Below are 230,686 nucleotides of genomic sequence, written 5' to 3'. Positions count from 1 at the left end.
CACGCGGGGGTGTACACCAAGTGATCAGATGACCGGAGGAAGCACATGGCCGATTCGCCCGCTCTTGTCCAGACCTATCAGCTCTACATCGACGGCAACTGGGTCGAGCCGCAGGACGGCCGCTATGACGACCTCTCCCCGACCACCGAGGCCGTCATCGCCACCGCACCCGATGCGAGCGTCGCCCAGGTTGGCGACGCGATCGCGGCCGCGCGCCGCGCGTTCGACAGCGGGCCGTGGGGCACAATGACCGCCGAGCAGCGCGCCGGGTGTCTGAACCAGCTGGGCGAGGCGCTGACCAAGCACGCCGACGACTTCTTTGCGCTGTCCCAGGCGGAGTGGGGCTGCATCGCCAACGAACGGATGATGCAGATCGACGGAGCCGGATTCATGTCCATGCATGCCGCGCAGCTCGCCACTCAGCTCGTCGACCAGGAGGTCCTTGGCATCAGCGCCGGAACCACGTTGCTGCGGCATGCGCCGCTGGGCGTCGTATCGGTGCTGACCCCGTGGAACTTCCCGCACTGCCTGAACGTCATGAAGCTGAATCACGCTCTGGCCGCTGGAAATACCGTCGTGCTCAAGCCCTCTCCGCTGACACCGTTGGCCGGGCTGGCGCTGGCGCGGCTGATCGACGAGCACACCGACATCCCGCCCGGGGTGGTCAACGTTGTCACGCCATCGGGTGTCGAGGCGGCCAAGCTGCTGACCACCGATCCGCGCATCGACATGGTGAGCTTCACCGGCAGTTCGGTCGTCGGCCGCCAGGTCATGTCCGCCGCCGGGGACACGATGAAGCGGATCCTGCTCGAGTTGGGCGGCAAGTCGGCCAGCATTGTGCTCGACGACGCGCAACTGACCGACGACATGCTGCGCCAGATGCTGTTCGAATCCTGTTCGCTGCATGCCGGGCAGGCCTGCATCCTGCACAGCCGGCTGCTGCTTCCCGACGCGCTGCACGACGACGTCGTCGATCGGCTCGCGGCATTGGCCCGCGAGGTCAAGGTGGGCGACCCCACCGACCCCGAGGTGCAGATGGGTCCGCTGATCAGCGCCGCACAACGGGAGCGGGTCGAGGCGCACGTGGCCGGCGCGCTGAGCGACGGCGCGAAACTGGTGACCGGTGGCGGCCGGCCGGCCGGCCTGGACGTCGGGTACTACGTCGAACCGACGATCCTGTCCGAAGTCGAGCCGAATTCGACTATCGCGCAAGAGGAAGTGTTCGGTCCGGTGTTGTCGGTGCTGCGCTACCGCGACGACGACGACGCGGTCGCCATCGCGAACAACTCTCAATATGGGCTTTCCGGTGCGGTGTGGGGCGGGGACGTGGATCGCGCCGTCGGCGTTGCCCGGCGTATTCGCACCGGCCAGATCGCGGTCAACGGCATCAGCCCGGGGGGCGCGCCGTTCGGCGGGTTCAAGCTGAGCGGACTGGGCCGTGAGGGCGGCGGCATCGGTGGGCTGCACCAGTACATGGAACCGATGGCCATCGGGGTCCCCGCGTGACGGAACCCCTTGCGGGGCTGCACGTCGTCGAAATCGCAACCGAGATCTCCGGTCCCTACGCGGCAAAGCTGTTCGCCGACCTGGGCGCCGAGGTCACCAAGATCGAGCCGCCCGGGGGAGACCCGCTGCGGCGATGGGGTCCCTTCCCGGGTGGGAAGGTTGACCCGCAGCGCTCGGGCCTGTTCGAGTATCTCAACACCGGCAAGCGTGTTGCCGCGTTCCGGGATGCGGGCGAGTTGCTCGTGCACGCGCACCTCCTGGTCGAGAATTTTCCGCCGGGAACGCTCGAGGGCTGGGGATTCGACAGCGACACCCTGAGCAAGATCAACCCAAACCTGTTGTCACTCCGCATATCTCCCTTCGGGCAGTCCGGACCGTGGCGTGACCGGCCGGCCACGTCGCTGACCCTGCAGGCGGCGTCGGGCTGGGTCAGCGCCCGTGATCCCGACAGACCGCCGGTGCAGGTGGGTGGCCGGATCGCCGAATACGTCGCGGGCGCCTATGGCGCGTTGGGCGCGCTGACCGCGCTGCGACTGCAACCGGCCAGTCGCTCAAGGGAAGTCGACGTTTCCGAGTTCGAGTCGCTGCTGTCGACCTTGCCGTATCCGATGCTGATGGCGCAGAAGATGCAAAGTCTCGGCTTGCCCACCAACGCCCGAGGGGCCCCGATGCTGGGGGTGGTTCGTGCCGCCGACGGCTGGGTGGGGATCAACTGCCTGACGGGCCAGCACTGGCTCGACGTGTGCGCGATGCTCGGTCTTCCCGAGTTCGCCGAGCAGCAGATCGCGATCATGTTGGGCGGCCCGGAGCGCGCCGAATTCTACGCTCGCGCAGAGCCTTTGCTCGCCAAGCAAACCGTCGCGGAGATCGTCGACCTGAGCCAGGCGTTGCGCATCCCGGCCGCGCCGGTCAACGACGGCGCCACCATCCTGGAATGTCCGCAATACGCCAAGCGCGAGTTCTTCATTGATGGCGGGGGATTCCAACGCCCGGGAAAGGCATTTCGGTTCGTGCAAGGCCCGGTGGCGCAACCCGACCCGGCACCCGGCCGGACGTCACTGCCTTTTGCGGGGCTGAAAGTGCTTGACCTCAGCACCTTTTGGGCCGGCGCCTACCTGACGTGCTATTTGGGTGCGTTCGGCGCCGACATCGTCAAGGTCGAATCCATCCAGCGGCCGGACGGCTTTCGCTACTCGGGCGCGTTTCCCTTCGAGGGCGACGACTGGTACGAGCGCAGCGGCCTATGGCAGGCCACCAACCTCAACAAGCGAGACCTCACGCTGGACCTGACGTCGCCGCGCGGCCTGGAGATCGCCCGGCGGCTGGCCGCGCAGGCCGACGTTGTCGTGGAGAACTTTTCACCGCGCGTGGTGGAGCAGTTCGGCCTGGACTACGAGTCGTTGGTGGCTCTGAAGCCCGACGTCATTCTGGTGCGGATGCCGGGTTTCGGTTTGCAGGGCCCCTGGCGCGACTACGTCGGGTGGGCGTTGAACTTCGAGCAGACAGCGGGGATGTCGGCGATCACCGGATATCCCGACGGGCCGCCGTGCAACCCGCAGGGACCCGCCGACCCCGTCGTGGGTGTGCATGCCGGCGTCGCCCTGCTGGCCGCACTGGAACACCGGCGTCGCACCGGGCGGGGTCGGCTGATCGAGGCCGCGCAGATCGAGGTCGCCGCGTGCGTGACCGCCGAGCCGGTGATCGAGTATTCGATGAACGGTGTCGTTCAGCAACGCGAAGGGAATCGCCGGCGCGGCTGCCTGCAGGGCGTCTACCCGACAGCCGAAGAGGATCACTGGGTCGCGCTGTCCGTTCCCGACCAGCCGATCGATCACGACCTGTTCGACGAACTCGTCACCGCCTGGACCCGCACGCAGACCGCCGCGGCGATCGTCGAAACCCTCCAGGCACAGGGGATCGCGGCAGAACGGGTGATCACCGGAGACCAGATGTATGACCCGGAATTCGTCGGGGCCCAGCTCGACGCGCGCGGATACTACGAGGAGCTGCAACACCGGATCACCGGACCGCATCGCTATCCCGGCTGGCCCTTTCGCATCACGCCCGGGTGGCACCACCACCGGACGCCTGCACCGACGCTCGGCCAGCACAACGACGAGATCCTGCGCGAGCTGGGCCTGTCCGCGCCGGAGCTGACCGACCTCCGTCATCGGCGGGTCATCGGTGAGCGGGTGCTCAACGCCTGAGCCGTGAGCCTTTGGTAAACGGCACGTCACATGCGAGGCTGCTGACATGGCCATCGAGATCGCCCGCCCCAAACTTGAAGGAAACGTCGCCGTCGGCGAAGACCGCCAGATCGGCTTCGCCGAGTTCGGTGACCCGCAGGGCCGGGCCGTCTTCTGGCTGCACGGCACCCCCGGCGCGCGCCGGCAGATTCCCACCGAGGCCCGCCTCTACGCCAAGAACCACGGCATCCGTCTGATCGGCCTGGACCGCCCGGGGATCGGCTCGTCGTCGCCGCATCGGTACGCGAACATCCGGGCCTTCGCCGACGACCTGCGCACGATCGCGGACATACTCGGCATCGACAACATGGCCGTCATCGGCCTGTCCGGCGGCGGCCCGTACGCGCTCGCGTCCGCCGCCGCGATGCCGGACCGGGTGGTGGCCGCCGGCATCCTGGGCGGCGTCGCGCCGTTCCTCGGCGACGAGGGGATCACCAGCGGTCTGATGAACCTGGGCAAGCGGGCGGCGCCCCTGCTCAAGCTCGGCGGCGACCCGCTGCGGATCGGCGCGAGCCTGCTGGTGCGGTCGATCCGTCCGGTCGCGAACACCGCGCTGTTCCTGTACGCCGCGGTGTCACCCGAGGGCGACCGGCGCCTGCTCACCCGGCCCGAGTTCGGGGCCATGTTCCTCGACGACCTGCTCAACGGCAGCCGCAAGCAACTGGCGGCCCCTTTCAACGACATCATTTTGTTCACCCAGGACTGGGGATTCCGGCTCGACGAGGTCAAGGTCCCGGTCCGCTGGTGGCACGGCGACAGCGACCACATCGTCCCCTTCGCCCACGGCAAGCACGTGGTGTCCCTGCTGCCCGACGCCGAGCTGTTCGTCCTGCCGGGCGAGAGTCACCTCGGCGGGCTGGGCCGCGGTGAGGAGATCCTGGCCACCCTGATGAAGATCTGGGGGGACGATAAAGACTGACCGGTAACGCCGCCGGGTAGCCTGCTGACGTGCTGCTGGCGTCCCTGGATCCTTCGGCCCTTACCGACACCGATATCGCCGACGCGGTGCGCGTCGACGGCACCGTGTTCAGCCGCAGCGACCTGGTCGGCGCCGCCACATCGGTGGCCGAACGGGTGGGGAGCGCGGGCCGCGTCGCCATTCTGGCCGCACCGACCGCCGCGACGGTGCTGGCCGTTACCGGGTGCCTGATCGCCGGAGTCCCGTTCGTCCCGGTGCCCGCCGACGTCGGCGCGGCCGAGCGCCGGCACATGCTCACCGATTCGGGTGTGCAGGCCTGGCTCGGGTTGCTGCCCGACGAGCCGGAAGGGCTGCCGCACATTCCGGTGCGGTTGCACGCCCGCTCCTGGCATCGTTATGCCGAGCCGTCGCCGGATGCCACCGCGATGATCATCTACACCTCGGGCACCACCGGGCTGCCCAAAGGAGTGGTGTTGAGCCGGCGGGCGATCGCCGCCGACCTCGATGCGCTTGCGGAGGCCTGGCAATGGACGTCCGACGACGTCTTGGTGCACGGCCTGCCGCTCTTTCACGTGCACGGGCTGGTGCTGGGGTTGCTCGGGTCGCTGCGGATCGGGAATCGCTTCATCCACACCGGAAAGCCGACGCCGGCGGGCTACGCGCAGGCCGCGACCGACCACGGCGGCACGCTGTTTTTCGGGGTGCCCACGGTGTGGTCGCGGGTGGTGGCCGACGAGACGGCCGCCCGCGCGCTGCGCCCGGCGCGTCTGCTGGTCTCCGGCAGCGCGCCGCTGCCGGTTCCGGTGTTCGACCGCCTGGCCGCGCTCACCGGACATCAGCCCATCGAACGCTACGGCGCGTCGGAATCGCTGATCACGCTGTCCACCCGTGCCGACGGCGAGCGACGCCCGGGGTGGGTGGGACTGCCGCTCACCGGTGTGCAGACCCGGATGCTCGACGACGACGGCGGACTGGTGCCACACGACGGGGAGACGGTGGGAAAGCTCGAGGTTCGGGGTCCGATGATGTTCGACGGCTACCTGAACCGGCCGGATGCCACCGCCGAGGCGTTCGACGCCGACGGCTGGTATCGCACCGGTGACGTCGCGGTGATCGACGGCGACGGTATGCACCGCATCGTCGGGCGCGAGTCGGTCGACCTGATCAAGTCCGGGGGTTACCGCATCGGTGCGGGGGAGATCGAAACGGTGCTGCTCGGGCATCCGGGCGTCCAAGAGGCGGCGGTTGTCGGGATGCCCGATGCGGACCTGGGCCAGCGCATCGTCGCGTTCATCGTCGGATCGGCCGACGGTGACGAGTTGATCGACTATGTCGCGCAACAGCTTTCGGTGCACAAGCGGCCGCGTGAGGTGCGCCTCGTGAACGCGCTGCCGCGCAACGCGATGGGCAAGGTCCTCAAGAAGCAGTTGCTGATCGACGGCTGAGCGGCCGCTCAACGGGCACCCGGCCAGCCCGGCACCGAGACACGCAGCAATTTGCCAGCTTCAGCGCCGAGCGTGGCCGCGAAGCTTCACCTACCGTCGTAACCGTGTATCGACGCAACCGGATAGTGAGCGGCGCCCGTGGGTGAGGCCACTCGTTCCGTGGGCACCGTTGCCCCTGCCGCGCACACCCCCATGCGGCGGATCGCGGCGGCCTGTCTGGTGGGCTCGGCCATCGAGTTCTACGACTTTCTGATCTACGGGACCGCGGCCGCACTCGTGTTTCCCGCGGTGTTCTTTCCGCGCCTTAGCCCGACGGTGGCCACCATCGCCTCGATGGCGACGTTCGCGACCGCGTTCCTGTCTCGCCCGTTGGGCGCGGCCGTCTTCGGATATTTCGGGGACCGGCTGGGCCGCAAGAAGACGCTGGTCGCCACGCTGCTGATCATGGGCGCGTCGACCGTCAGCGTGGGCCTGGTTCCCAGCACGGCGTCGATCGGGATCGCGGCACCCTTGATCCTCATCGTCCTGCGGTTGCTGCAGGGGTTCGCCGTCGGCGGCGAATGGGCCGGGTCCGTCCTGCTCAGTGCGGAATACGCGCCCGCCGGTAAACGCGGCTGGTATGGCATGTTCACCTCGCTGGGCGGTGGCACGGCGGGGATCCTGGCCAGCCTGACGTTCCTCGCGGTCAGCCTCACCATGGGCGAGAGCAGCCCCGCGTTCATGGAATGGGGATGGCGGGTGCCGTTCCTGATCAGCAGCGGGCTGATCGGCATCGCCCTCTATGTGCGGCTGAACATCGACGAGACGCCGCTGTTCGTGGAGGAGAAGGCCCGCAATCTGGTGCCCAAGGCGCCGCTGGCGGAGCTGGTGCGGCTGCAGCGGCGCGAGATCGTGCTCGTCGCGGGCTGCTTCCTGGGCGGCATGGGGTTCGTCTACCTCGGCAACACCTTCCTCGTCATGTACGCCCACTCGCACCTGGGCTATTCGCGCAGCTTCATCTGGGGCGTCGGCGCCCTCGCCGGGCTGACGAGCATCGGGTTCGTCTCGTTCGGGGCATGGCTGTCCGATCGAGTCGGGCGCCGGCGAGTGATGCTGAGCGGGTTGGCCGCGTGTCTGCCGTGGGCGTTCGTGGTCATCCCGCTGATGGACACCGGCGACCCCGTCATGTACGCGGTCGCCGTCCTCGGCATGTTCGCCTGCGCGGCGGTGGCCAACGGCCCCACGGGGGCCTTCGTTCCCGAACTGTTCGCCACCCGCTACCGCTACAGCGGCGCGGCGGTGGCGATGAACCTGGCCGGCATCCTCGGCGCCGCCGTGCCGCCGCTGCTGGCAGGCACGTTGCTGGCGACCTACGGCAGCTGGGCGATCGGGCTCATGATGGCGACCCTGGTCGCGGCCAGTTTCGTGTCCGTCTATCTGCTCCCCGAAACCAGAGGCACCACGCTTGGCGCCGCCCCGGCCGCCGAGAGGGTCCCCGCCGACCTTTAGGTGTCCGCCTTCAGTTGGCGTGCAGGTCCTCGTTGAGGGCGATGCCCTGACCGCCGCGGGCCACCACTTCCACCGCCCCGCTCACCGAATTGCGGCGGAACAACAGGTTGTTGCCGCCGGACAGCTCGAGGGCTTTCATCGTTTTGCCTTCGGGCGTAATGACTTTGGTGCCCGCGGTGACATACAGGCCCGCTTCGACGACGCAGTCGTTGCCCAATGAGATGCCCAGACCGGCGTTGGCGCCGAGCAGACACCGCTTGCCGATCGAAATCACCTCGGTGCCACCGCCGGACAGCGTGCCCATGATCGAGGCTCCGCCGCCGATGTCGGAGCCGTCGTCCACCACCACGCCGGCGGAAATGCGGCCTTCCACCATCGACGCCCCCAGGGTGCCGGCGTTGTAGTTGACGAAGCCCTCGTGCATCACCGTCGTGCCCGGGGCCAGGTGGGCGCCGAGGCGCACCCGGTCGGCGTCGGCGATGCGCACCCCGGTCGGCAGGACGTAGTCGACCATGCGCGGGAACTTGTCGACGCCGTAGACCGTCACCGTTCCGTGCCGGCGCAGCCGGGCCCGGACCGCCTCGAAGCCCTCGACTGCGCACGGTCCGCGATTAGTCCAGACCACATTGGTCAATACCCCGAAGAGGCCGCCGGCGTTCAGCCCGTGCGGCGCCACCAGTCGGTGCGAGAGCAGATGCAACCGCAGGTATGCGTCGTAGGCGTCGGTGGCCACCTCGTCCAGCGAGCCGATGACCGTGCGCACGGCGACGGTCTCGGTGCCGCGGTCGTCGTCCCGGCCGATCAGCGCGGTCAGTTCGGGCGGAACGTCGGACAGCGCCAGCCGCGACGTCGCGCTGGTGCCGCCCGATTCGGTCAGTTCCGGTGCGGGAAACCACGTGTCGAGAATCGATCCGTCGGCGGCCAGCGTTGCCAGCCCGATACCTGCAGCTCCAGTCACGGCGGTCAGGTTACTTCGTGCGTTGCGCTCCGGTCCGCGCGCCCTGCGACAAAACGCGCCTCGGCGGCCGCGTGGCGGTAAAAGACCCACGCGGACAGGGCAATTCGGTGCCGCAGGGCGCGTGGTCCGCATTGATGGGCGTTCAGCGTGGCCAGTCCTAGCAGGTCAACGGCGTGAATTTCAGCGATTCGGGTACGCAGCTTCCGGGGGTCGGGGAGATCGTCTTCTGACCTTGTCCCGGGTCCCCTCATCGCCGGTCCGCTGTGGCCGCCTGATTGCCCGAGGAGAAGAACATGTCCTTTGTCACCACCCGGCCCGAGGCGCTGCTGACCGCGGCCAGCACCCTCGAAGGGCTCGGCTCGTCGATGGCCGCCCAGGATGCCGCCGCCGCGGCCGCCACCACGAGCATCGCTCCGGCGGCCGCCGACGAAGTGTCCACCCTGCAGGCCGCGCAGTTCTCGGCCTACGGCGCGTGGTACCAGCAGGTCAGCGCCCAGGCGAAGGCGATTCACCAAAATTTGGTGAACAACCTGAACAGCAACGCCGGGTCGTATGGAACGACCGAAGCCGCGAACCAGGTGACCACCAGGGCCGCAGCGCTGCCCGCAGCGGGACCGGCCGCCGCGGCCGCCGACCCACCGCCCGGGGACGCTGCCCTCGGCACCTCCATCGAGTGGGGGCAGAACGTCGGCTCCGCCGCGTCGGACTTCATCACCTTGGGCGAGGGCCAATTCGCTCCCGTCCCCGGCGCGTCCGGGATCCCCAACCTGACTTCGGACGTCGGTGCGGCAGCGCCGGCGAGCGCGCCCGCCCCGGCAACTCCGGCGGCCGTGGGTACGGCGCCGGTACTGGCGAGCGTCGGTCGAGGCCCGTCGATCGGTGCGCTGTCGGTGCCGCCCAGTTGGGCGGCAAGCGGTGTGCCGACGGTGAATCCCACCGCCGCGACGCTGACGGGCGCGGGTTTCACCGGCGCCGCACCCCACAACGCGTCGATGACCACCATCCCGGGTGGCCTGCCGTCGATGGCCACCAGCGGGCGCGGGGGCTACGGCCTGGGCGCACCCCGCTACGGCGTCAAACCCGTCGTGATGCCCACGCCGACCGTCTAGCACCCCCACCACGACTGAGAATAGGAGTCCCGCAATGACTTTCGACTTCGGAGCACTGCCCCCAGAGGTCAACTCCCTGCGCATGTACACCGGCCCCGGAGCCGCACCGATGATGGCCGCCGCCGCGGCGTTCAGCAGCCTGGCCGACGAACTGAGTACGACCGCCGCGGCCAGCCAGTCGGCGATCTCGAATCTGACCGGCGAGGAGTGGATAGGTCCGTCCTCGGTCGCGATGGTCACCGCCGCCGAGCCGTACGTGATGTGGATGCACACCACCACCGCCCAGCTGCAACAGGCGGCCGCACAGGCCATGGCGTCGGCGGCCGCCTACGAGGCGGCCTTCGCGATGACGGTGCCGCCGCCGCTGGTCGCGGCCAACCGGGCCCAGCTTGCTTCCCTGGTCGCGACGAACTTGCTGGGCCAGAACACCGCGGCCATCGCGGCCACCGAGGCGCAGTACGGCGAGATGTGGGCCCAGGACGCCGCGGCGATGTATGGCTACGCCACGTCGTCGGCCGCCGCGGCCAGGCTGAGCCCGTTGACGTCCCCGGCGCCCACCAACAGCCCTGGCGGGTTGGGCGTGCAGACGGCGGCCACGGCGGCGCAGACGAGCGGGCTCCGCGGGGTCGTCTCCAACGTGCCCAACGCCGTGCAGTCGTTCGCCGCGCCGGCGGCCGCCGCCCCGTCCGCATTGCCCGGCGCGGGTGCCGCGGGGAGCGCATTGGACAGCGTCCTCGGCGACCCCGTCGTGTCCAACGTCGGCAACGCCGGTTTCGACGTGGTGTCGTGGAACGTCTTCAACACCATCGTGTCCAACATCCTGTACAACCACACCCTCGACGCGGCGGCGTCCGGCAGCGCGGCCGGCAGCGTGGGCGGCGCGGCCGCCGGCGGCGCCCTGGTGAGCGCGGCGGCGCCGGTGAGCACCGCGGGCGCCGGTGCCGCACCGGTTTTGGCGAGCATGGGTTCGGCGGCCCCGGTCGGCGGGTTGTCGACGCCGGCCGCGTGGTCGGCGGCCACCCCACGGGTCCCCGCCGCGACCGTCGCGGGCACCGGGTGGACCGCACCGATCGAAGACCCGCACACCACGTGGGCGTCCGGCATGCCGGCGGTCGCCTCGGCGGGACGTGGCGGCTACGGCTACGGCATGGGGCCGCGGTACGGCGTCAAGCCCAAGGTGATGCCCACGCGGCTGCTCGTCTAGCCGACCGCGTGATCTGCGCGATTCGCCTCGATGACGCACTACCCTGAGACCGTGCTGGACTTACGCGGCGATCCGATCGCGCTGACCGCGGCGCTGGTGGACATCCCCAGCGAATCGAGGGACGAGGCGCGGCTGGCCGACGAGGTCGAGGCCGCGCTGCGGGCGCAGACCTCCGGATTCGAGATCGTTCGGGACGGAAACGCCGTGCTGGCGCGCACCCACCACCAACGGCCGTCGCGGGTGCTGCTGGCCGGACACCTGGACACCGTACCGGTGGCCGGAAACCTGCCCAGCCGCCGCGAAAACGGCGACCTGTACGGGTGCGGCACGGCGGACATGAAATCCGGGGACGCGGTCTTTCTGCATCTCGCCGCCACCGTGGCCGTGCCGGTGCACGATCTGACGCTGGTGCTGTACGACTGCGAGGAAATCGAGGCCGCCGCAAACGGTTTGGGCCGCATCGAACGCGAGTTGCCGGACTGGCTTTCCGCGGATGTGGCCATCTTGGGCGAGCCCACCGGCGGCTACATCGAAGCCGGCTGCCAGGGAACCCTGCGGGTGGTGGTCAGCGCCACCGGGACGCGTGCTCATTCGGCGCGATCCTGGTTAGGAGACAACGCGATTCACAAACTCGGCGCCGTGCTGGAGCGGCTGGCCGCCTACCAGGCACGCAACGTCGACATCGACGGCTGCGTCTACCGCGAGGGCCTGTCGGCCGTGCGCATCGACGGCGGCGTGGCGGGCAACGTCATTCCCGACGCGGCCGCGGTGACGATCAACTTCCGTTTCGCCCCCGATCGGTCGCTGTCCGACGCCCTGCAACACGTGCACGACGTGCTCGCCGGGCTCGACGTGCACATCGAACAGACCGACGCGGCGGCGGGCGCGCTGCCAGGACTGTCCCAACCCGCCGCCAAGGCTCTGGTCGAGGCCGCCGGCGGCAACGTCCGGGCCAAATACGGCTGGACCGACGTGGCGCGGTTCGCCGCGCTGGGCATACCGGCCGTCAACTTCGGGCCGGGTGATCCCAATCTGGCGCACAAGCGCGACGAGCGGGTCGCGGTCGCCGACATCACCGCCGCGGTGGACGTGCTGCGCGGTTACCTGAGCGGCTAAGCGTTACCGGCCCCGCACCGTTGCGCTTGCGCGGCGGCGTCGGCGGCGGCCGCATGCATGCCGATCGACGTCAGCTCGTCCGACACCATCCGCAGCGCCGCATCATCGCCGGCGGCCAGCGCGCGGGCATGTTGCAGCGCGATTCTGCCCGCGACGCAGTCGATCTCGTCACAGAGCCGGGCCAGCGGGTCGGCGGCCCGGCCGTCGCCCAGCCGGACGGCCTCGTGCCAGACCCGCAGTGCCACGGCGCGCTGCCCGCCGCGTTCGGCCATCCGGGCGGCGTCGCGCGCGGCGGCCACCGCGCCGTGCGCATCCCGCACCAAGGCCAGCCGCCAGGCCCGCGCCACGCCAAGCTCGGGCGCGAACAACGCCGACTTGGTGCCGTGCCTGGATTCGGCCCTGCTCAACGCTTTTGCCGCGGCGGCGGTATCGCCCCGCTGGGCCAGCGCGGTGGCCAGCAGCGTCAGCGACAGCGGTCCCCACGAGTAACCGGTGCGCTCCAAGGTGGCGGCGGCAGGCGCCAATAGCGCTGCCGCGGAGGAGAATTCGCCGGCAGCAAGCAGCACATGCGCCAGTAGCACCTCGCCGATCGCCCGACCCGGCTGTTGCAGCTCGGCGAAGTCGGTGAACTGCTGGGCGAGCCGGCGGGCATGCTCGGGCTGTCCTGCCATCAACAGCGCGGTCGTTTGACCCAGCCCGATCGTGAAGCGCAGCAGCCCGGGGTGTTCGGCGCCCAAGGCGCGCTGCGCCAACGGTTCGACGTCGTCGAACCGGCCCTCGCGCGCCGCGCACAACGCGGCCGCACTGGCCGCCCAGGCCACCGCCTGGTCATCCGCGGTCGGCGATGCCAGGACTTCGCCGGCGACCTTCACGGCGTGTCCGACATTGCCCGCGTTCATCGCGAAGGTCGCGCTGAGCGCATCGAGGGTGGTCCGCGGGCCGGTATCGGCGACCCGATTGCGCACGGTCCGCAGAAACGCCGTGGCGCGCTCGGGTTCGCTCAACATCCAGAACTGGTTCGCCGCCCGCAGCAGAGCCCAGTCCATGAGGGCGGCGTCGGTCAGCGCGGCGGAGTCGACGTCGGCCAGCACCGCGTCGGCCTCGCGGCCCCGGCCCTGCCATGCCAGGGCATGCGCCAGCGCGAGCCGCGCTGTCAACCCTCCGGACCGCTGCAGCGCCGATCGGGCCAGCCGTTCGCCAAGCGCCAGGTCGCCCAGCCGCAGCGCCTGCTGGGCAGCGGCGACAACGTCGGCGACCCGCGGCGGAGCGTCGCTGTCCAACGCCAAACTCACCAGCCGCAGCCGGTCGCTGAGATGTTCCGGCGAACGCTGCGACAGCAACTTGACCAGGTCGGTGCGTCGTTGCCGGGCGTCGTCGGGGTCGAGCGCCACCCGGGTCCGCTCGGCGAACAGCGGGTGGGCCGTATAGACGACCGGGTCGTCGGAGGTCCCGCCCCGCACCCGGGTCTCCGCCGCGCCCCAGGTGACCGCGTCGGCCACCGCGCCCTCGCCGGCGAGCGCGGTCAGGTCGGCGACCGACAGCGGTTCCGCGACGGCGAGATACTCCAGCACCGACCGCGCCGCGGTGGGCAGCTCGGCGAGAAACGTGTCGATCTCCGGGGGCGCCGTCGCGCCGCCGGGCGGCTCGACGTCGATCCGGGTGAGCAGGCCATCGCCCCACAACGCCGCGATCGCCTCGGGCGGCGAGTCCGCGCGGGCGGTGACGATCAGCCGTCCGGCGCCGTCCCGCGCCAGCTGGTACACGAGCGTGGCCGACAGCACGTCCAGGTGCTGGGCGTCGTCGACGACGAGCAACAGCTCGTCACCGCCCAGCGATGCCCTGGCGGCCCGCAACAGCGCGGCCGGCTTGCCGATCTCGGCGATCTCGACCAGATGGCTGAAGGCCCCGAACGGGACCGCGCGCTCGGTCGGGGTCCCGGTGACCCAGCGGACGAGCGTGTCCGGGTGCCGATCGGCGAAGCGCTCGGCGGCCACCCGGGCCAGGGTGGATTTGCCGACGCCGTCGGGTCCCAACACCACGGCTCCCCGCGCCCCGTCGGCCAACGCTGCATCCAGTCGCTCTGAGGCCGTCGCATGTTGGGGGACGTTCCATCGAATCGGCACTGCCGAATTTTATGGTGCGCGATCCGGGCGGCAGGGCGAAAGCCCCAGATATGACGGGCCATATGCGGTTGGTCTACCTTTGCGGATATGCCCGGCGAACGCGATTCATCAGGCGAGTGGTCGGTGTGTGTGTACTGCGCATCCGGCCCTCAGCATCCCGAATTGCTCGGCGTCGCTGCGGAACTCGGCGACGCGATCGCCGAACGCGGCTGGACGCTGGTGTGGGGCGGTGGCCGGGTGTCGGCAATGGGTGCGTTGGCCGGCGCGGCGCGCGCCCGCGGCGGCCGCACTGTCGGCGTCATCCCCAAGGTCCTGATGCGCCGCGAGATTGCCGACGCGGACGCCGACGAGCTGATCGTCAGCGACACCATGCACGAGCGCAAGAAGCTCATGGAAGATCGCGCCGACGCATTCATCGTGCTGCCCGGCGGCATCGGCACCCTCGACGAGTTGCTTGACGCGTGGACGACGGCCTTCCTCGGCCAGCACGGCAAGCCCATCGTGCTGCTGGATCCCTTCGGTCACTACGAAGGGCTGTGGATCTGGTTGTGCGGGTTGCTGGACAGCGGTTACGTCTCCCAGGTGGCGATGGACCGATTGGTGCTGGTCGACAAGGTGAGTGCCGCGATAAAGGCGTGCGCACCTGCCTGAGGCCGCCGACGGGTTTGCCACCCCTACTAGGCTGTCCGCCGAGCTTGACTTTGGAAACGAATCGAGGGAATGACGTGTCCGATCGTGACGGGGGAGCGCGCACGGCGGTCAAACTGACCGACATCGCATTGCGGGTGCCGGCCGTGCTGGCCGACCTGCCGGTGATCGCCCGCGGCGCGATGACCGGGCTGCTGGCCCAGCCGGGTTCCAAGAAATCGATCGGCACGGTGTTCCAGGAGCGGGCCGCGCGCTTCGGCGACCGGATCTTCCTGCGGATGGGCGATCAGCAACTGACCTACCGCGACGCCAACGCCGCCGCCAATAGATACGCCGCCGTCCTGGCCGCGCGCGGCGTCGGGCAGGGCGACGTCGTCGCGATCATGCTGCGTAACTCGCCCAACACCGTCCTGGCCATGCTGGCCGCGGTCAAGTGCGGGGCGGTGGCCGGCATGCTCAACTACCACCAACGCGGCGAGGTGCTCAAGCACAGCCTCGGCCTGCTGGACGCCAAAGTGCTCATCGCCGAGGCCGATCTGGTCAGCGCGGTGGCCGAGTGTGGCGGCTCCGGCAGCACCGAGACGATAACCGTCGAGGACCTGGAGCGGTTCGCGGTGAGCGCTCCGGCCACCAACCCCGCCTCGGCCTCGGCCGTGCATGCCAGGGACACCGCGTTCTACATCTTCACTTCGGGCACAACGGGTTTCCCCAAAGCCAGCATCATGACGCACCTGCGGTGGCTCAAGGCGCTCGCGGCGTTCGGCGGCATCGGGTTGCGGCTCAAGAGTTCCGACACGCTCTACTGCTGCCTACCGCTGTATCACAACAACGCGCTGACGGTGGCGCTGTCGTCGGTGATCAATTCGGGGGCGACGCTGGCGCTGGGCAAGTCGTTCTCGGCGTCGAAGTTCTGGGACGAGGTGATCGCCAACGAGGCCACGGCGTTCATCTACATCGGCGAGGTGTGCAGGTACCTGCTCAACCAGCCGGCCAAGCCGACCGACCGCGCGCACAAGGTGCGGCTGATCGCCGGAAACGGGCTGCGCCCGGAGATCTGGGACGAGTTCACCAAGCGATTCGGCATCGCCCGGGTCTGCGAGTTCTACGCCTCCAGCGAGGGCAACGCGGCGTTCATCAACATCTTCAACGTGCCCCGATCCACCGGCATCTTTCCGATGCCGCTGGCATACGTCGAGTACGACCACGAAACCGGCGTCCCGCTGCGTGACGACAACGGACGGGTGCGTCGGGTGCCGGCCGGAGAGCCCGGCTTGTTGCTCAGCCCGGTCAACCGGCTGCAGCCGTTTGACGGCTACACCGACCAGGAGTCGAGCGAAAAGAAGTTGGTGCGCAACGCTTTTCGTGAGGGCGACTGCTGGTTCAACACGGGCGACGTGATGAGCCCGCAGGGGCTGGGCCACGCCGCGTTCGTCGACCGGCTCGGTGACACCTTCCGCTGGAAGGGCGAGAACGTGGCCACCACGGAGGTCGAGGCGGCGCTGGCGTCCGACGAATCCGTCGAGAACTGCACGGTGTTCGGCGTCGAGGTGCCGCGCACCGGCGGCCGCGCCGGGATGGCCGCGGTCAAACTGCGTGATGGCGCCGAGTTCGACGGGCGGTCGTTGGCCCGTGCCGTGTACGACCAGCTTCCCGTCTACGCGTTGCCGCTGTTCGTGCGCGTGGTGGAGTCGATCGAGCAGACCACGACCTTCAAGAGCCGCAAGGTGGAGCTGCGCGAGCAGGCCTACGGCCCCGACGTCGAGGACCCGCTGTACGTGCTGGCCGGCCGCGACGAGGGCTATGTGCCGTACTACGACGAGTACCCGGCCGAGGTGGCCGACGGTAAACGCCCTTAGCGCCGGCGGCGCGCCCGCGTACGGCGTGTTCCGGTCGCCACACGGTGGCTTGGCCTGCGTCTGCGGTCCCCGGGCCGCGCGGGCGGCGGCGACCGGGCACCATATACGTGTGCAATCGACACCGCCGGCGGCAGCCGGCCGATCGACACCGCCGGGGGCAGCCGGCCGATCGACACCGCCGGCGGCAGCCGGCCGATCGACACCGCCGGCGGCAGCCGGCCGATCGATGCTGTGCGGCCGCCCGGTGGCGGGCGATCGCGCGCTGATCATGGCGATCGTCAACCGCACCCCGGACTCGTTCTACGACAAGGGTGCGACCTTCAGCGACGAGGCCGCCCGGGCGGCGGTGCACCGGGCCGTCGCCGACGGTGCCGACGTCATCGATGTCGGCGGCGTCAAGGCCGGGCCCGGTCAGGAGGTCGACGCCGACACCGAGATCACCCGGTTGGTGCCGTTCATCGAATGGCTGCGCGGCGCCTATCCGGACCAGCTGATCAGCGCCGACACCTGGCGCTCCGAGGTCGCCAAGGTGGCCTGCGCGGCCGGTGCGGATTTGATCAACGACACCTGGGGCGGTATCGACCCGGCGTTGCCGGAGGTGGCCGCCGAGTTCGGGGCGGGCCTGGTGTGTTCGCACACCGGCAACGCGCAGCCGCGGACCCGCCCGTTCCGGGTGAACTACGGGACCACCACCCGCGGCGTGGTCGACGATGTCATCGCCCAGGTCACGACGGCCGCCGAGCGGGCGGTCGCGTGCGGAGTGGCCCGCGACCGGGTGCTGATCGACCCGACCCACGACTTCGGCAAGAACACGTTCCACGGGCTGCTGTTGTTGCGCCACGTGAGCGATCTTGTTAATACCGGATGGCCCGTGCTGATGGCTTTGAGTAACAAGGACTTCGTCGGGGAGACTCTGGGTGTGGAACTGACCGAGCGGCTCGAGGGAACGTTGGCGGCCACCGCGCTGGCGGCCGCCGCCGGCGCGCGCATGTTCCGCGTGCACGAGGTCGCGGCCACCCGCCGGGTGCTGGAAATGGTGGCCTCCATCCAGGGAACACGCCCGCCGACGCGCACGGTGAGGGGCCTGGCATGACGACATCGGACCTGTTCGCCGGTGATCTCGCCAGCGACGGCATGCTCGCCGCCCGCCCGGGCGACACCTGGCTGGCCAACCGCCGCTGGAACCGGCCGAGCTGGACCATCGCCGAGCTGGAGGCCGCCAAGGCGGGGCGGACCATCTCGGTGGTGCTGCCGGCCCTCGACGAGCAAGAGACCATCGAGTCGGTGATCGAAAGCATCTCGCCGCTGGTCCGCGACTCTGGGGGCCTGGTAGACGAGCTGATCGTGCTGGACTCCGGCTCCACCGACGACACCGAGATCCGGGCCGTCGCCGCGGGCGCCCGTGTGGTCAGCCGCGAGCAGGCGTTGCCCGAGGTGCCGATCCGGCCGGGCAAGGGCGAGGCGCTGTGGCGCTCGCTGGCGGCCACCCGCGGCGACATCGTGGTGTTCGTCGACTCCGACCTGATCAGCCCGCACCCGATGTTCGTGCCGTGGCTGGTGGGCCCGCTGCTCACCGGTGACGGCGTGCATTTGGTCAAGAGCTTCTACCGGCGGCCCCTCAATGTCGGCCCCGATATTGGCGGGGTGGGAGGCGTCGCGGGTGCCACCGGTGGCGGGCGGGTCACCGAGCTGGTGGCCCGGCCACTGCTCGCCGCGCTGCGGCCCGAGCTGGGTTTCATCCTGCAACCGCTCGGCGGCGAGTACGCCGCCACCCGGGAACTGCTGACCTCGGTGCCGTTCGCCCCGGGCTACGGCGTGGAGATCGGCCTGCTGGTGGACACCTTTGACCGGCTGGGTCTGGACGCGATCGCTCAGGTCAACCTGGGCGTTCGCGCGCACCGCAACCGGCCGCTGGCCGAGCTGGGCGCGATGAGCCGGCAGGTCATCGCGACCCTGCTGTCGCGCTGCGGGATCCCGGACTCCGGCGTCGGGCTGACCCAGTTCGTCGCCGGCGGCCCCGATGTCGAGGGCTACACCCAGCACACCTCGCCGGTGTCGCTGGCGGACCGGCCGCCGATGCAGGCGATCAGGCCCCGCTAGGGTCCGGGGTGGTCACGCTGACCGTCGCCGTGTCGGCGGCATAAGGCAGTATCGATCACGTGGCGTTGGTGTTGCTGTACCTGGTGGTTCTGGTGCTGGTGGCGATCGTCCTGTTCGGCGCGGCCAGCCTGTTGTTCGGTCGCGGCGAACAGCTGCCGCCCCTGCCCCGCGGCACGACGGCGACGGTGCTGCCCGCGTTCGGGGTGACCGGTTCCGACGTCGACGCCGTTAAGTTCACCCAGGTCCTGCGCGGTTACAAAACCAGTGAAGTGGACTGGGTGCTGGACCGGCTCGCACGCGAGCTCGAGGCGCTGCGCGGCCAGCTGGCCGCCGTGCACGCCTCGCCGGCCGCCGCGCAGGAGACCGAGGGCGAATCCGGGGAACCCGACGACGGCGAGGATCGTCAGGACTCAGTGTGAGTGAAGACGAGCTGGTTCGCTGCGGTTGGGCGACCGTGCGGCCCGGACCCGATTTCGAGCTCTACCGCGACTACCACGACCGGGAATGGGGCCAACCGGTGCGCGACGGGGTCGCGTTGTTCGAGCGGATGAGCCTGGAGGCCTTTCAAAGTGGCCTGTCGTGGCTGCTCATCCTGCGGAAGCGGGAGAATTTCCGGCGCGCGTTCGCCGGCTTCGACATCACCGAGGTCGCCCGTTATACCGACGCCGACGTGCGGCGGCTGATGGCGGATCAGGGAATCGTCCGCAACCGCGCCAAGATTGAGGCGACGATCGCCAACGCGCGCGCCGCCGCTGAACTGGGAACGCCCGCGGACCTGGCGGCCCTGCTGTGGTCGTTTGCGCCGTTGCCGCGGCCCCGGCCGGCCGACGCATCCCAAATCCCCTCGGCCACTGATGAATCGAAGGCTATGGCGCGTGACCTCAAGCGGCGCGGGTTCCGCTTCGTGGGACCGACCACCGCCTATGCGCTGATGCAGGCAACGGGGATGGTCGACGACCATATTCGCGGTTGCTGGGTGCCCGTGCCGGCCCGCTGAACACACACATGTGGGTCTTTGTACAAGTGGTGACCTGGATAGGGAACAATGGAGGGGTGATAACGCAGTTCGATGCCGGGCATGGCTTGAAGTTCGCTGGCGGGGCATGCTCGGCGCCGACCAGGTCCGTACGGGCGGGCCAGCTCGAATCTGGAGGGAGCACTCGATGGCGGCGATGAAGCCCCGGACCGGAGACGGTCCTCTGGAAGCGACGAAGGAGGGGCGCGGCATCGTGATGCGGGTACCACTTGAAGGAGGCGGTCGACTGGTCGTCGAGCTGACTCCAGACGAGGCCGCTGCCCTTGGTGACGAACTCAAGGGCGTCACAAGCTCCACTTAGGGCTTGCCGCCGAATGAAGACGGCGGGACTACGCACACACCTTCCGATAGATCTCCAAGGTCTGCTCGGCGACGTGGGCCCAGGAGAACTCCTCGACGCAGCGCTGGCGTCCTGCCTCGCCGTAGCGCTGCGCTTTTCCGCGGTCGGCGATCAGCTCGTTGACCGCTTCGGCCAGTCCGGCCTGATATCCCCCCGCATTGTCGGGGTCGTAATGCACCAGCGTGCCGGTGACCCCGTCGGCGACCACCTCCGGGATGCCGCCGACGTCGGAGGCCACCACCGCGGCCGAGCAGGCCATCGCCTCCAGATTCACGATGCCCAACGGCTCGTACACCGACGGGCATACGAAAACCGATGCCGCCGACAAGATTTCGCGTAACTCCCCGATGGGCAGCATCTCGCGGATCCAGAACACACCCGTGCGGCTGCGGGCCAGCGCGCCCACGGCGTCGCGGATCTGTTCGGCAATCTCCGGGGTGTCGGGCGCGCCGGCACACAGCACCACCTGCGCCTCGGGGCTGAACCGGTGGGCGGCGGCCACCAGGTGCGCCAGCCCCTTCTGCCGCGTGATCCGACCCACGAACACCACGATGGGCCGGGCCGGATCGACGCCGAGTTCGGTCAGCATCGATCCGGTTTGCACGGGCCCCGACGGGTACCAGACGCCGGTGTCGACGCCGTTGCGGATGACGTGCACGACGCTGGGATCCAGTGTGGGGTAGACGCGCAGGACGTCCTCGCGCATCGCGGAGCTGACCGCGATGACGGCATCCGCGGCCAGCACCGCGGTCTGCTCGACCCAGCTCGAGATCCGGTAGCCGCCACCGAGTTGCTCGGCCTTCCACGGGCGCAGCGGCTCGAGCGAATGGGCGGTCAAGACGTGCGGGACGCCGTAGAGCAGCGCGGCCAGGTGCCCGGCCATGCCGGAGTACCAGGTGTGTGAATGCACCACGCTGGCCGCCGATGCCGCGTTGGCCATCAGCAGGTCGGCGGACAGGGTCGACATCGCCGCGTTGGCGCCCTGCAGCCGCGGGTCGGGCTGGTGCACCTGCACTCCCTGGGCGCCCGGGCGCGGGGCGCCCATGCAATGCACGTCGACCGCACACAGCCGCCGCAGCTGGGCGACGAGTTCGGTGACGTGTACTCCCGCTCCGCCGTAGACCTCCGGTGGGTATTCCCGCGTCATCATCGCCACCCGCATACCCGCACGGTAGTTTGCGGACGAGGGCCGCCGCGAGTCGGGTTGGCCACAGTCGGGGGCGATCTCTGCGGGGTGCGCAGCCAAATACCTTGACGGACAGCCGCACAGAACACCCCAATAGCGCGGTCCCTCTGGCAGCGTTTCGCGACGGCCGATAGGTTTGAACCATGAGGGAAGCGCCACACGTGCTGGGCATCGTCCTGGCCGGCGGTGAGGGCAAGCGGCTGTATCCACTGACTGCGGACCGCGCCAAGCCCGCTGTTCCCTTCGGCGGCGCCTATCGGCTGATCGACTTCGTGCTGTCCAACCTCGTCAATGCCCGGTATCTGAGGATCTGCGTTCTCACCCAGTACAAGTCGCATTCACTCGACCGTCACATTTCGCAGAACTGGCGGTTGTCCGGCCTGGCCGGTGAGTACATCACGCCGGTGCCCGCGCAGCAGCGCCTCGGCCCGCGCTGGTACACCGGTTCGGCCGACGCGATCTACCAGTCGCTGAATCTGATCTATGACGAAGACCCCGACTACATAGTGGTTTTCGGCGCCGATCACGTGTACCGGATGGACCCCGAGCAGATGGTCCGGTTCCACATCGACAGTGGCGCCGGCGCGACGGTGGCCGGCATCCGGGTGCCGCGCGGCGAAGCCACCGCGTTCGGCTGCATCGACTCCGACGAGTCGGGCCGCATCCGCGAGTTCGTGGAGAAGCCACTGGATCCGCCGGGGACCCCGGATGATCCCGAGGCGACGTTCGTGTCGATGGGCAATTACATCTTCACCACCAAGGTGCTCATCGACGCGATCCGCGCGGACGCCGACGACGACCACTCCGATCACGACATGGGCGGTGACATCATCCCGCGACTGGTCGATGACGGGATGGCCGCGGTGTACGACTTCAACGACAACGAGGTGCCCGGCGCCACCGATCGTGACCGGGCCTACTGGCGTGACGTGGGGACGCTGGACGCGTTCTACGACGCGCACATGGACCTGGTGTCGGTGCATCCGGTGTTCAACCTGTACAACAAGCGCTGGCCGATTCGCGGCGAGTCGGAGAACCTCGCGCCGGCCAAGTTCGTCAACGGCGGTTCCGCGCAGGAGTCCGTGGTGGGTGCGGGCAGCATCATCTCGGCGGCCTCGGTGCGCAACTCGGTGCTGTCGTCCAACGTGGTGGTCGACGACGGCGCGATCGTGGAGGGCAGCGTGATCATGCCCGGCGCCCGGGTCGGTCGCGGCGCGGTGGTGCGCCACGCGATCCTGGACAAGAACGTCGTCGTCGGACCGGGCGAGATGGTCGGGGTCGATCTGGAAAAGGACCGGGAGCGCTTCGCGATCAGCGGCGGCGGTGTGGTCGCGGTGGGCAAGGGCGTCTGGATCTAGCGCGACGATGCGGTCCGGGTAGCCGAGCGCTGAGGAGCTGCGTCGTCGGTCTAGCTCGGGATCTCCGGGATCAGCAGGTGCGCCCCGCGCTGCGGGCCCCAGTGCAGAATGACGCGACCGCGTGGCGAGCCTTTGTACCCGGCCGGAAACTGTCCGGTGAGAGGGTTTCTCGGAGACAACCACCGGCCGGCGACCACCAGCCGCAACTGCTCGCCGGCGCGGAACAACGTCGCCGACGGACCCAGCCCCACCTCGACCAGGGCCAACTCGCCGGCCGAGAGTGGCCGTGGATCGGTGCCCGTGATGACGGGCTCGGCCGGCAGGGACTGCTCGGGCTCCAGGGCGCGCAGCGCGACGCGCTGCCACCCGGTGGTCACCCGATCGCGCCCGTAACCGTAGGACCCCTCGAAGCCGACGAACCGCCCGCCGCGCCACTTTTCCACGCCGACGAACAGGTTCGCGTCGTCACAGCCACTCAGCTCGACCCACAACCGGGCCACCATCGGGCCGGTTAGTTCGACGTCTTCGGGAATGGTCCAGGTGAAAGACGCTGCGCTAGAATGTGTTTCGAATGCGATGTGGCCGGTAGTCTCGGGCTGGTCGGGCGTCAGCGTGCCGGCTTCGTCCAGATGCATTGGGCGCCAACGCGTGTGGGCCAGCGGCCATTCGGTTTCTTCGCGCACCGCGGTGACGGTGTCGCGGTCCTCGCGTACTTCCAGACGCACACTGCGGGAAGCCGGGGCGCCGTCCAGCACCTCCCGGAAGAACCTCAGCTGCTCGGTCAGCGCCGCTTCGGAGTAGAAGGTCGTCCACTTGCCGCCGCGGTGGGTGTACAGCCGGGCGTGACCGGAGCCGCTGTGGACGAACGCACGGATCGATCCGCGGCTGTGCAGATTGTTGTCCGAGAAGCTCCCGCAGACCAGCATGGGCACCTTGATCGCCGACAGGTCGGGCGCCACGGAGCGCCAGAACTCGTCGCGCAGCGGGTGCTCGTCCTGCATTCGTGCGAGGTCGTAGCTCTGCCGGGTGTCGCGACTCAGGTTGCGCGACCACAAGCGGCTGAACCCGGTCTCGTGAACGCCACCCAGAAACATCAGGTCGCGGTAGGCGTCGGTGAAGCCTTCCCACGGGCAGATCGCCCGCAGCGCCGGGGGCTGCAGGGCGGCCACGGCGTACTGGCTGATCGCCAGGTAGGACACCCCGAGCATGACCACATTGCCGTCACTCCACGGCTGTTTGGCGATCCACTGCACCAGGTCGTAGGTGTCCTCGGCTTCCTGGCGGGACAACAGGTTTCCGGTGCCGTCCGAATGGCCGCAGCCGCGGGAGTCGGCATTGACGACCACAAAGCCGTGCGCCGTCCACCATGCCGGATCCGGTGCCTCCCAACCGGTCAGGGTCGAAAAGGCCACCGGTTGCGGCTGGCGTAGCAGGCGGTATTGCCTCGAGAACGTCGCCTTGTTGCCGCGTCGGGTCGGCAGGTTGTCCTTGCCGTACGGGTGAATGCACAGGATGACCGGCCGGGGTGTTCGCGTCCCGTCATCGCCTGCACGAAAGACGTTGATCCGCAACAGCGTTCCGTCACGGGTGGCGACGGCCACGTCACGCTCGACGTGCAGGCCGGCGGGCGGGTCGGTGACGGAGACGGGCGGATTGGCGACGCCGCGAATCCTGGTCAACGCGTACCGCAGCGCGCCGGGGCGCCGCCACGGGCGGTCCAGGGCCGGTGGCCGAGTGTGCACCACGCCCATACCCTAAGCGGCCGGTCGGCCGGCTACCAGATGTAGGGCACCAGCCGGTAGCTCACGCGTTGGGCGTATTCGCGGTACCCGGGTAATTCCCGGTTGAGCAGCTTTTCCTCGTCGAGGATGCGCAGCGTGAGCAGCAGGGTGCCGGGGATGATGAAGAGCAGTCCCCAGTAAGAGCCGAGCGCCAGCGGGATACCGATCATCATGATCACATTTCCCACATACATCGGATGGCGCACGAACCGATAGAGACCACCGGATACGACCGTCTGGCCCTCTTCCACCCTGACCGTGGCGGCGGCATAACCGTTCTGGGTGATCACCAGCATGGCGATTCCGAGCCCCGTCCCCACCAGCACGTCGCCGAGCACCGACAGCCACGCCGGCACCGACGACCACCCGAACCGGTGATCGAACGCGCTGAACACCATCGTCGCGAACAGGCCCACGAACGAGCCGGTGATGATGAACTGCTGAGCCTTTCGGGGTTCGGCCCGAGGGCCCGCGCGCATGCGGCGCTGCAGGGCTGCGGGATTGTTGCGGGCCAGGTAGATGGTGGGGACCAGCGTCGCCACCGTGAACACGGCGATGAACAGCCACGCCCGCCAGTAGTGCAGCGTGCCGGCCGGCAGCAGGAGGATCAGGATCCAGGAGAGGATGCCCCAGACGGATGTCGCTGTCACTTGGATCGCGGTCTTTTTCATCACGCTCCTAGCAGCGAAGATCACGGCGTCGAAACGCCATCACGCCCAGAATCATCAACCCTACGTCCAGGGCCAGTAGCCATAACAGTGGTATGACGGTGAAATCGGTGCCGATCCGCGGAATGTGTGCGAAGGGTTCCAGGTCGAGCAACCACTGGGAAAACCCGGCCAACGACCCGATCAGGTACAGGGCGACGAAGCCGATCAACACACCCCAGGCCACCGGCGCCAGCCGCGGCGCGACGCCGAACACGCAGACCGTCACGGCCGACAGCAGCCAGACGGCGGGCAGTTGGACGGCCGCGCTTGCGACGACCATCGGCAGCTTGGCGCCGAGATCGCCGGCCGCGACGCCGTAGACGACACCGGCGGTCACCCCGCTGGCCAGCATCGCCGCCGCGGATCCGGCCAGCGCGGTCACCAAATGACTTGCCAGCCAACGGGTTCGGGACACAGCACCGGCGAGCACCGTTTCGGCTCGCTGGCTCGCTTCCTCCTGGTGCAACCTCAGCGTGAGCGAAACGGCGAACGCGGCGGCCGCCATGCCCATCATGGCGAACGCGACGGCGATGAACGCCTCCTCGAGGGCGCTGGTGCCGCCCATCCGCGCCACGATGTCGCGCGCCACGCCGCTGCCGCCCAGTTCGTCGCCGATACCGTGCACCACGCTGCCGATCAGCAGGCCGTACAGGCACAATCCCGCGGTCCACAGCAGCAGCGCGGCGCGGTCCAGCCGCCACGCCAGCCCGAGGGCGCTACCCAGCGCCGGGGCGGCGCTGGCGGGGCCGGGCCGCTCCGCGACGAGCCCGGCGCCGACGTCGCGGCCGGCGAGCAACCGATACGCCAGCACGGTCAGCAGGACCGTCGTCGCAAGATGCAGCAGCAGCACCCACCAGTGATCGCCCGCATAGGGTTTGACCTGCAGCGACCAGCCGAGCGGGGAGAGCCACGACAGCGTGCCGTCACCGGCGTCGCCGACGGCACGCAGGGTGAACGCTGCGCCCAGCACGGCGAACGCGGCGCCGCGGGCGAAGCGGGCGCTCGGCGACAACTGCGCGGTCACCGCGGCGACGGCGGTGAACACCAGGCCAGAGCAGGCCAGCGCCGCCGCGAACGCCAGCGACCCGGCGGCCGGGACGTCGGTGCTCAACAGGCCGGCCGCGCCGATCGCGCCGGTGGCAATCGACGCTCCGAACGACAGCAGCAGCGCCGCGCTCAGGCTGGCATAGCGGCCGATCGCGGTAGAGCCCACCAACTCGGTCCGCCCGTTCTCCTCGTCGGCGCGGGTGTGCCGAATCACCGTCAGGATGACGGCCACGGCGATCAGCACGTGAAACATCCCGGCTTTCCAAATGCCCACGGCGCCGAGGCTGTCGTTGTATACCTGGCCGTACAGGGCGCGCTGGGCCGGGCTGGCCATGATGGAAGCCGCGAACCCGCCCCGGGCGGCCGCGGTGGGGTAGACCTTCTCGATGCTCCCCACGTACACCGTGGCCAGCGGCACCGACAGCAGCAGCACCCACAGCGGCATCGAGATCCGGTCGCGGCGCAGGTAGAGCCGCAGCATCGCGAGCGTTCCGGCGAAGTTCGAATTACGAAGCGGTACAGGTGATTCTGATGCGAACGGTCGGTCCAGTGTTGTCGTGCTCATGACAGTGAAACCTTTTCCGCACCGCGTCCGTGCCGGCCGTCGCGGCCCGAGGTGTCATAGTGGCGCAGGAAAAGCTCTTCGAGGGTCGGCGGCTGGCTGACGAGACTGCGCACTCCGGCATCGCCGAGTACGCGGATGAGCTCGCCCAGGCTTTCGCTGTCGACCTGGGCGCGCAGCGTGTTGCCCTCGACGCTGACGTCCTCGACGCCTTTGATGCGCGTGAGATCACCGGGGTCGCCGGTGATTTCGGCCTTGATCGAGGTGCGGCTCAGATGCCGCATGGAGTCCAGCGAACCGCTTTCGATGGTCTTGCCGGCCCGGATAATCGTCACCCGTCCGCACAACGCCTCCGTTTCGGCCAGGATGTGGCTGGACAGCAACACCGTCGCGCCCCGGTCGCGGGCCTCCGCCACGCATTGCTGAAACACGTTCTCCATCAAAGGGTCCAGGCCGCTGCTCGGCTCATCCAGGAGCAGCAGGCTGGCGTGCGACGAGAACGCCGAAATCAGCGAGACCTTCTGGCGGTTGCCCTTCGAATACGTGCGTGCCCTCTTATGCGGGTCCAGGTCGAAGCGCTCGATCAGCTCGGCACGGCGCTTGTTGTCGATGCCACCCCGCATGCGGGCCAGCAGGTCGATGGTCTCACCACCGGTCAGGGACGGCCACAGCGTCACATCACCTGGAACGTAGGCGATTTGGCGATGCAGGCCGACCGCCTGGGTCCACGGGTCGCCACCAAGCAGGCGCACACTGCCGCCGTCGGCCTTCACCAGCCCGAGCAGGATGCGAATGGTCGTCGACTTACCGGCGCCGTTGGGCCCGAGGAACCCGTGGACTTCTCCTTGCTGCACCGTGAGGTTCAGGCCGTCCAGCGCCCGCACCGCACCGAAATTCTTTCTGAGACCGCGGATCTCGATGGGTGCAGAACCAGCGGAGTTTTCAGTCGGCATCAGATTCTCCTTGATCTTCGGCGGCCAGGAACGCGTCGTACATGGTCCGGTCGGTCAGTAGTCCCGCGGTGTAGACCTCGAGTGCGGGCAAAACCATGTCGCGCGAATAATCACGCAGCACCGCACGCAGATCCGTTGGCGTTTCGTGCATCTGGATGTACAGCAGCAAGCCCCCGCCGCCGGTGATCGCCAGGTAGCGCGCCCTGGCCTTGGGGTCGCGGCTGGGCTTGATCCTCCCGGCGCGAACGCCCTCCTCCATGTATTCCTCGGCGTTGTCGATCATCCTGCGCCACAGCATGTTCGCCAGGTCCCCACCGGTCTGCATGCTGCGCACCAGGTACGCCATCAGCGGTGCGTACTCCTCGATCTCAGCCATCTGGGCGAACCACGTGGCCGGGTCGTTGGACTGCAGCGCCTCGGATTTGCTGTCGCGGATCGTCTCGGCGATGTACTCCTCGCAGGCCTTGCGCAGGCCCTCCTTGGAGCCGAAGTGGTGGATCACCAGCGCGGCACTCACGCCGGCCGATTCGGCGATGGTGCGAAGTCCGACGCCGAATCCGTGGTCGCCGAATTGCTCGATGGCCGCATCTCGGATCCGGGCGGCGGCCGTCAGGTCGGCTGAACGCATGTTCAGTAGGCTAAACGCGTGTTCAGTGCGCGGTCAAGGAAGGCGCGCGTCAAGAATTCATAAATCTGATCGGCCCCGCGAAAGTTCGTGCTCGCGGCCCGAGGGAGCGAGCGGTAAGGCCGCGATTCAGTCGCGGACGGCGGCCAGAATCCCGTCGCCGAGCGGCACCAGCGCAGGGGTGAGCCGCTCATCCTCGGCGATCAGGCGCGCCGCCTCCCGCACCGCGACCACCTCGGCGTCGCGGGCGGCCGGATCGCCGGCCCGCCCGCCCAGCGCGGCTCGGTGCACCACGATCACGCCGCCGGAGCGCAACAGCCGAACGCCCTCGACGACGTAATCGGGCTGATCGATCGGGTCGGCGTCGATGAACACCAAGTCGTAAGACTCGTCGGCGAGCCGGGTGAGCACCTCTTGGGCGCGGCCACCGATCAGCCGGGTGCGCGACGGGCCGATGCCCGCTTCGGTGAATGCCTGCTTGGCCAGCCGCAGATACTCGGGCTCGATGTCGATCGTCGTCAAGACGCCGTCGTCACTCATGCCGGACAACAGCCACAGCCCGCTGACGCCGGCGCCGGTGCCCACCTCGGCGATGGCCTTGCCGCCGCTGAGCTTGGTGAGCAGGCTCAGCAAGGCGCCGACCGCCGGCGTCACCGCACCGGCACCGATGTCCATGGCCCGCTCGCGGGCGGCCGCCAACAGCGCGTCTTCGGATATCGAGCTTTCGGCGTGCGCGAAGAGCGACTCGCCCCGGCTGGGTGCTGCCTGGCCGGGGGCTTCTGCGTCGGTGCCGTCCATGCCCGCAGCGTATTCCACTTCGCCGCGCAGTCCGTCAGGCGCGCCTGAATCCGGCCGTGGTGACACGCGCAACGGGCCCCACGCGTTTAAGGTCACTGCGCGGTGGATATCTCCTGCACAGCGCAGGTAACGATACGGTTTCTCAGGTACAGCTCAGATAGTTCCTATATCGCACATACTCCGGTACGCGACGGTAGGCCCTATGGATCGCGGAGGGCATTGGACCGGGAATACCGATTGGGACCTACCTGTTGCGGTCAATGACGAAGTGCCAGTGCTAGGCACGCCGGATTCGGAGGACTCGATCATCGCCACGCTTCTCAGCCCTTCCAGCATGTCTCACGCGCAGGAGCTCCCCACCGACGGGTGGGTGGAGCCGTCCGACGCGCTGCAGGGGACCGCGGTATTCGACGCGACCGGAGACAAGGCGGCCATGCCGTCCTGGGACGAGTTGGTGCGCCAGCACGCCGACCGGGTGTACCGGCTGGCCTACCGGCTTTCCGGCAATCAGCACGACGCCGAAGACCTGACCCAGGAAACCTTCATCCGGGTCTTCCGGTCGGTGCAGAACTACCAGCCGGGAACGTTCGAAGGGTGGCTGCACCGCATTACCACCAACCTGTTCCTGGACATGGTGCGCCGGCGCTCGCGCATCCGGATGGAGGCGCTGCCCGAGGATTACGAGCGGGTGCCCGCCGACGAACCCAACCCCGAGCAGATCTACCACGACTCGCGGCTGGGGCCGGACCTGCAGGCCGCGCTGGATTCGCTGCCGCCGGAGTTTCGTGCCGCCGTCGTCCTGTGCGACATCGAAGGCTTGTCCTACGAGGAGATCGGGGCCACGTTGGGAGTCAAGCTGGGCACCGTGCGCAGCCGCATTCACCGCGGGCGTCAGGCGCTGCGGGACTACCTCACCGCGCACCCCGATCACGACGCGTCGCGCGCCCAGTCGGCGTAACGACGGAGGGCCCGCCTAACGTTCGGGCACCTATTCAGCGGCTTTTGCGGCCTTCGCCCCGCTATTGGGCGCCCGCTCGCGCTACATTCGAGATAAGGCGGCAATAAGAATCCAGTGGCGAGGAGTTGGTGATGCCCGATCGAGGACATGTGTTCCGTCGCGCGTTCTCCTGGCTCCCCGCTCAGTTCGCCTCCCAAAGTAACGCGCCGATCGGTGCCCCGCGCCAGTTCGGATCGACCGAGCACCTGTCCGTCGAGGCGATCGCGGCGTTCGTCGACGGCGAGCTGCGGATGAACGCACACCTGCGGGCCGCGCACCACCTGTCGTTGTGCGCCCAGTGTGCGGCCGAGGTCGACGACCAGAGCCGGGCGCGCGCGGCGCTGCGCGACTCGCGCCCGATCCGTATCCCAAGCGCGCTGCTCGGCATGCTCGCTGACATTCCCTTCGAATCGCCCGACGATCCTTCCGGGCAGTCATCCGACCGTTTCGCCGACCGTGACGCCCGTGAGCGGCGTAAGCGCCGGTAGCGCTTTCTGATCGAAACCCCGCGATTGATCCGCCCCCGCGCCGTGCAGCCACCCCACATGCGCGTTCATGCCGACCAACGGCGCGCCGTGGATACTAGGGTGGACACGGACAACGCCCCTGCCGCGTATTTCGCCCGGTAAAGGCCCGTCTCGAGCGCTCAAGTAGAGGATCCAAAAGGGACAACGTGACCTCCGACCAAGGCTACGACCAAGCAAAAGACAGCGGCAACCGCTTAGCGCCGCGCCCCATCTCGCGTCCGCCGGTCGACCCCGCATCGCGTCGGGAGTTCGGTCGTCCCGACGGGCTGCGGGGGTCGTTCGTGGCCGAACGGGTCCGTCCGCAGAAGTATCGGGACCAGGCCGAATTCCGGCCGAGCGGCCGACCGGCCGACCCGGTCCTGGAGGAGGCGTTCCACCGGCCGGACGGTAGCGCCGACTCGCTGCAGCGCCACCCGGTGGACGCCAACGCGCTGGCCGCCGAGAAAGACGGTGTGGATCGCGACGAGCTTGACGATCCCTGGCGAGACCCGGGTGCCGCGGCGGCGCTGGGCACACCGGCGGTGGCACCGTCGCGATCCGGGACCGCGCTGGGCTACGGCGGCAAGCTGGGCGTGCGCGACGTGTTGTTCGGCGGCAAGGTGTCCTACCTCGCGTTGCTGGTCCTGCTGCTGATCGCGTTGGTCATCGGAGTGCTCGGCGGTGTCATCGGTCGCAAGACGGCCGAAGTCGCCGAGGCGTTCACCACCTCGAAGGTGACGCTGTCGACCAGCGGCAACGGCGAAGGCCCGGCCGGCCGCTTCGCCAAGGTGGCGGCCGCGACGGCGGGCGCCGTGGTGACCATCGAGTCCAAGAGCGACCAGGAGGGCATGCAGGGCTCCGGCGTCGTGATCGACGGCCGCGGCTACATCGTCACCAACAACCACGTCATCTCCGAAGCGGCGAACAACCCGAGCCAGTTCAAGACGACGGTGGTTTTCAACGACGGCAAAGAGGTGCCCGCGAACCTGGTGGGCCGCGACCCCAAGACCGACCTGGCCGTGCTGAAGGTCGACAACGTCGACAACCTGTCGGTGGCGCGCCTCGGCGATTCCGACAAGGTGCGGGTGGGTGACGAGGTGCTGGCCGCGGGTGCACCGCTGGGACTGCGCAGCACCGTGACCCACGGCATCATCAGCGCCCTGCACCGACCGGTGCCGCTGTCGGGGGAGGGCTCGGACACCGACACGGTGATCGACGCGCTGCAGACCGACGCCTCGATCAACCATGGAAACTCCGGTGGTCCGCTGATCGACATGGATTCCCAGGTGATCGGCATCGACACCGCGGGTAAGTCGTTGTCCGACAGCGCAAGTGGGCTGGGCTTCGCGATCCCGATCAACGAGGCCAAAGAGGTCGCTCAGACGCTGATCAAGGACGGCAAGATCGTGCACCCGACGCTGGGGGTCAGCACCCGGTCGGTGAGCAACGCGATCGCCTCCGGCGCGCAGGTGGCCAACGTGAAGGCGGGCAGCCCCGCGCAAAAGGGCGGAATCCTGGAGAACGACGTCGTCGTCAAGGTCGGTAACCGCAAGGTCGCCGACGCCGACGAGTTCGTCGTCGCCGTGCGCCAGCTGACCATCGGCCAGGATTCGCCGATCGAGGTCGTCCGCGACGGGCGGCACGTCACGCTGACCGTCAAACCCGATCCCGACGGCAGCTGATGTTTGGCAGCCTGAGCTGGGAGCACATGCTCGTCCTCGTGGTGGTCGGGCTGGTGGTCCTGGGGCCGGAGCGGCTGCCGGGCGCCATCCGGTGGACGTCGAACGCCTTGCGTCAGGCGCGTGACTACCTCAGCGGCATGACCAGCCAGCTGCGCGAGGACCTCGGACCCGAGTTCGACGATCTGCGCGTGCCATTGAGCGAACTGCAGAAGCTACGGGGCATGACACCGCGTGCGGCGCTGACCAAGCATCTGCTGGACGGCGACGATTCCTTCTTGACCGGCAGCTTCGACCGGCCCGTCAATGGCGCGCCGCCCAAGCCGGAGACAACACCGCCGCCGCAGCAGCCGCCGCAGCCGGTGCAGCAGCACGGCCCGGCGCCGTTCGACGCCGACGCGACCTAGCGCCGCGTCGGATCGAGCCCGAGCGATACACCGGCGAGTCCCCGCTTGCGCGACGACAAGCTGTCGGCGACCCCGCGCAGCGCCTTGCCCACCGGCGAATCGGGCGCGCTGAGCACCAGCGGTGTGCCGGAATCACCCGCGGCCACCAGCTCGGGATCCAGCGGGATCTGTCCCAGCAGTGGCACATCGGCGCCGACTGCCCGGGAGAGCCGCTCGGCCACCTGCTGGCCACCGCCCTCGCCGAACACCTGCAGCGTGGTGCCGTCGGGCAGGGTCAGCCCCGACATGTTCTCCACGACGCCGACGACCCGCTGGCGGGTCTGCAGCGCGATGCTGCCGGCCCGCTCGGCGACCTCGGCCGCGGCCAGCTGGGGCGTCGTCACCACCAGAATCTCCGCGTTCGGAATCAGCTGCGCCACCGAGATGGCGATGTCGCCGGTGCCCGGCGGCAGGTCGAGCAGCAGCACGTCCAGATCGCCCCAATAGACGTCGGCCAGGAACTGCTGCAGCGCCCGGTGCAGCATTGGCCCGCGCCATACCACCGGGGTGTTGCCCTGGGTGAATTGCGCGATGGAGATGACACGCACCTCGTGCGCGATGGGCGGCAGGATCATTGACTCGACCTGGGTGGGCCGCTCGGTGGTGCCCATCATCCGGGGGATGGAATGGCCGTGGATATCGGCGTCCAGCACTCCGACCGACAGGCCGCGGGCCGCCATCGACGCGGCCAGGTTGACCGTGACGGTGGACTTGCCGACGCCGCCCTTCCCGGACGCGACGGCGTAGACCCGCGTCAGCGAATTCGGTTGCGCGAAGGGGATAACGGGCTCGCGGGCATCACCGCGCAACTGCTTGCGCAACTCGGTTCGCTGCTCGTCGTTCATTACGTCCAAGGTGACTTTGACCGCGCCGGTACCCGGCACGTCGGAGACCGCCTGGCTGACGCGGTCACTGATCTCGGTTTTCTTCGGGCAGCTGGCGGTGGTGAGGTAGATCGCGACGTGCACCGCGCCGTCCGGCTCGGTGTCGATGCTCTTGACCATCCCGAGTTCGGTGATCGGACGCCGCAGTTCGGGGTCGATCACCTTGCCCAGGGCGGTGCGGATAGCCGCGTTCAGGTCGGCTGCTGAGTCAGAAGAGTTATGGCGGGACATCACCGCCGAGTGTAGGCGTGTGGGAGGGGGGCCTGATCAGTTGGCCGGGCCCGGCCCGTGCTGATTCGGTTTGGGCGCGCCGGCTCCCGCGCCCGACGGGCTCGCGGTGTTGGGCGCGGGTGCGGCTTGCGAGGGTCCGGCAGCCTGGGGCGCCGGAGGGGGACCGGCGTCCGGGGGCGGCGGCGCACCGAACGGCGGGGGCGGCGGGGCGAACGGCGGCGGGCCCGAGGGCGGCGCACTCTGCGAACTGATGCAGATCACCGTGCAACCGACTTGCGCCGGCGTCTGCGCAGGCGTGGGCGTCATCCACGGGAACATCGGTGGGGGACTGACGGACGCGGGGCTGCTCAAGTCGATCAGCGGGACGCGCGCCAGCGGGTCGTCCAGCGGCAGGCCGTTGATGTTCATCGGCAGGTTGGGTCCGAGCCCTTCGGGGTGCTCGAGGTGTGCGTCGCCCAGCGGCGGCGGCGGTCCGGTCATCGGCGGCAGGTCGACCGGCACGACGCCGGTGGCGTAGGCCGCCGCCCAGCCCAGCACGTTCTGCGCGTAGGGCATCGAGTTGTTGTAGCGCAGGATCGCGGTCAAAACCTGCGACTGCTCGCGCAGGTTGAGTCCGCCGCTGCACAGGTACCGGGCGGCCGCCAGGGTGGCGTCGAAGATGTTCTGCGGATCCGCGACGCCGTCGCCCTTGCCGTCGGAGGCGTAGCGCGCCCAGGTCCCTGGCAGGAACTGCATCGGCCCCATCGCGCGGGCGTAGGTGACGCGGTTGCCGGCGCTGCTCTGGATGATCGTCTCGTTGCCCGGCAGCGTGCCGTCCAGGGACGGGCCGTAGATCGGGGTGATCGCGGTGCCGCGTGCGTCGACCGCGCCGCCGCCCGCGTGGCCCGATTCGATGCGCCCGATTCCGGCCAGCAGGTTCCAGCTGACGCCGCAGCCCGGGGCGGCGACGGCCATCTTCTGTTCCGCATTGCGGTAGGCGGCCAGCGCGATGCTCGGAATGCCCAGCGCGCCTGGCGCGTTCACGATTCTCGCCGGCGGCGGAGCGGACAACGCGGGCTCGGCGACGTGAAAGACGGTCGGGTCGCGGTCGATCGCGACGACGGCGGGCCCGGTGAGGTCGGGGAAGGACGGGGAGACCGCAGCCACCGGGGTGACGGCCGCATGCACCGGCGGCGACATTCGCACCGGAAGCGAAGGAGCCGCCGCGCTGACCGCCCCCGCGAAGACCAGCGGACTGATTGCTGCTACGCCGAATATCGGCTTGCGCGTGTTCCGAAGTGCTCGCGGCCGCACCCTCGCGGCGGCGGAGCTTTCACTCCGGCTTCCCCCAATGCGCACTCGACCGTCCTAGATGTGTGAGCTGGGTCCACTTTCTCTGAGCTCGGTGAACCAGATCACCATACATAACCCTTGTGACACGAGTGGCGCAATGGTCAAACGGTTCTCACCTGGATTTCTTAGCCGCTTTTTCCAGCCCTTCGCCACCCTGAATCTGGTCGGCATCCGCGGTTTCCGGCCGCATGTCCGCCAGCAGTCCGCGTAGGTCATCGAGCTCGTGGCGCAGGTATTCACGCGTCGCCACCTCGCCGACGGCCAGCCGCACGGCGGCCAGTTCGCGGGCCAGATACTCGGTGTCGGCCTTGGTCTGCGCGGCCCTCCGGCGGTCGTCTTCGAGTGCGACGCGGTCCCGGTTCTCCTGACGGTTCTGCGCCAGCAGAATCAGCGGCGCCGCGTAGGCGGCCTGCGTGGAGAAGGCCAGGTTCAGCAGGATGAACGGATAGGGATCCCAGCGCAGTCCCACGGCGAACAGGTTCAGCGCGATCCACACGAAAACGACGATCGTCTGCAGCAGCAGGTACCGGCCGGTGCCGAAGAAACGCGCGATCGACTCGGTGAACTGCCCGACGGTCTCGGGATCCAGCTTCGGCGAGTACCGGCGCGAGGTCCGCGGCGTGTAGAGCCCCCGCGGGGCCGTGGACCTGCTCACACGCTTCCTGCCAAACCGCCGAGCGGGCCGGCGGTGTCGAGGTCCTGCATGTCCACCCGCCAGTCGTGCGGCAGCAGGTGGTCGAGCAGGTCGTCGACCGTGACCGCGCCCAGCAGGTGTTTCTCGTCGTCGACCACGGGTCCGCACACCAGGTTGTACGCGGCCAGGTAGCGGGTCACCGAGACCAGCGGTGTCTCCGGCGTCAAGGTGAGCAGGTCGCTGTCGACGATCCCGCCCACCAGTTCGCCGGGGGGCTCCCGCAGCAGCCGCTGCAGTGCCACACATCCCAGGTAGCGGCCTGTGGGGGTGGCCGTGGGCGGACGCACCACGAACACCATGGACGACAGTGCGGCGCTGAGGTCGGGATCGCGGACGCGGGCCAGCGCCTCGGCGACCGCCGTGTCCGGGGTCAGCACCACCGGGTCCGAGGTCATCAAGCCGCCCGCGGTGTCGGGCGAGTGGGTGAGCAGCCGGCGCACCGAGGCGGAATCCCCCGGATCCATGCGGGTCAGCAGCATCTCGGCGTCGGTCGGATTCAGCACGCCGAGCAGGTCGGCCGCATCGTCGGGATCCATCTCCTCGAGCACGTCGGCGGATCGCTCGGTGCCCAGCTGCGACAGCACGTCGGCCTGATCCAACTCGGGCAGCTCCTGCAGGATGTCCGCCAGCCGGTCGTCGTTGAGCGCTTTGAGCACCTCGTAGCGGCGCTTGGGCGGCAGTCCGCGGATGGCGTCGGCCACGTCGACCGGTTTGCGGCCCTCGAACTGGTCCAGCAGTTGTGCCACGCCTTGGCCCGGCAGGGCCAGGGCCGACGGGGTCAAGCCCTGCACATTGCGCCAGTCCACGACGTTTGCCGGGCCCCGCCGTCCCAGCCGGCGCTGGCTGCGCACCGCGACCCGGCTCACCATCCAGTCACGCGTTCGGGTCTGCTCGATGCCCAGGTCGGTGACCACCACGTCCAGGCCGGCCAGCTCCGGCAACTCGGGGTCGTTGACCTTGACGACGGTGTCCAGCACCTGGCCGATCGCCAGCACCTCGCCGGGCCGCTGCGCGAAATGGCGCAGGGACACGGTCCCGCTGCTCAGCGTCACGGCGTTGGGTTCGATGGAGGCGACCCGCAGGATCGGGATGAAGATGCTGCGTCGCGTCGCCAGGTCGACGACCAGCCCCAGCACGCGCGGTTGCTGGCGCACGATGCTCATGCTGATCACGACATCGCGCACCCGCCCGACGGATTCGCCGAACGGTCCCAACACCAACATCCGCGACAGCCGTGCGATGTACACCCTGTTGACCGATCCCATGGCAGTAAAGCCTAGGCAGCCGCCGACCCGATGGCCGACAACCCGGCGCTAATGCGTGTGCAACGCGAAGAGCACGACCACCACATCCACCACCAGGAGGGCGATTCCGATCACGATGCCGGCGACCGCCAGACCGAAGCCGTCCTGACGAGTCCGCTTGATCTGATCCAGGGCGATCGCACCCAGCACCATGGCCAGGATCGAGCCGATGAAGCACAGCAGGCCGGTGAAGGACGCGATGAGGGACGCAATCGCCAGCGCGTTCGTTCCGGCCTGTGGCTGTCCCGCAGGTCCGTAGCCGCTCTGGTAATCCGGCGCCGGGTAGTAGCCGCCCGGATAGGTGGGGGGCCCGTAGGTGGGTGGGCCGCCGTACGGCGGGGGCGGGGGGTAGGCGGGTCCGCCATACCCGGGCGGTTGCTCGTACCCGGGTGGCGGCACAGCGGGCGGTGGGTAGGGATAGCCCGGCGGGGGGTACGTCGGCGGCGCTGCTTCGCCCGTCGGCGGCGCAGCGGGCGGTTCCCAGGGGGCGTTCGGATCCGGCCGTCCGGGGGCCCCGCTGGCGGCGGGGGGCGAGTCGGCGTCGTCGTCGTCGTGGGCGCCCTCGCCGAAGCCGCCCCCGGGAGTTGTCATGGTGTTCAACCTAACCCATGCGCAGGTGGGGCGGGTGGCGCCGCGAATCACCACCGTGCGGGCGCGGATGCCGGGCCGGTTTCGGGGCGGTCCCAAGCGAAATCTTGGCCCGTCGCGGCGCCGGGCCCGGATTCAGCCGTCAGGCAACGCCGTGTTTTCGCAGGTGACGATGATCGATAGGGTGAGGAGGCCCTGAGATGAAACGACGGCCGAGGCGGAGGACAATGAGCGGCGATGACTAATCCTTTCCAGCCTGGGCAGGTTCCCGGCTCGACGCCTCCGGGTGCAGCCGGGCGGCGCGGGGCGCCCGGACTACCGACACCTCCGAAGGGCTGGCCGGTCGGGTCGTACCCCACCTACGCCGAGGCGCAGCGCGCCGTCGACTACCTGTCCGACCAGCAGTTCCCGGTACAACAGGTGACCATCGTCGGCGTCGACCTGATGCAGGTGGAGCGGGTCACCGGCAGGCTGACGTGGCCGAAGGTGCTTGGTGGCGGCGTGCTGAGCGGGGCGTGGCTGGGGTTGTTCATCGGGCTGGTGCTGGGCTTCTTCAGTCCCAATCCGTGGGGGGCGCTGGCCACGGGTCTGGTCGCCGGTGTCTTCTTCGGGCTGATCACTTCCGCCGTTCCTTATTCGATGGCCCGTGGCACAAGGGATTTCAGCTCGACGATGCAGCTGGTTGCCGGGCGCTACGACGTGCTCTGCGATCCGCAGAACGCAGAAAAGGCGCGGGACCTGTTGGCGCGCTTGGCGATCTGAGGCGCGCACGAGAGGTGTGAATAGGTGGTGAGTCGTCGCGGGCGCGTGCGCCGGCTGAGCGCAATCGCGCTGGCGACGGTGATCATCTCCTCGGCGGTATCGGCGTGCGGTTCCGGTGCGCACGGCCTGGTCATCAGCTTCTACACGACGGCCGCCGACGGTGCGACGTTCACCGCGGTCGCCCAGGACTGCAACAAACAATTTGAGGGCCGCTTCGCCATCCAGCAGATCAGTCTGCCCCGTGCTCCCGGCGAGCAGCGTTTGCAGTTGGCCCGCCGACTGACCGGTCACGACCGCACGCTGGACGTGATGTCGCTGGACGTGGTGTGGACGGCCGAGTTCGCCGAAGCGGGTTGGGCACTACCGCTTTCCGATGATCCCGAAGGCCGCGCCGAGGCCGACGCAACAGTGGATACGTTGCCCGGCCCACTGTCGACGGCGCGCTGGCAAGGCCGGCTGTTCGGCGCGCCCGTCACCACGAATACCGAATTGCTATGGTATCGAACCGATTTGGTGACCCAGCCGCCGAGGACCTGGGACGCGATGGTGTCCGAGGCGACCAGATTGCACGCCGCGGGGCAGCCCAGCTGGATCGGCGTGCAGGCCAATGAGGGTGAAGGCCTGGTGGTTTGGTTCAACACCCTGCTGGTGAGTGGGGGCGGTCAGGTCCTCTCCGACGACGGCCGCCGCGTCACGCTCACCGATACGCCGGCCCACCGGGCGGCCACCATCAATGCGCTGCGAATCCTCAAATCGGTTGCCGTCGCGCCCGGGGCCGATCCGTCGATCAGCCGAACCGACGAGAGCACCGCGCGGTTGGCGGTCGAGCAAGGCCGGGCCGCGCTCGCGGTCAACTGGCCATACGCGCTGGCGTCCATGCTGGAGAACGCGGTGAAGGGCGGGGTGCCCTTCCTGCCGCTCAACCGGGATCCGAGGCTGGCCGGAAGCATCAACGACGCCGGGATTTTCGTGCCCAGCGACGAGCAATTTCGTGTCGCGTATCAAGCCAGCCAGAAGGTTTTCGGCTTCGCGCCGTATCCCGGTGTGGCGCCTGGCCGTCCGGCCAAGGTGACGATCGGCGGGGCGAACCTGGCGGTGGCCAGCACCACCCGCCACCGTGCCGAAGCCTTCGAAGCCATCCGCTGCCTGCGCAACTTGCAGCATCAGAAGTACGTTGCGATCGAAGGCGGCCTGCCCCCGGTGCGCACCTCGCTGTACTCCGATTCGCAGTTCCAGGCCAAATATCCGATGTACACCATCATTCGCCGGCAGCTCACCGACGCCGCGGTGCGCCCGGCGACGCCGGTCTACCAGGGTGTGGCCATCCGGCTCGCCGCGACGCTAAGCCCGATCAACCAGATCGACCCCGAGCGGACCGCCGACGAGCTCAGCACCCAGGTGCAGAAGGCGATCGACGGGAAGGGATTGTTGCCGTGACCCGCAGCCGACGGCCCACCGTGCTGCCACGGTTGCGCGGCCGGCCCGCCGAACGGCGACTGGCGCTGCTTCTGGTCGCACCGGCGGCGATCCTGATGCTGGCGGTGACGGCATACCCGATCGGCTACGCCGTGTGGTTGAGCCTGCAGCGCAACAACCTTGCCGTCCCCGATGACACCGCATTCGTCGGCCTGAACAATTACGTGACGATCCTGACCGACCGTTATTGGTGGACCGCACTGGCGGTGACGCTGGGCATCACCGTGGTCTCGGTGTCCCTCGAATTCGTGCTGGGCCTGGCGCTGGCGCTGGTGATGCACCGCACCCTGGTCGGCAATGGCCTGGTGCGCACCGCGGTCCTCATCCCGTACGGCATCGTCACCGTGGTCGCGTCGTACAGCTGGTATTACGCATGGACACCGGGCACCGGCTATCTGGCCAACCTGCTGCCGCAGGGCAGTGCGCCACTGACCGAACAGATCCCGTCGCTGGCGATCGTCGTCGTGGCCGAGGTCTGGAAAACCACACCGTTCATGTCGCTGCTGCTGCTGGCCGGCCTGGCCCTGGTACCGGAGGACCTGCTGAAAGCCGCCCAGGTCGACGGCGCCGGCGCGTGGCGGCGGCTGACCGGAGTCACCCTGCCGATCATCAAGCCGGCGGTGGTGGTCGCGTTGTTGTTCCGGACCCTGGACGCGTTCCGCATTTTCGACAACATCTACGTGATCACCAACGGCGCCAACAACACCGGATCGGTGTCGATGCTGGGCTACGACAACCTGTTCAAGGGCTTCAACGTCGGGCTCGGCTCGGCGATCAGCGTGCTGATCTTCGTCTGTGTGGGTCTCATCGCGCTGCTCTTCATCAAGGTGTTCGGCGCGGCAGCGCCCGGGGGTGACGTCGATGGCCGCTGATTCCGCGGGCCTTTCGACGGGTGCGCGGCGCACCGCGATCTGGGCCGTCATCGACACCCTGGTGGTGGTGTATGCGCTCCTACCGGTTCTGTGGATCTTCAGTCTGTCCGTGAAGCCGAGCTCAACGGTCAAGGACGGCAAGCTGATTCCGTCGTCGGTATCCCTGGACAACTATCGCGGCATCTTCCGCGGCGACTTTTTCAGTTCGGCGCTGATCAACTCCATCGGGATCGGTTTGATCACCACCGCGATCGCAGTGGTGCTCGGTGCGATGGCGGCGTACGCGATCGCCCGGCTGGACTTTCCCGGCAAGCGGTTGCTGGTCGGCGCCACGCTGCTGATCACGATGTTCCCCGCGATCTCGCTGGTGACACCGCTGTTCAACATCGAACGCTTCATCGGATTGTTCGACACCTGGCCGGGCTTGATCCTGCCCTACATCACGTTCGCACTGCCGCTCGCGATCTACACGCTGTCCGCCTTCTTCCGGGAGATCCCTTGGGATCTGGAGAAGGCGGCGAAGATGGACGGCGCCACGCCGGCTCAGGCCTTCCGCAAGGTCATCGTGCCGCTGGCGGCGCCCGGTGTGGTGACCGCGGCGATCCTGGTGTTCATCTTCGCCTGGAACGACCTGCTGTTGGCGTTGACGCTGACGGCCACCAAGGCGGCCATTACCGCACCGGTGGCGATCGTGAACTTCAGCGGTAGTTCCCAGTTCGAGGAGCCGACCGGCTCGATCGCGGCCGGTGCCGTGGTGATCACGGTCCCCATCATCGTTTTTGTTCTAATCTTCCAACGACGAATCGTCGCCGGGTTGACCTCTGGCGCTGTGAAGGGATAACTCGATGGCCGAGATTGTGCTGGACCATGTCAGCAAGAGTTACCCCGGCGGCGCCACCGCGGTGCACGAACTGAACCTCACCATTGCCGACGGTGAATTCCTGATTCTGGTCGGCCCGTCGGGCTGCGGCAAGACCACGACGTTGAATATGATTGCCGGGCTTGAGGACATCTCATCCGGTGAGCTGCGCATCGGCGGTGAGCGGGTGAACGAGAAGGCGCCCAAAGACCGCGATATCGCGATGGTGTTCCAGTCCTATGCGCTGTACCCGCACATGACGGTGCGCCAGAACATCGCCTTTCCGTTGACGCTGGCCAAGATGAAGAAGTCCGAGATCGCCCAGAAGGTCGAGGAGACGGCGAAAACCCTTGACCTGACCGAGTTTCTGGACCGCAAGCCATCGCAGTTGTCCGGGGGGCAGCGGCAGCGGGTGGCCATGGGTCGCGCAATCGTGCGGCATCCCAAGGCGTTTCTGATGGACGAGCCGCTGTCGAATCTCGACGCCAAATTGCGGGTGCAGATGCGCGGTGAGATCGCCAGGCTGCAGAAGAGGCTGGGTACCACGACGGTCTACGTGACCCACGACCAGACCGAGGCCATGACCCTGGGTGACCGGGTGGTGGTGATGCTTTCCGGGGTTGCGCAACAGGTCGGAACCCCGGACGAGTTGTACGAGCACCCGGCCAACCTGTTCGTCGCCGGTTTCATCGGTTCGCCGGCGATGAATTTCTTCCCCGGCACGCTGACCCCCGTTGGACTCAAACTGCCGTTCGGCGAGGTGATGCTGGCACCGGACGTGCACGAGGTGATCGGCCGGCACCCCGAGCCGGCGAACGTCATCGTCGGCGTACGGCCCGAGCATCTTTCCGACGCTGCACTGATCGACGGCTACCAGCGCATCAAGGCGCTGACCTTCGAGGTGAAGGTCGACTTGGTCGAGTCGCTGGGCGCGGACAAGTACGTCTACTTCTCCACCGCGGCGTGGGCGGCGCACTCGGCTCAGTTGGACGAGCTGGCCGCCGAGTCGGATGCCCACGAAAACCAGTTCGTGGCAAGGGTTCCCGCCGAATCGAAAGCGGCGATCGGGCAGTCGATCGAGTTGGCGTTCGACACCACCAAGCTGGTGGTCTTCGATGCGGACTCCGGGGCCAACCTGACCATCGCGCCCTCCGGGACACCATGACAGACGACTTGAATCGGGTGCGCGCGCATCTGCAGGCTCACTTCAACGACCCCGAGCCCGACGCGGCGAGCGTGACATTTCTGGGCACCGAGACCATCGAGGTGCTGCGTTTCCGCGAACCGGACGGGACGGTGGACTACGTCACGTTGGGCTGCTCACGCCATCCGATGACCGAGCCGACGCTGGATATCGCCGACCCGTTGCGCGGTCCGCGGGCTGAAATCGTGCTGCAGCTACGCGATCCGGGTTCGATCTCCGGGATTGCGCGCAGCCTGGCGATCCTGGCGGCGGCTCCGGCCGTCGACGGTATGGTGCTGAGCGCCGACGCGCTGGTCGATCTCGGTTCGCCGCTGTGGGCGTCCCCGACGTCGCGGGTGCCGTTCACGGCTGTGCTGTTGGGCCGCAGCGAGATCGGCGATCTGCCGCTAGATCCGCCCCGCGACCCGGTGCAGTTCCTGTCGGCGACCCCCATCACCGCAACAGAAGCGGCGTGGGTGCGGCTCAAGGGCGCCGAGGCGATGCGACAAGCGTGGGACAACGACGGCGTCGATGTGCTAGACCCGAATCGCCCTGCCGCACAGCCTAATTGATGCCTCGGCGCCGATCCCTCGCGCGCTAGAGCCAGTTGTTGCGCCGGAACTGGAAGTACAGGCCCACGCAGGCGACGGTCATCAGGGCCACGATGCTCGGGTACCCCCACGTCCAGTTCAGCTCGGGCATGAAATGAAAGTTCATCCCGTAGATGGCGGCGACCATGGTGGGCACCGCCAAAATACCGGCCCAGGCCGCCATCTTGCGCATGTCGTTGTTCTGCTGCATCCCGACCCGCGCCAAGGCCGCCTGGATCAACGAGTTGAGCATGTCGTCGTAGCTGGCGATCTGGTCCGCGGCCTCGGAGTGGTGGTCGGCGACGTCGCGCAGATAGCGCCGCACTTCTTTGGAAATGACGTCCTTGTTGTCCATCTGGATCCGGTGAAACGCCGCCGACAGCGGCGTGACGCACCGGCGCAACTCGACCACCTCACGCTTGAGCAGATAGATCGGCTCGACGTCGATCTTGCTGCCTGGGGCGAACGCCAGCCCCTCGATGCTGTCGATATCGGACAGCAGCAAACTGCTCACCTCGAGATAGTGGTCCACCACATGGTCGGCGATCGCGTGCATCACCGCGTAGGGCCCCAACCGCATCTGCTCGGGGTCGCCATCCATTCGCTTGCGCACATCGGACAACCCGCCGTGTTCGCCGTGGCGGACCGTGACCACAAAATCCGCGCCGACGAAGATCATGATCTCGCCGGTCTCGACGATCTCGCGGGCCAGCACCACCGATTCGTGGGGCACGTAGTTGACGGTCTTGAGGACGAGAAACAGGGTGTCGTCGTAGCGCTCCACCTTGGGCCGCTGATGGGCGCAGACCGCGTCCTCCACGGCCAGCGCGTGCAGCCCGAACACGTCGGCGACTTCCTGCATCTCGGATTGGCTGGGTTCGCGCAGACCCACCCAGACGAATCCCTCGTGTCCCAGCGATTCGACCTCGCGGACCTTCTCCAGTGCGGCGGCGTAGCCGAACTTGCCGGGCAACCGCTGACCGTCGGCGTAGACGGCGCAGTCAACCAGCGTCTCTTTGGGCGGTTGCGGTGCCGGGCTCGGCTTGGGTTGCGGTTCGTGCGCGAGGGGCCGAAGGGCTTCGGGTAATGCGTCAAATCCTTGGAACACAGCCACCTCCCACCAAACGCAGGTCCGACCGGAGCGGTGCTCCATGCTACGCGTCCCGCCTGTTGCGGGCATGACGATCCGGTGTCGGGAAAGCCCTGGTAGCGGACCGGAGATCGAGGGCCGAGCAGAGTGCGCTAGTTTCGAGCCGAAACCCGAATCTGCACGAACTTCTCCACAAGGAGTAAATCGACGTGAGCGCAAGTCCTCTCAAGGTCGCTGTCACCGGCGCCGCCGGCCAGATCGGCTACAGCCTCTTGTTCCGCCTGGCTAGCGGCTCGTTGCTGGGCCCCGACCGCCCGATCGAGCTGCGCCTCCTTGAGATCGAGCCCGCGCTCAAGGCGCTGGAGGGCGTCGTGATGGAGCTGGACGACTGCGCGTTCCCGTTGCTGTCCGGCGTCCAGATCGGCGCGGACGCCAGCAAGATCTTCGACGGTGTCAACCTGGCGCTGCTGGTCGGCGCGCGGCCCCGCGGCCCGGGCATGGAGCGCAGTGATCTGCTGGAGGCCAACGGCGCGATCTTCACCGCGCAGGGCAAGGCCCTGAACTCCGTCGCCGCCGATGACGTCCGCATCGGCGTGACCGGCAACCCGGCCAACACCAACGCGCTGATCGCGCTGAGCAACGCCCCCGACATCCCCAAGGAGCGGTTCTCGGCGTTGACCCGCCTGGACCACAACCGGGCGATCTCGCAGCTGGCCCGCAAGACCGGCGCGGCGGTCACCGACATCAAGAAGATGACGATCTGGGGCAACCACTCGGCCACCCAGTACCCCGACATCTTCCACGCCGAGGTCGGCGGCAAGAACGCGGCCGAAGTGGTCAACGACCAGAACTGGATCGAGAACGACTTCATCCCGACGGTCGCCAAGCGCGGCGCGGCGATCATCGACGCGCGTGGCGCCTCCTCGGCCGCCTCGGCGGCCTCGGCCACCGTCGATGCCGCCCGTTCCTGGCTGCTGGGCAGCCCGGAGGGCGATTGGGTCTCGATGGCGGTGTTCTCCGACGGTTCCTACGGCGTGCCCGAGGGCATCGTGTCGTCGTTCCCGGTCACCACCGAGGACGGGAACTGGTCGATCGTGCAGGGGCTGGAGATCGACGAGTTCTCCCGCGGCCGCATCGACAAGACCACCGCCGAGCTGGTCGACGAGCGCGCCGCCGTCACCGAGCTCAAGCTGATCTAGCGGCCTGCGGGGACGGCACTGAGACCTACCTCACCAATTAGGCCTACAAATGGGTAGTCAGTACCCTGAAGCGCGTGTCCGAATTGCTTGAATCGATACAGAACCACGCAGAGCAGGGCGTGATCACTGACGCGGAGATCTTCGAGGCACACGTAGGCGGCAAGCTTTCCGTGGGCCTGACGTCCCCGCTGGACACCCAACGCGCTTTGTCGATCGCCTACACGCCCGGTGTGGCACAGGTCAGCCGGGCGATCGCCGCCGACCACGCCCAGGCGGCCCGCTACACGTGGGCGAACCGGCTGGTGGCCGTGGTCAGCGACGGCAGTGCGGTGCTGGGCCTCGGCGACATCGGGCCCGCGGCGTCGCTGCCGGTGATGGAGGGCAAGTGCGCCCTGTTCCAGGCGTACGGCGGGCTGAACGCCATCCCCCTCGTGCTGGACACCAAGGATCCCGACGAGATCGTGGAGACTTTGGTGCGCCTGCGCCCGACGTTCGGCGCGGTCAACCTCGAGGACATCTCGGCACCGCGCTGCTTCGAGATCGAGCGTCGCCTCATCGAGGCGCTGGACTGCCCGGTGATGCACGACGACCAGCACGGCACGGCGATCGTGGTGCTGGCCGCGCTGATGGGTGCCGGCAAGCTGCTCGGCCGCGACATGACCTCGCTGAAGGTGGTGGTGTCCGGAGCCGGGGCGGCCGGTGTCGCGTGCACCAATCTCCTTATGGTGATGGGTGTTTCGGATATCACCGTGCTCGACTCGCGCGGGATTCTGCACACCGGTCGCGACGACATGAACGACGTCAAGTTGGCTCTGGCGCAGCGCACCAACCCCGCGGGCCTGACCGGCAGCCTGGGCGAAGCCATCCGGGGCGCCGACGTGTTCCTCGGGCTGTCGGGGGGCGTCGTCCCCGAGGAGATGATCGCCACCATGGCACCCGGCGGCATCGTATTCGCGCTGTCCAACCCCGATCCGGAGATCCACCCGCACATCGCCGCCAAGTACGCCGCGGTGGTGGCCACCGGCCGCAGCGATTTCCCCAACCAGATCAACAACGTGCTGGCCTTCCCCGGGGTGTTCCGCGGTGCGCTGGAAGCGGGTGCCCGCCGGATCACCGAAAAGATGATGGTCGTCGCGGCCGAGGCGATCTTCTCCGTCGTCAGTGACGACCTCGCGCTCGACCGGATCGTCCCCAGCCCGCTGGACACCCGGGTCAGTGAAGCGGTCGCCACCGCGGTGGCGCTGGCCACAGAACCTTCAGACACTTCCGTTTCCGGGGGGTGAGAATCGGCAGGCTGGCGGTGCCGCTGCTCGCCGCCGTACTCGCCGTGGCCGGTTGCGCAACCGACACCGGTGACCGTCGCGCCCGTGCCGAGGTGGTGGTCGGATCCCGGCCCGACGCCGATTCGGCGTTGCTGGCCGGCGTCTACGTCGCCGCCCTGCGGTCATACGGGTTCGGTGCGCGGACCGCGACCGCGGCCGACCCGAAGCCGCAATTGGATTCCGGCGCATTCACCGTCGTGCCCGCCTTCACCGGCCGCACGTTGCAGACCCTGCAGCCCGGCGCGACGGCGATGTCGGACAAAGACGTCTATCGCGCGATGATCGCGGCGCTGCCCGAGGGCGTCGTCGCGGGCGACTACACGACGGCCGCCGAAGACAAACCCGTGTTGCTGGTGAGTCAGTCCACCGCCAAGGCGTGGGGAGGCAGCGACGTCAGCGCGGATCTGAGCACGCTGCCCCAACACTGCGGCGGCCTCGTCGTCGGGACTTTCGCCGGGCACCAGGAACCGTCGACGGTCGGCTCCTGCCGGCTGCCCGCCCCGCGCGAATTCCCGGATGCCGCAATGCTGTTCGGCGCCATCCGGGCCGGACAGCTGACCGCGGGGTGGACCACCACCGCCGACCCCGGCACTCCCGGCGACCTGGTCGCGCTGGCCGACGGCAAACCCGCCCTGGTCCGCGCGGAGAACGTGGTGCCGCTGTATCGCCGCAACGCGCTCAGCGATCGGCAGTTGCTGGCGATCAACGAAGTGGCCGGCGTGTTGGACACCGCGGCCCTGGTCGAGATGCGCCGGCAGGTGCGTAGCGGTGCCGACCCGCAGGCGGTGGCGGGCGGCTGGCTGGCCGAGCATCCGCTCGGCCGCTGACACCCAGGGCCCAGGGGGTTAGCGCTTCGGCAGTAACCGGTGTACGAACTGCTGCAGCCGGCTCATCACGGGCCCGCCCAGCAGTCGCTCGTAGTTCGGCCCGGCAACCCGCACCAACAGGTCCATCGCCTTCACGTCGGGACCGACCAGCACCCGGGGCTTGTTCTTGCGCACGCCCTCGAGGATGAGCTGCGCGGCTCGCTGCGGGCTGGTCTTGGCCTGCTGCTCCTCGAACAGGCTGGCCAGCTCGGCGTGGTCGAGCCCCTCCACTCCGCTGGCGTTGCGGGCAAACGCGGTCTTGATGCCACCCGGATGCACGGTCGTCACCCGCACCGGGTGACCGGCGCGCGCCATCTCCTGATGCAGCGCCTCGGTGAAACCCCGGACGGCGAACTTGGCCGAGACGTAGGCCGCCTGGCCGGGCGCCGAAAACAGTCCGAGCGCGCTCGAGATGTTGATGACGTGTCCGTCGCCGGAGGCGATCAGGTGCGGAAGGAACGCCTTGGTGCCGTTGACGACGCCCCAATAGTCGACGTCGATCACCCGCTCGATGTCCTTGAACCGGCTGTCCTCGATGGATCCGATGAACGTGATGCCGGCGTTGTTGTAGATCTGGTTGACCTTGCCGAAGTGCTCGTTGACCGCATCGGCGTAGGTCAGGAAGGCCCCACGCTCGGTCACGTCGAGGCGATCCGACTTGACGGGTGCCCCGATCGCCTGCAACTGCTCCGCGGTCTGCGCCAGCCCGTCGGTGTCGACGTCGCTGATCGCCACTGTGGCACCCGCCCGGCCCAGCTCAACCGCCAGCGCCTGGCCGATGCCCGAACCCGCGCCGGTGACGACGGCGACCTTGCCGGCGAACGTATCCATGGAACACTCCTCGTGGCGGATTGACCGCTTGACGTTAATCGTTACCAGCGATGCCGGCTACAGCAGGGCGAAATGCTGATTGGGCGATCGCGCCGCCTTGAGACATCGATCACTGCTTCGGTAGCAACCGACCCATGACCGGCCCGAACAGCTGTTGGTAACCCGGCCCCGCCAGCCGCACCAAGATGTCCAGGATCTTGGCGTCCGAGCCGACCAGCACCCGTGCCTTCTTCTTGCGCACCGCGTCCAGGATGATCTGGGCGGCGCGGTGTGGAGTGGTCTTGGCCAGCCTCTTGTCGAACAATTTGGCCAGCTCGGCCTGGTCGAGTCCCTCGGCGGCGGTGGCATTGCGCGCGATCGCGGTCTTGATGCCGCCGGGATGCACCGTGGTCACCGCCACCGGGTGGCCGGCGGCCACCATTTCCTGTCGCAGCGCCTCGGTGAAACCCCGCACGGCGAACTTGGCCGAGTTGTAGGCCGCCTGCCCGGGCACCGAAAAGAGCCCGAACACGCTGGACACGTTGACGACGTGTCCGTCGCCCGAGGCGATCAGGTGCGGAAGGAACGCCTTGGTGCCGTTGACGACGCCCCAGAAGTCGACGTCCATCACCCGTTCGATGTCCTTGAACTGGCTGACTTCGACGTCGCCCGTGAAGGCGATGCCGGCATTGTTGTAGACCTGGTTGACCTTGCCGAAGTGCTCTTTGACCTCGTCGGCGTAGGCCAGGAAGGCCTCGCGCTCGGTCACGTCGAGCCGATTCGACTTGAACACCGCGCCGATCGCCTTCAACTGCTCCTCGGTGTGGGCCAGACCCTCGAGGTCGACGTCGCTGATCGCCACCTTGGCGCCCGAGCGGGCCAACTCCAGGGCCAGCGCCTGCCCGATACCTGAACCCGCGCCCGTCACCACCGCGACCTTGCCGGCGAACCCTTGCATGAGCACCCTTCCTTATCGGCACGTTTGCGTCGAGGCTAGCCGGTACCAGCGGTCCCTGATACTTGCGGGTCGCCGAATCCGGCGCGCGGTTCGGCCCCCTGGCCCGGTCAGCCGAACGCCGTGTCGATGATCTCCTGCTGCTCGACGGCATGCACCTTCGACGAGCCCGACGACGGCGCCGACATCGCCCGGCGCGAGATTCGCTTGAGCCCGGTCAGCTTGTCGGGCAACAGTTCGGGCAGCTCCAGTCCGAATCGCGGCCAGGCACCCTGGTTGGCCGGCTCCTCCTGGACCCAGAAGTACTGCGCGACGTTCGGGTAGCGGTCCAGCGTTTCGTTCAGCCGCCGCTTCGGCAGCGGGGCGAGTTGCTCGATCCGCACGATCGCCACGTCCTCCCGGTTGTCCTTGGCCTTGCGGGCGACCAACTCGTAATAGAGCTTGCCGCTGGTCAGCAGGACCCGGGTGACCTTGCTGCGATCACCGATGCCGTCCTCGTAGGTCGGCTCTTCGAGCACCGAGCGGAACTTGATCTCGGTGAAGTCCCTGACGTCGCTGACCGCCGCCTTATTGCGCAGCATCGACTTCGGCGTGAACACGATCAGCGGACGCTGCACACCGTCGAGTGCGTGCCGCCGCAACAGGTGGAAGTAGTTCGACGGCGTCGAGGGCACCGCGATCGTCATCGAACCCTCCGCCCACAGCTGCAGGAAGCGCTCGATGCGGGCCGAGGTGTGGTCGGGGCCCTGGCCCTCGTGGCCGTGCGGCAGCAGCAGCACAACGTTGGACAGCTGGCCCCACTTGGCCTCACCGGAACTGATGAATTCGTCGATGATCGACTGCGCGCCGTTGACGAAGTCCCCGAACTGCGCCTCCCACAGCACCAGGGCGTCCGGGTTGCCCACGGTGTAGCCGTACTCGAAGCCGACGGCGGCGTACTCCGATAGCGGCGAGTCGTAGACCAGGAACTTGCCGCCGGTGGGGGTGCCGTCGGCGTTCGTCGCCAGCAGCTGCAGCGGCGTGAACTCTTCGCCGGTGTTGCGGTCGATGATCACCGAGTGCCGCTGGGAGAAGGTGCCGCGCTTGGTGTCTTGACCGGACAGCCGCACCAGCTTGCCCGCGGCCACCAGCGAGCCCAGCGCCAGCAGTTCGCCGAAGGCCCAGTCGATCTTGCCCTCGTAGGCCATCTCGCGGCGCTTCTCCAGCACCGGCTGCACCCGCGGGTGTGCGGTGAAGCCGTCGGGCACACCCAGGAATGCGTCACCGATGCGGGCCAGCAACGCCTTGTCCACCGCGGTGGCCAGGCCCGCCGGCAGCATCTGGTCGGCCTCGACCGAGGCGCTCGGCAGCGCGCCGTGTTTCTCCAGCTCGCGAACCTCGTTGAACACCCGCTCCAGCTGGCCCTGGTAGTCGCGCAGCGCGTCCTCGGCTTCTTTCATGGAGATGTCGCCGCGGCCGATCAGGGCTTCGGTGTAGCTCTTGCGGACTCCGCGTTTGATGTCGACGACGTCGTACATCGCGGGGTTGGTCATCGACGGGTCGTCGCCCTCGTTGTGTCCGCGCTTGCGGTAGCACAGCATGTCGATGACGACGTCCTTCTTGAACTCCTGCCGGAAGTCGACGGCCAGCTTGGCCACCCACGCGCACGCTTCCGGGTCATCGCCGTTGACGTGAAAGATCGGCGCTCCGATCATCTTCGCGACGTCGGTGCAGTATTCGCTGGACCGCGAATACTCCGGCGCGGTGGTGAAGCCGATCTGATTGTTGGCGATGATGTGGATGGTGCCGCCGACGCGGTAACCGGGCAGGTTGGTCAGGTTCAGGGTCTCGGCGACTACGCCCTGACCGGCGAACGCGGCGTCGCCGTGCAGCATCATCGGCACCACCGAGAAGGCCTTCTCGTCCCCGTGATCTTCCGCGCCCCGGTCCAGCAGGTCTTGCTTCGCCCTGACCAAACCCTCCAGCACCGGATCGACGGCTTCCAGGTGCGACGGGTTGGCGGTCAACGATACCTGAATGTCGTTGTCGCCGAACATCTGTAGGTACACACCGGTGGCGCCCAGGTGATACTTGACGTCCCCGGAGCCGTGCGCCTGCGCCGGGTTGAGGTTGCCCTCGAACTCGCTGAAGATCTGCGAGTACGGCTTGCCGACGATGTTGGCCAGCACGTTGAGCCGGCCGCGGTGCGGCATGCCGATGACCACCTCGTCGAGGCCGTGCTCGGCGCACTGATCGATCGCGGCGTCCATCATCGGAATGATGCTTTCTGCGCCTTCCAGTGAAAACCGTTTCTGCCCAACATATTTGGTCTGCAGGAAGGTTTCGAAGGCTTCGGCCGCGTTCAGCTTGCTCAGGATGAACTTCTGCTCGGCCACCGTCGGTTTGACGTGCTTGGTCTCGACGCGCTGCTGCAGCCATTCCTGCTGCGAGGGTTCGAGAATGTGGGTGTACTCCACGCCGATGTGGCGGCAGTAGGCGTCGCGCAGCAGACCCAGCACGTCGCGCAGCTTCTTGTACTCGCAACCGGCGAAGCCGTTGACCTTGAACACCCGGTCGAGGTCCCACAGCGTCAGGCCGTGGTTGAGGATCTCGAGATCGGGGTGGCTGCGGAATCGGCTGCCGTCCAACCGCAGCGGATCGATGTCGGCCATCAGGTGACCGCGATTGCGGTAGGCCGCGATCAACTCCATCACCCGGGCGTTCTTGTCGACGATCGAGTCCGGGTTGTCGGTGCTCCAGCGCACCGGCAGGTACGGGTTGCCCAGCTCGCGGAAGATCTCGTCCCAAAAGGCGTCCGACAGCAGCATCTCGTGGATGGTGCGCAAGAAGTCGCCCGACTCCGCGCCCTGGATGATGCGGTGGTCGTAGGTCGAGGTCAGCGTGATCAGCTTGCCGATGCCCAGCTCGGCGATGCGTTCCTCGCTGGCGCCCTGGAACTCCGCGGGGTACTCCATGGCGCCGACACCGATGATGGCGCCCTGGCCGTTCATCAGGCGCGGCACCGAGTGCACGGTGCCGATGGTGCCCGGGTTGGTCAGCGAAATGGTCACTCCGGCAAAGTCTTCGGCGGTCAGCTTGCCATCGCGGGCGCGCCGCACGATGTCCTCGTAGGCGGTGACGAACTGCGCGAAGCGCATGGCTTCGCAGCCCTTGATGCCGGCGACCACCAGGGAACGCTTGCCGTCCTTGCCCTGCAGGTCGATGGCCAGGCCCAGATTGGTATGCGCCGGCGTCACCGCGGTGGGCTTGCCGTCGACCTCGGCGTAGTGCCGATTCATGTTCGGGAACTGCTTGATCGCCTGCACCAGCGCGTAGCCCAGCAGGTGGGTGAACGAGATCTTGCCGCCGCGGGTGCGCTTGAGCTGGTTGTTGATGACGATCCGGTTGTCGATCATCAGCTTGGCCGGGACGGCGCGGACGCTGGTCGCGGTCGGCACGTCCAGCGACGCCGACATGTTCTTGACGACGGCCGCCGCGGCGCCGCGCAGCGTCTGCAGCTCGTCGCCTTCCGCCGGCGGGGGAGTCGGGGACTTCGCCGGTCGCGACGGAACCCCATTGCCGGCGGCCGGGCTGACGGGGGGCGTGGGCTTGGCGGGTTCGGGGGTCTGCGGGGCCGCTGGGGCCGGCGTCGCGGGCGCTGCCGCCGGGGCGGGCGAGCCATCACCGCTGGTCGGGGCAGCCGGCACGGGTTCGCTGGCCGGCTCGGGGTTGTAGTCGACCAGGAACTCGTGCCAGCTCGGATCGACTGACGAGGGGTCGTCGCGGAACTTGCGGTACATCTCCTCGACCAGCCATTCGTTTTGCCCGAATGGTGAACTTATGTTGCTCACGACCGCAGTTCGCCTCAATCCTTCTGTTTCGCAAGCGCATTCCCGCGGCGCCTGCACCCTTGTCGGCCCCGGATGACCGAGCACTTCACACCCATGGCGGTACCCATTGTTTCCGCCCTATAAAGGCTAACCTTTCGCCGCCGATCCGCCAGGCTGACCGGGGGGCACGCGGGAGGCCGGGGCCGGCGACCCGCTGCGCCCGGCTACGCCTTGTTGTGGCGACCCGCTGCGGCCCGGCTACGCCGCGCTTGCGATCGCCACGGCCGCGCTTGCGATCGCCACGGCCGCGCTTGCGGTCGCCGCTAGCCGGCTTCGTGGATGGGCGGCACCAAATGCAGCGCGCGTGGCCAGCGCGCGGGCGGGGCGCCGAACGCCCTGTTGGCGTTGCGAATCGTCTTCTTGCCGGCAAGGTAGTTGCCGATGGCGCCCACCACGACGCCGATTCCCACCGGGAGCAGCTTGCCGAACAACAGGGCGCCGCGCCGCACGGTGTACTTCCTGACCCAGGACTTGAGCAGCCGCGAGTTCAGCCGCGACATCGACGACAGCGGCAGGGCGGCCAGGCTCTCGGAGATCCAGCCGCCGTTGGTGCGCCCCGGTCCGATCAGCTGCCTGACGGCGTGTTCGCTGTTGTCACCGGCGAGGACCGCCAGGACCAGCGCGCGGCGCCGTTCCCGGTGGTCGGCCGGAATGTCGTGGACCACCGCCACGGCCAGCACGAAGAACGCGGTGGTCTCCAGGAACGTCACCGTTTCCGCGGCCGCCGCGGACAGGGCGCTGATCGTGCCGATGCCGGGGACGGTCGCCGCGGCCCCCACGGCGACGCCGCCGGCCGTCACGATGCCCAGGTATCGCTTCTGCAGCTTGGCCAGGATCTCCGCCGGGCTGGCATGAGGGTGCGCGTTGCGCAGCCGGGTCACGTAGGCTTCGGCGGCCGGCCCCTGCAACCGCGAGCCCCGCTCGATGACCTGTGCCAACGCCCGCGCGGACATTTTGGGTCGACCGTTGCTCTCAGTCGGTGGCTGTCCGGCGTCGGACATGGTGAAAAACCGGTTCGGCGACCTTTTCCGTCGAGCCCGCATATCGTCTCTCCTGCAGATGGCGTTCCCTCAGGCTAACGTGCCGGTGGGCAAATCCTGTCGCGTTGCGCACTCTGACCGGATCCTTGGCTGCCGGCCTATTGCCTCACCGGGAATAATGCAGGCGGGATGTCTGCGACGGTCCGTGCCGTTTGGCGGTCCTCATGCCGTTCACCGCGCCGCACGCGTGGAGTTGACCTGCGTGGTTGGGGCCGGTGGACACACGGACCGGACGGCTGAACAGCATCGTCGGGAGCGAAACGAGGTTGGTGGATGACCACGGCTACGCCCCGCACACCAGGGGGAGCGCGGCGCGCGGGCTCAGGCCCGGCGCGGGCGGCCCGACGCTGGGACTTTCTCACCCGCAGTTCGCCGCAGTCAGAGAACCCCTGGAATCCGCTGTGGGCGATGATGATCGGCTTCTTCATGATCATGGTCGACTCGACCATCGTCGCCATCGCGAACCCGACCATCATGGCCAATCTCCGCATCGGCTACGACACCGTGGTCTGGGTGACCAGCGCTTACCTGCTGGGCTACGCGGTGGTGTTGCTGGTGGCCGGGCGGTTGGGTGACCGGTTCGGTCCCAAGAACCTGTACCTGATCGGCCTGGTGGTGTTCACCGTCTCCTCGGTGTGGTGCGGACTGGCCGGCAGCGCCGCCATGCTGATCGCCGCGCGCGTCGTGCAGGGCGTCGGCGCGGGGCTGCTCACCCCGCAGACCCTGTCGACCATCACTCGGATCTTCCCGGCCGAGCGGCGCGGCGTCGCCGTGAGCCTGTGGGGTGCCACCGCCGGTGTCGCCAGCCTGGTGGGCCCGCTGGCCGGCGGTGTGCTGGTCGACGGGCTGGGATGGCAGTGGATCTTCTTCGTCAACGTCCCCATCGGCGTCATTGGGCTGGGGCTGGCGTATTGGCTTATCCCGGTGCTGCCCACCCAGTCGCACCGCTTCGACCTGATCGGGGTCGGGCTGTCTGGGGTGGGCATCTTCCTGATCGTGTTCGGGCTGCAACAGGGGCAGGCCGCGCACTGGCAGCCCTGGATCTGGGCATTGATCGTCGCGGGCGTCGGATTCATGACGGCCTTCGCGTTCTGGCAGTCGCTGAACGCCCACGAGCCGCTGATTCCGTTGGTGATTTTCGGGGACCGCGATTTCAGCCTGTGCAACGTCGGGGTCGCCATCATCTCGTTCACCGCGACGGCCATGATGCTGCCGCTGACGTTCTACGCGCAGGCCGTGTGCGGGCTGTCGCCGACGCGGTCGGCGTTGCTGATCGCGCCGATGGCGATCGCCAACGGTGTGTTTGCGCCGTTCGTCGGTAGGATCGTCGACAAATACCACCCCCAACCGGTGCTCGGGTTCGGCTTTTCGGTGCTGGCGATCGCGTTGACCTGGCTGACCTTCGAGATGTCGCCGACGACGCCGATCTGGCGGCTGGTGCTGCCGTTCTTCGCGATGGGTGTCGGGATGGCGTTCGTGTGGTCACCGCTGACCGCCACCGCGACGCGTAACCTGCCGCCGCACCTGGCCGGCGCGGGCTCTGCGGTGTACAACTCCGTGCGCCAGCTCGGCGCGGTGCTCGGCAGCGCCGGCATGGCCGCGTTCATGACCTGGCGGATCACCGCCGAAATGCCGCGCCGGCCGTCCGGCGGCGGCGAGGAGACGCTGACCTTGCGACTGCCCGGGTTCCTGCGGGAACCGTTCGCCGCCGCGATGTCGCAATCGGTGCTGTTGCCCGCGTTCATCGCGCTGTTCGGGATCATCGCGGCACTGTTCTTGGCGGGCTATGCGCCCTGGTCGCGCAACGGCGACGGCAGGGGCCGCGACGATCTGTCCGCACCCGATGACGCCGACGTCGTCGACGAGGACTATGACGACGACGCGTACGTCGAGTTCGTCCTGGTGCGCGAGCCCGAGGTTGAGCGGGGCCCGCAGCGGGTCGATCGTCCGCGGCCGGCGCCCACCGACGAGGCGCGCCGCGGCCCCGCCGATTCGTGGCACACCGTGCTCGACGATCCGGCCGGGCAGGCCCAGCCAATCGGCCACGCCCACAACGGGTCTCATGTGGACAGCGGCAAGCGCCTTCGTCAGGTGGCGGTGCGGCGCTCGCCGAAATCCATCCCGCCGGGCGATCGGCTCACCCGGCCGCCGCGCCGCCAACACAACGGCTCGGCCGGGCGTCATTTCACCGAGGGTGAATCGCTGCGGGGCCAGCACCACCGTTCCGATCCGGACGACGACCCCACCGGTTCGGGGCGGCACCCGTCGACAGGCTAGGCGGTCACCGCAGATCGGGCTGGGTGAGCGCCAGGAAGGCGCCCAGATCGATCAGGCCCGCGGGGGTTGCGGGCAGATATTCCGTCAGTGACGGCGAGCGCACTATCACGGCCGCGTACTGGGCCCGGCTTACCGCGACGTTGAGTCGATTCCTGTTGAGCAGGAACGAGATTCCGCGCGGCACCACATCCATGGACGACACCGTCATCGAGATGAAGACGACCGGCGCCTGCCCGCCCTGGAACTTGTCGACCGTCCCCACCCGCACCCCGCCGAGTCCCGCGGCGGTCAACCGCTGGCGCAGCAGCGCCACCTGCGCGTTGTAGGGCGCCAGCACCATCACATCGGCGGCGGTCAACGGGCGGGTGCCGTGCTCGTCGGTCCACGACGCGCCCAGCCGCTGGCCGATCTCGGCGACTATCGCGTCGGCCTCCTCGGGGCTTTCGGTCGAGTTGCCGTGGTGCTCAACGGAAAGCAGCTGCACGCCGGGCCGATACCCGTCGAGTTGGCGGGCGGCGGTGCAGTCGTGGGAATGCAGCCTGCCCTCGTAGGAGAGCGCCGACACCGCGGCGCAGACGGCCGGATGCATGCGGTAGGAGAGGTCCAGGAAGTAGCCGCGTTCGTCGGGCAGCGTGCGCTGACCGTCGACCAGCCACTCCAGCGCGGAGGTGTCCACCGGCTCGGGATGGGTGCCCTGGCTGACCTGCGGCAACTGCTGCGGGTCGCCGAGCAGCAGCAGGTTGGCGCCGGCCGGGGCCACGGCGATGGTGTTGGCCAAACAGAATTGGCCGGCTTCGTCGATCACCAGCAGATGCAGGCTTCCCGGCGGTATCCGGTTGGCGTTGGCGAAATCCCATGCCGTGCCGCCGATCACGCATCCCGGGGTGTCGGCCAGGAATGCTGCGTACGCGCCGCCATCCATCTCCCGCCAGCGCGGGGCCTGGCGGTCGTAGCGTTTCTTCGCGATCCGTTGCGGATCCAGGCCGGCGTCGATCAGACAGTCCAGCAGGTTCTCCACGGTGGCATGCGATTGCGCGACGACACCGACGCGCCAACGGTGTTTGGTGACCAGGTCGTGGATCACCCGGGCGGCGGTGTGCGTCTTGCCCGTACCGGGCGGTCCGTGCACGGCCAGGTATGACGAATCCAGATCGAGTAGCGCCGCGGTGATGTCGGCGACGGTGTCGTCGCTGCGCGGCAGGGGAGCGCTGCGCCGCGCGCGGGGCGGCCGGCGCACCAGCACGTCGACGATCGCGCTGTAGGGCAGTTGCGGCAATCCGGTGGCCACCGCGGCGGCCATCGCCTCGATCGACTCGCGCAGGGCCGTCGTCGGAATGGGCGGACCGGGGGTCAGCGCGAACGGCAATTGATGAAAAGTCTTGCCGTCACTGCCAACTCGTTCGAGCACAACCACTTCGGTGGGGACCGCCGGATCGTCGGCTTCGATGACCGAGGCCCGGCCGGCCGCGCGCCGGTCCGGGTTGTCGGACATGCCGGGCGGCGCCGGTGGGTTGTAGAGCGCAAAGACCTCACTCTTCAGGTCGCCGCGCGCCAGCTCGCCGCGTAGCTGAAGCCGTCGCTGCGGTTTGCGGGCGCGGGGAGGCATGTGCCAGTCGACACTGACCGAAGCGCGCTCGGCAACGAACACATCGGTGTTGTCCGCCCACTCGTCGATGGGGAAGTTCAGCCGGTCGAAATGCGCCCACCAGAAGGGTTTGTCCTCGCGCCGGTGGTAGCCGCGCGCCGCGGCCAGCAGCGCCACCGCCGTCTGCTGCGGGGTGCGGTCGTCGATGCCCGCCGCCCCGCTGAACGTCGACAACGTCACCGCCAGCTGGTCGCGGTCGTCGACGGTGTTGCCGTCGGCCACGGGCTGGGCGCCGATCGGTACGACGCCAGATTCGTAGGCGCGCAACATCAGCCAGTTACGCAATTGCTGAGTGGACCGGCAGTCGTAGTGGTTGTAGTCCTCGATCTCCTTGAGCACGGATGCGGCCTCGTCGCCGCGGCCGTCCGCCTGCAGCTCGCAGTACCGTGCGTAGGAGGTGATCGAACCGGTGGCCGTGGTCACGTCACCCGCGCGCAGTTGGGCACCCATGTAGAGCGGCTCCAGCGCCTTGAGGCTGAACGACTCCGCGCCCACGCGAATGCTCCTGCGCACCAAGGGGTAAAGATCGACCAGCGTGCCGCTGCGCAGCAGTTCGTCGACCTCGTCCTCGCCCACCCCGTAGCGCCCGGCGAGCCGCAGCAATGCGGTCTTCTCGTAGGGCGCGTAGTGGTAGATGTGCATGTTCGGGCGGCGCTTGCGGCGCTTGGCCACCAGCGCCAAAAAACCGATTAGCGCCTTGCGTTCGTCTGCCCGGTTGTGTGCCCACAGTGGGCGGAATCTCCCCGTCGGCCCCGCCTCTAGGACGCCGAACAGATATTCCAGGCCCCAGTCGCGACCATCGGTGGTCCACAGCGGATCGCCTTCGAAGTCGAAGAAGAGGTCCCCCGGGTCGGGTTCGGGCAGCAGGGCCAGCGGCTGCGGGTCGATCACCTCGACCTGAGGGATACCGGTTTCACGTTGGCGGACTTGCAGTTTCGCCTGGATGGTCAACTTGTTCAGCACGCCGGCGGCCAGGTCGGGCACTGGGCCGCGATAATCGGCCAGCTCCGCGACCGTGCCGATGCCCGCGTCAAAGAGCTTGTCCCGCTGGTCTACTCGCATACCGGCGACCAGCAGCACGTCGTCGGCCGCTTGCAGCTGTTCGAGGCACACCGGGCAGCGAAAGCAGGCGGACACGTCTTCGTCGTCCCAGCGAACCGCGGTGCCCCTCGCGTAGTGCTCATCGAGGAGGCGCTGCAGGCGCGCCCGCTGGGAGCGGTACACCGGAATCAGGTCGCACACGCGGTGGCGCACCGCGGTTCCGTCGCCCAGCCGCAGTTCGGCCTCCGGCGCGACCGGGATGCCGGAGGCGGCCAGCGCATCGGCGTAGGCGGCCAGCTGCAACAGCGCGGTCACCTTGGCCGAGCGGGCCAGTTTGGTGTCGACGACGCGGTACCGCTCACCGTCGCGCACCAGAAAATCGGCGAAGCCGACGAAGCGGCCGTCGAACATGGCGGCCTGATACACCACGGGCGCGCGGTCGGCGACGGCGCGCCGGGTCGCGGCGGCGGCAGCGGCCAGGCCGGCGGGCGTGTAGGCGGGGCGGCCGATGATCGCGACGGCCTGGCCGAACCGGTCACGCAGCGAGGCGAGTTCGCGTCGCTCGTGTTCGCTACCGAGCTCGGCCGTCCGCGTGAGCAGCTCGTCCTCGACGTTGACGGCGGGCCCGCGACCCAGCCTCGCGTCGAAGTCCCGTAGCAGCGCGAATTCGCAGCGGGCGGCGGCGGCAAGATCCGATGCGCTGTAGACGATGCTGTCGCCGGAGACCAACACTGGAGCCACTGTAGGTCAGCCCTCCGACAGGAGGGCCGTGTCGGGCGGGCGTGTGCCGGATCAGTGGGCGGGTGTATTGCCGATGAGTTCGACCGCGTTGCCGTTCCAGTGGAACTTCACATCGGTGTTCAAGCCGTTGATCCCGCTGGGATACGTCAGCGCCACCGTGTCGCCCGTGGTTTGCGCCGGGTCAACGCCGTTGAATCCGTAGGTGTCGGGCACGCCCTGCGGGATGAATTGGCCCAGGTGGAACAGGACCGCACGGGTAGTCGGGCTGACCGCGTTGGTGTTGGCCTTGATGATGATCGCCGACAGCTGCGCGCACTGGTTGTAGTTGCCGGCCAGCGGTTCGGGGTTCCAGGGCTGCTGGCTGCGCGGGTCGCGCGGCAGCTCGGACACCACCTTGGCGATGGTGGGCGAGGCGAGGTTGACCGCGCAGGGATCGGCCGGCTGGGCGTTGCCGGGCTGGGCGGCCGCCGGCGGTGTGGCGGGGGCCGTGATGGACGCCGTCTCCGAAGTCGTCCTGGCCTGCGGCGTCTTCGCGGCGGTGGAGTCTCCCGAACCGCAACCGGTCAACGTGAAGGCGAACAGAGCGACAGCGACCGAGCCGGCCAGTGGCTCGGTACGACACGGCAGCGACCACACATCTCCGCACCGTACCGTCATCGGGTCCGGGGCTGTGGCAGGCATGGCCGGGTGTGCTGATGATCACCGGATCGGACGGCTGGCCGTGACCCGCAGCGCTCAGCTCCGCTGATCTCGCGGTCACCACTAGACTCCTTGGACGATGACCCTCTCGGACAGCTCGACTGAAGCTGCCTCAACGACGTTTGCCGACCTGCAGATCAACCCCTCGGTCTTGCGGGCGATCGCCGACGTCGGCTACGAATCGCCCACCGGCATTCAGGCCGCGACCATCCCGGCGCTAATGGCGGGCTCCGACGTCGTCGGGCTGGCCCAGACCGGCACCGGCAAGACCGCCGCCTTCGCGATCCCGATCCTGTCCAAGATCGACGTCACCAGCACCGCCACCCAGGCGCTGGTGCTCGCCCCCACCCGGGAGCTGGCCCTGCAGGTGGCCGAGGCCTTCAGCCGGTACGGGGCCCACCTGCCCAAGATCAACGTGCTGCCCATCTACGGCGGCTCGTCCTACAGCGTGCAGCTGGCCGGGCTGCGCCGCGGCGCCCATGTGGTGGTGGGCACTCCGGGCCGGGTCATCGACCACCTCGAACGCGGGACGCTGGACCTGTCCCACGTCGACTACCTGGTGCTCGACGAGGCCGACGAGATGCTCACCATGGGCTTCGCCGAAGAAGTCGATCGCATACTGTCCGAAACCCCGGAATACAAACAGGTGGCGTTGTTTTCCGCGACCATGCCGCCCGCCATCCGCAAGATCACCACCAAGTATCTGCACGATCCGCTCGAGGTCAGCACCAAGGCGAAAACCGCTACCGCCGAGAATATTTCGCAGCGCTACATCCAGGTCGCCGGTCCGCGCAAGATGGACGCGCTGACACGGGTTCTCGAAGTCGAGCCGTTCGAGGCGATGATCGTCTTCGTCAGGACCAAACAAGCCACCGAGGAGGTCGCCGAAAGGCTCAGGGCCCGAGGCTTTGCCGCGGCGGCCATCAACGGGGACATCCCGCAGGGCCAGCGCGAGCGGACCATCGCCGCCCTGAAGGACGGCAGCATCGACATCCTGGTCGCCACCGACGTGGCCGCACGCGGGCTCGACGTCGAGCGGATATCGCACGTGCTCAACTACGACATCCCGCATGACACCGAGTCTTACGTGCACCGGATCGGGCGCACCGGCCGCGCCGGGCGTTCGGGAACCGCGCTGTTGTTCGTCTCCCCGCGCGAGCGGCACCTGCTCAAGGCGATCGAAAAGGCCACGCGGCAAACGCTCACCGAAATCGAATTGCCCACCGTCGAGGACGTAAACGCCCAGCGGGTGGCCAAGTTCGCCGATTCGATCACCACCGCGCTCGGTGCCCCCGGAATCGATCTGTTCCGCAAGCTGGTCCAGGACTACGAACGCGAGCACGACACCCCGATGGCCGACATCGCCGCCGCGCTGGCACTGCAATCCCGCGACGGCGAGGAATTCCTGATGGCGCCCGAACCGCCGCCGGAGCGACGCGAGCGTCGCACCGAACGTCGTGACCGCCCCGAACGGCCAAGGAATACAAAGCCCTTCGCCACCTATCGCATCGCGGTCGGCAAGCGGCACAAGATCGGTCCGGGCGCGATCGTTGGCGCCATCGCCAATGAGGGCGGGCTGCATCGCAGCGATTTCGGCCATATCGCGATCGGGCCGGATTTCTCGTTGGTGGAACTGCCGGCCAAGTTGCCCAAGTCGACGGTGAAAAGGCTTGAAAACACCCGTATTTCGGGGGTGCTCATCAACCTGCAACCGGAGCGCGCATCCGCCAACAAGCCCCCCGGCCGCGACGGTGGGAAACCGCGCAGGAAACCCGGCGGATGACGCTGTCCGAAGAACAAGACGCCCAGGGCGGGCTCGAGCAGACCTCTCGCGTCGACCGGATCGCGTCGCTGACCGGGGTCCGCGCGGTCGCCGCGCTCCTCGTCGTCGGCACCCACGCGGCCTACACCACCGGCAAGTACACGCACGGGTATTGGGGCCTGGTCGGTTCGCGGATGGAGATCGGGGTGCCGATCTTCTTCGTCCTCTCCGGCTACCTGTTGTTCCGCCCGTGGGTGAAGTCGGCGGCACGAAGCGGCGCTCCGCCGTCGCTGAGTCGCTATGCGTGGCACCGGGTTCGGCGCATCATGCCCGCCTACGTCATCACCGTGTTGTTCGCCTACGTCCTGTATCACTTCCGCGATGCCGGGCCGAACCCCGGGCACAGCTGGCTGGGGCTGGCGCGCAACCTGACGCTGACCCAGATCTACTGCAACGGCTACCTGGGCAAGTATCTGCATCAGGGGCTGACCCAAATGTGGAGCCTGGCGGTGGAGGCCGCGTTCTACGTGTTGCTGCCGCTGCTGGCATACCTGCTGCTGGTGGTCATCTGCCGGCGGCAGTGGCAGCCGAAATTGGTGCTGGGCGCCCTGGCGGGAATGGTGTTGATCAGCCCGGCCTGGCTGGTCCTGGTGCATACCGATCACTGGTTTCCCGACGGCGCGCGGCTGTGGTTGCCCACCTATTTGGCGTGGTTCCTCGCCGGCATGATCCTGACCGTGCTGCAGGAGATGGGGGTGCGCGGCTACGGATTCGTGGCCATCCCGCTGGCGGTGATCAGCTATTTCATCGTGGCTACGCCCATCGCCGGCGCGCCCACGACCTCCCCGGCGACGCTGAGCGAGGCGTTGTTCAAGACGTGTTTCTATGCCGTCATCGCCGCGCTCGCGGTGGCGCCGCTGGCCCTGGGTGGCGCTCCTGGTACCCAAGGCTGGTATTCGCAAATCCTGGCCAGCCGCCCGATGGTGTGGCTGGGGGAGATCTCCTACGAGATCTTCCTGATTCACCTGATTACCATGGAATTCGCAATGGACTACGTGGTCCGCGCGCGTGTCTACACCGGCTCGATGCTGTACCTGTACGTTGCGACGCTGGTCGTGACGATCCCGTTGGCGTGGCTGCTGCACCGTTTCACCCGCGTCCGGGACTGAGCCGCGCTCGCGATCGACACTAGCGGCGGGCGGAAACCGGCGTCACAATCGGCACGACGAATTCCTCGATCATCGCCCGTTCCTCGTCTTCGTCGCGGCCCGGATACGTCAGCAGCGAGACGATCACCCGCACCGTCCAGCGGGCCCGGCGTTCGACGACGGCGGGATCCTCGGGCCCCAGCGAGTGCAGGAACGCAACCGCCAAAGCCGCGATCACGTCGGAGCGCCCGGCCAATTCGCCACCCACCGGCGGGCGGGTGGTGGCAAACCAGGATGCCAGTGCCGGGCTGTCGCGGACCATCCCCAACGTGACGAGGATGCTCGCCACCAGCCGGTCGCGCGGGTCCTCGATGTCGCCGGTGCGCGCGATGATCTCGCGGCCCAGCCGACGGGTTTCGCGGTGGATGTAGGCGGTGCGCAGCGCCTCGCGATTCTCGAAGTAGCGGTACAGCGTCGCACGGGAACAGCCCGCCGCCCTGGCGATTTCGTTCATCCCGATGGAATCCGAGTCGCGCTGCGTGTAGAGCAGCTCGGCCGCATCGAGTATCCGGTCGGCGGCCGCTTCGGTCCGGTGCGCACCCAGCCAGTCGTTCCCCGGCATCAGGACTTCACTCGAATCGGCACCGACAGCGGACGGCGCACATAACTGCCGCCGGCCCAGACGATGCCGGATTCGTCCACGTCGAAGTCCGGGCAGCGGGCCAGCAGTTCGGTCAGCGCGACGCGGGATTGCATCCGCGCCGCGGCGGCGCCCAGGCAGTGGTGTGCGCCGTGGCTGAACGTCAGGATGTTGCGTGGGCGGCGGGTCACGTCGAGTTCGTCGGCGTCCGAACCGTATTGGCGTTCATCGCGGTTGGCCGAGCCGTACAGCAGCAGCACCCGTCGCCCGGCCGGGATGGTGGTCTCGCCGACGGTCACGTCGCGGGTGACGGTGCGGGCCAATCCCTGCACCGGCGAGGTCATCCGCAGCAACTCCTCGACCGCATCGGGAATGCGGTCCGGGTCGTCCACCAGCAGCCGGCGTTGGTCGGGTCGTTGGTGCAACAGCGGCATCGAGCCGCCGAGCATTCCGGTGACGGTGTCGTTGCCGCCGGTGACCATCGTGAAGGTAAACGCCAGGATCGACAGCGTGCCGGCGATATCGCCGTCGGCGCCGACCCCGGCGGCCACCAGGTGCGAGATGGTGTCGTCCTCGGGTTCGGTCCGGCGCCGCTCGATCAGCCCGGTGAAGTAGGCCATCATCGACCCGACCGCGTCGCCGACGGTTTCCAGTGCGCCCGCGACGCCGCCCTCGGCGGTGTTGGCTGCGACGATCGCCTGGGTCCAGCCGTCGAATTGGGCCCAATCCTGTTCGGGCACACCGAGATAGTGGGCGACCACCATCGACGGCAGTGGTTTGAACAGCTCGGTGACGATGTCGCCGCCGCCGGCCGCGCGCAACCCCTCGATGCGCTCGGCGATGAACTCCCGGACCTTGGGCTCCACCGCCTCGACCTGCCGGGGGGTGAAGCCGCGCGACACCAGCTTGCGGAACTGCGTGTGCACCGGTGGATCCTGCATGACGAACGGCGGATTGTCCTGCAGTCCAATCAGTTCCAGGTCGTCATAGTTGACGGTCAGACCCTTGGCGGAGGAGTAGGTCTCGTGGTCGCGGGCCGCGGCCCACACGTCGGCGTGCCGGGAGAGCACGTAGTAGTCATGCTCGGGGTGGTTGGCCGGCTCGACGTGGTGCACCGGGTCGTGATCGCGCAACGCGCGGTACATCGGCCACGGATTGGGCCAGGTGTCGGCGGTGGCCAGCTGAAAAGCGACCGGCGCTTCGTGAGACATAACGGCAGCCATGTCTTATTCGTACGACAGTAACGACGCTATGTCAACAGTTGCGATCCGCGAGCGCCCCGCCGGCCGGGCGTGTTGGGTCTCATCCAAGATGGCGGAATTCTCATCTGTGTGACGTCAAAATGGCGGATCCGCCACAAGATGAGAATCCGGTGAGTGAGTCTAAGCTTTTGTTGGTCAATTGGGCCGCATCCACTCGCTTGGACCTAGTCGGTTGGACTCGCCAATTCGTTCTACACCAAGGACATTGGCGTCTGGCACTAGAGAATCGCACGCGTCCACAGCTGGTAGGCGGGTCACATTAGATCGATAGATCGCGAGGGCCTTCCAGTGTTGGCCATTTCGGCTTCGCTGGCGGCGGCCAGCCATGCACGTCGGGCTGGTGTCCACCCGACGCAGGTAAGCAGCGATTGCGTTGCGGTCCAAAGGCGAATCGGATCCGCGCTTACCCGTTGCGCCGCTGCGATATTTATTGCCATTTGAAATCTTCGTCGAGTTGTTGGGCTTGTTCGTTGCGCTGAGCCGCGGAGCGGGTATCGATCGTGACCTCTTGCCAGTACGCCGGACTGTAGAGGTGAATATCGTTGCCGCTGCTGACCTTTAGCACACCGCCCGTGAGCACCTCATAGGTGGCGTCATCCGGACACTCGTCGCCCTCATCGTGGCCTTCAATTTGGATCCACATTTTCATAATGAAAGTAATCTCTCGCATCGGCCGATCGGGATCCTTGAGGTTACCGCCGCGACGCGGAGATGCGTGAGTTCAGAAGTCACACGCATCGGTGTCAGAAGTCCCAACAACGAGGTCTTTCGCCCGCTGGTGAGCGCACACGGCGGCATCCATTCTGTATCTGGTTCGACGACCGCAAAGGCGGTGGTGCGCTGGTGTGCGGGAAACTTATGGGGAACAGGCGCGCGGCCGGGGGTTATGTTGGAGCCCTTCATGCGTTCGAATGACGTTGCGGCCGAGGCACTGCAGGAGTTGGCCGATCTGATTGCCATCTCTGGTGGCGATCCGTACCGGGTGCGTGCTTACGAGAAGGCCGCCCGTTCGGTTGCCGGTTATCCCCTCGATCTAGACGCTCTCGACCGGAAAGGTTTGATAGCGATCCCGGCGATCGGCGCACACACCGCTGACAAGCTGCTCGAGTTGCGGCAGAGTGGTCGCATCGCTGCGCTTGAGGAGCTGCACGCCCAGCTGCCCGCAGGTCTGCGCGCTCTGCTGGGAATCCCTGGACTCGGACCGAAGCGGGCCCATCAGGTCTATGTGGAGCTGGGCATATCGTCGATGCCCGAGCTCCTAAACGCATTGCACGACGAGCAGCTGCGCAACCTGAAAGGCTGGGGCGAGATCAGCGAACGGAACCTGGCCCGCGCGATCCGCCAGATGCAGGAGGTCGGGGGGCGCATGCCGCTGGCGATCGCTCTGGATATTGCCGAGGATCTGGTTGCGCGGCTGGCCGCACTGCCGCAGGTGAGCCGAGTCGACTTCGCAGGATCGTTGCGACGGATGCGCGACACTGTCGGCGACATCGATCTGTTGGTCGCCGCAGACAAGGACCCGGCAACCGTGATGGACTACTTCTGCACCATGTCGTTGGTGGATCGCGTGCTGGCCCACGGGCCCACCAAATCGTCGGTGGTGACAACCAAAGGTATCCAGGTGGACCTGCGGGTTGTGCCTGCAAACGTCTGGGGTGCGGCACTGCAGTACTTCACCGGTTCGAAAGCCCACAACATCCGCATCCGCGAATTGGCGGTGCGGGCTGGGCTGAAGCTGTCCGAGTATGGGCTGTTCCGCGTCGACAACGGCCAGCTATTGGCATCGACAGACGAAGCGGACGTCTACGCCGGACTTGGGCTGCCGTGGATCCCGCCCGTGTTGCGCGAAGACCGCGGAGAAGTCGAAGCCGCGCTGGAGGGCCATCTCCCAGATTTGGTGGCGACGGCCGACATCGCCGGTGACCTCCACGTGCATACCAATCTCACCGACGGCCTCGCCGGCCTGGATGAGATGGTCGCCGCCGCGTCCCGCCACGGTTATCGTTATTGCGCGATCACCGATCACGCGTCGCAGCTAGCGATGCAACGGATGACGCGCGATAAGGCCCTCCAACAGCGCCGCAAGCTGCCCGAGCTGTCTCGCCGCCACGGTATCGAGTTGCTGCACGGCTCCGAACTCAACATCGCCGCCGACGGCTCGCTGGACTGGGATGACGACTTCCTTGCCGGCTTTGACGTCCTGGTTGCTTCCGTTCACTCGGACCTCGACCAGACCTGCGAGCAGATGACCCGGCGCCTGCTCACCGCAATTGAGCACCCCTACGTCAACATCATCGGCCATCCGACCACCCGCCTTCTCGGTCGTCGTCGGCCAGTTGATTTCGACGCTGATGTGGTATTCGCGGCTGCAGCCCGCACCCATACCGCCATGGAAATCAACGCCTTTCCCGACCGGTTGGACCTCAGCGATGAACTCGTGAGCCGCGCTCGCGAACACGACGTTGTCTTCGCGATCGACACAGATGCCCACGCCGTGCCGCATCTGGACTACATCCGTTACGGTGTCGCTAGCGCCCAGCGCGGCTGGGTTTCAGCCAGCGAAGTAATCAACACCTGGCCGCTGAACCGGCTACGCGGGTTCCTCGCAAAGGGACGCCGACTCGCCGACAACCCATCAGCCGCACACCACCGTGCCCATACCCGCCCTGATTGAGCAAGCCAAAAGTGTTCGCCCGAACCCATAACCGCTGGGACCCATCATCACCAGGCTGCTGGCCGCAGCGGCCAATGCAGTCTGGGCGCTGCCGAGGGCGTGCTGGTTGCTCTTCGTCATTGCGGCCTCGATGATGCGCGTTCAAGTCCTTGAGTAAGTGGACGCCCTGCATTCCCCCGAATCCGCCCACTCATCGTGGTCAAATAGCCACGACCGCGGCAGATACGCCGGACCGCTGCTCGGGTCGGTCAGCACCGCCATCGGCCATGCGGCCCGTATCCCGGTGATCGTTGCCCGCCAACATTAGTGCGTTCCCCCCCATTGTCGCCGGGGGCAGCGCGTGGGGAATTGGAGTTACGAGTTCGCTAATCTTCGTCTTCGATGACGTAAACCTCGTCGTCGATGATGTGAACCGCGGCTTCCTCGGCAGAGGCTGCGCCTCCGCAGATACCGACGTCCTCGGCGACCAACTCTGCCTCGGCGTCTTCGCCAAATCCCTGGTCCGGCGCGACAAGCCGGCCGGCTCGCGCCCGGCCAAGCTCGCGGTGCTTTGGAAATTCGGTCTCGCGCTCGGCTTCGTCGGAGCGTTGCTGCTCGGCTTCATCGAACAGGACATCGATGCGCGCGGCCGGATCCGGTTCTTCCTCAACAAGCATCTGGTCCATGGTTTCAGATGGGCCAAACGCGCCATGCCCATATAGTCGCTCGGGCGGCGAATAGCCCTCGTCGAGCATATCGCCCACACCGCGGTCGATGAGGGTGTCCTCTGGTTGAAGCTGATTTTCGTTCTCGACGCTGTATTCGCCTGCGGCAGGACCGGCCTCATAGTGAGTGCTCATGATTGTGTAACTCCTGAATCGTGACGGTACCCGTATTTGCCGCGTGGGTAGTCCAACCATCGCGTGGGTAGTCCAACCATAAAGAAGGCGATGTTCTTCGCCTAGTGCCATTTGTCCCTTCGCGCCGACGACGGTGGACCGGCGACCTCAGCCCCGTCCTACTCAATCCGTTCTGCGATCCTCACTTCCGCCCTGAACTGAATTGGCCAAGCAAGGCTGGAAACATTCGGCTTCGCCTCGGAACGACCTCCCGCGGCCGACAGAGGACTTTCGGCCCCTCGGCCCGACGTCGAGTCGGTGCGAGGGTCGAGGGTGATGACCCGAATCGGTGTCGCGGCACCAGCATGGACTCTGTGCGGCGACGGAAAGGATGCCCGATGACCGTTCTGCGAATCGTCTCCGGCAGCGCCAACCCGAATTTGGCCAGTGCCGTCGCCAACTATTTAGGGGTCGAGTCCGAAGGCTGCCCCCTGCAGCGATTCCCGGACGGGGAGCTTCGTCCCGTTGTCGAAAACATCTGTGGTTCCGATGTTTACGTCATCCAACCGACATCACCACCGGTCAACGACCACCTCGTCGAACTACTCCTGCTGCTCGACGCGTGCCGCCGGGCCCGCGCAGCCCGCGTGACCGCGGTGGTGCCGTACTTCGGCTACGCCCGCCAGGATCGACGTACCACAGCAGGTCAGGCCCTCGGATCGGCAGTTGTCGCGGATGCGATCGCCGCCGCGGGCGCCGACCGGCTCGTCGTTGTAGACCCGCACACGCCCGCTCTGGAAGCCGTGTGCCGCATCCCGGTGGAAACGCTGTCCGCCGTCCCCGCAATGTCCGGTGAGCTCGCCACCGAGCTGCCGGAGGGAGCGATAATCGTCGCCCCCGACCTCGGTGCGGTCAAGTTGGCCGAACGGTATGCGGCGGTGCTGCACGGCCCGGTGGCGGTGGTTCGCAAACAACGCGAAAGCGGCTCAGCCGTCGCAGCATTGGACATCGCTGGCGAGGTCCGCGGCCGCCCGATCGCGATCATCGATGACATGATCACCACCGCAGCCACCATTGAAGCCGCGGTTGGACTGCTACGTATGCGCGGCGCCGCACAGGACATTGTCGTGGCCGCGACGCATGGGCTTTTGGTCCACGCTGCGGTCCGCCGCCTGCACGAGCTTGAGTTGCGCCGTGTGCTCGTCACCGACAGCGTCGCGGTCAAGACCGCAGGCACCTTGGTCCGGGTGTGCTCGATTGCGCCGATGGTAACCGAGGCGATCGCCTGCCTGCACGCCGACAAGCCACTGAAGGAACCTGCCGTCCGCGCGCGATGAGCGGACCGCCAAGGGTGCGGTGGGCCTGAGGGGGCTCAGCCGAGCTGCTCCATCTCGTCAGCCGCGTCGGCGGCGGGTGTGCTCAAGTTACGTTGCTGCTCAAACCTGCTCGAGTGTTCCCGGCTGCTCGAAGAGATGGGTAGCGTCGGGAACAACGGTGAGCTCGCAGAGACCGTGCATCATGGCCTGGGCCTGCCGATTCAGTTCCAGCACCATGTGATCGCGCCCACCCACGATCAGCAATGTCGGTGCTACGACTTTGGTCAGGGCCAGGCCTGCCAGATCTGGCCGTCCGCCGCGGGAGACTACCGCTGCCACCCGCACGCGGGGATCGGCGGCCGCGACCACCGCAGACCACCGGCAGGGACTCCGACCACCGCAGCTTCGCGACGACCTTCGCGAAGTTGTCGATGTGATTGTCCTGCAAGCTAAAAGGACCTAGCCGCGCGTTTCGCGGAATCTGGCAGCTGCTCGCCGACGCCGATGCCCACCGCCCCTGCGGATCGAGCGCGCCAACTGATCTGACCTGCGAGTTGAGACGTGGTCGGGGTGGACGCGACCCGGCAGCGATGAGGCCGAGGGTATGCAGCGGTGTCACGCTGCTCACAGGATCGTTAGCCACCGGGTGCGGGCCATAGGTCCCGAACCCGTCCTCGCCCAACCACTTTGGTGACCGTCGCCTCTGTGCGTCAAGGCCGAAGGGCCCTAGGAGCCGCGCGCCCAGCACGGCGATGATCATCGAATCGACTCAACGTTGGTCAAGGAGCTGCAATGGAACCGTTTACGCTGCGCCTGCCGTGGGGGCCGATGTTGCGGTTGTTTAGCCGTAATCCACTGGTGCGCAAGGTCGATCGGGTCGAGGCGGTGCTTATGCTGGGAGCTGTCGTGGTGGCGCTTCTGGCCGCACCCTTCGGCGCCGCTGCTGTTGGTACCGCAGTGCACGATGTCCGCGGCCACCTCTACGCTGAACAGGCGCAGACTCGTCACGCTGTCCTCGCGACGCTGACCGACCTGCACGCCGCCGGCGCGGAATCAGCGCCGCCACATGGAGTGATCAACACGCCTGCCCGGCCGGTGCTCGGCAGAACCGCACATGGGGGCGCGGTCGACACCGCGCCGACGGTTCAAATTGGCGACCGCGTCGGCATCTGGGTCGATGACGATGTTCAGCAGGTCGATGAGCCCGCGGCGCTCTCGCGTGCCGCGAATGAGGCCGTCGCGGCCGCACTTGTGACGTGGGTGATCGTCGTCGTTGCGGCAGCCGGGCTATTGGCCAGCGGTCGGGTGATACTGAACTGTGTCCGTAACACCGGATGGCAGCATGACATCGACAACCTGCTCTGCCGTGGCGGTCAGACGAACATCCAACCTTGGCGACCAAGGGTCGCTTACATGGTCCATCGGCGCGCCAGGGGACTTCGTGGGCGGGGAGCCCGGTGAGCACTGCGTTGGCGTCTTGCTGGCCTAAATCGATGCACGCCCGGAGGTATTCGCGATCGAAATTACCGCCCAGTGTGCTGGCCATGGTTTCACTATCACGTTCGACGATCTCAGTGGCCAACAGCACCGGTTGCGGCCAACCCAGGCCAGAGGACCTCGAATCGGGCCTCTTTAGATGTGCGCGAGGACCGTCACGCCAGCGCTGCCGATGCGGGCGCGTGCCGGGTTAGGGTTGGCCATGACTGCCCGCGAGGAGCCGGTGACCATCCTCGGTGAAGATGAGAGCTGGGAACTGCTGGCCAGCGTGGCGCTGGGCCGTTTGGTGACATGCGCGGGCTCGCGCCCCGAAATCTTTCCGGTCAACTTCGTCGTCGAGCGCCCTACCGTGCTGTTTCGGACCGCCGAAGGCACCAAGCTGTTGAGTGTGGTCATCGACAAACACGTGGCGTTCGAAGCCGACAGTCATTCACTCGACGAAGGCTGGAGCGTCGTTATCCACGGCACCGCCGAAGTGTTGTCGACCAGCGCGGAGATCACTGAGGCGGATCGTGCGGGACTGCGGCCCTGGGTTGCAACGCTGAAACTTCGCTACGTTCGCGTACACGCCGCAAGCATTACCGGCCAACGATTCCGTTTCGGCCCCGAACCCGATCGCGACGACACCTTCGCCTGACCGCCCACACCGTGGCCGCGAGATGCAACGCCGGTCCGATCAAACACGGGCGTCGCTCGACGACCGAGGAAATCGCCCAACGCACGCCGGCTGCGTTGTCGAACGGCTTGGCCGCCAGGCATTCGGCGGATAATCAATCAGCGGCGGTAGGCGGTCCGGGATTTACGCGCTGACGGCCTCGATGGGTTCGCGTCATGACTGTGAGTGCCGCGGCGCCGTGCTTGGGTCAGCAGCACCGCGGTGTCGGTATCCAACGCGAATTGCTTGTCCGGCCGGACGCAACCTGCGCTTTGTAGCCGGCCAGCGTGCCGTTGCGCCCGACCTTCGAGGGTTCGCGGTGAGGCCGCGCCTGGTTCGGGGAAGAATCGAGCCGGTGGAGGCCAGAGCGCAGTGAGGCCGATTGTGCGGCAGCGTGATCGGGCGACGCTGTATGCGGTGAATTTCTTCATGGCTGACATGTCGGCCGGGATGGGCCCGTTTTTGGGTGTGTTGTTGGCCAGTCGTGGCTGGAGGACTGGCGCCATCGGCACCGTCATCACGCTCGGTGCGATCGTCGGCATGGTCGCGGTTCCACTGGCGGGAGCGGTGGTCGATGCCACCACGCGCAAGCGCTCCTGCGTGATCGCCGTCGGACTGTGCAGCGTGGCGGCTTCTGCGCTGATATTGGCGTCGCGGCAGTTTTGGGTCATCGCCGCCGCACAGGCGGCCATGTGCATTGCGGGGGCAACGATTGCCCCGGCCGTAATCGGCATCAGCCTGGGTGTGGTGGGCCAGGCGGGGTTTACCCGCCAAAACGGCCGCAACCAGGCCTACAACCACGCCGGCAATATGGTCGGCGCCGCGTTATCTGGCCTGCTGGGCTGGCAGTTCGGATACCCCGCGGTGTTCTGGCTGGCCGCGGCGTTTGCGGTGATCACCATCGTCGTCGTGGTGGCAATCCCCGCTGGCCACATCGACCATCAGGTCGCGCGCGGGGCCGCCCACGGCCCGGGTCAAGCCCCGGTCAAGGCGATGCGGGTGTTGCTGCAGTCCCGGCCTCTGCTGGCAGTCGCGGCCGCGATGGTGCTGTTTTGGTTGGGCAACGCGGCCATGCTGCCGCTCTACGGGCTGGCCGTGGTCGCCACCCATGCAAACCCGTTCACCACCGTTGCGGCCACCGTGGTGATCGCGCAGGCCGTGATGATCCCCGCGGCGCTGGTGGCCACGCGCATCGCCCAAATCCGCGGCTACTGGCTAGCGATCCTGATCGCATTGATCGCCCTGCCTATCCGGGGATTCCTAGCCGCGGGGGTGATCACCACCTGGGGGGTGATCCCGGTGGAGGTGCTCGACGGCATCGGGGGAGGCATCCTGTCCGTTGCGGTGCCCGGGCTGGTGGCCCGATTACTTGACGGCACCGGCCACATCAACGTCGGTCAGGGCCTGATCATGAGTGCCCAGGGCCTGGGGGGAGCGCTCAGCCCGGTGCTGGGTGGGGTCATTGCCCAAGCGTTCGGATTCCCCGCGGCGTTCATGCTGCTCGGCGCATTGTCTGTTGGCTCCCTGGTCATCTGGGTCCGGTTCGCGCCGATACTGCGCCGCGGCGCCGCCGACGGCGCCCAAGCGGTGTACGAGACGGGCTGAGAGCATGTTTGGCGCGCGGAAATTTAGATCGAGACGGTTTGGCCTTAGTCGATGAGACACGGGATTTCAGGACGGACCCCGGTCTTCCCGGCACTGCCGCCATTGCACCCAGCCAACCGGGTGCGAGGGGCCAAACGTCTTCAGAGGCTGCGCCCAAGGACACTGCCCGCTGAGGCTTCGGCCCATGCATGCCAGTCCACGAAGTGGGGTGGTGGTGCAGTTGCCTAAGCGGCGCTCGTGACCCGAAAGACCTTGTCCCGCTACATCCGGTGGGTTACTCGAGCAAGGTAGACGATCAGTGCCTGTGAGCGGCACCCACTGGTGCTGATGCGAGCTGGTACACATCGATCAGTCGGCTTAGGTCGCTGGTGGTGACAATGCCGACCACACGGCCCGCGTCGGTGACAAGAGCGCGGTTGCCGGCGGCTGATCCCAGACGGGACAGTAGCGCGGTGAGCGGTTCGTGCGGTGCCGCCGTGGGCACCCGGGGTAGGGGTATCGCGGCCTCGCGCACCAAGGTGGCAGCCCGCTGGCTGGGTGCGATGGCGCGCAGTTGCGCCAGGGTGATCAGCCCGATGATCGATTGGTCCCGGTCGGCGACTGGATACGCGGAGTGGCGGTCACCCAGCAGGTAGCGCTGGATGAAATCCTCAATGGTGATGTCGGCAGGAGCGGTGTGGGGATTGGCGGTCATGACGTCGGCGACGCGCACACCGGCGATGGCTTGTCGGGTGATCACCTGTGCCTCCTCCTCGCGGGAAGCGGCGTAGATGAACCATCCGATAAATGCCAACCACACGCCACCGACGAACGCCTTCGCCAAAAACTCCAGCAGCCCGAGCGCGATCAGAATGAACCCCAGGATCCGCCCGGCGCGCGCGGCGCCGACGCCGGCGCGCACGGGATCGCCGTGGCGGCGCCACAGGTAAGCCTTCAGGACCCGCCCGCCGTCGAGTGGGGCGCCGGGTAAAAGGTTGAACAGGCCCAGCAGCAGGTTGATGCCCGCAAGCCACCATGCGACGCCGACGACGATGTGTGCGACCCCGAGCACCGCGAGTCCATAAGCCCCGCCGGCGAAGACCGCCGCGAGCGCCAGGCTCATCAACGGGCCCGACACCGCGATCCGCAACGCCTCTTTCGGTGTCTTCGCTTCACCGCCGAGGCGTGTGACGCCGCCGAACAGCCACAGCGTCACGTCGTACACCGTGACGCCGGCGCGGCGCGCGAGGATCGCGTGGGTGAGTTCGTGGGCCAGCAGCGACCCGAGCAAGATCAGCGCACCGCACGCTCCAGCCAACCAGTAGGCCCCCTTCGAGTAGCCGGGCACGGCGGTGGGCAACGTGGAGGCCAGGCTCCAGGTGAACAACCAGAGGATGACCAGTACGCTCCAGTTGACGCTGACCGGGAATCCGGCGATCCGTCCTATCGGGATGCCGCCCATTTCGAATAGCCTCCAAATATGATGGTAGACAACGTTGTTAGTGTTAGCGCGCGACGATCACCGGGATGCGGGCGGCGTGTGCGACGGCGCTGCTGACCGATCCGAGCAGCATTCCGGCGAATCCGCCTCGGCCGTGGCTGCCGACCACGACGAGTTGGGCGGACTCGGACTCCTCGAGCAGATGGCGGGCCGGGCGGTCCAACACCAGCCGGCGGTGAACGGTGACGTCGGGATAGCGTTCCTGCCAGCCGGCCAGGCGTTCGGCGAGGATCTCGGCGGCCCGAGACTGAAGGGCCGACCAGTGCTTGATCAGCTCACCCGAGGTGCCTAAGTCGGTCCAGGCGTGCACGGCCAGCAGGTCCACGCCGCGGAAGGAGGCCTCGTCGAAGGCGATCGCGGTGGCCAGTTCCGAGGCCGGCGAACCGTCAATGCCCGCCAGCACCGGTAAGTGCGAGGGTCCCGGTAGGATTGGGGCCTCGTCGTGGATCACCGCGACCGGGCAGTGGGTATGATGGATCAATCCGGTGCTGACGGAGCCGAGCAGGGTCCGCTGCAGCGCCTCTTGCCCGCGACAGCCGACCACGATCATGTGCGCCTCTTTGGACACGTCGATGAAGGTCGGTGTGGGCGCTGCGCAAAACAGTTCGCTGTCGATCTCGGGTCGATTGCCCTGCTGCACACTGTCTTCGGCGATCTTAATCGCATCGGCGACGAGCCGGCGGGCCCTCTCTTGGTGCCGTTGGTAGATCACGGCCGGGATGGGTGCGGCCGGCCAGAGGGTGGGCGGTTCACAGACGTGCACGACGGTCAGGCCGATGTTGCGCATGGATGCCTCGCGTGCGGCCCACCGCACGGCCATGGTCGATGACGGGGATCCGTCGACGGCGACCACGACACCCGGATGTGTGCTGCGTCCAGACATGGCGCCGGCCTTCCTTGCGTGAATGTCGCCGACGTTAGAGGGTCGGCGATCGCTGGTCAGGAGGCGTTGGTCCCCACCGGGAGTGGCCTTAGGGCCCTTCGACGCGCCGCCACATCGGAACACACTCGAGGGATGAAAAAATCCGACGATAGCGGTGATCGTGGGCAGCCAATAGGCCGATGGCTGGGTTCGTTGCGCGGCACTATGAGACCGTTCGACGATCGCGTCGATGCCGGGCGCCAGCTGGCCGAGCGGCTGGAATCTTTGCGCGGCCAAGACATTGTGGTGTTGGGGCTGCCGAGGGGCGGGGTGCCGGTGGCCTTCGAGGTCGCCAAGGCCCTGCGGGCGCCGCTGGATGTTCTTGTGGTGCGCAAGCTGGGGGTGCCGTTTCAGCCCGAACTGGCCTTCGGCGCCATCGGCGAGGGCGGCCTGCGGGTGATCAACGACTCGGTGGTGCGTGAGGCGGACCTGTCCGAGGACGAGGTGACCCGGGTCGAAGCTGAGCAGCAGGTTGAGCTGCGACGCCGCTCGGAACGCTTCCGCGGTGGGCGCGAACCGTTTCCGTTGGCGGGACGCACCGCTGTGATCGTCGACGATGGCGTCGCGACCGGGGCGACGGCCAAGGTGGCCTGCCAGGTCGCCCGCGCCCGCGGCGCGAGCCGGGTGGTGTTGGCGGCGCCGATCGGCGCAGACGACACCGTCGAGAGGTTTGCCGGCTACGCCGATGAGGTCGTGTGTTTGCAAACGCCGGCGTTCTTCTATGCCGTAGGGCAGGGATATCGCAACTTCACACAGACCTCCGACGATGAGGTCGTCGCGCTGCTGGATCGCGCCTACAAGGGTTACCGGCAGTTTGTGGTCAGCGCCGTGGATCCGCCGTTGCGCGACGAGGAGGTCGGCGTGACCGCCGGCCCGGTGTCGGTCGCCGGGCACCTTACGATCCCGGAGCACCCAACCGGGATCGTCGTGTTCGCCCATGGCAGCGGCAGCAGCCGCCACAGCCCCCGAAACCGCTACGTGGCTGAGGTCTTGAACCGGGCCGGGCTGGCCACCTTGTTGTTCGACTTGCTTACTCCTCACGAGGAACGGAACCGCGACAACGTCTTCAATATCCAGCTACTGGCGCGGCGCTTAGTTGAGGTCACGCACTGGTTGGCGGGCCAGCCCGACACCGTGGCGCTGCCGGTCGGGTTCTTCGGCGCCAGCACCGGGGCGGGCGCGGCCCTGGTCGCGGCCGCTGATCCCCGGGTGAACGTGGCGGCGGTCGTGTCGCGCGGCGGGCGACCCGATCTGGCGGGCGAGGCGCTGACGAAGGTGCGCGCGCCCACGCTGCTGATTGTGGGCGGATATGACGAAGTCGTCCTCGACCTGAATCGCCGGGCGAGGTCGGTGATACCGGGCACGTGCGAAATCGTGGTGGTTCCCCGGGCCACCCACCTCTTCGAAGAACCGGGAACGCTCGAGCAGGTGGCGGTGCTGGCCCGGGACTGGTTCCTCGACCACCTGAGCCGGGTGGGTGTGACCACGAACCCGTAGTGCAGTACGAAAAGCCATGGCAGCGCAGACATCAGGGCATCGGAGTGTGCCGCACACTGCGGATCTGCGGATCGAGGCGTGGGCGCCGACTCGTGACGGCTGCATCAGGGAAGCGGTGCTCGGCACGGTAGAAAGTTTCCTGGATTCCACGTCGGCTCAGCCGCGCCGCATCCGCCTGACCCGGGTGACGGCCGACCGTGACGACGATCTCCTGGTCGCGGTGCTCGATGAGGTCATCTATTTGTTGGATACCGAGGGTACTGTGCCGGTTGATGTCGATCTGAACGGTGCAGACGGTGGCGTCGACGCCACCTTTGTGATGGTCGATGCAACGACGCTGCCTCAGGTGGGTGCCGTGCCGAAGGCGGTGTCGCTCAACGATCTTCGCTTCTCGCATGGCCGGCATGGCTGGCGGTGTGCGGTGACACTTGACGTGTGAGTGAGCGGACGCATGAAGATCGTCGAGGAGACCCCATACCGGTTCCGGATCGAGCAAGAGGGCGCCATGCGCGTGCCTGGGATCGTCTTCGCGTCCAGGTCGCTGTTGCCCGACGAATACGGGGATATGGCGCTGGCTCAGGTGGCCAATGTCGCGACGCTGCCCGGGATCGTGCGGGCGTCGTATGCGATGCCGGATGTGCACTGGGGCTACGGATTTCCGATCGGCGGCGTGGCCGCAACCGACGTCGAGGCCGGTGGGGTCGTCTCGCCTGGCGGGGTCGGCTTCGACATCTCCTGCGGGGTACGGCTTTTGGTCAGCGACCTGGACCGCCAGCGGCTGCAACCAAAGATCCGCGCGGTGATGGACCGCCTCGACGTCGCGATACCCCGCGGCGTGGGCACCAAAGGCGTATGGCGGCTGCCCAACCGCGGTGCGCTGGAAGACGTGTTGACCGGCGGCGCCCGGTTCGCGGTGCAGCAGGGACACGGCGTCGCGCGCGACCTGCAGCGCTGCGAAGACGGCGGCATGCTGCAGGGGGCCGACGCGGCGGCGGTCAGCGAGCGGGCGATCGAACGCGGGCTCGGGCAGATCGGCAGCCTGGGCTCGGGCAACCATTTCCTGGAAGTGCAGGCCGTGGAACGCGTCTACGACGCCGCCGCCGCCACACAGATGGGCCTCTCCGAAGGCACCGTCTGCGTGATGATCCACACCGGCTCGCGCGGCCTCGGGCATCAGATCTGTACCGATCACGTCCACCAGATGGGAAACGCCATGGGCCGCTACGGTATTCAAGTGCCAGATCGCCAGTTGGCGTGCGTGCCCGCCCGCTCGCCCGAGGGCCAGGCCTACCTGGCCGCGATGGCCGCGGCGGCCAACTACGGACGCGCCAACCGTCAACTGCTCACCGAAGCAACCCGCCGGGTGTTCGAGCAGGAAACCACGACATCGCTGGACCTGCTCTACGACGTGTCGCACAACCTCGCCAAGATCGAGGAGCACCCCGTCGACGGCCAGACACGTACTCTGTGCGTGCACCGCAAGGGCGCAACCCGCTCGCTACCGCCGCACCATCCCGACGTGCCGGCCGACCTGGCCGCCGTCGGCCAGCCGGTGCTCATCCCCGGCACCATGGGCACCGCCTCCTACGTGCTGGCCGGTGTGCCGGATAACCCCGCCTTCTATTCCACCGCACACGGCGCCGGCAGAGTGCAAAGCCGCCACCAAGCCGCCCGCCACACCAACGCCGAGGCATTGAGCAGAAGCCTTGAGGATGCCGGCATCCTGGTGCGCGGCAAATCCCGAAAGGGGCTCGCCGAGGAAAAACCCGAGGCCTATAAGGACATCGACGCTGTCATCCAAACCAGCCACCTCGCCGGGCTAGCCCGCAAGGTCGCCCGCCTCATCCCCCTTGGCGTAGTGAAGGGCTGAACACGAGACCGACCACCACACAACACATCTGTGCGCGTCGATCACGTGCAGCACCACATCATCATTCATTGGCCATCCTGCCCGCAGGCAGGTCGATCAAACCTGTGGCATCACCAGCTGAAGGGTGCAAGGCGATAGTCCGCTACTCGGCTAGGAGCGTGGAACGTGCTCTCCAGGCCGTGGGCATTCGTCAGGCACATGAATAATCACCGCATCGTCGTCGGCGGTTTCGGCTTGGCCGCGGCGATGCGCAACCAGGTAGAGCCATCCCGGTCCGATGGGCTGTTTGCAGCGGGCGCATTGTGGGTCGGCGACCATTGCTGCCTCCTTCCTCGGCCTCACTAATCTCGGCCCTCATTCTCCGCGTCTTCCACGCGTCGGTGAGCCGCTATTGACCAAAGATCGCCGTCGCCGCGTCCAGTGGCGGTCCGGGTCACCCAGTCCCGCGACCTATCGCGCCGAACGCGGGCCAGTATTCGGCGACCGGCACATCGTAGGCAAGCAACCCCCGGTCGACAAGCCGATGGATGACCGTGGAAGCCAAGCCCTTTGTCGCAGAACACACCATCGCACCAGTATTGACCGACCACGGCACGCTGCCACGGCGATCGGCCCACCCGGTCTACACGTCGACAACCGGCTGTGCCGTCCAGGCATACTGTTAGCGCGCCGCCGCCGAGTTAGCGGGCCGGAAACAAGCTGGCGAAACCCCGGATCGCACGCGAAGTTGGCGTCAGCCGCGCCGTGGACTCCGCGCGGCAGCCAGTTATCCTGACGGTAAACGCCTGCGCTTGTCATAGCGCTCAGAATCGCCCATCGCAAACAATGCGGACGAGTGCCAGATGGCCTGGGCGCCGTCGTCGTAGGTCTCTTCCCGAAGGAGTCAGAAGTCACTGATGCTGAGGGCCAAAGCCTCAGCGTTGATCATGTCGTTCGGGCGCGCCGCTGGTCAACGAGCGCAGACTGGAAGCGGATGCACAGTGTGTGCTGTTCCCGATGGTGTGGGAAGAGGAGGGCGGCTCGTGATCGTCGAAGCGATGGCACGCCGTGTACCGATGGCGGGCGGGCCCAACAGTGCCATGAGGGTGGTCAAATCCATTGAACTGCAACGCAATCACTTCGGTAAGCTCGATCGGCCAGCCACGACATGACGATTCCGGCCGCGCTTAACAGCGGCGAACCGTCCCGCATCGGGGCCGGCGGCGACACCGTGACGCTGGTCGAAGGCGCGACGTTTTGCCTGTCCGACCGGCATGGCGACATCGCAGCGGGCGGCTCACACGGATTGTTCTTCCGGGACGCGCGGGTGCTATCGCGATGGGAGCTACGCGTCGATGGCCAGCCCGCCGAATCGCTGTCAGTGGAGTTCTCGCAAGCCTTTGCGGTGCAATTCATCCTGCGTCGCACGCCGCGCGCGGGGTCGGCCGATAGCACGCTGCTGGTGGTGCGCGAGCGGCTGGTGGCTGATGGCCTGCGCGAGACCATCACGCTGTGCAATCTCGACCGCGAACCCACTGTTGTCTCTCTCGAACTGCACGCCGACGCCGACTTCGCCGACCTGTTCTCGGTCAAGGAGGGCCGTGCGCCGCTAGGGGGCGCGGAGATGACGGTCATCGACGGGGAGCTCATGCTGGCCGAACGCACCGAGCGGGTGCACGGCCTGTCCGTCACGGCATCAGCTGATCCCACCGTGTTGCCCGGGTCGCTGCGCTGGCGGGTCGTGGTGGCACCCGGGCAGCGCTGGCAGACCGAGATCGTCGCCCAACCCACCTGGGACAACCAGAAAATCACAACGCGACTGCGCCGCGGCGAGCACGTAGGCGCCAGCGCCCCGGCCCGCAAGATCGAGGCGTGGCGCGACACCGCAACCAACGTCGACACCGGTCATCAGGTGCTCAACGCGGTGCTGCGGCAAACCGAAGGCGACCTGGGCGCGTTACTCATTCATGACGACAGCGGTCGCGGCCGATCGTTCGTCGCCGCCGGGGCGCCGTGGTTCATGACCCTGTTCGGCCGTGACAGTCTGCTCACCGCCTGGATGGCACTGCCTTTAGATGTCGGACTGTCCATCGGCACCCTGGAGCAGCTGGCCGCTGCGCAGGGCACCCAGGTAGAGCCGATCACCGAGGAGCAGCCTGGCCGGATCATGCACGAGATCCGCCGCGGCCCGGCCAGCACCGAAGTACTGGGCGGCAGTGTCTATTACGGCTCGGTGGACGCGACACCGCTGTTTGTGATGCTGCTGGGCGAGTGCTGGCGGTGGGGCGTCGACGAGGCGACGGTGCGCTCGCTGCTGCCGGCCGCCGACGCGGCACTGGCGTGGGCCGAGAACTACGGCGACCACGACGGCGACGGCTTTGTCGAGTACCGGCGCGCGACCGATCGGGGCTTGATCAACCAGGGCTGGAAGGACAGCTTCGACGGCGTCAATGACGCCGCCGGTCGCGTGGCTGAGCCGCCGATCGCGCTCTGCGAGGTGCAGGGCTACCTGTATGCGGCGCTGCTGACGCGCGCCGAGCTTGCCGAGGCGTTCGGCGACGCGTCGACGGCCGCGCGGTTGCGTGAGCGCGCTGCGGCGCTGCGAGCCAGGTTCCTGGACGCGTTCTGGCTCCCCGAAAAGGGTTGGTACGCGGTCGCGCTGGACGCCGCCAAACACCCAGTCGACGCGTTGACGAGCAATGTCGGACACTGCCTGTGGACGGGTATCGCGGACGATGAGCACACCCGCGTGATCATCGAGCGTCTCTCAACCGAGGAGATGGACTCCGGCTTCGGATTGCGCACACTCGCGGCGACGATGGGCGCCTACAACCCGATGAGCTATCACAACGGCTCGGTGTGGCCGCATGACACCGCGATCGCGGTTGCCGGTCTCCTGCGCTATCGCCAGGTGCCGGGCGCGCTGGCACTGGCCGAGCGGCTGGCCACCGGCGTGCTGGACGCGGCCGCGACGTTCGGTGGGCGGCTGCCCGAGCTGTATTGTGGATTTCCCCGCTCGCAGTTCCACGCTCCAGTGCCGTATCCAACATCGTGCTCGCCGCAAGCGTGGGCCAGCGCGGCACCGCTACTGCTGGTCCGATCGTTCCTCGGCCTGGAGCCGCACGTGCCCCAGCGGCGACTCGCGGTGGCACCACAGTTGCCCGAGGCGTGGGGTCGCGTCAAGCTCAGCGACCTGCGGCTCGGCGGCATCACGGTGCACCTGGAAGCTGAGGGCGAGACTGTCACGACTCGCGGCCTACCCGACGACTGGCGGTTGGTGACACCGTCCCGATGATCCTGCGCCGTCGGGCTTGGGCCCCCGCGCATGCAGGGCACAGACCACGGATCGCGTGGCACGGACCTTCAGCCCAAGAGAGCCGCTGCCCACCGGTGTTCCGCTGCCCCACGTGGACAAACGACCCCCTGGGGGGTGACATCGGTCCCTATCGACGCCCCGCGGAGGGTGGTCGGATCAACAGGTACGCCGACCGCCTAAGCCTTTAGGAGCATGATGAGTGACCTTCTTGCGCAGCGTCAGCCGCGACGGCTGTTCGAACCCACCGAATCGTTCCCCGATTTCTCCACGTGGGCCGATCTTCCGTTGCTCGTCGACACCCAGCTGATGCGGCTCGAAGACGAGGTGACTGACGGCCACTATGTGGTGCGCGCCGAAATCCCCGGCATCGATCCGGCCAAAGACGTCGACATCACCGTGCGCGACGGCCGGTTGACGATCAGGGCCGAACGCAGCGAGAAGACGCAAGCCGACGGCCGCTCGGAGTTTCGCTACGGCTCGTTTGTGCGCTGCGCGACCTTGCCGGCTGGCGCCAACGAAGACGACATCAAAGCTACCTACGACAAAGGCATCCTGACCGTTTCGGTGGCCGTCCCCGAACGGGCTGCGCCGGCCGAGAAGCACATCGCCGTGCGGGCAGTAATCCAAGCCGGGTCGAAGCGCCGCCGCTGGCATTCGCGGCATTCCCGTTAAATGCGCAGAATCCTGTTGTCACCCAAGGTATTCCATTAAGGCGTTCCTCAGGTAAACAATAGCTGCGGTTTCATCAGACGAATTTCATTGGGCCGCAACATCGGTGCAGCCCCGGGCTGATTTCTGGAGAGGTTGAACTTATGTCGTCAGCGTTGAGGTCAATCGGCCTCCGGATGTCGCGCTCCAGCAGACACTAATCACCATCTCCGAGGATGTTGGCAATGAAGATCGATCACACCGGTTATGCGGCAAGCGATTCAGCAGCCAGACGCAGGCACGGGCTGTTCCCGGGATCAGCTGAACTGGATGCTGACCCGAGACAGCGCCTGCGCATCGCCCTGGTCGCGCCGCCCTACTTCGATGTTCCGCCCCGCGCGTACGGGGGTATTGAAGCGGTGGTGGCCGATCTGGCCGACGAGTTGGTGGCACGCGGGCACGACGTGACTCTGTTGGGTGCCGGTCAGCCAGGTACCGCGGCTCGCTTTGTGCCGCTCTGGGACCGCGCGGTGCCAGAGCTGCTCGGCACGCCGTTACCCGAAGTTGTCCATGCGCTCAAGGTCGGCCACGCGGTCGAGCAACTCGCCGCTACCGACGGCGTCGATGTCGTCCATGACCACACCTTGGCCGGGCCCCTGAACGCGGTCGCCTACCAAGACCGCGGGATAGCGACCGTGGTCACCGCGCATGGCCCGGTGCACACCGACATGCACGATTACTACCGCGACATCGGTGCTGACGTGGACCTGGTCGCGATCAGCGACCGCCAACGCACACTGGCCCCCGGCTTGAACTGGGTGGGCCGAGTCCACAACGCGCTGCGAGTCGAGGATTGGCCGTTTCAGGCCGAGAAAGAGGATTACGCTTTGTTCTTAGGCCGGTTCACACCCGATAAAGGGCCCGATCTGGCGCTGCGAGCCGCACACCAGGCCGGTGTTCCGCTGGTCCTCGCCGGCAAGTGCATCGAACCTGCCGAGAAGGCCTACTTCCGTGAGACGGTCCAGCCCCTGCTGGGTGACCGCGACTCCCTATACGGCCAAGCTGATGCGCTGGCCAAACGCAGTCTGCTCGCCCGGGCTCGCTGTCTGCTATTTCCCGTGCAGTGGGAAGAACCGTTCGGAATGGTGATGATCGAGGCGATGGCCTGCGGGACGCCGGTGGTGGCGCTGCGTCGGGGTGCCGTCCCGGAGGTTGTCGTCGACGGGGTGACGGGGTTCACCTGCGACGACCCAAGCGATCTTGCCGAGCTGATCGGCCGCACCGCAACGATCGACCCGGCAGCATGCCGTCGCCACGTCGAGGCCAACTTCGGCGTCGAGCAGCTCGGGTTGGGCTACGAACGCATCTACCGGCGAGCGCTTGCCGCGATGCCGCAGGCGGACGGGCTGGCCCCCACGCCGGCCCGGCCTCGGCCTGCCTGCCAAATCCTGGAGGTAAGCGCATGACCGCACCCACGCCCACACACGACACCCATGAACCGGTTTGCACCAAAGATGCTGCAGCTATGGTCACCCTGGTCGAGGGCCCGACGTTCTGCCTGTCCAACGCCTACGGTGACATCGTCCCGGGAACGTCGCAGGGATTGTTTCTTCGTAACACGCGGGTGCTGTCGCGGTGGGAGCTACTCGTTGACGGACACACGCCCGACATGCTGTCCGTGCAGACCCCCGAACCCTTTACCGCACAATTCATCTTGCGCAAAGCCCCGCGCGCAGGATTTTGTGACAGCAACCTGTTGCTGGTGCGTGAACGATTCATCGCCGGGGGCCTGCGCGAAACGATCACGCTGGAAAACCTCGGCCACGAAAGCACCGTGGTCTGCCTAGAAATTCATGCCGACGCCGATTTCGCCGATCTCTTCGCGGTCAAGCAGGGCCGCGCACCGCTGCACGGCGCCGAACCGACGGTGCTCGGCACCGAACTGGTGCTGGCCGACCTCACCGATCCCGCACGCGGACTGTCTGTGGTCGCCTCCGCGGATCCCACCGTGATACCCGGCGTGCTGTCCTGGCAGATCGTCCTGCCAGCCCGGCGACGTTGGCAGGCCGAGATCGTCGCGCAACCAACACCGGCACACCGCCAGGTGCCCACCCGCCGCGACCACCTCAAAACCCTGAAACCCGACCGCACCGTCAAAGCATGGCGTGACCGCACGACCGACCTAACCGCCGAGGACGAGCTGCTCACCCAGGTATTGCGCCGCACAGAAAGCGACCTGGGGGCGTTGCTGATCTGCGACGAAAAAAAAGACACCAAGCCGTTCGTCGCGGCGGGGGTGCCGTGGTTCATGACACTGTTCGGCCGCGACAGCCTGCTGACCGCATGGATGGTCTTACCACTAGATGTCGGCGTTGCACTGGGCACGCTGCAGCGGCTCGCCGGGCTGCAGGGCCGGCGCCTCGATCCCATGACCGAGGAGCAACCGGGCCGGATCCTGCACGAGCTGCGCCGCGGGCCCGGCAGCGGCGGCGCGCTCGACGGTGTCGCCTATTACGGCTCGGTTGACGCGACCCCACTGTTTGTCATGCTCTTGGGAGAGTGCTGGCGGTGGGGGGCCGACGAAACCGCGGTGCGCTCGCTGCTTCCGGCCGCCGACGCCGCCCTGGCCTGGGCCCAGAAATACGGTGACCGCGACGGCGACTGCTTCATCGAATACCGACGTGCGACCGACCGCGGGCTGATCAATCAGGGCTGGAAGGACAGCTTCGACGCGATTAACGACACCGAGGGCCGCACCGCCGAGCCGCCGATCGCGCTGTGTGAAGTGCAGGGCTATCAATATGCGGCGCTGCTGGCGCGCGCCGAGCTGGCCGAGGCGTTCGGCGACCCGGCCCAAGCCGCCGAGCTGCGTGACCACGCCGACACCCTGCGCGGGAAATTCCTCGAAGCATTCTGGCTCCCCGAAAAGGGCTGGTATGCAATTGCTCTGGACGGCAGCAAACGTCACGTCGACGCACTCACCAGCAACATCGCGCACTGCCTGTGGACCGGAATCGCCACCGATGAGCACGCCGCCGAAATGATAGAGCGGCTCGCGAGCGAGGAAATGGACTGTGGGTTCGGGTTACGCACCCTGGCCTCGACGATGGGCGCCTATAGCCCGATGAGCTACCACAACGGTTCGGTGTGGCCGCACGACACCGCCATCGCGGTGGCCGGCCTGCTGCGCTACCGGCACCTTCCCGGAGCGATCACACTGGCCGAGCGCCTTGCCGACGGTCTGCTCGACGCGGCCGACGCGTTCGACGGGCGCCTACCCGAATTGTTCTGTGGATTCGCCCGATCACGGTTCTACCGGCCGGTGCCCTACCCGACCGCGTGCGCACCGCAAGCATGGGCCAGTGCCGCACCGCTGCTGCTGGTGCGATCGCTTCTCGGCCTGGCTCCCCACGTACCTCAGCGCACCTTGACCGTGGTTCCGCACCTGCCGCGTCGATGGGGCCGACTGACCCTCACCGATTTGCGGCTTGGCCCGGCCACCGTCCAACTGCAAGCCGAGGGCCAAACGGTGACTGCCCAAGGAGTGCCCCACGACTGGCAACTGGTCACGTCAAAACCAGCCGATGACTGCACGGACTAATACGCTCGACGCGTTACGCCGACAAACGACCCCCGCGGATGGGACTTCGGCCCCTACCGTATGGCAACGCATAAGTTGAAAGATCGAAATGGTAAGTCCTACAACAACCAACCACGAAGGAGCATCATGGCTGATCTCCCTGCACGTCGTCAACCTCGCTCGTGGCTGCCGGACTGGTCCGATTTCTGGTCGGATGTATGGACCGGTTTCCCATCGCGGACAGGGCTGCGTCCGATGATCGACGCCCACCTGATCCGACTCGAGGACGAAATGCAAGATGGGCACTACCTATTGCGTGCCGAACTACCCGGCATCGATCCAGTCAAGGACGTCGACATCACCGTGTGCGACGGCCAGTTGACGATCAAGGCCGAACGCAGCGAGAGAAAAGAATCCAAGGGCCGCTCAGAGTTCTCCTACGGCTCATTCACCCGCGCGGTCACTTTGCCGGCTGGCGCCAACGAAGACGACATCAAAGCCAGCTACGACAAGGGCATCCTGACCGTCGACGTGACCGTGCCCGAACAGGCAGCCATGGCAGCCGCGGAGAAGCACGTCGCGGTACAAGCCGCCAGCTAACCCGACATCCCCGATGGTCCCGGAGTCGAATCAGGTTCCGGGACCACCGCCTAATAGCGCTCCGAGGAAGTCACTAGCGAGCATCACTGCCGTCGAGCTTCTCGACGGCAGGGTCGTGTCCCTACGCTGGCTGGCTGGCCAAGACACCGAGGCCGTATTGGCGCTTCACAAGGATTTACCCGACCAGGACCTGTATCTACGCTTTTTCACAATGCGGCCCGCGCATCTGGAACGGCTCGCGCAGCAACTCACCCGACTCAACGGGATGTGCTGCGCTGTGGGCGCCTTCGATGGCGATCGATTGATCGGTGTGGCCCACTACGTGGTGAGTGATGACGATCCCCAGACCGCCGAAGTGGCGATCGCAGTCGCGCACGACGAGCACTCGGTCGGTGTAGGAACCGCTCTGCTCGAACACCTCGGCGAGGTCGCGATCTCGCGGGGAATTCGCCGATTCACCGCCGACGTGTTAGCGACAAACCATCTGATGCTGCAGGTGCTCTCCGACGCCAACTGGCCGCATAAGCGGCTTTCCGATGGTGGACTGGTTCTGCGCTTCCGGATCGACCTACCCGACACCCCATGAGTGCTCTTGGAATCGCTCGACGACTCTTCTTGGCCGACCGCAAAGACAGACGGGTACGGCTGCCGGGCCGACTCTGCCTAATACAAGCGCGAAACAGGGGGAGGCGCCAGAATTTTCACGGGCGTCGATGATCATCGCGCCTGGACACGCAGTACCTGTGGTCAGCGAACCTACATCAACTACCGTCGGCGGTGCCGGCCTCCTCCTCATCGAGGGTGACTGCTGCACAACCGCTTTCGCGATACCGGCCGTATCCGCAAATGTGCACCGACGACGCCTCGCCGGAGTACGGCGCATCAGGCCGTATGCGAATCAACCAGCGACCGTTCTAGTTGTTCTGATAAGGGGCCCAATGGCCCTACAGGTTCCCGGCCTATCGCCCTAGGTTCCGACTATCAGCCAATAGATCCGGATGTTAAGGAGAAAGCTATGACCACTGCACGTGAAATCATGCACGCCGGAGCCAACTGTGTCGCCGAGCACGAAACACTGACCGCCGCAGCCGAGCACATGCGCGATCTGGGTGTAGGTGCCCTGCCGATCTGCGGCGATGATGACCATCTGCACGGAATGATCACCGACCGCGACATCGTCATCAAGTGCATCGCGTCCCGCCGTGACCCCAATACCGTTACCGCGGGTGAACTGGCCCAGGGCAACACCTATCGTGTCGACGCCGACGCCACAGTTGAAGAGATGCTCAACCTGATGGAGGAGCATCAGATTCGCCGGCTACCGGTAATCGACAATCACCGGTTGGTGGGAATCGTCAGCGAAGCCGATATCGCACGCCATCTTCCCGAGCACGCGATCGCCCAGTTCGTGAAGGCCATTTGCTCGCAGACGGCTATCACCAGCCACTAACTCACGCCAGAATGTCCGTGTTGATGCCCCGCTCGCGCTGCGGCGCCTCGAGGGTATACACGGGGTTTGCGATGGCAAAGTGGCCCTTTCAACGGGTTGCCTTTTGGAGTTTCTGCCTCACAACACCATCGCGGTCGGAGACGCCGAGAACGACTTGTCCCTATTCGGCATTCGCCGAATCGGCGCAGCGGTCGCCGATGCCGTTCCTTCGGTCAAAGAACATGCCGATCTCGTCCTCGATGCACCGCGGCACCTGCGACGACGCAACCTCGACCCAGATACCAGGAAGCCAGGGCCGCGGCTAGCCAGAAATGAGGAGCTGACATGGCTAATAACCGTTACCTTGAAGTCATTAAACGTCTGCTCGGTGCAGAGATGTACTTGCGTCTGCGCAGGGAGGCAAAAGAACGTGAACCGCAACGTCCGGCCGCTGAGGAAAAGCCAAAATGACCACACAGAAAGCGCGCGGCGGGCGCGAAACCGATCATGGGGACTTAGGCTCGGTCTGCGGGATAGCGTCGTGTTGGAATCGCACGCTCAATTGCCCACGACGGCGGGATGTGAAGCATCCCGGGTTTCATGCACCCTCGGGGTTCTGTGAGCCGGCCGGTTGGTCGGTCACGTGTTGGGAATAGTACTGGGCTTCGGCTTCGGCGGGTGGGACTCGGCCGAGGCGGTGCATGAGGCGCTGCTGGTTGTACCAGGCGACGTAGTCGGCGGTGATGTACTCGACGTCACCGACCGTGGTGAGCGGCCCGCGACGGAACGGGGAATCAGGCCGGATGCACTCAGTCTTGTAGAGTCCGATCGTGGTCTCGGCCAGAGCATTGTCATAGGCATCGCCGACACTGCCGACCGAGGGTCGGATGCCCGAAAGGGCAAGTGTTTCACCGAATCTCACGCTGGTGTACTGCGATCCTGCGTCGCTGTGGTGGATGGCGTCCTCGATCGGGTGACCCTGACGCGACCGCAATGCGACGGCCTGACGGATCGCCGATTCGACGAACTGGGTCTGCTTGGAGGCGCAGGCCTCCCATCCCACGATCGCCCCGGCGTAGGCGTCGATGACGAATGCGACGTAGACGAACACCCCCGTGACGAGCTTGACGTAGGTGAAGTCCGCAACGAGCAGCTGGTTGGGTGCGCCCACCCCGAACTGGCGATCCACCAGATCCGGTGGCCTCACCGCCGCCGGGTCGGCGATCGTGGTGCGCACGGCCTTCTGGCGGCGTACGCCCTGCCACCCGTTTCGGCGCATCAGGCGTTCCACCGTGGACTTCGCCACCGGGATGCCTTTGCGCTGCAGATGTGCCCACATCTTCACCGACCCGTACAGCGACTCGGGCTTGCGCCGGCCGTGCTCATCGGGTTCGTAGTAGCCGGCCAAGACCTCGCTGATGGTGGCGTCCCACAGGGCTCGCTTCGACGGTGCCCGCTTGACCCAGGCGTAGAAGGTGCGTGGGGCGATCGGCACACCGTGCTCGGTGAGCACGCGGCAGATCGGAGCGACCCCGAAGCGGTGCCTGTGTTTGGCGATGAACTCGCAGACCGAACTGGTCAGCGGCGGTTGCGCGGGTCGCTCTCCCGCACGAAGAAAGACGTTGCCGCCTTGAGGATTTCGATCGTCTGCTCGAGCTCGGCGTTGCGCCGCTTGAGGGCGCGGATCTCAGCGGCCGCCGCCGAGGAGACACCGTCACGATCACCGTCGTCGACCTGCTGCTGACGGATCCAACTACGCAGCGTCTCGGCCGTCATCCCCAACCGCTTGGACACCGCCGTGATCGCCGCCCACTCACTTGGGTAGTCAGCACGGTGCTCCAACACCAGACGGACCGCCTTGGCCCGCGTCTGCGGGTCGTACTTGCTCGGCATGACATGCACCTTCCCAAGGAAGGAGGTGCGCATCAAACGCGGGATGGTTCAATGTTTGGTGGGTGAAGGAAGACCGGTGGTGAAGTACACTGTGTGGCCGTAAAGCTGCGCCGGTGGTCTCGGCGCTCAGCAAGGTTCCGGGACCGCCTGTCTCCCTAGAGAATCTGTACATCTGAGCTGTCGTTGGGGCCGTTCATGTCATCTATTTGTGTGGACGTTAAAGAGTGCAGTGCGGCGACGGAAGGTCCTGCAGGACTGGGACTTCGGCAAGGGAACGACCACCACAGATTACGACCCGTGGACGATGAGGTTGGCATCGTGGTCGAGGGTGACGTACGTTCCGAAGCGCCGGCTGATGCGCTCGAGGGTAGAGCGCAACCATTCGCTGTCCTGGTGTGAGGCGTGGTCGAGCCGCATTCTGCGGGCCCGCATCGGCGTCATGTGCAAAGTGGTGAGGTTGCCGGTGTCGGGCTCGATCGAGGCAAAGTACAAAAGCCGCAGTTCATTGCGGTAGGCCTCGAAGCCCTTGATGCCTTCGTAGTCGTTGATGGCGTCCCCGCAGCCGTACAGGATGAGCTTGCCGCGGTAAACCTCGATCGGTCGTGGGTGGTGTGACGAGTGCCCGTGCACGACGTCGACCCCGGCGTCGATCAGTCGGCGCGCGAAGCGAACTTGGCTGCGCGCAACGTCGTAATCCCAGTTGGACCCCCAGTGCAGGGATACGATTGTGATGTCGCCGGGCTGTTTTAGCGCAAGTACCCGGTCGGTCATCTCGGTGGCGGTGCGATTCAACAGGTTCGGAATGAAGGCGACGCCCGCCCGGGCCGCGGTCGCGGCCCAACCGCGGGGAATGCCACTAGATTCCGTTGCGCCCGAGGCAATCACGACGTGATGTCCGTCGGACAGGGTCACTATCGCGGGGCGTTCGGCGTGGTCGGAGTCGAGCCCAGCACCCACATGCGCGATTTCGGCCCGGTTCAGCGCCTCCAATGTATCGATAAGACCGCGCTGCCCGAAGTCGAGGATGTGGTTGTTGGCCAGTACGCAAACGTCTGGTCGCATCGCGGTCAGGCACGTCATGTTGTCGGGGTGCATGCGGTAGTGCACAGACTTGCCGTGCGCGAGTTCGCCGTCGGCGGTGATGGTGGTCTCGAGGTTGATCAACCTCAAGTCGGGCGCGAAGTGGTCGACGAGGGCCAGCGCTTCCCCCCATGGCCATGCGAAATCGACCGGCCGGGGAATCGGGCCGCTGGTCTCCTCGGCGTACCTCACATAGCTGCGGGCGTCGTCAGCCATGGGCTCCCGCAATGTCGGATCTCCCGGGTGGGGCAGTATCTGGTCGACGCCACGTCCTGTCATGACGTCACCGCACAGGAAAATCGTTCGGCCACGGCCAGACTGGGCGATCATGGGCTCGGCTGTCGATCGTGACGAAGCCGCGACGGTCGCACGGAGGCGAGTTGTGCCCGGCTACACGACCGATCCGCTCGAGCTGCGTGTCGAATCACTGCGATGTTGCTCGACCCAGTCATTGGTCATCACCAGTTTAGTCGGTACGGCTGGTTCCGCGACGCCAAGTCGTCGATGAATGACCGTTGTGTTGAAAGCGCATTGGATTCCCAGGTAGGCCAGAAGACACGGTCGGTGACCGGCGCTGCCGCAGCATGGATGACGGCCGGTGGATGACCGCCATCGTGAGCCAAGACCGACAACTTCTGGTCGAACAGGTCAGCGACGTCGTCATCCCGATCGTCGCCGAGCAGGACGGGTAACACGTCGCATTGCTCATCATCATCGACCGGCCGAGCTAGCTCGGCGACGTCGGTCTTATCGGCGTGCGGAATAGGGATCACGGTTGGAGTCCCATCAGTTTGGGCAGCGAGCGGATGTGCGAACCGTCATCGGCGGCTGTTTGGCTCGTTCGCAGTCACCGCCCCCGGCCTCCGCCCAATAAGGCACCCCAGGCTTGGTCAACGGCCGTAACGACCGCGTTATCGAAGTCGCGAGGCACATCGTTTTCAGCGATCGTCACGAGCGCATCGGCCAACTCCAACGGGGCCACACTATGGCGTTTGGCTGTTTGCACGATGTCGATGAACGCCTCATCGAGCCTGCAATGACGTAAGGCAACCAGTATGCCCTCGGCAGCGCCGAGATTGCGCTGGGCGCTGCGGTGAACCATCCCGCGTTTGATGCGCACCTCCTTCCTTGGGAAGGTGCATGTCATGCCGAGCAAGTACGACCCGCAGACGCGGGCCAAGGCGGTCCGTCTGGTGTTGGAGCACCGTGCTGACTACCCAAGTGAGTGGGCGGCGATCACGGCGGTGTCCAAGCGGTTGGGGATGACGGCCGAGACGCTGCGTAGTTGGATCCGTCAGCAGCAGGTCGACGACGGTGATCGTGACGGTGTCTCCTCGGCGGCGGCCGCTGAGATCCGCGCCCTCAAGCGGCGCAACGCCGAGCTCGAGCAGACGATCGAAATCCTCAAGGCGGCAACGTCTTTCTTCGTGCGGGAGAGCGACCCGCGCAACCGCCGCTGACCAGTTCGGTCTGCGAGTTCATCGCCAAACACAGGCACCGCTTCGGGGTCGCTCCGATCTGCCGCGTGCTCACCGAGCACGGTGTGCCGATCGCCCCACGCACCTTCTACGCCTGGGTCAAGCGGGCACCGTCGAAGCGAGCCCTGTGGGACGCCACCATCAGCGAGGTCTTGGCCGGCTACTACGAACCCGATGAGCACGGCCGGCGCAAGCTGAGTCGCTGTACGGGTCGGTGAAGATGTGGGCACATCTGCAGCGCAAAGGCATCCCGGTGGCGAAGTCCACGGTGGAACGCCTGATGCGCCGAAACGGGTGGCAGGGCGTACGCCGCCAGAAGGCCGTGCGCACCACGATCGCCGACCCGGCGGCGGTGAGGCCACCGGATCTGGTGGATCGCCAGTTCGGGGTGGGCGCACCCAACCAGCTGCTCGTTGCGGACTTCACCTACGTCAAGCTCGTCACGGGGGTGTTCGTCTACGTCGCATTCGTCATCGACGCCTACGCCGGGGCGATCGTGGGATGGGAGGCCTGCGCCTCCAAGCAGACCCAGTTCGTCGAATCGGCGATCCGTCAGGCCGTCGCATTGCGGTCGCGTCAGGGTCACCCGATCGAGGACGCCATCCACCACAGCGACGCAGGATCGCAGTACACCAGCGTGAGATTCGGTGAAACACTTGCCCTTTCGGGCATCCGACCCTCGGTCGGCAGTGTCGGCGATGCCTATGACAATGCTCTGGCCGAGACCACGATCGGACTCTACAAGACTGAGTGCATCCGGCCTGATTCCCCGTTCCGTCGCGGGCCGCTCACCACGGTCGGTGACGTCGAGTACATCACCGCCGACTACGTCGCCTGGTACAACCAGCAGCGCCTCATGCACCGCCTCGGCCGAGTCCCACCCGCCGAAGCCGAAGCCCGGTACTATTCCCAACACGTGACCGACCAACCGGCCGGCTCACAGAACCCCGAGGGTGCATGAAACCCGGGATGCTTCAGGTTGGCGTCGCCCAGCGCAATTTAGTGCGGCTGCAACGATTCTTGGGCCGCAGCGATTACGCGGGCGAAGACGTCTTAGTGCCGATCGCTCCGAAGCGAGCAGACGAATTCATGCTCGAGCTGCTTTCTCATCCACCACATGAGCCGTCTGGCGAGCTCGGAGGGCAGTCAGCGGATCTGCACCGACTGCGCATAACCGAGCCGTCGCTGCCCACTGTCACGATCGAAGGGAGGCGACCGTCGCGGCCATCGAATCAGCCCCGTGCTAGGGACCGAAGTCGCAGGTGTTTAGTTGGGGGTCGAGGTATGCGAGCGCCCGGTCGGCGGTGTTTGACAGCCTCGTGCCCGAGACCGTCTCAGAAAGCCTCGTAAATCCTGTCCGTACCTTCGCGGATCGCCCGGGCAGAAATCTGCTGAGTGATCACAAGATCGACGTCGTGCATTGGGATACCCACTGCGTCAAGCACTTCGCACAGCGAGTGTGCTGGCCCTCCTGGGGTCCAAGCGTGGTGGCGGTTGCGGAATGGATTGGCGACGATGCTCGGAGTTCTCAATTCAATTAAGATCGAACAGCTTCTGTACGGCGAAATAGATGGACGCTTCGCGTGAGCGCTTGGGGTAGCCACCAAGAGTTCACCGGCGAGGATGCTGCGCGGGGGATGCGGAAGCTCGTCGAGCGGCTGATGCCGATACTGCGGTCCTGACGAGGAGCCGAGGGACCTTTGGCCATCCGAGTTGGTGACGTGATACCCCTCCCGCCGACTGGCCGAACGTGTGCACGATTGAACTCCGAATGAACGGAGAAGCGCATGAAGGCAAAGGTCGGTGACTGGCTGGTAATCAAGGGCACCACGATCGACCAGCCAGACCAACGGGGACTGATCTCCGGGGTTCACTCACCAGATGGCGCACTCACCATATGTGGTGCGGTGGCTCGCCCCGGTCATGTAGCGCCCGTATCTCCGGGCGTCGACGCGGTTGTCGTCACGGCCGTGGAGCAGGCGGACGCCGACGAGTGTGCCCAACACCGGTTCGGTGCCGTGCAGTCAACCATCGCCCACGATAAGAGCAAGTAGGCGCTTTCGAACACGATGAAATCGGCTTCCATGGCTAGGTGGCCGGTGCAGATCCGGCGCCGTGATGGGACGCTCGCTCCCTTCGACATCAGACGGATTGAGGCAGCGATAGCGCGCGCCAGCCGCGAAGTCGGTTATGACGACCCGGACATGCCGGCCGTGCTGGCCAAGGCTGTTGCCGATGCGCTAGGGCCCAGAGTTGTACCCATCGAACGGATTCAGGATTTTGTTGAGGCGCGGCTCGGCGAATCCGGCCTAGACGACGTCGCCCGCGCCTATATCATTTATCGGCAGCGGCGCAGCGAGTTGCGCATGGCTAAAGCTCTGCTCGGGGTTCGCGACGAGCTGAAGCTGGGCCTGTCCGCAGTGGCGGTGCTGCGGAAACGCTATCTCCTGTGCGACGAGCAGGGCCGGCCGACGGAGTCGACCGGTGAGATGATGGACCGAGCGGCGCACTTCGTCGCCGGCGCCGAGGACGGATACCGGCGCGGCACGTCGGCACGGTGGGCCGAGCGCTTCTCGGCGCTGCTGCGCAACCTTGAATTCCTGCCGAACTCGCCCACGCTGATGAACGCAGGCACCGACATCGGACTGCTCGCCGGATGCTTCGTTCTACCCGTTGAAGATTCGCTGCGCTCGATCTTCACGACGCTTGGACATGCTGCCGAGATCCAACGCACTGGCGGGGGTGTCGGTTACAGCTTCAGCCACCTGCGACCCGCCGGGGATCGAGTGCCCATTACGGCCGGCACCGCGAGCGGACCGAATTCGTTTCTTCGACTGTTTGACACTGCGGCGGATGTGGTCTCGATCGGTGGTCGCCGCCGCGGCGCGTGCATGGCGGTTCTCGACGCGTCGCACCCGGATATCTATGACTTCGTCACTGCCAAAGCCGAAAGACGCAGCGAGCTTTCGCATTTCAACCTGTCGGTCGGCGTCACCGACGCGTTCCTGCGCGCCGTCGAACGCGGCCGCACACACCGCCTAGTCAATCCCCGAAACGGTAAGACCATCGCGCGGATACCTGCCGCCGAGCTGTTCGACGCCATCTGCGAAGCTGCGCACGCATGCGGCGATCCCGGGGTGTTGTTTCTCGACACGATCAACCGGGCCAACCCAGTTCCGGGACATGGCCGAATTGAGGCAACTAATCCGTGCGGAGAGGTTCCGCTGCTGCCCTACGAGTCATGCAACCTCGGCTCGATCAACCTAGCCCGGATGGTCGCCGATGGTCGCATCGACTGGGATCGGCTGGCCGCGGTGGCAAGGCTAGGGGTGCGGTTCCTCGACGACGTCATCGATGTCAGCCGCTACCCATTCCCCGAGCTGGGCGAGGCCACCCGGGCGACCCGCAAGATCGGGCTGGGTGTGATGGGTTTGGCCGAACTACTTGCCACGCTGGGCATCCCGTACGACAGCGAGGATGCCGTGCGGTTGACCGGCCAGGTCATGCGTCGCATTCAGCAGGAGGCACACACGGCGTCGAGGCAGCTGGCAGAAGACCGGGGCTCGTTCCCCGCATTCGCCGACAGCAGGTTGGCGCGTTCAGGGCCGCGGCGAAACGCACAGGTCACCTCCGTTGCTCCGACAGGCACCGTCTCGCTGATCGCCGGCACCACCGCCGGGATCGAGCCGATGTTCGCCATCGCCTTCACGCGCGCCATCGTCGGCAGGCACCTGCTGGAGGTCAACCCGTGCTTTGACCGGCTGGCCCGCGACCGGGGGTTATACAGCGACGAACTGATTGCCGAGATCGCACAGCGCGGGGGAGTGCGAGGCTATCCGCAGCTGCCAGACGAGGTGCGGTCGGCGTTTCCGACCGCAGCCGAGATCGCGCCGGCGTGGCATCTGCGTATACAAGCCGCCGCGCAGCGTCACGTCGATGCCGCCGTTTCCAAGACGATCAACTTGCCCGCGACCGCAACCATTGATGACATCCGCTCGATCTACCTGGCCGCCTGGAAGGCTAAGGTCAAGGGCATCACGGTGTATCGGTACGGTAGCCGCGGGGGCCAGGTATTGAGCTACGCCGCGCCGCAACCGGCACTGGCCCAGGCCGACACCGAGTTCAGCGGCGGCTGCGCTGGACGATCCTGCGAATTCTGATGACATTTCCTAGCGGCGAGCACACGCAGACTCGCACTCGCGAGCCACGTTTCGTTCGCTGCCGCATCTGCTCGCGCAGGCCCTCCGTTACCTTTGGGACTACGACTTTCGCCTGTTTACCGGAGAAGGCACGGCCACTCGGGTGTCTTGTACGGCGCTGCCACGTCAAGAGGCTCCCGATGTTTGGCAAGGTCGATTATGTGATCGACACCGTGCAGTGTGTCGTAAGTATCGACGAGCAACGTTGTGCCGGGATAGAAGCGGGCGAATGCATCAAATGCGTCCAGTTCGTTATCGAAGGTTTGAATGAGGCCGTGAGCCATCGTGCCGAACGCAGGGATTCCGTACTCGCGGGCCGCAAGCAGATTCGACGTGCCCGCTATGCCGGCGAGGTAGCTGGTCCGTGCGACCTTGCCACCAATGGCGCGCGATTCCCGAATGTGAAGAAGTCGGGCTTCTCGCTGGCGGCAAGCGATGGTTTCATCACATCAACCCACTTCTGTTGCGTCGGAATTTCTTTGATCCTGCTGCGGTCCGGTAGGAAGGCATAGAAACAAAAGTCATGCTCGGTCGTTCCTCGGACCGGCTGAAGTCCGTGCCCGATGAGGTCTTTCGTCACCTCGCTCGCCCGCGTCTGCTGCTGGATCGATGCGGACTACGAGCTTGCGTCCAAGCGGCCACCCGCCCGCGTGAGCACGTTAGCCCCGAGGACCTTGCGGCGCAGGCCACCAACCTCAAGGAGGAACTTCTGGGCAGTCACTACGACGGGCCATATCCCGGCCCCTCGATGACCCTCCGCCGATGATTACAACAGCCGCCTGCAGATCCAACACGTGTGTTCAATTAACGCGGCCAAATGTGAGCCCTGAAGTGACTTATTCCCCGGGCTTTCGTGCCTTTGCGCCCTTATCGAACGGCCTACTGTCACCCAGCATGGACCCGTCCGGGCCCGGCTTTCAAAGGAGTTGGTCAATGAAGTCGCTCATCATCTGCGTTTCAACCTCACACGGCAACACCCGTAGGGTGGCCGATCGGATGGCTGAGGTCCTTGATGCCGAAGTCGTCGAACCCGAATCAGTGGACCCCGAGAACCTTTGCCAATACGACCTCGTCGGTTTTGGGTCCGGCATCTATTACATGAGCGTGGACACGCGGCTACGCAAGTTGATACGGCGCCTACCCCACGTTGACGGCATCCGCGCGTTCACTTTCTTGACCAGCGGCGCCGGGCAGATTCCACTGTTGGACTACAGCAAGCCAGTGCGAAACCAGCTCGCGTCGAAGGGCTTTAAGGTACTCGGTTCGTTCACCTGCCGCGGCTTCGACACGGTTGGACCATTCGGGTTCATCGGCGGGATCAACAGGGGACGGCCCAATGACCACGACCTCGAGCATGCCGCGGCATTCGCGGCACGCGTTCGTATACGAGTCGCGGGCTCTCCGGCTGCTTCCTGAGCAATGGCACCCGAAGAGCGGGCAGCTCCGGTCCTGGCGCTGGTGCGCGGCCTCGTCGCCGAGGTTCACCCGCACGCCACGCCGCCTTCAGTAACGCTTGACAGCACGTTCGACAACCTGGGCATCGGCAGCCTTGAGTTGGCGGAGCTGCTGTTGCGCGTCCAGGACAAGTTGGGAGTGGCACTGCCGCCTGACACTCTCGCCAACGCGGAGACGCCGCGCGACCTCGCAGCGGCGGTCGCCCATGCACATCCCGCCTCGCGAAGCGTCCGGCTGGATGGTCGCGGCATGGTTTCACTTCCGGCTGCCGCGCCGGGCGCCCTGCTGCCAGAAACGGCGTCGACCTTAAACGATGTGCTCAACTACCACGTCGCCGCTAACCCCGACCGGACGCACATCCGCGTCCTCGATGATGATGGCGGTCCCGTGGACCTGACCTACGCGGCGTTGCGCCAGGAAGCGGCGGCCCTGGCGGCCGGGTTGATCGCGCATGACGTCGTGCCGGGCGAGACGGTGGCCATCATGTTGCCCACCTGCCGGGCGTATTTTGTGACCTTCGCCGGTGTAGTCGTCGCCGGCGCGGTGCCCGTTCCGGTCTACCCGCCGGCCCGGCCGTCCCAGCTGGCGGATCACCTGCGTCGCACGGCCGGCATCCTCGCGAACGCCCGGGCCACGCTGCTGGTCACCGTGCCCGAGGCTGTTACTCTCGGGCACCTGCTACGCGCCAACGTCGAAAGCCTGCGTCACGTGGTCGTCCCCGAATCCCTCACGGGCGCGAGCGAAGACGTGCTGCCGCGACCATGCGCCGACGACCTCGCGCTGGTGCAGTACACCTCGGGCAGCACCGGGCAGCCCAAGGGGGTCGCTCTCACACACTCCAACCTGCTCGCCAACATCCGCGTGATGGGGCAGGCCGCGGCGGCGTCCGGGTCGGACACGTTCGTCAGCTGGCTGCCGCTGTATCACGACATGGGTCTGATCGGCGCATGGCTGGGGTGCATGTATTTCGGTGTCCCTCTGGTGGTGATGAGCCCGCAGTCGTTCCTGATTCGTCCGTCACGATGGCTCTGGGCCATCCATGCCAACCGCGCCACCATGTCGGCCGGGCCGAACTTCGCCTATGAACTCTGCCTTTCCAAGATCCGCGACGACGAGATCGAAGGGCTCGACCTGAGCTCGTGGCGATTGGCTTACAACGGCGCCGAGCCGGTCAGTGCTGCGACGATCGAGCGCTTCGGTGATCGCTTCGCCCCCTACGGGTTTCGGCGTGAGGCGATGACGCCGGTGTATGGGCTGGCCGAGTCCTCGGTGGGCCTGGCGTTCCCGCCGCTTGGGCGGGGCCCGCTCGTCGATCGAATCCGTCGAGACACATTCGTGCGGTCCGGACGGGCCGAGGCGGCAAGGCCCGGCGAGGCGGACCTTCGTTTCGTCGCTTGTGGCCGACCCTTGCCGGGCCACGAAATCCGGATTGTCGACGCCGCCGGCACCGAGCTGGGTGATCGCTGTGAAGGCCGCGTCGAGTTCCGCGGTCCGTCGGCAACCGCCGGATACTTCAACAACGCGCCGGCGACGCGTTCGCTGTTTCATGACGACTGGCTCGACACGGGGGACCTGGGATACCTGGCCGACGCCGACCTATACGTCACCGGTCGGGTCAAGGACGTCATCATCCGTGCCGGCCGCAATTTGCACCCGGCCGAGCTCGAAGAGGCGGTTGGCAATCTCAAAGGCGTTCGCAAGGGCTGCGTGGCCGTCTTCGCCTCTCCCGACCCGTCGGGGGGTGCCGAACGACTCGTCATCCTGGCCGAGACCCGCGCAACCGGAGACGACGCCCGCGCCGCGTTGCACTCCGAAATCGGGGCTACCACAGTCGATCTGCTTGGCGTGGCTCCCGACGACGTGGTCTTGGCGCCCCCGCGCACGGTACTGAAGACCTCGAGCGGCAAGATCCGCCGTGCCGCTACCCAGGCTATCTACCAGGCGGGAAAGATCGGCGCACGACCGCGGGCGGTGTGGTGGGAATTGGCCCGCCTGCGCCTGCGTGGCGCAATACCGTCGATCCGTCGCGCCCGGCGCGTGGGCGCCGCTGTGGCGTTCGCCGTCTGGGCGTGGGTGGTCTACGCGGTCTTGGGGTTGTCGGTCGTCGTATTGTTGCTGCTGCTACCGCGACCGCGGTGGCGCTGGTGGGTGGCCCAGGGGGCGGCGCGGCTGCTGGCTCGTTTTACCGGGACGGCGATCACCGTGCGCGGACTTGACCACCTGCCACGCGGAACGTCCATAGTGGTGGCCAACCACCCCAGCTGGATCGACCCGCTGGTGCTGGCTTCGGTGATGCCCCAATCGTTTCGCTTCGTCGCCGCCGAAGTGCTCGAGCATCAGGGGCTAAACGGATTCGTGCTCAAGCGGCTGGGCCAGCATTTCGTCGAGCGCCACGAACGTGAACACGGCGTGGCCGACACTGGCCGACTGACCACTCTGGTGCGGGCCGGGCAGTCGCTCGTCATCTTCCCAGAAGGCCGGCTGGCGCGTGCCCCCGGTTTGCGGCCCTTCCGCATGGGCGCATTCGCGGTCGCCGCCAGAAGTGGCGTGCCCGTCGTCCCGGTGGCCATCCGCGGGACGCGGACGATACTTCGGCCCGAGCATCATTTTCCGCGACGGGGGGCGGTCGACATCACGGTTGGTGAACCGATCCGGACGTCGGGCGCCGACTGGGCCGCGGCGGTCGAACTGCAGCACGCAGTGCGGAAGGCCGTCTTGGGCCTTTCGGGGGAGCCGGACCTCGAATGATGAATGCCGATGGTCGCGCGGCCCCGCTGGCAACCGCTTGACCGTCGGATCGTTAGATACCCATTGGAACGCCGGATTACTCGCTGCGCTTGCTTACCGCTCCGTCGGCGCTTGGCACTACGTCGCGGAAGAACTCCGTCCGCGCGGAGACCAGCTCCTCACCCAAATCCAGGGCAGCGTCGACAATGGTCTTGTGCGAGACTGCTTGGGCAGCACGGGACTGATCTGATTGACGAACCTGCGCACCGCCTCGATAGCGTGCTTACTGCCGGACTCGACCGATTTCCAGCACGTCATCGGAAAACTCGGGCCAGCCTGGCTTGGACTTTTCCGGCGCCACCGTCATGATTCCACTCTGACTCGAGATGTCTCGGTTCCATACCGAACCTTGGTTTTGCGGACGCTCCGACGTTACGACTGGCCGAGCACCGGCATTTTGATGGGGATTCTGCAAACCAGCACGCAGAGCGGTCCCGATCCGGCCATATCAAATGGGGATTACCCTGGACGCCGCGCCCCCCCGGCCGGGCGCTCCAACGCGCGACCTAGATGCCAGCGCCGGGGTTGAGGATGCCCTGCGGATCCAGCGCCCGCTTGATGCGCTGGTTGAGGTCCATCACGTCGGGGCCCAGATAGCCGGCCAGCCAGGGCCGCTTCAACCGGCCGACGCCGTGCTCACCGGTGATGGTGCCGCCCAGCCCGACGGCCAGGTCCATGATCTCGCCGAACGCCAGGTGGGCGCGTTCGGTCATGTCGGTATCGGCGGGGTCGTAGACGATCAACGGGTGGGTGTTGCCGTCGCCGGCGTGGGCGATCACCGAGATCATCAGGTCGCGTTCCGCCGCGATGCGCGCGATCCCGGTGACCAGCTTGCCCAGCGCCGGAAGCGGCACCCCGACGTCTTCGAGCAGCAACGAGCCCTTGGCTTCGACGGCCGGGATGCACATTCGCCGTGCGACGACGAACGCCTCGCCCTCATCGGGATCGTCTGTCGAAAACACTTCCGTCGCAGCGTTTTCCGCGAACACCTCGGCCATGATTTCGGCGTCCTCGCTGCCGGCGCGGCCGCGCTCGTCGGACCCGGCCACCAGCATGGCGGCCGCCCCGCGGTCCAAATCCATGCGCAGGGTGTCCTCGACGGCGTTGATCGCCACCGAATCCATGAATTCCAGCATCGAGGGGCGCAGCCGCGCGGTGACGCCGAGCACCGCCTCTACCGCGTCCTCGACGGTCGCGAAGCTGGCCACCACGATGCTGGACGCGTTCTGCTTGGGCACTAGGCGCAGCGTCACCTCCGTGACCACGCCGAGCGTGCCCTCGCTACCGACGAACAGCTTCGTCAGCGAAAGGCCCGCGACGTCCTTCAACCGTGGGCCGCCGAGTTTGACCGCGGTGCCGTCGGCCAGTACCACCTGCATCCCCAGCACGTAGTCGGTGGTGACGCCGTACTTCACGCAGCACAGGCCGCCGGCGTTGGTGGCGATATTGCCGCCGATGCTGCAGATCTCGAACGACGACGGATCCGGCGGATACCACAGGCCGTGTTCGGCGGCCGCCTTCTTCACCTCGGCGTTGAACAGCCCGGGCTGACAAACCGCGGTGCGGGTCACCGGGTCGATGGCGATGTCGCGCATCTTCTCGGTGGAAATCACGATGCCGTTGTCCAGTGCGGTCGCCCCGCCGGACAGGCCGCTGCCGGCGCCGCGCGTCACCACGGGCAACCGGTGCGCGGCGGCCCAGCGCAGCACGGTCTGCACGTCCTCGGTGCGCCGCGGCCGCACCACGGCCAGCGGCTTGCCGGCCGACGGGTCGAAAGCGCGGTCCTGACGGTAGCCCTCGGTCACGGTCGGATCGGTGACGACCATCCCGGCGGGCAGGTCGGCGATCAGGCTGGCCAGGGCGTCAGAGCTCACGGCCCGATACTAAGCCCGCGTCACGGGCCCGGGTCTTGCGCGAACTCCGGCGCGCGGTCCAGTTCGCGCAGCGACGGGAGTCGGCAGGCGACGAGCCCGATTAGGAAAATCGGCACCGCCAGCGCCAGGAACGCGACCTTCAGCCCGGCCGCGTCCGCCAACGGGCCGGCCACCAGCAAGCCCAATGGGCCCGCGGCGTACATCAGCCCCGTCATCACTCCGACCACTCGACCGCGCAGGTGATGCGGGGCCCGGGTCTGCATCACGTAGTTGTAGATCGGCTGAATCGGTCCGTAGACCAACCCGGTCACCGCGCACAACGTCAGGATCACCGGTAACGGCGGAAGGAACGCGAGGCCGGCAGTCGCGGCGCCGAAGGTCAGCGTCGCGGTCAACACGGCCGTGCGCCGCCGCGTGTATCTCGACAGCACGGCGTAGCCAAGCGCTCCCACCACGCCGCCCACCCCGAGTGCCATCAACGCCCAACCCAACTGCGCGGGTTGGTGATGGTCGCTGAAGTATTTCGGGAACAGCACGCTTTCCATCGGCAGGTAGAGCGCTGTGACGACCAGGTCGATGAGCCCCAGGGTTCGTAGCACCCGCAGGTTCCAGACAAATCGCATTCCTTCGACGACGCCGGACACCAACCCGCCGGGTCGCATCGCGTGGTGCGGCTTGCCGGCGCCTTCGAGCCGCAGCGCCCCGATAGCAAGGAAGGACAACCCGAAACAACCGGACGTGACCCACATCGTGTTGATGCCGCCAACCGTGGCGATCATCAAACCGCCGATACCCGGACCCACGATGTAGGCCAGGTTCAGGATCGCTTCATAGACGCTGTTGGTGCGGTCCAGCGACCAGCCGGCCCGGGTGGCGGCCTCGGGCAGCATGGACTGGCGGGCGGTGGTCCCGGCCGGATCGAAGGCGGCGGAGAAGAATGCCAGCCCGGCCAGTTCGGCTACGTTGATCGCGTCCGCACCGAACAACCAGGCGATCAGCGGGACGGTCGCCACCGCGGTGCCCGATAGCGAGTCGGAGATGAGCGACACCCGGCGGCGGCCGAACAAGTCGACTGCGGTGCCCGCGACGAGTGTGGACAGCACCAGGGGCAGCGTCATGGCAGCGGCGACGGCCGAGGCGTCCCGAGCGCTGTTGTGGTGCTGCAACGCCAACCACGGGAATGCGACGATCGAGATGCCGCTACCCGCCGTCGCCATCAGCGTGGCGAACAGGATCAGAAACGCTGGGCCGCCGCTCTTCATGGAATATCGCCGCCGAATTTATGCCAAAGCAGTGATCGCGGCGACCGAATTTTGCGACTCATGCAGGATGTTCATGTGCTCGCCCACCCACGTACCGGCCAGGCGTTCGGCTCTCCGGTCGGTGCCGGCACCGGATGGCCCGGCGATCCGGCCACACCGCAGACCCCGGTGGCGGCCGACGCCGCGGCGGTCGTCGGCCTCGCCGAAGCCGCCGGCTCGATTCCCGAAGTCGACGCTCTGGTCAGCGTCTGCCGCGCCTGCCCCCGGTTGGTCAGCTGGCGCGAGGACGTCGCAGTCGTCAAACGCCGAGCCTTCGCCGACCAACCGTATTGGGGGCGGCCGGTACCCAGCTGGGGCTCGGCGCGTCCCCGGCTGCTGATCGTCGGATTGGCGCCCGCCGCGCACGGTGCCAACCGCACCGGACGGATGTTCACCGGTGACCGCTCGGGCGACCAGTTGTACGCGGCGCTGTACCGGGCCGGCCTGGTGAACCAACCGACCAGTGTGGACGCCGCGGATGGGTTGCAGACCAAAGAGATTCGCATCGTCGCGCCGGTGCGGTGCGCGCCGCCCGCCAACGCCCCGACCCCGCAGGAGCGGGACACCTGCTGGCCCTGGCTGCAGGCCGAATGGCGGTTGGTGTCGGAGAATGTCCGGGTGGTGGTGGCACTGGGCGGCTTCGGCTGGCAGATCGCGCTGCGGCTGCCGGGCGCCTCCACGGGGCGCAAGCCCCGATTCGGCCACGGCGTGGTTGCTGACCTGGCGCCCGGGGTGCGATTGCTCGGCTGTTACCACCCGAGCCAGCAAAACATGTTCACGGGTAGGTTGACACCAGCAATGCTCGACGACGTCTTTCGTGACGCAAAGGAACTGGCGGGAATCAAGTGACCGACGTTTTGGTGTCCGGCGCCAGCGTGGCGGGTGCGACAGCTGCGTTTTGGCTTGGGCGGCATGGCTTTTCGGTGACCGTGGTCGAGCGCCATCAGGGGCCGCGACCGGGTGGTCAGGCGATCGACGTGCGGGGACCGGCGCTGACGGTGCTCGAACGCATGGGGCTGTTGGCCGCCGCTCAGAAGCGCAAGACGCAAATCCAGGGCTCCTCCGTCGTCGACCGTGACGGCAACGAATTATCCCGGGACACCGAATCGACGCCAACCGGTGGGCGCATCGAGAGTCCCGACATCGAACTGCTGCGCGACGACTTGCTCGAATTGCTTTACGGCGCAAGCCAATGGACCACCGAGTACCTCTTCGGCGACACCATCACCGCCATACAGGACGATGGCGCTGCAGTCCGCGTCACCTTTGAGCGTGCTGCGCCGCGCAGTTTCGACCTCGTGATCGGCGCCGATGGGCTGCACTCCAATGTGCGGCGCTTGGTTTTCGGGCCGGAAGAGAATTTCATCGAGCGGCTGGGCACGCACGCGGCGATCTTCACCGTGCCCAACTTCCTCGACCTGGACTACTGGCAGCGGTGGCACTACGGCGACGCCACCATGGTCGGTGTCTACAGCGCGCGCAACAACTCCGAGGCCCGGGCCATGGTGGGTTTCATGGATGCCGATCTGCGGATCGACTACCGCGACACCCAGGCGCAATTGGCCGAACTGGAACGGCGGATGGCCGGCGACGGCTGGGTCCGCCCGCAACTGCTGGGGTACATGCGGACCGCGCCGGACTTCTACTTCGACGAGATGTCGCAGATCAAGATGGACCGCTGGTCGCGGGGCCGGGTGGCGCTGGTCGGTGACGCCGGGTACTGCTGCTCGCCCCTGTCCGGCCAGGGGACCAGCGTCGCGCTGCTGGGCACCTACGTGCTGGCCGGGGAGCTGAAGGAGGCCACGAAGGACGGTGTGGTCGATCACGAGCTCGGCTTCGCCAACTATCACCGCGAGTTCAGCGACTACGTCAAGCGCAACCAATGGTTGGTCGTGGACAACATCCCCGGCGGTGCGCCGATACCGCAAGAGGTGTTCGACCGTATCGTCACCTCGATCACCCTCAAGGACTACTGAGCCAAGGACTACTGAGCCAAGGACTACTGAGCCAAGGACTACTGAGTACGGTCACCGGGAGCGGGAACGTTTGCCGGCCCGCGCGCGTTGACGCCATCGTGCGTCTTTCCGTCCTTGATCTCATCCCGGTGCGCACCGACCAGACGACGGCTGATGCGCTGGCGGCCACCGTGCAACTGGCGCAGGCCGCGGATCGGCTCGGGTTCACCCGCTACTGGGTCGCCGAGCACCACAACATGCCGTCGGTGGGTGCCACCAGCCCTCCGGTGGTGATCGCCTACCTGGCCGCACAGACCTCGCAGCTACGACTCGGCTCGGGCGGTGTGATGCTGCCCAATCATGCCCCGCTGGCGGTGGCCGAGCAGTTCGCGCTGCTGGAAGCCGCCGCCCCGGGCCGGATCGACCTCGGCATCGGCCGGGCGCCCGGCTCGGATCCGGTGACCTCATATGCGCTACGCGGCGGCCGGGACGATCGTGACATCGAGAATTTCCCCGAATACCTCGACGACGTGGCGGCGCTGATGAGCGCTCGCGGTGTTAGGGTTCCGTTGCGCTCGGGTGATTACACGCTCAAGGCCACCCCGGCCGCGGCGGGCGAACCGCGCCTGTGGTTGCTGGGCTCGTCGATGTACTCGGCGCAGCTGGCCGCCGCCAAGGGGCTGCCATACGTGTTCGCACATCACTTCTCCGGCAACGGAACCGAAGAGGCGCTGCAGGTCTACCGTTCGCGATTCCGGCCCAGCGCGCTGACCGCCGAGCCGCTGACATTCTTGACGGTGAACGCCGCGGTGGCCGAAACCCGGGAAGAGGCAACGGCATTGATGTTGCCCAACCTGCAGATGATGGCCCGGCTCCGGACCGGGCAGCCGCTCGGGCCGGTGCCGCTGGTCGAGGAGGCCGCGGTCGCCGAGTTGACCGGACAGCAACAGCGGATCGTGGAGAGCGGGCTGCGCCGTGCCGTGCTGGGGACGCCCGCGGAGGCCGCCGACCAGATCCGCACGCTGGCCGACCGGTTAGGGGTGGACGAAGTGATGGTGAACCCGGTGGCCTCGGCCCGCCGCGGCACCGACGCGCACACCGCACCGGGACGGGTCGCGACGCTGGAACTACTGGCCAAGGAGCTGTTCTAACCCCCGGCGCTCACGACAGCCCGTTGGGCTGGGGATTCGGTGTGTGGCTGGCGATCCAGTCCCGCAGGTCGTCGGGCGGCAGTGGCGGGCTGTGTACGAAACCCTGGGTGATGTTGCAGCCATACCGTCGCAGGGCGTCCAGGGTGGCCTCGTTTTCGACTCCCTCGGCGACCAGATCGGCGCCCAGGTTGGACGCCAGCGCCACCGTCGACCGCACGATTGCGACCGACCGCGCGTCGTGGGCCAGGCGCGCCACGAAGATTCGGTCGAGCTTCAGCTCGTCGACCGAAACCTCTTGCAGACGAGCCAATGACGACCATCCGGTGCCGTAGTCGTCGAGCGAGATGCGGATGCCCAGGTCCTGCAGCGCGGCAACGGTGTTGCGGGATCGCACGGAATCCACCAGTGCGCTCTCGGTGATCTCGAGTATGAGCGCCTCGGCGGGCAGACCGTAATCGGCGAGCAGCCGCTCGACGGTGCCGACGAGTTCGATATCCAGCAGGTTGGTCGTCGACAGGTTGACCGCGACGGTCAGCGGCATGCCTTGCTCACGCCAGGACCGGACCTGTGCGAGAGCCATGCTGAGGGTGCGGTTGGAGATTTTGCGCATCAGGCCGGCGCGTTCGGCGACGGACAGAAACTCCTCGGGCAGCAGGGTTCCGCGGCTGGGGTGCTGCCAGCGCAGCACCGCCTCGACACTGTGGACGCTGCCGTCGCGGCCGTCGATCTTGGGCTGATAGTGCAATCTCAGCTCGTCGGTATCGAACAGCGCGGTGCGCAATTCCTCGATGAGGCTGGGGTCGTTGTCGCGGTAAACCTCGAACGAGGAGTCGTAGACCGCGATCCTGCTGCGCGCGGATTTGGCGTGCGCCATGGCGGTTTCGGCGCGCTCCAACAGTTCTTGCGGAGAGTCGCAGTGGTCGGGATAGAGCGCGATGGCGATGCGCGCCTCCACCTGTACGGTGATGGGGTCCAAAGCGATTGGTTCAGCCAAGGCTTCGAGCAGCCGACCCGCCGAAGCGCCGGCAGCGGTGAGGTTGGCCCCGTCCGACAGCAACACGGCGAATTGGTCGTCGCCCACCCGTGCGAGCAGATCGTCACGACGAACGCAGCCGGCCAAGCGATTCGCGATATGGCACAGCAGCTCGTCGCCGAACTGGCTGCCGATCGAGTCGGTGATTTCGCGAAAATCGCTCAGGCTCAGCAACAACAGCGCCCGACGTTGTTGTGACCTGCCCGGCATCGACGGAGTTCCCGGTGGCGGCGAAGCGGGCAGCCCGGTCAGGGCCGTCGCCAGTGAGCGCCGGTTGGGCAGCGCCGTCAACTCGTCGGTCATGGCGAGTTTGCCGTTGGTCTCCAGCAGGCTCACGTCCCGGAAGGTCAGCGCGAACCGCCCGGCCGCCACGACGAGGCTCAGCGCCGCCAGCGTCGCAGCGAGTCGCGAATGATGTGCCAGCACAATCACACCCAGCGCCACGGTGGCGGACGCCACCGGGGTGACGTAGGGCCCGTACCGCCCCCGGGCGGCTGGTGTGATCGACGACGACCTGGCCCAGGCCGCCATCGCGATGAGCAATGACGACGCGGCCCAGCAGGCATCCAGCACCGAACCGGTCCGGTACAGTCCGGCGGACGTCTGGAAGAGATACGCCGCGTCCGCGACCGCGAACAGGACCAAGCCGGCCACCAGCAGCGCCCAGCGAATTTCGTTGCGCCATCCAAGGATTGGCAACATGCCGGCGGCCAGGGCCAGCAGCACCAGATCACTCCACGGATACGCCAGGCCCACCCAGACGGTGGCCGGGGCGCGTACCGCCGCCGCCCGGATCGGGCCCGACGTCAATGCCGTTGCCACCGCCGCCAACGTCAAGACGCAGATGAAGGAGTCGAGTTGAATCGGGACCGGCAGCCGTTTGAGCCGTGCCCGCATGAGCAGCAGCAGTCCCGCGTAGACGAAGGGGTAATACGCGAGGTACTCCGGATCGGCCACCGACGGGGATCGGCCGTTGGGCACCCATAGGGCATAGACAACGTCACCCACGGCCGCGCACGCCATGCCCGCGGCGATCAGCGCCCACGCCAACCGGTCAACCGCGACGCGGTACGCGCGAAGGGCAATCAGCCCGGCCGCGACCACCGTCAGCGCCGTGTACAGGGCGGCGGCCGACAAGATGCCGTGCCCCGCGTTGGGATGAACGACGCTGGACACGGTGAAGGCGACCACTCCGATCGCCAGCAGCGCGATGGCGGCCCGGACGTTCCGTGGCGGCCAGCTAGCGTCGGGCGCCTCCTCGGGCGGTCCCGGTGCTGTGGTCGTGACGTCGGGGACGGGCGGTGGATCCTGCGCCGCTTCGCCATCGCCACTGCTGACGGCATGGGTCGCCACAGAGGCTCTGTTCGAGCCCGGCGCCGGCGGAAACGCATACGGCAGCGGCAGGTCGGGCATGAAGCTGCGAATGCATTGGCCGCCTTCGCGTTTGGCGGCGTACATCGCCAGGTCGGCGTGGCGCAACAGCTGATCGACCGTGCAGTTCGCCGCGCCGGTGGCCACCGTGAATCCGATGCTCGGCCGCACCGTGATCGGAATGCCGTCGATCACGATGGCTCCGGTGAAGGCGTCGAGGATGCGATGCGCGGCCGCCTGCGATTCTTCGACCGAAGCCTCGATGACCGCCGCGAATTCGTCGCCACCGAGCCGCGCGATGGTGCCCTGTTCCCCCAGCGCGGCGGTGAGCCGGCCGGCCACCCGGACGAGCAGTTCGTCGCCGGCGGGATGGCCCAGGGCGTCGTTGACCGACTTGAAGTTGTCGAGGTCCAGACACAACACCGCGACCGGCGTGCCGTCGGGATGTCGACGCGCCACGGCCTGGTCCAGCCGATGCAGGAAAAGAGCCCGATTGGCCAGGCCGGTCAGGTGGTCGCGGAACGCCTCCCGGGCGACTTCCGACAACAGATTCTGATTCTCGACGAGCACGACAAATTGCCGGGCCAATACGGCCGCCACGAGTATGCCCAGTGCGCCGAGCACCGGTTCGTGTGTCGCCGCATTGCCCGCCGCGTGCACCCAGCCCACCGCGGACGCCACAACCAGCGGCAGGTAGGGCAGCCACAGCCGCGCCCGGAACTCGATCTCATCCGGCGACGCCGGCACCGGATGTTCATGCACGGCGGCCCGCGCGGCCAGCGCCAACGCCGCCAGTCCGACCACCCGGATCAGGTCAGCGACGTCGCCGGTGTGATAGCTGCCGATACCGGCATGGAAGACCACCACCAGGTCGGCAATGCTGATCGTCGCGATCCCGGCGGCCACGAGGCTGCGGCTCGGCCGTTCGCCCGGGCGAGCCCGGGACAACATCAGGATTGCCGCCGTCAGCTGGACGATGTCGGCGAACACCTCGACCAGCGTCGTCAGCCGCGCGAAGGTGTGCTCCCGGAGCTGGGTTTCGACCACGAACACCCAAGCGATGACGAACAGTGAGGTCGCCACGATGAGACCGTCGAGCAGCAGACGCCGCGGGCTGTGTCGAGACAGCTTGGACAGCAGCACCAACGAGGTCATGGCGCCGACCGGCCACAACAGCAGCACGATCTCGGCCACCTGCGGGTGGGCGGCGTGCTCGAATTCCGGGCGCACCTCGTAGACCGCCCAGATGACCTCTCCGGTCGCCCAGCCGAGCAGTGCCGTCACGAGCGCCACCCAGCCGCATCGCTGTCGTCCGGACGTGCGGCGGGCCGCGCCTGCGGCGCATATCGCCGCGATCAGCAAACACACCGCGACGACGAACTCGTTGACCGGCCGAGTCCCATCGGGGCCGTGCCATCCCCGGAACGACGACAGCAGCAGCAACAACGCGGCAACGCCGTAGGCGGCGGCGAGCGGCCAGGCCGCGCGCGCGGGCACCCCGGACCGACGCCACGGATATACCGCCCAGCGTTTCATCACCGCACCAGCCGATCCTCTGCTGTGTGGTGAAGAAACGAACGACTTCACCACGAGTTACAGGGGATTAAACCGCTGCTTATGGTGGCGAAGTGTGGCTTTTGCCAGGTTGGTGCGGCCGCCGGCCGTGATCGGGCGGCTACGAACGGTCGACGACCCGGGGTGCGGCGACGTTGGGCGACCGCAGCTGGGCTCAATCCGGCTGACTTGCGTCGATGCGGGCCAGCGCGGTGCGCAGAATCTGGCCGGTGGCGTCCCGGTCGGGGTCGCGGCGCAGCAGCATTCCCTTGGCCACCGACAGCTTGTCGCCGTTGCGCCGGGGCAAAACGTGCAGGTGGATATGGAACACGGTCTGGAAAGCCGCGCTGCCGTCGTTGACGGCGATGTTGGTCGCGTCGGCCAGTTCGGTGGAGCGCGCGGCCCGGGCGATGCGTTGGCCCAGGGTGATCATCCCGGCCAGCGTCTCCGGTGCGGTGTCGGTGAGGTCGACGCTGTGCCGTTTGGGCAGCACCAAGGTGTGGCCGCGCGTGAACGGGCGGATGTCGAGGATGGCCAGGTAGTCGTCGTCTTCGTAGATCCGGATGGCCGGGGCTTCGCCGGCGACGATCGCACAGAACACGCAGGACATGTCGCCCACGGTACTGGCTGCTTCGGGATACGCTGCCGCAGTGGACGATCTCGCCTTTGCCGGCGCGGCGGCACAAGCGCGCATGCTGGCCGACGGTGAACTGACCGCGCCGGAGTTGCTCGAGGTCTACCTGGAGCGGATCGCGCGGCTGGACAGCCAACTGCGTTGCTACCGCGTGGTGCTCGCCGATCAGGCTCGTTACCAAGCGGCTGTGGCGCAGGAGCGCCTGGACGCGGGCGAACGGCTGCCGCTGCTTGGTGTGCCGATCGCGATCAAAGACGATGTCGACGTCGCAGGCGAGGTGACGACCTTCGGCAGCGGCGGACACCGGCCCGCGGTCACCTCCGACGCGGAGGTGGTGCGCCGGCTGCGCGCCGCGGGCGCCGTGATCATCGGCAAAACCAATGTGCCCGAGCTGATGATGCTGCCCTACACCGAGTCGATGACCTTCGGAGCGACCCGTAATCCGTGGAATCCGACCCGCACCCCGGGCGGCAGCAGCGGCGGAAGTACCGCCGCGGTGGCCGCCGGCCTGGCCTCGCTGGCGTTGGGATCCGACGGCGGCGGCTCGATCCGCATCCCGGCGACGTGGTGTGGCCTGTTCGGCCTGAAGCCGCAGCGCGACCGAGTGTCGTTGGAGCCGCACGACGACGCCTGGTACGGGCTGAGCGTCAACGGCCCGATCGCGCGGACGGTGCTGGACGCGGCGGTGTTCCTGGATGCGACGTCGACGGTGCCCGGTCCCGAGGGGGAGTTCGTCACCGCGGCGGGACGCGGCCCCGGCCGGTTGCGAATTGCGTTGAGCACCAAGCTCCCAACCCCACTTCCGGTCAGGGTCGGCAAGGCGGAATTGGCGGCAGTCGACCAGGCCGGCGCGTTGCTTCGCGACCTCGGCCATGACGTGATCGCCGCCGACCCCGAATATCCGGTTTCGGCGATACTCGCCAACTATTTGCCCCGCTATTTGCGCGGTATCTGCGACGACGCGGACTCCCTGGCCCACCCGGAGCGTCTGGAAACGCGCACCCGCAACATGGCTCGCTTGGGATCGTTCTTTTCCGATCGGCGGATGGAGGCCATCCGGGCGAACGAGGGTGCCGTGATCTCGCGGATTCAGGCGATCTTCGACGACGTGGACGTCGTCATCACCCCAGGCACCGCGACGGGTCCGCCGCGCATCGGCGCCTATCAACGCCGCGGCGCCGTGTCGACCCTGCTGCGGGTCGGTCGATGCGTTCCCTACCAACAGATCTGGAACCTGACCGGACAGCCCGCGGCGGTGGTGCCGTGGGACTTCGACGGAGGCGGCCTGCCGATGTCGGTCCAACTCGTCGGCAGGCCATATGACGAAGCGACCCTGTTGTCGCTGTCGGCGCAGATCGAAGCCGCCCGGCCGTGGGCCCTGCGGCGGCCACCGGTTTCGTAGGTCCTAGCGTTCGCCCGGCTGCGCCGCGCTCGCGATCACCCGCTGGGTTTATCGGCGGTGACCCGCTTCGCCCGGCTGCGCCGCGCTCGCGATCACCCGCCAGGTTTATCGGCGGTGACCCGCTTCGCCCGGCTGCGCCGCGCTCGCGATCACCCGCTGGGTTTATCGGCGGTGACCCGCTTCGCCCGGCTGCGCCGCGCTCGCGATCACCCGCCAGGCCGCGAGCTTGGCGCCCGGCCGCACCGCGTGGGCCGGACTGGTCGATGGCAGGCGCCGATACTGGATCCGGTCGGGCGCGGTCGCCAGCCTCCGGAACAGGTCGGCGGCCTTGGCGCCGTTGAAGTACACCGCCGCGATAGTGGGGTGGCGGGCGAAGAGTTCGTCAAAATCGTTGACCACCAAACTCTTTGGCTCAATCGCCGCGTCGGAGCTGCCGACGCGGCGGCACGTGTGGAGCACATCCCAGAGGGCGACGCCGTGGGACAGCAATGCCGCCAGCCGGCTGTCGTAGGGCGCGGATGAAGCGAAGCCGAACAGTTCACCGGCGATCGTCCAGAAGGCGTTGCGTGGATTGGCGTAGTACTGGCCCGCCACCAGCGATTGCGCACTGGGAAACGAGCCCAGGATCAGCGTCCTGGAGCGCTCATCGACGACCGGCGGGAATCCCCGCAGCAGCGGTGTGCTCATCACCTCACATCATGGCTGGCCCGCGTTGTAGGTTGGCGACGTGCACGACGGGGCCGACCACGACATCGACGATCTGCTCGACGGGCTCGAAGGAACCGCGCGCGCGGAGCGTGCCGAACTGGTGAGGTGGCTGCTCGAGCAGGGCGTCACCGCCGAGGAGATCCGCACCACCAATCCGCCCCTGCTGCTGGCCACCCGCCACCTCATCGGCGACGACGGCACCTACGTGTCCACCCGCGAGATCAGCGAGACCCACGGCATCGACCTGGGGCTGTTGCAGCGCGTGCAGCGCGCGATCGGTCTGGTTCGCGTGGACGACCCCGACGCGGTCGTGCACATGCGCGCCGACGGCGAAGCCGCCGCCTTCTCCCAGCGGTTCGTGGACGCGGGGCTGGATCCCGAACAGGTGGTTCTCGTGGTTCAAGTGCTCGCCGAGGGGCTGTCGCGAGCCGCCGAGGTCATGCGGTACTCGGCGCTTTCGGCGATCATGCGCCCCGGGGCCAGCGAGCTCGAAATCGCCCGGGACTCCAAGGCTTTGGTGACCAAGATCGCGCCCATGCTCGGCCCGATGATTGAGCACATGCTGTTCATGCAGCTGCGCCACATGATGGAGACCGAGGCGATCAATGCCGCGGAGCGCGCCGCCGGCAAGCCACTCCCGGGTGCGCGCCAAATCGCCGTTGCCTTCGCGGACCTGGTCGGCTTCACGAAGATCGGCGAGGCGGTGTCGCCCGAGGAGCTCGGACACCTGGCCAACCGGCTCGCCATCCTCGCCCGGGACATGACCGTGCCCCCCGTGCGATTCATCAAGACCATCGGTGATGCGGTGATGTTCGTCTGCCCCGATCCACTGCCGTTGCTCGACGTCATCGTGAAACTCGTCGAAGCCATCGATACCGACAACGACTTTCCCCGGTTGCGAGCGGGAGTGGCCTCCGGCATGGCGGTGAGCCGGGCCGGCGATTGGTTCGGCAGTCCGGTCAACGTGGCAAGCCGTGTCACCAGCGTGGCGCGCCCGGGCACCATCCTGGCCGCGGATTCGGTCTGGGACGTCATTGGTGACAGCGGTCAATTCTCCGGATCATTCGCCGGCGCCCGCCGCCTCAAGGGCATCAAGAGCGAGGTGAAACTCTTCCGCGTCCGGCGGGGCGACGGCGACTGACGTCCACTGCGACGGCCACTGACGCCAAATCGCCCAGCAGGGAAGAGGTACCGACACAAGGGCAGGCCCGGCGCGACTCCAGGGGGCGTCTGACTCCGTCTTATGCGTGTCCTACGCGGCCGGATTCCTACCCCGTGTTCCGGCACTTCGAATTGGTCGCTTCCGGGCCTGCTTCGTTACCCAAAATACGCCGTCGAGCAGCCCAGATCAACGGGTTTTCGCGGTCGGCCCGCGCCCTCGACGCCTAGTTGGCCCGGGGTTCGCGGTACCCGAAGACCGCGCCGTGCCGGTCGTCGTTTCGCTGCCGGTGAACGGCGGTTCCCTTACCTCTGTAACGGTGTAATCATGTAATCATGAAGGCTCATCACACACACGGGCGTCGGTACGGCCGCCCCGGAGGCTGGCAGCAAGCCCAGCAACCCGACGCCAGCGACGCCGCGGAGTGGTTCGCCGGACGTCTCCCGGAGAACTGGTTCGACGGCGACCCCACGGTGGTCGTCGACCGCGAAGAGATCACCGTCATCGGAAGGCTCCCGGACCCGGCGAGTGCGGAAGGCGAAGCGAGCGAGGCCCGCGCGGCCGGGCGAGCTTCACGATTCCGCGAAGACACCCGGTCGGAGCGAATGCATATCGCCGACGAGGCGCAGGATCGCTACGGACGCAAGGTGTCCTGGGGCGTCGAGGTCGGCTCCACGACGGGCACCGAGCGAATTCTGTTCACGCACATCGCAGTACCTGTCATGACGCGGCTGAAGCAACCCGAACGCCAAGTGCTCGACACGTTGGTCGATGCCGGCGTCGCCCGTTCCCGCGCCGACGCGCTCGCTTGGTCGGTGAAGCTCGTCGGTGAACACGCCGAGGAGTGGTTGGACAAATTGCGTGGTGCGATGTCGGCGGTCGATGACCTACGCGCGCAGGGCCCCGACCTTCAGTCGTGACCCTTTAGTCGTGACAGGGCCGCCGCGCCATAGCGGTGCGGCCCGTTAGCCCTCGGGCTTCTCGCTGTCGACTTTGCCGACGATCTTGTCGGCGATCTGGGCACCCTGATCGCTGATGTGGTACCCGCAGGCGTTGATGTCGACGACCACGTTGTTGGCCGCGCTGAGCGCGCGCTGGCACTCCCAGCCGTCGGCGCCCTCCTGCGTGTCCATCAGCGTGACCTTCGGCGGGCTGCCCTGCACCTGGGCGAACGTCCACCGATAGGTCTTGCCCTTGTTCGTGACGGTCACCGTCTTGCCGGCGCAGCCTTTCCACTTCTCCGTGGAGTTCTGCAGGAAGCTCTTGGCCTTATCGGCGGACGGAAACAGCACCACGGCCTGGTTGACCCAGTGGTCGTAGTTGTCGCCCGGCTCCGACGACACCAGTCCGCTGACAGCCGAATAGCCGGTGCCCGCGTACACCGGATCCTGGGTTGTGTAGAGCGCGCCCTGGCAGTCGGGCGCGGACACCGTCACCGAGGAGCTGTCCGTCGACGTGATCGGTTTGCCCGGCTGCATCGACGACGAGCCCATCACGGTGTTGACGTCCGCCGGACCGAGCAGCAGGGTGCTGAGGCGTTCGGGCCCCAGCGGGGCGGCCTGCGGCGGTTCCGGCTTGGGGCGAACGACAAGCCAGATGCCCACCCCGCTCGCGATGAGAACGAGCACCACGGCGACGGCCGCGATGATGGGCCAGACATTGCGGTGCGGCTTGGGCGGGGCCTGGCCCCAGGGTGTCGAGCTGGTGAACTGTGGCGGTCCGCCCCAGTTGGCGTTGCCGCCTTGGTAATAGGGCGGCGTGGGTTGGCCGGCCGCCGGGATCGGGCCACTGGCGGGGCCCCACGCCGGACCGCTCTGCGACGGTATCGGCCCGGAACTCGGGGCCGGCGGTGGGTCGAACGGCGACGGCGGCGGCGTGTTGAACGTGGGCTGATACGGCTGCGGAGGCGCCGCAGCGGCGTGCAGGCCGGGGTGTTCGACAGTGGGCAGGGCCGATTCCTGGCTGCGGCGCAAGATGGTGTCGGCGCGGTCCTGGTCGGGGTTGCTGAGCGCTTCCTTGGCGGCCAGGGCCAGGTCACCCGCGCTGGCGTAGCGGTCCTCCGGCTTTTTGGCCATGCCGCGGGCGATCACCGCATCGAAGGCCTTGGGGACGCCCGGGCGCTGCTGGCTGGGCGCGGGAATGGGGTCCATCATATGGGCGGACACCAGCACCCCGGCGCTGTCGGCCCGATAGGGCGGGGAGCCGGTCAAGCACTCGAACAGCACGCAGGCCAGCGCGTAGATGTCGGCACGGTAGGTCACTTCGGCGTCGGAAAACCGTTCTGGCGCCATGTATTTCCAGGTGCCGACCGCGGTGCCGAGCTGCGTGAGCTTCTCATCGGTGGTGGCGCTGGCGATGCCGAAGTCGACCAGGTAGGCGAAGTCGTCCCGAGTCACCAGAATGTTCTGCGGTTTGATGTCGCGGTGCATCACCCCGGCGGCGTGCGCGGCATCGAGCGCCGAGGCGATCTGGGTGATGATGGCGACCGCGCGGGGCGGGGTCAGCGGGCCGAAACGCTTGAGCACGCTGTCGAGGTCGGTGCCCTCGACCATGCGCATCTCCAAAAACATCTGGCCGTCGATTTCGCCGTAGTCGTGCACCGGTACCACGTGGGGCTCCTGCAAACGACCGGCGGTGCGGGCTTCGCGTTTCAACCGCTCGCGAAACACCGGGTCTCTGCTGAAGCTTTCGGAGAGAAGTTTGAGTGCGACCGTCCACTCTTTGACCGTGTGTTCGGCCTCGTAGACCTCACCCATCCCACCGCGGCCCAGCAGCCGCTTTAGGTGGTAGGGGCCAAACATCGACCCCGCCCGTGAGGACTGCTCGTCACTCATTCCTGATCCTTCCAACCCAACCCCTGGCCCGCCGGTCCTCGTCAAGACTTTGCGGACAGACACACGATCGCAACCCGTGACTGAGCAATCATGACGGTAAGCGCGCGGGCGTCCCACCGCACGATAACGGGAACAATTGCCGCGGGTGTCAGCGCGGGTCGGCTCGCCGAGGTCCTAGCCTTCGTCGTCGGCGTTACCGGCGATCTGGAAGGTGAATTCGTGGTCGCAGATCCGGACCCGGTCGCCGTCGTGCAAGGTCGCGGCCGAACGAATTCGTTGGTCCTGCACGTGTACGCCGTTGGAGGACCGAAGGTCGTCGATGATGTAGCTGGTTCCGGTGTCGACGATGACGGCATGGTGCCGACTGACTTTGGGGGAGTCGAGAACGATGTCGTTGTCGCTAAGCCGCCCAATCGTTGTCGACCCGCGTAGCGGAAAACTGCGCCCGTTCACCTCGTGCAGATAGGCGACCGCTTTGGTGTTCGATGTCAGGGGGTATTGCTCGAGCACGGTGATCGCGACCGCAGCGGTCGTCATGGCGTTCTTCTTGGCGTCCAGCGGTTCTTGGCGCAGGATGCGATCGTTGAGGGCGCGCAGGTTTTGGCCCGGGTCGATCCCGAGGTCATCGGCGAGCGATTTCTGGACGCGGCGGTAGGCCGCGAGCGCGTCGGATTGGCGGTCGCTGAGGTAGTACGCGGTCATCAACTGAGCCCACAGTTGCTCGCGGTAGGGATGTTCGGCCGTCAGGGCTTCCAGTTCGGTGATCACGGTAAACGCACGTCCGCAGGCGATTTCGGCCTCCGCCTGCGCCGTGTGGGCCAGGATCTTCTCTTCGACGAGGGAGGTGTTGAAGGTGTCGACGAACCGAAAACCGTCCAGGTCCTCGAGCACCGGGCCGCGCCATTCGGCCAAGGCGGTCGACAGGTGCTGGCTGGCCTGTTCGAAGCGGCCCGCGGCCGCCGCATGCATGCCGGCGGTCTTTTCGGCGATGAACCGGCCGAGATCGCAAGCGTCATCGGAGATGTTGAGCCGGTAGCCCGGTGGCGCCGCGACCAGCACCGTGCGCGGATCGACACCGCTGCCGGTCAGCAGCTTGCGCAGGTTGGAGACGTAGGAGTGGATGCTGGCCCGCGCCCCGGACGGTGGCGACTCGTCCCACAGCGCCGTGATAAGCCGGTCGACGCCGACCGGGCTGTTGCGGTTCATCAGCAGCATGGCCAGCACCGCCCGCTGTTTGGGCGTGCCCAGTGGCACCAGGGCACCGTCAACGCTCATCTCCAACGGTCCGAGCAGACCGAATTCGAGGCGTATGTCCGCCATCGGGCCTACCAGCCTTTCCGCATCCGCGGCGTCGGGTGCCGTGAGGTCACGCGCCATGAGGTCACAGTGGTGATTGTGACGGCAAGCGGGCGGATTCGTTGAGAATCCCGGCAAACCGCCGAGCTCCGACGGCATGTCGTCGCAACTATCAGCCCCCTGCGGCACTACCGGCGATGCCGGATGGCTGAAATGTGCTCGTCCCCAGCGCGATAGTGGACACCGCCCACGAATTGAATTGCAACGTCGAGACATACCCGCACGCGGGCGCCGGTTCAGGTGGTGACGACCATCAATTCGTTGCTGGTGTCCCAGGACTCGACGAAGTGCCGGACGGGGATTTGCTCGTTGCGACCCTCCGGTGTGCCGCTGTCGTTGAGGTGAACCACGCCGGCCACGGTGTCCACACCGGTCACCACCACGGCGTGGTTGGACTCCGGGCGGCCGTTTTTGTCTGTCTGTTCGACGGGCTGGTGCCAGATGAGTTCGGCGTTGAGGCTGACGATCACCTTGTGACCCCCGCCCAGTGCGCGCTCGATTGCCACCAGTCCCGAAGGGGTGCCGGTCTGAGCGGCGTCATCCTTGTCGCTGACGACGGCGCCGATCTTGTACTGGGCGAGCAGTTCGGGGATGTCCGCCGTGTTTGCTCCCGGGCCCGACTCGGGGTTGCTGCCGGCGACGGTCCTGGTGTAGATCGGGCCGGGGTGCACGACGCTGGGCGTCGCTTGCGCCTTTTCGATGATGTCGTGCTCCGATGGCTGCGCGCCGGTGAGCTCGCCGATGACGTCGGCACTCGACATGAGCACGCAGTCGTCGTATTGCTGCTGGCGCCAAAACTGGGCGGCGGCAGTCGGGTCGCCGTAGCTGAGTTGGGAAGCCGCAGCGCCGGCCGGGGCTGCCAGGCCGAGCGCGACTGCGGCGGTGGCCACCGCGAAGGTGAGGGTCTTGGCGATGTTGGCGGTCTTCACGGTGAACCCCTTCTCGGTCTCGCGTTTTGTGCGTTGAGAAGAGCTTCGAACGTCCGCCTTTTCGAGTTCTCTACGAATTCTTGGAGTCCCCTGGCGTGCTGTCTGCTGCAACGGCCGATGGGGGATTTCGATCAGCGAAATCCCCCACCGTGGGCCGTCGGCCGCCTAGGCGGGCTGACCGGAGAACTGCGGGCAGTAGGCGTTGGTCGCCGCTATCACCAGGTTGGCCGCCTGCGGAGGAGTCAGGTTGGTGTGACGGAAGATCTGGACGGTGACCGCGGTCGGGGTGTCGCCGGTGGCCAGTTCGGTGCACACCTGGTGGCCGGCCCGCACGGCCGCTTGAGTCGACGGGAAAGCGATGCCGAGGCTTTGCATCTGGGAGAGGAACGCCTCATCGGCGGTCTGCACGGCGCTCGCGGCGGCGGTGCCGGCCACGCCAACGGCGGCAAGCCCGATGGCGGCGGCGCCGATCGCGGTGGTAGCCATCGTCGTGACGCGGAGTGAGAACATTGCTGCCACCCCTTTCAAGTGATCTGTCTGAGTAGGACGATTTCAGCGTCTCGTTTGTTCCTCCACGCTTTCTCAATGCGTTCTTGGTAACAACGTGGCGGCATTTCGGTGGCGCCGGGCCCTGCGCAACGTGTTGCCGTCAGGCCTGGGTCATCGCGTAGTAGGCGCCGCGCCGGGCCAGCAGCTCGGCGTGGTTACCCTGTTCGACGATCCGGCCGGCCTCGACCACCAGGATGCGCTCGGCATCGCGGATCGTCGAAAGGCGGTGCGCGATGATAAAACTCGTGCGATCGCGGCGCAGTTCGCACATGGCGTGCTGAATAAGAGCCTCGGTGCGGGTATCGACCGAGCTGGTCGCCTCGTCCAGGATCAACAACTGTGGGCGGGCAAGAAATGCGCGCGCGATGGTGATGAGCTGCTTTTCGCCGGCACTGATGTTGCCGCCGTCGCCGCTGATCCGGGTCTGGTAGCCGGCCGGCAGTGTCCGCACGAACGGATCGACGTGGGCTGCCCTGGCGGCTTCGAGCACCTCGTCTTCGCCGGCGTCGGGACGTCCGTAGGCGATGTTCTCCGCGATCGTCCCTTCGAAGAGCCAGGTGTCCTGCAGCACCATGCCGATCCGCGACCGCAGCGACTGCCGGTCCATCGTGGTGATGTCGATCCCGTCGAGCAGGATCCGGCCCGCGTCGACGTCATAGAACCGCATCAGCAGGTTCACCAGCGTCGTTTTGCCCGCCCCGGTCGGCCCGACAATCGCCACCGTGCTCCCCGGTTCGGCCACCATCGACAGGTCTTCGATCACCGGTGTGCCCGGGTGGTAGGCGAAGCTCACGTGCGCGAACTCGACGCGCCCGCCTGGCTGCGGGGTCGCGACGGCGGGGCCGGGTTGGGCGGGCGCGTGATCCGGCGATTCTTCGGGTTCGTCGAGCAGCGTGAAGACACGCTCGGCGCTCGCCAGTCCGGATTGCACGGTGTTGTACATCCCCGCCAATTGGCTCAGTGGTGAATTGAACTGCCGCACATACTGAATGAACGCCTGGATGTTGCCCAGGGTGATGCGGCCGGTGGCCACCTGCAGGCCGCCCACCACGGCGACGGCGACGTAGCCGAGGTTGCCGATGAAGGTGGTCGCGGGTGCCACCAGCCCGGAGAAGAATTGAGCGCCGAAGCTGGCCTGGTAGACCTCGTCGTTGAGGGTGCGGAATCGCCCGCGCGACGCGGCCTGGTGGCCGAACGTCTTGACCACCGTGAAACCGCTGTAGGTCTCCTCGATGTGCGCGTTGAGGCGTCCGATGCTGGTCCACTGGGCGACGAACAGTCGCCGGGAACGTCGTGCGATCGCCCGCGTGGCCAACAGCGACAACGGGACCGTCAGCACGGTGATCACCACCAGCAGCGGCGAGATCGACAGCATCATCGCCAGCACCGCCACCACGGTCAGAACCGCTGTCAGCAGCTGGCTGATCGTCATCGACAGCGAGGATTGAATGTTGTCGACGTCGTTGGTGACCCGGCTCAGTAGTTCACCACGCTGCCGGCCGTCGAAGTAGGACAACGGCAACCGGTGGATCTTGTCCTCGACATCGGAACGCAGCGCCACCATGGTGCGCTGCACGGTGACGTTGAGCAGCCGCGCCTGTGCCCAAATCAGCAGCGCAGAAACGAGATACAGTGCCAGCGCCAGCGTCAGCGTTTTTGCGACCGCCCCGAAATCCACGCCGTGACCCGGCACCACATTCATCCCGGACAGCAGGTCGGCGAACGTGTTGGCACCCCGGCTGCGCGCGGCGGCGACGGCCTGCGCCTTGGTGAGCCCGGCGGGGAGCTGGCGCCCGATCACACCGTTGAACAGCAAGTCGGTGGCATGTCCCAGGATCCGCGGTACGATCACCCCGATCGCCGTGCCGGAGACACCCAACATGATCACCGCGATGCACGGCCGTCGTTGCGGCGCAAGACGTTTCACCAGGCGGGTGGCCGAACCCCAGAAGTCGCGAGAACGGGTTGCGGGGGTCGGCCGGTTGGCTGCCTTGCTGGGTGCGGGGGTCACGACGTGCCCCCGACCTGGCTCGATCGCACGGCGTCGACGGACTGCGAGTCGGCGAATTCGGCGTAAATGGTGCAATCGGCCAGCAGCGATTCGTGGGTGCCCGCGCCCACCAGATTCCCGTTGTCGATCACGATCACCTGGTCGGCTTTGGACGCGATCGAGATACGTTGTGTGACAACGATGACGGTGGCGTCCTCGGAGATCTCCCGGAGCGAGGCGCGCACGCGTGCGTCGGTGTGCGCATCAAGCGCGGCGAACGAGTCATCGAACAAATAGATGGCCGGGTGGCGGATGACCGCCCGGGCGATGGCGAGTCGTTGCCGCTGCCCGCCGGAGAAGTTGATACCGCCCTGGGCCACCCGCATGTGCAGCCCGTCATCGTGAGCTCGCACGAAATCGTCGGCGGCGGCCACCCGTAATGCTTCCCACATCTGTTCGTCGGTGACCGTTTGGTGTGGGGCGGCGCCGTAGCGCAGGTTGTCGGCGACGGTCCCGGAAAACAGATAGCCGCGCTGGGGGACCAGCCCGATCGCAGACCACAACCGTTCGGTCTGGTAATCGCGGACGTCGATGCCGTCGACCGAGACGGCGCCGCCGGTCACGTCGTAGAGCCGGCAGATCAGCGAGACCAGCGTCGACTTCCCCGACCCGGTGCTGCCGACGATGGCGGTGGTGGTTCCGGGCGGCGCGCTCAGCGAAATGTTCTGCAGCACTGGTCGATCGGCGCCCGGATAGGTGAACGTCGCGCCGTCCAAACGCACTGTCCCGGTGATCGCGCCGCGTGGGGATCGCGGATTCGGGGGATCGGTCACGGCGGGACGGGTGCCGAGCACCTCGGCGATCCGTTCGGCGCACACGGAGGCTCGGGGCAACACCACCAGCGTCATCGTCGCCATCAACACCGCCATCAGGATCTGGGTGAAGTAGGCCAGGAAGGCGGTCAACGAGCCGACCTGCATCTGGCCGCGGTCGATGCGCAGGCCGCCGAACCAGATCAGCGCGACGCTGGACACGTTGATGGTCAGCGTGGTCACCGGCAGCATCAACGCTTGCCAGTTGCCCGCGGTCAGCGCGGTATTCGACAGCGCTGTGTTGGCGCGCGCGAAGCGGTCGCGCTCGAAATCTTCGCGTGCGAACGCCCGGACCACCCGGACGCCGGCCAGCTGATCACGCATCACCCGGTTGATGCCGTCGATGAGTCCCTGCATCCGGCGGAACAGGGGCAACATGTGCGACATCACCCAGTAGTTGGCGACCGCCATGATCGGCACGCTGACCAACAGCAGCCACGTCAGCGCGGCGTCCTGGCGGATGGCCATGAAGATCCCGCCGAGGCACATGATCGGGGCCGTCACCAGCACGGTGGCGGATATCTGGACCAGGTACTGGATCTGCCGGACGTCGTTGGTGCTGCGCGTCAGTAGCGTCGGCGCTCCGAATCCGGCGGTTTCACGCTCGGAAAAGGTGGTGACGTGTTCGAACAGCGCGGCGCGCAGGTCACGGCCGAAGCCCATCCCGGTGCGCGAACCGAAATAGATCGCCCCGACCGAGCACAACACCTGCAGGGCGGTGACCCCGAGCATCACCATGCCGAGCCGAACGATTGTGCTGGTGTCGCCCTTGGCCACGCCCTCGTCGATGATGGCGGCGTTGACCGTCGGCAGGTACAGCGATGCGAGATTGCCGATCAGCTGCAGCACCATCAGCACCACCACCAGCCGCCGGTACGGCTGGATGTACTGGCGCAGCAGTGCCAGGAGCATTGGGTAACTGTCGCATACCGTCCGCCCGACCGTCCCCGCCAACCGCCGGACGGTCAAGCTCGGAACGGCAGTTGTTGGGGGTGCCGAATTACCTGCTCAGGCGCGTCGGTGGTTGACCCGCTGGGCTGCCGCTACAGTGCATCGTGTGGACCAGCAGCGGGCGGAACGGAAGCAGGGTAGCGGTGCGGCGTAACACGAGGGCGCTGGCTCTCGTGGCGTCAGCATTGACGATCCTGGTCCTCGCGGTAGCGGGCTGCTCCGATTCCGGCGGCAACAAGCCGGGAGCGACGGCGTCGTCGACGCCGCAGAACGGCCAGGGCAGCCACGGCGCGATGTTCCCGCAATGCGGCGGCATCAGCGACCAGACCGTAGCCGAACTCACCAAAGTCACTGGGCTGATCAACACAGCCCGCAACTCCGTCGGCTGCCAGTGGCTCGCGGGCGGTGGCATCCTCGGGCCGCACTTCTCCTTCTCGTGGTATCGCGGTAGCCCCATCGGACGCGAGCGCAAGACCGAGGAGCTCTCCCGTGCCAGCGTCGATGACATCAACATCGATGGCCACGGCGGTTTCATCGCCGTCGGCAACGAGCCCAACCTGGGTGATTCGCTGTGTGAGGTGGGCATCCAGTTCCAGGACGACTTTATTGAATGGTCAATCAGTTTCAGTCAGAAGCCTTTCCCGCCACCGTGCGACATAGCGAAAGAGCTGGCTCGCCAATCGATTGCGAACTCGAAATGATGGCCGTTATGCGCACCGGATCGCGGAGCAGACGGACTGCCCGCGTCGTGGCGACCATATTGATTGCCGCGCTGGTGGTGTTGACGGGCTGTTCCCGCTCGATTGGGGGCAACGCGGTGAAGGCGGGTGGCAACGTGCCCCGCAACAACAACTCCCAGCAGCAGTATCCGAACCTGCTCAAGGAATGTGAGGTGTTGACCAGCGACATCCTCGCCAAGACCGTGGGCGCGGACCCGCTCGACATCCAGAGCACGTTCGTCGGTGCGATCTGCCGCTGGCAGGCGGCCAACCCGGCCGGTCTGATCGACATCACCCGGTTCTGGTTCGAGCAGGGCAGCCTCAGCAACGAGCGCAAGGTCGCGGAATTCCTGAAGTACAAGATCGAGACGCGTTCGATCGCAGGCATCGATTCGATCGTGATGCGGCCCGACGACGCGAACGGTGCGTGCGGTGTTGCCAGCGATGCCGCCGGGGTGGTCGGATGGTGGATCAACCCGCAGGCGCCCGGCATCGATGCGTGTGGACAGGCCATCAAGCTGATGGAGCTGACGCTGGCGACGAACTCCTAGCGCGGCACCTCGAAGTCGACCAGCGTCGCCGCCCCGAGTTCCAGCCCTTTCCACGCGCACGGCACGGTGAGCACCGCGATCGCCGACGTCGGAAACTTATTCGAAATGCGTTCGGCTGCGGTGATATTCGTATCACCGGCGCGGCCGAGCATCAGCGCAAGGCTCGACATCGTCGGCTCGTGCCCGATGACAAGCAGGGTGCTGACGCCGTCGTCGACGGTGTTGATCTCGTCGATCATCGCTCCGGGCGTGGTGGCATAGATGCGCTCGCTGTATCGCACCGGCGCGTCGATGCGGGTGTTCAGCAGCGTCTCCCGGGTGCGCGTCGCCGTTGAGCACAGCACGCCGTCGATGGCGGGCGCGTGCGCACGTAGCCAGTCGCCGGCGAGCCCGGCCTGTTTGATGCCCCGGGGCGCCAGCGGCCGATCATGGTCGGCGACACCGGGCGGGTAATCGGACTTCGCGTGCCGCATCAACAGCAGGGTGCGTTGGCCAGTCACGAGAAATCAGATTAATCAGTGCGGCAGCAAAATTGCTACGCCGCGTGGTCGCCACCCTCGTGCTCGTCACCCTCGTGGTCATCACCGCCGCCGGCGCCGAGCAGCTTTTCGGGGTGGTGGAAGGTGTTGGTGCGGGGCTGGCCTCGGTCGAGGTGTGGTGGTGGGATCCATTCGGTGTCGCCTTTGGTGTTCTTGCGGGTGGTCCAGCCGCGGGGTTTGAGTAGGCGGTGGTGGGGGCCGCAGGCGAAGGTGAGTTCGTCGACGTTGCTGGTGTGGCACGTGGCCCAGTCGGTGACGTGGTGGACTTCGCAGTAGTAGCCGGGCACGGTGCATCCGGGTGCCGAGCAGCCGCGGTCCTTGGCGTACAGGACGATTCGCTGAGCCGGTGAGGCCAGGCGTTTGGTGTGATACAGCGCCAGGGCCTTGCCTTTGTCGAAGATCGCCAGGTAGTGATGCGCATGGCGGGCGAGCCGGATCACGTCGCTCATCGGCAGGATGGTGCCGTCACCGGTCAGGCCCCGACCTGCAGCGGCTTCCAGCTCCTGCAGCGTCGTCGTGACGACGATCGAGGCCGGTAAGCCATTGTGCTGTCCCAACTTTCCGGAAGCCAACAACGCGCGCAAGCCCGCGTTGAGCGCGTCGTGCTGGCGCTGGGCGGCGCTGCGGCCATCCCGTTCAATGGCCTGCTCACTGGGAGCCCCATCCACGCAGGGGGTTTCGTCATCGGGGTTGCACATGCCGGGTGCGGCGAGTTTGGCCAGCACCGCCTCGAGGGTGGCGCGCGCCTCGGGGGTGAGCCAGCCGCGCAGCGCCGACATGCCGTCGGGTTGCTGGTTGCCCAGCGTCAGGCCGCGCTGCCGGGCCCGGTCCTCGTCGGTGAAGGTGCCGTCGGGGTTGAGACAATCGGCCAGGATGTCGGCCAGCTTGGCGAGTTGCTCGGGCCGATACCGGGTTCCTTCCCAGGCGAGCTTGGCCTCGGCCTGCTCGCGGGTGGCCGCATCTATCCAGCCGGGCAGTTGGTGGTAGAACGTGCGGATCACCGCGACTTGGCCGGCCCCTAGTGTGCCGTCGCGTTGGGCGGCCGCGGTGGCGGCCAGCAGCGGTGCGACGGGTTCACCGGTCAGGCCGTGCCGCGGGCCCAGATCCCGCGCTTCCTTGATGCGCCGGGAGGCTTCGCCGCGGCTGATCAGCGTCGATTCGGTGAGCGCATGAGCCAGCGTGCCGCCGAGTTCCTCCGACGGGGCCTGGCGGGCAAGGGAATTGATCAGCGGGTGTTCGATGGCCGGCAACCGGCGACGCACCTTCTCGCAGCGCTCCAGCATCGCCAACTGCTCGCGGGTGGCCAACGCATCGCAGTCGTACCCGATGAGGTCATCGAGGGCGGCGTCGATAGCGTCGAACGCCGCCGACAGGGCCTCCCGATCTACACTCACACCCCGAAGCTATCGGAGCCCACCGACAAAAATCGGCCCGTCAACCGCCATAGATTCACACTCGCGCAAAAGATTCGGAATTCGGGACCGCGGCCACTCTGTGACCGGTGCGCCGCCCGAATCGACGCGCCGTCCGGGAGCCGGCCGACGTCGCCGGATTTCTTGGACCGAGACCTGCCGATCGAGGTCCCGCGTCTTGTCGGTGCGCAGACCTAAACTCGCGATGCCCTGGTAAACACGCACTTCGGAAGGGGGTCGCCGGCATGCGATTCCTGCACACCGCCGACTGGCAGTTGGGCATGACCCGGCACTTCCTCGCCGGTGACGCGCAGCCACGCTATTCAGCGGCCCGCCGTGACGCGGTTGCCGGTCTGGGCGCGCTGGCGGCGGAAGTGGGGGCCGAATTCGTCGTCGTGTCGGGGGATGTCTTCGAACACAATCAGCTCCCACCGAAGGTGATCGGACAGTCGCTGGAAGCCATGCGCGCCATCGGAATTCCGGTGTACCTGCTGCCGGGCAACCACGATCCCCTGGATGCCTCGTCGGTGTACACCAGCGCGCTGTTCGCCGCGGAACGTCCGGATAACGTGGTGGTGCTCGATCGGGCCGGCGTGCATCAGGTGCGTCCCGGGCTGGAAATTGTCGCCGCGCCGTGGCGGTCGAAGGTGCCGACCACCGACCTGGTCGCCGACGTCCTCGACGACGTGCCGGCGGCCACGGCCACCCGTATCCTCATCGCGCACGGCGGGGTCGACGTCCTGGATCCCGATCGGGACAAGCCCTCGCTGATCCACCTCGCCAAGGTCGACGCCGCGCTGACCCGCGGCGCGCTGCACTATGTGGCGCTGGGGGACAAGCACTCACTCACCCAGGTCGGCGGCAGCGGCCGGGTGTGGTACTCCGGCTCCCCGGAAGTGACCAACTTCGACGACGTGGAGTCCGATCCCGGCCATGTCCTGATCGTCGACATCGACGAGGCCGACCCGCAGCGCGCGGTCTCCGTGACGGCCCGGCACGTCGGAAGCTGGCGGTTCGTCACGCTGCACCGACAGGTCGACACCAGCCGCGACATCGCCGATCTCGACATGAACCTGGACCTGATGACCGAGAAGGACCGCACCGTGGTACGCCTGGCGCTGACCGGTTCGTTGACGGTCACCGACCGCGCCGCGCTGGACGCTTGCCTGGACAAATACGCGCGGTTGTTCGCGTGGCTGGGCCTGTGGGAACGGCACACCGACCTGGCGGTGATCCCGGCCGACGGTGAATTCAGCGACCTTGGTATCGGAGGTTTCGCCGCCGCGGCGGTAGAGGAGCTGGTGGCGACGGCGCGCGAAGAGGACTCCACCACCGCCGTCGACGCGCAGGCGGCGTTGGCGCTACTGCTGCGTCTCACCGACCGGGGGGCGGCGTGAAGCTGCACCGGCTGATCCTGACGAACTACCGCGGGATAACGCATCGGGAAATCGAATTCCCCGACCACGGCGTCGTGGTGGTGTGTGGCGCCAACGAGATCGGCAAGTCGTCGATGATCGAGGCCCTGGACCTGCTCCTGGAATCCCGGGACCGCTCGACGAAGAAGGAAGTCAAGCAGGTCAAGCCGACCAACAGTGACGTCGGCTCCGAAGTATCAGCCGAAATCAGTTGCGGCCCTTACCGTTTCGTCTACCGCAAGCGATTTCACAAGAAGTGCGAGACGGAGCTCACCGTGATCCGTCCGTGCCGCGAACAGCTGACCGGCGACGAAGCCCACGAACGCGTCCGGGCGATGCTGGCCGAGACGGTGGACAGCGAGCTGTGGCACGCGCAACGAGTGCTGCAGTCGGCGTCGACCGCCGCGGTGGATTTGTCCGGCTGCGACGCGCTCTCGCGCGCGCTCGATGTCGCCGCCGGCGACAGCGGGGGGCTGTGTGGCACCGAGCCATTGCTGATCGAACGCATCGACGCCGAATACGGGCGCTATTTCACCCCGACCGGACGCCCGACGGGCGAATGGGCCGCCGCGATCACCCGGCTGGCCGACGCCGAGGCCGCGGTCGCCGAGTGCGCGGCGGCGGTCGCCGAGGTCGACGACCGGGTAGCTCGCCATGCCGTATTGACCGAGCTGGTGGCCGACTTCTCCCAGCGGCGTATCGCCGCCGCCCCCCGGGTGGCCGCCGCGCGGGAAGTAGCCGACAAGATCGCGGCGCTCACCGCGCAGCGGCGCGAAGCCCAGCTCGTCGCCGAGGCCGCGGCCGCCACCGCCGCCGCGGCGCGCGGCGCCCACACCGCACGCCGGCAACTGCTCGCCGAAATCGACGCCCGCGCCGGCGCGGTCGCCGAAACGCAGGCCCAGGCCCAAGAGGCCGCAGCCGCCCAAGCGGCCGCGTGTGCCGAGGCCGAAGCGTGCGACGTGGCGCTGCAGCAGGCCACCCAGACCCTTGCCGAGCTGCAGCGCCGGGCCGAATCCGCACGCGGCACGGTCGACCAGCTCGCCCACCGCGAAGAGGCCGACCGTTTGACTACCCGGCTGGCCAAGATCCATGCCATCGAGCGGGATCGCCAGCGGATCGGTACCGAGCTCGGCACGATCGTCATCACCGAGCCGATGCTGCGACGCATCGAGGACGCGGCGGCCGGAGTGGATCGCACCGGTGACCAGTTGGCGCTGGCATCGGCCGCGATCGAATTCACCGCTGCCGCAGACATTCAACTCATCGTCGGTGGTGAACAGGTCTCCTTGCCGGCCGGGCAGCGCTGGTCGATCACCGCCGCCGGCCCTACCGCGGTGGAGGTCCCCGGTGTCCTGGCCGCGCGGGTGACCCCGGGCGCAACCACGCTGGACGTCCACGCCAAACACGCTGCGGCACAAGGTGAGATGGCCGAGGCACTGGCGGCCGGTGAGGTGGCCGACCTCGCCGCGGCGCGGTCCGCCGACCAGCGCCGCCGCGAGCTGCAAAGTTCCCGGGATCAGCTCACCGCAACTCTCGCCGGCCTGTGCGGCGACGAACAGATCGACGAGCTGCGATCACAATTGGCACAGCTGCGTGCCGCGCAGCCCGCCGATGCCGAACTCTCCCTCACCGACATCGCCGCCGCCCGCACCGAACTCGCAGCGGTCCAGGCGGCTCGTGCCGCCGCATCGAGCGAATGCGAGGCCCGCCGTCAGGCCGCCACCACCGCCACCACCAGGCTCGCCGAACTATCCACGCGTGCAATGGTTCTGCAGAATACCTTGGAGACTCAGCGTGCCGAGTTGGACGCCGCCGCCGTCCGGGTGGCGGCCGAGCGCGCGTCGGCCGCCGATGGGGAGCTCGAGGCCTCGGCGGACACGACGCTGGGCGCGGCGCAGGCCGCGCAACAGCGCGTCACCGAACTCGACGAGGCCCTGGCCGCGGCCGCACCCGATGCGGCGGCGGCCGAATTGGCCGACGCGGAAAAGGAAGCCGCCTCGCTGCGTGAGCGCTACGAAGAAGCCGCCCGTGCGTTGCGTGAAATCACCATCGAGCTGTCCGTATTCGGCACGGAGGGGCGCCAAGGCAAACTCGACGCCGCGGAAACAGAACGCGAGCACGCCGCCAGCGCGCACAGCCAGGTGGGCGGGCGCGCCCGGGCCGCGCAACTGCTGCGTTCGGTCATGACGCGTCACCGGGACACCACCCGGCGGCGCTACGTCGAGCCTTACCGCGCGGAATTGCAGCGCCTCGGCCGTCCCGTGTTCGGCCCGAGTTTCGAGGTCGACATCGACAGCGACTTGTGCATCCGTAGCCGCACGCTGAACGGCATCACGGTGCCCTATGACTCGCTGTCCGGCGGGGCCAAGGAGCAGCTCGGCATCCTGGCGCGGCTGGCCGGCGCGGCCCTGGTCGCCAAGGAGGATGCCGTCCCGGTAGTGGTCGACGACGCGCTCGGTTTCACCGACCCCGACCGGTTGACCAAGATGGGCGAATTGTTCGACACCGTGGGAACCCACGGTCAGGTGATCGTGCTGACCTGTAGCCCCGACCGCTACGACAGCGTCAAGGGCGCACACCGCATCGATCTCAGCGCTTAGCCCAAGCGGCTGACCACAGCCGATGCCGCTGGTCGGCGTGACTCGATGCCGCACAGGCGCCTTGCCTGCAGAATGGGATGATGGTGGGCCCACACGAATGACGATGAACGCGAAGCGCAGCCGGATTCAGGAGAAGCTGGCCGAGCTGCCCGGCGTACGACCCGTGCGCCGGCCGGTCTCGCCGCACAGTGCCGAAGAGTTCGATCTGTTTTACGTGCGCGCGGGCCGCAAGTCCACCCATCCGCTGGTCATCATCCCCGGCGGTCCGGGAGTGGCGTCGGTGCAGATGTACAAGGGATTGCGGCGGCGCGCGGTGGCGGCCGGGCTCGACGTCATCATGATCGAACACCGCGGCGTCGGAATGTCACGCCACGACGATTCCGGCACCGATCTGCCCCCGCAATCGATGACCGTGAACCAGGTCGTCGACGATGTGGCCGCGGTGCTCGACGATGCCCAAGTGGATTCGGCCGTCATCTATGGCGCCTCGTACGGCACCTACATCGCGTCCGGCGTCGGGGTGCGCCATCCGCGCCGGGTGCGGGGCATGGTGCTCGACTCACCGCTGCTGTCCCGGCACGACATTGTCATTGTGCGCCGCGCGATTCGCCGGCTGCTACTCAAGGGGGAAAGCTCCGAAACCGCCTCGGTGGCACCGAAAATGCGCAAACTTGTCGACGCCGGCGTCATGAACGCGACGGCAACGCAGGTTGTCGCGACAATCTACGGCTACGGCGGGACCGACCTGTTGGAGCGGCAACTCGACCTGCTCCTGGACGGCCGAAAGTTACTGTGGTGGGCGCTATCCCGGTTCACCACCCTGGGCAACCTGCCGTATCGCTACGAGGAAGATTTGGTGAGCCGCATCGCGTTCCGCGAACTGGATTACGCGGCCGAACCCGACGGCCTACCGCTGGATCCCGCGGTGGCCGAAAGCAAGGCACGCACGCAGCGCGTGACTTTTGAAGACGAGCCCTACGACCTGGCGGCCGAAATGCCGAACTTCAACTGGCCCACCGCGGTGGTTTCCGGGGGTCGCGATCTGATCACCCCGCCGGCCGTTGCCAAACGCGTCGCGTCGCTGCTGCCCAATGCGGTGCTGTTGAGCCTGCCGAGCATGGCGCACAGCGCGCTGGATTTTCGTGAGCCCGTCGCGCTCGCCAGTGCCGATGCGGTCCGGCGCGGCGATCTGAACGGGCTTGCCGCACAGGCGCCAGCGCTGGACGCGCTGCCACCACGTCCCGAGGTGCGCTTGCTGTGGAAGGCGCTCGAAGCGGCGGCCGTCGCCGAGGGTGCCCTGCCGATCCCGAATCGGCTACGGACGCGGCTCAACTCCGCGTGAACCCGATGGCGGTGTAGTCGAGGTCGGCGAGACCGGCCGCGCCGAAATTGGCGAGCGTGCTGCGCACCGCGACATCCCCGGGTGACTGGGTCAGCGGAAGGCTGAACCCCTCCGCCCAGATCATCTTGTCGAGATCGTTGGCCAACGCCCGTGCCTTGGCCGGATCGAGTTCTTCCAGGGTGCCTTCGATGGCGGCGTCGATCCGCTCGCTGCCGATCTTGCCGAAATTGCTTTCCCCGTCGGATTTGTAGATCTGGGTCAGCGCCGAGAGCGGGAACGCGTCTCCGAGCCAACCGAATTGGGCCATATCGAAGGCCCCGACGTTGATGTAGTTGGTGAAGAAGCCGCTGCCCGACCGGGAGACGAGTTCGAGCTTGACACCGATCTGGGCGAGGCTGTGCTGGGCGATCTGGGCGAACTGCCGGCTGCCCTGGGCGTCGTAGAACAAATCGCGGATGACCAGCTGCCGGCCGTCCTTCTCCCGAAACTGGCCGGTTCGCTTCCAGCCCAACGCGTCAAGCTCACGGCTGGCCGCGGCCGGGTCGTAGGGAACGGCGGAGCTGTTGTCCTGATAGCCCTGCTGTCCGGCGACGTAGATGTGATTGCCCAGGGCCACCGGGTCACTGGTGAGGCCGTATTGAACGACCCTGGCGATGGTCTGCCGATCGATCCCCTTGGCCACCGCGACGCGCAGCGCCTTGTCGGCCAGGATCGATCCGGGGGCGCCGTTGAACGTGAAGTGAGACCACGACGGTGCGGGCGCGCGCCGGATCGAGATCCCCTTGGTGCGCTGCGCGATGGTGAGCTGATCGACGCTGCCGACCCCGGTGGCGTCGATGGTGTTGTTCTGCAGCGCCGGTAGCCGCGCGGCATCGTCGAGCACCAGGTAGGTAATGCTGTCCAGGCGGGGCCGTGCCCCCCACCATTTCGGGTTGCGGCTCAACACGATCCGCTGGGTGGTCCGATCCAGCGACGAGACGACGAACGGTCCGGCCGACGGGCCGGGCCCCTCGAGCTGGCCCTTGTTGAAGGCCTCCGGGGTGGCCGTCATGCTCTTGGGCAACAGCATCCCGTTGCCGGCGAACATGCCGCGCCATTCGGCGTATGGCTTGGCGAACGTCATGATGGCCTGCCGGTCGTCGGCACCGCGGGTCACCGAGGCGACGCGGTCCGCGCCGCTGGGGCCGGCGATCTCGAAGGTCTTGTCGGCGCCGCTCAGGGCGTGGATCTGGCTGGCGATGTCCTCCCAGGTGATCGGCGTGCCGTCGGACCACACCGCCTTCGGGTTGATCGTGTACGTGACCACCTGCGGCGCCGTGCCGGTGAGCTCGATGCTGGTGAAGTAGTCGGTGTCTACCGTCGTCGAGCCGTCCGGCCCGATGACGAAGGCCCGCGGCAGGGTTGCCTTCATCATCGCGGAGACGTCGGCTGAATTGCCGTCGATGTGCAGGATGTTGAAGTTCGGCGGAAAGTCGGTGAGCGCGAGGTGCAGGTCGCCGCCGTCCTGAAGGGTGGCCGGATCGTGTGGGTTGATGTCGCTGGTCGAGCCGATCTGCGCGTTGTGGCCGGTTTCTGGAATCAGGTTGACGGCCGGCGAGCAGCCCGACAGTGTCAGCGTCATCGCGAAAACCACTGCCCCGAACCGGGTGCCATGGCCCACCCTGGCCGCCCGGCTAGACACGTCTGCCCGGATCCGGTTGCGGCACCGCGTTCAGCAGCCGTTGGGTGTATTCGTGTTGCGGATCGGCGAAGACGTGCCGGCTGTCACCCTGCTCCACGATGGCGCCGGCATACATCACGACGACGTGGTGCGCGAGGTGCTTGACCACCGAAAGATCATGGGAGACAAACAGGTAGGAAAGGCCGAACCGCTCTTGGAGGTCGAGCAGCAGGTTGATGATCCCGGCCTGGATGGACACGTCGAGCGCGGAAACCGGTTCGTCGAGCGCCAGGATCTTCGGCTGCAAGGCCAGCGCCCGGGCAATGCCGATGCGCTGCTTTTGCCCGCCGGAGAACTCGGCGGGGTAACGGACTGCGTCGGCGCGGCGCAGTCCCACGATCTCGAGCAGCTCGGCGACGCGCGCGTTGGTGCGATCCTTGTCGAATCCGTTGGCCCGCAGGGGTTCCGCGAGGAGATCGAACACCGGCAGTCGCGGGTCCAGTGAGGCGACCGGGTCTTGGAACACGACCTGAATGTCGCGCCGCATCGATCGCCTGTTCGCGGCGCTCAGCGTGGTGACATCGGAGCCGAGCACTTCGATCGAACCGGATTGCGGCGCGGTGAGTTCCAAGATCTCGTGCAGGGTGGTCGACTTGCCTGAACCGGACTCGCCGACGATGCCCAGGGTGCGGCCCTGCCGCAGTTCGAAACTGACGCCGTCGACGGCGCGGACCTCGCCGGCGTTTCGGCGGAACACACCCTTCGTCAGCTTGAAGGTCTTGGTCAGCTCGCGCACCCGAACGACCACCGGCGTGTCAGCGGATTCTGCCTGGCGGGCTGCCGTGCTCACTCCGTAGATATCGGCTGCGCTTCGCCCGTCGACCTGATCGGTGCGGATGCAGGCCGCCCGGTGATCGCTGCCGACCGGAAGCAATTCCGGCTCGTCGAGCCGGCATTCGTCGATGGCCAGCGGGCAGCGCGGAGCGAACGGGCATCCCGGATCCAGGCCCGCCAGCGACGGCGGCGCACCGGGAATCGGCACCAGCCGGGTGCCCTGTGCGACGTCCAGCCGCGGGACCGAGCCCAGCAGACCGACGGTGTAGGGCATTCGACGATCCCGGTAAAGCCTTGTCACATCGGCGGATTCGACGACGCGCCCGGCATACATCACCAGGGCGCGGTCGGCGAACTCGGCGACCACACCGAGGTCGTGAGTGATGATGAGCACCCCGGCGCCGGTGATGTCGCGCGCCGTCTTGAGTACCTCGAGAACTTGCGCCTGCACCGTGACATCCAGTGCCGTGGTCGGCTCGTCACAGATCAACAGGTCGGGGTCGTTGGCGATCGCGATCGCGATGACCACCCGTTGTCGCTCGCCGCCGGACAGTTCGTGTGGAAACGCACGGGCGCGGCGCTCCGGCTGCGCGATTCCCACCAGCTCGAGTAGTTCCACCGCGCGCCGGCGAGCGGCTCTCTTGCCCAACCGCGGCTGGTGGATCTCGATCGCCTCTGCGATCTGGTCGCCGACGGTGTAAACGGGAGTCAGCGCCGACATCGGATCCTGGAACACCATGCCGACCGCCTTGCCGCGCAACCGCGACATCGCGTGGTCGCCCAGGCCCATCAGCTCGGTCTCGTGCAGCCGCACCGAGCCGCGCACCTGCGCGTACTGCGGCAACAGGCCGATGGCCGCCATTGCGGAAACCGATTTCCCCGAACCTGATTCGCCGACCATGGCGACGACTTCGCCCGGCTCGATGTGGTAGCTGATGCCTCGTACCGCGGTCACCGGCGCGCCCGTCGTCGGGAACGTGACGGCCAGGTCGGTCACCTCCAGCAGCGGGCTCACCGGTCCCCACCCCCCGACAAACCGCTGCCGGGGTCAAGTGCGTCCCGCAGGCCGTCGCCGGTGAGGTTGGCGCACACCAAAATCAGCACCAGCACTCCCGCGGGAAACAGAAATACCCACGGAAAGGTGGTTGCGGACTGGGTGCCGTTGGCGATCAACGTCCCCAGCGACACGTCGGGTGGCTGGATACCGAAACCGAGGAAGCTCAAGCCGGTTTCGGCCAGGATGGCCGAGGCGACGTTGAGCGCGGCGTCGATGATCAGAATGGACGCCACGTTGGGCACCACGTGGCCGACGATGATGCGGCGGCTGGATACGCCCATATACCTTGCGGCCTGGATGAATTCGCGCTCACGCAAACTCATGGTCATACCGCGCACCATGCGCGAGCTGACCATCCAGCCGAAACCGGCCAGCAGCAGAACCAGCATCACGACGTTGGCCGAGTTCTTGATTCGCGGCGTCACGATGGCGATGAGGATGAAACTGGGCACCACCAACAACAGGTCGACGACCCACATCAGCACGCGGTCGCGCCAGCCACCGAAATAGCCAGAGATCGACCCGACGGTGGCGGCGATGCCGGTGGAGATCACCGCCACACAGACGCCGATCAGCATCGACTTCTGCATCCCGCGCAGGATTTGCGCCAACAGGTCTTGACCCAGCGCGTTGGTGCCCAGCCAGTGGCGCGCGTTCGGCGGCTGCAGCAGCGCGGTGAAGTCGAGGTCTTCGTAGGAATAGGGCAGCACCGCGGGCAGCGCGTAGCACCCGACGAACAACAGCACCAACAACGTCAACGACGCCACCGCGAACCGGTTGCGGACAAACCGCCGTAGCACCAGGGTGCGGCGGGAGGTGAAGTCCGCGACTTCGTGTCCCGAAAGGCCATGGGCGCCATCGACGTTCGCCTCGGAGGTCATGACACCCGCACCCGCGGATCAAGCGCTGCGTAGAACACGTCCGAAAGCAGACCGGCCAGCAACACCACCGCGCCGGAGAACAAGGTGATCGCCGCGATGATGTTGGTGTCCTGAGTTGCGATGCCCTGCACCAGCCATTCGCCCATGCCGTGCCAGCCGAAGATCTTCTCCACGAACACCGCTCCGGTCACCAAACCGGCCACCCCATAGGCGAACAGGGTGGCCAGCGGGATCAGAGCGGTGCGCAGCCCGTGTTTGATTAGCGCCCGCCGCCGGGTGAGTCCTTTGGCGCGCGCGGTGCGAATGAAATCCTGGCCGAGGACGTCCAGCATCGCGTTGCGCTGATAACGGCTGTAGCCGGCCGCTGCGGCCAGCGCCAGGGTCAGCGACGGCAGGACCAAATGCCGTAACCGGTCGAGGAGCTGCGCGCCGCTCCCGCCGGTTACACCCGGTGAGGTCTCGCCGGTGTAGTCGAAAATATGGATGCCCAGGGCCCAATTGACCCGCAGCGCGCCAAGGATCAGCAGGCTGGCGATCACGAATGTCGGGGTGCTGAGCACCAGCAGGGCCACCATGGTGACCACGCGATCGCTGAGTCGATACTGGCGAATGGCGCCCCATGCCCCGGCCCCGATGCCCATGACGGTTCCCACCACCGAACCGATGATCAGCAGGCGCAGGGTCACTCCGACGCGACGCCAGAGCGTCGTACCGACGGGCTGTCCGGTGACCGTCTTGCCGAAGTCGCCGCGGACGGCGTGCGACGCCCAGTGCGCGTAGCGGATCGGTATCGGTTCATCCAGGCCCAGGGTGTGGGCCTTGGCGTCGATCACGGCTTGTGGCGGCCGCGGACTGCGCTGCAAAAGGCTGTCCAAGGGCCTGAAGGCCACCGACGTCAGGCAAAACGTCAGAAACGATGCCAACGCCAGCAGCACGACATAGTTGAGCAACCGGCGAGCCAGAAACCGAGTCATGCCCGTCCGCACACTCCAGCTCGCATTGGGACAGGCTATCGACCCCGCAGCACAGCGTCGCGCCTTGCAGCGCCCGGCGCGTTCGGCCGCCTTCTGATCCGGTTGATTCTCATGGGTGAATCGCGTGTGATCGGTTGTTAGGATCCACCGCGGTACCGAGCCGTGCAGCAAACGAGCACGTTGGGGCCGCGATACTCCCAAGGAGGCTGGCGTGACCGTTACCGATGACTACCTGGCCAACAACGCCCAGTACGCGAGCACGTTCGAAGGGCCGCTGCCGATGCCGCCGGGCAAACACGTCGCGGTCGTCGCGTGCATGGACGCCCGGCTGGACGTCTACCGCATCCTCGGGCTCAACGAGGGGGAGGCCCACGTCATCCGCAATGCCGGCGGAGTCGTCACCGACGACGTGATCCGGTCGTTGGCCATCAGCCAACGCCTGCTGGGGACGCGGGAGATCATCCTGATCCACCACACCGATTGCGGGATGCTCACGTTCACCGACGACGACTTCAAGCGCAGTATCCAGGAGGAGACCGGGGTGAAACCGCCGTGGGCGGCCGAGGCTTTCGGCGACCTCGCCGAGGACGTCCGCCAGTCGCTGCGCCGTCTGGAGGCCAGCCCGTTCGTCACCAAGCACGTCTCCGCGCGCGGATTCGTCTTCGACGTGGCCACTGGCGAGCTCGACGAGGTCACGCTCTGAGCCATCGTCGGCCGCGAGCGTAATCACACTGCGAAAGATCGCGAGGATTTGCGCAGCCCACTTACGCTCGCGATCTGAACCGACCCTGTAGGTCGCAGGTCCCGCGGTTGACAGCGTCGGACCCAGCTGGTCTTATAGATTGCTAAGATGCCAAATATGGTCAGTTCTACCAGGTTTTACGAAGGAAGCCATGACCAGTGACCTGAAGGTGGCGCCGGCCGCCGGACAGTACGAGTTGAGTCATCTGCGCTCGCTGGAGGCGGAGGCGATCCACATCATCCGCGAGGTGGCCGCGGAGTTCGAGCGCCCGGTGCTGCTGTTCTCGGGCGGCAAGGATTCCATCGTCATGCTGCACCTGGCGCTGCGGGCGTTCCGCCCCGGGCGGCTGCCCTTCCCGGTGATGCACGTCGACACCGGGCACAACTTCGACGAGGTGATCGCGACCCGCGACGAGTTGGTGGCCGAGCACGGCGTGCGCCTGGTGGTCGCCTCGGTCCAGGAGGACATCGACGCCGGCCGCGTCGTCGAGCCGAAGCAGGGCCGCAACTCGATCCAGACCGTGACGCTGCTGCGCGCCATCCGGGAGAACAAGTTCGACGCCGCGTTCGGGGGAGCGCGCCGCGACGAAGAGAAGGCCCGCGCCAAGGAACGCGTGTTCAGCTTCCGCGACGAGTTCGGTCAATGGGATCCGAAGGCCCAGCGGCCCGAGCTGTGGAACCTCTACAACGGCCGGCATCACAAGGGTGAGCACATCCGGGTGTTTCCGTTGTCCAACTGGACCGAATTCGACATTTGGTCCTACATCGGCGCCGAGAACATCGCGCTGCCATCGATCTATTATGCCCACCGGCGCAAGGTGTTTCGTCGCGACGGCATGCTGCTGGCGGTCGACCGCAACATGCAGCCGAGTCCCGACGAGCCGGTGTTCGAGACGACGGTGCGTTTCCGCACCGTCGGGGACGTCACGTGCACGGGATGCGTGGAATCGGAGGCCGCCACCGTGGATGAGGTCATCGCCGAGACCGCGGTGTCCCGGCTGACCGAGCGCGGGGCCACTCGGGCCGACGACCGGATCTCGGAGGCCGGCATGGAAGATCGCAAACGGCAGGGGTACTTCTGATGGCCGGGCCGACAACGCTATTGCGCCTGGCAACCGCGGGCTCCGTCGACGACGGCAAGTCCACCCTGATCGGTCGGCTGCTCTATGACTCCAAGGCCGTGATGGAAGACCAGTGGGCCGCGGTGGAACAGACATCCAAGGACCGTGGACACGACTACACCGATTTGGCGCTGGTGACCGACGGCTTGCGGGCCGAGCGCGAACAGGGCATCACGATCGACGTCGCCTACCGCTACTTCGCAACTCCCAAGCGGAAATTCATCATCGCCGACACCCCTGGCCACATCCAGTACACCCGCAACATGGTGACCGGAGCGTCGACCGCTCAACTGGTGATCGTGCTCGTCGATGCCCGGCACGGGCTGTTGGAGCAGTCGCGCCGGCACACCTTCCTGGCGTCGCTGCTGGGCATCCAGCACATCGTGCTCGCTGTCAACAAGATGGACCTGATCGGTTGGGACAGAGAGAAATTCGAGGCGATCCGGGACGAGTTCCATGCTTTCGCCGCTCGTCTGGATGTGCACGACGTCGCCACCATCCCGCTCTCGGCGCTGCACGGCGACAACGTGGTGACCAAGTCGGACCAAACGCCCTGGTATGAGGGTCCGGCATTGTTGTCGCACCTTGAGGAGGTGTACATCGCGGGTGACCGCAACATGGTCGACGTGCGGTTTCCGGTCCAGTACGTCATCCGCCCGCACACCCGCGAACACCAAGACCACCGCAGCTACGCCGGTACCGTCGCCAGCGGGGTTATGCGACCCGGCGATGAAGTGGTGGTGCTGCCGGTCGGCAAGCGCACCCGCATCACTGCCATCGATGGGCCGAATGGTCCGGTGGAAGAAGCCTTCCCGCCGATGGCCGTATCGCTGACCCTGGCCGACGAGATCGACATCTCCCGGGGCGATTTGATCGCCCGCACCCACAATCAGCCCAGGATCTCGCAGGACTTCGACGCGACCGTGTGCTGGATGGCCGACAACGCGGCCCTCGAACCCGGCCGCGACTACGTGATCAAGCACACGACCCGCACCACGCATGCGAAGGTGACCGCGCTCGACTACCGACTGGACGTCAACACGCTCCATCGCGACAAGACCGCGACGGCGTTGAATCTCAATGAACTCGGCCGCATTTCGCTGCGCACCCAGGTGCCGCTGCTGCTCGACGAGTACACCCGCAACCCCAGCACCGGCTCGTTCATCCTCATCGACCCGCACACCAACGGAACGGTGGCGGCCGGCATGGTTTTGCGCGACGGGACCGCGCAGGCGGCAAGTCCGAACACAGTGCGGCACAAGTCATCCGCCATCGCCGAGGCCCGGCCCCGCGGTAAGACGGTGTGGTTCACAGGTCTGTCCGGTTCGGGCAAGTCGTCGGTGGCCATGCTGGTCGAGCAGAAGCTGATCGAAAAAGGAGCCCTGGCTTACGTTCTCGACGGTGACAACCTGCGACACGGCCTGAACGCTGACCTGGGCTTCAGCATGGTCGACCGAGCCGAAAACCTGCGCCGGCTGGCGCATGTGGCGGCACTGCTCGCCGACTGCGGCAACGTCGTGCTGGTGCCGGCGATCAGTCCGCTGGCCGAGCAGCGCGAACTGGCGCGTCAGGTGCACGCCGAAGCCGGCTTCGACTTCATCGAGGTGTTCTGTGACACCCCGATCGAGGAATGCGAAAAGCGTGATCCGAAGGGTTTGTACGCCAAGGCGCGCGCGGGGGAGATCGCCCAGTTCACCGGCATCGACAGCCCGTATCAGGCGCCGGTGAGCCCCGATCTGCGGCTCACCCCGGACCGCACCGTCGTGGAGCAGGCGCAGCGGGTCATCGACCTGCTCGAATCACGCGGGTAGGCCGCGGATCAGCCAGGCTGCACCGAAATTGTGCCGTCGGGTGGCACAATCCTGTAAGTGCGCATGTCGGCGAAGGCGGAGTATGCCGTGCGGGCGATGATTCAGCTCGCCACGGTGCCCGACGGGACGCTAGTGAAGACCGACGACCTGGCCCAGGCCCAGGGCATTCCGCCGCAGTTTCTCGTAGACATTCTCACCAACCTACGCACCGACCGGCTGGTGCGAAGCCATCGCGGTCGCGAAGGTGGCTACGAATTGGCCCGTCCCGGTAAAGACATCAGCATTGCCGATGTGCTCCGCTGCATCGACGGGCCGCTGGCCAGCGTCCGGGACATCGGACTCGGCGACTTGCCGTACTCGGGGCCGACGGCGGCGCTCACCGACGTCTGGCGCGCGCTGCGGGCCAGCATGCGGTCGGTGCTGGAGGAGACGACGCTGGCCGACGTCGCCACCGGTGGACTGCCCAAGCACGTTGCGCAACTCGCCGATGACTATCGCAAGCAGGAAAGCCAGCGGCACGGCACCGCGCGCACCGGCGACTAGGCGAACGCGCCTGCTCGCTCAGCCCGCCGAGCCGTACGGGCTGGTGAGGATCTCCATGGCGTGGCCGGACGGATCCGGGAAATAGACCCCGCGCCCACCGTGGTTGTGGTTGATCTCGCCGGGGCGCTTGGCGCCCGGATCGGCCCAGTGCTGCAGGCCGCGTGAGGAGATCTTGCCGTAGATGGTGTCGAACTCCTCCTCGGACACCAGGAACGCGTAGTGCTGACGCGGGATGTCCGCGCCTTCGGGGGCATCCGCGTAGTCGAGACTGGCGCCGTGCTCGAGCTCGACAACCATGAAGTGGCCGAAGGGTTTTGGGCCGGGCAGCCCGAACAGCTCGGCCAGGAACTCCGCGGATTCCCGCTTGTCGCGTGAGGCGACGATGGTGTGGTTGAAACTGATGGTCATAGTTCTTTCCAGTCAACCACTGTGCGCCCGGCGCGACAACGCCGCGTTATTTCGGTGCGGTCAGCTCCAGGGCGATGTTGTCGGGGTCGCGGAACTCCAGGATGTAGGACGGCCCGATGTCCTTGATCGGCTCGTGAACGATGCTGAGCTCATCGAGATGCGCTGCCGCCGAATCTAATTCGTCTTTGCTTCCGAGCCGAAACGCGATGTGGTCGAGTCCGACGCGATCCTCGTCGAAGCGATCCGCTGCGACGGGCCGCAGTCCCAGCAGTGTGCCGCCCAGGTCATAGATGACGCCGCCGAACAGGAAGCCCAACTGGTTGCGGGTGGGTTCGTCGGCGTTCTCGGGAACCTCCAACAGCACCGGCCAGCCGAACACGCTTTCGTAGAACTGCCGCGACCGCTCGATATCGGTCACGGTCAGCCGGACATGTGCGATGGACCTACTCGTGAACGCCACCTGCTCCATCGTTCCACTGAAGGGCCGCATGTTAAACATGCCAGAATCGCGGTCGTGCGAATTGCGATGACCATGCCGGTGATGGAGCCGGATCTGGATGCGACGGTGCTCGAGACCTGGGCGCGCGCCACTGACGAGGGCCCGTTCTCGTCGCTGTGCTGGGGCGAGCGGATCGCCTTCGACAACCCTGACAACCTGACGTTGTTGGGTGCGCTGGCCGCCTGGACCACGCGGGTCCGGCTGCTGACGACGGTTATCGTGCCGCAGCTGCACGATCCCGTCATGCTCGCCAAGGGGCTGGCGACCGGCGATCTGCTCAGCGGCGGCCGACTGACCGTGGGCATCGGGGTGGGCGGCCGGCAGGAGGACTACCGCGCCGTGGGTGCCGACCCGGCCACGCAGACGATGCGCGGCATGGCAGAGCGCGTCGCGGTGATGAAACGGGTCTGGGCGGGGGAGAAGACCACCGACTCGGTGCTGCCCGTCGGGCCCGCGCCGGTCCAGCCCGGCGGTCCGCCGCTGTTCGTCGGCAGCATCGGGCCGAAAACCATTCGCAGCGCGGCCGCGTGGGCCGACGGGCTGGCCGGCACCACCCTGGACCTCGACGTCGCCAAGCAGAACGAGCTGTTCGACGTCACCCGAGAAGCCTGGGCGGGGGCCGGCAAGCCCAAGCCCCACCTGATCACGTCGTTTTGGTTCGCGTTCGGATCGCCCGAGGAGTCTCGCGACCAAATTCATCGTCATCTGCGCCGCTACATGAACTGGATACCAGCCGAATACGCCGACGCGATGGCGCCGATGACGGGCTGGGCCGGCAGTGAGGACGAGCTGCTGGACGTCTTGCGCAGGTTCGAGGAGATCGGCACCGACGAGGTTCAGCTGATCCCGACGAGCTCGGATGTCGATCAGCTTCATCGAGCCGCGGACGTGGCGGCCCGGCTGTAGTCTCCGCGCGCGGCATCGCTACAGCTAGAGCGTGGTGAATTGCCGCACCGGCGCTGTAGCGGTTTCATTGGCGAATGACGCAGCAGGAGTTGCCCGCCCCGCTGGCCGAACTGACCGGGCTGATGACCGAGTGCGCGAACAACGGTGATTACGCCGGCGCGGCGCGGCAGGCGAACGAGCTGGTCACCCTCTGCCGCGCAACGCTGGGCGAGCGTCATCCCTCGGCCTTGGAGCTCAAGGTGTCGCTGGCCACGCTGCAGCTGCGAGCCGGCGATGACGCCACCGCCTACGAAGAGTTCGCGCGGCTGATACCGGACCTCGTTGAGGTGCTCGGTCGCGATCACCTCAGCACCCTGACCGCCCGCCACCTGTTGGCGGGACGACAGCAACCTTCGCTGTCGTCGCTGGCCGAGTGGTCGCAGCTTTTCGCCGACGAACAGCGCATCCTGGGTGCCGAACACGAAAGCACGCTGGTAGCCCGCGAGAAAGTCGCCGAAAAGCGATGGGAGATAGGTGATGTCGTCGGCGCGATGGCCGAGGGCGAACACGTACTCGCCGCGCGGCGCCGGGTGCTTGGCGACGATCATGTCGACACATTGGGTATGCGATTGATGCTGGCGATCTGGCGGGGCCGGGCGGGTAATGTGCCCGAGGCCGTCGCCGAGCTCGAATCGTTGATCGGCGAATTGCGCGAGCGGTTGGGAGACCACCACGCCCACCTGCTGATGGCGCGGCATATGTTCACGCTCTGGGCCCCGGAGCGGGCCGGCGTCAAGGACGAGGTCGCCGCGTGGGAAGCGCTGGCCGAGGAGGAGGCCCGGGTACTCGGCGAAAAGCATCCGGTGACCCTGGCCGCCCGCCAGGCGCTGGCCGGATGGTGTGCCCGGCGCGGCGAGCCGGCGAGCGAATCCGGCGCGCACGAGTCGCTGGCCTGGTGGCTGAATTGGATCAACGTGTTGATCGACATGATGGCGGATACCTATCTGAAGGGCGCCGTGCCGCTGGACTATTCGGAGGCCTCGCTGCGGGCCCTGGAAAAGGTGGTGTGTCAGCGCTATCGCTACCCGATTCAATTGCTGAACGATGATCACTTCGCCGCGGGTGCGGCGGCGTATCTGGGCGAGACCTTGATGCGGGTGGGCGGCGGCGCCTGGGAGTGGACCACCGAGGCGACCGAGACCTCCTTTGACTGCCTGATCCGTGACTCCAATCTGCTGCTGAGCGCGGCCAGGCACCGCTGGCGGGTCATGGACGAGGTCGAGGTCGATGCGGCGGGGCTGCCGGTCGTGGTCCCGGATCCGGCCACGCAGCTTGCAAAGGTGTCCCCGGTGCACCTGCTGTTGGATGCCGTCGAAAGCGGTGGCGGCGGAGTCATGGCGGGCGTCTACCAAAGGTGGCGCCGCGCAGTCGATGAATCCGCTGCCGCCGAATCTGGCTGGTCGCCCGCTAAGGAGCGCACTCTGGCCGACGGTTTCTCCCCACCACCGCCCTCACCGGTGCTCGATGCGTGGCTCATCCGCCAGCGACATCACTTCCCTGTATGGGCCGCGCGCTACCACGGCGACTGGGACTACACCCCGGAAACGATCGACCGGCTTACCGAGCTCGTCGGCCGAGTCACCCCGACGGTCGAAGCCCTCAGGGATCCGGCAAACCGCGAATTCATCGAAGGCGCAATGTATTACCTCGGCGAAATGCTGCGCCGCAGGTATCCCTCGCGGTGGGTTTACCGCGAGTTCCACGACGACGACGACCCGGATCTGGCCAGTTTCAGACTCCAACTCAATGGGGACGCCGGGTTCACCAGCCCCTTCTACCTGCTGCACCTCATGCTGCTCGAGGGCAGTGACCCCGGCCGCGCTCGCGCCTTTTACGACGATTGGGTCAGCTGAATCTCGGCGATTGGCGCGGTCTTCAGGTCGCCGCTTTATCCGCCGCGCGCTCGTTGTTCACCGAAGGCTCCTGCGGCGGCTGCCCCTTGCGCAGCGTCTCCAGCAGCTCGCGGTACGGCCCCACCAGGTAGACGGTGTCGCCGCCGCGAAGCCAGGCGTCGCGGCGGGGATGCAGTTCGATGGGCGCATCCCGGCGGGTGATCGCGATGACGCGGGTTTGGGTGGACATTTCGAACATCCGCAGCCCGTCGAGTTCGCTACCGGCCGCCACGTGCATGGCACCGACCATGAACGAACGCTGGCCGACGGAGAACGTCCCCAGCACCTGCAGGCCCATCGCGGCGCCGATGAACCAGGGCGCGGCCAGGTCCACGGTGGAGCGGACGTTCTCGAAACCGAACCGCTTGGCCACCGCGTCGCCGAGGGTGCGGTCATAGATGCGCAGCACGATGGGCACGTCGGGCCGGTTGACCTCGGGCATCACCCGGGGACCGAGCATCTCGCGCAGCACGATTCCGGTCTCGATGTTGACCATGTCGTCCTGAGTCAGCACCGCGACCGCCCGGGCGCGGTCGACCCGCGCCGACTCCAGCGTCTGGCGCAGCGTCGCGTCCCCGAAGATCACCGGCACGTCGAGTTCGTCTGCCGTCGAAAGGAATCGGTTGTTCTCGTCGCGCTCGATCACCGCGACGTCGTATCCGGCAGCGGTCAGGTCACCGACGACGCGGCTGCCGAACGAGCCCAGGCCGACGACGATGATGTGGTTGCGTAGATGGCGTGCCCGCCGGACCCCGGCCGATTGGACGAAGCGGCGCGAAAGCAGCAAGTCCGCCAGAAATGCGACGAGCAGCGCGGTGGTTGTCACTCCGGTGAACATCAGGGCGACGGCGAATATCCGCAGCCACGCGGACTGGTGGAGGAAGGTGAATTCGCCGTAGCCCACGGTGGTGATGGTCTCCGCGGTGAAGTACATGGCGTCCAGCCAGGACAGTCGCGGCTTCGTGTAGGAGTAATGCACTACGGCCGTCGAGGCGAGCAGCAGGCTGAGCGCGAGCAGCATCGCGGGGAAGAGCATGGGATTGACGTCGTCGCGCATCGCCCGGGCAGCATCCGAGATGCGCCGCATCCACGATTGGCGAGAGCGTGTCGCGCTCGGGCGGGGCGTCTTGATGCCGCGCGCGGCCAGTTCGTCGGCGCTGCCGATCATGGCGGTCCAGTCGCCGGCGCGCACCCTATGATCTCGTCCAGGGCAGGGCACCACCTCGTCGGGCGTCGCGGCGTTCTCGCCGTGAATCACGGCCACCGGTGCCAGGTCGCCGTAGATCTCGCGAAGGGTCGCGTCGCGGGGCGCCTCGGCTCCCGAGACCAGAAAGTTGATGCCGGCGGCCTCGACCGGGTGCGTGTGGCTCGCCAGACAGGCCTCGACGACCGACGGCGCCGCGAGGTCGGCGACGTCCAGGATGGCGCCGGGACCGTTGTCGGCGGCCACCGCTGCCCGCAGCACATCGTTGCCCAAGCGGGCGACCACGCGCACATGGGGATTGGTTTTCCTTGCCAGCAAGGCGATTTCGAGGTTTTTCGCATCGTCGTCCCCGGCGCACACGATCGCGCTTGCGCGGGCGAGATCGGCTCCGGCGAGCTCCTCGCTGTGCAGCTTGATGATCGCGGCGCCCGCGCGGTTCAATTCCTCGGCGATCGTGGTCGCGAGCGCGTCGTCACCGCTGACGATGATGTGCCGGCGCGAAGTCATGGACATTCCGCCGGGACGGCACGATTTCGTGTGCTGCGGCGTGGTGAGTCGTCACGCATAAACCCCACCTCTGATGACATCGGCGCTCACTTGTTGCTACGACTATCGGGCACGGTGCCGTTTGATGCCAGCGCGACATGTACTCGAAGCGGAAGACGATAATTGACCGCATCGTCGCTTGCTGGAACTGGATGGGAGGACGCGGTGGAGGGTGGACCGCTGGATTGGTGGTTGGACCGGGTCAACTTGTTGATCGACATGACGGGCGACGTTGATCTGGGCGGGGCGGTCGCGCTGGATTACTCCGAGGCGTCGTTGTCGGCGCTGGAGGTCGCGGCGCGAAACCGGCTGGCTGATCCGGCCGAAGCACTCGATGACGAGCACCAGTCCTTCACCGCGGGAGTGGTCGCGTATCTGGGTGAGGCCTTGATGCGGGTCGGCGGGGGGCGGTGGGACTGGGTCGCCGAGGTGCCCGATGACGCCACGATCGACGATGCCGTGTTGTTGCGGCGGTTGTCTGAGCATCGTTGGCGTATCGACAGCGCGGGCGAGCCCGACGCCACGGGCTTTCCGATCATTCGCCCCGATTCCGATTCCGGGCTGGAGGCATTGTCACCGACGCATCTCCTGCTGCAAGCGTTGGCGGCCGACGAGAGCGCGGTGTTGGTGGCCGCCTACGGCCGCTGGAAAGGGGCCGTACAGGCCTACGCCGCAGAGCATCCCGGATGGTCTCCGGTCAAAGAGCGCACTCTCGCCGACGGCCTGTTCAACGCTCCGCCGCCCTCGACGGTGCTCGACGACTGGCTGGCTCATCAAGAGCAACAGTTTCCGGCCTGGGCGGCCAGCAATGGCGGGAATTGGGATTTCAGTCCCGACAGCGTCGACCGACTCACCGCCCTGGTGCTGCAGGTGACGCCGACCGTCGAGGCCTTCCATGATCCCGCTAACGCCGAGTTCGTTGACGGTGCCTCCTATTACCTCGGCGAGATGCTGCGCCGCGGCTACCCATCCCGATGGGTCTACCGCGAATTCCTGGACGAGGGCGACTCCGTCACCGCAAACTTCAAGATTCAGCTCAACGACGACGCCGGCTTCACTGCGCCTTACCATCTGCTCTCCCACATGGTCAGGCATAAAGATCCGGAGGATACTCGCGCCTACTACGACGAATGGGTCGGCTGAATTCTCAAGCCCGTTAACCTCACTTAGGATCGCGACATCGTGTGCTTGGCGTTCGAGCGCGCGAAGTCCGACGGGGAGGGCCGCATATGGCTCGGGTTTGGCTGATATGGCGTCGCGTCGTTGCGACCGCTCTGGTTTTGGCATTGGCAGGGCTGCTCGCGCCGACCCGCCACGCCATCGCGGATCCGGCGCCGAAACTGCCCGGGTACGCCGCCGACCAGGATCCACCACCGGGCAAGACCCCGCTCACTTACACCTTTCCGTCGGCGAATGCGCTGTCGAGCCTGAACCAACCGACTGCTGAAGAACTGGCTGGGATCAGGCCGAGGGGCAAATACACATCCGGTAGCAAAGAACATCTCTTCAAAAGCTGGCTGGTCTACCAGAGCCAGCGGGCGCCCGCCGTCGCGAATCCGTTGGGGTGGGCAGACTATCGCGACGCTTACGTCCGCGCCTTCAACAATCGCAATACCGGCACCAGCTTCGAAACGAGGCTCGATCAAGAGCTGAAGTTCACGGAAAACGGTTACGTCCGCAACCGAAAGATCAAGAACACTTCGATCAACCGCCGCCCGGACTTCCACAACGATCAGGAGATCGTCGAGATCAAGACCGGGGCGGTCGACAAGGCGCAGCTCGAAGACTTTCTTCGCATCGCGCAACAGACCGGTCGCCGGGTGGTGTACATCTTCCCCGACAAGCCGCCGGCGGCGACGCTTCAGGCCATGCTTTCCGCCGCCCACGGCTTGGGCGCATCCGACCGGCTGTTCGTCCGGTACTACCCGACGGTGGGCGTGCCCGATCCGTCCGGGAAAGCCGTCCTCGCCAGCGGCGGACAGAACCCGGTCAACGGCGGTGCCGATCAAACTACCGGCGCGTCTCCGGACTCGCCCGCCCAGGCAATCGAACAAGCCTTCGTTTCAGGGCAGGTCAACGCCGACATGGACATCGAACAGGCGGCCCAGGATCCCGAGTCGGTGCCGGTCTCGGCGCCGGCCCCCGCTCCGGGGCAGCAGGCCCCCGCTCCGGGGCAGCAGGCCCCCGGTTCGGTTCCGGCGCCCGCTCAGCCGGCGCCCGGCTCGGTCCCGGCTCCCGCCCAGCCGGCGCCCGGCTCGGTCCCGGCTCCCGCCCAGCCGGCGCCCCGGCCGGTTTCTGGCCCCATGCCGATCAATCCGGGAGCCGTTGTCGGTCCAATCGTTGATGCGGGGGTCCTCGCCGGGGCGACTGCCGCCAACACCGTCGCCGGCATCATCGGCGCCGCAACGGGCGGCGCGGCCACCGTCTTGGCCAATGTCACCGGCGGCCTGGTCAGTGGCATCGCCGGCGCGGTAACCGGGGGAATCGTGGGTGGCGTCGCGAGCGGGATCGGCGGCGGCGTGGCGAGCGGGGTCAGTGCCGTTTCCAGCGGGATCGGCGGCGTGCTGGGCGGCGTCGATTTCTCCACGCTGCAGCTCCGCTACATCTCCGACACCGATCTCAACGGCAACGGCGTGCAGTATTCCTTTGCCGCCAATGCGCAAACCGGCGCTGCGCCGTCGTTCGGCGGTAATGTCAACGCCTACATGGCTTCCGACTCGTTCTTCGTCTGGCTTGCGCTGCCGACATCGTCGTTCACCGTCAATCTCAACCCGAACGAACCGGACCGCATCATCGATGCACAGTTCGGCCGCACCGACGCCGGGCGGATCCTGCTGGAAGCCGACTACACCATGAAGCAGGCCACCGCGAAGCTTGTGGACCCGGCCACCCCGGATGGCCGCCGTTTCTTGGATGTCCTGCAGGGAGCGAAATGCTTTTCCCCGCAACGAAAGTGGATCATTCCGTTGCCGGCCAGCGTGTCCACCCAAGGCGACTCGATGTACATCCTGGACGCCCCGCTGGACGTGAAGCTCGAGATCGAGGGACCCGACCTGAAGCCGGGCATCGGCTGCCCGGCCCAGGATGCGGGCATCACCCGCCAAAACGACGACCTGTACCGGACCATGATCTTGCCGAAGATCGTCGACGAGGTGAACCACGCGCCCGAGTACGCCGACCTGCGCCGTGTCTATGCCAGCCGGATCGCCGCCGAGTGGTACCGGCAACGCAGCAAGACGAAAGCCACCGCCTACTCGAAAATCGTTGACTCGGGCAACATCGACGCCTGGACCTCCAAGGAGCCTTTCAGTCCGCAGGAACTCTTCACCCGCTACCGCAAGTCCTTCTACGAGGGGGACGCGACGTACACCTGGCAGACCGGCGACCGCACCACCTGGAAATTGACCATCGGCGGCGTCGATTTCACCAACATCCCCATGGTCAACATGACGCCGAAGGACTTCGCCAAAGACCATCCAACGCTGCCCGCGACCGCAAGCGGCTCGCTGTTCGGGCCGCGGCTGCAGAGTTCGTCGCAGCAGAGTTCCGCGCAGCAAGTGTGGCTGGGCGGCCTGACCAGTGCGCGGCCCATGAGCCAGGTGTGGACCGGCGATCCGGGTGTGCTTATCCCGATGCCGAAGTCAGTGTTCGGCACGTCGCTGAGCCCGATCATGTACGCCGCGATCGTGTTGCCGTTGGCCGCATGGATCGGTGTGGGTGGTGCGCTGTGGTGGCGCCGCAGGCGGACGGCCGGCGTGGCGGGGAGGCGCTGAGGATGTCAGACCCTTCCCAGGATCCATTCTTCGATCCCTTTAGCCCCGAACCGGTTTCACCGGCGCCGCCGTGGGGTCCACCGACGTCGCCTTCAGCCGCGCCGCCGCCCTCGGCCGCGCCGCGACCACCCGCCGCCCAGAAGGTCGCCGGTTTTTCCCCGGCCACCGTGTTTTTCGGCAGCTATGTGTTCGCCGGCATCGCCGCGCTGTTGTTGGCCACGGCGATCGCCGTATTAATTGCGATCTCGGATCTCCGTTCGCGTGGTAGTACCTCCGGCCCGATGATGGTTGCCGCGGCCGCCGGATTGATCGTCGTCGCAGCGTTAGTGGTGTCACTGGGCGTGCTCGACGATCGCGGACGCAGCTGGGCCCGACTGGTGACCTGGGGCGTCTGCGGCGTCGGACTGTGTGCGGGAATAGCCGTCTTCGTCCTCGACCCGGGGGAGTCCGTCGCTTGGTTCGGCCAATTGCTGCACGTGGGCGCGGTCGCGACGATGATCATCGCGGTCGCGTCCGCCATCTTGCTCGCGCTCCCGGAGTCCAACGCGTACTTCCATCCGGGCCGCCGAGCCAAACCCGTTGCCTCGACAGCCTTTCCGCAACCGTCTGCCTTCTCCGCGTCACCGGCGCCGTATCAACCCCCGGCGTCACCCCAACCGTCGGCCAGTTCCGCGCCTCCTCCAGGGTTCCCCGCGAATGACTCCGACTACGACCCGTTCTCATGACGGCTAGCTGGCCGGGCCCCAGCTGGCCCAACCCCTTCGACCCCAGCACTCCGCCGCCCCCACCTCCGGGCCAACCGCCGCCGCGTCCGCCCTCCGACGAAGTGAGCACGCTGGCGACGCTGTCGGTGGTGTTCGCGTTTCTGCTGGCCCCGGTGGGCGTGGTGTTGGGGCACTTCGCTCTTGCCGATATCCGCCGCCGCGGTGACCGCGGCCGCAACCGTGCGCTGGTTGGCCTGACGCTGTCCTACACCTTTACCGTGATCGCCGTCGTGGCGTTGGTGCTGTGGGCGACCCTGGGCAACAACCAATCCGGCCCGTCAACGGCGAACTCCGGGACAACCACCGCCGCTGGTGGGGCGAAGCCCAGCGCCGCTGCGTCCGGGCCGCCGGAGCCCTCGGTGACGGCCGAAGGCCTACAGTCGCTGGTTCTCACCGGGGAAGATGTCGGCGGTCTGATCAAGGCGCCCGGCATGTACGTCAACAAGACGTGGACTCAAACCCACGAACTGCAACCCGGAGACAGCCTCGACCCCCCGGACTGCACCGAAGCGGTGTTCAACGGCCTGACGGCGTCCTATCGCGACAGCGGATACCGCGCCATCTATGGCGTGGACCTCGGTCAGCACACCAACGGATTCCCGCACGGGGTTTCCGAATTCGTCGCAACATTCGACAATGCCGCCGCCGCAAAAAATTTCGTCACCAGCGCCGTCAACCAGATCAACGGCTGCGCCGGGAAACAATTGACCTATTCGCACGGCGGCGTGTCCGGTATCTACACCATCGGAACGCCGGTGCAAACCGGTCCGGTGACCTCGGTAGGCAGCACGCTGGGGATCGTGCACGACAACGGGCGGACCACCGATGTCGGGAGCCAGCACACCAGCGCGCTGCGGGCCCTGGCGGCCAAGGCCAACGTCGTGGTCGACGTCGATGTGATCGGACGCGATCTGGGCGACGACGCCACTACAATCGTCCAGGACATCCTTGGCCGAATTCCGAGTTGACCTGCCTACCAACAGAATTGACGGATCTACAACACCTGAACATCTGCGGGTGACCAGAACGCGCGCATCGACGTGATCTTGGCGTCCCCGTCGAACGACATCGTCGAGATGGGCGAGATTCGGGTACGGCTGTCACCCGCGTCGAGCGTCAGATGCCAAAAGAAGGCGGCTTCGCTGCCGGAGATCCGCAATTCGGCGAGTTCGGTGTCCTTCTTCGCGTCTTGGAATCCCGCGTAGAAGCCGCGGATGGCGTCATGGCCGCGGCGAATGTCTGATCCGATCGGATCCTCGATCGTGGCGTCGGCGGCGTAGAGGGCCACAATCTCGTCGGCGGTGCCCGCGGCCACCAGCGCAAGGTAGCGATTGACGGTCTCGGTGATGGCTTCTGGGGACGGCATAGCTTCGGACGCTACTCCTCGCCGTCGTCGCCGCATGAGTCGCGGTATTCGCGGCAATACTGGCGGCGTGACTTTCATCGAACGCCTCGCCAGCCGTGAGATCTACCGGAACCAGTGGATGGTGCTGCGAGAGGACGACATCCGCCGGCCCGACGGCAGCGAGGGCATCTACAGCGTCGTGGACAAGCCGGCCTATGCGCTCGTGATGCCCTACGACGGGCGGCGCTTTCGGTTGGTTGAGCAGTTTCGCTATCCCCTCGGCGTACGGCGTTGGGAGTTTCCCCAAGGCACCGCTCCCGACCTGGCCGATGCCGACCCGGTCGAGTTGGCCGAGCGTGAGTTACGTGAGGAAACCGGGTTGCGCGCAACCTCGTTCGAGGCACTCGGCCAGCTCGATGTCGCTCCGGGAATGTCCAGTCAACGTGGCTGGGTGTTCGTTGCCACGGGTATCGCCGAGGGACAAACCGACCGCGAGCACGAGGAGCAGGACATGCGCAGTGCGTGGTTCGCGCGCGAAGAGGTCGAGCAGATGATCCGCGGGGGAGTCATCGCCGACGCGCAGTCGGTGGCCGCCTATGGGCTGTTCCTGTTGCGCCGCCGATGACCCCTGGAAACATCCCGATCGTGTCCGCGCCGAGATCGCGACGCGTCATAAATCGCCCACCATTGACGCAATGCGGCCGAGGTTTCGGGTAGTTGCGGTGCTCGCTGCCGTCATCACCTCGGTCGTCGGCACACCCGGCATCTGTGCGAACGCGATGTCGCCATCGTGGAACGGCAAATATTCGCTGGTGAGGTACGCGGCCGGTAAATCCGGTACCAGCGTGGCAGCCTCCCAAGCCGAACCGACCTTCAGTGCGGATTACGTCTTCACCACTGCGTGTTCATCGGGCACGTGCGTGGCCACCGCCACCAACGGCCCCACGCCCAAAAACCCGACGTTGCCCCGGCCTTCGCACTACACGTGGGACGGCGCCAGGTGGGTCGAGCGCTTCGACTTCCAATGGGATTGCTACATGGGCGAAGGCGTGCCGAAGGTGTGGGCACCCGCCAGGTCGTGGGCCTTCTACACGCCGCAGCCGGACGGATCGTTGCGCGGCACCTGGCACACCGACATCAGCAGCGGCCCATGCGGTGGAACCGTCGAAATGCCGGTGGCGGCGTTCGCCGCTGGGCCGGCATAACGGAGATGCCTCAGAAGTGGCTAGGGGCAGTAGTTCGATTCCGCCGCGCTGACGATCGCTGCGGCGTCCGCGTAGTTGAAGGAACTGTTCAAGCCGGAATGAACATCGGTGGCCAGCTCGTCTGGAGTCTTGCCCGCGGCGCGATCTGAGCAGATGGCGTGGCCGAGCGAAATCAGCGTGCCTTCTCCACCCGGCTGCCACACGACGCCGATCTTCTTCAGTTGGGCCAGGTACCCGTCATCGTCGGCGACCGCGACCCCGCTACCTACCGTTAATGCGGCAGCAACGACAGCCGGAATGGATAACATTCGTAGCCCGCAAACAGCCTTCACGCTCGGCTCCTTCTCTCTGGAGTGGTGACAACAGCCTCATTATGCTGCCTTTGGCGCCGGATCGCGCGGCGAACAGCAAAAGCTGGCAAACCATCCGTCAGCAACTGTGTCCCCCGGTCAGCAATCGCGAAACCTCCCCGTGGCTACCTTGGGCTTTGGGTTGACCGGGCCGGGCGCACGAGTCAATCCGCAGGATCAGGCGCGCCGCCCGCGCTATGACGATGCCTGATTCCGTTGCCGCGCAATGACTTAGCGGATCAGTCCGGTGGCGTCGGGGTCATCGAGGCGATGTAATAGGTTTCGTGCCCGGTCGGGTAGCCGCCGCCGCCGGTGGCGATATGAACATGGTCGTAGTGGTCGGCGGTTTCTGAGCCCAGGTCCGCCATCCAGTTGCCGCCGCCGACTCCCGGATAGATCTTCTGCCGCCAGATCACGTGGTTGATGCCCCATCGCTTCGTGTTCGCCAGGGCGTATCCGGCGATCTGGTTGCCGAGCTCGATTCCCTCGGGGGAGTGGTAGTTCGGGATCATCACGTCGATCGCCAAACCGTTGGGATGCCACGGCAACGGGTCCTGCCGGTACCCGTAGATGGTTTTGATCTGGGGGAAGAGCACGCCGATGGCGCGGGCCGCCCAGATGGTCTTGACCTGTAACCGATCCTCGGACCCGACGCCGCGAGGCAATGCGAGCTGGAATTGCTGGCCGGCAGAAGCGGCGGGCGGCGCCAGCGCCGTCAGCGCCTCCACCTCGGCCGGGCTGGCGGTGCGCGGCGCGCTGGCGGGCGGCCGAGCCGCCACGGCGCTGCTGGTGGCGGTGGGGCTCGCCGCGGGTGTCTCGACGCAGCACCGTGTCTTGGTGCCCTGCGCGTGGATCATGGCGGCGGAGACGATCAGCGAGGCGGCGATCGCAAGCAATCGCCCCCGGCCCTTAGCGAACACCTTCGCGCCCACGACCAGCAGCTTAATGTCGTCTGCGACGCGTGGGGCCATCTTTCGCAACAAGTACGCCCGGAATGAGCTGGGCCGGCGAGGCCGAGGCCAGCTGCCGCATCGTGGTCGAGATTCGAGGCGTTGCGCCAGGCAGAACTGGGTAAACCAACGCAGTAGCGCTCGCGGGCCACGCGCTTCAGGTTCGGGATCGGGGCACCAGTCGAAAGGCGGCAACACATGGTTCGTGACCAAGGGGGCCGGTGGGACGTCAGCATCAAGGACAACGCGGTCTGCGTTGAGCGCATCTCTGAGAGCGACGAGCGGGTATTCGACGACCTGTTACGAGCCGAGGAAGCCCGTGACCTGGCCGGGCTTCTAACGAAGTACGCGACCAAGCTCGACGAGTCCGAAGACTCCGGTAAAGGCGATGAGTCGAAGGCGGACGATAAGTCCGAGGACGCCGAGCAGTCCGAGGAGAAATCCGAAGACACGGACGACTCCGACGACTCCGAGAAGTCCGAGATGTCCGACGACTCCGACGACGAGACGGACGAGAAGGCCGAGAACAAGTCCGACGACTCCGACGACTCCTCGGACTAGGAAAAGCGGGCCGGACCGCCGCTCCCTGCAGTCACGAATTCGCGCGTGCGTGCGTTCGGCTTGGGCGACAATGAACCCATGTCGGGCCTGTCCTTCGAAGATGCCAACGCGTTCCATCGGTTTATGCGCACCTTCGCGGCCACCAGAGTGGGTGTTGCGATCCTGCGACCGACGGCACACCATTTAGACCGACTCATCACCAAAGTCAGCGGTGGAAGAAGCAGCTTCGCCGGGCTGGCCACCGGCGTTCCGGTGGTCATGCTCACCTCGACGGGTGCCAAATCCGGGGAGCCCCGCACCACCGCCGTCTACGGAATCCCGCATCCTGACGGCCTCAGCCTCATCGCGTCCAACTTCGGTGGGGCAAAGCACCCGGCCTGGTACTACAACCTCAAGGCCAACCCGGAAGCGACGGTCACGATAGGGCGGGATACCTGGCGCGCCACCGCCCGACTTGCCACGCCCCGCGAGCGGGACGACATCTGGGCGAAAGGCCTGCAGATCTACCCGGGCTGGCGGAAGTACGAGTCGCGGGCGGGGCAACGCCACATCGAGGCGTTCATTCTGAGCCGGTCGTAAAGACCCGCATTGCCCAGGTTCGTGACCAGTGAACGGGCGGGGATAACTGCAAGTCAGCTGTGGTGCCCCCGGCAGGATTCGAAAGTGCCGATGTGCTACACTAGCAAAGTTCCGATGACCAGCCTAAAGGCATCTGACCAGGATTGACACCGAGATACAGCTATTGCCAGCAAGTGTCAGCAAGTGCCAGACTCGGCATCGAGAATGCACGGAGAATGCACGGCGGCGCGAAAGGGCAGGTAGATGGCTGGCAAAAAAGGAATGCGACAGCGGGCCTGGGGCTCGCTGCGCAAGCTGCCATCGGGCAAGTGGCAGGCAAGCTACATCGGGCCAGACCTGGCACGGCACAACGCGCCCATCACCTACAGCACCCGCATGGACGCAGAACACTGGCTAGCCGACGAGCGCAGGCGAATCGAACGCGACGAATGGGTTGCACCCAAGGTCCGCGAAGAAGCCCAGCGGGCCAAGTCCAAGACGCTGGGGGAGTACGCCATCGAATGGCTGGCCACCCGTCCACTCAAACCGCGCACCCGGATCGGATATGAGGCGACCTACAACCAGCGAATCAAACCCAAGCTGGGCGGCGTGCCGTTATCGGCGCTGAACGCTGAGACGGTGCGCCGCTGGCACGCGGGTCTGGGCAGCACACACGCCACGCGCAATGCCCACGCCTACGGGCTGCTGCACGCCATCTGCTCCACCGCTGTTACCGATGGCCTGCTGGCCACCCAGCCGTGCCAGATTGCCCGCGCAATGAACGTGCCCACCAAGCGGGCGGCGGTGATTCTCGATGTGGACGACATCGCCAAGCTGGCCAACGCGATCCAGCCGGAACGGTTGAAAGCAGTCGTGCTCATCTCGGCCTGGTGCGGTCTGCGGTACGGCGAGGTCAGCGAATTGCGACGGAAAGACTTCGCGGCAGACTGTTCCACTATCACCGTGGGCCGCGCCGTCACTCACCGGCAAAAGACTTGCAACATAGACACACCCAAGAGCGGCAAGGGCCGAACCGTTGTGGTGCCTCCGCATATCCGCGAAGACTTGAGACACCACCTCGAGTATCACGTGAAGAAAGACGCTGAGGCTCAACTATTTCCGGCATCTAGGGGTGGGTGTCACTTGAATGACCGAGTGTTTCTGGACTACTTCACCGAGGCACTGAAAGCCATTGGCCGCGAAGGAGTTCGGGTGCATGATTTGCGGCACTTCGCCGGTACGCAAACCGCACGTGTCGGCAACCTGGTCGAGACCATGGCGCGCCTCGGGCATTCGACCGTCAAAGCCAGCCTGATCTACCAGCAGATCGTGTCTGGCCGTGACGCGGAAGTGGCCGAGGCGCTGTCATCGCTAGCCACCGACGCGCAAGCCAAGGAGTTGGCCAAGGCTGAAGCATCCCGGGTTTCATGCACCCTCGGGGTTCTGTGAGCCGGCCGGTTGGTCGGTCACGTGTTGGGAATAGTACTGGGCTTCGGCTTCGGCGGGTGGGACTCGGCCGAGGCGGTGCATGAGGCGCTGCTGGTTGTACCAGGCGACGTAGTCGGCGGTGATGTACTCGACGTCACCGACCGTGGTGAGCGGCCCGCGACGGAACGGGGAATCAGGCCGGATGCACTCAGTCTTGTAGAGTCCGATCGTGGTCTCGGCCAGAGCATTGTCATAGGCATCGCCGACACTGCCGACCGAGGGTCGGATGCCCGAAAGGGCAAGTGTTTCACCGAATCTCACGCTGGTGTACTGCGATCCTGCGTCGCTGTGGTGGATGGCGTCCTCGATCGGGTGACCCTGACGCGACCGCAATGCGACGGCCTGACGGATCGCCGATTCGACGAACTGGGTCTGCTTGGAGGCGCAGGCCTCCCATCCCACGATCGCCCCGGCGTAGGCGTCGATGACGAATGCGACGTAGACGAACACCCCCGTGACGAGCTTGACGTAGGTGAAGTCCGCAACGAGCAGCTGGTTGGGTGCGCCCACCCCGAACTGGCGATCCACCAGATCCGGTGGCCTCACCGCCGCCGGGTCGGCGATCGTGGTGCGCACGGCCTTCTGGCGGCGTACGCCCTGCCACCCGTTTCGGCGCATCAGGCGTTCCACCGTGGACTTCGCCACCGGGATGCCTTTGCGCTGCAGATGTGCCCACATCTTCACCGACCCGTACAGCGACTCAGCTTGCGCCGGCCGTGCTCATCGGGTTCGTAGTAGCCGGCCAAGACCTCGCTGATGGTGGCGTCCCACAGGGCTCGCTTCGACGGTGCCCGCTTGACCCAGGCGTAGAAGGTGCGTGGGGCGATCGGCACACCGTGCTCGGTGAGCACGCGGCAGATCGGAGCGACCCCGAAGCGGTGCCTGTGTTTGGCGATGAACTCGCAGACCGAACTGGTCAGCGGCGGTTGCGCGGGTCGCTCTCCCGCACGAAGAAAGACGTTGCCGCCTTGAGGATTTCGATCGTCTGCTCGAGCTCGGCGTTGCGCCGCTTGAGGGCGCGGATCTCAGCGGCCGCCGCCGAGGAGACACCGTCACGATCACCGTCGTCGACCTGCTGCTGACGGATCCAACTACGCAGCGTCTCGGCCGTCATCCCCAACCGCTTGGACACCGCCGTGATCGCCGCCCACTCACTTGGGTAGTCAGCACGGTGCTCCAACACCAGACGGACCGCCTTGGCCCGCGTCTGCGGGTCGTACTTGCTCGGCATGACATGCACCTTCCCAAGGAAGGAGGTGCGCATCAAACGCGGGATGGTTCAGACTGCCGCCGAGGGCGACGCGGAGATGGCCCAAAAGACGGGCTGAGCGCCACGCACAGCGACGAACGGGTGCCCGCTGGGTAGGTTGTGCCTGGCGGGCACTTTCGTTGCGTCAGGGAGCTCGAAAGTTGTTGGTTGCGAGCCGCTTTTTAACTATGCGCGCGGTCTATCTATGACTGGGGAATTGTCCCCAGTGGGCCGGTACGGATGGCTGGCCTGGGAGGGGTGTCGCCCGCTGGCCGCAGGGTGTATGGTGCGGTCGTAGCGCCCAGGGTCCACGACCAAGGGGCGACGTAAAAGAACCTATAGTCCTGAGGTCGAGCACAGAAGCGCTCAGGTTGTCGCTACCAGCCCTGGTATGTCGAAGGCGTTGTGCCTGTTGGTCATCCACTTAACCGTGCGACGACCAAGGAGCATCCCCGTGGGACAGAAAATCACCCTCGCCGCAGCAGCCGACGAACTAGGCATTTCCAAACGCAGTGTGCGACGGCTCATTTCAAACGGTGAGCTCCGTGCCTACAAGATCGGTAGAAGTGGCCAGCTTGTCCGTATCGATCGCGACGACTTAGCAACCGTTATGTGCCAAGTCGTTCCGAACGGCAAGCCCTGAAACAGACGAAAGCCCCGGCCATCGAGGATTTGACCGGGGCAATCGCTGTTGGTCCATTCACAATGAGCAACGAAGGAATTAGACCGTTTGGCCCAATCCAGCGGCAGCAGAAAAGAACCGACATGAACGGTAACACAGACTACTTCGGCCAACGACGCGCCGAATGGGTCAAACGATCCGGCTACGATCCCGCAACGCTGCCACCATTGCCGACCCCGACAAGCGACGACTTCGTAGAGAACGTGTTCAGGCTGTACGAGGCCAAGCGGGAACGCGAACTGTTGGACCGCAGGCAGCCCTATATGCGCAACGCGCACCTGTTGCCACCGCGCGACGAGTTCGCATCGCTGGACTGGTATGTGCATGTGCTCAAGCTTTTTGAGCAAGCAAATACTGAGCTAGGGGGAATCTACCGATTTCTGCCCACGCTGGCGCAGCGCCGATCTAACGGCGAGAAGCTGATGGATTGGGAAGCATCCCAACGCCGCACGCGGGTAGAGCCATCCGACGACGAGAAACACAAACGCGCTGTAGGCCTGCTGGATTGGCGATGTTTCACCGGGAAGTCTCCGTTAGCAACACAACCCAAAGGTGGGCGTGACGATGAGACCAATAAAGCACTGCGCTACCTGGCCCCTCTGGTCAACGAGGGGTCGCTGACACGAGACGAACTGACGCGGGCCGTTATTGACGCGTCGCGGCGCAACGGACATATCCCGAACAACAAGCACCCCAGGCAGGTTGAATCCGACATCGACCGCGCCATAAGTAAATTCACAGAGCCCTTCAACTGGGACAGGCTGGACAACGATGTCTACTAGAAAGGACTGGCGCACCGGCGAGGGAAATAGCAATAGCGCTGAGATAGAACGAAGTTGGCGTGCAATAGATCTGGGCCCGATTCTGGCCGGCGACTACAACCCCCCCAAACCCGTTGTGGGCCAGCGCAGCGACGGCGTTGGCTTGTTCTACCCGTCCAAGGTCCACACCCTGGCCAGCGAATCCGAGGCGGGCAAAACGTGGGCGGTATTGGCTGCCGCGTTCGATGAGATGAAAGCCGGAAAACACGTTCTCTATTGTGATTTCGAGGACACCGAGGAGGGCATCGTTGGGCGGCTGCTCACCTTCGGGCTACCCAAAGATGCGATAAACGAGCGCTTTCACTACATCAAGCCCACTCAGTCGGTAAACAATGAGGTCAACTTGGCTGACCTGATGGACGTCATCAATGGACACCAGCCAACCCTAGCGGTGATCGACGGGATTACCGAAGCGATGACGATGCATGGCTTAAACCCTAACGACAACAGCGAGATTGCACGGTTCGGTGAGATGTTGCCACGCAAAATCGCGCGAAGCGGACCCGCGACCGTATGTCTTGACCACGTGGTGAAAAACGGTGATTCACGCGGCCGGTACGCACTGGGTGGCGTTCATAAGCTCAACGGGTTGGACGGGGCAGCATACATTTTGGAGCAGCGCGACCCGTTTGGCGTGGGCATCACCGGACGTTCGGCAATCCTGATAGCCAAGGATCGTCCCGGCCAGCTCCGTAAACATGCGCGACGACGCAACGATGGATTGTTCGACTTCGCCGAGTTCACGCTGGATTCACACGATGACACCTATGCGGAATTCGAAATCAAACCAGCCGTGGCGCGTCAGCGCGAATTCCGGCCAACCATAGTCATGGCGAAAATCAGCAAGGTCTACGAGACACGCGGCAGAGCGATGTCGCAGCGGGATGCCCTCGCGTTGGTAGGCGGCAAAGCTGAGACAGCGAGAATGGCTTTCGGCCTGTTGCGGAAGGAGGGATACCTGTCCGAGTCAACTCCGCACAAGCTTCTCCGACCATATCGGGGGGACGAGGATGCATGAGTGTGTCCCCGTGTCCCCGGTGTGTCCCCAGTGTGTCCCCCTGTTTCAGGGACACGCAGGTCAAAGTGGGTGTGTCCCCGTGTCTCCCGTGTCTATCTATAAGACACGGGACACGGACACGCACAGACCCGGCAGGAGTCAGGTCTCGGGAGCAGAATGCGCTACGGACTAACTGATGATGGGAGGCCAGCCATGGCGCTAGGTGATCTGCTCCTGGCGATCCACGCACCCGAGCTCACCGGCGCGGCGTGCAAAGGCCGACCCGAAGTCTTCGACGCGCAACCGCCCAAGACTGCAGATCGCGGGTACCTGCACACCAGGGCCAAGTGGATTTGCCTACGTAAATGCCCCGCGCTCGCACAGTGCCGAGCCTGGCTGGAAAGTCTGCCGCCATCGCAGCGTCCCGAGGGGGTGGTGGCCGGTCAGTTCATCGAGTCGAAGATTTGGCGACCCGACCGCACCGGACGCGGCAAGAAACCACCCTTAGTGGCCTCTCATTCGCGCCAGGAGCGACGAAAGCACGCCGGTTAGAGTCACTGCACCGGAACGGGGTGTCAGGGGTTGAGATTGGCTGGGGAATTCACTCCCCAGTCACCAGCGCCGAACCGCTCAGACCAGTTCCCTGGCGTGGAAGCAGCGAGACCAGTTCCCTTGCAGTACCAGGTCCCCACAGCATCAAAATCATTGACACACCACACCATTCGCAGTGCCTGGAATCCGTTGCACTACAACACTTTCGGAACCACACACCTGGTTTGCTAGCCAGTGCCACCACCCACCAAGCAGCGAACCCAGCAAACAATACTTAGACCACTCCCTATAACTATCTCACCTGCGGATTCGTCACACCCCAGCGCGGCACGGAACCGGTAGGTAGCTAGTAGTCTATTTATGCAGGTCAGGGGGGTTGAGAACAGGCAATTCTTTCGGAGGGCCGCCCGGTGGGAGTCGAAATGTTGCCAGACCAGATTTCCGGCCACGTCCAGCAAACAAATTCAGCTAACGAGAACCAATTAGCTAACGTTTGCTGGGAAGCGTTGCCGCGCAATTGGTTTCGATTCTGCGCATTTACCGGGCGTGGTTCGTGGCGTTGCGTGGTGTTTCGTGGCAGACTTCGACGAATGGCCAAGATGCGTAGGCGCATTGGTGTTGTTACCCACGGCACCAGTGGATATCGGCAGGGCTGCCGGTGTGATGTCTGCAAAGAGGCTGAGTCGGCGCGCAACGCCCATTACCGCGTCTCGGGCACCACGAAAAGCAAGGTGCTGGCTATGCCTAGTCAGCCTGGCGAGGTAGAGCGGGCTGTGATCGAGGAGGCCGAAATTCATTGCAGCACGGGCTATCGCGTGGTGACTGCGCGCACCCTGGCTCGTGTGTTGGATAATCCGAATATGGCTGGGGTGCATGTGTCCACGGCGCGCCAGCTGGTGCCGATCCTCAATGCGATGCATGACAGTGGTCCTGGGAAGCGGAAGGGCAGCGCCAGGCTGGCCCTGGTGTCTGACATGGCCAAATCGAGGAGGCCCAAATGAACGCTGAGACAACCGAGTACGCGCACAAAGCGGTCTACGCGCTGCGCTCGATTCAGCTTGGCCCTGATGGGCTGCCGAATAATCCGGGCCAGCGGCTAGCCGCTTACCTGGCGTACCAGTACGCGAATGGGTTGCGCGCCAGGATTGCTCGTGAACCTGGGCCGGTAGCTGCTGCGCTGCGCACCCTGTGCACCACCTATCTGGACATGGTGAACGCGCACCGCGACGGCAACAGGCATCCCGAGTGGGGGCCGCGCTGGCTTGCCGCGCTGGCCAGCATCCCAGATTTGTTCCCGTCCCAGCCAGTCACCGATACGACTGTCTGGCCTGACGCCGAGGCACCGCTGACCGATCCGCGAGTGCAGGCCATGATCGCCGCCGACCTGGACCTGTTGGGCTTCATCGGGCAGGCCTTGGCTGCCGACGTAGAGCAGTAGATTCCTGGCCCTGAGCGCGACGCTGGCAGCCGAAACGCCGCGCTGTGGCTCCGGTATGCCGGGCAGCTCATTTCGTGGGCTAGGATCGCCCGTAATGGCTTGCCGCATCCGAATCGGCACCCGGCCTAAAACCGGCTGACCAATTCCCCTCGGAGCCGCAGAGCCAGGACAACGGGACATCCGTCAGGCACCCTCGCAACGAGGCTGACCCGAAGCGGCTGACCTGCATACTTTCCCGCGACGGTGGTTCGCGGAGTTAGTCATTCATTCACTGCTGGCGTAAACATTCTGCGCTGCAACAGCTTTCGCCCAAGGAGTAGAGCGATGCCCAACCTATACACTCTTCAAACACGTTATAAAGAAATCGCCGGGTTGCTGGAAAAGGCGGTTGACGACAACGAAAAAGGCCGCATCACCAACAAGCAGTTCGTTGATATCGCGAGCCCACTCAATGCTGAAGCCCGCGAGATCGGAGACACCCTGAAGGCTTACAACAGCCTTCCCCCGCAGCTGCGCGGTAATGGAGGCATGCACCGAGTTGGTAGCGGTGATCCTTCCGGCATGATGAGCGGCCCATTGCCTGCCGGTATGAGGGCCAAGGGCTCGGTGGTGGCACCCCTGCGGTTCAGCGACGAACAGCTCAAGGGCATGTTCGAGGCGCTGCAAACCAAGTCCTCATTCCAGCTCAAAACCAAGGGGTTTGAGTCGGTCGATTCTGACCTTCCCGCACAGTTGCAGGAATGGGTGGTCGGCCCCCAGTACGAACCCCGGCTACTTGACCGGCTGCCTGCTCAAGCTATCGAGGCACCGTCGCTCGAGTACATCATCCACAACGCCACAACTGGGTCACCGGGCATCGTTGCTGAGGGACAGCCTAAGCCAGAGCTACTGTTCCAAACAGAGCCTGCCACAGCGACTGTGGCGAAATTAGCGGCCCATACGGCGATTAGTTGGGAGATCTATAACGACTGGGGCAGGTTTACGCAGTATTGCCAGCAGGAGCTTGTCCGCCAGGTGGTGAACACGGAGAATAACGAGCTCTTGAATGGGCCTGGCGGTGCTGGGAATATCGCCGGAATTCTCTCCACCAGCGGCATTTTGACGCATGACGCCTCAACCGACAACGGAACCAATGTCACCGCTCTGGATTCGGTCGAGATGAGCATCGCCCAGCTACGCACCGGACCGGCGCTGGCTGAGGCTGATTTGCTTGTGCTGCACCCGAATTCGTGGTCCGCGTTGCGTCGCATCAAGGATGCTTACGGTCATTTCATGGTCCAGCCCGATCCGACTGCTGGGCAAGCGTCCGAGTTGTGGGGCATACCCGTGTTGCAGACCACGCAGATCGCGGCAGGAACGGGAGTCTTGTTGGATACCCGCAAGTTTGGGTTCGTTGTGGTGCGTGAGGCGCTGACCACGCGGACCGGGACCAACGATAACGACTTTATTTCCAACCTGATTCGCTTCATCTGTGAAGAACGGCTGCAACTAGCCATCGAGCGCCCAAGCGCAGTGCTGGCGATATCGGGACTGCCCACCAGCTAGGAGTATTGGGAATTATGAGTGACGTACATGAAACGCTGGCCCGAGACATCGAGGCCGGTAATCGGATGCACCAGGCCGAGAGCGTGAAAGTCACCGTGACGCACGGTATTCAAGTGGTCCACGAGGGTGAGCGTTACACAGACGGCGCCACGGTAGAGGTACCGGGTCCTGTGGCGCACAAATGGATACGCGCGGGCTGGGTAAGTGTTTCAGATGAAACACCTGACGAGAAAGGACGAGACGATGGCGTATCAGACGCCGAGAGTCCACGCGGCGGCGATCGCAAAGACGCACAGAGGCGAGCAGGTGGTACGGCTAGAGCAGGTACCCGACGCGGCTAACCTGAGCAAACCGTCTGGCAGCAGCTACGGCAGGTAATTGAACAAAGCGAAAGGCCCCCAGCGTACTTGGGGAACGCTGGGGGCCTGTCGCATGCAATTGAAGGAAAAATCCTCAACTCGCCTTATGGCATATAGACTAGGCCGCGCCTTTAAAAACATCGGCGGTCGAGCGTCTATTGGCTTTCTTGCTGTCCTTTTGATCTTGGGTGGATACCAATGCCAGTAGGATCCCAAAAAGCCACACCATCCTGACCATGGAATGCACAAGAAGTAAAGCACCCAGCGCTAGTGAAACTGCTGCGACCCAGATCCAATGAGCTGCTAAGAAGACCGCACAGGCCAAGCCGAGGACCGCCGCCAAGAATGCATTGGAGATAATTGACTTCCAGTTCGGCCGTAAGTAGAGCTCGGTTTTGGCGCGAAAAGCTCGCATAATTGAAGAGTCGGAACTAATGCCAAATATGATGATGAAACCGGCGAACCCGGCTGCTACTGCCGCGACTGAGGCGAGTCCAAGCGCGATCGCTACCGTTACTGAAAGGTCAGTATGTGAGAGAAGGTATTCGAGTGGCGACGGTAGGACTTTCCGCCATGCGAGGATGCGCCAAGCCGCCACAACAGTGGTGAGGCTAGCGGTAACAACTATTGGCCTATTTTCGATAAATGCAGGAACCTTCATGATTATTCTTCCTCATCCCCGTCCTCGTTTCCATCTTCCTCTTCCTCGTCAGCGGTACCAAAGATGTTGCCCAGCTGCGCTTTAAACGTGGTGACAGCCTGCGACATCGCATTGATCACTACTTCTGCGGTAGGCAACTCAGCCTCCGATTGGCCGACCATTACTTTATGGGTAATACGATCATTCAAGAAGTGGAGTTCTTCCTTACTGATCGAACCGTCGTTTTTATTTTCAATTAATTTTGCGACGACATTTTTCAGACCATTACCGCCGCGCAAAACACGTTCGACGTCTCGTGCAAGTTCACGCGCGGTGCCGGTGTCAGGAGCCGCGTTTCCGAAGCTGAGTCGGATACCGATAGAAAGGTCTGCACCGCCTTGCGCCCGGAGGGTATCCACTACCGAGGAAATTCTTCCTGCATCTTCCGGCACGAACGCGCCGGCAGCCAGCTTTATATCGAGCATCGAGACTCCGGCACTGCCGTGAAGTCTATCTAGTGCGTCGTGCCGTACTACCGACCTTAGGAAAAAATCCATTTCGTCGCCTTGGCTCTGCAACACTTGCCCGATCCACTCCGTGGCTGCCGCGAAAGTCGGCCCTCCACTTGTGCGTAGCACGCCCACATAGTTGGTGTCGGGCACGGGCAACAGATACATCGGTTCAACCAGCTCACCATCAACTTCGAGTGGTTCTTCGTCGGCACCGCCGACCGAGGTGTCAGGCCAGTCTTGGCGGTTACGACGTTTGCCGATATACAGAAATCTCACTTCGGGGGAACCAACAGATCGGGCATTGCCCCGGTAGCGGACCGAACTAATCCGCTTCAGTCGATCAGCAGCGCTCAACGTCTGAACATGATCCATCAGGGAGACCCAAAAGCCTTGTGGCGCATCATGAGCTTCGTTGTTGGAATCCCGGAAAAAGGGCTCCAGAAAGTAAACCGTTCTCTCGCGACCTGCCATACATGGTCCCCTTCGATCTCGTGTGTTGCGATTATCACATTGGGGGCCGACACCGGGGGTCAGGTTTGAGCATCGCGTCGCGGTGGAAGCGCTGTCGCCGGGCCCCCTACGATGCATCACCGAAGCAGCCTGCTTTGCGCGGGGTTCCCGTCACCTGTAAGCGGGGTAGACCTGCGTCAGTGGTGGCCTGGCAAGTGACCGTTCCAAGCCAGCAACCAATCCGGCACGCCAGGCCCCCCTTGACCAGCGTCAGCAAAAATGCACGGAGAATGCACGCGATGGTAAAAATCGGACATTTGCCCTGGTCAAAGTGGTGCCCCCGGCAGGATTCGAACCTGCGGCCTTCTGCTCCGGAGGCAGACGCTCTATCCCCTGAGCTACGGGGGCGCACGGACATACCCTGGTGCGCCATGGGGCTTTCGAACTAGCACGGACAGACTAACGCATCGAGGCGGCCGCCCTGCCACCGCAATGGATTCGAGGCGGGGGCACCCCAGCCAATAGGATGGACGCTCGTGACCCCCGCTGACCTCGCTGAGCTGCTCAAAAACACCGCCGCCGCGGTGCTGGCCGAGCGCGGGCTGGATGCTGCCGCGCTGCCGCAGTCGGTCACAGTGGAGCGTCCCCGCAATCCCGAGCACGGTGATTACGCCAGCAACCTGGCGCTGCAGCTGGGCAAAAAAGTCGGTGCCAACCCCCGCGAGCTGGCCGGATGGCTCGCCGAGGCGCTGTCAGCGGCCAACGGCATCACGTCGGCGGAGGTGGCCGGACCCGGCTTCATCAACCTGCGCCTCGAGGCCTTGGCGCAAGCCGTCGTCGTCACCAACGTCATCGACGCCGGCGACCGCTTCGGTCACTCCGACGCGCTGGCCGGCCAAAACATCAACCTGGAATTCGTGTCGGCCAACCCGACCGGACCGATCCACATCGGCGGGACCCGCTGGGCCGCCGTGGGCGACGCGCTGGGCCGGCTGCTGTCCACCCAGGGCGCCGCCGTGGTGCGCGAATACTATTTCAACGACCACGGCGCCCAGATCGACCGGTTCGCCAGCTCGCTGATCGCCGCAGCCAAGGGCGAGCCCACCCCGGAGGACGGCTACGCCGGCGCCTACATCAACGACATCGCCGCCCAGGTGCTGCAGAAGGCGCCCGAGGCGCTGAGCCTGCCCGCCAGCGAGATGCGCGAGACCTTCCGCGAAATCGGTGTAGACCTGATGTTCACCCACATCAAGGAGTCGCTGCACGAGTTCGGCACCGACTTCGACGTCTACACCCACGAAGACTCGATGCACACCAGCGGCCGGGTCGACCAGGCCATCGCCAGGCTGCGCGAGACGGGCAACATCTACGAGAAGGACGGCGCAACGTGGTTGCGCACCAGCGCCTTTGGTGACGACAAGGACCGGGTCGTCATCAAAAGCGACGGCAAGCCGGCCTACATCGCCGGTGACATCGCCTACTACCTGGACAAGAGGCAGCGCGGTTTCGACCTGGCCATCTACATGTTGGGCGCCGACCATCACGGATACATCGCCCGGCTCAAGTCCGTGGCGGCGGCGTTCGGCGACGACCCGGCCACCGTCGAGGTGCTCATCGGTCAGCTGGTCAACCTGGTCCGCGACGGCGCGCCGGTCCGGATGAGTAAGCGGGCCGGCACGGTGATCACGCTGGACGACCTCGTCGAGGCGATCGGCGTCGATGCCGCGCGCTACAGCCTGATTCGTTCCTCAGTGGACACCCCGATCGACATCGACCTGGCGCTGTGGTCGTCGGCGTCGAACGAAAATCCGGTCTATTACGTGCAATACGCGCATGCCCGGCTCTCGGCGCTGGCCCGCAACGCCGCCGAGCTCGGCCTGATCCCCGACACCGGACACCTCGAGTTGCTCAGCCACGACAAGGAGGGGACGCTGCTGCGTACCCTCGGCGAATTCCCGCGGGTGCTCAGCACGGCGGCGAACCTGCGCGAACCCCACCGGGTGTGCCGGTATTTGGAAGACCTCGCCGGCGACTACCACCGGTTCTACGACGCATGCCGGGTGTTGCCGCAGGGCGACGAGCAACCCACCGATCTGCACACCGCGCGTCTGGCGCTGTGCCAGGCGACCCGCCAGGTGATCGCCAACGGACTGGCGATACTGGGCGTCACCGCTCCGGAGCGAATGTGAACGTTCACCCCGCCGGTCCTCGGCACGCTGAAGAGACCCGCCACGCCGAAAGCCCGCTGCGACCGCAATCCCCCGAGGAGTTGCTGCTGCTGGCGCCGAATGTGTGGCCCCGCAACGTTGCTCGCGACGAAACGGGAGCCGCGAGCATCGCGGGCGTCACGGCGAACGAACTCGCACAGGAATACGGCACCCCGCTGTTCGTCATCGACGAGGACGACTTTCGATCCCGCTGCCGGGAGATCGCGTCGGCCTTCGGCGGCGGCAAGAACGTGCACTACGCCGCCAAGGCGTTCCTGTGCAGCGAGATCGCGCGCTGGATCGACGAGGAAGGCCTGTCGCTCGACGTGTGCACCGGTGGCGAGTTGGCCGTCGCGCTGCACGCCGACTTCCCGCCTGAGCGGATCACCTTCCACGGCAACAACAAATCCGTCGCCGAACTGACGGCGGCCGTCAAAGCCGGTGTTGGCCATGTCGTGTTGGACTCGATGATCGAGATCGATCGTCTCGACGCCATCGTGGGGGAGGCGGGCATCGTCCAGGATGTCTTCGTTCGTCTCACCGTCGGCGTCGAGGCGCACACCCATGAGTTCATCTCCACCGCGCACGAGGACCAGAAGTTCGGGTTGTCGCTGGCCAGCGGTGCGGCTCTAGACGCCGTCGGCAAGGTATTCGACACGCAAAACCTGCGGCTGGTGGGCCTGCACAGTCACATCGGTTCCCAGATCTTCGACGTCGCCGGCTTCGAACTGGCCGCCCGCCGGGTCATTGGTCTACTGCACCAGGCCGTCGAACGATTCGGCGTCGAGAAGACCGCACAGATCTCGACCGTGGATCTGGGTGGCGGACTGGGCATCTCGTACCTCGCCGCGGACGATCCGCCGCCGATGGGCGAACTGGCCGCCAAACTGAGCGAGATCGTGCGCAACGAGTCGGCGGCCGTGGGGCTGCCGACCCCGCGGCTGGTGGTCGAACCGGGGCGGGCCATCGCGGGGCCCGGCACCATCACGCTCTACGAGGTGGGCACCGTCAAGGATGTCGACGTGAGCGCCACCGCGCACCGGCGCTACGTCAGCGTCGACGGCGGCATGAGCGACAACATCCGCACCGCACTGTACGACGCGCAGTACGACGCCCGGCTGGTCTCGCGGCTCAGCGATTCGCCCGCCGAGCTGGCCCGCGTCGTCGGAAAACATTGCGAGAGCGGCGATATCGTCGTGCGGGATACCTGGGTGCCCGGGGATCTGCGTCCCGGTGACCTGATCGGCGTGGCCGCCACCGGCGCCTACTGTTATTCATTGTCGAGTCGTTACAACATGATCTGCCGCCCGGCCGTCGTCGCGGTGCGTGACGGGCGCGCGCGTCTGGTCCTGCGTCGCGAGACGGTCGACGATCTACTGAGTCTGGAAGTGAGGTGAACTGTGCCCCGTGACGAAAAGCCGGTCGGTGTAGCGGTACTCGGGTTGGGCAACGTCGGCAGCGAAGTCGTCCGCATTATCGAGGACAGCGCTGACGACCTCGCCGCTCGTGTCGGCGCACCCCTGGTGTTGCGTGGCGTCGGAGTGCGCCGCGTCGCCGATGACCGCGGTGTCCCCGTCGAGTTGCTCACCGACGACATCGAAGAGCTCGCCGCCCGTGACGACGTCGACATCGTCGTGGAACTGATGGGTCCGGTGGAGCCGGCCCGCAAGGCCATCCTGTGCGCCCTCGAGCACGGAAAATCGGTCGTCACGGCGAACAAGGCCTTGCTGGCCACGTCCACCGGCGAGTTGGCGCAGGCCGCCGAAAGCGCGCACGTCGACTTGTATTTCGAGGCGGCCGTCGCGGGCGCCATTCCGGTCATCCGTCCGCTCACGCAGTCGTTGGCCGGTGACACGGTGTTGCGGGTGGCCGGCATCGTCAACGGCACCACCAACTACATCCTGTCCGCGATGGACAGCACCGGGGCCGACTACGAAACCGCACTGGCCGAAGCCAGCGCGCTGGGCTACGCCGAAGCCGACCCCACCGCCGACGTCGAGGGCTACGACGCCGCGGCCAAGGCTGCGATCCTGGCGTCCATCGCGTTTCACACCCGGGTGACCGCCGACGACGTCTACCGCGAAGGCATCACCAAAGTCACCCCGGCCGATTTCGAGTCGGCCCGGGCCCTGGGATGCACCATCAAGCTGCTGTCCATCTGCGAGCGGATCACGACCGACGATGGACAGGAGCGGGTTTCGGCGCGCGTCTATCCGGCGCTCGTGCCGTTGTCGCACCCGCTGGCCACCGTCAACGGAGCCTTCAACGCGGTGGTGGTCGAGGCCAAGGCCTCCGGCCGGCTGATGTTCTACGGTCAGGGCGCCGGTGGCGCGCCGACCGCCTCCGCGGTGGCCGGCGACATGGTGATGGCCGCGCGCAACCGCGTGTTGGGCAGCCGCGGGCCCAAGGAATCGAAGTATGCCCAACTTCCAGTCGCCCCAATGGGTTTCATCTCCACACGCTACTACGTCAGCATGAACGTCGCCGACAAGCCGGGCGTATTGTCCTCGGTGGCGGCCGAGTTCGCCAAGCGCGAGGTGAGCATCGCCGAGGTCCGTCAGGAAGGCGTCGCGGACGAGGACGGGCGACGGGTCGGCGCACGCATCGTCGTCGTCACCCACACCGCCACGGATGCCGCACTGTCCGAAACCGTGGATGCGCTGGTTGATTTGGATGTCGTGCAGAGCGTGACCAGCGTGCTGCGACTGGAAGGGACCGACCTATGAGCGCCCCGCGCACCGCCGTCCACAAGCCGTGGCCCGGCCTCATCGAGGCGTACCGGGACCGGTTACCGGTGGGCGACGACTGGACCCCGGTCACCCTGCTCGAGGGCGGCACCCCGCTGCTCGCGGCGGGCCGGATCTCGGAAAAGACTGGCTGCAGCGTTCATCTCAAGGTGGAGGGCCTCAACCCCACCGGCTCCTTCAAGGACCGGGGCATGACGATGGCGGTCACCGATGCGCTGGCGCGCGGCCAGCAGGCGGTGCTCTGCGCGTCGACCGGGAACACCTCGGCGTCGGCGGCGGCGTACGCGGCGCGCGCCGGGATCACCTGTGCGGTGCTGATTCCGCAGGGCAAGATCGCGATGGGCAAGCTGGCGCAGGCGGTTATGCACGGCGCCAAGATCATCCAGATCGACGGCAACTTCGACGACTGCCTGGAGCTGGCTCGCAAGATGGCCGCCGACTGTCCGACCATCGCGCTGGTCAACTCGGTCAACCCGGTGCGCATCGAGGGCCAGAAGACGGCGGCGTTCGAGATCGTCGACGCGCTGGGTACCGCGCCCGACGTGCACGCCCTGCCGGTCGGCAACGCGGGAAACATCACCGCCTACTGGAAGGGATACACCGAGTACCACCACGAAGGCCTGATCGAGAAGTTGCCGCGCATGCTGGGCATCCAGGCGGCCGGCGCCGCACCGCTGGTGAACGGCGCCCCGGTCAAGAACCCGGAGACGATCGCCACCGCGATCCGCATCGGCGCGCCGGCGTCGTGGACGGCGGCCGTTGACGCGCAGCAGCAATCGAATGGCCGCTTCCTGGCCGCGACCGACGAAGAGATCCTGGCCGCCTACCACCTGGTGGCCGAGTCCGAAGGCGTCTTCGTCGAACCCGCCTCGGCGGCCAGCATCGCCGGACTGCTCAAGGCCGTCGACGACGGCTGGGTGGCCCGAGGGTCGACCGTCGTGTGCACCGTGACCGGCAACGGCCTCAAGGATCCCGACACCGCGCTGCGGGACATGCCAACCGTGACCCCGCTGCCGGTGGACCCGGTCCTGGTGGTCGAAAAGCTGGGGCTGGCCTAGTGGCGATCGCAAGCGCGGCGAAGCCGGGCGCAGCGGGTCGCCCTGTGGTGGCCCGCATGCGCGTGCGCACGACGAAAGGCTGTTGATGACCCCGATGCTGCCCGCCGGGCTGGTGGCCAGCGCCGTGGTATCGGCGTCCAGCGCCAACCTTGGGCCCGGCTTCGACAGCATCGGTCTGGCGTTGAGCCTCTATGACGAAATCACCGTTGAGACAACCGATTCCGGTTTGGTTGTGTTGGTCGAGGGGGAGGGGGCCGGTCAGCTGCCGACGGGCCCCGAACACTTGGTGGCGCGTGCCCTGCAGTGCGGGCTGGGCGCCATCGGGGTCCGCGCACCGGGCCTGGTGGTGCGCTGCCGCAACGCCATCCCGCATTCGCGCGGCCTCGGCTCCTCCGCGGCGGCGGTGGTCGGCGGCCTAGCCGCCGCGAACGGCCTTGCCGTACAAACGGATTGGACACCGCTCGACGACGCCCAGCTGATCCAGCTGTCCTCGGAATTCGAGGGTCACCCCGACAACGCGGCGGCCGCCGTGTTGGGCGGTGCGGTCGTTTCGTGGGTTGACCGCGGTGACGACCGCCCCCGGTATGCGGCGGTGCCGCTGCGGCTGCACCCCGATATCCGCCTGTACTCCGCGATCCCCGAGGAACGCTCGCTCACCGCGGAAACCCGCGTGCTGCTGCCCGCGCAGGTCAGCCACGAGGACGCGCGCTTCAATGTCAGCCGCACCGCGTTGCTGGTGGTGGCGCTTACCGAACGTCCGGACCTGCTGATGGCGGCCACCGAAGACGTGCTGCATCAGCCGCAGCGTGCGCCGGCCATGCCGGCCTCGACGGAATATTTGCGACTGCTGCGACGTCATAATGTGGCAGCCACGCTTTCCGGGGCTGGTCCATCGTTGATCGCGCTGGCCACGGCATCGGAGTTGCCCCCAGAAGTGGTGGAGTACGGGGCCGCCAATGGATTTACCATCACCGAAATGACCGCTGGCGAACCGGTTCGCTGGAGCCCGGGGGTCACCGTCGTCGGTTGATCCACAGCGTGGCCGGAGGGTTTGCTTGCTTCCCGCAAGGATGGAGGCTATCCTCGGACCCGTCCAGCAATCGCAGCATCTGCATCTGCATCCATACTGCCTTGCCGCTAGGACAACACCAATTCTTCTTGTGGACGAGGTTCGCCGTTTACTCCGCCGATCCAGGCGATCACCGTTGCAGAGTCGATGATTGGGCGCACTCGGCGAATTGCCTGAATGCAACGAACCTCCCGTATGACCTGATCAGCGGGGGAAGAAAGGAAATCCGTGACCGATACGGACCTGTTCACGGCTGGCGAAAACACTGACGCCATTCACTTGTCGAATGCCGTGACCACAGACACTCCAGACGCGAAACCAAACGTCTCGGGAGGTGCGCTGTCCACAATGGTGCTGCCCGAGCTACGCGCGCTGGCTAATCAAGTTGGCGTCAAAGGGACGTCGGGTATGCGTAAGAACGAGCTGATCGCCGCGATCAAGGAAGTCCGGGGACAGGCCAACGGCTCACCCGCCAATGGCACCAAGTCCGCTGAGGCTGGCGGCAAGTCGGACAGCCAGGACAAGTCGGACAACCAGGACAACGCCAAGAGCGACAACGCCAAGAGCGACAACGCCAAGAGCGACAACGACAGCGCCGAAGCACCGGCCGCGAAGGGCGACCAGAACGGTACGACCACCGAGGCGCCCCGCCGCGAACGACGCGGCGCTTCCCGCGAAGCGGGATCAGCCGCCCGTGGCAACGACGAGCGCGGCAAGGACGCGCGTGGCAACGACGAGGCCGACCGCGAGGGCCCGGGCAACCGGGAGGGCGCGGCAACCGGTGACGCCGACCGGCGCGAGAAAGCCAAACGCGACAACCAGAATGACGACCGCGGCCAAGATGGCGGCAGCGACCAGGATCAGAACTCGGGCGGCCAGCAGGGCCGCGGCGGCTCGAACCAGCAGGACGACGACGGCGAGGGACGGCAGGGCCGGCGGGGACGCCGCTTCCGTGACCGCGATCGCCGTCGTCGGGGCGAGCGATCGGGCGAGGGCGGCGACGCCGAACTGCGCGAAGACGACGTCGTCCAGCCGGTAGCCGGCATTCTTGACGTTCTCGACAATTACGCGTTCGTGCGCACCTCCGGTTACCTGGCCGGTCCACACGACGTCTACGTGTCGATGAACATGGTGCGCAAGAACGGCCTGCGCCGCGGCGACGCGGTTACCGGCGCGGTCCGCGTTCCGAAGGACGGCGAACAGCCCAACCAGCGGCAGAAATTCAACCCGTTGGTGCGCCTGGACAGCGTCAACGGCGGGCCAGTCGAAGACGCCAAGAAGCGGCCCGATTTCTCCAAGATGACGCCGCTGTACCCCAACCAGCGGCTGCGGCTGGAAACCACCCCCGAGCGGCTGACCACGCGGGTCATCGACCTGATCATGCCGATCGGCAAGGGGCAGCGTGCGCTGATCGTATCGCCGCCCAAGGCCGGTAAGACGACGATCCTTCAGGACATCGCCAACGCGATCACCAAGAACAACCCGGAATGCCACCTCATGGTCGTGCTCGTTGACGAGCGGCCCGAGGAGGTCACCGACATGACTCGTTCGGTCAAGGGTGAGGTCATCGCCTCGACCTTCGACCGGCCGCCGTCGGATCACACCGCGGTCGCCGAGCTGGCGATCGAGCGGGCAAAGCGGTTGGTTGAGCAGGGCAAGGACGTCGTCGTGCTGCTGGACTCGATCACCCGCCTGGGCCGCGCGTACAACAACGCCTCACCGGCGTCCGGCCGGATCCTGTCCGGTGGTGTCGACTCGACCGCGCTGTACCCGCCTAAGCGCTTCCTGGGTGCCGCGCGAAACATCGAGGAAGGCGGATCGCTGACGATCATCGCCACCGCGATGGTCGAGACCGGATCCACCGGTGACACGGTCATCTTCGAGGAATTCAAGGGCACCGGTAACGCCGAGCTCAAGCTGGACCGCAAGATCTCCGAGCGGCGGGTCTTCCCGGCGGTCGACGTGAACCCGTCGGGTACCCGCAAGGACGAGCTGCTGCTGTCGCCGGACGAGTTCGCGATCGTGCACAAGCTGCGCCGCGTGCTGTCGGGTCTGGACTCCCACCAGGCCATCGACCTGCTGATGTCGCAGCTGCGCAAGACGAAGACCAACTACGAGTTCCTGGTCCAGGTGTCCAAGACGACACCCGGGGCGATGGACAACGACTAGCCCACTGGCCAGACCCGAGACCAGATCGGGTCACCGGGAATGCACGGGCGCAGCTCGCTGTTTGGGATGGTGGTGGTTGACCTGGCATAATCGGGGCTCGATTATCCGTCAACCGCCTGAGGTTCGGAGTTCACGCGCGACCGTCCGAGTTTGGACGGGGGCGGGCGACAAACGATCGAAGAGGACATGATGAAAGCTGACATTCACCCCGCCTACGCGGAGACCACGGTGCTCTGCGGGTGTGGCAACACCTTCCAGACGCGCAGCACCAAGGACGGCGGGCGCATCGTCGTCGAGGTCTGCTCGCAGTGCCACCCCTTCTACACGGGCAAGCAGAAGATCCTCGACAGCGGTGGCCGGGTGGCCCGCTTCGAGAAGCGGTACGGCAAGCGCAACGCCGGATCTGCCGCCGACAAATAGCTCGGTTACCGACGCCCGAACTGTGTGTACCGTCGCACAGGCCGGGCGTCGGTTTGCGTTTGCGGTGATGACAGACGAACCGGGACAGGAGGTGTGGCTTTGACCAAGCCGGTACAGACCATTGACGTGCTGCTGGCCGAGCACGCCGACCTCGAGCGCCGGCTGGCGGACCCCGAATTGCACACCAATCCCGACGAGGCCCGCAAAGCCGGACGGCGGTTCGCTCGCCTGGCCCCGATCGTCGGCACCTACCGCAAGCTGGTGTCCGCGCGCGACGACCTGGAAACGGCGCGAGAGCTGGCCGCCGACGACGCCTCCTTCGCCGCCGAGGTCACCGATCTGGAAACCCAGGTCGCCGAGTTGGACACCCAACTCACCGACATGCTGGCCCCGCGCGACCCGCATGACGCCGACGACATCGTGCTCGAGGTCAAATCCGGTGAAGGCGGCGAGGAATCGGCCTTGTTCGCCGCCGATCTGGCCCGGATGTACATCCGCTACGCCGAGCGGCACGGCTGGACCGTCACCGTCCTGGACGAGACCACCTCGGACCTGGGCGGTTACAAGGACGCGACGCTGTCCATCGCCAGCAAGGGTGACACGGCCGACGGGGTCTGGTCGCGGATGAAATTCGAGGGCGGGGTGCACCGCGTGCAGCGCGTCCCGGTGACGGAATCCCAAGGCCGCGTTCATACTTCGGCGGCCGGCGTGCTGGTGTATCCCGAACCCGAAGAAGTCGGTGAGGTGCAGATCGACGAGTCGGACCTGCGCATCGACGTCTACCGCTCGTCGGGCAAGGGCGGCCAGGGCGTCAACACCACCGACTCCGCGGTGCGCATCACACACCTGCCCACCGGCATCGTCGTCACCTGCCAGAACGAGCGCTCACAGCTGCAGAACAAAGCCCGCGCGCTGCAGGTCCTGGCCGCTCGTCTGCAGGCCTTGGCCGAAGAGCAGGCACTGGCGGATGCCTCGGCGGACCGGGCCAGCCAGATCCGCACCGTGGACCGCAGCGAACGCATCCGCACCTACAACTTCCCGGAAAACCGGATCGCGGACCACCGCATCAATTTCAAGTCGCACAACCTCGACCAGGTCCTCGACGGCGACCTGGACGCCTTGTTCGACGCCCTGGCCGCCGCCGACAAGCAGACCCGGCTACAACAGGCATGAACGTCCTGCGGCGCGCGATCGACGATGCTGCGGCCACCCTTGCCGAAGCGGGAATCGATTCCGCGCGTTGGGATGCCGAGCAGCTGGCCGCGCACCTGGCGGGGACCGACCGCGGGCGCCTGCCCCTGCTGGAGTCGCCCGGCGAGGATTTCCTCGGACGCTACCGCGACGTTGTGGCCACGCGTTCACAACGGGTGCCCCTGCAGCATCTCGTGGGGGCCGCGGCGTTCGGGCCCGTGCTGCTGCACGTCGGCCCCGGGGTCTTCATCCCCCGTCCCGAGACCGAGGCACTGCTGGAATGGGCGGCCGCGCAACAACTCGCGTCACGGCCCGTTATCGTCGACTTGTGCACCGGTTCGGGCGCATTGGCGGTGGCGCTGGCCCACCATCGGCCGGCGGCGCGAATACTCGCCATCGATAACTCCGACGCCGCGCTCGAGTACGCGCGCCGCAACGCGCAGGGCACGGCGATCGATTTGCTGCGCGCCGACGTCACGGAGCTGGCTTCCGAGCCGGGCCTGCTCGCCGAACTGGACGGTCGGGTCGACATGGTGGTGGCCAACCCGCCCTACGTTCCCGACGGCGCCGTGCTGGATCCCGAAGTTGCGCAACACGATCCGCACCAGGCGGTCTTTGGCGGACCGGACGGACTGGCGGTGATCGCCCCTCTGGTCCGTCTCGCCGGTCGCTGGCTGCGCCCCGGTGGGTTGATCGGCGTCGAGCACGACGACACCACCTCGGCGCAGACGGTGGAATTGTTCGATCGCACAGGAGAATTCGACGACGTCCGGGGCCGGCGCGACCTGACTGGGCGGCCACGATTCGTGACAGCCCGCAGGAAAGTGACGGGGGAGAGCGGCACGCGTGACTCGCGTCGCGACGATGCAGAGCGAAGCGACAACGGGGGAGAGCGGCGCGCGTGACCGACGTCTTCGACTGTGCCGATCCCGCCCAGCGCGCACAAGGCATCGCCGCCGGCGCCGGGGCGCTCAAGGGCGGCCGACTGGTCGTCATGCCGACCGACACGGTGTACGGCATCGGCGCCGACGCGTTCAACAGCGCCGCGGTCTCGGCATTGCTGTCGGCAAAGGGCCGGGGCCGTGACATGCCGGTGGGTGTGCTGGTCGGTTCCTGGCACACGATCGAGGGCCTGGTCTACACCATGCCCGACGGGGCCCGTGATTTGATTCGCGCCTTCTGGCCGGGCGCGTTGAGCCTCGTGGTGACGCAGGCGCCGTCGTTGCAGTGGGATCTCGGCGACGCCCGGGGCACCGTGATGTTGCGAATGCCACTGCATCCCGTCGCCATCGAACTGTTGCGTGAGGTTGGGCCCCTGGCGGTGTCCAGCGCCAACGTCTCCGGCCGTCCGGCCGCCGTGGACGCCAACGAGGCGCGCAGCCAGCTCGGCGATCTGGTCGACGTCTACCTGGAAGCGGGTCCGTCCGATCAGGGCGCCGCCTCGACGATCGTCGACCTGACCGGTGCCACGCCGCGGATTCTGCGGCCGGGGCCGGTGAGCGTCGAGCGGATCGCGGAAGTGCTCGCGGTCGATCCGGAAAGCCTTTCCGCCCCGGCCTGACTGGAGTGGTTGTCGAGGTCCCAGCTTTGTCCAGTACGGTCTCGGTGATGTCCAGCGACGTAACCAACCTCGCCGGTGGTTTGCTCGCCCTGGCCGACCGCGGCGCCGGCGTCCCGCTTCGTGAGTTGGCGCTGGTGGGATTGACCGCAGCGATCATCACGTACTTCGCAACCGGACCTGTCCGGGTGCTGGCGACGCGGCTGGGCGCGGTCGCCTATCCGCGCGAGCGCGACGTCCACGTGACGCCGACCCCCCGGATGGGCGGGCTGGCGATGTTCCTCGGTGTTATCACGGCGGTCTTCCTGGCGTCCCAGCTTCCGGCGCTCACCCGGGGGTTCGTCTACTCGACCGGGATGCCCGCGGTCCTGGTGGCCGGCGCGGTGATCATGGGCATCGGCCTGATCGACGACCGTTGGGGCCTCGATGCTTTGACCAAGTTCGCCGGTCAGATCACGGCGGCCAGCGTGCTGGTCACCATGGGCGTGGCGTGGAGCGTGCTGTACATACCCATCGGCGGCGTGGGCACCATCGTGCTCGACCAGGCCTCGTCGATCCTGTTGACCCTGGCGTTGACCGTGTCGGTCGTCAACGCGATGAACTTCGTCGACGGCCTCGACGGCCTGGCAGCCGGGCTGGGTCTGATCACCGCGCTGGCCATCTGCATGTTCTCGGTCGGGCTGCTGCGCGACCACGGTGGCGACGTCCTGTTCTATCCGCCCGCGGTGATTTCGGTGGTGCTGGCCGGGGCCTGTCTGGGCTTTCTGCCGCACAACTTCCATCGGGCGAAGATCTTCATGGGCGATTCCGGCTCGATGCTGATCGGTCTGATGCTCTCGGCCGCGTCGACGACGGCCGCCGGCCCCGTCTCGCAGAACGCCTACGGCGCTCGCGACGTGTTTGTCCTGCTGTCGCCGTTCCTCCTGGTGGCCGCGGTCATCTTCGTGCCCATGCTCGATTTGCTGCTGGCGATCGTGCGCCGCACCCGCGCCGGCCGCAGCGCGTTCAGCCCCGACAAGATGCACCTGCATCACCGGTTGCTGCAGATCGGCCATTCGCACCGCCGGGTGGTGTTGCTGATCTACCTGTGGGTCGGGATCGTCGCGTTCGGCGCCGCCAGCACAATCTTTTTCCGTCCCCGCGACACCGCGGCGGTGATGCTGGGTGCCATCGTGGTGGCCGGCATCGCGACGGCGATCCCGTTGCTACGCCGCAGCGATGACTACGAAAACGAGGAGTACGACAGGCGGTAGTAGTGGGGTTCGCGGTGTGGTACGGTGCTGGTAGAACCCCAAAAAGCCGCGCAGGCTACCGGTCCATCGGAGGCTGATCCGATCGGGCTGGTTCGAGACCGGCCTCGGGAGATACCCCTTGGGTGATTCGACTGTGACGTGCGATACGCTCGGCGGGCCACCGATCAGTCGGTCGGAGGGGTTCCCGTTCCATCAACCTGGGATTGAGGTGCTGCAGTGACGACACCAGCGCAGGACGCGCCGTTGGTGTTTCCCTCTGTTGCTTTCCGTCCGGTTCGGCTCTTCGCAATCAGCGTTGTTATCACAGCGGTGGCGGTGCTCGCCGCCGGACTGGCGGGTCACCTGATGGTCGGAGTCTTCTTCGGGGCCGGGCTTCTCCTGGGTTTGCTCAATGCGGTATTGGTACGTCGCTCGGTTGAGTCGATCACCGCCAAGGATCACCCGCTGAAAAGGTCGATGGCGGTCAACTCGGCGTCACGCCTGGCCATCATCACCGTGCTCGCGCTGATCATCGCCTACGTCTTTCGGCCGACCGGCTTGGGCATCATGTTCGGTTTGGCGCTTTTCCAAATCCTCTTAGTCGCCTCGACGGCGCTTCCGGTGTGGAAGAAGCTGCGTGCCGGCGACTGGGCGCCGCCTTCGGACGGTGCCGAGGGCGGCGCGATCGCAGGATCGGAAGGACCGGAAGGAAGGAACACCACCGATGCCTGAGACGACGTTCCTGGCCGAAGCTGCCATCGAGGTCGGCGAGCACACCCACGCCAAGTGGCTGGGGATGACCGTCAACACCGACACGATTCTGGCGACCGGGATCGCTGCGGTGATCGTGTTGGCACTGGCCTTCTTCCTGCGCGCGAAGATCACCTCCACCGGCGTGCCCAGCGGCGTTCAGTTGTTCTGGGAAGCCATCACCGTCCAGATGCGCGATCAGATCGAGAGCGCGGTCGGCATGCGGATCGCACCGTTCGTTTTGCCGCTGGCCGTCACCATCTTCGTGTTCATCCTGATCTCCAACTGGCTGTCGGTGCTTCCGCTGCAGTACACCGACAAGTCCGGGCACACCACCGAACTGCTGAAGTCGGCGGCCGCGGACATCAATTACGTTCTGGCGCTGGCCCTCTTCGTGTTCGTCTGCTACCACGTCGCGGGCATCTGGCGCCGCGGCGTCATCGGACACCCGCTGGCCGTGCTCAAAGGCCACGTGGCGTTCTTGGCGCCGATCAACCTGGTAGAAGAGCTCGCCAAGCCAATCTCGTTGTCTCTCCGACTTTTCGGCAACATCTTCGCCGGCGGCATCCTGGTCGCGCTGATCGCGCTGTTCCCGCCCTACATCATGTGGGCGCCCAACGCCATCTGGAAGGCCTTCGACCTGTTCGTCGGCGCGATCCAGGCCTTCATCTTCTCGATCCTGACCATCTTGTACTTCAGTCAAGCCATGGAGATCGAGGATCACCATGACTGACACCACCATGAATTGTTTTGACTCACACACCATTACAGAGACCTGGTAGACCCCTACCAGATATCAAGGAGGATAAGAATGGCTCTGGACCCCCAAGTCGCTGCCGCTGCACTCATCGGCGGTGGACTCATCATGGGCGGCGGCGCGATCGGTGCCGGTATCGGTGACGGTATCGCCGGTAACGCGCTGGTTTCCGGCATCGCCCGGCAGCCCGAAGCGCAAGGCCGCTTGTTTACGCCGTTCTTCATCACCGTCGGTCTGGTTGAGGCGGCCTACTTCATCAACCTGGCCTTCATGGCGCTGTTCGTCTTCGCCACACCCGTCGGCACCTAGTCCGCTGCGATGGGTGACGCAAGTCTGAGCGTTCTGGCATCCAGCCAGGTGCTGGCCGAGGGAGGCAACAACTTCCTCGTTCCCAACGGCACCTTCTTCTTCGTGCTGGCCATCTTCCTGATCGTGCTAGCGGTCATCGGCACATTCGTGGTGCCGCCGGTCATGAAGGTGTTGCGCGAGCGCGACGCCATGATCGCCAAGACGGCTGCCGACAACAAGAAGGCGGCGGAGCAGTTCGAGGCGGCCAAGGCCGACTACGAAGAAGCCCTGACCGAAGGGCGGGTTCAAGCGTCATCTTTGCGCGATAACGCCCGCGCCGAAGGCCGTAAGGTGGTGGAAGACGCGCGCGCCCGTGCCGAACAACAGGTGATGTCGACGTTGCAAATGGCATCCGAGCAATTGAAGCGGGAGAGGGACGCCGTGGAACTGGATCTGCGTGCCAACGTCGCCGCGATGTCGGCGACACTGGCCAGCCGGATCCTCGGCGTCGAGGTCGCGCCCGCCACCGCGAGCGCATCCGCAACAGGGAAGTCCGGGCGGTAATCACGTATGTCGACTTTCATCGGGCAATTGGTCGGATTTGCGGCCATCGTGTTTCTGGTCGTGCGGTATGTCGTGCCGCCGGTGCGTCGTCTGATGACCGCTCGCCAGGACGCCGTGCGCCAGCAGTTGAAAGATGCTGCGACGGCGAGCGATCGGTTGACCGAGTCGACCACTGCACATAGCGAGGCCGTCGAATCCGCGAAGTCGGAGGCCGAGCGGATCGTCGAGGAGGCCCAGACCGACTCGGGCCGCATCGTCGAACAGTTGCGGGCCCAGGCCGACGTCGAAGCCGAACGCATCGGCGCGCAGGGCAGTCGGCAGGTCGATCTTTTGCGTACCCAGCTGAGCCGGCAGCTCCGTTTGGAACTGGGCCACGAAGCGGTGCGCCAGGCGGGCGAGTTGGTGCGGAATTACGTCGCCGACTCTGCCCGGCAGTCGGCCACCGTGGATCGGTTCCTCGAGGAACTCGACGAAATGGCGCCCGCGTCGGCCGACGTCCAGTATCCCTTGATGACCAAGATGCGCTCATCGAGTCGCGTCGCGCTGGGCAACCTGTTGGACAAGTTCAGCACCATAGCCAAAGACCTTGATAACAAGGCGCTTTCGAGCCTCTCCAGTGAGCTGGTAGAGGTGGCCAAAATGCTGGACCGCGAGATCGTCGTCACGCGGTACCTCACCGTTCCCGCCGAGGATGGCGGCCCCAGGGTCAGGTTGATCGAGCGCCTGGTCTCCGGCAAGGTCGGCGACGCCACCCTCGACGTGCTGCGCTCAGCGGTATCGGAGCGTTGGTCGGCCAACTCCGACCTCGTCGACGCCATCGAGCACGTGTCTCGGCAGGCGTTGCTCGAAGTCGCCGAGCGTGAGGACAAGGTCGATGAGGTCGAAGAACAACTGTTCCGGTTCTCCCGCATCCTCGACGCGCAGCCCCAACTTTCCATCCTGCTGGGCGACTTCGCCGTTCCGGTCGAAGGCCGAGTCGCGTTGTTGCGCAAGGTGCTTGACAGCGCAAGCGGCAGGGTCAACCCCATCGTGACTGCGCTGCTGAACCAGACGGTCGAACTCCTCCGAGGCCAGCCGGCCGAGGAAGCTGTTCAGTTCTTGACGGAAGTCGCGGTGGCGCGCCGCGGCGAGATCGTCGCTCAGGTCAGAGCGGCGGCCGAACTCAGCGATGGCCAGCGGTCTCGTCTCACCGACGTGCTCGGCCGCATCTACGGTCACTCGGTGGCAGTGCAGCTGCAAATAGATCCCGAAGTGCTGGGCGGTCTGCTCATCTCCGTGGCCGATGAAGTGATCGACGGGACACTCGCTTCTCGGCTTGCCGCGGCCGAGGCTCAATTGCCCGACTGACCACCACCGACCAATCACAAACCTATTCCGACACACGCGATACCAAGATCAAGTAGGAAGACGAAAAGACATGGCCGAGTTGACAATCTCCGCTGATGACATCCAGAGCGCCATCGAGGAGTACGTAGGCTCTTTCACGTCCGACACCTCCCGGGAAGAGGTCGGTACCGTCGTTGACGCCGGGGACGGCATCGCGCACGTCGAAGGCCTGCCCTCGGTCATGACCCAGGAACTGCTCGAGTTCCCCGGCGGGGTGCTCGGCGTCGCGCTCAACCTCGACGAGCACAGCGTCGGCGCGGTGATCCTCGGTGACTTCGAGAAGATCGAAGAGGGCCAACAGGTCAAGCGCACCGGCGAAGTGCTGTCGGTCCCCGTCGGCGACGCGTTCCTCGGGCGCGTCGTCAATCCGCTCGGCCAACCGATCGACGGCCGCGGAGACATTGAGACCGAGATTCGCCGCGCGCTGGAGATCCAGGCGCCGTCGGTGGTGCAGCGGCAGAGCGTGAGCGAGCCGCTGCAGACCGGTATCAAGGCCATCGACGCGATGACCCCGATCGGTCGCGGCCAGCGCCAGCTGATCATCGGCGACCGCAAGACCGGCAAGACCGCTGTTTGCGTGGACACCATCCTCAACCAGCGGGAGAACTGGGAGAGCGGCGACGAGCGCAAGCAGGTGCGTTGCGTGTACGTGGCCATCGGGCAGAAGGGCACCACGATCGCGTCGGTGCGGCGCGCCCTGGAAGAGGGCGGCGCGATGGACTACACCACCATCGTCGCGGCGCCGGCATCCGACTCCGCCGGATTCAAATGGCTTGCGCCGTACACCGGTTCGGCGATCGCCCAGCACTGGATGTACGACGGAAAGCACGTATTGATCGTCTTCGACGACCTGAGCAAGCAGGCCGAGGCGTACCGGGCGATCTCGTTGCTGCTGCGCCGCCCGCCGGGTCGCGAGGCGTACCCCGGTGACGTGTTCTACCTGCACTCGCGCCTGTTGGAGCGCTGCGCCAAGCTGTCCGACGAGCTCGGTGGTGGCTCGCTGACCGGGTTGCCGATCATCGAGACCAAGGCGAACGACATCTCGGCCTACATTCCGACCAACGTCATCTCCATCACCGACGGGCAGTGCTTCCTGGAATCCGACCTGTTCAACCAGGGTGTGCGGCCTGCCATCAACGTCGGTGTGTCGGTCTCCCGCGTGGGTGGTGCGGCGCAGATCAAGGCCATGAAAGAGGTGGCCGGCTCGCTGCGTCTGGACCTGTCGCAGTACCGCGAATTGGAATCGTTCGCCGCCTTCGCCTCGGACCTGGACGCGACTTCCAAGGCGCAGCTGGAGCGCGGCGAGCGCCTGGTCGAACTGCTCAAGCAGCCGCAGTACCAGCCGATGCCGGTTGAGGAGCAGGTGGTGTCGATCTTCCTGGGCACCGGCGGTCACCTGGACTCGGTGCCGGTGGAGGACGTCCGGCGGTTCGAGACGGAGCTGTTGGACCACATGCGGGCTTCGGAGGAGAAGTTCCTGACCGGCGTCCGTGACAGCGGAAAGCTCTCGGAAGAGGGCGAGAACCAGCTCATCGAAATCATCAAGAACTTCAAGAAGGGCTTCGCGGCCACCGGCGGCGCTTCGGTGGTGCCCGACGAGCACGTCGAGCCCTTGGACGAAGAGGATCTGGCAAAGGAGTCCGTACAGGTCAAGAAGGAGAAGCCGAAGAAGGAATCCAAGAAGGCCTCCGGCAAGGACAAGAAGTAGCTACCGATGGCAGCCACACTTCGTGAACTACGCGGCCGGATTCGTTCGGCAGGGTCGATCAAGAAAATCACCAAGGCCCAGGAGATGATCGCGACATCGCGCATCGGCAAGGCCCAGGCCCGGTTGGAAGCCGCACGGCCGTACGCATTCCAGATCACCGCGATGCTCACCACGCTGTCCTCCGAGGCCGCGCTGGACCACCCCTTGCTGGTCGAACGGGAAGAGCCGAAGCGGGCCGGAGTCCTGGTGGTGTCCTCAGACCGTGGATTGTGCGGCGCGTACAACTCGAGCATCTTCCGTCGCTCCGAGGAGCTGTTCTCCCTGCTGAGGGAGGAGGGCAAGACACCGGTCGTGTACACGGTTGGCCGTAAAGCGTTGAATTACTTTAAGTTCCGTAACTGGGACATCACGGAGTCGTGGACGGGGTTCTCCGAGCAACCCACGTATGAAAACGCGGCGGAGATCGCGTCCACCTTGGTCGAGACGTTTATGGCCGGCACGGGCGACGACGAGTCGGAAGAAGGCCAGGGCGTCGACGAACTGCACATCGTCTACTCGGAGTTCAAGTCGATGATGTCGCAGACCGCGGTGGCGCACCGCATCGCTCCGCTGGTCGTGGAATATGTCGAGGAACCCGAGGAGCTCCACACGCTGTACTCGTTCGAGCCGGACGCGACAACGCTGTTCGAGTCGCTGTTGCCGCGGTACGTGACGACCCGCGTCTACGCGGCGCTGCTCGAATCGGCGGCATCGGAGCTCGCGTCACGTCAACGGGCAATGAAGTCGGCAACGGACAACGCGGATGACCTGATCAAAGAGCTGACACTGATGGCGAACCGCGAGCGGCAGGCTCAGATCACCCAAGAGATCAGCGAAATCGTCGGCGGCGCAAACGCGCTCGCCGACGCTAAGTAGCACACGAGGAAGAAGAAAATGACTGCTACTGACGAGAAGACCACAGAAGCCAAGGACACCGAGACCAGTGGCCGCGTGGTGCGAATCACCGGCCCCGTCGTCGACGTCGAGTTTCCGCGCGGCTCCGTGCCGGGACTGTTCAACGCACTCAACGCCGAGATCACGTTCGAGGAGCTCAAGAAGACCCTGACGCTCGAGGTCGCACAGCACCTCGGCGACAACCTGGTTCGCACCATTTCCATGCAGCCCACCGACGGTCTGGTGCGTGGGGTCGAAGTGATCGACACCGGCAAGTCGATCTCGGTGCCCGTCGGCCAGGAGGTCAAGGGCCACGTCTTCAATGCCCTGGGGCATTGCCTGGATAAGCCGGGCTATGGAGAAGACTTCGAGCACTGGTCGATTCACCGCAAGCCGCCGCCGTTCGAGGAGCTCGAGCCGCGCACCGAGATGCTCGAGACGGGTCTGAAGGTCGTCGATCTGCTCACCCCGTACGTGCGTGGCGGCAAGATCGCGCTGTTCGGCGGTGCCGGCGTGGGCAAGACGGTGTTGATCCAGGAGATGATCAACCGTATTGCCCGGAACTTCGGTGGCACCTCGGTATTCGCCGGCGTGGGTGAGCGCACCCGTGAGGGTAACGACCTGTGGGTCGAGCTGAAGGAAGCCGACGTGCTCAAGGACACCGCGCTGGTGTTCGGTCAGATGGACGAGCCGCCCGGCACCCGTATGCGGGTGGCGTTGTCCGCGCTGACCATGGCCGAGTGGTTCCGCGACGAGGCCGGCCAGGACGTGCTGCTGTTCATCGACAACATCTTCCGATTCACCCAGGCCGGTTCGGAGGTCTCGACACTGCTCGGCCGTATGCCGTCGGCGGTGGGTTACCAGCCGACGCTGGCCGACGAGATGGGCGAGCTGCAGGAGCGCATCACCTCGACGCGAGGCAAGTCGATCACCTCGATGCAGGCCGTCTATGTTCCCGCCGACGACTACACCGACCCGGCGCCGGCAACGACCTTCGCGCACCTGGACGCGACCACAGAGCTGTCGCGTTCGGTGTTCTCCAAGGGCATCTTCCCGGCGGTAGACCCGCTGGCATCGAGCTCGACCATTCTGGACCCGAGCGTCGTCGGTGACGAGCACTACCGTGTGGCGCAGGAAGTCATCCGAATCCTGCAGCGCTACAAGGATCTCCAAGACATCATCGCGATCCTCGGTATCGACGAGTTGTCCGAAGAGGACAAGCAGCTCGTCCAGCGTGCGCGACGGATCGAGCGGTTCCTGTCGCAGAACATGATGGCGGCCGAGCAGTTCACCGGCCAGCCGGGCTCGACGGTGCCCCTGAAGGAGACCATCGAGGCGTTCGACCGCCTGACCAAGGGCGACTTCGACCACATCCCGGAGCAGGCGTTCTTCTTGATCGGTGGTCTCGAGGACCTGGCCAAGAAGGCCGAAGGCTTTGGCGCCAAACTGGAATCCTGAGGCGTGAGCGAAAAGGCTCTGAAAGGCTCTGTGGCATGGCCGAATTGAACGTTGAGATAGTTGCCGTCGACCGAAAGATCTGGTCGGGTGAGGCAACGTTTCTGTTCACCCGCACCACGGTCGGTGAGATTGGCATCCTGCCGCGGCACATCCCGGTGGTAGCGCAGTTGGTCGACGACGCAATGGTGCGCGTCGAACGAGAGGGCGAAGACGATCTACGGGTCGCGGTGGATGGCGGATTCTTGTCTGTCACCGAGGAATCGGTGACGATACTGGCAGAATCCGCCGAGTTCGAGTCGGAGATCGACGAGAGCGCCGCCCGAGAGGCTTCTGAGTCGGACGATCCTCGTATCGCCGCCAGAGGGCGCGCGAGATTGCGCGCCGTCGGCGCGATCGACTAACGGCCGATGAGCGCGCCCATGGTTGGCATGGTCGTGCTCGTCGTCGTGCTGGCGAGCGCCGTCATCGGGCTGAGTTATCGGCTGTGGAAGCTGCGCCAGGGCGGCACGGCGGGGATCATGCGAGACATTCCCGCGGTCGGAGGCCACGGCTGGCGGCATGGCGTAATCCGCTACCGTGGCGGCGAAGCCGCGTTCTATCGGCTCTCCAGTCTGCGATTGTGGCCGGACCGGCGGCTAAGCCGGCGAGGCGTGGAGATCGTGTCCAGGCGGGCGCCGCGCGGCGACGAGTTCGACATCATGACGGACGAGATCGTCGTCATCGAGCTCCGCGACACAACCCAGGACCGCAGGTCCGGCTACGAAATCGCACTGGACAAGGGCGCATTGACCGCGTTCTTGTCCTGGCTGGAATCGCGTCCCTCGCCCCGTTCCCGCCGGCGCAGCCTGTAGACCGCTCACCCTGCGGGCCAGGCGCACAGGATTCTCCGGTTAACTCGTGCCGGCGTTCTCGCCGCCAGGTTTCCACAGCACGTCGCCGTCGGGGTTGGCCGCGCGCGACAGAATGAACAGCAGATCCGAGAGGCGGTTCAGGTATTTCGCGGGCAGGGTGTTCACCTGCCCGGGCGCGGCATCGATCGCCGCCCATGCCGACCGCTCGGCTCGGCGTACCACCGTTCGGGCGACGTGCAGCAAAGCCGACAGCGGCGAACCACCGGGCAACACAAACGAATTCAACTTCGGCAACGGCTCGTTGTATGTGTCACACCATTTTTCGAGCCGATCGATGTAGGGCTGGGTCACTCGCAGCGGGGGATATTCGGGGTTATCGACCACGGGAGTCGACAGATCGGCGCCGGCATCGAACAAATCGTTCTGGATCTGCCGCAACACCCCCATGAGCTGCTCGTCCGGCTGACCCACGGCGACGGCGACACCGATCGCCGAGTTGGCTTCGTCGCAATCGGCGTACGCCACCAGCCGTGGGTCGTTCTTGGAGACCCGGGAGAAGTCACTCAATCCGGTGGTGCCGTCGTCGCCGGTCCGTGTGTAGATGCGAGTCAGATGCACTGCCATGAGCAAACCGTACCCGGGTGTGTGGGTTGGCCGACTGACAAGCCGATACCGCTTCACTAGACTGACGCGGGTGGCTGAGCGATTCGTGGTGACCGGCGGCAACCGGTTGTCCGGCGAAGTCGCAGTAGGGGGCGCCAAAAACAGCGTGCTCAAGCTGATGGCCGCGACGCTGTTGGCCGAAGGCACCAGCACCATTACCAACTGCCCCGACATCCTGGATGTGCCGCTGATGGCGGAGGTGCTGCGCGGCCTGGGCGCGACGGTCGAACTGGACGGCGACGTCGCACGGATCACCTCTCCGGATGAGCCCAAATACGATGCCGACTTCGCCGCGGTGCGACAGTTCCGCGCGTCGGTGTGCGTGCTGGGACCGCTGGTCGGCCGGTGCAAGCGCGCCCGCGTCGCGCTGCCGGGCGGTGACGCGATCGGATCCCGTCCCCTGGACATGCACCAGGCCGGCCTGCGCCAACTGGGTGCGCAATGCAACATCGAGCACGGATGCGTGGTGGCGCAGGCCGATACGCTGCGCGGCGCGGAGATCCAGTTGGAGTTCCCCTCGGTGGGGGCCACCGAGAACATCCTGATGGCCGCGGTCGTGGCCGAGGGCGTCACCACCATTCACAACGCGGCGCGCGAGCCCGACGTCGTGGATCTGTGCACGATGTTGAACCAGATGGGTGCGCGGATCGAAGGCGCGGGTTCGCCGACGATGACCATCACCGGTGTTCCGAAGCTGCACCCGACCGAGCATCGCGTGATCGGGGATCGCATCGTCGCCGCCACGTGGGGGATCGCCGCTGCGATAACCCGCGGAGACATCACGGTGACGGGGATCGACCCGGGGCATCTGCAGGTGGTGCTGCACAAGCTGCACGACGCCGGCGCCACCGTGACCCAGACCGACGACAGTTTCCGGGTGACGCAGTACGAGCGGCCGAAGGCCGTCAATGTGGCGACGCTGCCGTACCCCGGATTTCCCACCGACCTGCAGCCCATGGCGATCGCGCTGGCCTCGATCGCCGACGGCACATCGATGATCACCGAGAACGTATTCGAGGCGCGCTTCCGATTTGTCGAAGAAATGATTCGCCTGGGCGCCGACGCCCGGACCGACGGGCACCACGCCGTCGTTCGGGGCCTGCCGCAATTGTCGAGTGCGCCGGTGTGGTGTTCGGACATTCGGGCCGGCGCCGGCCTGGTGTTGGCCGGGCTTGTCGCGGACGGAGACACCGAGGTCCACGACGTCTTCCACATCGATCGCGGCTACCCGTTGTTCGTGGAAAACCTGACGATTTTGGGAGCGGAGATCGAGCGGGTACAGTAACCAAAGTCAGTGCCCCACAAGCGCGGTCACCAACGCGAAGGTGGACGAGAGCGGGGCCCTTGACTCCCTCGCTGGATTGGTACTAGCCTGGCACGGCTGCTCCCGAGACGGTCTCTAGAAGATCAAAACTGGGAGTTGACTTACCTGCCGGACCTGTATTAAGCTGGCAGGGTTGCCCCAAAACGGGCGAAACAAGTGTTGTTTGAGAACTCAATAGTGTGTTTGGTCTTTTTATTTGTTGTTGTTTTTTTGGCCATACTTAAACACTCCCCGTGTGTCGGTATGGCCGTATTTTGATGCCAGTTATTTGGTGTCTTTTTGTTAGGTCAGATTTTCTCTGATTTGAATTCACCTCGTTTTGCGAGGAGTTTTTGTTTGGAGAGTTTGATCCTGGCTCAGGACGAACGCTGGCGGCGTGCTTAACACATGCAAGTCGAACGGAAAGGCCTCTTCGGAGGTACTCGAGTGGCGAACGGGTGAGTAACACGTGGGCAATCTGCCCTGCACTTCGGGATAAGCCTGGGAAACTGGGTCTAATACCGAATAGGACCACTTGGCGCATGCCTTGTGGTGGAAAGCTTTTGCGGTGTGGGATGGGCCCGCGGCCTATCAGCTTGTTGGTGGGGTGATGGCCTACCAAGGCGACGACGGGTAGCCGGCCTGAGAGGGTGTCCGGCCACACTGGGACTGAGATACGGCCCAGACTCCTACGGGAGGCAGCAGTGGGGAATATTGCACAATGGGCGCAAGCCTGATGCAGCGACGCCGCGTGGGGGATGACGGCCTTCGGGTTGTAAACCTCTTTCACCATCGACGAAGGCTCACTTTGTGGGTTGACGGTAGGTGGAGAAGAAGCACCGGCCAACTACGTGCCAGCAGCCGCGGTAATACGTAGGGTGCGAGCGTTGTCCGGAATTACTGGGCGTAAAGAGCTCGTAGGTGGTTTGTCGCGTTGTTCGTGAAATCTCACGGCTTAACTGTGAGCGTGCGGGCGATACGGGCAGACTAGAGTACTGCAGGGGAGACTGGAATTCCTGGTGTAGCGGTGGAATGCGCAGATATCAGGAGGAACACCGGTGGCGAAGGCGGGTCTCTGGGCAGTAACTGACGCTGAGGAGCGAAAGCGTGGGGAGCGAACAGGATTAGATACCCTGGTAGTCCACGCCGTAAACGGTGGGTACTAGGTGTGGGTTTCCTTCCTTGGGATCCGTGCCGTAGCTAACGCATTAAGTACCCCGCCTGGGGAGTACGGCCGCAAGGCTAAAACTCAAAGGAATTGACGGGGGCCCGCACAAGCGGCGGAGCATGTGGATTAATTCGATGCAACGCGAAGAACCTTACCTGGGTTTGACATGCACAGGACGCGTCTAGAGATAGGCGTTCCCTTGTGGCCTGTGTGCAGGTGGTGCATGGCTGTCGTCAGCTCGTGTCGTGAGATGTTGGGTTAAGTCCCGCAACGAGCGCAACCCTTGTCTCATGTTGCCAGCGGGTAATGCCGGGGACTCGTGAGAGACTGCCGGGGTCAACTCGGAGGAAGGTGGGGATGACGTCAAGTCATCATGCCCCTTATGTCCAGGGCTTCACACATGCTACAATGGCCGGTACAAAGGGCTGCGATGCCGTAAGGTTAAGCGAATCCTTTTAAAGCCGGTCTCAGTTCGGATTGGGGTCTGCAACTCGACCCCATGAAGTCGGAGTCGCTAGTAATCGCAGATCAGCAACGCTGCGGTGAATACGTTCCCGGGCCTTGTACACACCGCCCGTCACGTCATGAAAGTCGGTAACACCCGAAGCCAGTGGCCTAACCCTTTGGGAGGGAGCTGTCGAAGGTGGGATCGGCGATTGGGACGAAGTCGTAACAAGGTAGCCGTACCGGAAGGTGCGGCTGGATCACCTCCTTTCTAAGGAGCACCACGAAAAGCACACCAATTGGTGGTGTGCGAGCCGTGAGGGGTTCTCGTCTGTAGTGGACGAAAACCGGGTGCACAACAGCAAATAATTGCCAGACACACTATTGGGCCCTGAGACAACACTCGGTCGAACCGTGTGGAGTCCCCCCATCTTGGTGGTGGGGTGTGGTGTTTGAGTATTGGATAGTGGTTGCGAGCATCTAGATGAACGCGTAGTCCTTCGGGGCTGACGAGTTCATCGAAATGTGTAATTTCTTTTTTGGTTTTTGTGTGTAAGTAAGTGTTTAAGGGCGCATGGTGGATGCCTTGGCATCGAGAGCCGATGAAGGACGTGGGAGGCTGCGATATGCCTCGGGGAGCTGTCAACCGAGCATTGATCCGAGGATTTCCGAATGGGGAAACCCAGCACGAGTGATGTCGTGTTACCCGCATCTGAATATATAGGGTGCGGGAGGTAACGCGGGGAAGTGAAACATCTCAGTACCCGTAGGAGAAGAAAACAATTGTGATTCCGTCAGTAGTGGCGAGCGAACGCGGAACAGGCTAAACCGCACGCATGTATAACCGGGTAGGGGTTGTGTGCGCGGTGTTGTGGGAGTGATATGTCTCAGCTCTACCTGGCTGAGGGGTAGTCAGAAAGTGTCGTGGTTAGCAGAAATGGCCTGGGATGGCCTGCCGTAGACGGTGAGAGCCCGGTACGCGAAAACCCGATACCTACCTTGTATCAGTTCCCGAGTAGCAGCGGGCCCGTGGAATCTGCTGTGAATCTGCCGGGACCACCCGGTAAGCCTAAATACTTCTCGATGACCGATAGCGGATTAGTACCGTGAGGGAATGGTGAAAAGTACCCCGGGAGGGGAGTGAAATAGTACCTGAAACCGTGTGCCTACAATCCGTCAGAGCCTCCTCGTGGGGTGATGGCGTGCCTTTTGAAGAATGAGCCTGCGAGTCAGGGACACGTCGCGAGGTTAACCCGTGCGGGGTAGCCGCAGCGAAAGCGAGTCTGAATAGGGCGCATCCCCTTTGGGGTGTAGTGGCGTGTTCTGGACCCGAAGCGGAGTGATCTACCCATGGCCAGGGTGAAGCGCGGGTAAGACCGCGTGGAGGCCCGAACCCACTTAGGTTGAAGACTGAGGGGATGAGCTGTGGGTAGGGGTGAAAGGCCAATCAAACTCCGTGATAGCTGGTTCTCCCCGAAATGCATTTAGGTGCAGCGTTGCGTGGTTCACCACGGAGGTAGAGCTACTGGATGGCCGATGGGCCCTACTAGGTTACTGACGTCAGCCAAACTCCGAATGCCGTGGTGTAAAGCGTGGCAGTGAGACGGCGGGGGATAAGCTCCGTACGTCGAAAGGGAAACAGCCCAGATCGCCGGCTAAGGCCCCTAAGCGTGTGCTAAGTGGAAAAGGATGTGTAGTCGCAGAGACAACCAGGAGGTTGGCTTAGAAGCAGCCACCCTTGAAAGAGTGCGTAATAGCTCACTGGTCAAGTGATTATGCGCCGATAATGTAGCGGGGCTCAAGCACACCGCCGAAGCCGCGGCACATTCACCGTACGGTGGATGTGGGTAGGGGAGCGTCCCCCATTCAGCGAAGCCTCCGGGTGACCGGTGGTGGAGGGTGGGGGAGTGAGAATGCAGGCATGAGTAGCGATAAGGCAAGTGAGAACCTTGCCCGCCGTAAGACCAAGGGTTCCTGGGCCAGGCCAGTCCGCCCAGGGTGAGTCGGGACCTAAGGCGAGGCCGACAGGCGTAGTCGATGGACAACGGGTTGATATTCCCGTACCCGTGTATAGGCGTCCCTGATGAATCAGCGGTACTAACCACCCAAAACCGGATCGACCATTCCCCTTCGGGGGCATGGAGTTTCGGGGCTGCGTGGGACCTTCGCTGGTAGTAGTCAAGCGATGGGGTGACGCAGGAAGGCAGCCGTACCAGTCAGTGGTAATACTGGGGCAAGCCCGTAGGGAGAGCGATAGGCAAATCCGTCGCTCACTAATCCCGAGAGGTGATGCATAGCCGATTGAGGCGAATTCGGTGATCCTCTGCTGCCAAGAAAAGCCTCTAGCGAGCACATACACGGCCCGTACCCCAAACCAACACAGGTGGTCAGGTAGAGAATACCAAGGCGTACGAGATAACTATGGTTAAGGAACTCGGCAAAATCCCCCCGTAACTTCGGGAGAAGGGGGGCCGGAATACCGTGAACACCCTTGCGGTGGGAGCGGGATTCGGCCGCAGAAACCAGTGGGTAGCGACTGTTTACTAAAAACACAGGTCCGTGCGAAGTCGCAAGACGATGTATACGGACTGACGCCTGCCCGGTGCTGGAAGGTTAAGAGGACCCGTTAACCGCAAGGTGAAGCGGAGAATTTAAGCCCCAGTAAACGGCGGTGGTAACTATAACCATCCTAAGGTAGCGAAATTCCTTGTCGGGTAAGTTCCGACCTGCACGAATGGCGTAACGACTTCCCAACTGTCTCAACCATAGACTCGGCGAAATTGCACTACGAGTAAAGATGCTCGTTACGCGCGGCAGGACGAAAAGACCCCGGGACCTTCACTACAACTTGGTATTGGTGTTCGGTACGGTTTGTGTAGGATAGGTGGGAGACTGTGAAATACAGACGCCAGTTTGTATGGAGTCGTTGTTGAAATACCACTCTGATCGTATTGGACACCTAACGTCGAACCCTTATCGGGTTCACGGACAGTGCCTGGCGGGTAGTTTAACTGGGGCGGTTGCCTCCTAAAATGTAACGGAGGCGCCCAAAGGTTCCCTCAACCTGGACGGCAATCAGGTGTTGAGTGTAAGTGCACAAGGGAGCTTGACTGCGAGACCTACAAGTCAAGCAGGGACGAAAGTCGGGACTAGTGATCCGGCACCTCTGAGTGGAAGGGGTGTCGCTCAACGGATAAAAGGTACCCCGGGGATAACAGGCTGATCTTCCCCAAGAGTCCATATCGACGGGATGGTTTGGCACCTCGATGTCGGCTCGTCGCATCCTGGGGCTGGAGCAGGTCCCAAGGGTTGGGCTGTTCGCCCATTAAAGCGGCACGCGAGCTGGGTTTAGAACGTCGTGAGACAGTTCGGTCTCTATCCGCCGCGCGCGTCAGAAACTTGAGGAAACCTGTCCCTAGTACGAGAGGACCGGGACGGACGAACCTCTGGTATACCAGTTGTCCCACCAGGGGCACGGCTGGATAGCCACGTTCGGACAGGATAACCGCTGAAAGCATCTAAGCGGGAAACCTTCTCCAAGATCAGGTTTCTCACCCTTTTAGAGGGATAAGGCCCCCCGCAGACCACGGGTTCGATAGGCCAGACCTGGAAGCCCAGTAATGGGTGCAGGGAACTGGCACTAACCGGCCGAAAACTTACCAACACACAATCGCAACCACAGTCCATTTCACGGCAGTAATGCCGCGAAACACCACACCCCCCACCAAACAAATTTAAATAGAGTTACGGCGGCCACAGCGACAGGGAAACGCCCGGTCCCATTCCGAACCCGGAAGCTAAGCCTGTCAGCGCCGATGATACTGCCCATACGGGTGGAAAAGTAGGACACCGCCGAACATACACAAAAACACCCCCGGCAACGGGGGTGTTTTTGCATTCGCAATTAAATGCGTTATTCAGTCGAATAACGTCAAATTCGCCGTCGTGCGGCTGCGCTCCAGATCGAGAAGCCTTCGCTTCCGGTCCAGGCCGCCACCGTAGCCGGTGAGGCTGCCGTTGGCGCCGATCACCCGGTGGCACGGGACGACGATCGCGATCGGGTTGTGCCCGTTGGCCAATCCCACCGCGCGCGCGGAACCGGTAGCTCCGATCTGGTCGGCGATCTGTCCGTACGACCGCGTCTCTCCGTATGGGATTGTCAGCAACGTCCGCCATACCCGGCGCTGGAATTCGGAGCCGAGCAGGTCGTATTCGAAGTCGAAGTCGGTGCGCTCGCCGGCGAAATACGCAGCCAGTTGCTCGACGGCCGCGCCGAACGCCCGCGGGTTCGGGGACCAACCGGTGCGGCTCGGTTCGTAGGTCTGGTCGACCATACGCAGATGTGTCAGCACCGAGCCTCGGCCGGCCAGGGTCAGCAGCCCGATCGGGCTGTCGATGGTGCGGTACTCGATCATGTGCGCCACTCCTCCTATTCGCTTCGCTCTGCATCGTCGCCGGCGCGAATCATGCGACCTCCTTTGGCGGCCAATGGTTTACGGGATGTTCGAGCGTGGTCCAGAGGTACTGGGTGGCGTAGGAGCGCCAGGGTCGCCAGCGTGCGCTGCGCGCGACGAGGGAGCGCTCGTCGGTTGGCAGGCCCAGCTGTTCGGCGGCCAGGCGCAGTCCCAGATCGCTGGCGGGAAACGCGTCGGGATCTCCGAGGCCGCGCATTGCGATCACCTCCGCGGTCCAGGGGCCCACCCCGGGCAGGGCGAGTAATTGCGTTCGGGCGCTTTCCCAGTCGCATCCGGTGCCCAGGACGACGCTACCGTCGGCGAGGCCGGCGATCAGGGCGCTGAGCGTTCGTTGCCGGGCCTTGGGCACCGCCAGATGGACGGGGTCGATTTCCGCGAGCTGCTCGACCGACGGGAATGTGTGGGTCAGAGTTCCCTCGGGGTCATTGATCGGCTGGCCGTAGGCAGCGACGAGGCGGCTGGCGTGTGTGCTCGCTGCCTTGGTCGACACCTGTTGGCCGAGTACCGCGCGCACCGCGAGTTCGGCCTCGTCGACCGTGCGGGGAATCCGCTGCCCGGGCGCCTTGGCTACGACGACGCAGAACTCCGCATCCCCGCTCAGCGCTTCGTCGACCGCTTCGGGGTCGGCATCGAGGTCCAGCAGCCGCCGGCACCGCGCGATAGCCGTTGTCAGATCGCGGAAGTCGTCGAGCATGAGCATGCATCGGACATGGTCGGCAGCGGGGGCCAGGGTGACGATCGCGTTGCCGAACGGAAGGCGCAGACTGCGCCGGTACGCGCCGGCGCGGACTTCCTCGCACCCGGGCACCGTGCCGGCCGCCAGATGACCGAAGACCCCCGCATAGGAGAACGGTGTGCGCACCGGGAGCCGAAGGCACACGGTGCCAGGCGAATTGGGGGCCGCGGCGGAGGGCGTCGCCGCGCGCCGGCGCAGCGCGCTCGGCGTGTTCTCGAACACCGAGCGCACGGTGTCGTTGAATTGACGGATGCTGGAAAAGCCGGCGGCGAATGCGACATCGCCGAACGGCAGATCCGTTGTTTCGATCAACACCCTGGCGGTCTGAGCCCGTTGCGCGCGGGCCAGCGCGAGAGGGCCGGCCCCAAGCTCGGTCTGCAAGAGCCGCTCCAGTTGCCGGGTGGTGTAACCGAGACGTGCGGCCAGGCCGCCGACACCTTCGCGGTCAACCGTCCCGTCGGCGATGAGCCGCATCGTTCGCGCCACGACGTCACCGCGCACGTTCCATTCCGGAGACCCCGGCGACGCGTCGGGACGGCACCGCTTGCACGCCCGGAAGCCCGCACGCTGGGCGGCCGCCGCCGTCGGGTAGAACCGCACGTTACGGGCGAACGGTGGCCGCACCGGGCAGCTGGGCCGGCAGTAGATCCGGGTGGTCAGCACCGCGGTGACGAACCAACCGTCGAACCGGGCGTCCTTGGACTGGACGGCGCGGTAGCAGCGTTGGAAATCGTCGTGCACGGTTCCAGACTTACACCCCACCACCGACAAAACTGGCGGAAAAGCGACATCGTCGTGGGTTGTGCCACGGCCCCGGAATCGGCGTGCGGGGGCTCGCCATCTCCCGCGAGTTTCTCGTCCAAACGAGCTTTTACTGCGGCCGATGGTATTTACTGTGATCCGGCTCACTGACTCTGGTTGATGTGACTCGACGGGGTGAGCGAGTTGGGGAAAGGCGAATCGATGACGTGGCTGGCGACATGGTGGGGACAGGACGACCATTTCGACTGGCTGACAGGCTATTTGCAAGCCCACGGGCTGAGCACCAGCACTCGCAGGGTTCTAGCCGTGGTGGCGGCCTCATTGGTGTTGGTGCCCGTCAACGTGTTGTGGGGACCCGTCCCGTTGTACCCGCGTGTGGCGCTGACGCTTTCGGTCATCGCCGCCGTCCTGGGGCTGGGCATGGCGGCGCTGTGGTTGAGCGGGTGGCCCACTCGGCGTCAGTCCATCTTCTACATCATGACCGGCGCCGTATCCATCGGCGGCGGTTGCCTGTGGCAACCCCAGCCGCTTGTCGGGCTGATGGCGTGCTCGGCGCTATCCGTCACCGGCGGCTACATCGCGTTCTTCCACACAGCCAGGCTCATGGTGCTGAACTTCGTGCTGGCCAGCACAATCGGCGCCTGGGAAGCGGTGCGCCTGGCCACTACCGGGCAGACGGTGCTGGCCTTCACCGGTTACTTTCTGGTCCTGGAACTGAACGTTGTCGTCCCGCTGGCCATCCAGGTCGTGGTGCGCGCACTGTGGTTGGACCTCTTACGGGCCAACCGCGACCCGCTGACCGGGCTGCTGAATCGGCGAGCCTGCGACCGGGCCATCGTCGGCCGGATGCTCGCGGGCGCCAATCACATGTTTCTGGCGGTGGCGATGGTGGATCTGGACCGCTTCAAAGAGCTGAACGACACCCGCGGTCATGCCGCCGGCGACGAGGCGCTGATCGCGGTGGCGGGCACCTTGACCACCGCGTGCGGAGACACCGCCGTCGTCGGTCGCGTCGGCGGGGAGGAATTCCTGGTCGCCGACATCGTGACGACAGAACAGCTGCCGAGGTGGGGTCGGCAGCTCTGTGACGCCGTGGCCGCGGTGAACGCCTCCGTGACCGCCAGCGTCGGCATAGCCACCCTGGCGTTGGGCAGCGTGATCTCGGAGTACGCCGAACATGCGTTTCACCAATTGGTTGCCCATGCCGATAAGGCGATGTACGAAGCCAAGCGGTGTGGGGGCAACCAAACGCGCCATCATCAGATCGCGGTCTGAGCCACTACCCGCACGCCGTTGTCTGGGGTCTCGCCTCGGGGTTCTCCACGGCCGCGGCGGCCGCGATGAAGTCCCGGGCCGAGCGGGACAACGGTCGACCGGAATCCCAGATCATGCCCACATCGCGGTAGGCGTCGGCGTCGGCCAGTCGCAGTACACGCACTCCGGGTGCGGACTCGCTGCCGTCGATGGGCACCAGGCTGATGCCAAGCCCGGCGGCGACCAGGCCCGCGACCGTCGTGAGATTCGGCGCCTCCAAGCCGCTGGCGAAAGAGGCTGCGCCAGGCCAGACTTCGTTTGCGCGGCCGTGGCGACACCACCCCGATATCGACGACGCCGGACTGGACGCGATCGCCGATCAATTCAGCGGCCCCCTCCTCGAGAGTGAAAGTCACTCGCGGGGAGGACTTCCCGAATCTTGCGATCAGACGCGGCACCACGGTTGACCCGAACGAACTCAGAAACGCCAACCGGATCTCGCTTACCGCTGGGTTCGTCAGGTCATCGATTGCGCGCCTGGCCGAATCAAGCTCGAGCTGGGCCCGCCGCGCGTGCTCGTAGAAGATCCGGCCGTAGGTGTTGAGCGAGAGCCTCCTGCCGAGGCGGTCGAACAGCGACACTCCCATCTGCCGTTCCAGGCGCGCCAGCATCCGGGTCAGCGTCGGCTGGGCGACGTGCAGTTGCTCGGCCGCCGACGTGACGTGTTGGAGCTCCGCGAGTGTGATGAACCACTCGTAGTCACCGTCAGCCACGGTGCCACCTCTGCTTATGTGCTTAATAAATCATAAACTACAAAATAATTCCTTTCCTTTTGGGCGCCTCGGCACTGAGCATCATTGCTATGGCCCAGGTCGTCGTCGCGCATCGGGTGGGAATTCCGGGATACCGGCGCATGACCGCCGCGCTGTACGGCGCGGGCCTGGCCAGCTTCGCCGCGATGTACTGCACGCAGGCCCTGCTTCCGGCATTGTCGGCGTCATACCGGATCACCCCCGCCACCGCGGCATTGACGGTCTCGTTAACGACCGGGATGTTGGCAGTGTCGATCATTCCGGCGAGCGTGCTTTCCGAGCGATACGGGCGCATCACCGTGATGCTCGCCTCGGGGATAGCTTCCAGCATTATCGGGCTGTTGTTGCCGTTCAGCCCCACCCTCGGCGTGCTGCTTGCGGGACGCGCGCTGCACGGCGTCGCGCTCGCCGGCATACCCGCGGTCGCCATGGCATTTCTCGCTGAGGAGGTGCACGCCTCCTCGCTCGGTGCGGCGATGGGCCGCTACGTTGCCGGGACCACGGTGGGCGGGCTGGTCGGGCGGATCGTGCCGTCCGTGGTGGTCGACGTCAGCAATTGGCGGGTCGCGCTGCTGGCGTGCTCGGCGACGACACTGGCCGGCACGGTTGTCTTCGCCCGCCTGGTGCCCCGGTCGCAATTCTTCAGCCCCAAGGTGGCCAGCGTGCGGGACATCGTGCGCAGCCTGGCCGGGCACGTGCGAACCCCCTTGTTGCTCAAGCTGTTTGCTTTGGGCTGCGTGCTGATGGGGGGATTCGTCACGATCTACAACTATCTGGGATACCGACTGACCGACCGTCCCTTCGGGCTGGCCTCCTCGGTGGTCGGCCTGCTGTTCGTCCTGTATCTCGTGGGCACCTGGACGTCGGTCGTGGCGGGACGGATTGCCGACCGCCGGGGACGCGGGCCGGTGCTCGCCGCCGCATTGCCGATCATCGTGACCGGCCTGCTGCTCACCCTCCCGCATGTACTGGTCGTGATCGTCGTCGGTGTCGGCGTGTTCACCGGCGGATTCTTCGCCGCGCACACCGTTGCAAGTGGCTGGGTGGGCGCGGTCGCGCACCAGGACCGCGCCGAGGCGTCCGCGCTGTACTTGTTCAGTTACTACCTGGGCGGATCGGTGGCCGGCGCCCTGGGCGGCCTCATCTACGGCGTGGGCGGCTGGCCGGCGACGGCGTGTTTCGTAGGCGGACTGCTCGCGGCCGGCTCGCTGCTCGTCGCGCTATTGGTGCGGGAGAACGCGTCCCGCACCAATCGGCGCTTCTCCGGATCCATGGCCGCCGCCGCCTGATTCGTCCGGGTGCGCTGGTTCGCAGCTCAGCCGGGAGGCGTCCCGACGCACACGCCGCCGGCGCACGCACCCGCGCCGCCTGGTCCCGCGGACGCGCCCGCGCCCGGCACACCCGCGCTGGCCCCGCCGGGACCGGCACCGGCGCCCGAACCGCCAGGCCCGGCGGTGGTGGCGCCACCCGGTCCGGCGGCGGGACCCCCGCCGGGTCCGCCGGGAGCCGGTGACGTCGGTGCTGTCGTCGTGACACTCGCCGGCGTCGTGACGGTGGTGGTGACCGTCGAGGTGGTGGGGTTCTTGTTGTCGTTGCTCGAGCCGCATCCCGCGGTCAACGAACTCAGGGCGATCGCCGCAGCGATCCCCGCGGCGACAGAAGCGCGGCGGGTGAGTCCACTACCGGTCATGTCAAAGCCAATCTCTGAGGGGTCATTTCCTGTGTCCCTCTACCCATTTCGCGCCGATATCAATCGTGCGGCGGATCGTCAGCCCCGGCGGGCGCCGCCAGCCGAGTGGGACGGTCGTGCCCGCGAAGGGTCACGCTGTCACCCAAAGACCAACGTGTCCGTTCGTTTTCACCTGCCCCCTCGATGGTGTCGGCCGTCGCGAGCAGCCGGTTCGGGTGCGACTTGGCGAGTTCGCACAGCCGCGCTGCCGCGTTGACCGGTTCACCGATCACGGTGTATTCGAAGCGTTCCCTCGCGCCGACGTTGCCCGCGACGACTTGACCCGCCGCCACGCCAATGCCGGCCTGGCAATCCGGCATTTCGTCGTTCAGGCGCTCGGCAATGCAGCGTGCGGTGGCCAGCGCCTCGTCTTCGGGACTGTCCAGGTAATTCGGGGCCCCGAAGATGGCCAGCGTCGCATCGCCCTCGAATTTATTGACCAGCCCGCGGTGGCGGTCTACTTCCTCGACGACGATGCCGAAAAATTGGTTAAGCACCGAAACGACCTCGGCGGGTGGCCGAGTGGTGACCAACTGGGTGGAGCCGACGATGTCGATGAAGAGGACGGCAACGTGACGTTCTTCACCGCCCAGCTTCGGCCGCTCGCGTTCCGCGGCCAGGGCGACATCGCGGCCGACGTGCCGGCCGAAAAGGTCGCGAACGCGTTCGCGCTCGCGTAGCCCGTCCACCATCGCGTTGAAACCGCGTTGTAGCTCACCGAGTTCGGTGCCGTCGAACACGACGAGGTCGCCCCGCAGGTCACCCCGCTCGACACGCCGCAGCGCCGCACGGACCACGCGCACCGGTGTCGCGGTGAGCCAGGCCAGGATCCACATCAGGACGCAACCGAAGGTCATCGTGGCTATCGACACGATGAACACGCCGACCGCGAACTGGGTTTCGGTCAGGTTGCGCATCAGGGCCTGAAAGCCCGCCAGAGAGGCGATGCCGAGAACGGGCAGGCCCGACCCGAGGAACCAGACCACCATGGTCCGGCCCATGATGCCCGAGGCGAATCGCCGCGGTGGTGGCCCCGCTTCGAGCGCCTGAGCCGCCGCAGGGCGCAGCGCGAACTCGGCGAGCAGATAACTGCCGGTGGCGACCAAGATGCCGCAGATGCCCACCGCGATGAGGAAGCGCGGGATGAACAGCGTGTTGACCAGGCCGTAGAGCGTCGTCAGCACCACCGCCCCGACCCCCCAAAGGATGAGATCGAAGCGGGCGATCCGCCACGGGGCCAGGAAAGTATTGCGCTCATCATCCTGGTTGGGCGTGCGCTCCTCGATGGCCCAGCGGAGCGATACGACGGTCCTGCGGGTGATCCAATAAGTGCCCACGGCCAGTGCCAGCGCGGTATAGCCCGGTGATGCCAGGAAGGTTATCCACCACGGTGCGTCGAACACGCTTGGCTGCGGAATGGCGACCGTCACCAGGAGCAGCGCGACGGCGATGCCGATCAGGTTGGCCCCCAGCACCAGCACGGTCAGGATGATCTGAATGCGGATGCGCCGACGTCGCTGGCTTTCGGAGACCCGGCCGAGCAGCAGGGAGCCGTAGGCCGGAGTCTCCGGTAACCGGCCGCTCTGCCGGGTGACCGTCTCGAGCACCCGGCCGATGCGTTTTGCCAAGCTGTGGGTGGCCGACATGGTGGCGTCAGCCTAATTCGTCGGCCACGCTCTAAGGTGAGTCGGGTGCGTCTAGTGATCGCCCAATGCACCGTTGACTATTTCGGCAGGCTCACCGCGCATCTGCCATCCGCGCGCCGGTTGCTGTTGTTCAAAGCCGATGGGTCGGTCAGCGTGCACGCCGACGACCGCGCCTACAAGCCGCTGAACTGGATGAGTCCGCCGTGCTGGCTGATCGAGGAGCCCGGCGACCGAGCGCCGGTGTGGGTGGTTGAGAACAAGGCCGGCGAACAACTACGCATCACCGTCGAGGAGATCGAGCACGACTCCAGCCACGAGCTCGGCGTCGATCCCGGACTGGTCAAAGACGGAGTCGAAGCGCACTTGCAGGCCCTACTCGCCGAGCACGTGCAACTGCTCGGTGAGGGATACACGCTGGTGCGCCGCGAGTACATGACCGCCATCGGACCCGTCGACCTGCTCTGCCGTGACGAACGCGGTGGCTCGGTGGCGGTGGAGATCAAGCGACGCGGCGAGATCGACGGAGTTGAGCAGCTCACCCGGTACCTGGAGCTGCTCAACCGTGACACCGTCCTCGCTCCGGTGAAGGGGGTGTTCGCCGCTCAGCAGATCAAACCCCAGGCCCGCACGCTGGCCACCGATCGCGGCATCCGTTGTCTGACACTGGATTACGACAAGATGCGCGGGATGGACAGCGACGAGTACCGGCTGTTCTGAGTATTCGCTACTAGACTGATCGCATGGCTCGGCGCCGGATCCCATCGCGTCGGCAGCGGCCGTGGGCGCCACTTCGGGAGCTACGCCGGGTGGAGGCCGGGCCCGACGGTTACGACTACGAAGTCCGCGCCGTCCCGGCCGCTCGCGCGGTCAAGACCTACCGGTGCCCCGGTTGTGACCACGAAATACATTCCGGCTCAGCACATCTGGTGGTGTGGCCGATCGATTCGACCTTCGGTGCAGGCCCTGGTCAGGTCGAGGACCGCCGGCATTGGCACACGCCATGCTGGGCGCACCGCGCTACCCGCGGTCCAACCAGGAAGTGGTGGTGAATGCCCGGTCTCAGGCGGCCGGTTCGACGAGCTCGATCAGAACTCCGCCGCCATCCTTGGGGTGGATGAAGTTGATCCGGGAGTTTGCCGTGCCGCGACGGGGTGCGTCGTAGACCAGCCGCACGCCCTGCGCCTGGAGCTGCTCGACGAAGGCGTCGAGGTCGCTCACCCGAACGGCCATCTGCTGGATGCCGGGTCCGCGCTTGTCGAGGAACTTCGCGATGGTCGATGACTCGTCGATCGGGGCCATCAACTGGATCTGAGCGGTGCCCTCCTGGGCGCCGCGCACAGCCAGCATGGCTTCGCGGATTCCCTGCTCCTCGTTGACTTCCTCGTGCACCAGAATCAAGCCGAGGGTGTCGTGGTACCAGGTGATGGCGGCGTCCAGGTCGGCGACTGCGATGCCGACGTGATCGATCGCGGTCACCAGGGAGGTGGCCAGGAACTGACGGGCGTCAACTTGATCGGTCGTCATCACATAACGGTAACCTGGCGGCAAAGATTGCGCTTCTCGGGGAGGCCGAAACGGCCATCGAGGGCGCGCCAGTAGGCCTTAGGAGAGAGTCATGACGACGTCGGTGATCGTTGCTGGAGCACGGACACCCATCGGCAAGCTGATGGGTTCGCTGAAGGATTTTTCCGCCAGCGATCTGGGGGCCATTGCGATCGCCGGCGCGCTGGAAAAGGCCAACGTGCCGGCCTCTGCGGTCGACTACGTGATCCTGGGCCAGGTGCTGACGGCCGGGGCCGGTCAGATGCCGGCACGCCAGGCGGCCGTCGCGGCCGGCATCGGCTGGGATGTTCCGGCGCTCACCATCAACAAGATGTGCCTGTCCGGGATCGACTCCATCGCGTTGGCTGACCAGCTCATTCGGGCCGGGGAGTTCGAGGTGGTGGTGGCTGGCGGCCAGGAGTCCATGACCAAGGCGCCGCACCTGCTGATGGACAGCCGCTCGGGCTACAAGTACGGCGACGTGACGGTGCTGGACCACATGGCCTACGACGGCCTGCACGACGTGTTCACCGACCAGCCGATGGGCGCGCTCACCGAACAGCGCAACGACGTCGACAAGTTCACCCGGCAAGAGCAGGACGAGTTCGCTGCGCGGTCCCACCAGAAGGCGGCCGCGGCCTGGAAGGACGGCGTCTTCACCGACGAAGTGGTGCCGGTCAACATCCCGCAGCGCAAGGGCGATCCGCTGCAGTTCACCCAGGACGAGGGGATCCGGGCCAACACCACCGCCGAGTCGCTGGCCGGCCTCAAGCCGGCATTTCGCCGGGATGGCACCATCACCGCCGGTTCGGCCTCTCAGATCTCCGATGGCGCGGCCGCGGTGGTGGTGATGAGCAAGGCCAAGGCCCAGGAGCTGGGGCTGAGCTGGCTGGCCGAGATCGGTGCGCACGGCGTGGTCGCGGGGCCCGATTCGACCCTGCAATCGCAGCCGGCCAACGCGATCAAGAAGGCCCTCGGCCGCGAGGGTATCTCGGTGGACCAGCTCGATGTCATCGAGATCAACGAGGCGTTTTCCGCGGTGGCGCTGGCGTCGACCCGCGAACTGGGCGTGAACCCCGACCTCGTCAACGTCAACGGCGGCGCGATCGCCGTCGGGCATCCCATTGGGATGTCGGGGGCGCGGATCACGCTGCACGCCGCCCTGGAATTGAAGCGGCGCGGCTCCGGATACGCGGTCGCGGCGCTGTGCGGCGCCGGCGGGCAGGGCGACGCCCTGATTCTGCGCGCAGGATAGCCAGCGGTTGCGGGCTTTCGCCGAGGTTGCTGGCGCGCCGCACCGACGACAGATGTGATCTTCGTCATATCGGGGCATCACGCCGCCTTTTGGAGCGATTTTTCGCCCCTGTGCAGCCGCCTGAGCGCCGCCGGCACCGGGTGGATGGGCGACCCGCGCGCATGACAAACTTGACGGCGTGACGCGTCCGCGACCCCCTATCGGCCCCGCCCTGGCGGGCGCGGTCGATCTCTCCGGTCTCAAGCAGCGGGCCCAGCCCGCCCCTGCCGGAGGATCCGCACCGTCGGCCGCCGAGGGTGACCCGGGAATCATCACGGTCACCGAGGCCAATTTCGAGGCCGAGGTTCTGCTGCGGTCCGAGGAAGTGCCCGTCGTTGTGCTGCTGTGGTCACCGCGCAGTGACGCGTGCGTCCAGTTGCTCGATACGTTCGCCGGCCTGGCCGCCCAGGACAATGGCAAGTGGGCGTTCACGACGGTCAACGTCGATGTCGCGCCCAGGGTCGCACAGATATTCGGTGTCGACGCCGTCCCGACCGTAGTGGCGTTGGCCGCCGGTCAACCGATATCGAGTTTTCAGGGAATGCAGCCGACCGAGCAGTTGCGCGGCTGGTTGGACCAAATCCTCTCGGCGACCGCCGGAAAGCTCAAGGGCGCAACCGGCTCCGCGGGACCTGAGGCAGTCGACCCCAAGCTGGCCGCCGCCCGCCAACAGCTGGAGGACGGCGATTTCGAGGCGGCCAAAGCGTCGTACCAGTCGATCCTGGACGCCAACCCGGCCCACGCCGAGGCCAAGGGCGCGATTCGCCAAATCGAATTCCTCTCGCGCGCAACCACGCAACGCCCGGACGCCGTCGACGTCGCCGACGCCGCGCCCGGCGACATCGAAGCCGCCCTCGCGGCGGCCGACGTGCAGATCCTCAATCAGGACGTCAGTGCGGCCTTCGATCGCCTGATTGCCTTGGTGCGCAGCACATCCGGCGACGACCGGACTCTGGTGCGCACTCGCCTGGTCGAACTGTTCGAACTCTTCGACCCGGCCGATCCCGAGGTGGTCGCCGGACGGCGCAACCTCGCCAACGCGCTGTACTGAAGCGGCTCTACTCGGGTTCCAGCCACAGGGCCGACGTCGGCGGTAGCACCAGCATCGCCGAGGCCGGCCGGCCGTGCCACGGCTCTTCGGTGGCATCGACGCCGCCCATATTGCCGATTCCCGAACCGTTGTACGCCGTCGCATCGGTGTTGAGCACCTCGCGCCAGCGACCGGCCGACGGCAGTCCGAGTCGGTATCCGCCGTGTTCGGCACCCGCGAAGTTGAACACGCACGCCATCACCGAGCCGTCCTTGCCGTAGCGCAGGAAGCTCAACACGTTGTTGCCCGAATCGTTGGCGTCGATCCAGGAATAGCCGTCGGGCACGGTGTCCTGGCTCCACAGCGCGGGGTGGCTGCGGTAGATGTCGTTGATGTCGCGGACCAGGCGCAGCACCCCGTTGGAGAACCCCTGCTCGTCGAGCTGCCACCAATCCAGACCGCGCTCTTCGGACCACTCGGCGCGCTGCCCGAATTCCTGTCCCATGAACAGCAATTGCTTGCCCGGGTGCGCCCACTGGTAAGCGAGCAGGCTGCGCAGCCCCGCCGCCTTGACGTGATTGTTGCCCGGCATCCGGCCCCACAGCGTTCCCTTGCCGTGGACCACCTCGTCGTGGCTGATCGGCAGGACGTAGTTCTCGCTGAACGCGTACAGCATCGAGAACGTCATCTCATGGTGGTGGAAGCTGCGGTAAATCGGATCACGGCTGATGTAGTCGAGCGTGTCGTGCATCCAGCCCATGTTCCACTTCATCGAAAAGCCCAGGCCGCCAAGGCTTGTCGGCCGCGTTACCCCGGGCCACGAGGTCGACTCCTCGGCGATGGTGACGATGCCCGGGGCGGTCTTGTGCACCGTGGCGTTCATCTCCTGCAGGAACTGCACGGCCTCCAGGTTCTCCCGGCCGCCGTAGATGTTGGGGGTCCAGCCGCCCTCGGGGCGCGAGTAATCCAGGTAGAGCATCGAAGCCACGGCGTCCACCCGTAGGCCGTCGATGTGGAACTCTTCGAGCCAGAACAGCGCGTTGGCCACCAGAAAGTTGCGGACCTCCCGACGACCGAAGTCGAATACGTAGGTGCCCCAATCGAGTTGCTCGCCCCGCATCGGGTCGGAGTGCTCGTAGAGCGGCGTGCCGTCGAATCGGCCCAGCGCCCATGCATCCTTCGGGAAGTGCGCCGGCACCCAGTCCACCAGCACGCCGATGCCGGCCTGGTGCAAGGCGTCGACCAGGGCCCGGAACTCGTCCGGTGTGCCGAATCGGGACGTCGGCGCGTAGTACGAGGTCACCTGGTAGCCCCACGATCCGGCGAAGGGGTGCTCGGCGACCGGTAGCAGCTCGACGTGGGTGAATCCGTGTTCCACCACGTAATCGGTGAGTTCGCGGGCCAATTGGCGGTAGTTGAGTCCGGGGCGCCATGAGCCCAGGTGAACCTCGTAGGTGCTCATCGGCTCGAACACCGGGTTGCGCTGGGCGCGCTCGGTCATCCAGTCGGCGTCTTCCCAGGTGTACTCGCTGTGCGTGACCCGGGAGGCGGTGTGTGGCGGCACCTCGGTGGCGAACGCCATGGGATCGGCCCGCTCGGTCACGACGTCGTCGGCGCCGTGTACGCGGAACTTGTAGAGCCCGTGGACGGGGAAGCCGGGCCAGAACAACTCCCAGACGCCCGATGAGCCCAGGACCCGCATCGGAGCTTCACTTCCGGTCCAGCCGTTGAATTCGCCGATCAGGTTGATGCCCTTGGCGTTGGGCGCCCACACCGCAAAGGACACGCCGTGCACGACGCCGTCGGCCGTGGTGAACGAGCGAGGATGTGCGCCAAGGACTTCCCAGAGCCGCTCGTGGCGCCCTTCCCCGAACAGGTGGAGGTCGACCTCGCCCAGCGTCGGCAAGAAGCGGTATGCGTCGGCGATGACGTACGGTTCGGCGCCTTCGTAGGTGATCTGCAGGCGATAATCGATCAGGTTCACGAAGGGCAACACCGCGGCGAAAAGGCCGGATTCGATGTGCTGCATCGGAAACCGGTCGTCGCCGACCAGCGCGACCACTTCGGCCGCGTGCGGCCGGTAGGCCCGAATGACGGTGTGATCCCCGTATTCGTGGGCGCCCAGAATGCTGTGCGGGTTGTGGTGCGTGCCAGCGATCAGGCGCGACAGCTCGGCCGGATCGGGAGCCAGGTGTGTCCGAGCGAGTTGGTCGGTTTGGCTCATGTCCCTTTCACCTCCGGTCCGTTTCATTGCCTGTGTAGCAGTGTCATTCGTGAGTCGTACGGTATGAGTGGCATGTTGATGATGTGCGCGACCGCCTGCCCGGGGTCGAGGCGAACGTAATTGGCCTGCCCCCATTGGAATTCCTGGCCGGTGATCTCGTCGCGCACCCAGAAACGCTCATAGGTCTCCATACCCAATGCGGCCATATCCAAAAACAGCGTCGCTTCCTCGGCGCCGAACGCGTTGAGCGTGACCACCACCAACACGCAGTCGCCGGTCGCCGGGTCGACCTTGGAGTAGGCGATCAGCGCATCGTTGTCCACGCTGTGGAAATGGATCGTACGCAGCTGCTCCAGTGCGGGGTGCAGGCGGCGAATTGCGTTGAGCTGCGCGATGAATGGCTCGAGCGAGCGTCCTTCGGCGAGCGCGCCCGCGAAGTCACGGGGCCGCAACTCGTACTTCTCGGAGTCCAGGTATTCCTCGCTGCCCTCCCGCACCGCACGGTGCTCGAACAGTTCGTAGCCTGAATACACGCCCCACGCCGGCCCCATCGTCGCCGCCAGCACCGCGCGGATGGCAAACATTCCGGGACCGTTGTGCTGCAGGATGGCGTGCAAGATGTCGGGGGTGTTCACGAACAGATTTGGCCGGCGGAAGTCGGCGAGCTTGGCGATGTCGTTGCCGAACTCCGTCAGCTCCCACTTCGCCGTGCGCCAGGTGAAGTAGCTGTACGACTGCGTGAACCCCAGCTTGGCCAGGCCGTACTGCCGTGCGGGCGGTGTGAACGCCTCGGACAAAAACAGGACATCGGGGTCGATGGCTTTCACCTGAGCGATCAGCCAGGCCCAGAAATCCGGCGGTTTGGTGTGCGGGTTGTCGACGCGAAAGAACTTGACGCCGTGGTCCATCCAGTGCCGGACCACACGCAGCACCTCGTCGTAGAGGCCCGCCGGGTCGTTGTCGAAATTGATCGGATAGATGTCCTGGTATTTCTTTGGCGGGTTTTCCGCGTAAGCGATGGTGCCGTCCGGCAATTCGGTGAACCAGTTGCGGTGCTCGCGTGCCCAGGGATGATCCGGTGCGCACTGCAGCGCCAGGTCCAGCGCCACCTCCATGCCCTGCTCGCGGGTAGCGGCGACGAAGGCGTCGAAGTCGTCGATGGTGCCCAGATCCGGGTGGACGGCGTCGTGCCCGCCCTCGTCGCTGCCGATTGCCCAGGGGGAACCCACATCTCCGGGGGCGGCGGTCGGGGAGTTGTTGCGCCCCTTGCGATGTACCTTGCCGATCGGGTGGATCGGCGGCAGGTAGACGACGTCGAATCCCATTGCCGCGATACGTGGAAGCTGGGCGGCCGCCGTGGCGAAGGTGCCGTGCACGGGGTTGCCCTCGGCGTCCCACCCGCCGGTCGAGCGGGGAAACATCTCATACCAGGAGCCGAACCGGGCCAGCGGCCGGTCCACCCAGACGCCGTACTGCTCGCCCCGGGTGACGAGATCGCGGAGCGGATAGTCCGCCAGAATTGCCTCGACCTCCGGCCCCAGCGCCAGCGCGGATCGGGTCACCGGGTCTCCGGACTTGCGCAGCGCGGCCGCGGCCGACAGCAGCGGTTCGCGCAGCGCCCGCGGCACGCCCGTCGCTGCGCGCTCGAACAAACCGGCACCGACCAGCAGGTCGTTCGACAGTTCGGTCTCGCCCTGACCGGCGTCCAGTTTGGCGACCAGCCCGTGCCGCCACGAGTGAATCGGGTCGCCCCACCCGTCGACCCGGAAGGTCCACAACCCGACCTGATCGGGGGTGAACTGACCGTGAAAGACGTAGGGCTCCAGACCCATCGTCATCGGCAGCAGCAGCGGCTTGATCCGTTGCTGGTCGACTTTGCCGTCGCGTTCGGTCACCGGCTTCGCCGGGGCCTGCACCGCCTTGACGCGTCGGGTCTCCGTTACCTGTGGATAGCCGGGCCCGAGGTAGCGCACGACCAAGGTCGCCGCCACGGCCTCATGGCCCTCTCGCCATACCGCGGCGCTGACCGGCACGACCTCGCCGACCACGGCTTTCGCGGGATAAGCGCCACAGGAAACGACCGGTTGGACGTCATCGATTTCGACACGACCGGGCACCACCACTCCGTTCCGATTGTGTGCAGCCAACCCGCGGTGTGCTCCGTGCGGAATGCCGCTCGTCGGGAAACTTCCTGTCGTGGGGAACTTTCTGTGCGGGGAAGCATCGTTGCGACCCCGATAACTACCCGATACCCACCCTAGTCTTCGGTCACACACGGGCGGGGAAAAGCGGTCCTTCCCGCCGTGCGCGGGGCGGGAACCTCAGTAAGGTAGTAACGCGTGAAAGCCCTCCGCCGGTTTACCGTCCGTGCTCACCTTCCGGAGCGTCTGACCGCGCTGGACCAGCTGTCGACCAACCTGCGATGGTCGTGGGACCTACCCACCCAGGAGCTTTTCGCGACCATCGACCGCGACCTGTGGGAGCGGTGCGGCAGCGACCCGGTCGCGTTGCTGGGTGCGGTCAACCCGGCGCGGCTCGACGAGTTGGCGCTCGACGAGACCTTCCTGGGCCGGCTGGACGAGCTGACGGCGGATTTGAACGACTACCTGAGCCGCCCGCTGTGGTACCAGCAACAGCAGCAACAAGGCGCCGAGATGCCGGCCGCCATCGCCTACTTCTCGATGGAGTTCGGCATCGCCGAAGTGCTGCCCAACTACTCCGGTGGCTTGGGAATCCTTGCCGGTGACCACCTGAAGTCCGCCTCCGATCTGGGCGTGCCGCTGGTCGCGGTGGGGCTGTACTACCGCTCCGGATATTTCCGGCAGTCGTTGACCGCCGACGGCTGGCAGAACGAGACCTACCCGTCGCTGGACCCGCAGGGCCTGCCGTTGCGGTTGCTCACCGACGCGACCGGCGAGCCCGCCCTGGTCGAGCTGATGCTGCCGGACTCCGCGCAGCTGCACGCTCGGATCTGGGTCGCCCAGGTGGGCCGGGTTCCGCTGTTGCTGCTGGATTCCGACGTCCCCGAGAACGAACACGAACTGCGCAGCGTGACCGACCGCCTGTACGGGGGCGATCAGGAACACCGGATGAGGCAGGAGATCCTTGCCGGCATCGGCGGGGTGCGCGCGATCCGCGCCTTCACCGGCATTCACGGGCTGCCCGCACCCGAGGTGTTCCACATGAACGAGGGCCACGCGGGTTTTCTCGGCGCCGAACGCATCCGCGAGCTGATGACCGGTGCGGGGCTGGACTTCGACACCGCGCTGACGGTGGTGCGCTCCAGCACGGTGTTCACCACCCACACCCCGGTGCCCGCCGGCATCGACCGCTTTCCCCTCGAGATGGTGCGGCTGTACTTCGACGATCACGCGGGCGACGCAGCGGAATCGGGCAAGGCAGCGGAATCCGGTGCGGCAGCGGAATCGGGTGACAAGGCCCCGACCTCCGACGCCACCGCTGCGCCCGTGTTGCTGCCGGGGGTGCCGACGGCGCGCATCCTCGCGCTCGGCGCCGAGGACGACCCCGACAAATTCAACATGGCGCACATGGGTCTGCGGCTGGCCCAGCGCGCCAACGGTGTGTCGTCGCTGCACGGCCGGGTGAGTCGGTCGATGTTCAACGAACTGTGGCCCGGCTTCGACGCGAGTGAGGTGCCGATCGGCTCGATTACCAACGGAGTTCACGCGCGCACCTGGGCGGCGCCGCAGTGGCTGCAGCTGGGCCGTGAGCTGGTCGGGTCGGATTCGTTCAGCGATCCGGGTGTTTGGCTGCGTCTCAAGCAGGTCGATGCGGGTCACTTGTGGTGGATCCGCTCGCAGCTGAGATCGCTGCTGGTCGACGACGTCCGGCGCCGGCTGCGCCGCTCGTGGCTGGAACGAGGTGCCTCTGACGCCGAATTGGGTTGGATAGGAACGGCATTCGACCCAGAGGTGTTGACCATCGGGTTCGCTCGACGGGTGCCGACGTACAAGCGATTGACGCTGATGCTGCGTGACCCGGAACGGCTGGAACGGCTGCTGCTCGATCAGGAACGGCCCATTCAGCTGATCGTCGCCGGGAAATCGCACCCGGCCGACGACGGAGGGAAAGCGTTGATTCAGCAGGTGGTGCGCTTCGCCGACCGGCCGCAGGTGCGTCACCGCATCGCATTTTTGCCCGATTACGACATGTCCATGGCGCGGCGGCTGTATTGGGGCTGCGATGTCTGGCTGAACAACCCGCTGCGGCCGTTGGAGGCTTGTGGCACGTCGGGAATGAAGAGTGCGCTCAACGGCGGCCTGAACCTGTCCATCCGCGATGGCTGGTGGGACGAATGGTACGACGGCGAAAACGGTTGGGAGATACCGTCTGCCGACGGTCTGGCCGACGAGGACCGGCGCGACGACCTGGAGTCCAGCGGGCTCTACAAGCTGCTGGAAGAAGCTGTGGCGCCGAAGTTCTACGAACGCGATGAACACGGCGTCCCGCCGCGCTGGATCGAAATGGTGCGCCACACGGTGCAGACGCTCGGGCCGAAAGTGCTGGCGTCCCGCATGGTGCGCGACTACGTCGAGCAGTACTACACGCCCGCGGCGCAGTCGCTGCGCAAGACGATCGCGCCCGCCGACGGCACGGCGGGCGGTGCCGAGTTCGGCGCGGCCCGTGAGCTGGCCGCCTACCGCCGGCGCGCCGAGGAGGCCTGGCCGAAGATCGTCATCACTGACGTCGACAGCACCGGCCTGCCGGACAGTCCGGTGCTCGGCTCCAAGCTGACCCTGACAGCCACCGTCCAGCTGGCCGGGCTGGCGCCCGACGAGGTCACGGTGCAGGCGCTGGTGGGCCGGGTCGACGCCAGCGACGCGCTGCTGGAGCCGATCACGGTCGAGATGTCCTACACCGGCACCGCCGAGGGCGGCAACCAGGTCTTCTCGACGACAACGCCGCTGCCGCTGGCGGGATCGGTCGGCTACACCGTGCGCGTACTGCCGCACAATCCGATGCTGGCGGCCAGCAACGAGCTCGGTCTGGTCACGCTGGCCCGCTAGTCAGACCGGAAGCGAGCGAATCCGGCTCTCGTTCAATAAGTTTCGGCCGTCGGAGACCGACCGTCGCCGCGCGGCGAGCCGATCGGTGATATTTCCAAGTCTCAATATCAAAAAATGCCCCGCTTCGCTGTGATTTGGGCAACAATTGCGGCGACGGCGCAACAACCTCATTGAGCGGAGATGCGTCATGGCGAACAAAACTGCTGCTCATTCCGCGACTCGCGGGAAGCATGCCGGCGATCATGCGAGGACCCGGGATGCCCGAGCTATCGCTGGTTTCAACCCGGTCAATAATGCGATGAGCAGACGACGTCTCGCCGGGAGACGACCTGCCACTGCGCTCATTAGACGTCGTCAACCGTCTTCGACAGCGGTCCTACTGGTCGCGGCGTTCGGCGCGTTCCTGGCATTCCTCGACTCGACGATCGTCAACATCGCGTTCCCGGCCATCCAGCGGTACTTCCACAGCGCCGACATCAGCAGCCTGTCGTGGGTGCTCAACGCCTACAACATCGCCTTCGCCGCGTTCCTGGTGGCCGGCGGCAGGCTTGCCGACTTGCTCGGGCGCAAGCGGATGTTCATCTACGGTGTGGTGTTGTTCACCGTCGCGTCCGCATTGTGCGCGGTCGCCGACACCGTTGGCCAGCTCGTCGCATTCCGCGTGCTGCAAGGCATCGGAGCGGCGGTCCTGGTGCCGGCATCCCTCGCGCTCGTAGTCGAGAGTTTCGATGAGGCACGCCGCGCACACGGTGTCGGCCTCTGGGGCGCGGCAGCCGCCATCGCGTCCGGCCTCGGACCGCCGATCGGCGGCGCTCTGGTGGAGGCATCGAGTTGGCGCTGGGTCTTCCTGGTCAACGTGCCGCTCGGCTTTGTGGCTGTGGCGGTAGCCCGGCGAGGACTGGTGGAAAGCCGCGCTTCCGGACGGCGGCGCGTGCCCGACTTGCGGGGCGCCGCGTTGCTCGCCTTCGGGCTCGGTTGTTTGACTCTCGGCTTGGTCAAGGGTCCGGACTGGGGCTGGGTCAGCCCGGCAACCATCGGGTCATTCCTCGCCGCAGTGGTCGCGATGCTTGGATTCGTGATGAGTTCGCGGAGTCATCCAACACCGCTGATAGAGCCCGCGTTGCTGCGCATCCGGTCGTTTACGGCCGGCAACGCTCTGACGCTGATTGCCAGCGCCGGGTTCTACGCCTACCTGCTGACCCACGTGTTGTTCCTCAACTACGTGTGGGGTTACAACTTGTTGCGCGCGGGCCTCGCGGTCGCGCCCGCCGCGTTCGTCGCGGCTGTCGTCGCCGCGGTACTCGGGCGCGTCGCCGACCGGCACGGTTACCGCCTCATCATCATTGCCGGCGCACTGACGTGGACAGGCAGCCTGCTGTGGTACATCGAACGCGTCGGTTCCACACCCGATTTCCTCGGGCAGTGGTTGCCCGGTCAAATTCTCCAGGGCCACGGGGTCGGAGCCACGCTGCCGATGCTCGGCAGCGCCGCCCTGGCCGGGCTGGCCGCGGGCGGCAGCTACGCGACGGCGTCGGCGGTGGTCAGCAGCACGCGCCAACTCGGTGCCGTGATCGGAATCGCGTTGTTGGTGATTGTGGTCGGAACGCCGGCTCACGGCGCCTCCGAACTGACGTTGCGACGCGGTTGGGTACTGGCCGCCGTCTGTTTTGCGGTGGTTGCTATCGGCGGTGTGCTACTCGGACGCACTCGCCACGTCGCCGCGGGGGCCGAGGAGTCTGAGCTCCCACCGCAAGTCGATTCGCCGGGATCGCCGTCGGCGCCGGGGCTCGTGTCCCTACCCGCCGAGGGCCGGTCGCTTTCGGATGGTGAGATCGATCCGCTCGGCGGTCTCCCGCTGTTTGCGGGGCTGGACCCTGTCAGCCTGGCAGAGCTGCGAGACCATGCCGATCAGATCGACTTGGAGGCGGGGTCGTTCCTCTTTCACGCGGGCGAGGCGTCCGATTCGTTGTACGTGGTGCGAAATGGTCGCCTGCAAGTGCTCCAGAATGACGTCGTACTAACGGAATTGGGACGGGGCGAGGTCGTCGGCGAGCTCGGACTGCTGATCGATGCGCCCCGCTCCGCATCGGTTCGAGCAGTGCGGGACTCGACCCTGGTGCGGCTTACCAAGACCCAATTCGACAAGATTGCCCACTCGGGAGTCCTCGAGGCATTGGTCCGGGTGCTGGCGACCCGGCTACACCAGGCCCCGCCGCCGGCGTTCCCGCCTGCCCCGGCGCCTGAAGCGGTCGTCGCGGTCATCGGCCTCGACAACCACGCGCCTGTATCGATGGTGGCCGCCGAGTTGGTCGCCGCGCTATCGGGGCAGTTACAGGTGGCGGATCCCGGCCGGGTGGATCGCGACGGGCTGGAGCGCGCCGAGCGGATCGCGGACAAAGTGGTGTTGCACGCGGCGGCCGATGACTCGGAATGGCGCGACTTCTGCCTGCGTTCGGCGGACCGGGTGGTTCTGGTCGCGGCTGATCCGGCACCCCCGTCCGCATCGATGCCGGCGCGGGCGGCGGGCGCCGACCTAGTCCTCGCAGGAGCGCCCGCCAGCCGTGAACATCGGCGCCGATGGGAGGAGTTGATAGCGCCTCGCTCGGTGCATGCGGTCCGCTCCGAACACGCGCCTGCCGATCTGCGCCCACTCGCCGCACGCGTCGCGGGCCGTTCGGTCGGGCTGGTCCTCAGCGGTGGCGCCGCTCGGGCGTTTGCGCACCTGGGGGTGCTGGACGAGCTGGAGGCGGCGGGGGTCGTGGTCGACCGTTATGCCGGGACCAGTATGGGCGCAATCATCGCGGCACTCGCGGCGACCGGTAAGGATGCAGCGGCCGTAGACGCCAATATCTACGAGTACTTCATTCGCAGCAACCCGACCAACGACTACACCCTGCCCAGCAAGGGACTGATTCGCGGGCGGCGCACCTTGGGCGCCCTCGACAGTGTCTTCGGGGGACAGCTAGTCGAGGAATTGCCGAAGGAATTCCGCTGTGTCAGCGTCGACCTGCTGGCACGCCGGGCCGTCGTGCATCGACGAGGTCCGCTCGCCGATGTCGTCGGTTGTTCCCTGCGGGTGCCGGGTTTGTACGCACCGATCGTTTATGACGGGGTGCTACACGTCGATGGCGGTGTGCTCGACAACCTGCCGGTAACGACGCTGGCGCGCCACGAGGGCCCACTGCTCGCGGTGAGCATAGGCACCGGTCAGCAGGCAACCCCCGCAAGCGACACGAAGCTGGCGCGCTCGCCGCGGGTGCCGAACGTCGTCGACACGCTCATGCGCACCATGACGATCGGCAGCGCGATGGCAACGTCTACCGTTCTCGAGCAGGCGGATCTGGCGATCCACCCCGACACCAGCAGCATCGGCTTCCTCGAATGGCACCAGATCGACCGTGCCCGCGAGGCCGGCCGAATCGCGACCCGTGAAGCCCTGCCGCAGATCATGCGGGTAGTGCAGGGCGAATCTGCGCATGCCTGAGGTCGCGGTGGTTACCGACAGCACCTGCTCGTTGCCGCGGGCGCTCGTCGAGAGCGTGGGCATCACGGTGGTGTCGCTGTACTACGACGTGGGTGGCGGGTGGCTTCGTGAGTTGGATTTCGACGGAGATTTCGGACGGTTCTACGCGGAACTGGACGCGTCAAAGAGCGTTGCGAAGACGTCGCCGCCTACCGTCGAGGATTTCGTCACCGTCTATGACCGACTGTTGGAGCAGCACAGCGCCGTCGTCGCTGTCCTGATCTCGTCGGGCCTTTCCGAGACCTGCTCGATGACTCGGCAGGCCGTCGCAGAGCTGGAATCCGAGGGCCGCGGTGGCGAGCGGGTTGTGGTGCTCGACTCGGCCGGTGCGGCCGGCCAGTTGGGTCTTCAGGCGCTCGCAGGCGCGCGGGCGGCCGCCGCTGGAGAAGACGCCACGGGGGTGATTGCGGCGACGCGTCGGGCACGTCAGGAAGTCCGGCAGTGGGTCGTTCTCGACACGCTTGAGTATCTGAGGCGCGGTGGTCGGATCGGTGGCGCCGCCGCATGGCTTGGATCGGCGCTCGATCTCAAGCCGATCCTGATGGTCGAATCACAGTTCAGGGCCGTCGAACGCGTGCGCACGCGCAAGCGCGCCGTCGAGCGGTTGGTCGAATTGATGCGACAGCGGCGCGGGGTGGGCGCCGATCGGTGGTTCGTCCAGCACGCGGATGCACGCGAGGACGCGAAGCGGTTGGCCGAGCGCCTCGCTGCAATTTTCGAGGCCGAGCCGGAGTTCATCTCGGAGCTCAGCCCGGTGCTGGCAACACACACCGGTCCGGGGACGTTGGTAGCCGGAAATCTCCCCGGAACGGCATTGGAGGGTGCATATGGCTGAAGTCGCAATCGTTACCGACAGCACCTGCGCGTTGCCGCGGGCGCTCGTCGAGAGCCTGGGCATCACGGTGGTGTCCCTGTATTACGACATCACTGGTGCCGCGTCGCCCACCGGCGGTCATGAGCTGCCTGGCAGGGGGGAGCGGGAGTCGGACTTCGACGGTGATTGGGCACGGTTCTTCGCCGAACTGGACGCATCGAAGACAGTCGCGACGACGGGGCCGCCCAAGGTCGAGGATTTCGTTGCAGCCTATGAACGGCTGCTGCAGGAACACAGCGCCGTGGTCGCCATCATGCTTGGGTCAAACCTGTCCCCGACGTGCGAGTTCGCACGTGAGGCGGCGGCACGGGTGGACGGCGAGCGGATAAAGGTCTTCGATTCGGCCGGCGTGGCCGGCCACCTGGGTTGTCAAGCGCTGGCGGCGGCGCGTGCCGCGGCGGCAGGAGCCGACCTACAGGGCGTGGCCGAGCAGGCACGCCGGGCGCGCCAGGAGGTCAGGCAATGGGTCCTTGTCGACACGCTTGAGTATCTGAGGCGCGGCGGACGGGTCGGCACCGCCGCCGCATGGATCGGATCGGCGCTCGACCTCAAGCCGATCTTGATGATCGAATCAGAGATGAAGGCCGTCGAACGCGTGCGCACGTTCAGGCGCGGGGTCGAGCGGTTGGTCGAGCTGATGCGACAGCGGCGCGCCGTCGGCGCCGATCGATGGTTCGTCCAGCACGCCGATGCGCACGAGGACGCGCAGCGGCTGGCCGAGCGTCTCGCTGGGCTGTTCGGCACCGAGCCGGAGTTCATCTCTCCGGTCGGACCGGTACTCGCAACTCATACCGGTCCGGGGATGCTGACGGTCGGCGGTCTTCCCAGTGCCGCGCTGGGTTAGCGAGGATCGCGGCCCCTGGTCACGGTGCAGCCCAGGTGTTCGACGAAAGTCAGCAGACTTCCCCCCACGCGAAGTCTGCGGCAGTACGCTTACTGCGGTTTACGGGTCGTGGCTGGACATGATTCAAGGTGTTCGGGACCGGCTGGAGTGCGCGCATGGCTGATGTCGCGGTGGTTACCGACAGCACTGGCTACCTGCCGCCTGCGCTCGTCGACAAGCTCGATATCACGGTGGTGTCGCAGTATTACGACGTTGGTGCAGGACCACTGCGTGAGTCGGAGTTCGACGGTGATTTCGCCCGGTTCTATGCGGAACTGGACGCGTCGAAGAACACCGCGAAAACGTCGGCCCCCGCAGTCGAGGATTTCGTCGCGGTCTTTGACCAGCTGCTGCAGCAGCACAGCGCCGTTGTCTCGGTGCTGATCTCCTCTGGCGTTTCCGAGACCTGCTCGATGGCTCGGCAGGCAGCCGCGAAGCTAGAGGGCGACGGCGGCGAGCAGGTGGTCGTGATCGACTCGGCCGGCTTCGGCGGCCACCTCGGGCTCCAGGCGCTGGTGGCAGCGCGTGCCGCCGCCGGGGGAGCCGACTCAGGAGGCGTCAGCGAGCGCGTGCGCCAGGCCCGCAAGGAAGTCAAGGGCTGGGGTCTGGTGGATACGCTCGAGTACCTCCGCCGAAGCAACAGGGTGGGAGCCGTGGCCGCTTGGGTCGGATCGGCGCTCGATCTCAAACCGATCCTGACGATCGAATCGGAGCTCAAGGCCCTCGAGCGCGTGCGCACCCACCGGCGAGGGGTCGAGCGGCTTATCGAACTGATGGTCCAGCGGCGCGCCGCGGGTGCCGACCGGTGGTTCGTCCAGCACGCCTTTGCGCACGAGGAGGCAAAGCGGCTGGCCGAGCGTCTCACCGAACTGTTTGGCACCGAGCCGGAGTTCATCTCCGAGATCGGACCCGTTGTTGCAACGCATGTCGGTCCGGGGACGCTGTTGGTCGGTGGACTTCCAGGCACGGCGCTGAGGTAACCGATGAGTGCGCCGGCGAATGTGAAGTGCGGTAAGTGTGGGGCTGGGAACCGGCCTCAGGCCAAGTTCTGCGGCAAATGCGGCGGCCTGCTTGCGGTAGAGATTGCATGCCCGGGATGCGGCGCGCGCCACCCTGCGGGACAGCGCTTCTGTGACGAGTGCGGCACTGAGCTGAGCGCGCGGTCGGTCCCGGCGCAGCCTACGGGTCCGCCGGTTCCCAAGACGCTTGCAGACGGGCGTTACCTGCTCGGCCGCCTACTCGGCGAAGGTGCCGGCAAGCGGGTGTACCTGGCCATGGACACCCGTCTGCAGCGCGAGGTGGCCGCCGCAGTGTTCAAGGCCGGCGGTACGGACGAAGCAGCCATGCGCCGCGCACGCCGGGAAGCCGAGGCGATGGCGAAGCTCGGCGAGCACCCGAACATCGTCAACGTGTACGACTTCGGCGATGAGGTGGGGCAGCTATACCTGATCAGCCAGTACATGGCAGGCGGTGACCTTTACAGCCTGTTGTCAGACGCGGTGGATCACCGACTCGCCATTGAAGAGGTGGTCCGGATCGGCCAGGACGTCGCCGGCGGACTGGCGCACGCGCACGCGCAGGGCGTCGTGCATCGTGACGTCAAACCCCAGAATGTGTGGCTGGCACCCGACGGCACCGCCAAGATCGGAGACTTCGGGCTCGCGGTCGCAGAAGGCGCAACGCGAGTGACGGCCGTTGGGACGGTGATCGGAACTGTTGCCTATATGCCGCCCGAGCAGGCTCTCGGTCGGGGTTCCGACGCACGTTCGGATATCTACTCCCTTGGTGCTCTCCTGTACGAATTGCTCTGCGGGGTAATACCGTTCGCGGGTGAGTCAGCGGCTGCGATTGTCTCCCAGCATGTTTCGACTGCTCCGGTCGCACCGAGCGGGCATCGCTCCGGTGTTCCAGCTGCGCTCGACCAGTTGTTGCTCAAAATGCTGGCGAAGTCGCCAGAGGCGCGCCCTCAGCAAGCAGCCGAGGTTCGCGATGCTTTGGGGGTCATCGCCGCTGCGGTTGCCGGTGGCGATGGCTCGACTCAGGACATGGCGGCGCTCGACCGGATCACCGATAGCACATTCCTCGGACGAGAGCGGGAGACTCACGAACTCCGGGCCGCGATCGATGATGCTGTGGGCCGGCGCGGCCGCACTGTGCTGATAAGTGGCGAGTCGGGGATCGGCAAGACCCGGCTAGCGTCGGAGGCCGCGGCATACGCCGCCCTCCGGGGCGCGCAGGTTCTGTGGGGTCGCTGCTATGCGGGTGCGGGCGCTCCTGCCTATTGGCCGTGGGTTCAGGTGATCCGCGACTATGCACGCGGTCACGACGCCGAAACGGTGGCTTCGGACTTGGGCTCTGGCGCGTTCGAGATCGCACAGATCGTCTCCGAGATACGCGAGCGGATGCCGGAGATCCCCGAATCGCCGGCATTGGACGCCGAGCAGGCCCGATTCCGGCTGTTTGATTCAGTGTCGCGATTCCTGATCGGTGCTTCCGACCGCCAGCCTCTGGCAATCTTCCTTGAGGACTTGCATCAGGCCGACCAACCGTCGCTGATGTTGTTGGCGTTCGTCGTGCGCGAGCTGGCGCACTCTCGCGTGTTCGTGCTGGGCACCTACCGCGACGATGAGCTTCCCGATGATCACTATTTGAACGAAGTGCTCACTGGGCTCAGCAAGGAACGCGGCTACGCACGCATCAAGCTGCGAGGGCTTTCCGATCAGCACGTCAAGGCGATGCTCGAAGCGGTGCTGCAACAACCGCTCGATCGGCGTGACGAACTCGCGCTTGCCGACGCCGTCTGCCGAGAGTCGGAAGGCAATCCCTACTTCACCGAAGAGATCGTTCGCCACCTGATCGACTCCGAAGTGCTTGATTGGCGCGAGGACCGTTGGGTTGTCAACATCAGGGACGATGGGGAGCTCGGTATCCCCCGGGGTGTCCACGAGGTGGTCTCCCGCCGGTTGGAGAAGCTGCCCGCCGAAACACTCGAGCTGCTGTCGACCGCGGCGGTGATAGGCCGCGAGTTCGACCTGCCGGTGCTGACCCACGTCAGCGCCTTGGAGGCGGACGCCGTGTTGGTGCGGATGCAGCCAGCTCTCGAGGGGGCGATCGTGCGGCAGGCTGCCGGCGAGCCGGGCCGGTACGGCTTCGCGCACGGCGCGACTCGCGATGCGCTGTACGACGACCTGCCGACCCTGCGGCGCTCCCAGCTGCACATCGCTGCCGGCGAGGCAATCGAGGAACTTTATGAGGACCGGATCGAGTCCCACCTGTCTGCGATCGCGTTCCACTTCGCGAAGGCGGCTCCATACGGTGACGCTGCAAAGGCCGCTGACTACGCCTGGTGGGCGGGCGAACGCGCGGCGGCGACGTATGCCTACGAAGACGCGGTGAGCCTTTATGCGACGGCGCTGCGACTGTTCGACACGATCTCGGAGGTAGTGCCTCAACGCCGATGCGATCTGCTGCTGGCTCTCGGGGACGCCCAATGGCGGGCCGGCGAAGCCGAAGGTGCCCGCAAGACTTTTGGCGAGGCTGCGACGATTGCGCGCGAGCTGGCGCTGAACGACCACTATGCCCGTGCCGCGCTTGGATACGGCGGCGGTCCGGGCGGCTTCTCGATCACCGACCGCGCCGACGAACAGCTGGTGGCGATGCTGGACGAGTCGCTTGAGGTGTTGCCTGCGCGGGACAGCGCGCTTCGGGTGACAGTCCTGTCCCGGCTTGCGCTCGAGCTGCGCTGCAAGGGCGCGCTGGCAGAAGCCGACCGGGCCAGTGCGCAGGCCATCGAGATGGCCGAGCGCGTCGGTGACACGAAGATCTTGCTGCTGGCCATGCACAGCCGGCAGTGGTCGACCTTGGGTCCCGACCGGATCGAAGAGGCGATCGCGTCGGGCGAGGAGATGGCGCGGCTCGCTCGGATCGTCGGTGACCGCGACATGGAGTTCGAGGGCCACCAGTTGCGGCTGATCGCGCTTGCCCAGCTCGGCGACTTCCGGGCGGTCGATCAGGAGATCGCGATGTGTGACCGGCTGGCCAACGAACTGCGCCAGCCGCGATATCTGTGGCAGACGGCGGTGTTCCGCACGATGCGGGCGCTGATGCAGGGCCGCTACAAGGAGTCGGAACGTCTTGCGGCGACGGCGCTGTCGATCGGCCAGCGTGCCGAGCGCGAGGTGGCGGCAGTCGTCTTTGGCGCGCACTCGTTTCTGACCCGGCTCGCGGATGGCACCCTCGAACAGTTGCGCGACGTCGGCCGTGAAGCCGCCGCGCGTTACGGGCAGGCGTGGCCGGCATCGTACGTGTGGCTGCTGACTGAGATCGGCCAGCTCGATGAGGCCCGCGCCAGGTTCGCGGAGCTTACGGCCGACGGCTTCGAGGCGCTGCGGCGCGGCAGTGATTGGCTGACGTCGGTGTGCGTGCTCTCGATGGCTTCGATCCCGATCTGTGATCGAGAAGCTGCAAGCACGCTCTACGAGCTGCTGGTGCCCTATGAAGATCGCTGCACTCTGTTTTTGGCCGGAGCCGGTTGCCTCGGCTCCAACCACACGTTCCTGGCCTTCGCCGCCGCGGCGGCGGATCGCCGTGAGGACGCGGTGCGTCACTTTGAGCTGGCCCTCGCACGTAATGCGGAGATCGGCTGTGACTACGTGACGCCTCGGGTCTGTTACGAGTACGCGCGCATGCTGCTGCGCACGTCTGAGCCGGCGAATCGCGAGAAGGCCATGGGCCTGATCGAGCAGGGACACGCCGTCGCACAGCGCAACGGCATGCGCGTCGAGGTCGAGCGCCTCCTGCAGCTGCGCCGAGAACATGCGGAGAAGCGGAACCAGAAGCCGTCGCTCGGGTGGTCGGTGATCGACGAAGTCGCAGAGTCCGTCGAGGCGGACCGGCCCGATCTCAGTAGAGTGGCCGCTCCCGACGGAACGGTCACGATCATGTTTTCCGACATCGAAGGCTCGACAGTACTTGCCGAGCAACTCGGCGACGAGCGCTGGCTGAAGCTGTTGCACCGCCACAACGCGGTCATCCGTCGCCAGCTGGCAGCCCATAGTGGCTTCGAGGTCAAATCGCAGGGCGACGGGTTCATGGTCGCCTTCGCCAGCGCCCGCAGCGCGCTGCGCTGCGCGATCGGAATCCAGCGTGACTTGGCGGCGTACCGGGATCAGTCCGGCAGCCAGGTGCTGCGCGTGCGGATCGGACTCCACACCGGAGAGGTGATTCGCGAACAGGAGGACTTTTTCGGGCACACCGTGATCCTCGCGGCGCGGATCGGCGCGAAAGCAGACGGGAACGGAATCCTCGTCTCGGCGGTGCTGCGCGGGTTGGTTGCCGGCAGTCACGAGTTCCAGTTCGGCGAAACGCGCGAGGAACAGCTCAAAGGGCTGCGGGATCCCCAACGTGTATATGAGGTCTGCTGGCAGTAGGGCTCACGCCGACACGCCCTGCTCCGATGCCGGCGCGGCGCGCAGGCGTTGCAGTGCCTGGCGCACCTGCTCGCCGTTCGTGGTCTGCCAGAACGGTGGCAACGAGGCCCGCAGGTAGCCCCCGTAGCCAGCGGTGACCATGCGCGAGTCGAGCACCGCCACCACGCCGCGATCGGTGACGCCTCGCAACAGCCGCCCCGACCCCTGCGCCAACAGCAGTGCCGCGTGGCTGGCCGCGACGGCCATGAAGCCGTTGCCGCCGCGCGCGGCCACCGCGCGCTGCCGCGCGCTCAGCAGCGGGTCGTCGGGCCGGGGGAACGGGATGCGGTCGATCAGCACCAGCGACAGCGACGGCCCGGGAACGTCGACGCCCTGCCACAGCGACAGCGTGCCGAATAAAGACGTCTGGGGATCGGCGCTGAACTGCTCGACGAGTGCCGACGTACTGTCATCGCCCTGACACAGCACGGGCGTCGACAGCCGTTCGCGCATGGCCTCGGCCGCCGCCCGGGCGGCCCGCATCGACGAGAACAACCCCAGGGTGCGTCCGTCGGCGGCGGTGATGAGTTCGGCGATCTCGCTCAGCTGCTCGGCCGAGCCGACGCCGTCGCGTCCCGGTGGCGGCAGGTGGGCGGCCACGTAGAGGATGCCGGCTTTGGCATGCTCGAACGGCGAACCCACGTCCAGCCCGCGCCAGCGCGCGTCGTCGTCCTTGGCGGACAGTCCCCACGCCGCGGCCATGGCGTCGAAAGATCCGCCGATGGTCAGCGTCGCCGACGTCAGCACCACCGTCGAACGCGAGAACACCCGGGCCCGCAGCAGCCCGGCGACCGACAGCGGCGCCACCCGCAACACCGGACGCGATGCGCCCCTGATCTCCTCTTGCTCCAGCCAGACCACATCGGTGCGGTCGGGGATGGCCGGGCCGAACGCCGCCAGCACGCGCGACGCGGTGTCCGAGATCTCGCTCAGTGCCGCAACGGCTTCAGCACGTGCCGAGGCCGCCTTGGGGTCGTTCGTGGTGTCGATCGCCGAACGCGCCGCGGTCGCCACGTCGCGCAGTGCCGTCAGGTAGGTCGCCAGCTCGTCGTCGAGGCGATCGATGCGGCCGGGCGGGCCGTCGTGGATCAACGAGGCGAAGTTGGCCGTCGCCGCATCCAGACGCTGGACCAGTTCCGGGTCCACCAATCGGCCGATCCGCCGAGCGGCCACCCCGAGGCCGGCCGACGTCAGCTCCGCGGTGGCCACCGACGTCACCCGATCCACCAACTCGTGCGCTTCGTCGACGACCAGCAGCGCATGCTC

At 66.2% G+C, this 230,686-nt stretch carries 182 protein-coding genes, 1 tRNA gene, 3 rRNA genes and 10 pseudogenes (1 of these 196 running past the window's edge); 126 read left to right on the top strand and 70 right to left on the bottom strand.

Annotated features, from left to right (window positions below; all coding sequences use genetic code 11):
* The first annotated feature begins 45 nt into the window (after window positions 1–45).
* The 5 genes from G6N50_RS13550 (at window position 46) to G6N50_RS13530 (ending at window position 7,604) form a co-directional block, all read left to right on the top strand.
* Window positions 46–1,506: an aldehyde dehydrogenase family protein gene (locus tag G6N50_RS13550; protein ID WP_083095359.1), complete on the top strand. Its 1,461-nt coding sequence runs from the start codon at window positions 46–48 to the stop codon at window positions 1,504–1,506.
* The gene (locus tag G6N50_RS13545; protein ID WP_083095360.1) at window positions 1,503–3,713 is read left to right on the top strand and encodes a CaiB/BaiF CoA transferase family protein; all 2,211 of its coding nucleotides are present in this window, start codon (window positions 1,503–1,505) and stop codon (window positions 3,711–3,713) included. The genes G6N50_RS13550 and G6N50_RS13545 overlap by 4 nt, the downstream gene beginning before the upstream one ends.
* 46 nt (window positions 3,714–3,759) lie before the next feature.
* Window positions 3,760–4,671: an alpha/beta fold hydrolase gene (locus G6N50_RS13540; RefSeq protein WP_083095361.1), complete on the top strand. Its 912-nt coding sequence runs from the start codon at window positions 3,760–3,762 to the stop codon at window positions 4,669–4,671.
* Between the two features lie 29 nt (window positions 4,672–4,700).
* A complete protein-coding gene (locus G6N50_RS13535) occupies window positions 4,701–6,116 on the top strand; it encodes an acyl-CoA synthetase (protein WP_083095362.1) in 1,416 nt (471 codons plus the stop codon).
* A gap of 192 nt (window positions 6,117–6,308) precedes the next feature.
* Window positions 6,309–7,604 (top strand): MFS transporter, encoded by a 1,296-nt coding sequence (locus tag G6N50_RS13530; RefSeq protein ID WP_083095363.1) that lies wholly within the window; start codon window positions 6,309–6,311, stop codon window positions 7,602–7,604.
* A 10-nt stretch (window positions 7,605–7,614) separates the two neighbouring features.
* On the opposite strand, the gene dapD is transcribed toward G6N50_RS13530, so the two are convergent.
* Complete coding sequence (dapD, locus tag G6N50_RS13525; protein ID WP_142275575.1) at window positions 7,615–8,571, bottom strand: 2,3,4,5-tetrahydropyridine-2,6-dicarboxylate N-succinyltransferase; 957 nt, start codon at window positions 8,569–8,571, stop codon at window positions 7,615–7,617.
* 284 nt (window positions 8,572–8,855) lie between these two features.
* Between dapD and G6N50_RS13520 the strand changes: the two genes are divergently transcribed.
* The 3 genes from G6N50_RS13520 to dapE are packed head-to-tail and all read left to right on the top strand — an operon-like array spanning window position 8,856 to window position 11,991.
* Entirely contained in the window at window positions 8,856–9,671 is an 816-nt protein-coding gene (locus G6N50_RS13520; RefSeq protein WP_083095365.1) for a PPE family protein, SVP subgroup, read from the top strand.
* Window positions 9,672–9,705: 34 nt separating this feature from the next.
* Window positions 9,706–10,875 carry a PPE family protein gene (locus tag G6N50_RS13515; protein ID WP_083095366.1) on the top strand — a complete coding sequence of 390 codons (1,170 nt, stop codon included), beginning with the start codon at window positions 9,706–9,708 and terminating at the stop codon, window positions 10,873–10,875.
* 51 nt (window positions 10,876–10,926) lie between these two features.
* The gene (gene dapE, locus G6N50_RS13510; protein WP_083095393.1) at window positions 10,927–11,991 is read left to right on the top strand and encodes a succinyl-diaminopimelate desuccinylase; all 1,065 of its coding nucleotides are present in this window, start codon (window positions 10,927–10,929) and stop codon (window positions 11,989–11,991) included.
* Here dapE and G6N50_RS13505 read toward each other — a convergent pair.
* Window positions 11,988–14,114, bottom strand: a complete 2,127-nt coding sequence (locus tag G6N50_RS13505) for an AAA family ATPase (RefSeq protein ID WP_169926962.1) — start codon at window positions 14,112–14,114, stop codon at window positions 11,988–11,990. The two genes, dapE and G6N50_RS13505, sit on opposite strands and share 4 nt — an antisense overlap.
* Before the next feature lie 87 nt (window positions 14,115–14,201).
* On the opposite strand from G6N50_RS13505, the gene G6N50_RS13500 reads away from it, so the two are divergent.
* The 7 genes from G6N50_RS13500 to G6N50_RS13470 all read left to right on the top strand — a co-directional run bounded on the left by G6N50_RS13500 (window position 14,202) and on the right by G6N50_RS13470 (window position 20,055).
* Window positions 14,202–14,765 (top strand): TIGR00730 family Rossman fold protein, encoded by a 564-nt coding sequence (locus G6N50_RS13500; protein ID WP_083095367.1) that lies wholly within the window; start codon window positions 14,202–14,204, stop codon window positions 14,763–14,765.
* A gap of 74 nt (window positions 14,766–14,839) precedes the next feature.
* Complete coding sequence (fadD6, locus tag G6N50_RS13495) at window positions 14,840–16,618, top strand: long-chain-acyl-CoA synthetase FadD6 (protein WP_083095368.1); 1,779 nt, start codon at window positions 14,840–14,842, stop codon at window positions 16,616–16,618.
* A gap of 226 nt (window positions 16,619–16,844) precedes the next feature.
* Window positions 16,845–17,711: a dihydropteroate synthase gene (gene folP / locus G6N50_RS13490; RefSeq protein WP_083095370.1), complete on the top strand. Its 867-nt coding sequence runs from the start codon at window positions 16,845–16,847 to the stop codon at window positions 17,709–17,711.
* The gene (locus G6N50_RS13485) at window positions 17,708–18,718 is read left to right on the top strand and encodes a glucosyl-3-phosphoglycerate synthase (protein WP_083095371.1); all 1,011 of its coding nucleotides are present in this window, start codon (window positions 17,708–17,710) and stop codon (window positions 18,716–18,718) included. The genes folP and G6N50_RS13485 overlap by 4 nt, the downstream gene beginning before the upstream one ends.
* 59 nt (window positions 18,719–18,777) lie before the next feature.
* Window positions 18,778–19,137, top strand: coding sequence for a DivIVA domain-containing protein (locus G6N50_RS13480; protein ID WP_083095372.1), 360 nt, complete (start codon window positions 18,778–18,780; stop codon window positions 19,135–19,137).
* Window positions 19,134–19,715, top strand: a complete 582-nt coding sequence (locus G6N50_RS13475; RefSeq protein ID WP_083095373.1) for a DNA-3-methyladenine glycosylase I — start codon at window positions 19,134–19,136, stop codon at window positions 19,713–19,715. The genes G6N50_RS13480 and G6N50_RS13475 overlap by 4 nt, the downstream gene beginning before the upstream one ends.
* Window positions 19,716–19,881: 166 nt before the next feature.
* Window positions 19,882–20,055: a DUF3117 domain-containing protein gene (locus G6N50_RS13470; protein ID WP_066995255.1), complete on the top strand. Its 174-nt coding sequence runs from the start codon at window positions 19,882–19,884 to the stop codon at window positions 20,053–20,055.
* 28 nt (window positions 20,056–20,083) lie between these two features.
* Here G6N50_RS13470 and glgA read toward each other — a convergent pair whose 3' ends face one another.
* The gene (gene glgA / locus G6N50_RS13465; protein ID WP_083095374.1) at window positions 20,084–21,256 is read right to left on the bottom strand and encodes a glycogen synthase; all 1,173 of its coding nucleotides are present in this window, start codon (window positions 21,254–21,256) and stop codon (window positions 20,084–20,086) included.
* Window positions 21,257–21,423: 167 nt separating this feature from the next.
* Here glgA and glgC point away from each other — a divergent pair, with 167 nt between their 5' ends.
* Window positions 21,424–22,638: a glucose-1-phosphate adenylyltransferase gene (gene glgC / locus G6N50_RS13460; protein WP_083095375.1), complete on the top strand. Its 1,215-nt coding sequence runs from the start codon at window positions 21,424–21,426 to the stop codon at window positions 22,636–22,638.
* A gap of 50 nt (window positions 22,639–22,688) precedes the next feature.
* Here glgC and G6N50_RS13455 read toward each other — a convergent pair whose 3' ends face one another.
* The 6 genes from G6N50_RS13455 to G6N50_RS13430 all read right to left on the bottom strand — a co-directional run bounded on the left by G6N50_RS13455 (window position 22,689) and on the right by G6N50_RS13430 (window position 29,114).
* Window positions 22,689–24,383, bottom strand: coding sequence for a CocE/NonD family hydrolase (locus G6N50_RS13455; protein WP_232068959.1), 1,695 nt, complete (start codon window positions 24,381–24,383; stop codon window positions 22,689–22,691).
* A gap of 29 nt (window positions 24,384–24,412) precedes the next feature.
* On the bottom strand, window positions 24,413–25,090 hold the full coding sequence (locus G6N50_RS13450; protein WP_083095377.1) for a methyltransferase family protein: 678 nt from the start codon (window positions 25,088–25,090) through the stop codon (window positions 24,413–24,415).
* Between the two features lie 7 nt (window positions 25,091–25,097).
* Window positions 25,098–26,741 carry an ABC transporter permease gene (locus G6N50_RS13445; RefSeq protein WP_179970128.1) on the bottom strand — a complete coding sequence of 548 codons (1,644 nt, stop codon included), beginning with the start codon at window positions 26,739–26,741 and terminating at the stop codon, window positions 25,098–25,100.
* On the bottom strand, window positions 26,738–27,691 hold the full coding sequence (locus tag G6N50_RS13440; protein ID WP_083095379.1) for an ABC transporter ATP-binding protein: 954 nt from the start codon (window positions 27,689–27,691) through the stop codon (window positions 26,738–26,740). Before G6N50_RS13440 ends, G6N50_RS13445 begins: the two co-directional genes overlap by 4 nt.
* Complete coding sequence (locus G6N50_RS13435; RefSeq protein WP_083095380.1) at window positions 27,681–28,319, bottom strand: TetR/AcrR family transcriptional regulator; 639 nt, start codon at window positions 28,317–28,319, stop codon at window positions 27,681–27,683. The genes G6N50_RS13440 and G6N50_RS13435 overlap by 11 nt, the downstream gene beginning before the upstream one ends.
* Before the next feature lie 126 nt (window positions 28,320–28,445).
* Window positions 28,446–29,114, bottom strand: a complete 669-nt coding sequence (locus tag G6N50_RS13430) for an O-methyltransferase (RefSeq protein WP_067835811.1) — start codon at window positions 29,112–29,114, stop codon at window positions 28,446–28,448.
* Window positions 29,115–29,316: 202 nt separating this feature from the next.
* On the opposite strand from G6N50_RS13430, the gene sigE reads away from it, so the two are divergent.
* The 4 genes from sigE to tatB all read left to right on the top strand — a co-directional run bounded on the left by sigE (window position 29,317) and on the right by tatB (window position 32,703).
* Window positions 29,317–30,072, top strand: coding sequence for an RNA polymerase sigma factor SigE (gene sigE / locus G6N50_RS13425; RefSeq protein ID WP_083095381.1), 756 nt, complete (start codon window positions 29,317–29,319; stop codon window positions 30,070–30,072).
* Window positions 30,073–30,203: 131 nt separating this feature from the next.
* Window positions 30,204–30,599, top strand: a complete 396-nt coding sequence (gene rseA, locus G6N50_RS13420; RefSeq protein WP_083095395.1) for an anti-sigma E factor RseA — start codon at window positions 30,204–30,206, stop codon at window positions 30,597–30,599.
* A 185-nt stretch (window positions 30,600–30,784) separates the two neighbouring features.
* A complete protein-coding gene (gene htrA, locus G6N50_RS13415) occupies window positions 30,785–32,299 on the top strand; it encodes a serine protease HtrA (RefSeq protein WP_083095382.1) in 1,515 nt (504 codons plus the stop codon).
* Window positions 32,299–32,703: a Sec-independent protein translocase protein TatB gene (tatB, locus tag G6N50_RS13410; protein WP_083095383.1), complete on the top strand. Its 405-nt coding sequence runs from the start codon at window positions 32,299–32,301 to the stop codon at window positions 32,701–32,703. Before htrA ends, tatB begins: the two co-directional genes overlap by 1 nt.
* Here tatB and G6N50_RS13405 read toward each other — a convergent pair.
* The 5 genes from G6N50_RS13405 to G6N50_RS13385 all read right to left on the bottom strand — a co-directional run bounded on the left by G6N50_RS13405 (window position 32,700) and on the right by G6N50_RS13385 (window position 37,778).
* Entirely contained in the window at window positions 32,700–33,857 is a 1,158-nt protein-coding gene (locus G6N50_RS13405) for an Mrp/NBP35 family ATP-binding protein (RefSeq protein WP_142275571.1), read from the bottom strand. The two genes, tatB and G6N50_RS13405, sit on opposite strands and share 4 nt — an antisense overlap.
* Window positions 33,858–33,893: 36 nt before the next feature.
* A complete protein-coding gene (locus G6N50_RS13400) occupies window positions 33,894–35,195 on the bottom strand; it encodes a lytic transglycosylase domain-containing protein (protein WP_372510021.1) in 1,302 nt (433 codons plus the stop codon).
* 106 nt (window positions 35,196–35,301) lie between these two features.
* Window positions 35,302–35,844, bottom strand: a complete 543-nt coding sequence (locus tag G6N50_RS13395; protein ID WP_083100297.1) for a DUF1003 domain-containing protein — start codon at window positions 35,842–35,844, stop codon at window positions 35,302–35,304.
* A complete protein-coding gene (locus G6N50_RS13390; protein WP_083100295.1) occupies window positions 35,841–37,148 on the bottom strand; it encodes a magnesium transporter MgtE N-terminal domain-containing protein in 1,308 nt (435 codons plus the stop codon). The genes G6N50_RS13395 and G6N50_RS13390 overlap by 4 nt, the downstream gene beginning before the upstream one ends.
* A gap of 48 nt (window positions 37,149–37,196) precedes the next feature.
* The gene (locus G6N50_RS13385) at window positions 37,197–37,778 is read right to left on the bottom strand and encodes a DUF4190 domain-containing protein (protein ID WP_163650848.1); all 582 of its coding nucleotides are present in this window, start codon (window positions 37,776–37,778) and stop codon (window positions 37,197–37,199) included.
* A 234-nt stretch (window positions 37,779–38,012) separates the two neighbouring features.
* On the opposite strand from G6N50_RS13385, the gene G6N50_RS13380 reads away from it, so the two are divergent.
* The 6 genes from G6N50_RS13380 to G6N50_RS13355 are packed head-to-tail and all read left to right on the top strand — an operon-like array spanning window position 38,013 to window position 43,499.
* Window positions 38,013–38,537 (top strand): general stress protein, encoded by a 525-nt coding sequence (locus tag G6N50_RS13380; protein ID WP_083100070.1) that lies wholly within the window; start codon window positions 38,013–38,015, stop codon window positions 38,535–38,537.
* A gap of 24 nt (window positions 38,538–38,561) precedes the next feature.
* Window positions 38,562–39,974 carry an extracellular solute-binding protein gene (locus G6N50_RS13375; RefSeq protein WP_083100072.1) on the top strand — a complete coding sequence of 471 codons (1,413 nt, stop codon included), beginning with the start codon at window positions 38,562–38,564 and terminating at the stop codon, window positions 39,972–39,974.
* Window positions 39,962–40,885 (top strand): carbohydrate ABC transporter permease, encoded by a 924-nt coding sequence (locus G6N50_RS13370; protein ID WP_179970155.1) that lies wholly within the window; start codon window positions 39,962–39,964, stop codon window positions 40,883–40,885. The genes G6N50_RS13375 and G6N50_RS13370 overlap by 13 nt, the downstream gene beginning before the upstream one ends.
* Window positions 40,875–41,726 carry a carbohydrate ABC transporter permease gene (locus G6N50_RS13365; protein WP_083100074.1) on the top strand — a complete coding sequence of 284 codons (852 nt, stop codon included), beginning with the start codon at window positions 40,875–40,877 and terminating at the stop codon, window positions 41,724–41,726. The genes G6N50_RS13370 and G6N50_RS13365 overlap by 11 nt, the downstream gene beginning before the upstream one ends.
* 4 nt (window positions 41,727–41,730) lie before the next feature.
* Window positions 41,731–42,909 carry an ABC transporter ATP-binding protein gene (locus G6N50_RS13360; RefSeq protein ID WP_083100076.1) on the top strand — a complete coding sequence of 393 codons (1,179 nt, stop codon included), beginning with the start codon at window positions 41,731–41,733 and terminating at the stop codon, window positions 42,907–42,909.
* Window positions 42,906–43,499 (top strand): suppressor of fused domain protein, encoded by a 594-nt coding sequence (locus G6N50_RS13355; protein WP_083100078.1) that lies wholly within the window; start codon window positions 42,906–42,908, stop codon window positions 43,497–43,499. Before G6N50_RS13360 ends, G6N50_RS13355 begins: the two co-directional genes overlap by 4 nt.
* Before the next feature lie 25 nt (window positions 43,500–43,524).
* On the opposite strand, the gene corA is transcribed toward G6N50_RS13355, so the two are convergent.
* Window positions 43,525–44,625, bottom strand: a complete 1,101-nt coding sequence (corA, locus tag G6N50_RS13350) for a magnesium/cobalt transporter CorA (RefSeq protein ID WP_083100095.1) — start codon at window positions 44,623–44,625, stop codon at window positions 43,525–43,527.
* Window positions 44,626–44,816: 191 nt separating this feature from the next.
* On the opposite strand from corA, the gene G6N50_RS13345 reads away from it, so the two are divergent.
* From G6N50_RS13345 to G6N50_RS13335, 3 genes are all read left to right on the top strand, one after another.
* Window positions 44,817–45,806, top strand: coding sequence for a malate dehydrogenase (locus G6N50_RS13345; RefSeq protein WP_083100083.1), 990 nt, complete (start codon window positions 44,817–44,819; stop codon window positions 45,804–45,806).
* A gap of 74 nt (window positions 45,807–45,880) precedes the next feature.
* Complete coding sequence (locus G6N50_RS13340; protein WP_083100085.1) at window positions 45,881–47,089, top strand: NAD(P)-dependent malic enzyme; 1,209 nt, start codon at window positions 45,881–45,883, stop codon at window positions 47,087–47,089.
* Window positions 47,086–47,955, top strand: a complete 870-nt coding sequence (locus tag G6N50_RS13335) for a glycine betaine ABC transporter substrate-binding protein (protein ID WP_083100087.1) — start codon at window positions 47,086–47,088, stop codon at window positions 47,953–47,955. Before G6N50_RS13340 ends, G6N50_RS13335 begins: the two co-directional genes overlap by 4 nt.
* An 18-nt stretch (window positions 47,956–47,973) precedes the next feature.
* Here the strand turns inward: G6N50_RS13335 and G6N50_RS13330 are convergent, their stop codons facing one another.
* From G6N50_RS13330 to G6N50_RS13315, 4 genes are all read right to left on the bottom strand, one after another.
* Window positions 47,974–48,825: an SDR family NAD(P)-dependent oxidoreductase gene (locus G6N50_RS13330; protein ID WP_083100089.1), complete on the bottom strand. Its 852-nt coding sequence runs from the start codon at window positions 48,823–48,825 to the stop codon at window positions 47,974–47,976.
* Window positions 48,826–48,934: 109 nt separating this feature from the next.
* Window positions 48,935–49,762 carry an SDR family NAD(P)-dependent oxidoreductase gene (locus G6N50_RS13325; RefSeq protein WP_083100091.1) on the bottom strand — a complete coding sequence of 276 codons (828 nt, stop codon included), beginning with the start codon at window positions 49,760–49,762 and terminating at the stop codon, window positions 48,935–48,937.
* 107 nt (window positions 49,763–49,869) lie between these two features.
* Window positions 49,870–53,589, bottom strand: coding sequence for a multifunctional oxoglutarate decarboxylase/oxoglutarate dehydrogenase thiamine pyrophosphate-binding subunit/dihydrolipoyllysine-residue succinyltransferase subunit (locus tag G6N50_RS13320; RefSeq protein ID WP_163650847.1), 3,720 nt, complete (start codon window positions 53,587–53,589; stop codon window positions 49,870–49,872).
* A gap of 302 nt (window positions 53,590–53,891) precedes the next feature.
* The gene (locus G6N50_RS13315; protein WP_083099460.1) at window positions 53,892–54,671 is read right to left on the bottom strand and encodes a hypothetical protein; all 780 of its coding nucleotides are present in this window, start codon (window positions 54,669–54,671) and stop codon (window positions 53,892–53,894) included.
* 270 nt (window positions 54,672–54,941) lie between these two features.
* Here G6N50_RS13315 and G6N50_RS13310 point away from each other — a divergent pair, with 270 nt between their 5' ends.
* Window positions 54,942–56,945, top strand: a complete 2,004-nt coding sequence (locus G6N50_RS13310) for an MFS transporter (RefSeq protein ID WP_083099457.1) — start codon at window positions 54,942–54,944, stop codon at window positions 56,943–56,945.
* A gap of 4 nt (window positions 56,946–56,949) precedes the next feature.
* Here G6N50_RS13310 and G6N50_RS13305 read toward each other — a convergent pair whose 3' ends face one another.
* Both G6N50_RS13305 and G6N50_RS13300 read right to left on the bottom strand, forming a co-directional pair.
* Entirely contained in the window at window positions 56,950–60,363 is a 3,414-nt protein-coding gene (locus G6N50_RS13305; protein WP_083099455.1) for a TM0106 family RecB-like putative nuclease, read from the bottom strand.
* Window positions 60,364–60,423: 60 nt separating this feature from the next.
* On the bottom strand, window positions 60,424–61,029 hold the full coding sequence (locus G6N50_RS13300) for an LppP/LprE family lipoprotein (protein ID WP_083099453.1): 606 nt from the start codon (window positions 61,027–61,029) through the stop codon (window positions 60,424–60,426).
* A gap of 121 nt (window positions 61,030–61,150) precedes the next feature.
* On the opposite strand from G6N50_RS13300, the gene G6N50_RS13295 reads away from it, so the two are divergent.
* Window positions 61,151–62,854 carry a DEAD/DEAH box helicase gene (locus G6N50_RS13295; protein ID WP_083099451.1) on the top strand — a complete coding sequence of 568 codons (1,704 nt, stop codon included), beginning with the start codon at window positions 61,151–61,153 and terminating at the stop codon, window positions 62,852–62,854.
* Complete coding sequence (locus G6N50_RS13290; protein WP_083099449.1) at window positions 62,851–64,002, top strand: acyltransferase family protein; 1,152 nt, start codon at window positions 62,851–62,853, stop codon at window positions 64,000–64,002. Before G6N50_RS13295 ends, G6N50_RS13290 begins: the two co-directional genes overlap by 4 nt.
* A 19-nt stretch (window positions 64,003–64,021) precedes the next feature.
* Here G6N50_RS13290 and G6N50_RS13285 read toward each other — a convergent pair whose 3' ends face one another.
* The 3 genes from G6N50_RS13285 to G6N50_RS13275 all read right to left on the bottom strand — a co-directional run bounded on the left by G6N50_RS13285 (window position 64,022) and on the right by G6N50_RS13275 (window position 66,553).
* Window positions 64,022–64,603, bottom strand: coding sequence for a TetR/AcrR family transcriptional regulator (locus tag G6N50_RS13285; RefSeq protein ID WP_083099447.1), 582 nt, complete (start codon window positions 64,601–64,603; stop codon window positions 64,022–64,024).
* Window positions 64,603–65,844 carry a cytochrome P450 gene (locus G6N50_RS13280; protein WP_163650846.1) on the bottom strand — a complete coding sequence of 414 codons (1,242 nt, stop codon included), beginning with the start codon at window positions 65,842–65,844 and terminating at the stop codon, window positions 64,603–64,605. Before G6N50_RS13280 ends, G6N50_RS13285 begins: the two co-directional genes overlap by 1 nt.
* A gap of 466 nt (window positions 65,845–66,310) precedes the next feature.
* Window positions 66,311–66,553 (bottom strand): hypothetical protein, encoded by a 243-nt coding sequence (locus tag G6N50_RS13275; RefSeq protein ID WP_232068957.1) that lies wholly within the window; start codon window positions 66,551–66,553, stop codon window positions 66,311–66,313.
* Between the two features lie 45 nt (window positions 66,554–66,598).
* On the opposite strand from G6N50_RS13275, the gene polX reads away from it, so the two are divergent.
* Together polX and G6N50_RS29385 are read left to right on the top strand one after the other, a co-directional pair.
* Window positions 66,599–68,557, top strand: coding sequence for a DNA polymerase/3'-5' exonuclease PolX (gene polX, locus G6N50_RS13270; protein WP_232068956.1), 1,959 nt, complete (start codon window positions 66,599–66,601; stop codon window positions 68,555–68,557).
* Between the two features lie 178 nt (window positions 68,558–68,735).
* A pseudogene (locus G6N50_RS29385) lies at window positions 68,736–68,864 on the top strand (universal stress protein); the annotation flags it as partial.
* 58 nt (window positions 68,865–68,922) lie between these two features.
* Here G6N50_RS29385 and G6N50_RS13265 read toward each other — a convergent pair.
* The gene (locus tag G6N50_RS13265; RefSeq protein ID WP_083099440.1) at window positions 68,923–69,396 is read right to left on the bottom strand and encodes a DUF5709 domain-containing protein; all 474 of its coding nucleotides are present in this window, start codon (window positions 69,394–69,396) and stop codon (window positions 68,923–68,925) included.
* Between the two features lie 377 nt (window positions 69,397–69,773).
* On the opposite strand from G6N50_RS13265, the gene G6N50_RS13260 reads away from it, so the two are divergent.
* A complete protein-coding gene (locus G6N50_RS13260; RefSeq protein WP_179970126.1) occupies window positions 69,774–70,712 on the top strand; it encodes a ribose-phosphate diphosphokinase in 939 nt (312 codons plus the stop codon).
* A gap of 99 nt (window positions 70,713–70,811) precedes the next feature.
* On the opposite strand, the pseudogene G6N50_RS13255 reads toward G6N50_RS13260, so the two are convergent.
* Window positions 70,812–71,063 (bottom strand): annotated as a pseudogene (locus G6N50_RS13255) (phosphoribosyltransferase); the annotation flags it as partial.
* 420 nt (window positions 71,064–71,483) lie between these two features.
* On the opposite strand from G6N50_RS13255, the gene G6N50_RS13250 reads away from it, so the two are divergent.
* The 3 genes from G6N50_RS13250 (at window position 71,484) to G6N50_RS13240 (ending at window position 74,448) form a co-directional block, all read left to right on the top strand.
* Complete coding sequence (locus G6N50_RS13250) at window positions 71,484–72,152, top strand: Rv1733c family protein (RefSeq protein WP_179970125.1); 669 nt, start codon at window positions 71,484–71,486, stop codon at window positions 72,150–72,152.
* Window positions 72,153–72,390: 238 nt separating this feature from the next.
* Window positions 72,391–72,825, top strand: coding sequence for a pyridoxamine 5'-phosphate oxidase family protein (locus G6N50_RS13245; RefSeq protein WP_083099437.1), 435 nt, complete (start codon window positions 72,391–72,393; stop codon window positions 72,823–72,825).
* A gap of 402 nt (window positions 72,826–73,227) precedes the next feature.
* A complete protein-coding gene (locus tag G6N50_RS13240) occupies window positions 73,228–74,448 on the top strand; it encodes an MFS transporter (protein ID WP_232068955.1) in 1,221 nt (406 codons plus the stop codon).
* Window positions 74,449–74,743: 295 nt separating this feature from the next.
* Here G6N50_RS13240 and G6N50_RS13235 read toward each other — a convergent pair whose 3' ends face one another.
* Entirely contained in the window at window positions 74,744–75,889 is a 1,146-nt protein-coding gene (locus G6N50_RS13235) for a site-2 protease family protein (protein WP_083099435.1), read from the bottom strand.
* A 43-nt stretch (window positions 75,890–75,932) separates the two neighbouring features.
* Complete coding sequence (locus G6N50_RS13230; RefSeq protein WP_083099432.1) at window positions 75,933–76,811, bottom strand: universal stress protein; 879 nt, start codon at window positions 76,809–76,811, stop codon at window positions 75,933–75,935.
* A gap of 204 nt (window positions 76,812–77,015) precedes the next feature.
* Between G6N50_RS13230 and G6N50_RS13225 the strand changes: the two genes are divergently transcribed.
* The 3 genes from G6N50_RS13225 to rtcB are packed head-to-tail and all read left to right on the top strand — an operon-like array spanning window position 77,016 to window position 80,217.
* Window positions 77,016–78,347, top strand: a complete 1,332-nt coding sequence (locus G6N50_RS13225; protein ID WP_083099430.1) for a phosphoribosyltransferase — start codon at window positions 77,016–77,018, stop codon at window positions 78,345–78,347.
* A 16-nt stretch (window positions 78,348–78,363) separates the two neighbouring features.
* A complete protein-coding gene (locus G6N50_RS13220) occupies window positions 78,364–78,786 on the top strand; it encodes an archease (RefSeq protein WP_083099427.1) in 423 nt (140 codons plus the stop codon).
* Complete coding sequence (rtcB, locus tag G6N50_RS13215) at window positions 78,787–80,217, top strand: RNA-splicing ligase RtcB (protein WP_269473849.1); 1,431 nt, start codon at window positions 78,787–78,789, stop codon at window positions 80,215–80,217.
* A gap of 445 nt (window positions 80,218–80,662) precedes the next feature.
* Here the strand turns inward: rtcB and G6N50_RS13210 are convergent.
* Window positions 80,663–81,015 (bottom strand): annotated as a pseudogene (locus G6N50_RS13210) (serine hydrolase domain-containing protein); the annotation flags it as partial.
* Window positions 81,016–81,364: 349 nt separating this feature from the next.
* Between G6N50_RS13210 and G6N50_RS13205 the strand changes: the two are divergent.
* From G6N50_RS13205 to G6N50_RS29715, 9 genes and pseudogenes are all read left to right on the top strand, one after another.
* Window positions 81,365–83,491: an amylo-alpha-1,6-glucosidase gene (locus G6N50_RS13205; protein WP_083099421.1), complete on the top strand. Its 2,127-nt coding sequence runs from the start codon at window positions 81,365–81,367 to the stop codon at window positions 83,489–83,491.
* Window positions 83,492–83,704: 213 nt separating this feature from the next.
* Window positions 83,705–84,184 (top strand): Hsp20/alpha crystallin family protein, encoded by a 480-nt coding sequence (locus G6N50_RS13200; protein WP_142275779.1) that lies wholly within the window; start codon window positions 83,705–83,707, stop codon window positions 84,182–84,184.
* 221 nt (window positions 84,185–84,405) lie between these two features.
* Window positions 84,406–85,626, top strand: a complete 1,221-nt coding sequence (locus tag G6N50_RS13195) for a glycosyltransferase family 4 protein (RefSeq protein ID WP_083099418.1) — start codon at window positions 84,406–84,408, stop codon at window positions 85,624–85,626.
* Between the two features lie 59 nt (window positions 85,627–85,685).
* Window positions 85,686–87,761: an amylo-alpha-1,6-glucosidase gene (locus G6N50_RS13190; RefSeq protein WP_232068986.1), complete on the top strand. Its 2,076-nt coding sequence runs from the start codon at window positions 85,686–85,688 to the stop codon at window positions 87,759–87,761.
* Window positions 87,762–87,884: 123 nt separating this feature from the next.
* Window positions 87,885–88,340, top strand: coding sequence for an Hsp20/alpha crystallin family protein (locus G6N50_RS13185; RefSeq protein ID WP_169926983.1), 456 nt, complete (start codon window positions 87,885–87,887; stop codon window positions 88,338–88,340).
* Window positions 88,341–88,551: 211 nt separating this feature from the next.
* A complete protein-coding gene (locus G6N50_RS13180) occupies window positions 88,552–88,926 on the top strand; it encodes a GNAT family N-acetyltransferase (protein ID WP_158086114.1) in 375 nt (124 codons plus the stop codon).
* 429 nt (window positions 88,927–89,355) lie between these two features.
* The gene (locus G6N50_RS13175) at window positions 89,356–89,790 is read left to right on the top strand and encodes a CBS domain-containing protein (RefSeq protein WP_083099406.1); all 435 of its coding nucleotides are present in this window, start codon (window positions 89,356–89,358) and stop codon (window positions 89,788–89,790) included.
* A gap of 79 nt (window positions 89,791–89,869) precedes the next feature.
* Window positions 89,870–90,019: pseudogene (locus G6N50_RS29380) on the top strand (HAD hydrolase family protein); the annotation flags it as partial.
* A gap of 95 nt (window positions 90,020–90,114) precedes the next feature.
* Window positions 90,115–90,240, top strand: a complete 126-nt coding sequence (locus G6N50_RS29715; protein ID WP_264028851.1) for a hypothetical protein — start codon at window positions 90,115–90,117, stop codon at window positions 90,238–90,240.
* Between the two features lie 127 nt (window positions 90,241–90,367).
* On the opposite strand, the gene G6N50_RS13165 is transcribed toward G6N50_RS29715, so the two are convergent.
* The 3 genes from G6N50_RS13165 to G6N50_RS13155 form a co-directional block, all read right to left on the bottom strand.
* A protein-coding gene (locus G6N50_RS13165; RefSeq protein WP_163650845.1) for an IS3 family transposase occupies window positions 90,368–91,662 on the bottom strand; the annotation gives its coding sequence in 2 pieces (ribosomal slippage) (window positions 90,368–91,389 and window positions 91,389–91,662; 1,296 coding nt in all).
* Window positions 91,663–91,950: 288 nt separating this feature from the next.
* Window positions 91,951–93,072, bottom strand: a complete 1,122-nt coding sequence (locus G6N50_RS13160) for a CapA family protein (protein WP_163650844.1) — start codon at window positions 93,070–93,072, stop codon at window positions 91,951–91,953.
* A gap of 517 nt (window positions 93,073–93,589) precedes the next feature.
* Window positions 93,590–93,862 (bottom strand): transcription antitermination regulator, encoded by a 273-nt coding sequence (locus G6N50_RS13155; protein WP_142275835.1) that lies wholly within the window; start codon window positions 93,860–93,862, stop codon window positions 93,590–93,592.
* A gap of 25 nt (window positions 93,863–93,887) precedes the next feature.
* Here G6N50_RS13155 and G6N50_RS13150 point away from each other — a divergent pair.
* The 4 genes and pseudogenes from G6N50_RS13150 (at window position 93,888) to G6N50_RS13135 (ending at window position 98,380) form a co-directional block, all read left to right on the top strand.
* Window positions 93,888–95,181, top strand: a pseudogene (locus G6N50_RS13150) (IS3 family transposase).
* A gap of 156 nt (window positions 95,182–95,337) precedes the next feature.
* The gene (locus G6N50_RS30110) at window positions 95,338–95,394 is read left to right on the top strand and encodes a hypothetical protein (RefSeq protein ID WP_249026067.1); all 57 of its coding nucleotides are present in this window, start codon (window positions 95,338–95,340) and stop codon (window positions 95,392–95,394) included.
* Between the two features lie 613 nt (window positions 95,395–96,007).
* Entirely contained in the window at window positions 96,008–96,274 is a 267-nt protein-coding gene (locus G6N50_RS13140; RefSeq protein ID WP_083099471.1) for a DUF1918 domain-containing protein, read from the top strand.
* Between the two features lie 30 nt (window positions 96,275–96,304).
* Window positions 96,305–98,380, top strand: coding sequence for an adenosylcobalamin-dependent ribonucleoside-diphosphate reductase (locus G6N50_RS13135; RefSeq protein WP_142275783.1), 2,076 nt, complete (start codon window positions 96,305–96,307; stop codon window positions 98,378–98,380).
* A 182-nt stretch (window positions 98,381–98,562) separates the two neighbouring features.
* On the opposite strand, the pseudogene G6N50_RS13130 reads toward G6N50_RS13135, so the two are convergent.
* Window positions 98,563–98,793: pseudogene (locus G6N50_RS13130) on the bottom strand (nicotinate phosphoribosyltransferase); the annotation flags it as partial.
* Window positions 98,794–99,313: 520 nt separating this feature from the next.
* Here G6N50_RS13130 and G6N50_RS13125 point away from each other — a divergent pair.
* Both G6N50_RS13125 and G6N50_RS13120 read left to right on the top strand, forming a co-directional pair.
* Complete coding sequence (locus G6N50_RS13125) at window positions 99,314–99,835, top strand: flavodoxin family protein (RefSeq protein ID WP_083099476.1); 522 nt, start codon at window positions 99,314–99,316, stop codon at window positions 99,833–99,835.
* Window positions 99,836–99,838: 3 nt separating this feature from the next.
* Entirely contained in the window at window positions 99,839–102,622 is a 2,784-nt protein-coding gene (locus tag G6N50_RS13120) for an AMP-binding protein (RefSeq protein WP_083099478.1), read from the top strand.
* Window positions 102,623–103,167: 545 nt separating this feature from the next.
* On the opposite strand, the gene G6N50_RS13115 is transcribed toward G6N50_RS13120, so the two are convergent.
* The gene (locus tag G6N50_RS13115; protein WP_083099480.1) at window positions 103,168–104,535 is read right to left on the bottom strand and encodes an FAD-binding oxidoreductase; all 1,368 of its coding nucleotides are present in this window, start codon (window positions 104,533–104,535) and stop codon (window positions 103,168–103,170) included.
* A gap of 20 nt (window positions 104,536–104,555) precedes the next feature.
* Window positions 104,556–105,797: an MFS transporter gene (locus G6N50_RS13110; RefSeq protein WP_083099482.1), complete on the bottom strand. Its 1,242-nt coding sequence runs from the start codon at window positions 105,795–105,797 to the stop codon at window positions 104,556–104,558.
* Window positions 105,798–105,857: 60 nt separating this feature from the next.
* Between G6N50_RS13110 and G6N50_RS13105 the strand changes: the two genes are divergently transcribed.
* The 3 genes from G6N50_RS13105 to G6N50_RS13095 all read left to right on the top strand — a co-directional run bounded on the left by G6N50_RS13105 (window position 105,858) and on the right by G6N50_RS13095 (window position 108,942).
* Complete coding sequence (locus G6N50_RS13105; protein WP_083099484.1) at window positions 105,858–106,685, top strand: uracil-DNA glycosylase; 828 nt, start codon at window positions 105,858–105,860, stop codon at window positions 106,683–106,685.
* The gene (locus tag G6N50_RS13100) at window positions 106,682–107,812 is read left to right on the top strand and encodes an FAD-binding protein (protein WP_083099487.1); all 1,131 of its coding nucleotides are present in this window, start codon (window positions 106,682–106,684) and stop codon (window positions 107,810–107,812) included. Before G6N50_RS13105 ends, G6N50_RS13100 begins: the two co-directional genes overlap by 4 nt.
* Before the next feature lie 98 nt (window positions 107,813–107,910).
* The gene (locus G6N50_RS13095; RefSeq protein ID WP_083099490.1) at window positions 107,911–108,942 is read left to right on the top strand and encodes an LLM class flavin-dependent oxidoreductase; all 1,032 of its coding nucleotides are present in this window, start codon (window positions 107,911–107,913) and stop codon (window positions 108,940–108,942) included.
* A 10-nt stretch (window positions 108,943–108,952) separates the two neighbouring features.
* Here the strand turns inward: G6N50_RS13095 and G6N50_RS13090 are convergent, their stop codons facing one another.
* Together G6N50_RS13090 and G6N50_RS13085 are read right to left on the bottom strand one after the other, a co-directional pair.
* Complete coding sequence (locus G6N50_RS13090) at window positions 108,953–112,882, bottom strand: diguanylate cyclase domain-containing protein (protein ID WP_083099492.1); 3,930 nt, start codon at window positions 112,880–112,882, stop codon at window positions 108,953–108,955.
* 193 nt (window positions 112,883–113,075) lie between these two features.
* Window positions 113,076–113,510: an HIT family protein gene (locus G6N50_RS13085; RefSeq protein ID WP_083099495.1), complete on the bottom strand. Its 435-nt coding sequence runs from the start codon at window positions 113,508–113,510 to the stop codon at window positions 113,076–113,078.
* Here G6N50_RS13085 and G6N50_RS13080 point away from each other — a divergent pair.
* Window positions 113,509–114,936: an amidase gene (locus G6N50_RS13080; protein ID WP_083099497.1), complete on the top strand. Its 1,428-nt coding sequence runs from the start codon at window positions 113,509–113,511 to the stop codon at window positions 114,934–114,936. The genes G6N50_RS13085 and G6N50_RS13080 overlap by 2 nt on opposite strands.
* A gap of 162 nt (window positions 114,937–115,098) precedes the next feature.
* Here the strand turns inward: G6N50_RS13080 and G6N50_RS13075 are convergent, their stop codons facing one another.
* Window positions 115,099–115,623 (bottom strand): DNA-deoxyinosine glycosylase, encoded by a 525-nt coding sequence (locus tag G6N50_RS13075; RefSeq protein WP_083099499.1) that lies wholly within the window; start codon window positions 115,621–115,623, stop codon window positions 115,099–115,101.
* A gap of 40 nt (window positions 115,624–115,663) precedes the next feature.
* Here G6N50_RS13075 and G6N50_RS13070 point away from each other — a divergent pair, with 40 nt between their 5' ends.
* Both G6N50_RS13070 and G6N50_RS13065 read left to right on the top strand, forming a co-directional pair.
* Window positions 115,664–116,785, top strand: coding sequence for an adenylate/guanylate cyclase domain-containing protein (locus G6N50_RS13070; RefSeq protein ID WP_083099501.1), 1,122 nt, complete (start codon window positions 115,664–115,666; stop codon window positions 116,783–116,785).
* A 353-nt stretch (window positions 116,786–117,138) separates the two neighbouring features.
* The gene (locus G6N50_RS13065; protein ID WP_083099503.1) at window positions 117,139–117,723 is read left to right on the top strand and encodes a hypothetical protein; all 585 of its coding nucleotides are present in this window, start codon (window positions 117,139–117,141) and stop codon (window positions 117,721–117,723) included.
* A 45-nt stretch (window positions 117,724–117,768) separates the two neighbouring features.
* Here G6N50_RS13065 and G6N50_RS13060 read toward each other — a convergent pair whose 3' ends face one another.
* The 6 genes from G6N50_RS13060 to G6N50_RS13035 form a co-directional block, all read right to left on the bottom strand.
* The gene (locus G6N50_RS13060) at window positions 117,769–119,637 is read right to left on the bottom strand and encodes a serine/threonine-protein kinase PknH/PknJ (protein WP_083099505.1); all 1,869 of its coding nucleotides are present in this window, start codon (window positions 119,635–119,637) and stop codon (window positions 117,769–117,771) included.
* A 174-nt stretch (window positions 119,638–119,811) separates the two neighbouring features.
* Window positions 119,812–120,957 carry a BTAD domain-containing putative transcriptional regulator gene (locus tag G6N50_RS13055; protein ID WP_083099522.1) on the bottom strand — a complete coding sequence of 382 codons (1,146 nt, stop codon included), beginning with the start codon at window positions 120,955–120,957 and terminating at the stop codon, window positions 119,812–119,814.
* A gap of 272 nt (window positions 120,958–121,229) precedes the next feature.
* Window positions 121,230–121,922, bottom strand: coding sequence for a cysteine peptidase family C39 domain-containing protein (locus tag G6N50_RS13050; protein WP_083099507.1), 693 nt, complete (start codon window positions 121,920–121,922; stop codon window positions 121,230–121,232).
* 165 nt (window positions 121,923–122,087) lie between these two features.
* Entirely contained in the window at window positions 122,088–122,432 is a 345-nt protein-coding gene (locus G6N50_RS13045; protein ID WP_083099510.1) for a DUF732 domain-containing protein, read from the bottom strand.
* 139 nt (window positions 122,433–122,571) lie between these two features.
* Window positions 122,572–124,482 carry an ABC transporter ATP-binding protein gene (locus tag G6N50_RS13040; RefSeq protein ID WP_083099512.1) on the bottom strand — a complete coding sequence of 637 codons (1,911 nt, stop codon included), beginning with the start codon at window positions 124,480–124,482 and terminating at the stop codon, window positions 122,572–122,574.
* Entirely contained in the window at window positions 124,479–126,245 is a 1,767-nt protein-coding gene (locus tag G6N50_RS13035) for an ABC transporter ATP-binding protein (protein ID WP_083099515.1), read from the bottom strand. Before G6N50_RS13035 ends, G6N50_RS13040 begins: the two co-directional genes overlap by 4 nt.
* 182 nt (window positions 126,246–126,427) lie before the next feature.
* On the opposite strand from G6N50_RS13035, the gene G6N50_RS13030 reads away from it, so the two are divergent.
* Both G6N50_RS13030 and G6N50_RS13025 read left to right on the top strand, forming a co-directional pair.
* On the top strand, window positions 126,428–126,985 hold the full coding sequence (locus tag G6N50_RS13030) for a DUF3558 domain-containing protein (protein ID WP_083099524.1): 558 nt from the start codon (window positions 126,428–126,430) through the stop codon (window positions 126,983–126,985).
* Entirely contained in the window at window positions 126,982–127,554 is a 573-nt protein-coding gene (locus G6N50_RS13025; protein ID WP_142275785.1) for a DUF3558 domain-containing protein, read from the top strand. The genes G6N50_RS13030 and G6N50_RS13025 overlap by 4 nt, the downstream gene beginning before the upstream one ends.
* Here G6N50_RS13025 and G6N50_RS13020 read toward each other — a convergent pair.
* Together G6N50_RS13020 and G6N50_RS13015 are read right to left on the bottom strand one after the other, a co-directional pair.
* On the bottom strand, window positions 127,551–128,054 hold the full coding sequence (locus G6N50_RS13020) for a SixA phosphatase family protein (RefSeq protein WP_083099519.1): 504 nt from the start codon (window positions 128,052–128,054) through the stop codon (window positions 127,551–127,553). The two genes, G6N50_RS13025 and G6N50_RS13020, sit on opposite strands and share 4 nt — an antisense overlap.
* Window positions 128,055–128,089: 35 nt before the next feature.
* Window positions 128,090–129,487 carry an HNH endonuclease signature motif containing protein gene (locus G6N50_RS13015; protein WP_163650843.1) on the bottom strand — a complete coding sequence of 466 codons (1,398 nt, stop codon included), beginning with the start codon at window positions 129,485–129,487 and terminating at the stop codon, window positions 128,090–128,092.
* 263 nt (window positions 129,488–129,750) lie between these two features.
* Between G6N50_RS13015 and G6N50_RS13010 the strand changes: the two genes are divergently transcribed.
* The 3 genes from G6N50_RS13010 (at window position 129,751) to G6N50_RS13000 (ending at window position 134,862) form a co-directional block, all read left to right on the top strand.
* The gene (locus G6N50_RS13010; protein ID WP_083099656.1) at window positions 129,751–130,902 is read left to right on the top strand and encodes a metallophosphoesterase family protein; all 1,152 of its coding nucleotides are present in this window, start codon (window positions 129,751–129,753) and stop codon (window positions 130,900–130,902) included.
* Window positions 130,899–133,520 (top strand): AAA family ATPase, encoded by a 2,622-nt coding sequence (locus tag G6N50_RS13005; protein WP_083099654.1) that lies wholly within the window; start codon window positions 130,899–130,901, stop codon window positions 133,518–133,520. The genes G6N50_RS13010 and G6N50_RS13005 overlap by 4 nt, the downstream gene beginning before the upstream one ends.
* A 97-nt stretch (window positions 133,521–133,617) precedes the next feature.
* Window positions 133,618–134,862 carry an alpha/beta hydrolase gene (locus G6N50_RS13000; RefSeq protein WP_083099652.1) on the top strand — a complete coding sequence of 415 codons (1,245 nt, stop codon included), beginning with the start codon at window positions 133,618–133,620 and terminating at the stop codon, window positions 134,860–134,862.
* Here the strand turns inward: G6N50_RS13000 and G6N50_RS12995 are convergent.
* The 4 genes from G6N50_RS12995 to G6N50_RS12980 are packed head-to-tail and all read right to left on the bottom strand — an operon-like array spanning window position 134,849 to window position 140,268.
* On the bottom strand, window positions 134,849–136,483 hold the full coding sequence (locus G6N50_RS12995; RefSeq protein WP_083099666.1) for an ABC transporter family substrate-binding protein: 1,635 nt from the start codon (window positions 136,481–136,483) through the stop codon (window positions 134,849–134,851). The two genes, G6N50_RS13000 and G6N50_RS12995, sit on opposite strands and share 14 nt — an antisense overlap.
* Before the next feature lie 52 nt (window positions 136,484–136,535).
* On the bottom strand, window positions 136,536–138,371 hold the full coding sequence (locus G6N50_RS12990; protein ID WP_083099651.1) for a dipeptide ABC transporter ATP-binding protein: 1,836 nt from the start codon (window positions 138,369–138,371) through the stop codon (window positions 136,536–136,538).
* The gene (locus tag G6N50_RS12985) at window positions 138,368–139,294 is read right to left on the bottom strand and encodes an ABC transporter permease (RefSeq protein WP_083099649.1); all 927 of its coding nucleotides are present in this window, start codon (window positions 139,292–139,294) and stop codon (window positions 138,368–138,370) included. The genes G6N50_RS12990 and G6N50_RS12985 overlap by 4 nt, the downstream gene beginning before the upstream one ends.
* The gene (locus G6N50_RS12980) at window positions 139,291–140,268 is read right to left on the bottom strand and encodes an ABC transporter permease (protein WP_083099664.1); all 978 of its coding nucleotides are present in this window, start codon (window positions 140,266–140,268) and stop codon (window positions 139,291–139,293) included. Before G6N50_RS12980 ends, G6N50_RS12985 begins: the two co-directional genes overlap by 4 nt.
* Window positions 140,269–140,479: 211 nt before the next feature.
* Here G6N50_RS12980 and G6N50_RS12975 point away from each other — a divergent pair, with 211 nt between their 5' ends.
* The 4 genes from G6N50_RS12975 to G6N50_RS12960 all read left to right on the top strand — a co-directional run bounded on the left by G6N50_RS12975 (window position 140,480) and on the right by G6N50_RS12960 (window position 144,484).
* Window positions 140,480–140,971, top strand: coding sequence for a beta-class carbonic anhydrase (locus tag G6N50_RS12975; protein WP_083099648.1), 492 nt, complete (start codon window positions 140,480–140,482; stop codon window positions 140,969–140,971).
* Window positions 140,972–141,161: 190 nt separating this feature from the next.
* Window positions 141,162–142,091, top strand: coding sequence for a sulfate adenylyltransferase subunit CysD (gene cysD / locus G6N50_RS12970; protein ID WP_083099646.1), 930 nt, complete (start codon window positions 141,162–141,164; stop codon window positions 142,089–142,091).
* A complete protein-coding gene (cysC, locus tag G6N50_RS12965; protein ID WP_083099644.1) occupies window positions 142,091–143,941 on the top strand; it encodes an adenylyl-sulfate kinase in 1,851 nt (616 codons plus the stop codon). The genes cysD and cysC overlap by 1 nt, the downstream gene beginning before the upstream one ends.
* Window positions 143,942–143,998: 57 nt before the next feature.
* Complete coding sequence (locus tag G6N50_RS12960; RefSeq protein ID WP_067833337.1) at window positions 143,999–144,484, top strand: Rrf2 family transcriptional regulator; 486 nt, start codon at window positions 143,999–144,001, stop codon at window positions 144,482–144,484.
* Between the two features lie 18 nt (window positions 144,485–144,502).
* Here the strand turns inward: G6N50_RS12960 and G6N50_RS12955 are convergent, their stop codons facing one another.
* Window positions 144,503–144,892 carry a VOC family protein gene (locus G6N50_RS12955; protein ID WP_083099643.1) on the bottom strand — a complete coding sequence of 130 codons (390 nt, stop codon included), beginning with the start codon at window positions 144,890–144,892 and terminating at the stop codon, window positions 144,503–144,505.
* A 46-nt stretch (window positions 144,893–144,938) separates the two neighbouring features.
* A complete protein-coding gene (locus G6N50_RS12950; RefSeq protein WP_083099641.1) occupies window positions 144,939–145,361 on the bottom strand; it encodes a VOC family protein in 423 nt (140 codons plus the stop codon).
* Between the two features lie 57 nt (window positions 145,362–145,418).
* Between G6N50_RS12950 and G6N50_RS12945 the strand changes: the two genes are divergently transcribed.
* A complete protein-coding gene (locus G6N50_RS12945) occupies window positions 145,419–146,297 on the top strand; it encodes an LLM class flavin-dependent oxidoreductase (RefSeq protein ID WP_083099640.1) in 879 nt (292 codons plus the stop codon).
* 74 nt (window positions 146,298–146,371) lie between these two features.
* Window positions 146,372–147,232: pseudogene (locus G6N50_RS12940) on the top strand (tetratricopeptide repeat protein); the annotation flags it as partial.
* A 979-nt stretch (window positions 147,233–148,211) separates the two neighbouring features.
* Here the strand turns inward: G6N50_RS12940 and G6N50_RS12935 are convergent.
* Complete coding sequence (locus G6N50_RS12935; RefSeq protein WP_083099662.1) at window positions 148,212–149,939, bottom strand: NAD-binding protein; 1,728 nt, start codon at window positions 149,937–149,939, stop codon at window positions 148,212–148,214.
* Window positions 149,940–150,143: 204 nt separating this feature from the next.
* Here G6N50_RS12935 and G6N50_RS12930 point away from each other — a divergent pair, with 204 nt between their 5' ends.
* The 4 genes from G6N50_RS12930 (at window position 150,144) to G6N50_RS12915 (ending at window position 155,483) form a co-directional block, all read left to right on the top strand.
* Entirely contained in the window at window positions 150,144–151,121 is a 978-nt protein-coding gene (locus G6N50_RS12930) for a hypothetical protein (protein WP_083099638.1), read from the top strand.
* Between the two features lie 143 nt (window positions 151,122–151,264).
* Window positions 151,265–153,751, top strand: a complete 2,487-nt coding sequence (locus G6N50_RS12925) for a hypothetical protein (RefSeq protein ID WP_158086119.1) — start codon at window positions 151,265–151,267, stop codon at window positions 153,749–153,751.
* A 2-nt stretch (window positions 153,752–153,753) separates the two neighbouring features.
* The gene (locus tag G6N50_RS12920) at window positions 153,754–154,476 is read left to right on the top strand and encodes a hypothetical protein (RefSeq protein WP_142275794.1); all 723 of its coding nucleotides are present in this window, start codon (window positions 153,754–153,756) and stop codon (window positions 154,474–154,476) included.
* The gene (locus tag G6N50_RS12915; protein ID WP_083099633.1) at window positions 154,473–155,483 is read left to right on the top strand and encodes a sensor domain-containing protein; all 1,011 of its coding nucleotides are present in this window, start codon (window positions 154,473–154,475) and stop codon (window positions 155,481–155,483) included. The genes G6N50_RS12920 and G6N50_RS12915 overlap by 4 nt, the downstream gene beginning before the upstream one ends.
* 26 nt (window positions 155,484–155,509) lie before the next feature.
* Here G6N50_RS12915 and G6N50_RS12910 read toward each other — a convergent pair whose 3' ends face one another.
* Entirely contained in the window at window positions 155,510–155,881 is a 372-nt protein-coding gene (locus G6N50_RS12910) for a nuclear transport factor 2 family protein (RefSeq protein ID WP_083099631.1), read from the bottom strand.
* A gap of 34 nt (window positions 155,882–155,915) precedes the next feature.
* Between G6N50_RS12910 and G6N50_RS12905 the strand changes: the two genes are divergently transcribed.
* Both G6N50_RS12905 and G6N50_RS12900 read left to right on the top strand, forming a co-directional pair.
* Complete coding sequence (locus G6N50_RS12905) at window positions 155,916–156,485, top strand: NUDIX domain-containing protein (RefSeq protein ID WP_083099630.1); 570 nt, start codon at window positions 155,916–155,918, stop codon at window positions 156,483–156,485.
* Window positions 156,486–156,555: 70 nt separating this feature from the next.
* Window positions 156,556–157,065 carry an Rv2253 family sensor-like surface protein gene (locus G6N50_RS12900; protein ID WP_179970124.1) on the top strand — a complete coding sequence of 170 codons (510 nt, stop codon included), beginning with the start codon at window positions 156,556–156,558 and terminating at the stop codon, window positions 157,063–157,065.
* Between the two features lie 20 nt (window positions 157,066–157,085).
* Here G6N50_RS12900 and G6N50_RS12895 read toward each other — a convergent pair whose 3' ends face one another.
* Together G6N50_RS12895 and G6N50_RS12890 are read right to left on the bottom strand one after the other, a co-directional pair.
* A complete protein-coding gene (locus G6N50_RS12895) occupies window positions 157,086–157,373 on the bottom strand; it encodes a DUF732 domain-containing protein (RefSeq protein WP_083099627.1) in 288 nt (95 codons plus the stop codon).
* 281 nt (window positions 157,374–157,654) lie between these two features.
* Window positions 157,655–158,386: a glycoside hydrolase gene (locus G6N50_RS12890; RefSeq protein ID WP_276053389.1), complete on the bottom strand. Its 732-nt coding sequence runs from the start codon at window positions 158,384–158,386 to the stop codon at window positions 157,655–157,657.
* 177 nt (window positions 158,387–158,563) lie between these two features.
* Here G6N50_RS12890 and G6N50_RS12885 point away from each other — a divergent pair, with 177 nt between their 5' ends.
* From G6N50_RS12885 to G6N50_RS12875, 3 genes are all read left to right on the top strand, one after another.
* Complete coding sequence (locus G6N50_RS12885) at window positions 158,564–158,926, top strand: hypothetical protein (protein ID WP_083099626.1); 363 nt, start codon at window positions 158,564–158,566, stop codon at window positions 158,924–158,926.
* 78 nt (window positions 158,927–159,004) lie between these two features.
* Complete coding sequence (locus tag G6N50_RS12880; RefSeq protein ID WP_083099657.1) at window positions 159,005–159,505, top strand: nitroreductase family deazaflavin-dependent oxidoreductase; 501 nt, start codon at window positions 159,005–159,007, stop codon at window positions 159,503–159,505.
* A gap of 375 nt (window positions 159,506–159,880) precedes the next feature.
* Window positions 159,881–160,933, top strand: coding sequence for a tyrosine-type recombinase/integrase (locus G6N50_RS12875; RefSeq protein WP_308204177.1), 1,053 nt, complete (start codon window positions 159,881–159,883; stop codon window positions 160,931–160,933).
* Here the strand turns inward: G6N50_RS12875 and G6N50_RS12870 are convergent.
* Window positions 160,910–162,203, bottom strand: a pseudogene (locus G6N50_RS12870) (IS3 family transposase). The gene G6N50_RS12875 and the pseudogene G6N50_RS12870 sit on opposite strands and share 24 nt — an antisense overlap.
* 409 nt (window positions 162,204–162,612) lie before the next feature.
* Between G6N50_RS12870 and G6N50_RS30105 the strand changes: the two are divergent.
* The 7 genes from G6N50_RS30105 (at window position 162,613) to G6N50_RS12835 (ending at window position 168,256) form a co-directional block, all read left to right on the top strand.
* On the top strand, window positions 162,613–162,864 hold the full coding sequence (locus G6N50_RS30105; RefSeq protein WP_083094334.1) for a helix-turn-helix domain-containing protein: 252 nt from the start codon (window positions 162,613–162,615) through the stop codon (window positions 162,862–162,864).
* On the top strand, window positions 162,834–163,685 hold the full coding sequence (locus G6N50_RS12860; RefSeq protein WP_158086049.1) for a hypothetical protein: 852 nt from the start codon (window positions 162,834–162,836) through the stop codon (window positions 163,683–163,685). Before G6N50_RS30105 ends, G6N50_RS12860 begins: the two co-directional genes overlap by 31 nt.
* Complete coding sequence (locus G6N50_RS12855) at window positions 163,675–164,742, top strand: AAA family ATPase (RefSeq protein WP_083094332.1); 1,068 nt, start codon at window positions 163,675–163,677, stop codon at window positions 164,740–164,742. Before G6N50_RS12860 ends, G6N50_RS12855 begins: the two co-directional genes overlap by 11 nt.
* 192 nt (window positions 164,743–164,934) lie before the next feature.
* On the top strand, window positions 164,935–165,273 hold the full coding sequence (locus tag G6N50_RS12850) for a WhiB family transcriptional regulator (RefSeq protein ID WP_179970122.1): 339 nt from the start codon (window positions 164,935–164,937) through the stop codon (window positions 165,271–165,273).
* 590 nt (window positions 165,274–165,863) lie between these two features.
* A complete protein-coding gene (locus G6N50_RS12845) occupies window positions 165,864–166,274 on the top strand; it encodes a hypothetical protein (RefSeq protein WP_083094331.1) in 411 nt (136 codons plus the stop codon).
* Window positions 166,271–166,711 (top strand): hypothetical protein, encoded by a 441-nt coding sequence (locus G6N50_RS12840; protein WP_083094330.1) that lies wholly within the window; start codon window positions 166,271–166,273, stop codon window positions 166,709–166,711. Before G6N50_RS12845 ends, G6N50_RS12840 begins: the two co-directional genes overlap by 4 nt.
* 324 nt (window positions 166,712–167,035) lie before the next feature.
* A complete protein-coding gene (locus G6N50_RS12835; protein ID WP_083094329.1) occupies window positions 167,036–168,256 on the top strand; it encodes a phage major capsid protein in 1,221 nt (406 codons plus the stop codon).
* Between the two features lie 477 nt (window positions 168,257–168,733).
* On the opposite strand, the gene G6N50_RS12830 is transcribed toward G6N50_RS12835, so the two are convergent.
* From G6N50_RS12830 to G6N50_RS12820, 3 genes are all read right to left on the bottom strand, one after another.
* On the bottom strand, window positions 168,734–169,276 hold the full coding sequence (locus tag G6N50_RS12830; RefSeq protein WP_142275487.1) for a hypothetical protein: 543 nt from the start codon (window positions 169,274–169,276) through the stop codon (window positions 168,734–168,736).
* Between the two features lie 2 nt (window positions 169,277–169,278).
* Window positions 169,279–170,238, bottom strand: coding sequence for a hypothetical protein (locus tag G6N50_RS12825; protein WP_142275486.1), 960 nt, complete (start codon window positions 170,236–170,238; stop codon window positions 169,279–169,281).
* A 311-nt stretch (window positions 170,239–170,549) separates the two neighbouring features.
* A tRNA-Arg gene (locus tag G6N50_RS12820) sits at window positions 170,550–170,625 on the bottom strand.
* A 128-nt stretch (window positions 170,626–170,753) separates the two neighbouring features.
* Here G6N50_RS12820 and argS point away from each other — a divergent pair.
* The 21 genes and pseudogenes from argS to G6N50_RS12715 all read left to right on the top strand — a co-directional run bounded on the left by argS (window position 170,754) and on the right by G6N50_RS12715 (window position 192,563).
* Window positions 170,754–172,406: an arginine--tRNA ligase gene (argS, locus tag G6N50_RS12815; RefSeq protein ID WP_083094328.1), complete on the top strand. Its 1,653-nt coding sequence runs from the start codon at window positions 170,754–170,756 to the stop codon at window positions 172,404–172,406.
* Complete coding sequence (gene lysA / locus G6N50_RS12810; RefSeq protein ID WP_083094327.1) at window positions 172,403–173,821, top strand: diaminopimelate decarboxylase; 1,419 nt, start codon at window positions 172,403–172,405, stop codon at window positions 173,819–173,821. The genes argS and lysA overlap by 4 nt, the downstream gene beginning before the upstream one ends.
* A 3-nt stretch (window positions 173,822–173,824) precedes the next feature.
* A complete protein-coding gene (locus tag G6N50_RS12805) occupies window positions 173,825–175,150 on the top strand; it encodes a homoserine dehydrogenase (protein ID WP_083094326.1) in 1,326 nt (441 codons plus the stop codon).
* Window positions 175,147–176,229: a threonine synthase gene (gene thrC / locus G6N50_RS12800; RefSeq protein ID WP_083094325.1), complete on the top strand. Its 1,083-nt coding sequence runs from the start codon at window positions 175,147–175,149 to the stop codon at window positions 176,227–176,229. Before G6N50_RS12805 ends, thrC begins: the two co-directional genes overlap by 4 nt.
* A 94-nt stretch (window positions 176,230–176,323) precedes the next feature.
* On the top strand, window positions 176,324–177,259 hold the full coding sequence (thrB, locus tag G6N50_RS12795) for a homoserine kinase (RefSeq protein ID WP_083094324.1): 936 nt from the start codon (window positions 176,324–176,326) through the stop codon (window positions 177,257–177,259).
* A gap of 267 nt (window positions 177,260–177,526) precedes the next feature.
* Window positions 177,527–179,467 carry a transcription termination factor Rho gene (gene rho, locus G6N50_RS12790; protein ID WP_083094322.1) on the top strand — a complete coding sequence of 647 codons (1,941 nt, stop codon included), beginning with the start codon at window positions 177,527–177,529 and terminating at the stop codon, window positions 179,465–179,467.
* 189 nt (window positions 179,468–179,656) lie between these two features.
* The gene (rpmE, locus tag G6N50_RS12785; protein WP_067837981.1) at window positions 179,657–179,887 is read left to right on the top strand and encodes a 50S ribosomal protein L31; all 231 of its coding nucleotides are present in this window, start codon (window positions 179,657–179,659) and stop codon (window positions 179,885–179,887) included.
* Window positions 179,888–179,986: 99 nt separating this feature from the next.
* Window positions 179,987–181,060: a peptide chain release factor 1 gene (gene prfA, locus G6N50_RS12780; protein ID WP_083094358.1), complete on the top strand. Its 1,074-nt coding sequence runs from the start codon at window positions 179,987–179,989 to the stop codon at window positions 181,058–181,060.
* On the top strand, window positions 181,057–181,983 hold the full coding sequence (gene prmC / locus G6N50_RS12775) for a peptide chain release factor N(5)-glutamine methyltransferase (protein ID WP_083094321.1): 927 nt from the start codon (window positions 181,057–181,059) through the stop codon (window positions 181,981–181,983). Before prfA ends, prmC begins: the two co-directional genes overlap by 4 nt.
* Window positions 181,980–182,639, top strand: a complete 660-nt coding sequence (locus tag G6N50_RS12770) for an L-threonylcarbamoyladenylate synthase (RefSeq protein ID WP_083094320.1) — start codon at window positions 181,980–181,982, stop codon at window positions 182,637–182,639. Before prmC ends, G6N50_RS12770 begins: the two co-directional genes overlap by 4 nt.
* Window positions 182,611–183,889, top strand: a pseudogene (locus tag G6N50_RS12765) (glycosyltransferase family 4 protein). The gene G6N50_RS12770 and the pseudogene G6N50_RS12765 overlap by 29 nt, the downstream one beginning before the upstream one ends.
* A 216-nt stretch (window positions 183,890–184,105) precedes the next feature.
* Window positions 184,106–184,600 (top strand): ATP synthase subunit I, encoded by a 495-nt coding sequence (locus tag G6N50_RS12760; RefSeq protein ID WP_083094318.1) that lies wholly within the window; start codon window positions 184,106–184,108, stop codon window positions 184,598–184,600.
* A complete protein-coding gene (gene atpB / locus G6N50_RS12755) occupies window positions 184,593–185,351 on the top strand; it encodes a F0F1 ATP synthase subunit A (RefSeq protein ID WP_083094317.1) in 759 nt (252 codons plus the stop codon). The genes G6N50_RS12760 and atpB overlap by 8 nt, the downstream gene beginning before the upstream one ends.
* 84 nt (window positions 185,352–185,435) lie before the next feature.
* A complete protein-coding gene (locus G6N50_RS12750; protein WP_024636915.1) occupies window positions 185,436–185,684 on the top strand; it encodes a F0F1 ATP synthase subunit C in 249 nt (82 codons plus the stop codon).
* Between the two features lie 9 nt (window positions 185,685–185,693).
* Window positions 185,694–186,227: a F0F1 ATP synthase subunit B gene (locus tag G6N50_RS12745; RefSeq protein ID WP_083094316.1), complete on the top strand. Its 534-nt coding sequence runs from the start codon at window positions 185,694–185,696 to the stop codon at window positions 186,225–186,227.
* 6 nt (window positions 186,228–186,233) lie between these two features.
* On the top strand, window positions 186,234–187,574 hold the full coding sequence (locus tag G6N50_RS12740; protein WP_083094315.1) for a F0F1 ATP synthase subunit B/delta: 1,341 nt from the start codon (window positions 186,234–186,236) through the stop codon (window positions 187,572–187,574).
* Between the two features lie 70 nt (window positions 187,575–187,644).
* Window positions 187,645–189,321, top strand: coding sequence for a F0F1 ATP synthase subunit alpha (atpA, locus tag G6N50_RS12735; protein WP_083094314.1), 1,677 nt, complete (start codon window positions 187,645–187,647; stop codon window positions 189,319–189,321).
* Window positions 189,322–189,327: 6 nt separating this feature from the next.
* A complete protein-coding gene (locus tag G6N50_RS12730; RefSeq protein WP_083094313.1) occupies window positions 189,328–190,236 on the top strand; it encodes a F0F1 ATP synthase subunit gamma in 909 nt (302 codons plus the stop codon).
* A gap of 18 nt (window positions 190,237–190,254) precedes the next feature.
* The gene (gene atpD, locus G6N50_RS12725; RefSeq protein ID WP_083094312.1) at window positions 190,255–191,712 is read left to right on the top strand and encodes a F0F1 ATP synthase subunit beta; all 1,458 of its coding nucleotides are present in this window, start codon (window positions 190,255–190,257) and stop codon (window positions 191,710–191,712) included.
* A 35-nt stretch (window positions 191,713–191,747) separates the two neighbouring features.
* Window positions 191,748–192,113 carry a F0F1 ATP synthase subunit epsilon gene (locus tag G6N50_RS12720; RefSeq protein ID WP_083094311.1) on the top strand — a complete coding sequence of 122 codons (366 nt, stop codon included), beginning with the start codon at window positions 191,748–191,750 and terminating at the stop codon, window positions 192,111–192,113.
* Window positions 192,114–192,119: 6 nt separating this feature from the next.
* Entirely contained in the window at window positions 192,120–192,563 is a 444-nt protein-coding gene (locus G6N50_RS12715) for a DUF2550 domain-containing protein (RefSeq protein ID WP_083094310.1), read from the top strand.
* 39 nt (window positions 192,564–192,602) lie between these two features.
* Here G6N50_RS12715 and G6N50_RS12710 read toward each other — a convergent pair whose 3' ends face one another.
* Entirely contained in the window at window positions 192,603–193,187 is a 585-nt protein-coding gene (locus G6N50_RS12710; protein ID WP_083094309.1) for a cob(I)yrinic acid a,c-diamide adenosyltransferase, read from the bottom strand.
* Window positions 193,188–193,257: 70 nt separating this feature from the next.
* Between G6N50_RS12710 and murA the strand changes: the two genes are divergently transcribed.
* The 4 genes from murA (at window position 193,258) to rrf (ending at window position 199,999) form a co-directional block, all read left to right on the top strand.
* A complete protein-coding gene (gene murA / locus G6N50_RS12705; protein WP_067837831.1) occupies window positions 193,258–194,511 on the top strand; it encodes a UDP-N-acetylglucosamine 1-carboxyvinyltransferase in 1,254 nt (417 codons plus the stop codon).
* Window positions 194,512–194,883: 372 nt separating this feature from the next.
* A 16S ribosomal RNA gene (locus G6N50_RS12700) occupies window positions 194,884–196,412 on the top strand.
* Between the two features lie 283 nt (window positions 196,413–196,695).
* Window positions 196,696–199,805 (top strand): 23S ribosomal RNA (locus G6N50_RS12695).
* 81 nt (window positions 199,806–199,886) lie between these two features.
* Window positions 199,887–199,999 (top strand): 5S ribosomal RNA (gene rrf / locus G6N50_RS12690).
* Together the 16S, 23S and 5S rRNA genes form the textbook arrangement of a ribosomal RNA operon.
* A 59-nt stretch (window positions 200,000–200,058) precedes the next feature.
* On the opposite strand, the gene G6N50_RS12685 is transcribed toward rrf, so the two are convergent.
* Together G6N50_RS12685 and G6N50_RS12680 are read right to left on the bottom strand one after the other, a co-directional pair.
* The gene (locus tag G6N50_RS12685; protein WP_083094357.1) at window positions 200,059–200,556 is read right to left on the bottom strand and encodes a methylated-DNA--[protein]-cysteine S-methyltransferase; all 498 of its coding nucleotides are present in this window, start codon (window positions 200,554–200,556) and stop codon (window positions 200,059–200,061) included.
* Between the two features lie 49 nt (window positions 200,557–200,605).
* A complete protein-coding gene (locus tag G6N50_RS12680; RefSeq protein ID WP_083094308.1) occupies window positions 200,606–202,093 on the bottom strand; it encodes a DNA-3-methyladenine glycosylase 2 family protein in 1,488 nt (495 codons plus the stop codon).
* Between the two features lie 222 nt (window positions 202,094–202,315).
* Between G6N50_RS12680 and G6N50_RS12675 the strand changes: the two genes are divergently transcribed.
* Window positions 202,316–203,389, top strand: a complete 1,074-nt coding sequence (locus tag G6N50_RS12675) for a GGDEF domain-containing protein (RefSeq protein ID WP_083094356.1) — start codon at window positions 202,316–202,318, stop codon at window positions 203,387–203,389.
* Window positions 203,390–203,393: 4 nt separating this feature from the next.
* On the opposite strand, the pseudogene G6N50_RS12670 reads toward G6N50_RS12675, so the two are convergent.
* Window positions 203,394–204,141 (bottom strand): annotated as a pseudogene (locus tag G6N50_RS12670) (LysR family transcriptional regulator).
* Between the two features lie 89 nt (window positions 204,142–204,230).
* Here G6N50_RS12670 and G6N50_RS12665 point away from each other — a divergent pair.
* A complete protein-coding gene (locus G6N50_RS12665; protein WP_083094307.1) occupies window positions 204,231–205,469 on the top strand; it encodes an MFS transporter in 1,239 nt (412 codons plus the stop codon).
* A 26-nt stretch (window positions 205,470–205,495) separates the two neighbouring features.
* Here the strand turns inward: G6N50_RS12665 and G6N50_RS12660 are convergent, their stop codons facing one another.
* Window positions 205,496–205,870 carry a hypothetical protein gene (locus G6N50_RS12660; protein ID WP_083094306.1) on the bottom strand — a complete coding sequence of 125 codons (375 nt, stop codon included), beginning with the start codon at window positions 205,868–205,870 and terminating at the stop codon, window positions 205,496–205,498.
* Window positions 205,871–205,929: 59 nt separating this feature from the next.
* Entirely contained in the window at window positions 205,930–207,555 is a 1,626-nt protein-coding gene (locus G6N50_RS12655; protein ID WP_083094305.1) for an adenylate/guanylate cyclase domain-containing protein, read from the bottom strand.
* A 45-nt stretch (window positions 207,556–207,600) separates the two neighbouring features.
* Here G6N50_RS12655 and nucS point away from each other — a divergent pair, with 45 nt between their 5' ends.
* Complete coding sequence (nucS, locus tag G6N50_RS12650) at window positions 207,601–208,272, top strand: endonuclease NucS (protein ID WP_083094304.1); 672 nt, start codon at window positions 207,601–207,603, stop codon at window positions 208,270–208,272.
* A 23-nt stretch (window positions 208,273–208,295) separates the two neighbouring features.
* Window positions 208,296–208,604: a hypothetical protein gene (locus G6N50_RS12645; RefSeq protein ID WP_083094303.1), complete on the top strand. Its 309-nt coding sequence runs from the start codon at window positions 208,296–208,298 to the stop codon at window positions 208,602–208,604.
* Between the two features lie 10 nt (window positions 208,605–208,614).
* Here G6N50_RS12645 and mce read toward each other — a convergent pair whose 3' ends face one another.
* Window positions 208,615–209,082, bottom strand: a complete 468-nt coding sequence (gene mce, locus G6N50_RS12640; protein ID WP_083094302.1) for a methylmalonyl-CoA epimerase — start codon at window positions 209,080–209,082, stop codon at window positions 208,615–208,617.
* Between the two features lie 88 nt (window positions 209,083–209,170).
* On the opposite strand from mce, the gene G6N50_RS12635 reads away from it, so the two are divergent.
* Complete coding sequence (locus G6N50_RS12635; RefSeq protein WP_083094301.1) at window positions 209,171–210,352, top strand: acetyl-CoA C-acetyltransferase; 1,182 nt, start codon at window positions 209,171–209,173, stop codon at window positions 210,350–210,352.
* A gap of 178 nt (window positions 210,353–210,530) precedes the next feature.
* Window positions 210,531–211,442: a thioredoxin family protein gene (locus tag G6N50_RS12630; RefSeq protein ID WP_083094300.1), complete on the top strand. Its 912-nt coding sequence runs from the start codon at window positions 210,531–210,533 to the stop codon at window positions 211,440–211,442.
* Window positions 211,443–211,449: 7 nt separating this feature from the next.
* On the opposite strand, the gene glgB is transcribed toward G6N50_RS12630, so the two are convergent.
* Both glgB and G6N50_RS12620 read right to left on the bottom strand, forming a co-directional pair.
* On the bottom strand, window positions 211,450–213,645 hold the full coding sequence (gene glgB, locus G6N50_RS12625) for a 1,4-alpha-glucan branching protein GlgB (RefSeq protein ID WP_083094299.1): 2,196 nt from the start codon (window positions 213,643–213,645) through the stop codon (window positions 211,450–211,452).
* Window positions 213,646–213,668: 23 nt separating this feature from the next.
* Entirely contained in the window at window positions 213,669–215,762 is a 2,094-nt protein-coding gene (locus tag G6N50_RS12620; RefSeq protein WP_211282996.1) for an alpha-1,4-glucan--maltose-1-phosphate maltosyltransferase, read from the bottom strand.
* Window positions 215,763–215,984: 222 nt separating this feature from the next.
* Here G6N50_RS12620 and glgP point away from each other — a divergent pair, with 222 nt between their 5' ends.
* The 6 genes from glgP to G6N50_RS12590 all read left to right on the top strand — a co-directional run bounded on the left by glgP (window position 215,985) and on the right by G6N50_RS12590 (window position 229,381).
* Window positions 215,985–218,672, top strand: a complete 2,688-nt coding sequence (gene glgP / locus G6N50_RS12615; protein WP_083094297.1) for an alpha-glucan family phosphorylase — start codon at window positions 215,985–215,987, stop codon at window positions 218,670–218,672.
* Between the two features lie 298 nt (window positions 218,673–218,970).
* The gene (locus G6N50_RS12610) at window positions 218,971–222,156 is read left to right on the top strand and encodes an MFS transporter (RefSeq protein ID WP_083094296.1); all 3,186 of its coding nucleotides are present in this window, start codon (window positions 218,971–218,973) and stop codon (window positions 222,154–222,156) included.
* Entirely contained in the window at window positions 222,149–223,030 is an 882-nt protein-coding gene (locus G6N50_RS12605) for a DegV family protein (RefSeq protein WP_083094295.1), read from the top strand. Before G6N50_RS12610 ends, G6N50_RS12605 begins: the two co-directional genes overlap by 8 nt.
* Window positions 223,023–223,913 (top strand): DegV family protein, encoded by an 891-nt coding sequence (locus G6N50_RS12600; protein ID WP_083094294.1) that lies wholly within the window; start codon window positions 223,023–223,025, stop codon window positions 223,911–223,913. Before G6N50_RS12605 ends, G6N50_RS12600 begins: the two co-directional genes overlap by 8 nt.
* A gap of 155 nt (window positions 223,914–224,068) precedes the next feature.
* On the top strand, window positions 224,069–224,932 hold the full coding sequence (locus tag G6N50_RS12595) for a DegV family protein (protein WP_083094293.1): 864 nt from the start codon (window positions 224,069–224,071) through the stop codon (window positions 224,930–224,932).
* A 3-nt stretch (window positions 224,933–224,935) separates the two neighbouring features.
* Window positions 224,936–229,381 carry a protein kinase domain-containing protein gene (locus G6N50_RS12590; protein WP_083094292.1) on the top strand — a complete coding sequence of 1,482 codons (4,446 nt, stop codon included), beginning with the start codon at window positions 224,936–224,938 and terminating at the stop codon, window positions 229,379–229,381.
* Between the two features lie 3 nt (window positions 229,382–229,384).
* Here G6N50_RS12590 and G6N50_RS12585 read toward each other — a convergent pair whose 3' ends face one another.
* On the bottom strand, window positions 229,385–230,686 hold the 3' portion of the coding sequence (locus tag G6N50_RS12585; RefSeq protein WP_142275484.1) for an ATP-dependent DNA helicase. The gene runs 699 nt beyond the window's last position; only the last 1,302 of its 2,001 coding nucleotides appear in the window; its start codon lies off the right edge, out of view — the gene reads right to left on this strand; its stop codon occupies window positions 229,385–229,387.

This window comes from Mycobacterium mantenii (assembly GCF_010731775.1).
GTDB classification, from domain to species: Bacteria; Actinomycetota; Actinomycetes; order Mycobacteriales; family Mycobacteriaceae; genus Mycobacterium; species Mycobacterium mantenii.
This window is presented reverse-complemented; position numbering and strand designations above follow the sequence as displayed.

Bases quoted from the DNA above. Each gene is read 5' to 3' on its own strand.
- G6N50_RS13550 (WP_083095359.1), top strand. From the start codon at position 46: ATGGCCGATTCGCCCGCTCTTGTCCAGACCTATCAGCTCTACATCGAC.
- G6N50_RS13540 (WP_083095361.1), top strand. From the start codon at position 3,760: ATGGCCATCGAGATCGCCCGCCCCAAACTTGAAGGAAACGTCGCCGTC.
- G6N50_RS13530 (WP_083095363.1), top strand. From the start codon at position 6,309: ATGCGGCGGATCGCGGCGGCCTGTCTGGTGGGCTCGGCCATCGAGTTC.
- G6N50_RS13520 (WP_083095365.1), top strand. From the start codon at position 8,856: ATGTCCTTTGTCACCACCCGGCCCGAGGCGCTGCTGACCGCGGCCAGC.
- G6N50_RS13515 (WP_083095366.1), top strand. From the start codon at position 9,706: ATGACTTTCGACTTCGGAGCACTGCCCCCAGAGGTCAACTCCCTGCGC.
- G6N50_RS13500 (WP_083095367.1), top strand. From the start codon at position 14,202: ATGCCCGGCGAACGCGATTCATCAGGCGAGTGGTCGGTGTGTGTGTAC.
- folP (WP_083095370.1), top strand. From the start codon at position 16,845: ATGCTGTGCGGCCGCCCGGTGGCGGGCGATCGCGCGCTGATCATGGCG.
- G6N50_RS13485 (WP_083095371.1), top strand. From the start codon at position 17,708: ATGACGACATCGGACCTGTTCGCCGGTGATCTCGCCAGCGACGGCATG.
- G6N50_RS13470 (WP_066995255.1), top strand. From the start codon at position 19,882: ATGGCGGCGATGAAGCCCCGGACCGGAGACGGTCCTCTGGAAGCGACG.
- glgA (WP_083095374.1), bottom strand. From the start codon at position 21,256: ATGCGGGTGGCGATGATGACGCGGGAATACCCACCGGAGGTCTACGGC.
- glgC (WP_083095375.1), top strand. From the start codon at position 21,424: ATGAGGGAAGCGCCACACGTGCTGGGCATCGTCCTGGCCGGCGGTGAG.
- G6N50_RS13450 (WP_083095377.1), bottom strand. From the start codon at position 25,090: ATGAAAAAGACCGCGATCCAAGTGACAGCGACATCCGTCTGGGGCATC.
- G6N50_RS13445 (WP_179970128.1), bottom strand. From the start codon at position 26,741: ATGAGCACGACAACACTGGACCGACCGTTCGCATCAGAATCACCTGTA.
- G6N50_RS13440 (WP_083095379.1), bottom strand. From the start codon at position 27,691: ATGCCGACTGAAAACTCCGCTGGTTCTGCACCCATCGAGATCCGCGGT.
- G6N50_RS13435 (WP_083095380.1), bottom strand. From the start codon at position 28,319: ATGCGTTCAGCCGACCTGACGGCCGCCGCCCGGATCCGAGATGCGGCC.
- G6N50_RS13430 (WP_067835811.1), bottom strand. From the start codon at position 29,114: ATGGACGGCACCGACGCAGAAGCCCCCGGCCAGGCAGCACCCAGCCGG.
- sigE (WP_083095381.1), top strand. From the start codon at position 29,317: ATGGATCGCGGAGGGCATTGGACCGGGAATACCGATTGGGACCTACCT.
- rseA (WP_083095395.1), top strand. From the start codon at position 30,204: ATGCCCGATCGAGGACATGTGTTCCGTCGCGCGTTCTCCTGGCTCCCC.
- tatB (WP_083095383.1), top strand. From the start codon at position 32,299: ATGTTTGGCAGCCTGAGCTGGGAGCACATGCTCGTCCTCGTGGTGGTC.
- G6N50_RS13405 (WP_142275571.1), bottom strand. From the start codon at position 33,857: ATGTCCCGCCATAACTCTTCTGACTCAGCAGCCGACCTGAACGCGGCT.
- G6N50_RS13390 (WP_083100295.1), bottom strand. From the start codon at position 37,148: ATGGGATCGGTCAACAGGGTGTACATCGCACGGCTGTCGCGGATGTTG.
- G6N50_RS13385 (WP_163650848.1), bottom strand. From the start codon at position 37,778: ATGACAACTCCCGGGGGCGGCTTCGGCGAGGGCGCCCACGACGACGAC.
- G6N50_RS13380 (WP_083100070.1), top strand. From the start codon at position 38,013: ATGACTAATCCTTTCCAGCCTGGGCAGGTTCCCGGCTCGACGCCTCCG.
- G6N50_RS13365 (WP_083100074.1), top strand. From the start codon at position 40,875: ATGGCCGCTGATTCCGCGGGCCTTTCGACGGGTGCGCGGCGCACCGCG.
- G6N50_RS13360 (WP_083100076.1), top strand. From the start codon at position 41,731: ATGGCCGAGATTGTGCTGGACCATGTCAGCAAGAGTTACCCCGGCGGC.
- G6N50_RS13355 (WP_083100078.1), top strand. From the start codon at position 42,906: ATGACAGACGACTTGAATCGGGTGCGCGCGCATCTGCAGGCTCACTTC.
- G6N50_RS13330 (WP_083100089.1), bottom strand. From the start codon at position 48,825: ATGGATACGTTCGCCGGCAAGGTCGCCGTCGTCACCGGCGCGGGTTCG.
- G6N50_RS13325 (WP_083100091.1), bottom strand. From the start codon at position 49,762: ATGCAAGGGTTCGCCGGCAAGGTCGCGGTGGTGACGGGCGCGGGTTCA.
- G6N50_RS13315 (WP_083099460.1), bottom strand. From the start codon at position 54,671: ATGCGGGCTCGACGGAAAAGGTCGCCGAACCGGTTTTTCACCATGTCC.
- G6N50_RS13310 (WP_083099457.1), top strand. From the start codon at position 54,942: ATGACCACGGCTACGCCCCGCACACCAGGGGGAGCGCGGCGCGCGGGC.
- G6N50_RS13300 (WP_083099453.1), bottom strand. From the start codon at position 61,029: ATGACGGTACGGTGCGGAGATGTGTGGTCGCTGCCGTGTCGTACCGAG.
- G6N50_RS13295 (WP_083099451.1), top strand. From the start codon at position 61,151: ATGACCCTCTCGGACAGCTCGACTGAAGCTGCCTCAACGACGTTTGCC.
- G6N50_RS13290 (WP_083099449.1), top strand. From the start codon at position 62,851: ATGACGCTGTCCGAAGAACAAGACGCCCAGGGCGGGCTCGAGCAGACC.
- G6N50_RS13285 (WP_083099447.1), bottom strand. From the start codon at position 64,603: ATGCCGGGGAACGACTGGCTGGGTGCGCACCGGACCGAAGCGGCCGCC.
- G6N50_RS13280 (WP_163650846.1), bottom strand. From the start codon at position 65,844: ATGGCTGCCGTTATGTCTCACGAAGCGCCGGTCGCTTTTCAGCTGGCC.
- G6N50_RS13275 (WP_232068957.1), bottom strand. From the start codon at position 66,553: ATGCGAGAGATTACTTTCATTATGAAAATGTGGATCCAAATTGAAGGC.
- G6N50_RS13265 (WP_083099440.1), bottom strand. From the start codon at position 69,396: ATGAGCACTCACTATGAGGCCGGTCCTGCCGCAGGCGAATACAGCGTC.
- G6N50_RS13260 (WP_179970126.1), top strand. From the start codon at position 69,774: ATGACCGTTCTGCGAATCGTCTCCGGCAGCGCCAACCCGAATTTGGCC.
- G6N50_RS13250 (WP_179970125.1), top strand. From the start codon at position 71,484: ATGGAACCGTTTACGCTGCGCCTGCCGTGGGGGCCGATGTTGCGGTTG.
- G6N50_RS13245 (WP_083099437.1), top strand. From the start codon at position 72,391: ATGACTGCCCGCGAGGAGCCGGTGACCATCCTCGGTGAAGATGAGAGC.
- G6N50_RS13235 (WP_083099435.1), bottom strand. From the start codon at position 75,889: ATGGGCGGCATCCCGATAGGACGGATCGCCGGATTCCCGGTCAGCGTC.
- G6N50_RS13230 (WP_083099432.1), bottom strand. From the start codon at position 76,811: ATGTCTGGACGCAGCACACATCCGGGTGTCGTGGTCGCCGTCGACGGA.
- G6N50_RS13225 (WP_083099430.1), top strand. From the start codon at position 77,016: ATGAGACCGTTCGACGATCGCGTCGATGCCGGGCGCCAGCTGGCCGAG.
- G6N50_RS13220 (WP_083099427.1), top strand. From the start codon at position 78,364: ATGGCAGCGCAGACATCAGGGCATCGGAGTGTGCCGCACACTGCGGAT.
- G6N50_RS13205 (WP_083099421.1), top strand. From the start codon at position 81,365: ATGACGATTCCGGCCGCGCTTAACAGCGGCGAACCGTCCCGCATCGGG.
- G6N50_RS13200 (WP_142275779.1), top strand. From the start codon at position 83,705: ATGATGAGTGACCTTCTTGCGCAGCGTCAGCCGCGACGGCTGTTCGAA.
- G6N50_RS13195 (WP_083099418.1), top strand. From the start codon at position 84,406: ATGAAGATCGATCACACCGGTTATGCGGCAAGCGATTCAGCAGCCAGA.
- G6N50_RS13190 (WP_232068986.1), top strand. From the start codon at position 85,686: ATGGTCACCCTGGTCGAGGGCCCGACGTTCTGCCTGTCCAACGCCTAC.
- G6N50_RS13180 (WP_158086114.1), top strand. From the start codon at position 88,552: ATGCGGCCCGCGCATCTGGAACGGCTCGCGCAGCAACTCACCCGACTC.
- G6N50_RS13175 (WP_083099406.1), top strand. From the start codon at position 89,356: ATGACCACTGCACGTGAAATCATGCACGCCGGAGCCAACTGTGTCGCC.
- G6N50_RS29715 (WP_264028851.1), top strand. From the start codon at position 90,115: ATGGCTAATAACCGTTACCTTGAAGTCATTAAACGTCTGCTCGGTGCA.
- G6N50_RS13160 (WP_163650844.1), bottom strand. From the start codon at position 93,072: ATGATCGCCCAGTCTGGCCGTGGCCGAACGATTTTCCTGTGCGGTGAC.
- G6N50_RS13140 (WP_083099471.1), top strand. From the start codon at position 96,008: ATGAAGGCAAAGGTCGGTGACTGGCTGGTAATCAAGGGCACCACGATC.
- G6N50_RS13135 (WP_142275783.1), top strand. From the start codon at position 96,305: ATGGCTAGGTGGCCGGTGCAGATCCGGCGCCGTGATGGGACGCTCGCT.
- G6N50_RS13125 (WP_083099476.1), top strand. From the start codon at position 99,314: ATGGACCCGTCCGGGCCCGGCTTTCAAAGGAGTTGGTCAATGAAGTCG.
- G6N50_RS13120 (WP_083099478.1), top strand. From the start codon at position 99,839: ATGGCACCCGAAGAGCGGGCAGCTCCGGTCCTGGCGCTGGTGCGCGGC.
- G6N50_RS13110 (WP_083099482.1), bottom strand. From the start codon at position 105,797: ATGAAGAGCGGCGGCCCAGCGTTTCTGATCCTGTTCGCCACGCTGATG.
- G6N50_RS13105 (WP_083099484.1), top strand. From the start codon at position 105,858: ATGCAGGATGTTCATGTGCTCGCCCACCCACGTACCGGCCAGGCGTTC.
- G6N50_RS13090 (WP_083099492.1), bottom strand. From the start codon at position 112,882: ATGAAACGCTGGGCGGTATATCCGTGGCGTCGGTCCGGGGTGCCCGCG.
- G6N50_RS13080 (WP_083099497.1), top strand. From the start codon at position 113,509: ATGTCGCCCACGGTACTGGCTGCTTCGGGATACGCTGCCGCAGTGGAC.
- G6N50_RS13085 (WP_083099495.1), bottom strand. From the start codon at position 113,510: ATGTCCTGCGTGTTCTGTGCGATCGTCGCCGGCGAAGCCCCGGCCATC.
- G6N50_RS13075 (WP_083099499.1), bottom strand. From the start codon at position 115,623: ATGAGCACACCGCTGCTGCGGGGATTCCCGCCGGTCGTCGATGAGCGC.
- G6N50_RS13065 (WP_083099503.1), top strand. From the start codon at position 117,139: ATGAAGGCTCATCACACACACGGGCGTCGGTACGGCCGCCCCGGAGGC.
- G6N50_RS13060 (WP_083099505.1), bottom strand. From the start codon at position 119,637: ATGAGTGACGAGCAGTCCTCACGGGCGGGGTCGATGTTTGGCCCCTAC.
- G6N50_RS13055 (WP_083099522.1), bottom strand. From the start codon at position 120,957: ATGGCGGACATACGCCTCGAATTCGGTCTGCTCGGACCGTTGGAGATG.
- G6N50_RS13045 (WP_083099510.1), bottom strand. From the start codon at position 122,432: ATGTTCTCACTCCGCGTCACGACGATGGCTACCACCGCGATCGGCGCC.
- G6N50_RS13035 (WP_083099515.1), bottom strand. From the start codon at position 126,245: ATGCTCCTGGCACTGCTGCGCCAGTACATCCAGCCGTACCGGCGGCTG.
- G6N50_RS13025 (WP_142275785.1), top strand. From the start codon at position 126,982: ATGATGGCCGTTATGCGCACCGGATCGCGGAGCAGACGGACTGCCCGC.
- G6N50_RS13010 (WP_083099656.1), top strand. From the start codon at position 129,751: ATGCGATTCCTGCACACCGCCGACTGGCAGTTGGGCATGACCCGGCAC.
- G6N50_RS13000 (WP_083099652.1), top strand. From the start codon at position 133,618: ATGACGATGAACGCGAAGCGCAGCCGGATTCAGGAGAAGCTGGCCGAG.
- G6N50_RS12995 (WP_083099666.1), bottom strand. From the start codon at position 136,483: ATGACGCTGACACTGTCGGGCTGCTCGCCGGCCGTCAACCTGATTCCA.
- G6N50_RS12985 (WP_083099649.1), bottom strand. From the start codon at position 139,294: ATGACCTCCGAGGCGAACGTCGATGGCGCCCATGGCCTTTCGGGACAC.
- G6N50_RS12980 (WP_083099664.1), bottom strand. From the start codon at position 140,268: ATGACTCGGTTTCTGGCTCGCCGGTTGCTCAACTATGTCGTGCTGCTG.
- cysD (WP_083099646.1), top strand. From the start codon at position 141,162: ATGACCAGTGACCTGAAGGTGGCGCCGGCCGCCGGACAGTACGAGTTG.
- cysC (WP_083099644.1), top strand. From the start codon at position 142,091: ATGGCCGGGCCGACAACGCTATTGCGCCTGGCAACCGCGGGCTCCGTC.
- G6N50_RS12955 (WP_083099643.1), bottom strand. From the start codon at position 144,892: ATGACCATCAGTTTCAACCACACCATCGTCGCCTCACGCGACAAGCGG.
- G6N50_RS12950 (WP_083099641.1), bottom strand. From the start codon at position 145,361: ATGGAGCAGGTGGCGTTCACGAGTAGGTCCATCGCACATGTCCGGCTG.
- G6N50_RS12945 (WP_083099640.1), top strand. From the start codon at position 145,419: ATGACCATGCCGGTGATGGAGCCGGATCTGGATGCGACGGTGCTCGAG.
- G6N50_RS12935 (WP_083099662.1), bottom strand. From the start codon at position 149,939: ATGACTTCGCGCCGGCACATCATCGTCAGCGGTGACGACGCGCTCGCG.
- G6N50_RS12920 (WP_142275794.1), top strand. From the start codon at position 153,754: ATGTCAGACCCTTCCCAGGATCCATTCTTCGATCCCTTTAGCCCCGAA.
- G6N50_RS12915 (WP_083099633.1), top strand. From the start codon at position 154,473: ATGACGGCTAGCTGGCCGGGCCCCAGCTGGCCCAACCCCTTCGACCCC.
- G6N50_RS12910 (WP_083099631.1), bottom strand. From the start codon at position 155,881: ATGCCGTCCCCAGAAGCCATCACCGAGACCGTCAATCGCTACCTTGCG.
- G6N50_RS12905 (WP_083099630.1), top strand. From the start codon at position 155,916: ATGAGTCGCGGTATTCGCGGCAATACTGGCGGCGTGACTTTCATCGAA.
- G6N50_RS12900 (WP_179970124.1), top strand. From the start codon at position 156,556: ATGCGGCCGAGGTTTCGGGTAGTTGCGGTGCTCGCTGCCGTCATCACC.
- G6N50_RS12895 (WP_083099627.1), bottom strand. From the start codon at position 157,373: ATGTTATCCATTCCGGCTGTCGTTGCTGCCGCATTAACGGTAGGTAGC.
- G6N50_RS12890 (WP_276053389.1), bottom strand. From the start codon at position 158,386: ATGGCCCCACGCGTCGCAGACGACATTAAGCTGCTGGTCGTGGGCGCG.
- G6N50_RS12885 (WP_083099626.1), top strand. From the start codon at position 158,564: ATGGTTCGTGACCAAGGGGGCCGGTGGGACGTCAGCATCAAGGACAAC.
- G6N50_RS12880 (WP_083099657.1), top strand. From the start codon at position 159,005: ATGTCGGGCCTGTCCTTCGAAGATGCCAACGCGTTCCATCGGTTTATG.
- G6N50_RS12875 (WP_308204177.1), top strand. From the start codon at position 159,881: ATGGACGCAGAACACTGGCTAGCCGACGAGCGCAGGCGAATCGAACGC.
- G6N50_RS30105 (WP_083094334.1), top strand. From the start codon at position 162,613: ATGTCGAAGGCGTTGTGCCTGTTGGTCATCCACTTAACCGTGCGACGA.
- G6N50_RS12855 (WP_083094332.1), top strand. From the start codon at position 163,675: ATGTCTACTAGAAAGGACTGGCGCACCGGCGAGGGAAATAGCAATAGC.
- G6N50_RS12850 (WP_179970122.1), top strand. From the start codon at position 164,935: ATGGCGCTAGGTGATCTGCTCCTGGCGATCCACGCACCCGAGCTCACC.
- G6N50_RS12845 (WP_083094331.1), top strand. From the start codon at position 165,864: ATGGCCAAGATGCGTAGGCGCATTGGTGTTGTTACCCACGGCACCAGT.
- G6N50_RS12840 (WP_083094330.1), top strand. From the start codon at position 166,271: ATGAACGCTGAGACAACCGAGTACGCGCACAAAGCGGTCTACGCGCTG.
- G6N50_RS12835 (WP_083094329.1), top strand. From the start codon at position 167,036: ATGCCCAACCTATACACTCTTCAAACACGTTATAAAGAAATCGCCGGG.
- G6N50_RS12830 (WP_142275487.1), bottom strand. From the start codon at position 169,276: ATGAAGGTTCCTGCATTTATCGAAAATAGGCCAATAGTTGTTACCGCT.
- G6N50_RS12825 (WP_142275486.1), bottom strand. From the start codon at position 170,238: ATGGCAGGTCGCGAGAGAACGGTTTACTTTCTGGAGCCCTTTTTCCGG.
- thrC (WP_083094325.1), top strand. From the start codon at position 175,147: ATGAGCGCCCCGCGCACCGCCGTCCACAAGCCGTGGCCCGGCCTCATC.
- thrB (WP_083094324.1), top strand. From the start codon at position 176,324: ATGCTGCCCGCCGGGCTGGTGGCCAGCGCCGTGGTATCGGCGTCCAGC.
- rpmE (WP_067837981.1), top strand. From the start codon at position 179,657: ATGAAAGCTGACATTCACCCCGCCTACGCGGAGACCACGGTGCTCTGC.
- prmC (WP_083094321.1), top strand. From the start codon at position 181,057: ATGAACGTCCTGCGGCGCGCGATCGACGATGCTGCGGCCACCCTTGCC.
- atpB (WP_083094317.1), top strand. From the start codon at position 184,593: ATGCCTGAGACGACGTTCCTGGCCGAAGCTGCCATCGAGGTCGGCGAG.
- G6N50_RS12745 (WP_083094316.1), top strand. From the start codon at position 185,694: ATGGGTGACGCAAGTCTGAGCGTTCTGGCATCCAGCCAGGTGCTGGCC.
- G6N50_RS12740 (WP_083094315.1), top strand. From the start codon at position 186,234: ATGTCGACTTTCATCGGGCAATTGGTCGGATTTGCGGCCATCGTGTTT.
- atpA (WP_083094314.1), top strand. From the start codon at position 187,645: ATGGCCGAGTTGACAATCTCCGCTGATGACATCCAGAGCGCCATCGAG.
- G6N50_RS12730 (WP_083094313.1), top strand. From the start codon at position 189,328: ATGGCAGCCACACTTCGTGAACTACGCGGCCGGATTCGTTCGGCAGGG.
- atpD (WP_083094312.1), top strand. From the start codon at position 190,255: ATGACTGCTACTGACGAGAAGACCACAGAAGCCAAGGACACCGAGACC.
- G6N50_RS12720 (WP_083094311.1), top strand. From the start codon at position 191,748: ATGGCCGAATTGAACGTTGAGATAGTTGCCGTCGACCGAAAGATCTGG.
- G6N50_RS12715 (WP_083094310.1), top strand. From the start codon at position 192,120: ATGAGCGCGCCCATGGTTGGCATGGTCGTGCTCGTCGTCGTGCTGGCG.
- G6N50_RS12710 (WP_083094309.1), bottom strand. From the start codon at position 193,187: ATGGCAGTGCATCTGACTCGCATCTACACACGGACCGGCGACGACGGC.
- G6N50_RS12685 (WP_083094357.1), bottom strand. From the start codon at position 200,556: ATGATCGAGTACCGCACCATCGACAGCCCGATCGGGCTGCTGACCCTG.
- G6N50_RS12675 (WP_083094356.1), top strand. From the start codon at position 202,316: ATGACGTGGCTGGCGACATGGTGGGGACAGGACGACCATTTCGACTGG.
- G6N50_RS12665 (WP_083094307.1), top strand. From the start codon at position 204,231: ATGGCCCAGGTCGTCGTCGCGCATCGGGTGGGAATTCCGGGATACCGG.
- G6N50_RS12660 (WP_083094306.1), bottom strand. From the start codon at position 205,870: ATGACCGGTAGTGGACTCACCCGCCGCGCTTCTGTCGCCGCGGGGATC.
- G6N50_RS12655 (WP_083094305.1), bottom strand. From the start codon at position 207,555: ATGTCGGCCACCCACAGCTTGGCAAAACGCATCGGCCGGGTGCTCGAG.
- G6N50_RS12645 (WP_083094303.1), top strand. From the start codon at position 208,296: ATGGCTCGGCGCCGGATCCCATCGCGTCGGCAGCGGCCGTGGGCGCCA.
- G6N50_RS12635 (WP_083094301.1), top strand. From the start codon at position 209,171: ATGACGACGTCGGTGATCGTTGCTGGAGCACGGACACCCATCGGCAAG.
- glgB (WP_083094299.1), bottom strand. From the start codon at position 213,645: ATGAGCCAAACCGACCAACTCGCTCGGACACACCTGGCTCCCGATCCG.
- G6N50_RS12610 (WP_083094296.1), top strand. From the start codon at position 218,971: ATGAGCAGACGACGTCTCGCCGGGAGACGACCTGCCACTGCGCTCATT.
- G6N50_RS12605 (WP_083094295.1), top strand. From the start codon at position 222,149: ATGCCTGAGGTCGCGGTGGTTACCGACAGCACCTGCTCGTTGCCGCGG.
- G6N50_RS12600 (WP_083094294.1), top strand. From the start codon at position 223,023: ATGGCTGAAGTCGCAATCGTTACCGACAGCACCTGCGCGTTGCCGCGG.
- G6N50_RS12595 (WP_083094293.1), top strand. From the start codon at position 224,069: ATGGCTGATGTCGCGGTGGTTACCGACAGCACTGGCTACCTGCCGCCT.
- G6N50_RS12590 (WP_083094292.1), top strand. From the start codon at position 224,936: ATGAGTGCGCCGGCGAATGTGAAGTGCGGTAAGTGTGGGGCTGGGAAC.